A 230,686-nucleotide genomic window follows, 5' to 3' on the forward strand; every position below is an offset into this window, starting at 1 on the left:
ACGACTACGTCATGCAGGTGAGGCTGTGACGTCCACTCAGCCGACTGCAGCGAAACGCGACAATGCAAGCAGACGCGAGGTGGCGCGCAGGTACTTCTTGCGGTAGCCGCCGGCCAACATCTCCTCGGTGAAGATCTCGTCGAGCTTGCCACCCGAGGCCGTCACCGGGATGCCTGCGTCGTACAGACGATCGGCGAGGACCACCAGTCGCAGAGCGATGGCCTGATCCGATGCCGGGTGCACGTTCTTCAGGAACACTGCAGGAATTCCGTCGAGCAACTTGCCGTAGCGCGAGGGATGCAGTGTGCTCAGGTGCTTGAGCAGATCGTCGAAGTCGTCCAGGGTCGCACCGTCGATGGTGTCGGCACGCTCGACCAGTTCGGACTCGGACGTGGGCTCGGGGGCCGGGGGCAGATCGCGGTGGCGGTAGTCCGGGCCGTCGACGCGGATGGACTCGAATATCGAGCCGAGCTTCTTGATCTCCCGCATGAAGTCCTCGGCGGCGAAGCGACCCTCACCGAGCTGCCCGGGCAGGGTGTTCGACGTAGCGACGATGGACACTCCGCGCTGTGAGAGCTCGGAGAGCAACCGCGAGACCAACATCGTGTCGCCGGGATCGTCGAGCTCGAACTCGTCGATGCACAGCACGCTGTGGTTCGAGAGTTCCTCCAGTGCCTTGTTGAAGCCGAGAGCACCGACCACGTGGGTGAGTTCGACGAACGTGCCGAACGCCTTGGGCTCGGGAACGCTGTGATAGATCGAGGCCAGCAGGTGAGTCTTGCCGACGCCGAAGCCGCCGTCGAGGTACAGGCCGGCACCGACGGCAGGGGTCTTCTTGCCGAAGAGGCCGCGCTTGCCCTTGCCACGGATCTTCTGGACCTTGCTCGCGAACTCCTCGGCCTTCGCGACTGCAGCAGCCTGAGTCGGCTCCTTGGGATCCGGAATGTACGAGGAGAAACTGACGTCGTCGAACATCGCCGGCGGGACCATCTGCGCGATCAGCTGATCGGAGGGGACCACGGGATTTCGGTCGACAAGGCGTGCGGACATTTGTCGAGCGTAACGACGTGGTCTGATCTCTCTCATGCAGCTTCTCGATATTGGGACCTACTTCACATCGGAGCAGGCGACCGCGTCCATGCCCACCGTCGGGTCGACACTCGACGACGATGCCATCCGCGCTCTGCACCCCTACCCGACCGATCTGGACCGCCCGTGGATCCGAACGAACTTCGTCGCCAGCATCGACGGATCGGTCACCGCGAACGGTAAGTCGGCGGGCCTCGGCACCCCCGCGGATGCCCGACTGTTCGGCATCCTGCGCGAACTGTGCGACGCCGTCCTGGTCGGTGCCGGAACCGCTCGTGCCGAGAACTACGGCGGCGTCTCGCTGTCCGACGAGGCGACAGCACGACGGGTGGAGGGCGGACTGGCACCGATTCCGACCATCGTGGTGGTCACCGCCTCCGGTTCGATCGACGCGGATTCCCGATTGATCACCGACACCGACGTCAAGCCCGTCGTGGTGACCACGACAGCTGCTGACGGCTCGAAGGTGGCTGCTCTCCGGTCGGCGGGAGCGACGGTGATCGAGGTGTCCGGCGAATCGGTGTCGACCGGCGACATCGTCGCGGCAATGACCGACCTCGGATTCCACCGCATCCTGTGCGAGGGCGGACCGGGACTGTTCGGACAATTGGTGTCCGACGGTGCAGCCGACGAGCTGTGCCTGACGGTTTCGCCGATGTTGGTCGCCGGAGAGGCGGGCCGTATCGCCCACGCCGGCCACGCGTCCGACACGCCGATGCAGCGGACGCACGTTCTCGGTGACACGGACGGGACGCTGCTCACGCGCTGGGTACGTCAGCGATGAGCAGCGCGCGGTCCGCCATCGATCGAAAAGTCGATAGCCTCGCACGGTGACGCAGAAACGTACGTTGCTCGCCGCCGCCCTCGTCCTCGCCACAACGTGCGCGGCCTGTGGTGCCGGGCCGTCGATGCGGCCCGATGTCGCGGTGGAGCAACTTTCCCCCGGTCAGCCCGCCGAGTCCCCGGCAGAAGCGCCGCCGGAACCGGAAGCTCTCGCAGTTCCGACCTCCGATCTCGCCTGGGCCGAGTGCACCGATGCGACACTCGGGACGTTCGGGCTCACCTCCACTACTCCGGGGCTGACCCTGGAATGCGCGGAGTACGAAGCCGACGTCGACGCCAGCGGGCAGATGTTCGGCACTTTCGCCGTCGGTGCACTGCGAGCGCGACTCGATCGCACACCGGCCGATGCGGGCCCGTTGGTCTTCACCTCCGGTTCCGATCGGTCCTCGATCGCCACGTTGGCGACGATGGCTGCCGGCCCACTCTCGACCCTGCTCGAGGCGCATCCCGTCGTTGCGGTGGACCGACGTGGCATCGGCCGATCCACCGCTGTGGACTGCATCGACGACACCCTCCAGTCTCCTACCAAGTCTGCTGTCGATGCACTGGGGCAGTTCACCAGATCCGACGCCGATGCCGTGGACCGAGCCGTCGACGCCGGTCGGGACGCCACCATCGAATGCACCGACACGTTGCAGCCACAGGAACTCGCCTTTGGCACCACCTACGCCGCCGATGACCTGGACCGCCTCCGACAACTCTGGGGTGTGGACCGGATCGGAGTGATCGGCTCGGGCAACGGCGCGCTCACCGCGTTGGCCTACGCGGCGAAGTTTCCGGACAACATCTCCCGCCTGATCCTCGACTCGCCGACCGGAGTCGGTGCCGATCAGATCACGCTGGCCGAGCAGCGGACTCAGGGCAAAGAAGCGGCCTTCACTGCATTTGCCCAGCGTTGCGTCGCCCTGAACTGCTCACTCGGCAGCGACCCGACGGCCGCCGTGGCGGAACTGCTCGGACGCGCGGCCGGTGGTGAATTCTCGCCGCTGTCCACCCACGAAATCCTGAACGGCATCACTTTCGCGCTCGCGTCGACCGCAGGCGACGCGTCGTCGCGGGCCACCGGCCTGTCGACGACTCTGTCGGCGGCTGCCGCGTCCGACACCACCGCGCTAGCGGCCCTCGCCGAACGCGGTCGAAACGCTTACGGCACCGACGGACAATTCGTGTCTCGCTGCACGGACGGGCAGCAGTGGCCGTCGCCGCAGGGCGTTCGCGACCTGTCGTCGCAGTGGAACGACCGCTATCCGATCTACGGCACCGACGCCGCTCTGACGGCGCTGCTGTGTTCGTCGTGGCCGACGGCTCCGTCCATTCCGCTGCCGTCGTCCCTGGACGTCCCGGTGTTGGTCCTGGCCAACGCCGGCGACCCGATCGTCGGCAACGGCGGCCTGTCCTCGGTCACCGGGTTGGTCGGGGCGTCCGGTGCAGGCGTCGCCTCGGCTGCATGGCAGGGCAGCGGGCACCCGAGCCTCGGCGGATCTCAATGTCTCCAGAGCGCTGCGGTGAACTACGCCCGCGACACCGCGCTTCCGACGGACGGCACCGTCTGCCCCGCCTGAGTCGGGTGCCCATCGCGGGGTGTCCTTCGCCGGTGCGGTCGTCGCCTCGGGTACCGTTCCCGGGTGTCACTTAGCTTTTTGGAGCCGCGGTCAGGGCGGACGACCGCCGAGGTAATCAAGTACGCCCTGTGGCCCATCGCCATCATGACCGTCATCCAGCGTGTGGTGATCAAGGCGGTCAACGGAGACATCACCAACGATTTCAACCCGGTGTACAGCGCTGCCCTGGCATTCCTCAACCGCCAGCCGGTGTACACGGCCAACTTCGACTCGGTCGATCCGCACTACCTGTATCAACCGAGCGCGACGATGCTGCTCTCCCCCATTGCCGTCATCGATCCCGAGCGGTCCCGCTGGCTGTTCATCATCGCCAGCACCGTCGCGATTCTGCTCGCGCTGTACATCCTGTTGCGTATCTTCGGATTCCGGCTCGATTCGGTTGCGGCCCCCGCACTCCTGCTGGCGGCCTTCGTCAGCGAAACCGTGACCAACACGTTGGTGTTCACCAACTTCAACGGCTTCGTCCTTCTCGGTGAGGTGGCCTTCCTCGGGTATCTACTCCAGCGCAAAGATCTGTCGGCCGGCGTTGCCATGGGTCTGACTCTGGCCATCAAGCCGATGCTCGCGCCGCTGCTGCTGCTTCCGCTGATGACACGTCAGTGGAAGGTCTTCATCACGTCGATCGCGATCCCCGTCGTGATGATGGCCATCGCCTGGCCGCTGTCGGTCGACCCGATGAACTTCATCGACCGGACGTTGCCGTACCTACTGCAGACTCGCGACTACTTCAACAGTGCTGTCGTGGGTAACGGGCGGTACTACGGTGTCCCCGAACTGCTCACCCTCGGCATCCGCGCGGTTCTGGGAATCATGGTTCTGATCTCGCTGTGGCTGCTCTACCGATACTGCCGCGAGGACCGTCTGTTCTTCTTCGCGACCACCTCCGGACTGATCCTGACCGCACACTGGCTGCTGGGATCACTGGGCCAGATGTACTACTCCATGATGCTGTTCCCGCTGCTGATGACCGTCGTGCTGAAGAATTCGCTGCTACGCAACTGGCCCGCCTGGCTCGCGATCTACGGGTTCATGAACTACGACCGATGGCTGTCGGGGCGCTGGATAGAAACCGGCCGAGCCCTCGACTACCTCCGCACCACGTTCGGGTGGGCGTTGCTGATCGTCGTCATCTTCGGTGTTCTCGTCGGACGCTATTTCGCGGCCCGCAGCGAAGGACGACTGGACGACGGAATCGAACCGAGCTACCTGCTGCCGAGCGCGCCACCTGCGAAAACGGCATAGCCCGACAAATCGTATTAGCGTGGAAGCATGAGTTCAGCAACCGACAACAACTCCGCTCCCGCCGTCCAGCTCACCGACGCACAGTGGCGCGAGAAGCTGACCCCCGAGGAATACGCGGTGCTCCGGCAGGCCGGCACCGAACGACCGGGCGTCGGCGAATACACCGACACCACCACCGAGGGCATCTACGAGTGCCGCGCCTGCGGTGCCGAACTGTTCCGCAGCACCGAGAAGTTCGAATCCCATTGCGGTTGGCCGTCCTTCTTCGACCCGGCCGACAGCGACGCGGTCATCCTCAAAGAGGACACCACGCTCGGAATGCGCCGTGTCGAGGTCGTCTGCCGCAGCTGCCACAGCCACCTCGGCCACGTGTTCGAGGGCGAGGGCTACCCCACGCCGACCGACCAGCGGTACTGCATCAACTCGATCTCGTTGACGCTCAAGCCTGCATCCTGATCCGCTCTGCTCGAGCCATACTGTGAGCATGCGCACTTTCACCTCACCAGAGCAGATCAAGGCCGCCGTCGGCGAAGACCTCGGTACCAGCGATTGGCTGCAGATCACCCAGGAACGGGTGAACACTTTCGCCGACGCCACCGGCGATCATCAGTGGATCCACGTGGACGTCGAACGGGCGAAGAAGGAAAGCCCGTTCGGCGCACCGATCGCACACGGATTCCTGAGCCTGTCACTTGTGTCGATGCTCAACTGGCAGATCTACACCATCGAGAACACCAAGCTGGGAATCAACTACGGCTCCAACAAGGTTCGCTTCATCAACCCGGTGAAGGTCGGCGCCCACGTTCGCCTGCAGACCACCCTCGTCTCCGCCGAGGAAGTATCCGGTGGAGCACTACAGCTGGTGACGGCGGGAACGTTGCAGATCGAGGGCGAGGACAAGCCCGCGCTCGTCGCCGAGATCATCTCTCGGGTCGTGTTCTGACCCCGGATCGAACAGGTGGATCGAACGCGGTGATCGGCGGCAGTGCTTCGTCGTAGCGTTCGATCTCCACCAGTACGTGCTGTCCTGTGCATCCGCGCGAGAGCGACGACGCACCGTCGTCTGCGGTGAGCACATTCACGCTGCCGTGCTTACACATCGAATCGGGATCGGCCGGATCTTCAGGGTCGTACCAGGCCCCGGTGGACAGCTGAACGACCGAATCCAGCATCGCGTCGTCGACGATCACACCGGCCAGGCACGAACCGCGGTCGTTGAACACCAGCACGACGTCCCCGTCCGATACTCCCCTGGCCGCGGCCGCAGACGGGTGCATGCGTACGGGCTCGCGGCCCTGAATCTTCGAGTTGCGGCTCACCGCACCGTGATCGAGCTGACTGTGCAGCCTGGTGCGCGGCTGATTGGCGATCAGGTGCAACGGAAACTGTTGGGCGCGTGGTCCGCCGAGCCATTCCTGCGGCTCGAACCACATCGGATGCCCACGGCAATCGTCGTAGTCGAAGCTCGCAACCGTTGCCGAGAAGATCTCGATCTTGCCGCTCGGGGTGCGCAGGGCGTTCCCCACCGGGTCGGATCGGAAATCTTGGAGGAACGTCAGATCGTCCTCGGTCTGCATCCGAAACGACCCCTCGCGCCGGAAATTTTCGTACTCCGGCGTATCGACGCCGCCTGCGCGTAGATATCCGCGCCACTGCCCGTACAGATGCTCCAGCCATTGCCGAGAGCTACGTCCCTCGGTGAACTGCTCACCCACACCGAGTTTCGCCGCCAGCTCGGCGAAGGTGTCGTAGTCGTCTCGCGAATCTGCGAAGCGGGCCACGGCCGGTTCCATCGCGACGAGCAACGGATCGTTGCGCGTGCAGCTCAAGTCCGACCGTTCCAACGACGTGGTCGACGGTACGACGATGTCGGCGTGCTTGGCCATCGGTGTCCAGTAGGGATCGTGTACGACGACGGTGTCGGGTCTACCGAGAGCGCGACGCAGCCGTCCGAGATCCTGGTGATGGTGGAACGGATTGCCGCCGGCCCAGTAGACGACCTTGATGTCCGGATACGTCAATCGCTCACCGTTGTAATCGAATTCACCACCGGGATCGAGCAACATGTCCGAGACCGCGGCCACCGGAATCAAATCGGGCACCGGATTGATTCCCTGTGGCAGGGTCGGTAAGGGATACGGCACCGGGGCCAGACCGGGCTCGTTCATCGAGCCGTAGCCGTGTCCGAATCCCCCACCGGGCACGCCGATCCGACCCAACATCGATGCCAGCGTGATGCCCATCCACGGGGCCTGCTCGCCGTGCTGCGTCCGTTGCAGTGACCACGTGACCGTCACCATCGTGCGTTTCGACGCCATCTCCCGCGCGAGATCCGCGATCTCCGCGGCCTCGATGCCGCAGATCGTCGACGCCCACTGCGGGGTCTTGGGTGTGCCGTCCGTGATGCCGAGCAGGTACCGCTCGAACTCCGGATAGCCTTCGCAGTACTTCTCCAGAAACGCTGTGTCGTGCAGCTTTTCGTCGGCGAGCACGAATGCGAGCGCCAGCATCATCGCTACGTCGGTGCCGGGCCGCGGGGCGATCCATCGAGCGTCGCCACTCATGTCGTTACGTAGCGGACTCACGGTGACGATCTGCCCACCCCGGGCGCGCATCGCGTCGAGCGAGTCGACCGTCGGATGATCCGAGGTGCCACCGTGATTGATACCGGTGTTCTTCACCGGGACTCCGCCGAACGCCACCAGCAATTCGGTGTGTGCGGCAATCACGTTCCAGGACGTGGAGCGCGAGAACATCTTCCAGTGCGCACCGAGGACGTGCGGCATGATGACACCGGTCGCACCCAGTGAGTAGCTGTGCACCGATCGTGTGTAACCGCCGATGCAGTTCAGAAAGCGATGCACCTGACTCTGCGCGTGATGGAAGCGTCCGGCGCTCGCCCACCCGTACGACCCGCCGTAGATGGCGTTGTTACCGAATGTGTCTACTACTCTGCGTAATTCGTTCGACAGTAGGTCCGTCAGCTCGCCCCACGAGATCTCGACGAACTCGTCGCCGCCACGCTTGTCGGTCGGACCCGGCCCGTGCTCGAGCCAGCCCCTGCGCACCGACGGTGCGGTGACGCGGGATCGATGGGTCACCGACCCGACGAGGTTGCCCAACACCGGGGAGGGATTACTGTCGGTCACTTCGGGATGGACCGCAGTGACATCGCGGCCGTCCGACTCGGCACGGAACATGCCCCAGTGGCCCATGTGCTGGGCACCGGCTACTCGGGTCATCGAATTCCGAACTCGCGCAGCGCCTTCAGCAGAGCGTCAGGGCGTTCCGACGTCGGCACCGGATCGACGAGCGCGAAGTGGCACCCGATGTCCCGCGCGGCACCGTCGGCCTCGGCGCTGTCGCCCACCATCAGCGTGCGTGCGGGATCGACGCCAAGGGCCTGGACCGCGTGCCGAAAGATCTCCGGCTGCGGCTTGACGTGCCCGACCTCGAACGACAGCACGAAGTGATCCACGTACCGATCGAGATCGCGATCGACGAAGGCAGGACGGATGTCGAATGCGATATTGCTCAGCACCCCCACCCGAACCGATTCGCGCGCAAGCCTTTTCAGCACCGCCTCGGTGTCCGGATACGGCGTCCACGAGTCTGCGTCGATCACGCGTCCGTACACCGACTCGGCCTGCTGCGGATCGGTGACCCCGGATTGCGCGAGCACGTGCAGATACGCCTGTCGGTGCAGGGCTGGGTCGAGGTCTCGGTGTCGCCAGGCATGACGCGTCGCGTCGTCGAACTCGACCGTCTCCCCCACCGGTGCCGTCATGCGCCGCATCAGTTCCGCGGCTCCTGCTCCGTCGACCGGAGTGCCGTCTGCATCGTGGATGCCGTCGAACCAGGTCGGGTGCTCCTCCAGCCGGAACAGCGTGCCCGAGAAATCGAACAGGACGGCGTCGATGGTGGGGGTGCCCGTCGTCGTCACGGCAGGGATTCGACGAGCGCGTCCACCTCGACCCGAGGGCCGGTGAAGAACGGGGTCTCCTCGCGCACGTGTCGCCTTGCCTCGGTGGCCCGCAGGTCACGCATCAGGTCCACGATGCGATCGAGTTCCGGGGCCTCGAAGGCCAGGATCCATTCGTAGTCGCCGAGCGCGAAAGACGGCACGGTGTTCGCGCGTACGTCCTTGTAGCCCCGGGCAGCCATACCGTGGTCGGCGAGCATCGTCCGACGCTCGTCGTCGGGCAGCAGGTACCAGTCGATCGACCGGACGAACGGGTAGACACAGATGTACGCGCCCGGATCCTCACCCGCGATGAAGGCCGGGACGTGGCTCTTGTTGAACTCGGCCGGGCGATGGAGGGCGGTGTTGCTCCAGACCGGAGTGCTCGCCTTGCCCAGTGCGGTGGTGCGCCGGAAGTCGGAGTATGTCGCCTGGAGGTCCTCGATGCGTTCGGCGTGCGTCCACACCATGAAGTCGGCGTCGGCACGCATACCGGCGATGTCGTAGACCCCGCGCACCGCTACACCCTTGTCTTCCCGACTTTCGAAGAAGACTTTCGCCTCCTTGGCGGCCTCGGCCCGATCCTCGCCCAGAACCCCGGGCGTGACCTTGTAGACCGAGAACATCAGATAGCGGAGAGTCGAGTTGAGCGCTGAGTAATCGAGGCGTGCCATGGCCCTATCGTGCCACTTCGATCACACGGGCGGCAGCGGTGGTGGCGGACGCAATACACGCGGGCACCCCGACGCCGCGCTGCCAGGCTCCCGTGACCTCGAGGCCGGGTAGGTCGGCAACTCCGGCCTCGATGGCAGCAACGCGATCGAGGTGCCCCGGCGCGTACTGCGGCAGGCCTCCCGGCCATCGCTGCACGGTTGCCGCCAGCGGGCGTACATCGACGCTCGACACCGTCTCGAGGTCCGCGAGCGCGATCGCGATCGTGTCCTCGTCGGATCGGTCCGAGGCCGTGGAGTCGCCGAAGCGGCCGAGCGAGGCCCGCAGCAGTACCGCTTCACGCTCCCCGAGGTGCGGCCATTTGCGGCTCGACAGGGTGAAGGCCTTGACGTTCAGGCCTGCGTCCGTGGCCACCAGGATTCCCGAGTTCTGCGGCAGCTCCGTCGTCTTGGGGAAAGCGAGCGCGACGACGACCGACGATGCAAGTTCGATATCACGCGCGGCCTGCGACGCCGCGGGTGCCACCTCCGCGATCAGCCGACCGAGAATCGGCGCCGGGACCGCCAGCACCACTCCGTCGACGAGTCCGACGCCATCGACGAACCACCCGTCGGACTCGCGGCCTATTCGACCCACGTGTGCTCCGACGACCGTTCTGGCATCGGTCGCGGCGACGAGGGCGTCGAGCAGTACCGCATAACCGTCGCGCAGGCCGCCGAACACCGGTCCGGGCGACGGGGTGGGCAATGCCGTCAGCACTGCCTCGGTCAGGTTCGCCGCGCCGCCGTCCAACGCGGCAGCCAACGTGGGCAGTGCCGCGCGGACGCCGATCGAGCTCGACGAACCGGAGTACACACCGCCTAGCAGTGGATCGACCGAACGGCTGACCACCTGAGAGCCGAATCTGGTGCCTACGAGATCGGCCACACTCACGTCCGAACCCGCGGTCCATGCGAAGGGCCGCGCGGTCTCGGTCTCGATGAGGTGCAGGTCTTGGGGGTCCACCAGATCCCGTACCGAGTCGGCAGAGGACGGGATACCCATCAGGGTGCCGAGCGGAAGTGCGTGTGTTCGACCGCCGGAGAAAACGAGCGGACGCACCGGCGCCGGGTACACCAGTTGATCCGACAGGCCCAACTCGACGAGCAGTGCCGGCACCTCCGGCCGTCGGCCGATGAAGGCTTCCGCACCGACGTCGAGCGAGTCCGTGCCGACTGTGGTGGTGCGCAGCGTGCCGCCGATGCGGGACGAGCTCTCGACGAGAGTGATCTCGGCATCCGGCCCGCAGGACTGCCGAAGGCGATACGCCGCGACGAGGCCGGAAATTCCGCCGCCGATCACGGCGTACCGCCGGACGGTCACAACGAATGCACCAGCGACACCACGCGCGTCAGAATCTCGGGATCGGTATCGGGCAGCACTCCGTGTCCGAGGTTGAACACATGTCCGCGCGCTCCGGCCGCCACCGCGCGGTCTCCCTCGGCGGCGATGCGTCGGACTTCCGTCTCCACGGCATCCCAGCCGGCGAACAGCACCGCTGGATCGAGATTGCCCTGGAGGGCTTTGCCGCTGCCGACGCGGTGCACGGCGTCGTCGAGTGGGATCCGCCAGTCGACGCCGACGACGTCGGCCCCGGCCTCACCCATCGCCCCGAGCAGTTCTCCTGTTCCGACGCCGAAGTGGATCTTGGGTACACCGGCCGAGGACACGGCGTCGAACACTCGCGTCGAGTGCGGCAGCACGTACTCGCGATAGTCGGCGAGGGACAGCGCACCCGCCCAGGAGTCGAACACCTGCACTGCGTCGACGCCTGCGGCGAGCTGAGCCTGCAGGAACGTGATCGTGGTGGTGGCCAGTGCGTCGAGCAGCGCGTGCCACGTCGCCGGATCGGACCGCATCAGCGCTTTGGTCTTCTCGTGATTTCGACTCGGACCGCCCTCGACCAGATACGACGCGAGCGTGAAGGGCGCGCCCGCGAAGCCGATGAGCGGCGTATCACCGAGTTCTCGGGTGAGGATCCGCACCGCATCGGCTACCGGCTCCACCTGGTCGGGGGTCAGAATCGGCAACGCGGCGACGTCGGCAGCCGACCGTACAGGCTGCGCGACGACCGGTCCGGTACCGGCGACGATGTCGAGGTCTATGCCGGCGGCCTTGAGCGGGACGACGATGTCCGAGAACAGGATTGCCGCGTCGACGTCGTGCCGACGGACGGGTTGCAGGGTGATCTCGGCCACGAGGTCAGGACGGAAGCACGAATCCAACATGCCGATGCCTGCACGAATCTTGCGGTACTCGGGCAGTGACCTACCGGCCTGCCGCATGAACCACACCGGCCGACGCGAGGGAGCTCGACCTGCGATCGCGGCGAGGAACGGCGCGTCCGGGAGTTCTCGGCGGGCGGGGGCGGCGGCGTGCGGTTCGGCGTTCATCGACGTCCATGCTGCCACGTGTGAGAAGTACAACCGCCACCAAGGGCGACACACCCGCCGCAGTTCGATCACGACTCGGCGCGCCTCCGTCGCACGGCAACGTGACGCGTCTAACGTCCGATGACGTGACCGAACCCCGATCAACCGCCGAACCTGCGCCTTTCCGCGCCGCCATCGACGCGATGCATCGGGCTCAGGTACACCCGGCGATCGAAATCGGTCCGATCAGGCCGCCGCAACGCCTCGCTCCCTACAGTTACGCAATCGGGGCCGAGGTCAAACACGCCGAGTCCGAGCAGGTCGAGGAACAGAGCGACGGCGACGCATTCGGTCGTCTCATCCTTCTGTACGACCCCGACGGCGCAGAAGCCTGGAACGGCACCCTTCGGCTGGTCGCCTACATCCAGGCGGACGTGGACGAATCCCTCGCCGACGATCCTCTGCTCCCCGAGGTCGGCTGGAGCTGGTTGGTCGACGCACTCGAGTCACGGTCGGAGCCCCTGAACGCCCTGGGTGGCACGGTCACCTCCACCAGCTCGGTGCGCTACGGCGACATTGCCGGGCCACCCAAGGCTCATCAGCTCGAACTTCGCGCTTCGTGGACGGCGACGTCCGAGGACCTCTCGACGCACGTCGAGGCGTTCTGCGAGGTGCTCGCCTACGCGGCCGGATTACCGCCCGCAGGCATCACCACCCTCGGCCAGCGCAGTTCCAGCCGGACATAGTGGGCGGCCCTCCCACCCGCAGGGCCTAGAGTCACTTCTCATGTCAGCCGAGAGTTCTCCCGAGACCACGCCGGACGACGAGGCGAACGTGCCTGTCGCCGTTCCGCTACTGGCCCCGGCTGACGGCGTACCCGACGTGGTCGACACGCCGGACGCCGTGCGCGCGGCTGCCGCCCTGCTCGCAGCGGGTCACGGCCCTCTTGCCGTCGACGCCGAACGCGCCTCCGGCTTCCGCTACTCGCAGCGCGCCTACCTTCTGCAATTTCGCCGCCGCGGCGCAGGCACCGTTCTGCTCGATCCGATCCCGGTCTCCGGCGACCTCGCTCCGCTCGCCGAGGTGATCAACCCGCTCGAATGGGTACTGCACTCCGCCGATCAGGACCTGCCGGGACTCGCCGAACTCGGCCTGGTACCCGCCACGCTCTACGACACCGAACTGGCAGGACGCCTCGCCGGATTCGATCGAGTCGGACTCGGTGCCATCGTCGAACGCACCCTCGGACTGGCCCTGCAGAAGGGCCACGGGGCCGCCGACTGGTCCACCCGACCCCTGCCCGATACCTGGCTCAACTACGCGGCTCTCGACGTCGAGGTTCTTCTCGAATTGCGCGACGCGATGGCCGAGGAGCTCGACCGGCAGGACAAGACCGACTGGGCAGCACAGGAATTCGCCCACATCCTCACTCTCGGGCCGCCCAAACCCAAGACCGACAGATGGCGTCGGACATCGGGGATCCATGCGATCAAGTCTCCCCGCACCCTCGCTGCCGTTCGCGAACTGTGGACCACGCGAGACGAATTGGCGGCCAAGCGTGATGTGGCGCCGAGCCGAGTGTTGCCCGACTCGGCCATCGTGGCGGCGGCAACAGCGGACCCGAAAACCTCGCGAGAGCTCGAGCAACTTCCGGTCTTCGGCGGTCCCCGTCAGCGCAGATCGTCCCGATTGTGGGCCACGGCGCTGACTCGCGCGCGGGCACTGCCGACCTCCGAGTTGCCTTCGATGGCAGCCTCTTTCGACGGTCCACCTCCGGTCAATCGATGGGCCCGCCGCGATCCCGACGCGGCTGCCCGACTCGCCGACGTCCGAGCGGCGATGACGGAGCTCAGCGAATCGGTGTCGGTTCCGGTCGAGAATCTGCTGATGCCCGATCTGTTGCGTCGACTGGTGTGGGATTGGCGAACACCGGCCGACCCCGCCGTCGACCCGGCCGAGCTGATCGACGCTCGACTGGTCGAGGGAGGTGCTCGGCCCTGGCAGCGCACGGTGGTGGTGCCGGTACTGACCGAAGCACTGCACCCTTCTCAAGTTACCGGCGGGTAATACCGGCTACAGTAGGGGCGCGTCCGGGCACCCGGGCGAGTCGTCCGCATCTGTCGGGAGGATCGAAAAGCGTGTCTGTACCCGCGTCCACCAGCTCACAAAGGAATGTTGTCTTCGTCGACGGCATCCGTACACCGTTCGGCAAAGCAGGCCCCAAGGGCATGTACGCCGACACTCGCGCCGACGACCTCGTCGTCAAGGCGATCCGCGAACTTCTTCGCAAGAACCCCAACCTCCCTCCCGAGCGCATCGACGAGGTCGCGATCGCCGCGACAACGCAGACCGGTGACCAGGGCCTGACGATCGGCCGTACGTCCGCGTTGCTGGCCGGACTCCCCCGCAGCGTCCCCGGCTTCGCGATCGACCGCATGTGCGCAGGCGCGATGACCTCGGTGACCACCACCGGATCGGGCATCGGCTTCGGCCAGTACGACGTCGTCATCGCCGGTGGCGTCGAACACATGGGCCGCCACCCGATGGGTGAAGGCGTCGACCCCAACCCGCGCTTCCTCGCCGACAAACTCGTCGATCCCAGCGCGCTGGTGATGGGTAACACCGCCGAGAACCTGCACGACCGGTTCCCGAGCATCACCAAGGACCGCACCGACGCCTACGCCGTCGCGAGCCAGAACAAGTACGACGCCGCCAAGAAGGCCGGCTTCATCGCCGACACCCTCGTGCCCGTCGCCACCAAGTCCGCCGCCGGGTGGGGCCTGGCCACCGAGGACGAGCCGCCTCGCCCCGGCACCACCGTCGACGATCTCGCCAAGCTCAAGACACCGTTCCGGCCCGCAGGTCGCGTCACCGCAGGCAACGCCGCGGGACTCAACGATGGTGCCACCGCCGCCATCCTGGCCGGTGAGGACACCGCGCACGAACTGGGACTGAACATCGGCATGCGGATGGTCGGCTTCAGCTTCGCAGGCGTCGACCCGGCCGTCATGGGCATCGGACCGGTTCCCGCGACCGAAAAGCTGCTCGGCCGAACAGGATTGAGCATCGACGACATCGGCTTGTTCGAAATCAACGAGGCCTTCGCCATCCAGGTGCTCGCGTTTCTCGAGCACTACGGCATCGCCGACGACGACCCCCGCGTCAACCAGTGGGGCGGGGCCATCGCGTGTGGCCACCCCCTCGCGTCCTCCGGCGTTCGTCTGATGACGCAGCTGAGTCGCCAGTTCGCTCAGCAGCCCGACGTCCGCTACGGCCTGACGACCATGTGCATCGGTCTCGGTATGGGCGGCACCGTCATCTGGGAGAACCCCAACCACGCTGACTATTCGGGAACAGCCAAATGAGCGACATCACCACCGCGTTCGAGGACGAAGTAGTCACGAACGCGTTCACCAAGATCGTGTCCGTACCGGGGCTCGACGGCTCCATCGCGCTGGTGACCCTGGACAACGGCTTCGATCACACCAAGCCGTCGACCTTCGGTCCCGGCGGACTGGCCAAGTTCGACGCCGCACTCGACGAGGCATTCGCAGCGAACCCGGTGGCCATCGCCGTCACCGGTAAGCCGTTCATCTTCGCCGTCGGTGCCGACCTCAACGGTGTGCCGAACATCAAGACCAAGGACGAGGCGCTGCAGATCGGACAGCTCGGCCACAAGGTGTTCCGTCGCCTTCGCGAGTCGACGATTCCGACGTTCGCCTTCATCAACGGTGCCGCACTCGGCGGTGGCCTCGAAGTGGGACTGCACTCGCACTACCGCACCGTCGCGGAGAACGCTGCCGCCCTCGGCCTACCCGAGGCCTTCCTCGGCCTGGTACCGGGATGGGGCGGAACTCAGTTGCTGCCCAACATCATCGGAGCCTCGAACGCCGTCACTGTCGTCATCGAGAACGCACTGAACCAGAACCGCGTCCTCAAGCCGCAGCAGGCACTGGACCTCGGCATCGCCGACGCCCTCTTCGGCGGAGCCGACTTCCTCGAGCAGTCTCTCGCATGGGCCGCTCAGGTGATCAAGGGCGAGATCACCCCTGCTCGTCCCGAGATCGACCGCGGGCAGGCCTGGGACGACGCCATTGCCCGCGCCAAGGGCATCGTCGCGGGCAAGACGAACAACTTCGCCCCCGGCCCCGTCGCCGCGGTGGAGCTGCTCGAGCTCGCCAAGAGCACCGACATCACCGACTCTGCCTCGCTCGACAAGGCTTTCGCGGCCGAGGACGAGGCCCTGTCCACGTTGCTGGTCAAGGACGAGCTCCGCGCCGGGCTGTACGCCTTCGATCTGGTTCAGAAGCGCGCGAAGCGGCCTGCCGGTGCACCCGACAAATCGTTGGCGCGCAAGATCTCCGGCGTCGGCATCGTCGGTGCCGGCCTGATGGCCAGCCAGCTCGCGCTGCTGTTCGTGCGGCAGCTGAAGGTGCCGGTGATCCTCACCGACATCGATCAGGAGCGCATCGACAAGGGCGTCGGCTACGTCCACGGGGAGATCGACAAGCTGCTCGGCAAGAAACGCCTGTCCCCCGATGCCGCAAATCGGTTGAAGGCGTTGGTGTCCGGCTCGATCGACAAGTCCGCCTTCGCCAAGACCGACTTCGTCATCGAGGCCGTGTTCGAGAACCTCGACGTCAAGAAGAAGGTGTTCGCCGAGGTCGAGGAATTCGTCTCTGCCGAAACGATCCTTGCGACCAACACGTCTTCGCTGTCGATCACCAAGATGGCGGCGGACCTGAAGCACCCCGAGCGGGTCGTCGGTTTCCACTTCTTCAACCCCGTCGCGGTCCTGCCGCTGCTCGAGGTCGTCAAGGGTGAGAAGACCGACGATGCCACCCTCGCAACGGCATTCGCGACGGCCAAGACCCTCAAGAAGTCGGCCGTGTTGTCGGCGGATCTCCCCGGATTCGTCTTCAACCGTCTGGTCACGCGCGCGTCGAACGAGATCATCAGCGCGATCGACGAGGGCACCCCGTTCGATGTCGCCGACGGCGCAGTGGGCGAACTCGGCATGCCGATGAGCCCGTTGACCCTGCTGGCACTCGTCGGACCGGCCGTCGCCCTGCATACGGCCGAAACCCTCGCCGAGGCCTATCCGGATCGGTTCAAGGACTCGGCAGGCTTCCGCGCTCTCGTCGAGGCGAAGAAGCCGGGTGTGTGGACCTACGGACCCGAGGGCCAGGTCGTCGATCCCGAGGTGGCTGCCCTGTGGCCACAGGGAGATTCGCCGTCCACTGCCGAGCAGGTGCTCGACCGCACCCGCAACGCATTCGCCGACGAGATCCGGATCATGCTCGACGAGGGTGTCGTGGCAGCAGCCGAGGATATCGACCTCTGCCTGCTCCTCGGCGGAGGCTTCGGATTCTGGAACGGCGGCATCACTCCGTACCTGGACCGCAGCGGTGCATCCGAGGCCGCAACCGGTCAGCGCTTCCTCGCCCCCGGTGTAGCCAGCGTCTAGCTTTCCCCGCCGAGTTCGAGGTTATGGACGGATTTCTCCGGATTTTCGTCCATAACCTCGAACTCGGCATTGTTCGGTCACGCTATGGTGCGATCCGATGAACAACGAACGCAGTCGGCTGATCGGCATCGGCTACCGAATGTTGGGGTCGTACAGCGACGCCGAGGACGCCGCATCCGAGGCTCTCGTTCGGTGGTACCGACTCACCGACGCCGAACGCGACGCCATCGACGTCCCTGCTGCATGGCTCACCCGAGTGGTGGGCCGGATCTGCCTCGACATGCTCGGATCGGCTCGTGTTCGCCGCGAGAACTACTTCGGTCAGTGGCTACCTGAGCCCGTCGAGACCATCGCCACCGAGGGTGCCACCGACCCCGCCGACCGAGTTGCGCAGCAGGAATCGGTATCGCTGGCCCTGCTCGTCGTACTCGAATCGCTCGGTCCGGCGCAACGCGTCGCTTTCGTCCTGCACGACGCGTTCGCCGTGCCGTTCGACGAGATCGCGACCGTTCTCGATCGATCCCCGGCCGCCTGCCGCCAACTCGCTTCTGCCGCACGAACTCACGTGCATTCCCGTCATCACTTCGTCGCCGATCCCCGCGAGCACGATCGCGTCGTGCGGGCGTTCGCATCGGCGTCCGCAGGCGGGGACCTCGCATCCCTCGTCTCGGTGCTCGCGCCCGACGTCACCTTGATCAGCGACGGTGGTGGCCACGTATCCGCGGCCCGTAATGCCGTCCTCGGATCCGATCGAGTCGCTCGCTTCGTCCGCGGCATCACAGCCAAGTCCACCGATCTCGAGTGGTCGATCGAATCCGTCAACGGCCTGTCGGGGATCGTGATCCGACGCGCTGGTGCGGTGTTCGGCGTCATCGGGTTCGACACCGTCGACGGCATGGTCTCCAGCGTGTGGATCGTGCTCAATCCGGACAAACTCCGGCACTGGGTCTGACACCCGCCATACATTCGTCACGGCTGCGTCGTCAGAGAGTGGAGGGCCGCGCAGCGCGGTCCGCATCATCTCTCGAGAATCAGGTGGATACGCGATGAAGCTAGCCGTAGCCGGTGGAACCGGAACCGTCGGAGCACATGTCGTCGAGGTTGCACGTGAACGCGGACACGAGGTGGTCGTGCTGTCGCGATCGGCCGGTGTGGATCTCGTCACCGGCACAGGTCTGTCCGACGCGTTGTCCGGGGTCGACGCTGTCGTCGATGTCGCGTCGACGCAGACAGTGTCGGCGAAGGAGTCCACGGCATTCTTTTCCGCCGTCACCCGACATCTACTCGCGGGCGAGAGCGAGAAGGGTGTCGGTCATCATCTGGCCCTGTCCATCGTGGGGATCGACCAGGCCCCACAGTCGTACTACGCCGGAAAGGTCGAGCAGGAGAGAATCGTTCGCTCGGGAACCGTGCCGTGGACGATCCTGCGGGCCACCCAGTTCCACGAATTCGCCGCCCAGATCCGCGCACGCGCCTCGTTCGGTCCGGTGAGCATCATCCCGAAGATGATCTCGCAACCGATCGCCGCCCGCGAGGTTGCCGAGCGTCTGATCGACCTGGCCGAGCGGCCGCCTTCCGGCCGCGTCGCCGATCTGGGCGGTCCGCGTCGGGAGCGCATGGCACAGATGGTGCGGGGCCATGCCCGGGCGATCGGTAAGCGGACACTCGTGCTCGAAGTGCCCGTTCCGGGTGCCTACGGGCGCGCGATGCGCGACGGAACACTGGTTACTTCCGCCGGTGCCGATCACGGTACCCAGACGTTCGAGGACTGGGCGGCCGCACAGTCGCGATGATCGCCCACCGCCGAACTCGAAGCTGTGGACGACATCCGGCGATTTCTCGTCCATGACGTCGAGTTCGGCGGGGTGGGTCGAGAGGCATCTCACCTGACCGGTGGTGCATTGTGAGGAAAGGAAACTATCCGTCGTTCTGCCGCCGAAAGCAGGCCATGAATTCACGCATCGTGTTCGCTGTCGTCACCGTCGTGCTGTTCGGTCTCGGACTGCGTCTGTTGTTCGGCAGTACCTCGGCTCTCACCTCCGATATCGCAGAGTTCTATTCTGCCGACTCCGTCTCGATGGCGCTGTTGACGACGGGACCGGTGATCTGTCTCGGTGTGTGCGCGGCCGCTGCAGGTTGTCTGTTGCGTCGTGCGCGGGTGACGCACGTGCTCGTCGGATGCTTGATTCTCATCGCTGTCGGCACCGCGGTGCGCGCGGTGCCGTCCTGGCCGGTGCTGGTGGCTGGAACCCTCGTGGCGGCTGCAGGTATTGCGGTGGCGAATGTGTTGGGTCCGGTTCTGGTTCGCGTGATCGTGCAGGAGTGGAGCCTGCAGGAACGACCCGACAAGCAGGAGTGGAGCCTGCAGGAACGACCGGGTGGGCAGGAGTGGAGCCTGCAGGAACGACCGGGTGGGCAGCAGTGGAGCCTGCAGGATCGACCCGTGAGTCCGGCGGTGTCGGCTCGGCGGCTCGGGTTGTTGACCGGTGTGTTGACGGCTGTGATCAGTGCCAGTGCCGGTGTTGCTTCGGGGCTCTCGGTTCCGTTGACGGAGGCGCTCGACGGTGGTTGGCGGTGGGTGCTCGGGCTGTGGGCGGTCCCGGTGTTGATTGCGGCGTTGTGTATGGCGCGGTTGTCCCGGATGTTCGCGAGGGCGGGGTCGGCCGCTGTGCCCGGTGCCGTGGGGTCGCGCGGCGGTTCGGGCGTCCTGCGCTCCCCCGTCGCGTGGGCGGTGACGGCGTTCATGGGTGTGCAGTCCCTCATGGCGTATTCGATGATCGCCTGGCTGCCCACGATCTACCAGGATCGTGGAGTGGACGCCGCCGCGGCGGGGCTGCTGTTGACGGCCCTGTCGCTCAGCAGTGTCGTGACGGCGCTGACGGTGCCGAGCCTGGCCACCAGGTTGCCGAGACAGAGCGTTCTGGCCGTTGCGGTGGTGCTGCCCACTGGTGGGGGCTTGGTGGGGGTGTTGTCCTCTGCAGATTCCTGGGCGCTGTTGTGGGCTGTGTTGCTCGGACTCGGTCAGGGTGGGCAGTTGTCCCTGGCGATGACACTGATGAACCTGCGGGCCGCGACGGCACGTGATGCTGCATCGCTGAGTTCGATGGCTCAGACGGTCGGCTACCTACTGGCAGCCTGCGGCCCGTTGGTGTGCGGCGCGGTGCATTCGGCCACGCAACGGTGGGAGCCGTCGGTACTCTTCCTTCTCGTGATGACGGCTCCGATGGCAGTCGCGGGCGCGGTGGCCGGACGCCGCGCGTTCTACGGCGTGGACGTCCGGCGGGAGGAGAGCCTCAGAGGCTCTTGACCCAGTGCGAGACCCGCTGCACGACGTCCTCGCAGGTGAGACCGAGTTCGTGGTGTAGCTGTTCGCGCGATGCGTGGTCCAGGAATCGTTGCGGCACACCGAGATCCCGGCACGGAGTGTCGACGCCTGCACCGCGCAGCGCGGCCGACAACGTCGATCCGATTCCGCCGTGCACACCGCTGTCCTCGATGGTCACCACCATTCGATAGTCCTCGGCCAACTTGAGCAACGACTGCGGAATCGGAAGCACCCACCGGGGATCCACGACGGCAACCGAGATGCCGTCGTGCCGAAGCTTCTGCGCAGCGTCGAGGGCGAGCGAACCGAACACACCGACCGCAACGATCAACACGTCGCCCGTCGCATCGGCCGGCTCGGCCAACACATCGACGATTCCGTCCAGCCTGCGCACAGCCGGCACCGCCTCGGTCACTGCGCCCTTGGGGAAGCGCAGCGCAGTGGGTCCGTCGGACGTCGCGATCGCCTCGGCCAGTTCTTCCTTCAGCGTTTCCGCGTCTCGCGGTGCCGCTACCTTCATGCCGGGAATGATGCCGAGGAGAGACATGTCCCACATGCCGTTGTGACTGGCACCGTCGGCACCGGTGACACCGGCGCGGTCCAGCACCACGGTGACCGGTAGTCCGAGCAGCGCCACGTCCATCAGTAACTGGTCGAACGCGCGATTGAGAAAGGTGGAGTAGATCGCGACCACCGGGTGCATGCCGCCCAGCGCAAGGCCGGCGGCCGACGTCATCGCGTGTTGCTCGGCGATACCGACGTCGAACAGTCGGTCGGGGAACCGAACCCCGAACGCGGCGAGACCTGTGGGCGCAGCCATCGCTGCGGTGATCGCCACGACGTCGTCGTTCTGTTCGCCCTGCTCTATCAGCGCCGCCGAGAACACCGAGGTCCAGTCCGGTACCGACTTCGATCGCGCCAGCCCTGTCAACGGATCGATGACACCGGTGGCGTGCATCTGATCGGCGACGTCGTTCTCGGCGTGAACGTAACCCATTCCTTTGCGCGTCACCGCGTGGACGATGACCGGACCGCCGTACGCCTTGGCTCGGCGCAGAGCCGATTCCATCGCATGCTGATCGTGCCCGTCCACCGGACCCAGGTACTTGATTCCCAGATCGGTGAACATCACCTGCGGGCTGATGGCGTCCTTTACCCCGGCCTTCATTCCGTGCAGCATCGCGTACGCCGTAGGACCGACGACGGGAATGCGACGCACGATTCGGCGACCGTTGTCCAGCACCTTCTCGTACCCCGGCTGCAGCCGCAGGGCCGCCAGATGATCGGCCAAACCACCGATGGTCGGAGCGTACGAGCGACCGTTGTCGTTGACGACGATCACCAGAGATCGGTCCCGACCGGCGGCAATGTTGTTCAATGCCTCCCAGCACATCCCGCCGGTGAGTGCACCGTCTCCGACCACGGCGACGACGTGGCGGTCGGTCTCACCCTTGAGTGCGAACGCCTTGGCCATGCCGTCGGCATAGGAGAGCGACGCCGACGCGTGCGAGGACTCCACCCAGTCGTGTTCGCTCTCGACCCGTGACGGATAGCCCGACAGTCCACCCTGCTTACGGAGCGTGTCGAACAGACCGGTGCGCCCGGTCAGCATCTTGTGCACGTACGCCTGGTGGCCGGTGTCGAAGATGACGGGGTCACGCGGCGAATCGAAGATTCGGTGGATCGCCAGAGTCAGTTCCACCACGCCGAGATTGGGTCCGAGGTGGCCGCCGGTGGCGGACACCTTCTCGACCAGAAACGCGCGGATCTCGCGGGCCAACTCGGCCAGCTCCGCACTGCCGAGGTCGCGCAAGTCCTCGGGCGTCTGAATTCGCGCTAGGACACCCAACGAGATCGCTCCCTCCGGCCGGAAACAGAATAGAGACTTCAGTCTACGGAGTCGGCGTTCCTCGCCGCTCCGCCCAGCATCGTCACGCCGACAGTACCGTCGAGCATCCAGGTGCCCTGGATCAGCCGCCCCTAACCTCCGCAGTGTCGAATCGGACATCACACTTACAGTGTGGCCTATGAGCAACGTCGTCGATGCCATCCTGCGCCGAGTTCACGAGCTGTGCCGCGACGACACGTCCGGGCACGTGGCGGACTACATTCCCGAGCTCGCCGCCGTCACGCCGGACGGGTTCGGTATCGCGCTGACGACCACGGACGGTTACCTCTACGAAGTCGGTGACACTCGACTCCCCTTCACTATCCAATCGATCTCCAAGCCGTTCACCTATGCATTGGCCCTGGCCGATCGCGGCCTGGACATCGTTGCGAGCAAGATCGACGTCGAACCGTCCGGTGAGCCGTTCAACGAGATCAGTCTCGACCCCGTCACCGAGCGACCGCGCAACCCGATGATCAATGCCGGCGCCATCACGTCGGCGTCACTGATCTCCGGGCGCAGCGCCGAGGACCGGTTCGAGCGCATTCGAGCCTCGTACTCTCGCTATGCGGGGAGGTCTCTGACGTTCAACGAGTCCGTCTACCGGTCGGAGGCCCGCACCGGCAATCGCAACCGCGCCATCGGCTACATGCTCCGTTCGTTCGACATCATCGACCACGATCCCGACGCCGCAGTCGATCTGTACTTTCGCCAGTGTTCGATCGACGTCACCGCTGCGGACCTCGCCATGATGGCGGCGACCATGGCCAACAACGGTGTCAATCCGCGCACGCGAGAGCGCGCACTGGCACCCGCGCTGGTCGAACGAGTGCTGTCGGTCATGACGACGTGTGGGATGTACGACGGCGCGGGCGACTGGGTCGCGCGGGTGGGTCTGCCGGCCAAGAGCGGAGTCGGAGGGGGAATCCTGGCAGTACTCCCGGGGCAGATGGGCATTGCCGTCTATTCACCGCGACTCGATTCCCACGGCAACAGCGTGCGCGGGGTCGCCGCGTGCCGAGAGCTCTCGAACCGTCTCGAACTGCACTTCCTGCACGTCACCCGAGCGGCCAAGTCCTCGATCCGGCGTCGATACGTGGTCACCGAGGCACCCTCGCGTAAACGGCGCTCCGATGTGGAACAAGCCGCCTTGGCCGCCGTGGGAGATCGCGCCCGAGTGTACGAGCTGCACGGTGATCTGCTGTTCTCCGGTGCCGAGACGGCCGTCCGTGAGATCGGCGACCTCGACCGGGAACTGGATGCCCTCGTCATCGATGTTCGGGGGGTGGACGAAGTCAGTGACATCGCTCGCACCATGTTCGAGGACCTACGTCGAGATCTCGCCGAACACGGCTGTGTGGTGGGTCTGGTGGATCCCAGAGCGATCATGGGTCATACGACGTCGAGTCTCGACCCGGCCGATCCCGCAGGCCGAACGTATTCGAGCCTGGGTGCGGCGATCCAGTGGGCCGAGAACCTGCTTCTGGATCGTCATTGCGTGGGTGTACGACAGCCCACCGTCGTCACCACTGCCGAGCATCCGTTGCTGGCCGGGCTGTCCGCCGCCCAGTTCGAGGCGGTGACTCCGTATCTGGAGAAACGGCACTACGCGCGTGGAGACGTGATCGTTCGCCACGGCGATCCGGCGGCGGGCCTGTTCCTGATGCTGCGCGGCGAGGTGACGTCGACGGCGGTCTCCGCCGACGGTGGCAAGCACCGCATCACGACTCTCTCCCCCGGCATGAGCTTCGGTGAGATGCCCCTGCTGACGTCGGTGCCGTTTCTGCTCGACATGGTCGCCGACACACCGGTCGATCTCGTGGTGGTGTCGACGGCGCACTTCCAGGCGCTCACGCGCGACGCACCGGAGATCAAGCTGGCGCTGCTGGAAAATCTCGCCACCGGAGCGTACGGCCAGATGGCAGCGGTGATCAGAACGCTCGGGCGGTTCGACATCGGCATCTGATGATGTCGAACCGTCCGATCTCGATGTTCCGACGAACGTCAGGCACCGAGGGTGAGCATCGTGAGCACTTCGGTCGGCTGCGGCGAGCCGCCCTCGGGTTCGAGCGAGAAGGCGAAGTTGGTCGATGCTCCGAGTCCGTCGACCACGGTGCCGGACTCCGATGCGAGTTGGTCATCCGTCACCACCCCTGCCGAGCGGGGCGAGCCGTCCACGAACCACATCTGATAGACGCGTCCCGGTGGCGGCTGTGGAACTCCGTCCAGAGACACCACGACCGCGTTCCGAGCGAGTGAGTACGACACCGTCGCCGAACCACCGCCAGGGAACTCGGCTGTGGTTTCGCGCGCATCCGGGGCGGCCACGATCTGCTCGGCCTGCGACGGCTGGGGGTCCGTACCCATCGTTTGGGTGACGACCACGACGCCGCCCACTGCGACGACCACCGCGGCCGCAGCCGAGACCATCGAGTAGCGCCAGGTCTTCGAGCGCTCGCGCCGGTGTCGGTGCAGCGGAGTGACGTTCGGTGGCAGCTTGTGGACCGTGGGCTCCTGATCGCTGACGGCGACCTGATCGAGCACCAGTTGCCGTACTCGCTCCGGTGCAGGAGTGGCGTCGGCCGCGGCCGCCAAGGCCAGCGTCTCGTGGATCTCGCCCACCAGGACATCGAACTGAACGCGCGCGGTGTCGTCGACGCGCAGTCGCTCGGCCTCGATGTCGCGTCGCTCGGAATCGGTGGTCGCGTGGAGGGCATAGATCTCCGCGTCGTCGAGCAGCCGTTGTCGTGACGATTCACTCATTGCGGGATCACCCCCAGACATGTCTTCAATTTGATCAATCCGTCTCGTATGCGCGATTTGATGGTGGGAACCGCGACCCCGAGCCGCTCCGCAACTTCGCGATAGGTGTAACCGCTGTAGTAAGCCATTCGGACCGACTCGCTCTGCGTATCGGTCAAGGTGTCGAGACAGGCAACCACGGCCTCCGATTCGAGCCGCTGAGTCACCGTTTCGAGCACTTCGTCGTGTTCCGGTGTGTGACTGACCGCGCCGTACGCTGCTTCGCGGTCGGTGCCCGACTGTTCACTCCGAACGCGATCGACGGCCCGGCGGTGCGCCAGCGTCATGATCCAGGCCAAGGGACTGCCCTGATTCGGGTCGTAATTCGGTGCCGCACGCCAGATCTGGAGGAACACCTCCTGCGCGGTCTCCTCGCTGTACCCCGGGTCGCGAAGCACCCGCAGCACCATGCCGTACACCCGCGAGGACGTCGCGTCGTACAGTTCGGCGAACGCCGTCCGATCGCCCTGTGCGACCGACGCCATCAACCGACGCAGACGATCCGCTTCCTCGGCACGCAAGTTCTTGAGCTGTGGACTGGGAACGGCACATACCGCATCCTCGGCCTCGAAGTTCTCGACGGCAGAGGATGTCGTTCGCTCACCGCGTGCATCCGGCGATCCGGACGCATCGGGCAACGGCGCGCTCATCGGAAGGTCGTCCCAACAGACGGGTTCATGATCGAGTTCATCGATCACGACACTAGTGGTCATAGCGCTCTCATATCGAAACCTCCGCGTTTTCCCGCCGCAGTACATATTCGGAACAAACCGATCGGAGGATGGTTCGGGACGAAAATTCGTTTGCGGAGATGTGGACCGCGTTTCATCCTTGGTGGACAATCGGACAATCGTGGTGAATCGGGCGACCGGCCCACAGGAGGAATCGAGAGACATGGCGGCGATCGAGACACACGGTCTGGTCAAACGTTTCGGAACGAACGTCGCTGTCGACGGAGTCGATCTGTCCATTCCGTCCGGTGGTGTCTACGGCGTGCTCGGGCCGAACGGCGCAGGGAAGACGACGACCATCCGGATGCTGGCCACCCTGCTGCCGATCGACGGCGGCAGCGCCCGAGTCCTGGGTCACGATGTGGCGAGCGAACCGGAGGCCGTACGGCAGAAGGTCGCTCTGACAGGGCAATTCGCTTCCCTGGACGAGGATCTCACCGGTACGGAGAATCTGGTGCTGCTCGCTCGTCTCCTCGGCTACTCACGGCCGGCCGCCCGATCACGAGCCGAACAGTTGCTGACGGCGTTCGACATCGCCGACGCCGGGCCGCGACAGGTCAAGACCTACTCCGGCGGCATGCGCCGTCGCATCGATATCGCCGCCAGCATCATCGTCACTCCAGAACTGATCTTCCTCGACGAACCCACCACCGGACTCGACCCCCGCAGCCGAAACCACGTGTGGGAGATCGTCCGCGCGTTGGTCGCAGGCGGGACGACGGTGTTGCTGACGACACAGTATTTGGACGAGGCCGATCAACTGGCCGGGCGTGTCGCAGTCATCGATCGCGGCAAGGTCATCGCAGAAGGGACGACGGGTGAGCTGAAGGCATCGGTGGGATCGAATTCGCTGCACCTACGGGTCCTCGACTCGGCCCAGCGAACGGTTGCCGCACAAATCCTGCGAGATCTGGTCGGCAACAACGTCATCGAGGATCCGGACCCGTCCACCGTCACCGCGCGGTTGGACAACCCGGCACAGGCCGCGCCCGTGCTGCCCGCACTCGAAGCGGCGGGTATTCCCATCGCGTCGTTCACCCTTGGCCAACCGAGTTTGGACGAGGTGTTTCTGGCCCTCACCGGGCACGGGGCAGGAGTGGAGCCTGCGGGAACGACGCATGGGGCCGATGCCGGCTCGGCAATCGAATCCGACAAGGAGGTCGCGTCATGACCGCGGAAGCCCAGCAGTCGACGCCACGGGCAACGACCATCATCGACGTGCTCGGTGCGGCCGGGCCTCGTCCACCGCGCCCGTCGTCGTTGTCCACGTCGCTGAGCTTCGGGTGGCGAGCGCTGCTCAAGATCAAGCACGTACCCGAGCAGTTGTTCGATGTGACGGCCTTCCCCATCATGTTCACGTTGCTCTTCACCTACCTGTTCGGTGGCGCACTGGCGGGGTCGACTCAGGCGTACATCCAGTTCCTGCTCCCCGGCATCCTCGTCCAGACCGTGGTGATGATCACGATGTACACCGGCGTGACCATGAACAAGGACATCGAGAAGGGCGTGTTCGACCGGTTCCGTTCGCTGCCCATCTGGCGTCCGTCACCCTTGGTCGGCGCGCTGCTCGGTGACGTCGTTCGCTACACGCTGGCGTCGGTGATCGTGCTGATCCTCGGATTGATACTCGGCTTCAGGCCGCAGGGCGGCGTCGTCGGGGTCGTGGCCTCGATCGCGCTGCTGCTGGTGTTCTCGTTCTGCCTGTCCTGGATCTGGACGATGATCGCTATGATCGTGCGCACCGAGGCCGCGGTGATGGGCGTGTCGATGTTCATCCTGTTTCCACTCACTTTCGCGAGCAACATCTTTGTTGACCCCGCCACGATGCCCGGTTGGCTGCGGGCGTTCGTCGACGTCAATCCGGTCAGCTTTCTGGTCACGTCCCTGCGTGGCCTGATGCAGGGCGACGTCGACACCGGTCAGCTGGGAATGACGCTGATGCTGTGCGCGGTGTTGCTGGCGGTGTTCGGGCCGATCACGATGCGCCTGTACAACCGAAAGTCCTAGCGAACCCGGTGCGCAGCCTCGATCACGAGGCGGCGCGTGCTCGATGTCTACGTACCGCATCGCGGTTCGAGCACACCGTTCCGCAGTACCGCTGTCTGCCGGTTCTCGAGGTGTCGGCGAAAGCGAGAGTGCAGTCGGCTGCCGCGCAGCGGTCGAGGCGAGACATACCGCGTCCGGTCAGATGCAACGCTGTGCCGACACTCACCAACGCCCTGATGACGCCACCGAGTTCGATGTTGGGGTCGCGGTAGTGCATGTGCCAGCCGTCGTCGGCATGGTTGGTCAAGCGCGGGTACGCCGACGCCTGTGCCAGAAGCGCGTTGAGCGCGTCGGCCCGTTCGTTGTCGGTGGTTGCGTCCACCACCCGCGCCCAGTCACGCAGGAACTCGAGGGTGTCCAGCAGATCGGCCTCGGTTGCCGTCCAGTCCGGTACGAGGCCCGCGTCGACGCAGCGGTTGCCCAGTTCGGTCGCCGACGTGGGTGGCGAGTTGAGCAGGTCGATGCCGAGTTTCACTGCGTATTCGCCGTAAGGGTTGATGTGCACAAGACCATTACATCACGATGGACGCATGGATACAGAACACATCGCACACACCTGGACCACCCACTCCACCCACGACACCAGCGAGGGCCTCGTCGGGTACCAGGGATGCCGGTGCGGTGCCCAGCGCATCGTGACCGTTCCCACGCACACCTTCGCCCCGGTCGCCGAAATTGCGCACCGGGCCTGATCGGTCGCCGCAGCCCTCACCGTCGAACGAAACGGCCGATGCACTCGACATGACTGGTCAGGGGAAACGCATCGAACGCGCGCATGTCGACGAGTTCGTATCCCGCGCCCCGATACAGGCTCGCATCTCGTGCGAACGACGCCGGATCGCATCCGACGTGCACCACCGAGCGGGGAGACCTGGCGGCGAGGGCGGCGATCACGTCTCGGCCGGCTCCCGCACGCGGTGGATCCAGCACCGCCACCGACACCGGTTCGGCCAACGCGTCGATCGAGCGCTCGACCCGCCCCGGAACGAACGAGACCTGCGGCAGATCGTGCAGCGCCGAACGGCCGTCCTCGGCGGCGCGACGGGAGAATTCGACACTGGCCACCCGGCCCGTCGACCCGACCCGATGGGCCAGCGCTGCCGCGAACAAACCTACACCGCCGTACAGATCCCAGGCACCGTCACCTGCAACGGCGTCCGCCCACTCCCCCACCACATCGGTGTACACCTGCGGCGCGCCGCGGTGGGCCTGCCAGAACCCGGTGGCGTCGAGGGTCCACGCCCTGTTCGAGACGTATTCCGTCACACGACCCGATCCGATCACGGCTTTCTCCGGCCTGGACCGAGACGACGCTGCCCGGCGCGCCGACGCGCCCCGGCGGCCCGGCGATCGGCGTCCGGTGGACGAGTGCTGCGCCGGGGCGATCTCCACCACGTGCCGCTCACCATCCCCGTCGAGGGCCACCTGCAACTCGGCACCCGGCCGCCATTGCTGCTCCGACAGACCGTCGAAGGCCGCGGAATCCATTTGCGGACAGGACAATTCGGTGACGATCGAGCTGCTCCGATACCGGTGGTAGCCGGGCCGCCCGCCGGAATCGACAGCAAGCCGCACGCGGGTTCGCCACCCGGTGCCGTCGCCGGTCCCCGGCAGTTCCTCGACCCGCACGTCACGCTCGATTCCGGCGACACGGCGCAGCTGCTCGGCCACGACGAAGGCCTTCATACGCCGTCCGGCATCGGCCGTGGCGTGGGAATAGTCGCAACAGCCCGAGCCACCCGGTCCGGAGATGGGGCAGCGCGCGTCCACCCGGTCCGGAGATGCCGACAGAATCTCGACGGCGTCGGCGCGGCAGAACGACCCGCCTCGGTCCTCGGTCACCCTGGCCACCACCCGTTCGCCGGGCAATCCGTGGCGCACGAACATCACCCGGCCGTCATGACGGGCCACACAGAATCCACCGTGTCCGGGTGCTCCGAGTTCGACCTCGAGCAGCAGCCCGAACCAGCTCTCGCTCACTTGCCCACCGGTGGCTCGTAGCCGCGACGCGATGCGCCCGGTGCATTGCCGAGCACTTCACGTTTGGCCTTCTCGGAGGACCGCAGCTGCCACGGCACACTGGTGACCATCACGCCCGGCTGAAACAGCAATCTAGATTTCAGTCGCAGTGCGCTCTGATTGTGCAGAACCTGCTCCCACCAGTGCCCCACCACGTATTCGGGAATGAAGACGGTGACGACGTCGCGCGGTGAATCGCGGCGAACCCGTTTGACGTAGTCCAGGACCGGTTTGGTGACCTCGCGGTAGGGCGACTCGACGACCTTGAGCGGCACCGAGACGTCACTGGCCTCCCACTCCCTGACCAGCGCACGTGTGTCGGCTTCGTCGACGTTGACGGTCACGGCCTCGAGGGTGTCAGGCCTGGTCGCCCGGGCGTACGCCAACGCGCGCAGGGTCGGCATGTGCAGCTTCGAGACCAACACGATCGAGTGCGTCCGGCTGGGCAGCACTCCGTCCCATTCCTCGTTCTCGAGCTCGCGAGCCACGGTGTCGTAGTGCTTTCTGATCATGCGCATCAGTACGAAGATCGCCACCATCGCCACGATCGCGATCCACGCACCGGCGGCGAACTTGGTGATCAACACGATGACCAGCACCGTTCCGGTCATGCCGAGACCGACACCGTTGACCACCCGCGAGCGCTGCATGCGCCGGCGTTGCTCGGGATCGGTCTCGGTGGCCAACAGCCGCGTCCAGTGCCGAACCATGCCGGTCTGACTGAGGGTGAACGAGACGAACACACCGACGATGTAGAGCTGAATGAGCTTGGTGACCTCGGCGCCGAACACGACGACGAATGCGATCGCGGCTCCGGACAGGAAGAGAATGCCGTTGCTGAAGGCCAGGCGGTCACCGCGAGTGTGCAGCTGGCGCGGCAGATACCGATCCTGTGCCAGCACCGAACCCAGGACCGGGAAACCGTTGAACGCAGTGTTGGCCGCAAGAACGAGAATGAGGGCGGTGACGGTGGTGATGAAGAAGAATCCGATGGGGAATCCGCTGAAGACCGACTCGGCCAGCTGCGCGATGAGCGTCTTCTGTTGGTAGCCCTCCGGCGCGCCGACCAACTGGTACTCGGGGTCCATGGCGTATTTGATGCCGATCTTCTGTGCGAGCAGGATGATGCCCATCAGCAGTGTGATCCCGATGACCCCGAGCAGCAGCAGCGTCGTCGCGGCATTGCGCGACTTCGGCTTCTCGAATGCCGGTACCCCGTTGCTGATGGCCTCGACTCCGGTCAGTGCCGCGCAACCGGACGAGAACGCTCGCGCGATGAGGAAGGCGAAGGCGATGCCGTACAGGTGCGAATCTTCGGCCCTCAGATCGAAGGCCGCCGACTCGGCATGGATGTCGTCGCCGAGGACGTAGACCCGGAACAGGCCCCACCCCAGCATCAGGACCATGCCTCCCATGAAGGCGTATGTCGGGATGGCGAACGCAGTTCCGGACTCCCGGATGCCACGGAGGTTGATGGAGGTGACCAGGACGATGGCCACGACAGCGAACAGCACCTTGTGCTGGGCCACGAAGGGCACCGCGGACCCGATGTTCGACGCGGCCGCCGAGATCGACACCGCCACGGTCAGCACGTAGTCGACCAGCAGTGCGCTACCGACCGTCAGTCCGGCCGCGGGGCCGAGGTTCGTGGTGGCGACTTCGTAGTCGCCGCCACCCGAGGGGTAGGCGTGCACGTTCTGTCGGTAGCTGGCTACCACCACCGCCATCACCACGCAGACGGCAAGACCGATCCACGGGGTGAACGCGACGGCCGAGATGCCCGCGACGGAGAGCACGAGAAAGATCTCTTCGGGCGCGTATGCCACCGAGGACATGGCGTCCGAGGCGAAGACCGGCAACGCGATTCGCTTGGGAAGCAACGTGTGACCGAGCTTGTCGCTGCGGAACGGCTTACCGAGCACGAGCCGCTTGGCGGCAGTCGAGACCTTGGACACGCACAGAAGCGTAGGCCGTCCTCCTACGGGCGTCTCAACCACGCGCCCGAAACTGCGTCGGAGCGCACCCTCGATCCGTACGGTGGCCGATCCCCCGATACGTTGGTGCACGCCTGCCGGTCATGGCAGTGTCGGTCGGCAGTGATCGACCATCGAGATCGGGACGGAGCTGGACGTTGTACGTAGTTGTGATGGGATGCGGCCGTGTCGGCGCATCGCTGGCCGGTGCCCTCGAGCGCATCGGCCACGAGGTTGCGATAATCGACCGCGACGAAACGTCATTTCTACGTCTCGATCCCGACTTCAGCGGGCATCGCGTGATCGGCATGGGATTCGACCGAGATGTGCTGGTGAGCGCGGGAATCGAGAAGGCCGAGGCATTCGCGGCCGTATCGTCCGGCGACAACTCGAACATCATCTCCGCCCGCGTCGCACGCGAGACGTTCGGCGTCGACAAAGTGGTCGCGCGAATTTACGACGCCAAACGCGCCGCCGTCTACGAGCGGCTCGGCATCCCGACGGTCGCCACCGTGCCCTGGGCCACCGATCGATTTCTGCACAACCTGCTGCGCGACGACCCCACGACGAAGTGGCGCGATCCGTCGGGCAGCGTCGCCGTCGTCCTGCTCGACTTCCACGACGCCTGGATCGGCAAGAAGCTCTCGGTACTCGAAGAAGCCACCAACTCGCGGGCCGCGTTCGTCATCCGATTCGGCGGCGGACTGTTACCGGACAAGCGCACCGTCATCCAAGCCGGTGACGAGGTGTACGTCGCCGCGGTCTCGGGCACCGTCGCCGAAGCCATTGCGCTGGCGGGCAACGCTCCGCCCTCGGACAACTGATGCCCGCGCGCACGTTCCCCACCTCCCCCATCGACCCGAACGGGAAGCCATGAAAGTCGCCATCGCCGGAGCCGGCGCAGTCGGCAGATCCATCGCACGCGAGTTGATCCGCAGCGAACACGATGTGATGCTCCTCGAACGCAAACTCGACCACGTCGATCAGGCCGCCATCCCGGAAGCGGAATGGGTGCTCGCCGACGCGTGCGAGCTGAGTCTGCTCGAAGCCGCCCACCTCGAAAATTACGATGTGGTGATCGCTGCCACCGGCGACGACAAGGCCAATCTCGTGCTCAGCCTGCTGGCCAAGACCGAGTTCGGTGTCAACCGCGTGGTCGCCCGAGTCAACGATCCGCGCAACGAATGGCTGTTCGACGCTGCCTGGGGCGTCGATGTCGCAGTGTCGACGCCGCGCATGCTCGCATCACTGGTCGAAGAAGCTGTCTCAGTGGGCGATCTCGTGCACTTGATGACGTTCCGCAAAGGCCAGGCCAACCTCGTCGAGATCACACTGCCGGAGAACACTCCTCTCGCGGGTAAGCCGGTCCGCAAGCTCCAACTGCCCAGGGACGCAGCATTGGTGACGATTCTGCGCGGCGGCCGCGTGATCGTTCCGCAGCACGACGATCCACTCGAAGGTGGCGACGAACTGCTATTCGTCGCATCGAAAGAGGTGGAGAACGAACTACGCGCCGCGGTCGGCCTGATCTGAGGGCAGCTGCTCGACGCCCCGGTCCGCGGTCGATGTCGCGTCGAGCGCGCGATCGGCCGAACGCACCGCCCAGAGTGTGACCAGGAGCGCCACTCCAGTCAGTGGCCAACCCATCCCGATGCGGGCAACGGCGAGCCAGCCCGTCTGGTCGGAGTCGTAGAGCTGTGACTGCACGATGTACCGGGCACCGAACACCGACGCCCAGGCGATGGTGGCCACGTCGTAGTAGCGCACGGCCGTCCGGTTGCCACGCCACGACGTTCCCTTGCCGTTGAGGTATCCCCAGATGATGCCGACCAGCGGCCAGCGTGCAAGCACCGACAACACGAACGCAGCGCCGTAGACCAGCGAGGTGTAGATGCCGAAAAGGAAGTAGCCCTTGGCATCCCCCGTCCGATACGCGATGAACGCACAGATACCCACCCCGAAGAACCCCGAGATGGCGGGTTGGATGGGACTACGACGAACCAGTCGCCACACCAATACCGCAGCAGCGACGCCAAGAGCGGCCCACAGAGCGGCGGCGAGATTTGCGTAGCTGTTCACCGGAACGAACACGAGAACGGGCAGCGTGGAGTAGGCCAGCCCGCTCAATCCACCGAGCTGCTCGAGGACGGTGGGAGCCACCTTCTCGGCCGTGGCCGACGCGTCGGGCGCGGGTTCCGGCGTGTTCGACGTCGGCGGGGGCGGCACGGAATCGTCGCTGTTGGTCACGACAACGAGAGTGCCATACCGGCGACGATCAGCTGTCGTCGCGCAGTTCGTAGTAAGGGTTGTAGACGATCTTGCGTCCGTCGCGTTCGCCGACGCGTCCGCGAACGAGCAGAGTCTTACCGGGCTCGATTCCCGCGATCTTGCGACGTCCGATCCAGAGCAGCGTCACCGTGTCGGTGCCGTCGAAGAACTCGGCCTCGATATTGGCATTGGCCGCCTTCGAACAGGCTTCGACGCTGCGCAACCGGCCGAACATCGTGACTTCCTCGCCGCGCGAGCAGTCGCACGCGCGCCGAGCCCCCGAGGCTTCGGAGGTTTCGGCCATCTCCTCGGCATCGAGTTGATCGATGTCCTCTGTCAACTTTCGCGTCAGGCGGCGAAAGTATCCTGCGGCAGCGGGTGCCATGGTGCGCTCCAGCGGTGTGGGGGTCGTTCCGCGGGCTCCACGAGCCCGCAGTATGGGTCGTTCCGCAGGCTGCACTCCCGGCGGAGCAGTTGCGGCGACGTGGGGGTTTCCCGCGTCAGGGTGGGTACTTCGCCACTGTAGACCCGAAGTGTCACGCTGGCCAACCAGTGCCGACGCGGTGTCGGCAGGCGTGCACAATCGTGTCGTGCACAGCCGATTCGACACCCGTACCGCGATCGTTCTACCGGGGACGGGGTCCGACGCCCGGTTCGCCGCCGACGCGTTCTCGGCAGCATTCGACAGTGTGGGATTGACCACCATCGCGGTCGAACCCGACCCGGCCGATGTGGTGCAGAGCTACCTGTCCGCCCTCGACGACGCGGCGGATCGACACGGACGCATCGTGGTCGCGGGGATATCCCTCGGCGCAGCCGTCGCGGTTCGATGGGCTGCCGACCACGCATCGAACACCACGGCCCTTGCGCTCGCGCTGCCGGCGTGGACCGGCGACCCGACCGGCTCCCCTGCTGCCCTGAGCGCGGAATTCACCGCCCGATCGTTGCGTGAACAAGGACTCGACGCGGTCATTGCGGCAATGGCGGCGTCGAGCCCGCCGTGGCTCGCGCGCACTCTGCGGAGGTCCTGGGCGGCCCAGTGGCCCGCCCTTCCCGACGCGCTGGACGAAGCGGCTCGCCATCGCAGCCTCGAACCCGATGAACTCGCTCGGATCGAGCTCCCTGCCATCGTCGTGGGCGCAGTGGACGACGCGGTCCATCCGATCGAGGTAGCTCGACAGTGGGCGCGGGCGCTACCGAACTGCGAGCTGCGTACGGTGACCCTGGACGAAATCGGGCGCGACCCGGGATGCCTCGGCCGGGCCGCCGTCGACGGTCTCGACAGGCGGTCGACTCACCCGCCCAGCTGCTGAATCGCCGATCCCGACGCACCCCGACGCGGCGCACGATCACGCTCGGCGGCGGTGGATTGCGGAACCGAATCCTGCTGCGGCGCAACAGGTTCCGCAGACGGAACCGCAGCCTCGGGCTGAGCCGCCCGTTGCGTTGCAGTCTGCTGAGCGGCAGCTTGCTGCTGTGCTGCCGCAGCAAGCTGCTCCGCCAGCACCTGCGGCAACACCACCGGCAGCGGGGTGCGCACCGGATGTGGGTCGGTACCCCGGTCCACCACGGTCTGGCGAAGGATCGTGTGCGCCAGTCGAACGAGAGGTTGGCCCTCACCCACGGCACCCGAGGGGCCGGCCAGAACGCAGCGGACCATCCAGCGATACCCGTCGACTCCGATGAAGCGCAGGTCCGCGTTGGCCGTGACGCCGAGCAGTTCGCGGCCCCACGGACCCGTCTCCACTGTGGTCTCGGCCTTGTCGTTGCGCAACGACGTCGCCAGGTCGGCAGCAACCTCGCGCCATTGACCAGGGGATTTCGGTGCCGCGTAGGCAGCGATGGTGATGCGTCCGAACTGCGTCACGATGTGCACTGCCTGCGGGGTACCTGCCTGCGACATCTCGACCTGGAGTTGACCGCCCTCCGGCAGCGGAATCAACACCGAACCGAGGTCGAGTCTGGTCTTGGCGACGGTCTCGCGATCGTCGTCGAGGTCCTCGAGATCGTGGGGCCCGTCGGCGGCCGTCGTTGCGGCCTCGCCATCGACGTCCTCGTCTTCGACACCGTCGACGAATGGCTCCACACCGGGCGCGGAGGCACTGCCGGCGTCGTTCTTCTTACGCCGTCCGAACATGTTCAGCTCTCTTCTTCTCGGTTGTTTCCACTGTGCCTGCCGACGGCCGACGTCGTGGCGGAACTCACTGGTTCAGACTTGCATGCCCGCCGGTCGAACCATGACCACCGGCCCCGCGAACGGTGTCGTCCAGCTCGTCGACCTCGACGAACGTCACCAGTTCGACTCGCTGCACGATCAGCTGAGCGACGCGGTCGCCACGCTCGAGCACGATCGGGGTGTGCAGATCGTGATTGATCAGGCAGACCTTGATCTCGCCCCGGTATCCGGCATCGATGGTTCCTGGGGTATTGACCACGGAGAGTCCCGACTTGGCCGCCAACCCGGAGCGCGGATGCACCAGCCCGACGGTTCCGAGCGGGAGTGCGATCGCTATTCCGGTCCCCACCAGGACTCGCTGACCAGGCTCGATCGTGACCGGAGCCGTGATGCGCAGATCGACGCCTGCATCACCCTCGTGCGCACGTGCGGGTACCGGTAGGTCCCGATCGAGTCGGCGTACACGAACTTCGGACACCGGATCCGTAGGCCACGGCAGGGTCGGGAATCTGGGGTCGGACGGCTCGGTGCCGGACTCGGTGACTTCGTCGCTCACGTCGACCGAGACTACGCGGGCCCGCTCCCCCGTCGGTGTGGCGACTACCCTGGAGCTCGTGACTGCAGATCGACAGGCCGAACACGCGTCGGAATCCGGCGACTCCACTGCCCGCACCGGATCACCGGCACCCGCCGGAACGGTGCACTATTCCGAGCGGCTGTGGGTGCCGATCTGGTGGTGGGCAGCGGGCGCGGCCGTGGCGGTGTTGCTCGCCGCAGAGATCCACATGGGCGCTCCGGGAATCCGAGCGTGGCTCCCCTACGTCCTGTTGCTCCCGCTGATCGCATGGGCTCTGTTCGCCTTCAGCAGGCTGCGCGTCGAGGTGGTCGCCGATGCAGGCTCGACCGGTGCCGAGCTGCGTGTCGGGAAGGCACATCTGCCGCTCGACGTTGCAGCCAAGGCGGCCGTCGTACCCGCGACAGCAAAAAGTGCGGCGCTGGGAAGGCAACTCGATCCATTGGCCTTCGTGCAGCACCGCACCTGGGTGAAGCAGATGGTGATCGTCGTCCTCGACGATCCGGACGACCCGACGCCGTACTGGCTGGTCAGCACCAAACGGCCCGAGGAGCTCTTGGCGGTCCTGACCGCGCACGGCGTCGAAGCGCGCTGAACCCCCGACAGTCCGCACCGATCTGCACAGTCCTGATCTGCACAGACCCGAGCTACTCGATCAGGCCTGTGCGAAAAAGGTCACGCCGCGCAGTCGCGGCACATCAGTACGCCGTTGGCGTCGCTGGCCAGTCGGCTGCGGTGATGGACCAGGAAGCAGCTCGAACACGTGAATTCGTCGGCCTGCTTGGGAACCACTCGTACCGAGAGCTCCTCGCCGGACAGGTCAGCGCCCGGAAGCTCGAACGATTCCGCGGTGTCGGACTCGTCCACGTCGACGACGGCCGACTGGGCCTCGTTGCGTCGGGCCTTCAGTTCTTCGAGCGAGTCCTCCGACACGTCGTCGGATTCTGTTCTTCTCGGTGCGTCGTAGTCGGTTGCCATTGTTCTCGTACCCCTCATCTTCGTGCGTGTGTGTGGTGGAAGCTGCCGATGTGGTCGGCTTGTGGCCGTCGGCTGTGAAGAGGGCGCTTGCTCGCTCCCACCGATGTTCGTATCTGTTCGAAATCGTTCGTCGTCGCGCGGTGCCCGAAACTACACCGGGTAGTTCCCAGAACTCGCCGGTTGAAACCCGATCGAGACCTCGCTCACCTGATCGATGATGCACCGGCGTCCGATTCTTGAAGCACCGCGGCCGCCAGACAATAGCCGAAGCCGGTGACAAAGTTGAAACCGAACCGCCGATGAGTCCATTACCTGTGTGCACGCCGCAACAACACCGGGACGAGCGGCTTCATTCCGCGACCCGCAGAAGGCATCTCGACGCCGGTTTCGCGCGGTGAAACAGTCGCTGCGCACGCCGATCGAGGAGGGTCGGGCCGAGTGTGCCGTCCTCGGGCAGCGCGGGCATCTACAGTAGGCACCGCGTCGGTGTGAACCGACTCTGTGGACCGGTCTCGGCGTGTGCCGACGGAAAGGCGAAGATCAACCGTGGTTTCTCTGATCACCGAAGGCCATTCGGTCGACGGCCGAGGTCGTCCGTTCCGTCGACGCCGAGCGTTCCCCATCATCGCGGTCTTCACCGTGCTTGCTCTGCTCGGAGTGATCGTGTGGGTCAAGGTGTTCACCACCTCCGAGGCCACCTCGGCAACCGCCGAATGCAATGCGCCCACCACCACCGCTGCGACCGACGGCACGCAGCCGGTGCCGCTCGGCGGGGAAGTGGACCCGACGACGTTGCTCGACGTCCAGCCCGCCGCACTGTCCGCGTCCAAGGTGCGTGTGTTCAACGCCAACGGTGAGCGCGGACAGGCCGCCCTCGTCGCCGCCCAACTGATCGACTACGGCTTCGCGAGTGCACCGGACGTCCAGGTCGGCAACGATCCGGTCTACGTAGACCAGAACATGCAGTGCCAGGGCCAGATCCGCTTCGGTGCCGCCGGTTCGGCTGCCGCCAGCGCGGTGTGGCTGGTCGCACCCTGCGCCGAGCTCATCGAAGACGCCCGCACCGACGACTCGGTCGATCTGGCGTTGGGCACCTACTTCAGCGAGATCCAGCCGAACGACGACGCCGAGGAAGTCCTGCGCACTCTTGCGAGTGCTGCACCCGGGGCCGAGCCTGCGCCGCTCGATGCCGACCTGCTCTCGGCGGCACGCGAGTCACGCTGCTGAGGTCGTGTCGTCGCGTCAGCCGGGAATCGGATCGAGAGCGCCTGCGCTGCGCAGTACGGCCAGGAAGTCGTCCGAGATGCCCGGGGCCATGGCTACCGTTGCAGCACCCTGGGCGCTGGTCGAGTTCGCAGCGGGCAGTCTGACCACCGCGCCCGCCTCGGCCGCGATCAGTGCGCCCGCCGCCCAGTCCCAGGGACTGAGCCCGTGCTCGAAGTGAGCGTCGACCGCCCCCGACGCCACCATGCAGAGATCGAGCGCTGCCGACCCGATTCGGCGGATGTCGCGCACCTGGGGCAGCAGTTCGGAGATGATCGCTCCCTGCACCGCACGTCGCCGTGATCCGTAGCCGAATCCGGTGGCCAGCAACGTCATCGACACGTCGGTGACACCCGAACACGCAAGTTGCTCCCGGGTGCCGTCGGTTCGCTGCACCGTGGCACCGCGCCCGAGAGCAGCGGAGTAGACGAGTTCACGCGCGACGTCGACCACGGCCCCCGCGACACTGACTCCGTCGATCTGAACGGCAACCGACACCGCGTAGGCGGGGATTCCGTACATGAAGTTCACGGTTCCGTCGATCGGGTCCAGCACCCACCGCACACCGTCGAGCGAGTCGTCCTCGCTGCCTTCCTCCTCCCCGAGAATCGCATCATCCGGCCGCAGCTGCGCGAGCAACTCGCGCAGGACGCGCTCGGTTTCGGTGTCCACGACCGTCACCGGATCGGTCGGTGTGCTCTTGGACTGCACCGCGCCGTCACCCTCGTTCGACGTGCCGTCGAACACCTGCGGGCGTCGGAGCCGAACGTGCTCGGCGGCTCGCGTCGCGACCCGAACGGCAACCTCGTGCAGAACGTCCACCTCACGGGTGGTCGATCCCTGCGCTGCCCGGTGCTCTCCCGGCAATTGCGTACTGGCGGTGTCGTTCTGCGATTCGTCTGGTGTCGGCACACGTACATCGCAACACACACCGGCGTCCGAGCACCACCGCAGCGAGAGGCGGTGACGTCGTCGTGCCGCGTGCACCGAAACCACACTATTGTTCGGAGGCGACGGCACCACAAGGATTCGATCAGTCCAGGAGCGGCATCCACATGACACAGGCAGGTTCGGACAACACCACCGCCGGGGCGGCGCGCCACGGATTCGGCGTCGACGTCGGCGGCAGCGGCATCAAAGGCGGCATAGTCGATCTGAGCACCGGCGAGCTCGTCGGCGACCGCTACAAGATCCAGACACCCCAGCCGTCGACCCCCGATGCCATTGCGCGCACGGTGGCGGAGATCGTCGCGCACTTCGAGTGGACCGGTCCGGTGGGAGTCACACTCCCCGCCGTGGTGACCAACGGTGTCGCTCGCTCGGCCGCCAACATCGACAAGTCCTGGATCGACACCGACGCTCGCGCGTTGTTCGCGAAGGCCATCGGCACCGACAGCGTCACCGTGCTCAACGATGCCGATGCGGCCGGAGTGGCAGAGGACAAGTATGGCGGAGGCAAGGGCAAGGACGGCGTCGTCGTGCTGTTGACGTTCGGCACGGGAATCGGCTCGGCCGTGCTGCACAACGGAGTTCTGCTGCCCAATACGGAGTTCGGTCACATGGAGATCGGCGGCAAGGAAGCCGAGCACCGTGCTGCGTCGTCGGTGAAAGAGAACCAGGACTTGTCCTACAAGGAGTGGGCCAAGGAGGTCTCGACGGTTCTCGAGGCGTTCGAGGCTCTGTTGTGGCCGGATCTGTTCATCGCCGGTGGCGGCATCAGCCGCAAGAGCGAGAAGTGGATTCCGCACCTGACCAATCGCACGCCCGTGGTTCCGGCAACCCTGCTGAACACTGCCGGCATCGTCGGTGCCGCACTCGCGGCGGACACCGCCGTGCCGTCGGCCGAGACCGACACGTCCGCAGGATCGGTGGACTGACACGCGGGTAGCCACCTGCGTAGGGCGAGGGTCGGTAACAAACTCCTGAGAGGTCGTTACAATGGTGTGTGCCGGTACGCAGCCGGCCGAATCCGAAGACCTCTCCGCCGGAAACAACTCTGGCGTGACGCCGCACGACTTCGTCACGAAAGGGCGTACGTGGCAGCCACCGATATCCGTCAGACCGTAGATTCCGAAACCGAGTCTGCGGCACCTGCACCTGCTGTCAAGGCACCCGCTGCGAAGGCACCGGCCAAGAAGGCACCCGCCAAGCGCGCCGCGGCCAAGAAGGCACCGGCGAAGAAGGCCGCAGCAAAGAAGACAGCAGCAACACCGGCGACCGGGGACGACGCCGACGAGAGCACCCCGGGGATCGAAGACATCGACATCTCCGAGGGCGACCTCGCTGCCGCCGCCAACGACGTCGTCGAGGTGGTCGCGGCCGGTGACGACACCGAAGAGGACGCCACCACCGAGCCGACGGCCGAGGACAAGGCGTCCGGCGACTTCGTCTGGGACGAAGAAGAGTCCGAGGCACTGCGCCAGGCCCGCAAGGATGCCGAGCTCACCGCATCCGCAGACTCCGTTCGTGCGTACCTCAAGCAGATCGGCAAGGTTGCTCTTCTCAACGCGGAAGAGGAAGTCGAGCTCGCCAAGCGCATCGAGGCAGGCCTGTTCGCAGTCGAAAAGATGCGTGAGTCCGCGGAGAAGGGCGAGAAGCTCCCCGTTGCGCAGCGTCGGGACATGACGTGGATCTGCCGTGACGGCAACCGCGCCAAGAACCACCTTCTCGAAGCGAACCTTCGACTCGTCGTCTCCCTCGCCAAGCGCTACACCGGCCGCGGCATGGCTTTCCTGGATCTCATTCAGGAAGGCAACCTCGGTCTCATCCGCGCGGTCGAGAAGTTCGACTACACCAAGGGCTACAAGTTCTCGACATACGCCACGTGGTGGATCCGTCAGGCGATCACCCGGGCCATGGCCGACCAGGCCCGCACCATCCGTATCCCGGTGCACATGGTCGAGGTCATCAACAAGCTCGGCCGCATCCAGCGAGAGCTGCTTCAGGACCTGGGTCGCGAACCCACTCCCGAAGAGCTCGCGAAGGAAATGGACATCACGCCGGAGAAGGTGCTGGAAATCCAGCAGTACGCGCGTGAGCCGATTTCGCTCGACCAGACCATCGGTGACGAGGGCGACAGCCAGCTCGGCGACTTCATCGAGGACTCCGAGGCAGTCGTCGCCGTCGACGCAGTGTCGTTCACTCTCCTGCAGGATCAGCTGCAGTCGGTTCTCGAGACGCTGTCCGAGCGCGAAGCGGGCGTGGTTCGTCTGCGCTTCGGTCTCACGGACGGTCAGCCTCGCACCCTCGACGAGATCGGCCAGGTGTACGGCGTCACTCGCGAGCGAATCCGTCAGATCGAGTCCAAGACCATGTCGAAGCTGCGGCACCCGTCTCGGTCACAGGTACTACGCGACTACCTGGACTGACTCGTCCGATTCACCCGAACTACGACCGTCGATCACCATGATCGGCGGTCGTTGTCGTCGACACGACAGAGCCGTCATATCCGCGGCACCCCGAATGTTCCGTCGGGGCCGGGCCGATAGTCGAGTACCGCAACGACTGCCGCGATCGTCAGCGGTCCGTACAGATGCGGGAACAGCATGGACTGCGGATCCGTAGGAACCCCCGGTTCCCACCGGACCGGAGCCGTCAGACGAGCCGGGTCAACGCGCAGCAGAACCAGATCCGTGCGGCCGGAGAAGAGGCGGTTCGCGGGCAAGTGCACTTGTTCGGGTGTGGACAGGTGGACGAACCCCACGGCGTCGTACGTGTCCGGGGTGTAGTCGGCCTGCCCACGCATGGACAGCCACTCCCCTGCGGTACAGATGTGAACGAGGTCGTCGTGCTTACTGGTCACAGTTCCATTCTGCAGTGTCGACTGCATGTCAGGGCGGCGGAATGTCGGCAACACCGCGATCGTTCCGAGTCGGCAGTCCACCGACGACCACCGCCGCGATGACGGCTGCGATCCCGAGTGCCTCGAGAGCCGTGGGGATCTGAGTCAGCATCACGGCACCGACCACCGTGGCGGTTGCCGGGAGCAGCGCCAGCAGCAACGCGAAGCGGGCCCGACCCACGCGCACCAGGACGTACTGATCGAGAACGTAGGGCACCACACTCGCCAGCAACCCGACGCCCAGTCCGAGAACCCAGATCCGCCAGTCTCCCAACGAGGTGGTGTGCGCAAGCGCAAACGGTCCGAACAACGGTACGGCGAGCAGCAGGGACGCGATGCCGAACCCGGCCGCCATGTCGTCGAGACCCTGACCTGCATCGGCAACCGATTTGCCGAGCACGATGTAGGCCGCCCACAGAGCGGCCGAGCCGAGCGCGAACGCGATGCCGATCAACCCCACCTCGCCACCCTCGAATTGCGCGGAGGCGATCGCGCCGACACCGGCGACCACGAGAAGCAACGCGCACACATCGACAGGTCTTCTCGACCCCGCCGCAGCGACCGCTATCGGCCCCAGAAACTCGATGGCCACCGCCGCGCCGAGCGGGAGCCTGGCGATCGCCTCGTAGAACATCACGTTCATGCCGATCGTCGCACCACCGAACGCAGCAGCGGTGATCAGTCGCCGCACGGTCCAGACACCACCGACACCGGCCCGCTGCCGCCACGGTCGACGCCAGAGCACCAACACCAGCGCCGCACCGAACCCGCGGAGCCACGCCACCGCGGCCGGATCGACGGTGTCGAACAAGAACACACCGATCGCCGCACCGACGTACATGCACACCGCGCCGATCACGAACAGCGACGGAATACCCAGCTTCGATGTGCCGGAGAGCGTAGGAGAAGTCGAAGCCACACCGGTGACCCTACTGCCGCGACTCACGGCGAACACCGATCAGCTCTCAGCGAACAGTTTCCGCGACGTTCCTGCTCGTGAGCCATGTTTCGTGTTAGTGACAACACAAAGAAACGCGCTCGGGAACAACGCGTGACCGCCATACGTCTGACAGAGTGAACGAACCGCGCCATACCGACGCGGCGGACCGGCCCCAGGCGAACGGGACAACCCGCAAGCCAGTACGGAGGAGTCATGCCCGGAACATTGACCAGCCCACAATTGACAGCAGCGGACCGGTGCGACCGGTGCGGTGCAGGGGCTCGCGCGCGTGTCGTGCTCTCGACCGGTGGAGAGCTTCTCTTCTGCGGTCACCACGCCACCGAGCACGAAGCCCGTTTGCGTGAAGTGAACGCAACGGTGATGACCGAATCGGACTCCACGGTGTAACGCACCGCCACGTCGGGGGAATTCAGGTTCGCCACGATCGAACACGAAAAAGACGGATGGTCCACGGACCGTCCGTCTTTTTCGTGCCGCTACATCTTGCGGAGCTGGGCGATGCGCTCACCCAACTGATCGGCCGAGGCCATCGCCGTCGGCGGCCCACCACAGATGCGCCGCAGATCGCCGTGAATGACACCGTGCGGCTTCCCGGTCCGATGGTGGTACACCGCGACCAAACTGTTCAGTTCACGCCGCAGGCCGGCCAACTGGCCCGCACTGCTGGCCCTGTCGTTGACGACGGGGGGCACCGGAACTGCGGGCCCCGCTGCCGGCTTGTCGATCTGCTCCTGCTGGCGTTGGCGCAGCAGGTCACGCATCTGTGTGGCGTCGAGCAAGCCGGGCAGACCCAGGTAGTCGGCTTCCTCGTCGCTGCCCGAGAACGTCGCCGTGCCGAACGAGGAACCGTCGTAGATCACCTGATCGAGCTCGGCATCCGCACCGAGCGAGGTGTACGCCTTCTCCTCTTCGCCCAGCTCGTCCTTCTGCTTGTTGGCGTCGGCCAACAAGTCGTCGTCGAAACCGTCCTTCTCGCGGTGCGGTTTGCCGAGAATGTGATCGCGCTGCGCCTCGAGCTGCGACGCGAGGTCCAGCAGAACCGGTACCGACGGCAAAAACACGCTTGCGGTCTCGCCTTTGCGACGCGACCGCACGAATCGACCGATCGCCTGCGCGAAGTACAGCGGCGTCGACGCACTGGTCGCGTAGACGCCGACGGCCAGACGCGGAACGTCGACCCCCTCCGACACCATGCGGACGGCAACCATCCAGCGCTGGTCGCTCTTGCCGAACGCCGCGATCCGCGCCGAGGACGTGGGGTCGTCCGAGAGCACGATCGCCGGCGTCTCCCCCGTGATCACCTCGATCAGCTTTGCGTAGGCCCGGGCTACCGTCTGATCGGTTGCGATGACCAATCCGCCTGCATCGGGCATGCCACCCGCTCGCAACTGACCCAGCCGTGTGTTCGCAGCCAGCAGCACGGCGGGCATCCAGTCGCCCTGTGGATCGAGCGCAGTGCGCCACGCTCGCGCGGTCTGTTCGGCATTGAGCGGCTCACCCAGCCGAGCGGTGTATTCCTCACCCGCACTGTCACGCCACCGCGCCTCGCCGGAGTAGGCGAGGAACACGACAGGCCGGACGACTCCGTCGGCCAGAGCATCGGAGTAGCCGTACGCGTGATCGGCCTTCGACCGCATCGCCCCGTCCTGATCCGGCTCGTAGTTGACGAACGGGATGGGGCTGTCGTCGCTACGGAACGGCGTGCCGGTCAACGCGAGACGTCGGGTCGCGTCTCCGAACGCTTCGCGAATACCTTCGCCCCAGCTCTTCGCGTCACCTCCGTGGTGAATCTCGTCGAGGATCACGAGAGTCTTGCGGGACTCGGTGCGCACGCGGTGCTTGAACGGATGCGAGGCGATCTGCGCGTAGGTCACCACCACGCCGTGATAGTCGCTCGAGGTCTGACCGGTCGAGTTCGAGAAGCGCGAATCGAGTGCGATGCCCACCCTGGCTGCCGACTCGGCCCACTGGTGCTTGAGGTGCTCGGTAGGTGCGACGACGGTGACCTGATCGACGGTTCGGTGGGCGAGCAACTCTGCGGCCACGCGTAGAGCGAAGGTCGTCTTGCCTGCGCCCGGCGTCGCAACGGCCAGGAAGTCCTTGGGCGAGGCGACGAGATACTTCGTCAGCGCACGCCGCTGCCACGCGCGCAGCGGCGCTCCCCCGCTCACGGGAGCTGCCGTCTGCTCGGTGGATGGTGGTGTGGGATCGAACATGTCAGCGCTCACTGGCCGCCGGTTCCTGGCATCGATGTGAATTCCTCGCGCTCTCGGTAGCCCTGCAGTGTCCGCCGAGGAGCCTATCGCTCCGCACCGACCTATCCCGCATCGCTGGGGTGAGTCGGATGCGACACGGCGGGGCGGGTCGTTAGGCGAAGTCGCCTCTCGTCAGGAATGCTGGAGACACCATGAGCGAGTCTGCAGGAGGAACTCCACCACCGGAACGGTTGTCGGCGCGAAGGCCGCTCCGTGCGGTGTGGAAAGTGATTCTTCGCACTCTGAGCAAAGCCTGGGACGATTCGATCTTCAGCAAGGCTGCGACTGCCGCCTTCTGGCAGACACTGTCGCTGCCACCGCTGCTTCTCGGCGTACTCGGCAGTCTCGGATTCGTCGGTGGATGGTTCGGTCCGAACACCGTCCAGATCATCGAGTCCAAGATCATCACGTTCAGCAACACGCTCTTCAGTAGCAGTGTCGTCGATCAGATCATCGCACCGACCGTCCGAGACGTACTCGCACAGGGCAGTGGCGAGATCGTCTCGGTGGGCTTTCTGCTCTCACTGTGGGCCGGCTCGTCGGCGATCTCGACCTTCGTGGACTCCATCGTCGAAGCACACGGACAAGCCGACGCGCGAAATCCCGTGTGGCAGCGGTTCTTCGCGCTGCTCCTGTACGTCGGCTTCCTGATCATCGCGGTGTTCGTGCTTCCGCTCGTCGCACTCGGGCCGGTGTACGTCCAACAGATACTGCCCGATTCGTGGCTCACCGTCGGCAGCGAACTCGTCGACTTCATGTACTACCCCGCCGTGGGTCTGCTGCTGATCATCGGCCTGACCACGTTGTACAAGCTGGCGTTGCACACCTCACTGCCGTGGCATCGTCTGCTCGGCGGAGCACTGCTGGCCGGTGTGTTCTTCATGATTGCCAGTGCCGTACTTCGCCGGTACCTGACCTGGGTCACCAGCACCGGCTACACCTACGGTGCGTTGGCAACGCCGATCGCGTTTCTGCTGTTCACGTTCTTCCTCGGCTTCGCCGTGGTCCTCGGAGCCGAGTTCAACGCCACGATCCAGGAGTTCTGGCCTGCCCGAGCAACTCGAATGGATCAAATGCGTGAGTGGATCGCTGCGCAGGCGGCTGCGGACGACAAGCCGTCGGGACCGGTGACCGCGGTCGCGCGACGCCTGGCCACAGGGCCGATCAAAGTCACGGCACCGATCAGAGTCGTCGGTGACCGGCAACGATCCGACCGACCCGAACCGTCTCCGTGACAGTCGGGTCCGGCGGACTCATTTTCGGACGCGAGTTGTCACTCGCCCTTCTTGAGGCCCTCGTAGACCTTCTTGCAGTCCGGGCACACCGGAGATCCGGGCTTCGCGGACTTGGTGACGGGAAACACCTCACCGCACAGCGCGACGACGTGGGTACCCATGACCGCGCTCTCGGCGATCTTGTTCTTCTTGACGTAGTGGAAGAACTTCGGCCGGTCGTCCTCGGTGGTTTCGTCCGGTGCGATATCGGGACGATCCTTCGTCTGAGTGCTCATGGACACAGATTAATCCGTCGATCCATCGAGGGGTAACCGGTTGCACACGCTCGACGCAAGCATTCTGTGAGCAGTAGTGCCACAGTGGAGTTATGACGAGAACCCCAGGGTTCGACGGAAGCGCGTACAGCGACTCGCCGGATGGGCCCGTTCTGATCACCGAGGCACAGCAGTCGGTCGAAGAGCAGCACAAAAAGCGTGTACGCAAGTACATGTTCATCATGTCCTTCCGCATCCCGGCGTTGGTGTTGGCCGCCATCGCGTACGGGATGTGGATGAATCCATGGATCTCCATGGCCATAGTCGGAGCGTCCATTCCACTGCCGTGGATGGCGGTGCTGATCGCCAACGATCGGCCGCCCCGCACCAAGGACGAGATGAGCCGGTACGACTACCGGACCGTGGACCGGCCGCAACTGGAATCGAGCAACCACCGAGTGATCGAGGCGGGCGACGACTGACTGAGCGGCTGTCACCGATGCGACACTTGCGTCGTGACTGCACAGAACTCCACGTCCCCACTCGTTGCTGCCTGCTCGGTACTCCGTGATGCCTTCGACCGAGTGGGATACGACGCCGACGGCGTGCTGACGCTGCTCGGCGACGACGCCCATGCGGCCCTCGGTCGCAGCGAGCCGGTCCCGGTACGCAACGCCAGTCTGGACGGAGGTGCGCTGGGTGTGCTGGTGCGCCTGTTTCTCCTCGTCGACGACTGCCCCGAGTCCGACGTCGCCGACGCCATCGCGCCCCTGACGGTTGCCGACGCCGTATCGGCCGGGATTCTCACCCGCTCCGGATCCACGGTGCGGACGCTGCTCGACATCCGCCCACTCGATGCCGGACACGGAACTCGATGGATCGTCTCGGATCCGGACGGCAGCATGCGCGTCGCCGAGACGGCACCCGACCACGTGCTCGGCGTCGGGCAGGCCTCACTCTCACTTCTCCGTGGTACACCCACCTCCCCGGTCACCAGCGTGCTCGACGTCGGCACCGGATGTGGCGTGCAGGCAGTCCACGCCTGCGGCTACGCGGAACAGGTGACCGCGACCGACATCAGCCCACGGTCGATGGACCTCGCGGCGGCGACGATGGCACTCAACGGACTGGACGTGGAGTTGCTGCACGGGTCGTGGTTCGAGCCGGTCGCCGGACGTCGATTCGACCGCATCGTGGCCAATCCACCGTTCGTCGTCGGCCGCGCCGAGGTACTGCACTCCTACCGCGATTCCGGCCTCGACCTCGACGGGGCCAGCGCCCTGATGGTCGGCCGCGCCCCGGACCACCTCGCACCGGGCGGCACCGCTGCCATCCTGGCGTCCTGGATCCACGTCCGAGGCGAGGACTGGCGTGCGCGGGTGGCGTCGTGGCTGCCGGCTCACGGGATCGACGCCTGGGTCGTCGAGCGCGATGTCGCCGATCCTGCCCTGTACGTGGGCACCTGGATGCGCGACGGCGGCCTCGATCCCCGCGATCCCGACGCGGCCGCGGTGGCACAGTCCTGGCTCGACCACTTCGCGGACGCCGACGTGGAAGGGATCGGCTTCGGCTTCGTGTATCTCCGCCGAACGGACGAGCCCACCGACCTACTCGCCGAGGAGCTCACGCACGGCTTCTCGGACCCGCTGGGCAACGAATCGCTGCAGTACTTCGCGCGGCTCGACTGGCTCCGAGAGCACGACATCCTCGACTCGGTCCTTACCCTCGACCCGAACACGGCACTCGAGCGCGTCTACCTTCCGGGCGACGAGGGCTGGGCGCCGGTGGCTGTTCGGGTGCATCGCGGGAACGGGCCGCAGTGGCAGCACGACGTCGACGAGCTCGGTGCGGCTCTGCTCGCCGGGCTGCAACCCGATGGCCTACCGGTCGGTGAACTGGTGGAGCTGCTCGCTGCTGCGCACGACGAAGACGCCGAACAACTGGCCGTGCATGCGGTGACGATGATGCAGGGGCTCGTCCGGCACGGCTTGGTTCTGCCGGCTCGATGAGTCCCCGACAGCGCCCCAGGAGAGCGACCGTTCCCGGCGGCTTCACTTCTCAGCAACTTCTCAGGACGAACATCATGTAATCCCTGGTCACGCGGGTATCCACAGGATCGGCGTGGGAACTTATCGGAGTCTCCCGAGCGTTGAACCCAGTGAGACACCACCGACCAGGAGGCAAGTCATGACCAGCCCCAGCACCACGATTCGTCCACGGCCGACCGACGCCGATCTGGACGCCCAGAGCCCAGCCGCCGATCTCGTTCGCGTGTACCTCAACGGCATCGGCCGCACTGCGTTGCTGACGGCTGCCGAGGAAGTCGATCTGGCCAAGAGGATCGAGGCTGGTCTCTACGCGAAGCAGGTTCTCGAGAACACGAAGCGGCTGAGCGCAGTCAAGAAGCGCAATCTCGCCATCATCGTTCGCGACGGCAGCGCCGCACGCAGCCACCTGCTCGAAGCGAACCTCCGCCTGGTCGTGTCCCTCGCCAAGCGCTACACCGGTCGCGGTATGCCCCTGCTCGACCTGATCCAGGAAGGCAACCTCGGGCTCATCCGCGCGATGGAGAAGTTCGACTACGCCAAGGGCTTCAAGTTCTCGACGTACGCAACGTGGTGGATTCGTCAGGCCATCACCCGCGGTATGGCGGATCAGAGCCGCACGATCCGGCTGCCCGTCCACCTGGTCGAACAGGTCAACAAGCTGGCCAGAATCAAGCGTGAGCTTCATCAGCAGCTCGGCCGCGAGGCGACGGACGACGAGCTGTCGAGCGAATCGGGTATTGCGGTGGAGAAGATCGCGGATCTGCTCGACCACAGCCGCGACCCGGTGAGCCTGGACATGCCGGTGGGCAGCGACGAGGAAGCGCCTCTCGGAGACTTCATCGAGGATTCCGAAGCGACGTCCGCGGAGAATGCCGTCATCGCGGGCCTGTTGCACAGCGACGTCCGCGTCGTTCTCGGCACGCTCGACGAACGGGAGCAGCAGGTCATCCGTCTGCGCTACGGCCTGGACGACGGTCAGCCACGCACCCTCGATCAGATCGGCAAGATCTTCGGTCTCTCCCGCGAGCGTGTCCGTCAGATCGAACGCGAGGTGATGGTCAAGCTTCGCCAGGGCGACCGCGCCGAGAAGTTGCGGTCCTACGCCAGCTGAGCCCAGTCACCGACCGGTGGAGCAGCAGTGACAAACACTGTCTGCGCCACCCCACGCGGTAGCCGAGCCGACGTTCTCTCCCCTCGGGACGTCGACTCGGCTGCCGCTTTTTCGGTTGCCCATCCGTTCAGCGCAGGCGACGTGGGCCCAGGTCGGCTTTGGTGGGCTCGGGACCGATCCGCACCCGAGCGTCGGTGATCTGCGCGCCGTCGGCCGATGCAAGGACCGGCTCGCACGAAATCTCGCGTATGTCCGAGATATCTTCTGCCAGTGCAGAAATACGCTGCACCAGGTCGATCAGCGCGTTCTTGTTGACGGGAACCGCATTGCGGTATCCGGACAGCAGCGGGGCCGCCTTCGGTGCGTCGATCAGCTGTGCTGCCTCGTCCTCGGTCAACGGCAGGACCCGATACGCCCGGTCGCCCAGCAGATCCGAGATCACGCCCGCCAGACCGAACGAGATGAGTGATCCGAACGACGGGTCGTCCTGCACACGCACGACACAGCCGATGCCCTTGACCGCCATGCGCTGAACGTGCAGCAACGGTTCGCCGGAGTCTGCAGCGAGGTTCCGGTATGCCACCCGCACCGCGGAGGCGTCGGCCATGTCCAGACGCACTCCCCCGAGATCGGGCCGGTGTCGCCACCGCTCCCCTGTCGCTTTGACCGCTACCGGGTATCCCAGCTCGTCTGCCGCGGCGACGGCCTCGTCCTCGTCGGTCACGGTTCGGAAGGCCACGACGTCGAGGCCGTAGCAGGCCAGCAATTCTGCGGTCTCGAAATCGGAGAGCCACCGTCCCTGACTGCCCGCCGAACGCCATCCCTCGACCAGGTGTTTGGCCCGTTCGGAGTCGATGCTCTTGGGTCGGACGAGGTTCGACACCGGTCGCGAGCGCCACGACGAGTACCGCCACGCGGCAGCCAGCGCCGCAACGGCCCGCTCAGGACCCGAGTAGGAGGGCACCGAACCACGCACGGGGTGTCCGCCCGGTCCGCGCACTGCCAAGACGTCGGGGATTCCTTCCGTGGCCAGGAACGTCGAGAGCACCGGCTTGTCGGATCCACGAACGGCGTTGCCGAGCGCTGCTGCGAACGGTTCGACCTCCACGGCGACCGGGGGCACGAACACCACGATGACCGCATCGATGTCCGACGCCGCCAACGCCGACGACACGGCTGCGGCGAACTCCTCGGGGCCCGCCTGCGGACCGACATCGGTCGGGTTGCTCGCGTGCAGGCCCTTGGCGCGCGCAGCGTCGACCGCCAGCACGCCCAGAGCCGTCGAATTTCCCACCACGGCCACCCGCGGTCCGGCCGGGAGAGGTTGATTGCCGAACAGGACAGCGCAGTCGAACAATTCCGAGATCGTGTCGACCTGGATGACGCCTGCCTGAGCGAAGAGTGCGCGCACAATCGAGTCGTCGATGTCGGCACCGATCGCATGTGCGGGCGGCACGGCACCGCGTCCGCTCTTGACCGCGATGATGGGCTTGCTCCGGGCGACCCTGCGCGCGATTCTGGTGAACTTCCTGGGATTACCGAAGCTCTCGAGGTACAGCAGAATCACCTCTGTGGCCGGGTCCGAATCCCAGTACTGCAGTAGGTCGTTTCCCGACACATCGGCGCGGTTGCCGGCCGAGACGAACGTGGACAGTCCGAGTCTGCGCTTGGCCGCCTCGTCCAGAATCGCGATGCCGAGTGCGCCGGACTGACAGAAGAATCCGACGTTGCCCGGAGTGGGCAGATGCGGAGCGAGAGTGGCGTTCAGACCGAACTCGGGATCGGTGTTCGCCACACCCAGCGCGTTGGGCCCGATCAACCGCATTCCGTGCGCCCTCGCCGCCAGCACCAGCCTGCGCTCGCTCTCCTGCCCGGCCGGTCCGGTCTCACCGAATCCACCCGAGACCACCAGCAGCGCTTTGACGCCTTTGTCGAGGCAGTCGTCGAGCACCGCGTCGATGGCATCTGCCGGAACCGCTGCGATCGCCAGATCGACCGGATCGGGGATGTCGTGCACCGTTGCGTAGGCGCGGACCCCGCGGACGGACCGGTGGTCGGCGTTGACGGGATAGATCGGGCCGGTGAAGTTGCCGGCCAACAGATTCGCGAGGACGGCGTTGCCCACCTTCGAGCTGTCCGTCGATGCTCCGATCACGGCCACCGATCGGGGGCTGAGTACGTTGCGCACACTGCGGGCCTCGGCGGCGCGCTCGCGCGAATTGCGCACCGAGAGCAGCGCTTCACTCGGATCGATGGCGAATTCGAGGCGCAGTACGCCACCCTCGAAGGACCTGCTGACCTGATACCCCGCTTCGCGGAAGACGGTGACCATGTTCCGGTTCTCGGCGAGCACCTCGGCGACGAACATGTTCACCCCGTTCTCGGCGGCCGCCCCGGCGAGGTGTTCGAGCAGAATCGGACCCAATCCGCGACCCTGATGCGCGTCGGCGACGACGAAGGCCACCTCGGCGGAATTACCGTCGCCCTCGGGCAGTCGTTCGTAGCGGCCGACCGCGATGATGTCGTCGCCGAGGACCGCGACGAACGCCACCCGGTCGTGGTGGTCGACAGTCGTGAAGTTCAGCACGTCGCGCTGGGGCATCGTGGGATACGGCCCGAAATACCGGAGGTACCTCGTCCGCTCGGACAGTCGACCGTGAAATGCGACGATGCGTTCGGAGTCCGAGGGAACGATGGGACGCAGGTGCACCACACCGCCGTCGGAGGTGAGAACGTCGGCCACCCAGTGCCGTGGGAACGACGTCTCCGCGCGCTCTCTGGCCAGGTCCTTCTCGCTCTGGTCCGATGCCGCAGCGGCCGTTTCGGCCGGAGGGCTGTCGGTCGGTTCAGTCACGCGGGTCCTCCGGATCGAGTCCGAGCAGTGGAAACACTGCTCGACGAGTGGCGATGATCGCCGAGTCGACGCGTTCGAGCGCCCTGTCGGTGCCGTCGGTTCCGGAGAGCGATCCTCCAGGTCCGTCCCAGGCGGGATAGTCGACGTCTCCACCGTCACCCATCGTCTGCGGCAGATCGACGCTCGGCGCCATGGTCCGTACTCGCTCGCGCCACGTGTCCGGCAGCGCCGACATCGGGTCGATGTCGCGGCCGAGCGCCGCAGCGATGAGGTGCGTCCAGGATCGTGGAACGACGCGCACCAGGCCGTACCCTCCACCGCCGACGGCCAACCATCGACCTTCGGAATGCTTGTCCGCCAGATCACGCATGGCCAGGAAGGCAGCGTTCTGTCCGTCCACGGTCAGAGCCAGATCCGCGAGGGGATCTTCGCGGTGGCTGTCGACACCACATTGGCTGACGATGATCTGCGGCGCGAATGCCCCGATCGCGCCCGGCACGATGGCGTGGAACGCACGCAGCCACAACCGATCCGCGGTGCCAGGAAGCAACGGAACGTTGATGGAGGTTCCCTCGCCACGTTCGGTTCCCACCTCGGTCGACCATCCGGTGTTCGGCCACAGCGTCGCCGGATGTTGGTGCAACGAGATGGTGAGCACCCTGGGGTCACCCAGAAAGGCCGCCTGCACGCCGTCCCCGTGGTGTGCATCGACGTCGATGTAGGCGATTCGATCGAAACCGTTGTCCAGCAACCACGAGATGGCGATCGCGGCGTCGTTGTAGACACAGAATCCCGAGGCCCAGTCGGCCATCGCGTGGTGCATTCCACCGCCGATGCTCACCGCGCGTCGGGCCCGACCCGACGCGATTTCGCGCGCGGCAGCCAGCGACCCACCGGCGAGCATGGCGCTCGCCTCGTGCATCTGTGGGAACACGGGGTTGTCGTCGGAGCCGAGCCCGTGGACGACGTCGTCGGGGTCGCGCAGCGCCGGACCCTGCGACGGTGCCTGCTTGACGGCCTCGATGTAGGCGCTGGTGTGGAAGCGAAGCAGCTCGGAATCCGGTGCGGCGGCGGGCTCGACGAGTTCGACGCCGGCGAGGAGGCCGATGTCGGTGGCGAGCGCCATCGTCAGATCGAGCCGTGTGGGGTTCATCGGGTGGTCGTCGCTCCACCGGTAGCCGAGGTAGTCCTTGCTCCACACGACGATGTCCTCGGGGCGGTTCGGGATGGACGCGGCGGCGCGTGTCGCCTGATCAGACATAGGGACAAAACTACGTTGTCGGGCGGGATGGTGTTGCCGGGTTCCGGTGTTGTCCTCTGTGTCCCTTTGTGAGAAGCCATGGGAAACGTCGGTCACCGTTGTGGTGCGCCGCGCCCGCTACGTCTGGGTGCAGCGCCGATTTCGGGGCGCTGACGGTAGGATCGAGCCCGACGAAGGGGTTGAGTGTGAAGGATCTGGTCGACACCACGGAGATGTACCTCCGGACGATCTACGACTTGGAAGAAGAGGGCGTGATTCCGCTCCGCGCGCGAATCGCCGAACGGCTCGAACAAAGTGGTCCCACCGTCAGCCAAACCGTTGCTCGGATGGAGCGTGACGGCCTGTTGTCCGTCGCCGGCGACCGGCACCTGGAGCTGACCGAGAAAGGCCGCAGCCTGGCGGTTGCCGTCATGCGCAAGCATCGGTTGGCCGAGCGTCTGCTGGTGGACATCATCGGTCTGCGATGGGAAGACGTCCATGCCGAGGCGTGCCGTTGGGAACACGTGATGAGCGAGGAGGTCGAGCGCCGCTTGGTCACTGTGCTGAACAACCCGACGACATCGCCGTACGGCAACCCGATTCCCGGGCTCGCCGAGCTCGGTCTGGGCCAGTCGACTCTGGCACCGGAGGCTCTCATCCGCCTCACCGATGTGCCGGTCGGTCAACCGACAGCGGTCGTGGTGCGTCGTCTCGCCGAGCACGTGCAGTCCGACCCCGAGGTCATCGCTCAGCTTCGCGAGGCAGGCGTTGTCCCCGATGCTCGGGTTACAGTCGAGGCCAAGCCCGGGTCGATCACGATCACGGTGCCAGGACACAGCGGTGTCGACATATCCGACGAAATGGCGCACGCCGTTCAGGTGAAGAGGGTCTGACCTCGCACCGACGACGGCGTCGGACGCGTGTGAGGGAGAACGAGCAATGAAGCTACTGGTTACCGGTGGGGCGGGATACGTCGGCAGCGTATGTGCCGCAGTACTCGTCGAGCGCGGCCATGAGGTCGTCGTCGTGGACAACCTGTCCACCGGTAACCGGGACGCCGTTCCCCACGGTGCGACATTCGTCGAGGGCGACATCAAAGACGCAGCTGCCGACGTGCTGATCGGCGGCAACTTCGACGCCGTTCTGCACTTCGCCGCTCAGTCTCTGGTGGGCGAATCGGTGATCTCGCCCGACAAGTACTGGAGCGGGAACGTGGTCACCTCGTTGGCCCTGCTCGACGCCATCCGTGCGTCCGGCACACCGAAGCTGGTGTTCTCCTCGACGGCAGCCACGTACGGCGAGCCCGAGAGGACACCGATCACCGAAGAGGCTCCCACTCGCCCCACCAATCCCTACGGTGCCACCAAGCTCGCGATCGATCACGCGATCACCTCGTATGCAGCCGCTTACGGGCTCGCCGCGACAAGCCTCCGGTACTTCAACGTCGCCGGTGCGTACAACGGCTTCGGGGAGAATCGCGTCGTCGAGACACACCTGATTCCGCTCGTACTCCAGGTCGCTCTGGGTCAGCGCGAGAAGATCTCGGTGTTCGGCACCGATTGGCCGACTCCCGACGGAACGGCCGTCCGCGATTACATCCACGTCGCCGACCTCGCCGAGGCGCACATCCTCGCCGTCGATGCGGCACAACCGGGCGAGCACACCATCTACAACCTCGGCAGCGGCACCGGATTCTCCGTGCACGAGGTCATCTCGTCCTGCGAGCGGGTCACCGGCCTACCGATCGCCGTCGAACACGCTCCCCGCCGAGCCGGTGACCCGGCAGTTCTGATCGCCTCGAGTGCACGCGCGGTCGAGGAACTGAAGTGGACACCGGAGCTGACCGATCTCGATCGCATCGTCGCCGACGCGTGGGCATTCCTCCAGCAACTCGGCGATCGTTCTCACGCAGCGCGCTGACCCCGAGCTACGCGAGGATTCACCGTCGACCGAACGGGTCGCCGGGTAGCCGAACACCGCAGGCGCGAGCACACGCGAATCCCGTTTCGGCGACTTCGCGCACCAGTTCGGGACCCGCACCGGCGCTGAGAGATCTGTCCAACAATCGCGCCAGGCTGTAGGTGTCGTCCGCGTCGAGTGCCGCATCGATGGCGATGCGCGCCATCGGCCCGTCTCCGCGTACATACGCGCTGAACGCCAGAAGTGTTGCGGCGATTGCTCTTTCACACCGAGGGAGGACGCGAGACAACGCCGTCCAGAACTCCTCGACCGATCCCGCATCGTCGCCGAGCGTCAGGGCGAGCAGTGCATCACGCACCTGGATGTGACCGATCGCGATTCCGATTCGAGCGATGTCGGTCGGGTCCAGTTCGGTGTCGTACGGCCCCCTCGCGACGTACGACAGCACCGAGGTCAACTCGTCGGCATGAGATCGGCCGCCGTCCCGCCGTTGTCGTGGCATCTCGGCAGCCACGGCCCGCACGGTCTCGGCGGGGCCCGGCGCGACGGTCTCGGCCAGCTCACGCCTGGACCGTCGGACAGGGTATCCGTCGAGCACGCGGGCAACGGTCATCGGCGACGCCGACGGATCGGACATCGATCCGTGCCGCTGGGGTCCACGTAGCGACCACCAGCAGGCAGAGTCTGCGATCTCCGACGCCGCGAGGGCAGCGCTGAGCTGCACCCCGAACGACGCGAGTGTGGTGTCGAGTTCCAGAACCAGCGCCTCCACGTCGAGCAGATGCGGCGTTCGGACGGTTCGATCCAGCCTGTCGTCGACGAAGACCGCCATGACTGCGGGGATGTTCTCCAGAGCGCAGTAGCCGGCCAGATGGTCGATCACATCGAGCATCTCCGGAGTCGCTCGGGTATGACGACCCGCGCGACGATCGACGTGGTCGCCGGCCAATACGAGGTCGTGACGCATCGTGGGTCCCACGCCGGAGCCGCCGGCCTGGAAGGCGATGAGCACCATCGATCGATGCGGGTGGAATCCGAGCATGGCCGGCACGGCTGCCATCAGCTCGCTTTCGTCGCCGAGGCGCACGCGATGGCGAGGGTCGACGTTGTCCTGAGAATTCATCGGTGAGTACATGCACCGAATTCTGGCCGGGGAGCCGAGAGCCGAATCAGGATCGACCTGGGCTTTCACACTGCCCTGTGGAGAACTACTTCCCTGTGGATGGATCGTGTCGCTGGAGCAGTTGCGAACCGATCCGTGTCGGTTCCGTCTGGTACGGCCGCGTCAGCTCTGGCCGACCTTCTGTACGGCCGCGGTGAACAGTTCGTCGAGGGTCATCGCATCGGGCGTGCCCGAGCCGAAGGACATGAATGTGGCCGAGACTCGAACGTCGTCGATCTGGGCCATCAATGTCAGCATCGACTGGGTGACGGCGTCGCCCCCTGCCCCCGATGTGACGGTCTGCCGGACGGCCAACGTGTCGTCCGCGTCGATGGGCGGCGCGGGTGTCAGCGTCGACGTCACCGTCGACGTCGCGCCGGACTTGGTTGCGGTGACCTCGCCGCACTGTTCCAGCTGTTCCTCGCGCGCCGACAGTGGTTCGTCCACTGCGGTCAACTCGATCGAGATGGTCGACCGGCTGTCGTTGTCGGTGCCCACGATCATGGCCGTGCCGGTGGGGCCGAAATCCTGATCGGCAGGCTTGCATCCGGCTGGGCTGACCTCGGCACCGGCCGGAATTCCGCTGAGGTCGGGGGCGGCCTGCGAGATGGCCTGCTGAGGCAACACCAGGGCGTCGTACGGTGCCGGAAAGCTCGACGGGTCTATCAGCAGCGTGTTCAGATCCACGCCGGGCTGTGCCGACGTGCTGGCGGCACCCGGGCTGGGTTCCGGAGTTCCGGTGACGGTGGAGCTGCAGCCGACCAGCACGAGAGCTGCAATCACTGCCGAGGTCGCGGCGATGGGCAGACGGGTTCTATGTGCGGCGGGGCTCACAAGGCGTCCTCTTCAGGTCGGTGGGACGCCGCAGCACACGCTCCGGCGTCCCACCACTGTCTCATTCCGACCACCTCGAACGCGGCAGGCGACCCACCGCGGTGTCGCGAATTCAGCTGCCGCGGGAAATCCACTCCTCGAGGTGCGGTGCTTCGTCGCCGATGCGCGTCCCGTCACCGTGGCCGGTGTTGACTCGGGTGTCGACGGGAAGCGCGAAGAGCCGGTCGCGGATGGACCCGATGATGGTCGGGAAATCCGAGTACGACCGTCCGGTGGCGCCCGGGCCGCCGGAGAACAGGGTGTCGCCGGAGAACAGTTCGCCTGCTTCGGGTAGGTACAGGCAGGTCGATCCGGGTGAATGCCCGGGCGTGTGCAGCGCCAGGATGTCGGTTCCGGCGACGGTGATGCGCTGACCGTCCTCGAGCGTCGAGTGCCCGACTCCCGGGTGCGTCTGTTCCCACAGCATGTCGTCGGCGGGGTGCAGCAGAATCGGCGCGTCGAGGGTCTCCGAGAGTTCGGGTGCCACGGTCACGTGATCGTTGTGTCCGTGGGTGCAGACGATCGCCTTGACGGTCCGGCCGGCAACCGCGTCGACGATCGGGGCCGCGGTGTGGGCGGCGTCGACGATCACCACCTCGTCGTCGTCACCGATCAGCCAGATGTTGTTGTCGACGTCCCACTCGCCGCCGTCGAGGGCGAAGACCCCGGAGGTGACGACGTTCTGGACCCGGAATGTCCCGCTCACAGGATCACCACCGAACGCAGGACGGTGCCCTGATGCATCTTCTCGAACGCGGCTTCGACGTCGTCGAGGGTGATGCGTTCGGTGACGAACTTCTCGAGCGGCAACCGGCCCTGCTGATACAGATCGACCAACTGCGGGAAGTCGCGTTCGGGCAGGCAGTCGCCGTACCAGGACGATTTCAGCGAACCACCGCGGGAGAAGAAGTCGATCAGCGGCATCTCGAGGGTCATCTCCGGGGTCGGAACCCCGACCAGGACCACGGTCCCGGCCAGATCGCGGGCGTAGAACGCCTGCTTCCAGGTCTCCGGGCGCCCGACCGCATCGATGACGACATCGGCACCGAACCCGCCGGTGAGTTCCTGCACGGCCTCGACGGCGTCGACGAGTGAGGAGTCGACGGTGTGGGTGGCTCCGAGTTCGAGGGCCCAGTCGAGTTTTCCTTTGTCGCGGTCGACGGCGATGATCGTCGACGCCCCCGCCAGGCGGGCTCCGGCGATCGCGGCATCACCGACACCACCGCACCCGATCACCGCCACCGAATCTCCGCGCGAGACGTTGCCGGTGTTCATCGCTGCCCCGAGTCCGGCCATGACGCCGCAGCCGAGCAGTCCGACGACCGCGGGATCGGCGTCGGGGTCGACCTTGGTGCACTGGCCTTCGTGGACGAGGGTCTTCTCGGCGAACGCGCCGATCCCCAGTGCCGGGGTCAGTGCGGTGCCGTCGTCGAGGGTCATCTTCTGGGCGGCGTTGTGGGTGTCGAAGCAGTACCACGGGGTGCCGCGCTTGCAGGCCCGGCATTCCCCGCACACCGCGCGCCAGTTCAACACCACGAAGTCGCCGACCTCGACGTGCTCGACGCGATCACCGACCGTCTCGACGATGCCGGCGGCTTCGTGGCCGAGCAGGAACGGGAACTCGTCGTTGATGCCGCCCTCGCGGTAATGCAGATCGGTATGACACACCCCGCACGCCTGGATCTTCACGACGACCTCGTTCGGTCCGGGATCGGGAATGGTGATCGTCTCGATCGAGACGGGCTCGCCCTTGCTCTTGGCGACGACGGCGCGGACCTGCTGCGGCATGAGTTCCTCCACTGAAAATCGTGTGTTGCGTGCTCTGTTCAGCCTCGCACAACGCATCAGCACGTGGCGACATCTGCATGGGTTCGGCGCAGCGAGCCGTGGAGTTCACAAGGTTGTGACCGGCTGGGCACGCAGTCTTTGCGTGCGAGCGGTACCTATGACGAATGTCTGAACCCATGGAGTACGACCTGGTGGTCATCGGCTCCGGCCCCGGCGGCCAGAAGGCGGCCATCGCGGCCGCGAAACTCGGCAAGCGAGTGGCGATCGTGGAGAAGGGCCACATGCTCGGCGGGGTCTGCGTCAACACCGGCACCATTCCGTCCAAGACGCTGCGCGAGGCGGTTCTGTATCTCACGGGGATGAACCAACGTGAGTTGTACGGGGCCAGCTACCGGGTGAAAGCCGACATCACTCCCGCCGACCTGTTGGCGCGAACCCAGCACGTGATCGGCAAGGAGATCGAGGTGGTGCGCTCGCAACTGCTGCGCAACCGCATCGAGTTGATCACCGGCGTCGGCAAGTTCCTCGACGCACACACCATCGTGATCGAAGACGAGTCACGGGGCGAACGCATCACGGTCAAGGCCGCCAACGTGGTGATCGCGACCGGCACCGCACCCGCCCGCCCGGCCGACGTGGCGTTCGACGACTACCGGGTCCTCGACTCCGACGGAATTCTCAATCTCGAGTTCATACCGTCGTCGATGGTCGTCGTCGGGGCCGGTGTCATCGGCATCGAGTACGCCTCGATGTTCGCCGCCCTGGGAACGAAGGTCACCGTCGTCGAGAAGCGTGATTCGATGCTCGACTTCTGCGATCGCGAAATCATCGAGTCGTTGCAGTTCCACCTTCGCGATCTTGCGGTGACGTTCCGATTCGGGGAGGCGGTGACCGCTGTCGACGTCGGCCAGAACGGGACGGTGACGACGCTCGCCAGTGGCAAGCGAATCCCGGCCGAGACGGTGATGTACTCGGCCGGTCGTCAGGGCCTGACCACCGCACTCGAACTCGAGAACGCCGGGCTCGAGGCCGACGCGCGCGGTCGCATCTTCGTCGACGAGCACTTCCAGACCAAGGTCGACCACATCTATGCAGTCGGCGATGTCATCGGATTCCCGGCGTTGGCCGCGACGTCGATGGATCAGGGCAGGCTGGCGGCGTACCACGCGTTCGGCGAGTCCAGCGCCAAACTGACCGACGTTCAGCCCATCGGCATCTACTCCATTCCCGAGGTGTCGTACGTCGGTGCCACGGAAGTAGACCTGACCAAGGGATCGATCCCCTACGAGGTCGGGGTGTCGAGATATCGCGAACTGGCCCGAGGTCAGATCGCAGGCGACTCGTACGGGATGTTGAAGTTGCTCGTCTCCACCGAGGACCGGTCGATACTCGGGGTCCACATCTTCGGTTCGGGTGCGACGGATCTGGTGCACATCGGCCAAGCAGTGATGGGGTGCGGCGGTACCGTCGACTACCTCGTCGATGCCGTGTTCAACTACCCCACGCTGTCCGAGGCCTACAAGGTGGCTGCCCTCGACGTCACCAACAAGATCAGAGCGCTGGCGAACTTCGACCGCTGACCGAGTCCGCGCAGGGTCGAGCGACTGCCGGGGAATGAACGGCGGGTTATCGGTTGTTCTTCTCGGGTAGTGATTCGCCACGTTCGACGTCGGCGCGTGCACGGCGTGAGCAGAGGGTCGGCGTATTCTGGCTCGAATCTCGCGTCGAGGTACCGACGAGTCGATCCGAAAGGGGCCCGGCCATGACCGAACAGTCGAAGATGTACGAGCTGGAGTTTCCGGCACCGCAAATCTTCTCCAACGACGGTGTCGGACCCGTCCTCGTGCACGGTCTGGAGGGCTTCTCCGACGCAGGTCACGCAGTGAAGTTGGCAACGACCCATCTGCGCGAGAGCCTCGAATCCGAGCTGGTCGCATCGTTCGATGTGGACGAGTTGATCGACTACCGGTCACGTCGACCCACGATGACGTTCAAGTCGGATCACTTCTCGGATTACGACGCCCCCGAGTTGAACCTCTACGCAGTCAAGGACCGCACCGGCACCCCGTTCCTGTTGCTCGCAGGGATGGAACCGGATCTGCGGTGGGAGAAGTTCACCACCGCAGTTCGGTTGCTCGCCGAACAGCTGGGAGTGCGGCGCACCATCGGCCTCGGTTCGATCCCGATGGCGATTCCGCATACGCGCCCCCTGGGTGTGACGGCCCACGCCAGCGACAAGGAGCTGGTCAAGGAAGGTAACAGCTGGGCCGGCGACCTGCAGGTACCCGGCAGTGCGTCGTCTCTGCTCGAGCTTCGAATGGCTCAGCACGGACACGAGTCGATGGGCTTCTCGGTGCACGTGCCGCACTACCTCGCCCAGACGGACTACCCGGGAGCGGCCGAAACGCTGCTCGAGAACGTCGGCGAGGCCGCCGAGTTGGACCTGCCGCTCGCGGCACTGGGTGAAGCCGCTGCGCGGGTGCGCGAGCAGGTGAACGAGCACATCACCGGAAACGAAGAAGTTCAGTCCGTGGTGCAGGCGCTCGAGCGCCAGTACGACACGTACGTGGCCGCGCAAGAACAGCAGTCGACGCTGTTGGCCAGTGACGAACCGCTCCCGAGCGGCGACGAACTCGGTGCCGAGTTCGAGCGCTTCTTGGCCGAGCAAGCACAGCTCGACGAAGGCGACGACACAACCGAGCAGTGACTGTGTGAGCGGCCATAGCATTCGACCACGCACGCGGTCATATCCGACAACGCATGCAGATCGAAACATACCTGTAACCGCGAATACGCTCGATGTCGTGCCCTGAGCGCCATCTCGTGCGAGAGTCGTAGCAACACGTACTGCGGTACGTACGTCGACACACTCGTGCACGACGTCGCCGTTCGAAGCTGCCGCGTGCGGCGCACCAGGGAATGTCAGGAGGCGCAGATGACCACCAATCCGCGCAGTCGCAAGCTCCGCCCGGTTCCCGACGAAGAGCCACGGCTGATCTTCCGGACCATTCACGGATACCGGCGGGCATTCCGCATGGCCGGTGAAGGTCCGGTGCTGCTGTTGATCCACGGTATCGGTGACAACTCCGAGACGTGGAACGAAGTCATCCCGCACCTCGCGAAGAACTACACCGTCATCGCTCCTGATCTGCTCGGGCACGGTCGCTCCGACAAACCGCGCGCGGATTACTCCGTTGCCGCGTACGCCAACGGCATGCGTGACCTGCTCTCGGTGCTGGGCATCGAGCACGTCACCGTCGTCGGCCATTCACTCGGCGGCGGCGTCGCCATGCAGTTCGCCTACCAGTTTCCCAACATGGTGGACAGGTTGGCGCTGGTGTCTTCCGGCGGCGTCACCAAGGACGTACACCCCATACTTCGACTGGCCTCGATGCCGTTTCTCAGCGAGGCGGTCAAGCTGCTTCGCCTGCCGGGCGCGATCCCCGCGGTGAAGTTGGCGGGTGGCCTCCTCAGCAAGCTCCACAGCTCTCCCCTGCGGCCCGGTTCGCTTCTGCACGACACTCCCGATCTGATCAGAGTGCTGAGCGAACTCCCGGCGCCGACGACGTACGAGGCATACCTGAGAACCCTGCGCGCCGTCGTCGACTGGCGTGGCCAGGTGGTCACGATGCTCGACCGGTGTTACCTCACCGAAAACCTGCCGGTACTGCTCGTGTGGGGTGATCAGGACTCGGTGATTCCGGTCAGTCACGCGCGCCTGGCCCACTCGGCAATGCCCGGGTCCACGTTGGAGGTGTTCGAGAACTCCGGACATTTCCCGTTCCGGGACGATCCGATGCGCTTCTTGCAGGTCCTGGAGGACTTCATCGATTCGACGCCGTCGCTGACCTACGACGAGGTGCGATGGCGCAACTTGCTCATCACCGGCGTCGGCGAGGACATGATCACCGGAAGCGCCAGTACCCGGCTCGCCGTGCTCGGAGCCATGGGCTCGGACGAACGCAGCGCCACCTGACCGCTCGCGGTGTCGATGCGGGTCCGGCTGTCGATCCCACATAGCCTGTAGAGGTGCTTCTCACCGAACTGATTCCCGACGCCACCGCCGAGCAGTCCGACGGCGTGGACCCGGACGTCCTGTTCGACACCTTCACCACCTGGACCTCCGACCGCGGACTGACCCTGTATCCCGCGCAAGAGGAAGCTCTCATCGAGCTGGTCTCCGGCTCCAACGTCATCCTCGCGACGCCGACCGGATCGGGTAAGTCGATGGTCGCCATCGGAGCTCACTACGCCGCCATGGCCGCGGGCATTCGAAGCTTCTACACTGCGCCGATCAAGGCGCTCGTCAGCGAGAAGTTCTTCGCCCTGTGCGAGATCTTCGGTGCCCAGAACGTCGGCATGATGACCGGCGACGCGTCGGTCAATTCCGGTGCTCCGATCATCTGCGCCACGGCAGAGATCGTCGCCAACCTCGCTCTGCGTCAAGGGGCCGGATCCGACATCGGCCAGGTGATCATGGACGAGTTCCACTACTACTCCGAGCCCGATCGAGGATGGGCCTGGCAGGTGCCGTTGATCGAGCTGCCGCACGCCCAGTTCCTGTTGATGTCTGCGACCCTGGGCGACGTCTCGTTCTTCCGGGACGATCTGACCCGACGCACCGGACGGACGACCACCGTCGTCTCCGGCACCGAACGTCCCGTTCCGCTGATGTTCTCGTATGTCACCACCCCGATCAGCGAGACCATCGAAGAACTGGTGGACACGCACCTTGCACCGGTCTACGTCGTGCATTTCACGCAGGCCGCGGCACTAGAACGAGCCCAGGCGCTGACGAGCGTCAACGTCGCGTCCAAGCAGGAGAAGGCCGAGATAGCCGAGGCCATCGGCAACTTCCGCTTCACCACCGGTTTCGGCAAGACCCTGTCGAGGTTGGTCCGGCACGGAATCGGCGTGCACCACGCCGGCATGCTGCCGAAGTATCGACGGTTGGTGGAGAAACTGGCGCAGGACGGGCTGCTGAAGGTGATCTGCGGAACCGACACCCTCGGGGTGGGTATCAACGTCCCTATTCGCACCGTGCTGTTCACCGGACTGACCAAGTACGACGGCATTCGCACTCGCAAGCTCCGGGCCCGCGAGTTCCATCAGATCGCCGGTCGTGCGGGACGGGCCGGCTACGACACCCTCGGAACCGTCGTGGTCGAGGCCCCCGAACACGACATCGAGAACGCACGTCTGGTGGCCAAGGCCGGCGACGATCCGAAGAAGCTCAAGCGCGTGCAGCGCAAGAAAGCACCCGACGGCTTCGTCTCGTGGGGCGAGCCGACATTCGAGCGGATCATCGCTGCAAGTCCGGAACCGCTCACGTCCCGATTCTCGGTGAGCAACGCCATGCTGCTCAATGTCATTGCGCGGCCGGGCAATTGCTTCCATGCCATGCGCCACCTGCTCGAGGACAATCACGAAACCAGGCCGGCCCAGCGCAAACATATCCTGCGGGCACTCTCGCTCTACCGTGGTCTGGTCGATGCCGGCATCGTCGAGCAACTCGACGAGCCGGACGCCGACGGAAGGCACGCGCGCCTGACCGTGGACCTGCAACCGGACTTCGCCCTCAACCAACCGCTGTCGACGTTCGCGGTTGCATCTTTCGATCTGCTCGACGCCGAATCGCCGACGCATGCGCTCGACGTGGTGTCGATCATCGAATCGACACTGGACGATCCTCGCCAGATCCTGATGGCACAGCAGCACGCTGCGCGCGGCGAAGCGGTGTCGCAGATGAAGGCCGACGGCATCGAGTACGACGAGAGAATGGAGCTGCTGGAGGAGGTCACGTGGCCGAAACCTCTTGCCGAGCTGCTGGTTCCGGCGTTCGAGATCTATCGTGGCACTCATCCGTGGCTTTCCGAGGTCGGCCTCTCCCCCAAGTCCGTGGTACGCGACATGGTCGAACGCGCGATGACCTTCGCCGAATTGATCAGCCACTACGGTCTGATGCGGTCGGAGGGACTGGTCCTGCGGTATCTCGCCGACGCCTATCGCACACTGCGCCAGACGGTTCCGCCGGAGTCTCGAACCGAAGAGGTACAGGACATCACCGAGTGGCTTGGCGAACTCGTCCGGCAGGTGGATTCGAGCTTGCTCGACGAGTGGGAGAACCTGACCGATCCCGGTGCCGAGCCGGAAGCGCTCGTCGAGGCGTACGGGTCCGATGTGCCGCGTCCGATCTCGGCCAACCCGCGGGCCTTCCGAATTCTTGCGCGCAATGCGATCTTCCGCCGAGTCGATCTGGCGGCGCGTCGACAGTGGAATACCCTCGACGACCTCGACGACGGGCCCGACTGGGAGACGGAACTCGAACCGTTCTTCGCCGAGTACGGCTCGATCGGAACCGGCCCATCGGCCCGGGGCCCCGCGTTGTTCACCCTGAACGTCGGTGCGGACTCCACCACGGTGCGTCAGGTCTTGGAGGATCCGGACGGCGACCACGGCTGGTCGTTCGACGCCGTCGTCGATGTCCCCGAGTCCGACGCCGCCGGCGAGATCGTGTTCGACGAGATCGTGATCACGCCCGGCTGAGATCGGTTGCGCAGTCGGCACACATCGCGGCGGGCCTTCGTTCGTCATTTGGTACCGTCCGGGCATGGCTACCGACGTGTCCGTCGTCCGAGTGTTCACCGATGACAACGGCAGGTTCGGTAACCCACTGGGTATCGTTGCCGCGGACGCCGTCGACGAGGCGGACAGACAGCAGTTCGCCACCGAGCTCGGCTACAGCGAGACGGTGTTCGTCGATCGCACCGAGTCGGGTACGGCCTCCGCGACCATCTACACGCCCGCCGTGGAACTCCCCTTCGCCGGGCATCCCACCGTCGGACTCTCGTGGTGGCTTCGCGACCAGGGACATCCGGTCGGTGTGCTCGTCGTCCCTGCCGCACCGTTGACCATCCGCTACGACGACGAGCACACCTGGGTTCGCGCCCGAGCCGACTGGACTCCGCACTTCACCTTCCATCAGGTCAACGATGCGGCCGAGGTGGCAGCAGCCGTTCCGAGTGCGTACGACAGCGGGCACCACTACGTCTGGGCCTGGACCGACGAAGCGCACGGTGCGCTGCGGTCACGCATGTTTGCTCCGATGATGGGCATTGCCGAGGACGAAGCAACCGGTGCCGCCGCCGTTCGGCTCACCAGCGAGCTCGGCCGGGGCCTGAACATCGTGCAGGGAGCCGGGTCTCGGTTGCGCACCACCATCGACGACGACGGTTGGGTGGAACTGGGCGGACGCACCGCGGCGGACGCGTCGATCAGCGTGTGACGGGCACGTCGACTTCGATTTCCTCGCCCAGGCGAACGCCCGCGGCGAGCGGAAGTCGGTCGCCGCTCCAGAACTTGCCCGGATCGAACCAGTTCGCTTTCTTGTTGCCGGTGAGCAGACCCATCGAGTCGTAGGTCATGGCGACCACTTCTGCGCAGTAGGCAGTTTCGAGAGCAGCGCCCTCGCGTTCTCTTCGACGCAGCGTCGGTACTCGTCCGCGAAACCAGCGACCTGCGAGTGCGGCAGTGGTCGGAAACGCCGTGCCGTCCAGGCGGGCTATGGTGCGCAGCAGGGCGTCCTCCTGCTCCTTCGTCACAGACTCGTCCAATTGCCGCAGCCAACAACGTTGTTCGTACTTCGTGGCCCATTGGGTGACGGCCGCGCGCAGGTCGTGGAGCTGCACCCCGCGTTGAAAATTGCCGGTCCACATGTCCTGCAACGATTTTCCCAGTTCGGCGTGCCACATCAGCGGCGGCAGGTCGTCGATCACGACGGCCATTCCGACGTGATTGACGGGACTGTTGGTCAGTGCCTGGATTGCGCGATCGGCGTTCGACTGTCCGCGGAAGATCCAGATGTCGCCCGTTCTGGTGGCATCGACTGCGGTGTCGAGGCCGATTCGCGACGGATTCATGGTCCTCACCCTAGATCTCGTGACGGTACGGTGGCCGGATGAACGTGTGGAAGGCTCTCGGTCTCGCAGGAATGGTCGGTGTCGCGGCCAGCGGGGCTTTGGTGGTTCGATCCGAGCGCAAACGCCGTGCCTACGCGCCGGACGAAGTGCGTGATCAGCTGCAACAGCGGTTCGCTGCCGTCTCAGAGGAACCGCGTCCTGCAGTTGCTCCCCCGCTCTCACGGGGGAAGCAACTGATCGGCAAGCTTCGGTTCAGCCGAGAGCGCTGAGGATACGCGCGGCGAGCTCTTCGATCTCGGCGTCCGTCATGACGAAGGCGGGCGAGATCTGCATCGCACCCTGACCGGCGGCGCGGCTTGAAACACCGTGTGCTCGAAGCGTTTTGACGAACGGCAAGGCCTCGGCCGGGTCGGCGAGCTGGACGGCGGCCACCGCACCGATCCCGCTGCGGATCTCCGCGACTCGTTCGTGTGCGGCCAACGGCGCGAGGTGGGTGTGCAGCGCCGCCTCGATGCGCGTGGAGTGGGTCAGCAACTCCTCCCGCTCGATGATGTCGAGGTTGGCCATTGCCGCCGCAGCCGCTCCGGCATGGCCACCGTAGGTGTACCCGTGCCGCCACCACACCCCGCCTGCGAAGAACGGCTCGGCGATCGTCGGGGCGATGAACACCGCGCCCATGGGTACGTACCCCGACGTCAGCCCCTTGGCGGTCGTCATCAGATCGGGTTCGAGCTCGAATCGGGTGGAGGCGAACCAGCTCCCGCCGATCCGGCCGAATCCGGTGACGACTTCGTCTGCAACGAACAAGACGTCGTTGTCACGGCAGATCTGCCGTACCTCGCGCAGGTATCCCTCGGGCGGCAAGTAGATTCCACCCGCACCGATCACCGGCTCACAGAAGAAGGCGGCGACGTTCTCGGCACCGACCTCCTCGATCAACGCCAGCAGTGACTTCGCGTCGTCCCACGCCACCGTTCGGGCGTCGGACATGAGGTCGCCGTAATGCTCCTTGTTCACCGGAATGCCGGCGAGCGCCGTACCGGCAACATGCATCCCGTGGTACGCCTTCTGCCGACCGACGATCAGCTTCTTGCTCGGTCGCCCCATCTCTACCCAATAGCGCCGTGCGAGTTTCGCTGCGGTGTCGATCGAGTCCGAGCCGCCGGAGGTGAAGAAGATCTTGCTTCCCGGTACCGGGGCGATGGCGGCAAGGCGATCGGCGAGCGCGAGGGTGGTCTCGGGTACGAAGTCACCGAAATTGGAGTAATGGGCGATCGAGCTCAGCTGCGTCGCAACGGCGTCGGCGATCTCGCGCCGGCCGTGGCCGACGTTGGTGAACCACAGACCCGCGGTGGCGTCGAGGTACTCGGTGCCCGCGTTGTCGTAGATGTAGGCACCCTCACCGCGAGAGACGACGAACGGGCCGTTGGCCGTCACGCTGCCCATATCGGCGAAGCCGTGCCAGAGCGCGGACGAGTGTGCGGTGGCGGTCCGATCGGCTGCTGGATCCAGGTCAGAAGACATGCGGTACACAGTAGTCACGTGGATGTAGCCGATTCCGATCCGTACCTCCACCGTCCGGCGATCCGCCCGAGTGCACCCACCGCCAGAGCCATCAACGCGAAGGCGACGGTGAGAACGATCAGGCCGATTGTCAGCGCGAGGTAGCCCTGGACGCGAGGGTCGAGGAACGGGTAGGGATACCAGTCGACAACAGGTCCTCGGATCAGCGTGTAGATCCCGTAGAGAAACGGAAACAGCAACCACATCAGGCTGCGCGACTCCGGAATCTGCCGCCGCGGTGGTGCGAGGATCCAGTCGATCAGCAGGACGACGGGCATGATGCGATGCACCACGTTGTTCGTCCACGGATCCGCCACGCCCACATCGATGTTCGCGAGCAGTACGGCATAGATGATTCCGGTGATGACCATGTACAGGGTGACGGCACCACGAATGAGCTGCCAGGGCACTGCTCGTGGATCGACGACACCGCCGACCGTCAACACCAGCACCGTCAGCACGTTGCTCATGACGGTGAAGTAGCTGAAATAGTTGGCCAGCGAGAACGTCGGGGAAGCGAGACCGTCCACGACGATCGAGATCAGTGCCGAGGCGGTGAGCGCCGCGAACAGCACGCGCAGCGTCCTGATCGGTACGGGAGTGCGCGCCGGGACAGTCACATCCTGCGAGATGCTCATGTGGCGATCCTGGCACAGTCACGGCCTGCATTCGATGACACTGCCGAAACGGATATCCTGGTTCGAGTATGTCTACCTCGAATCCGTCCGTTCAGCGTCGCGCTCTCGCCACACGTCTGGCCCAGGTCACCATCCGCGACGAGAACCGGCTGCGGCGGCGTCTGGACAAGGCCCGCACCGACGACGCATTCGCCGCTCTCGACCGCGACATCACCCGCGCCGAAACCGTGGTCGCCAATCGCCGGGCCGCGGTCCCCACTCTCGAGTTTCCCGAGTCACTTCCGGTCAGTCTTCGCAAGGACGACATCGCCGCGGCCATCGCCGAACACCAGGTGGTGATCGTCGCCGGTGAGACCGGATCCGGCAAGACCACCCAGATTCCCAAGATCTGCCTCGAACTGGGGCGCGGGATCCGGGGCTCGATCGGTCACACGCAACCCCGTCGGCTCGCCGCGCGCACCGTGGCCGAACGCATCGCCGAGGAGGTGGGCGAACCACTGGGGGAATCCATCGGCTACAAGGTGAGATTTACCGACCAATCCTCGGATGCGACTCTCGTCAAGCTGATGACCGACGGCATCCTGCTGGCGGAGATCCAGCGAGACAGATTGCTGCGCCAGTACGACACCCTGATCATCGACGAGGCGCACGAGCGCAGCCTCAACATCGACTTCATCCTGGGCTACCTCGCGCAGCTACTCCCCCGGCGTCCCGACCTGAAGATCGTCATCACCTCGGCGACGATCGATCCCGAACGATTCGCCCAGCACTTCGCACGAGATGGGGTGCCCGCGCCCATCATCGAGGTCTCCGGCCGCACGTTCCCGGTCGAAATGCGCTATCGGCCACTGACCGTCGACGCCGGGGACACCACGATCGATCTCGACCCCGTCGATGCGACCTGCCAGGCCGTCGACGAGCTGATGGCCGAGGGCGACGGGGACATTCTGGTGTTCCTGTCCGGTGAACGCGAGATTCGCGACACCGCCGACGCGTTGAACGACCGCAATCTCCGCAACACCGAGATCGTTCCGCTCTACGCGAGGCTCTCTGCCGCCGAACAGCATCGAGTGTTCTCACCGCACTCGGGCCGACGCGTGGTGCTGTCGACCAACGTCGCGGAGACCTCGTTGACAGTCCCCGGCATCCGCTACGTGGTGGACCCCGGCACCGCCCGCATCTCGCGATATTCGTTGCGCACCAAGGTGCAACGACTCCCCATCGAACCGATCTCGCAGGCGTCGGCGCGGCAACGCGCCGGCCGCTGTGGCCGCGTCGCCGATGGCATCTGCATCCGCCTGTACTCGGAAGAAGATTTCGAGTCGCGTCCGCAGTTCACCGAGCCGGAGATTCTGCGTACCAACCTGGCATCGGTGATCCTGCAGATGACCGCACTCGGGCTCGGGAAGATCGACGCGTTCCCGTTCGTCGAACCGCCCGATCCGCGCAGCATCCGGGACGGCATCGGACTGCTCGAGGAACTCGGGGCGCTGAAGCCTGCCACCAAGGACGGCACCGCGGAGCTGACCCCCATCGGCCGGGAACTCTCGGCACTACCGGTCGATCCTCGGATGGCGCGGATGCTCGTCGAGGCCAACGGCAACGGCTCTCTTCGCGATGCGCTGGTGGTCGTGGCGGCCCTGTCGATTCAGGACGTTCGGGAGCGTCCCGCCGAGCATCAGCAGGCGGCGGACGAGAAGCATGCGCGTTTCGCGGTGGAGAACTCCGATTTCCTCGCGTACGTCAAGCTGTGGACCTACTTGCGCGAGCAGCGGAACGAGTTGTCCTCCAATCAGTTCCGACGCATGTGCCGCACCGAGTTCCTGCACTATCTACGTATTCGCGAGTGGCAGGATCTGCACGGCCAACTGCGTCAGATCACCCGTGGGCTCGGGTGGACGGTGCCCGACGCCGACTCCACCGAGACCGCCCTGCATCAGTCGTTACTGTCCGGGTTGCTCTCGCACGTCGGGCTCAGGGAGGGTGACAAGCGCGAGTTCCTCGGCGCACGTGGGGCGCACTTCGCGATCTTCCCCGGATCGGGTCTGTTCAAGAAGCCCCCGCGCTGGGTGATGGCCGCCGAACTGGTCGAGACCGGACGCCTGTGGGGCCGGATGGCAGCTCGCATCGAGCCGGAGTGGGCCGAGCGGTTGGCACCGCATCTGGTCAAGAAGACGTACTCGGAACCACACTGGTCCATCAAGCGAGAATCGGCGATGGCCTACGAACGGGTGACGCTGTACGGCATTCCGCTGGTGACGCAACGCCCGGTGAACTATCACCGCATCGATGCAGAGGCGTCCCGCGAACTGTTCATCAGACATGCGCTGGTGGAGGGTGAATGGAAGACCCAGCACGCGTTCTTCCACAAGAACAGGGCTCTGCTCGACGACGTAGGCGAACTCGAACATCGAGCGCGGCGACGAGACATCGTGGTCGACGACGACGCTCTCTTCGACTTCTACGACGCACGCATCGCCCCGGAAGCGGTGTCGGCGAGGCACTTCGACACCTGGTGGAAGAAGGCACGCCGGCAGGATCAGCACCTGCTCGACTTCACCACCGACACCGTCGTCAACGCCGACGCGGCCTCGGTACTGACCGGCGCGTATCCCGACGCGTGGCGACAGGGCGAGATTCAGTTCCCACTGACGTACCAATTCGAGCCGGGTACCGCCGCCGACGGAGTCACCGCACGAATTCCGATCGCACTGCTCGCCCAGGTACAACCGGTGGGATTCGACTGGCTGGTTCCGGGGATGCGCGTCGAGTTGGTGACCTCGTTGATCAAGACACTGCCGAAGGCGCTCCGTCGCAACGTCGTTCCGGCACCCGACTTCGCCGCCGCGGCACTGGCGGTCATGAAGCCGCGAGCGGAAACACTGGTGACGGCCTTGGCACGCGAGTTGTCGCGGGCCGCGCAGTGCCACATCACGGCGAAGGACTTCGATACCGCGGCCCTGCCCGAGCACCTGAAGATGACCTTCACGGCCGTCGACCCGTCAGGAAAGGTGTTGGGCAGCAACAAGGATCTGATCGCTCTGCGCACGAGCCTCTCCGGAGAGGTGGGTCGTCAGGTCGCGAGCGCGGTCGGCGATGCAGAGCGCGCGCCGTCACTGGCCTGGACCTCGGGCACGTTGGGACGATTGGAGTCGACCGTCACCCGGGAGGTCGGCGGTCAGAAGGTCACCGGCTACCCCGCGTTGGTATCCGAGGGACCGGGCGTTGCGGTTCGAGTCCTCAGCACCCCCGCCCAGCAGCGCGCAGCAATGCGCTCGGGCACCAGAACTCTGCTGTTGTCGACGGCACCGAAGGGCACCAAAGCCCTGCTGGCCGGTCTGCCCACCGCGGAACGCCTTGCCCTCGGCCAGAATCCGTACGGCGGCGTCGATGCGCTCCTCGAGGAATGCCGAGTACTCGCGGTAGAGGAAGCTATGGATGCGCACGGTGGGCCCGTCCGAGATCCGGATGCCTTCGAGAAGTTGAGGGCACTCGTCAACGCCGAGGTTCCTCGGCGCACTGCCGCGGTGTTGGCCCTGGTGCGCCCCGTGCTGACGGCAGCTCTCGCGCTGTCGGCGCAGCTACAGGCGTCCTCGGGTGAACCCGCAGAGGATGTTCGAGAACAGCTCGACGGCTTGGTCTTTCGCGGGTTCGTCACCGAATTCGGTTCTCGCAGACTGGCAGACCTCCCGCGCTATCTCGCTGCGGCGACCAAGCGGTTGGCTACGCTGCCGAGCAGTGCTGGTCGGGATGCGGCGGCGATGGATGTACTCGATCGGGTGTACGCCTCGTACGGACGACTGCTGGATTCGCTCCCGGAGAGCAGAAAGAACAGTTCCGGCGTGCAGGAACTGTTCTGGATGATCGAGGAATTGCGCGTCGGGCTGTTCGCTCAAGGGATCCGTACGGCGTATCCGGTGTCGGAGAAGCGCGTCGCGAAGGCGATCTCGGATCAGAATCGATGACGCGCGGGGCTGTCAGTCGACGTCGGCGGACTCGCGATGCTTGCGGAGTTCGTGGATCTCTTTCTCGAAGTCCTCGGCCGAGCTGAACGAGCGGTAGACGGAGGCGAAGCGCAGGTAGGCCACTTCATCGAGATCGCGGAGCGGACCGAGAATGGCCAACCCCACTTCGTTGCTGGGAATCTCGGCGGAACCTGCTGCGCGGATGGCGTCTTCCACCTGCTGAGCCAAGAGATTCAATGCGTCGTTGTCGACGTCCCTTCCCTGGCAGGCGCGCCTAACGCCTTTGACCACTTTTTCGCGGCTGAACGGCTCGGTCACACCGCTGCGCTTCACGACGGCCAGCACTGCGGCCTCGACCGTGGTGAATCGACGACCGCACTCCGGACAGGAGCGACGCCGCCGGATTGCCTGCCCCTCGTCCATCTCACGCGAGTCGACCACGCGCGAGTCGGGGTGCCTGCAGAACGGGCAATGCATGAGGGAGCCTCCGTCGTATCCAACGCTCCGATGACGAGCACGCGCATCGGAGCAGTCAGTCGAGGATACTCAGTGCTGCTGGGCACGATGGGGCCGGTGGTCATCTGCCCGTTGTGTACTCGACGACCGCTCCGTCGTGTACTTCGACCACACCGGCCGGCCCCACGCCTGCGTCGGGTGCAGCGGCCCGTAGGTTCGCGATGCCGATCAGGCCGCCTGCGACGACCACAACCGCCAACATCCACAACATCAGCGATCGCATTCGGACCGGCTGACCGGCGAAGTGCGCCGAGGTCTCGTCGAACTCGCGATCGGCGGCCTCACGATCGGTGACGTCGGTCCAGGACGGCTCCAGAACCGGCAGGCACGGAGTCGTCAGCGCACCGCGCATCTCCATGGAACTCCGCAGCGCGGGACGAGCACGGCGACGACGCTCGACGACAGCGGACCGGGTACGGACACCTGCGGTGGTGGGGCGATCGGTGGTGATGGTCATCGGAACCTCGTCTTCGCTCGGTGGATCGATTGTTCGATCAGGCGTTCGATGGACGCTTGTTCGAAGTTCTATCACGAGGCTCCGACAAAGTCTGCAGAAAACGCGACACGAGTCGAACAGATGTTTGATTCAACAGCTGATACACGCTAGATTCGTGTCAGAAACCACACGCCACACGAGTCGACACCATCAACTCCAGTCCGCGCAGACCTACCACGCAGACCGGATCCAGAACACCAGCAGGAGGCCGACAGCATGAAGGACGAGACCTCGACGAGGTCGACCACGCGTTCCACGAAGACCGCAGCGGTAAAGCCGGCCGCAGAGCCGACATCCAAGGCCATGGAGGTCGGTACCGACATCAGCGCTGGGCTGACCGAGCGGCAGCGGAAGGTGCTCGAGGTCATTCGCGCCTCGGTCACCGAGCGCGGGTATCCACCGAGCATTCGAGAGATCGGTGACGCGGTCGGCCTCACGTCGACCTCGTCCGTCGCCCACCAACTCCGCACGCTCGAGCGCAAGGGCTTCCTCAGGCGCGACGCCAACCGGCCCCGCGCCGTCGACGTCCGTGGCCTCGACGAGGTGCAGGCCGACCAGGCTGCCGCCGCGGTCGACGGTTCGCCTGCGTCCGAGGAACAGGATCGGTTGCCGACTCCGACGTTCGTTCCGGTACTGGGGCGGATCGCAGCGGGTGGCCCGATTCTGGCCGAGGAGGCCGTCGAGGACGTGTTCCCGCTCCCCCGTGAGCTGGTCGGTCAGGGTTCACTGTTTCTGCTCAAGGTGGTCGGCGAGTCGATGATCGACGCAGCCATCTGCGATGGCGACTGGGTGGTGGTTCGCCAGCAGTCCGTGGCCGACAACGGCGACATCGTGGCTGCGATGATCGACGGCGAGGCCACCGTCAAGACGTTCAAGCGGTCCAAGGGTGAGGTGTGGCTGCTGCCGCACAACCCGCTGTTCGAGCCGATTCCGGGCAACAATGCCGCGATCCTCGGCAAGGTCGTCACCGTGATGCGCAAGCTGTAGGGATCGTCACCGTGGTAACACGCGAAGGGCCGCAGCACAGTGTGCTACGGCCCTTCGCGTTTCTCGGATCAGCGGATCACAGATTCAATCCGCGGCCGATGATCTCCTTCATGATTTCGGTGGTGCCGCCGTAGATGGTCTGCACACGAGAATCCATGTACGCCTTGGCGATCGGGTATTCCTTCATGTAACCGTAGCCGCCGTGCAGCTGCAGGCACCGGTCGATCAGCTTGACCTGATTCTCGGTGGTCCACCATTTCGCCATCGCGGCTTCTTGGACGGTCAACTTCTCTGCGTTGAGCAGTTCGATGAACTTGTCCACCATGATGCGGGTGGCAGTGGTTTCGGTGGCCAACTCCGCCAACACGAATCGAGTGTTCTGAAACTTGCCGATCGACTTGCCGAAGGCCTTGCGGTCGCGGCAGTACTGGATCGTCATGTCCAGCGCCGATTCCATGGCCGCGGCAGCGACGACAGCGATCGACAGGCGTTCCTGAGGAAGGTTCTGCATGAGATAGATGAACCCCATGCCTTCTTCACCGAGCAGGTTGGCGGCGGGCACGCGCACGTCGGTGAAGCTGAGTTCGGCCGTGTCCTGGGCCTTCATACCGATCTTGTCGAGGTTGCGGCCTCGCTCGAATCCGGGCATATCGCGTTCGACGACCAGCAGGCTGAACCCCTGTGCGCCCTTCTCGGGGTCGGTGCACGCCACGACGATGATCAGGTCGGCGTTGATTCCGTTGGTGATGAACGTCTTCGAGCCGTTGAGCACCCAGTCGTCGCCGTCACGCACGGCCTTGGTCTTGATGCCCTGCAGGTCGCTTCCGGTGCCCGGCTCGGTCATTGCGATCGCGGTGATGAGTTCGCCGGAGCAGAATCCGGGGAGCCAGCGCTGCTTCTGCTCGTCGTTGGCGAGATCGATGAAATACGGCGCGACGACGTCGTTGTGCAGCGTGAAGCCGATACCGCTGTACCCGCCGCGGGTGGTCTCCTCGGTGACGATGGCGTTGTAGCGGAAGTCCTTGACCCCGCCGCCGCCGAACTCCTCGGGCGCTGCCGTTCCGAGGAAGCCCTGCTTACCGGCCTCGACCCAGACGTCGCGATCGACGATGTTCTGCTCTTCCCACTTCGCGTGGTTGGGGGCTACGTGCTGGTCGAGAAATTTCCGGTACGACTCCCGGAACAGCTCGTGCTCGGGCTCGAAAAGTGTGCGTTCCACGAATGTCTCCTTGTTCGGTGCATACCGGCAGCGACCACGCGAAATCTCTACGGATTTCGGTCGCCGGTACGACTGACGTCACAGGGAAACACTACGTCCGCGGGGTCGGGGCGGTCGATGACCAAAACGCGCGCGATCCGTGACCGACCCCGCTAACGACCTCGTGTGCCTGATTTCCTCGCGAGCGCCGAGACGATCGGGTAGCCGAGCAGGATGCCCACCGAACCCCATGCGATACCGCCGAGCTCGACCGATCCGACGGACAGTGTCAGGTCACCGATTCCGGCGACGAGCGCCGCAGCGACGACCATGAGATTGACCGGATCGGTGAAGTCGACCTTCGCGTCGGTCCAGATGCGCACGCCGAGCAGCCCGATGAGGCCGTACAGGACCAGCGTCGCTCCGCCGATGACACCGTCGGGCACGGTGAAGATCAGGGCACCGAACTTGGGCGAGAACGCGAGCACCATCGCGGTGATCGACGCGACCCAGTAGGCGGCGGTCGAGTAGACGCGCGTTGCGGCCATGACGCCGATGTTCTCTGCGTACGTGGTGGTTCCGGAGCCGCCACCGGCTCCGGCGAGCGTCGTCGCCAGCCCGTCCGCGATCAGTGCGTCACCGGCCACGTCGTCCAGGTTCTTCCCGGTCATCGCGGCGACGGCTTTGACGTGCCCCACGTTCTCGGCGACGAGGACGATCACCACCGGCAGCGCGACCAGGATCACCGACAGCTCGAACGACGGCCCCCGGAACTCGGGCAGACCGATCCAACTCGCCGCGCTCAGGGCGTCGAGACGCGGTTGCGCTATTCCCCCGGTGACGGCGGCGAACACCCAACCCAGAACGACTCCGACCAGAATTCCGAGTCGCCCGATCAGGCCCGGTCCCAGCGCCGTCGCCAGCAGAATTGCGATCAGAGTGACGGCGGCGATCAGCGGCTGTGCCTCGAACGACGTCGTGGCGGCCGGTGCCAGGTTCAGTCCGATCAGCACGACGACCGCACCGGTCACGACGGGCGGCATCGCCGCCTCGAGTACCCGCTGGCCTGCGAACTTCACCACGAAGCCGACGGCTGCCAGTACAACGCCGACACACAGGACGGCGCCGAGTTGGGCCGCGGGTCCGTCCGCCTGGGTGGCACCGAGAGGGGCCAGGAATGCGAAGGACGAACCCAGATAGCTGGGTACGCGACCTCTGGTGATGATCAGGAACAGCGCCGTTCCTATGCCCGAGAACAGCAATGTCGTCGATACCGGGAAGCCGGTGATCGTCGGAACCAGCAGTGTGGCGCCGAACATGGCGACCACGTGCTGCATTCCGATGCCGATGGTGCGCGGCCACGTCAATCGTTCGTCGGGCGAGACCACCGCCCCGGCCTCGACGGCTTTTCCGTTTCCGTGCAGCGTCCAACCCAGATTTCTCATGATGAGAAGAGACTATTGCGTCAGCCGAGTATCGCGCTCACTGCCTCGCGGGCAGCGGCGGTGCTGTCCGTTTTCAGGGCTGCGGCGGCCGCTTCCTTGCACTGAGCGAGCGTGACCGTCGCCAGCTTCGAACCCACGTGCGCGACGGCAGCCGATGCAGCCGAGAGCGAGGTGATGCCGAGTCCGACCAACACGCAGGCAAGCAGTGGATCGGCAGCGGCTTCACCGCAGACTCCGACGGGCTTGCCCGCCTTGGCTCCCGCGGCCGCGGTGTGCGCCACCAGTGCCAGCACGGCCGGCTGCCATGGATCGGTCAGGCCGGCGAGCTGAGCGGACATACGGTCGGCGGCCATCGTGTACTGAGCGAGGTCGTTGGTGCCGATGGACAGGAAGTCGACGTGTTCGAGGATGTGTTCGGCGAGCAGAGCGGCTGCGGGGATCTCGATCATGACGCCGGGGGTGAGTCCACGCTCGCGGACGTCGGCGGCGAAATCCTTCGCCTCCAGCGCGGTTGCAATCATCGGAGCCATCACCCACGGGGAGGAATCGGTCGCCTTCGCGGCTGCTGCGATGCCGTCCAGCTGGCGGTACAGAATCCCGCGGTCGGCCTCGGCGATGCGGATGCCGCGAATGCCAAGGGCCGGATTGGCCTCGTCGGGATGGGTGGCGAACCGAAGGGGCTTGTCGGAGCCGGCGTCGAGAGTCCGCACGACGACCTTTTTGCCCGCGAACGCGTCGAGCACCTGCGCGTAGATCTCGGCCTGCTCGTCGACGGTCGGTTCGGAATCGCGGTCCAGGAAGCACAGTTCGGTGCGAAACAGTCCGACGCCATCCGCTGCACTCGACCGCGCTGCGCGCGCACCGGCACCGTCCTGGACGTTGGCGAGAATGTCGACCGCGTGGCCATCGGCGGTGGTACCCGGACCGACCCACTGGGATACCCGGTCGAGCTCGTCGCGCGCTGAGACGACGGCGGCGCGGGCCGAGTCGGCGTCGGGTTCGAGGTCGATGCGGCCGCTGGTGCCGTCGACCGATGCGTTCGTACCCGCGGCGATGTCGTCGAGCCCTGCCACGGCGACGATGCACGGGATGCCGAGCTGGCGGGCGATGATCGCGGTGTGGCTGGTCGGACCTCCGAGTGAGGTCGCCAGTCCGACGATCAGAGCAGGGTCGAGGCCGGCGGTATCGGCGGGTGCCAGGTCGTCGGCGAACAGCACGGACGGTTCGTCCGGCACGGGAACTCCGGGCTCGGGAACGCCGAGGATTTCGGCGATGACGCGATCACGGATGTCACGCAGGTCCGTCACGCGCTCGGCCATCAGTCCGCCGAGCTGGGTGAACATCGCGGCGAACTTCTCCGTCGCCGCCGCTGTCGCGGCGACTGCGGAACTGCCCTTGGCGATCGAGGCGCGCGCGGCTCCGAGCCACCCGCGGTCGGTTGCCATCGCGGCATTGGCCGACAGGACCTCCGACGCAGCTCCCGTCGCCAGCTCCGCGCGACCACGCAATCGAGTGGCGACGGCGTTCGCGGCGGCATCGAACACAGCCTTCTCCGACTCCCGATCGGCCTCGGGCACTTCGCCCGTATCGGCGGGAATGGACGGACGGGCACCGGGGCGGATCACTCGGCCGTATCCGACGCCGGGCACGACGGGCGTGCCGCGCAGCGTGGTCTGCGCTGCTCCGGTTCCGGCTGCATCGACTGTCGTGTCTGCGTGTCCGGTCGACGCGGTGCTAACCGATCCCGTCATGTGGTCCTCCTCGGATCCTGCGTGAACAAAGGTCTTCGTACTGTTCGGCGAGCTGTGGTGGAGCCGATCGCTTGCCTGTGTTGTGACCGAGATTACTCCAAACCCTTGACATGTCAACACACACGGGCGTAAAACAACATAAAGCAACATGAACCGGGAAGGAGACGCAGGTGTACGCCGAAGAACGACAACACGCCATCGCAGAATTGATCAGCACCCACGGACGCGTCTCCGTCAACGATCTGTCGGCCACGTACGGCGTCACGACGGAAACTGTGCGTCGCGACCTCGCCACCCTCGATCGCATGGGAGTCGTACGCCGCGTCCACGGTGGAGCAGTACCCGCATCGGCGCTGACCACACTCGAGCCCGGCGTCTCGGAGCGAGAGTTCACCCGCGCGGATCAGAAGGACGCTATCGCCGCCGCTGCGTTGTCCTTCCTGCCTCCCATCGGTGGTAGCGCCGTCTTCGATGCCGGCACCACCACGGGCCGACTCGCCGGATTGCTTCCCCATGATCGCGAACTGACGCTGGTGACCAACTCGGTCCCGATCGCCGCTCGCGCCGCGACCATGCCGAGCATCAGCCTCCGACTGCTCGGCGGGCGGGTACGCGGGACCACCCAGGCAGCTGTAGGCGACGAAGCACTGAGCGCCCTCGAATGGCTGCGGGTGGACGTCGCGTTCATCGGCACCAATGCCATCAGCGTCGGGCACGGACTGTCCACGCCCGACAGTGACGAGGCAGCAGTCAAGCGAGCCATGGTCGAGGCAGCCAACCACGTTGTGGTGCTGGCAGATTCGTCGAAGATCGGCCGCGAGCATCTGGTCAGTTTCGCCCGCGTGGGATCCATCGATGTCATCGTCACCGACAGCGACATTTCGACCAATGACCGAAAGAATCTCAGCGACAAAGGAATCGAGGTGGTGATCGCATGATGGTCACTCTCACGGCCAACCCGAGCATGGACCGGACGGTCACACTCGACACGCCGCTCGTCCGCGGCGGCGTACACCGGGCATCGACGTCGGTCACCGACCCGGGAGGCAAGGGCGTCAACGTCGCTCGCGTGCTCGGCGGATCGGGAGTCGAGGCCCTTGCAGTGCTTCCGGCCAACACCGGAGACCCCCTGCTCGACGCGATGGCCGCGAAAGGCGTTCACTTCTCGGCAGTTCCGACGTCGGGCCTGGCCAGGACGAACATCACGGTCAGCGAGATCGGTGGTACCACCACCAAGATCAACGAGCCCGGCGCAACCGTATCGGAGCGGACCCGCGCCGAGCTGCGCGAGCGGATACTCTCACTCGCAGTCGACGCCGAATGGGTCGTTCTGTCGGGTTCGCTTCCGCCCGGCCTGCCTGCCGACTGGTATGCCGAGCTCGTCACGGCACTGCGCGCCACCTCGGCCAAGGTTGCGGTGGATACGTCCGACGAGCCACTGCTCGCGCTGGCGGCAGCTTTTCCGGAGTCGGCACCGGATCTGATCAAACCCAATTCCGAGGAACTCGCCCAACTCACCGGGTACGATTCCGAGAAACTGGAAAGCGCGGCGGCACAGGGTGATCCGACTGCCGCAATCGCTGCCAGCACAATTCTTCTCGGCCGAGGCGTCGGCGCGGTACTGGCCACCCTCGGTAGCGCAGGGGCCGTTCTGGTCACCGAGGACGGTTCCTGGTACGCCAGCCCGCCCCCGATCACTGCAGTCAGCACGGTCGGCGCAGGCGATTCCTCGCTGGCCGGCTACATCCTTGCCGATGCCGAGAACTGTTCCGACGCAGACAAACTTCGCCGCGCCGTCGCCTACGGAACGGCAGCCACCGCACTTCCAGGCACCACGCTTCCCCTGCCCGAGCAGACCCACCCGAATTCGGTGACGGTCCGTGCGCTCGATATTCCGACGTCCGTCACCACATCCACGCTCTCCACCCCCGCGAATCGTCTCTAGGAGTCTGCAATGTCCACCCCCACCGAAGATCAGCAGATCATCGCCGAGGATCTGATCCTCCTCGACGCCGATCTCGGCGAATCCAAGGAAGCCGTCATCGAGCGCCTCGCTGGCGTTCTGGCTTCCGCGGGTCGCGCAACCGAGACCGACGCCCTGCGCGACGCCGCTCTGGCCCGCGAAGCACAGTCGGCGACCGGCCTGCCCGGCGGCATCGCCATCCCGCACTGCCGCTCCGAAGCGGTCACCTCGGCCTCCCTCGGATTCGCCCGGCTGAACCCCAAGGTCGATTTCGGCGCCCCCGACGGCCCCGCCGACCTCGTCTTCCTCATCGCAGCGCCGGCCGGTGCCGGCTCGGCCCACATGAAGTTGCTCTCCAGCCTGGCGCGCGCACTGGTCAAGCCGGAGTTCGTCACCTCCCTGCGCAACGCGTCCTCGGCTGCCGAGATCGTCACTCTCGTCGACGGTGTCATCAACCCAGCCGCCAAGCCGGCCGCAACGACCCCTGCTGCTGCCCCGGTGTCGACCGCCAAGCACAGCGCGGCCGCCACCCCGGCCGAGACCACTGCCCCCAAGCACATCGTCGCAGTCACCGCCTGCCCCACCGGAATTGCGCACACCTACATGGCTGCCGATTCACTCGTCGCAGCCGGTGAGCGTGCCGGAGTCACGGTTCACGTCGAGACCCAGGGCTCGAGCGGCAGCACGCCGTTGGACCCCTCGATCATCGCCGGAGCCGAAGCCGTCATCTTCGCCACCGATGTGGGAGTCAAGGGCCGCGAGCGTTTCGCCGGCAAGCCCGTCATCTCCTCAGGCGTCAAGCGCGCCATCAACGAACCCGACGTCATGCTCACCGAAGCTCTTCGCGCTGCACTGAACCCGGACGCCGCTCGCGTCGGCGGTACCGCAGTGGCGGCCGGCTCGAACGAGTCCGCAGGGGAACTCGGCTGGGGCACCCGCATCCGCCAGATCCTGCTGACCGGCGTCAGCTACATGATCCCGTTCGTCGCCGCCGGTGGTCTGCTGATCGCCCTGGGCTTCCTGCTCGGCGGATACGAAATCAAGGATGTCGCCGAGGACATCGTCGTCAACAACTCCATCACCTCGCTGCCCGAAGGCGGAATCGCCGCCTACCTCGGTGCCGTGCTCTTCCAGATCGGCGCGCTGTCCTTCAGCTTCCTGGTGCCCGCGCTGGCCGGCTACATTTCCTATGCCATTGCCGACAGACCAGGTCTGGCACCAGGATTCACCGCAGGCGCGGTGGCCGTTCTGGTGGGTGCAGGCTTCATCGGCGGTCTCGTCGGTGGCCTGATCGCCGGCTTCGTCGCACTGTGGATCAGCAAGTGGAAGATCCCCACAGTTCTGCGCGGCCTCATGCCCGTCGTCATCATTCCGCTGTTCGCCACCCTCATCGTCGGCGCGATCATGTTCCTGCTGCTCGGCAAGCCCCTCGCCGCGATCACCAGTGGACTCACGGACTGGCTCAACGGACTCAGCGGTTCCTCGGTCATCATCCTCGGCATCATTCTCGGCCTGATGATGTGCTTCGACCTCGGTGGACCGGTCAACAAGGCAGCCTATGCATTCGCAACCGCGGGCCTCTCGGTCACCGACACCGCATCACTGCGCATCATGGCAGCGGTCATGGCCGCAGGAATGGTGCCGCCACTGGCCATGGCTCTCGCTTCGACCGTTCGCGCACGCCTGTTCACCGAGGCCGAGCGCGAGAACGGCAAGGCCGCATGGTTCCTGGGAGCTGCATTCATCTCCGAGGGCGCAATTCCGTTCGCCGCGGCCGATCCGTTCCGCGTCATCCCGTCGATGATGGCCGGCGGTGCAGTCACCGGTGCCATGATCATGGCGTTCGACGTCACCCTCAGCGCACCCCACGGCGGCATCTTCGTATTCTTCGCCATCGGAAACATCCTGTGGTTCATCGTGTCTCTGGCCGTCGGCACCATCGTCTCGGCGTTCCTCGTCGTGGCGGCCAAGCAGTTCGTCAAGGGCAAGAACGCTCTGTCGGACGCGGAGCTCGATCGCACACCCGTTACCGTCTGACACTCGCTACGATCGCAACAACCCCACTACGAAGGAGCACCACATGCCCAGCACCACAGTCGCCGTCGGATCCTCGATCGGTCTGCACGCTCGTCCCGCAGCACTGATCGCCGACGCCGTCGCCGAAGCCGGCGTGGACGTCACCCTCGCAGTGGCCGACTCGGAGCCGGTGGACGCAGGTTCGGCCCTGATGATCATGACGCTCGGAGCCACCAAGGGCACCGAAGTCACCGTCACCAGTGACGACCAGGCAGCACTCGACAAGGTCGTCGCACTCGTCGAAGCAGACCTCGACGCCTAGGTCGTTCCGCAGGCTCCACTCCTGCGACGCGTGACAACGGCGCTCAGCGAGAGCGCCTCGATCGCCGGACGGTGAATCCCACCGCTCCGGCGATCAGCACCACCCCGGCAGCGACGGCCGCTCGGAATTCCCATTCCGAGTCCGTCGCTGTCGGCGTCTGTGCCGGCTGTTCGGGAACGACGGTCGGCGATACCGGGTCCACCGCAGCAGGTTCGGGCGTGGACATGTCCAGCGATACTGCGTCGGGGATCCTCAGAATGGGCGGAAGCGTGGACTCCGCGGGCCCGAATCCTGCCTCGGATGCAATGAGCAAGGACCCGTCGTCGGTGAACACCAGTGCCTCCCCCTGTGGCTGATCGGGCAGCGGCACCACGGCGCGAGGAGCTGCCGGATCGACCAACGCCGACGCGATGTCCCCGTCGGACGAACGGAAGAGGTATGCATCGGTGTACGTGCGCACCGCGGCCACGTCACCGCTCACCGCTCCCCCGGTCGCCAGAATCGATCCGATGACGAACGGCGGCCCACCGACCGTGTCGGTGGCGGTGAACGCCATATCGCCGACCTTGCGCATCGGCGTCGGCCCAGGGCCGGGCAGATCGGTGACGGATTCGTCGCCGGCAGGTACGTATACCCCGCTCACGCCCGAAAGTTCCTTGGTGACGATCACCGGCCTACCACCGGGCTCGATCAGTAGCGTCTCGGCGTCGTGCGCGCCGTCGGGATAGGTCAGTCGATACAGTTCGCCCACACCCGTCGTCGGGTCCATCCGCGTCAATGCCACTGTGTCACGACGCATCTGGTTGTCGCCGATGTCGGCCAACCACAGCGAGCCGTCGTAGGAGGAAAGGTCCTCGACGTCGTACGGGTCGACGGGAACATCGATCCATCGCTCGACGGCGCAGCCGGCACCGAGCACCGCGACCCGATCATCGGCTCCACTGTCACCGATCGCGTACAGGACCCCGTCGATGGACGTCAACCCCGACAGTTCCGCGAGACCGGGATCGGTTGGCCGACAATATGTTTCGTTCTCGCTCGGTGCGGCAGAAGCAGTTCCGGAGAAGACGATCGTCGTGGCAACGGCAGCTGCTCCGCACACCACCAGCCGCAGCCCCACGAATATCAGGCGCTGGGAACGGTCGCGGTGAACTCGACGAGAGCCGCCGCGAGAGACTGCGGCACCCGCGCTTCGACGCGCGTCCCCTCTTCCTCGTGGGTGGACTGAACGATCCGGCCGTCGGTATGGATTCTGGCCACCAGATCACCACGGGTGTACGGCACGAGGACATCGACCAATACATCCGGCTCGGAGAGGATCTCGGCCAAGTGATCTCGCAGTGCGTCGATTCCCTCGCCCGTCTTGGCCGAGACGAACCGCGCGCCGTCGAGCAATCCACGAAGCTGGGTCAGCTGCACCGGATCGGCGGCGTCGATCTTGTTGACCACCAACAGCTCCGGCGGCATCTTCGCATCCTGTTCGCGAACCACCTCGGTGATCACCTCGCGCACGGCCTTGATCTGATCGATCGGCAAAGGATCCGATCCATCGACCACGTGCAGCAACAGATCCGCGTCTGTGACCTCTTCCAGCGTCGAGCGGAACGCTTCGACCAGCTGAGTCGGCAGATGGCGAACGAAGCCGACGGTGTCGGTCAGCACGATCTCGCGACCGTCCTCGAGCGTCGATTTGCGCGTCGTGGGGTCGAGGGTGGCGAACAGTGCGTTCTGCACCAGCACACCGGAACCGGTCAACGCGTTCAGCAGACTCGACTTGCCTGCGTTCGTGTATCCGACGATGGCGATGGACGGCACTGTGCCGCTCAGTCGTTGTTCTCGTTTGGTGTCGCGGGCCTGCTTCATGCCCTTGATCTCGCGGCGTAGCTTGGCCATCCGCTCGCGGATGCGTCGCCGATCGGTCTCGATCTTCGTCTCACCCGGTCCACGCAGACCCACGCCGCCGTTACTGCCCGCGCGGCCACCGGCCTGACGCGACATGGATTCGCCCCAGCCGCGAAGCCTGGGCAACATGTATTCCATCTGCGCGAAAGCGACCTGCGCCTTGCCTTCTCGCGAGGTCGCGTGCTGGGCGAAGATGTCGAGGATCAGCGCGGTGCGGTCGATGACCTTGACCTTGACGACCTTCTCCAGCGCATTGAGCTGAGCAGGCGTCAATTCACCGTCGCAGATCACGGTGTCGGCACCGGTCGCGAGGACGATGTCGCGCACCTCTTTGGCCTTACCGGAACCGATGTACGTCGCGGCATCGGGCTTGTCGCGTCGTTGCATCAGCGCTTCGAGCACCTCCGAGCCCGCGGTCTCGGCCAGCGCAGCCAGTTCGGTCATGCTGGACTCGGCCTGCGCGGCCGTGCCGGTGGTCCACACTCCGACCAACACGACACGTTCGAGGCGCAGCTGCCGGTACTCGACCTCGGTGACATCGGTGAGCTCGGTGGACAGCCCGGCCACTCGGCGGAGCGCGGTGCGGTCTTCGAGCTGCATGTCGCCGGAGGACGGGGAGTTCTCGTCGTTGAGGGGAGACCGAGCCAGCCGTCTCGACCATGCGTCGGACTCTTCGCGAGTCCACGCGGATTCGGTATCGGGAGCACCGTCGAGATCGTCGCGACTGTCGTCGACCGGTTCGCCCGCAGGGGATGTTTCATGTGAGTTCGTCATACGACGTCCATGATCCACGAAAACCCCAGCGTATGCACGCGGGTTTCGGTCGACGCGGATCCCGGGCCCGTGGCGATCGTCAGGATCGAGCTTTCAGCCAGCGATCGTCGATCTCGCCGCGCGCCAGCAGCACCGACGGTCCGCGCAGAGTGGCACCGACGTGATCGATGGCCACGCGCACCCGACCGCCGAGCACACCGACGCTCACCTCCCCGGTCTCGAGGCCCTCGTACGCCAGCGCGGCCGCGGCCGCGGCGACGGTCCCGGTGCCACACGATCGCGTCTCACCGACCCCGCGCTCGAACACGCGCATCTCGACGGCTCCGTCGTCGAGCCTCGTCAGGATCTCGACGTTCGCACCGTGGGGAAAGAACTCGGCGTCCAGCGTCGGCGGTGCGGAGAAGTCGAGAGCGCCGAGAGATGCACGCGTCAACGCACCGTCGACGCAGGCCAGGTGTGGATTCCCGACGTCGATTCCGACGCCGTCGTACGAGCCGCCCGCAATGGTGGTCGAACTCGACCCCATCAGCGTGACGTCCCCCATCGCGACGGTGACATCGGCGTCGGTGTCGTCGAACGAATGCACCGTCACCGCCCGCGCACCGGCCCGTGAGCCCACCACGAACTGGTCCCGCTGTTCGAGGTCGTGCACCCGCAGGTAGTGCGCGAACACCCGAACGCCGTTTCCGCACATCTCGGCGATGGTGCCGTCACCGTTGCGGTAATCCATGAACCAGTCTTCGGGCTCGACCCCCGACGGGATTCGATCGAGCACGCCTGCGTCCCTGAGCACACCGGCCCGGGCGACGCGCAAGATGCCGTCGGCACCGAGGCCCTGGCGTCGATCGCACAACACCGAGACCGCCGACCTGGTGAGTTCGAGCTCGGCTGCCGGATCCGGCAGTACGACGAAGTCGTTCTCGGTTCCGTGGCCCTTGGCGAATTCCATTGCTCGAGTCTACTGGGGGTCGAGTGCGGTCAGGGCGTCCGAGTTCAGCGTCGGCGACGCCCCGTCGAGCCAACGGACGCGCTCGTCACGGCGAAACCAGGATCTTTGGCGTCGCACGTAGCGCCTGGTTCCGATGAAGGTGCGCTCGCGGGCGTGCTCGATGTCGTACTCCCCTGCCAGGACGTCGAGTGCCTGTGCGTACCCGATCGCCCGTGACGCGGTGACACCGTCCCGCAGCCCCGACGCGAGCAGACCCTGCACCTCGTCGATCAAGCCGGTCTCGAACATCTGCCGAGTGCGCTCGGCGATCCGCTCGTCCAGTTCGGACGTGTCGCGGTCGACTCCGAGCACAACCGTGCCCCAGCGCGGTGCACCGATCTTCGGGGCGGACGCCGCGAACGGCTGCCCGGTCAGCTCCACTACCTCGAGGGCTCGGACCATCCGACGACCGTCGGTGGGCAGGATCGACGCGGCAGCTTCCGGATCGGCGTCCGTCAACGCGCGATGGATCTCCTCGACACCGTCACGTTCGAGGACTGCTTCCCACTTCGCACGGACGACGGGGTCGGTGGCGGGAAAGGCCCACTCGTCGAGCAGCGACTGCACGTACATCATCGATCCGCCGACGATGATCGGCCGCAGCCCCCGGGATCGGATGTCCTCGACGTCGGCGACGGCAGCTGCTTGGTAGCGCGCAACGGTCGCGATCTCGGTGACCTCGAGCACATCGAGTTGATGGTGTGGAATCCCCCGCCGCTCCGCGACGGTCAGTTTCGCGGTCCCGATGTCCATGCCCCGGTACTGCTGCATCGCATCGATGTTGACGATTTCTCCGCCGAGTTCCTCGGCCAGATCGAGGGCCAGATCGGATTTGCCCGCAGCCGTCGGCCCGATCACCGCGATGGGTGTGGTGGCCGAATCGCCCGCCCTGTCAGTCACGAGTCCAGGTTCCCACGAAGTACCCGACGCCGAAGGGCGCACCTCGGTAGAGCTCCGTCGCCGTTGCCGTACCGGTTCCTTCGAGCGCAGCCAGTACCTGCCACGCCGCTCTGCCGCCGACGCCGAGTGATGCGCACAGATCCGGATCCAGACCTGCCAATGCATCGATGTCGGCCGTCGCGAGGGCATCGTCGACCCGCGTCTGGACCTCCTCGGCCCGCTCGTCGAACGACCCAGGAGCTTTCCGAGTCAAGGTGTTTGCCCCGTCTGCCAGCACCAGAACGCCCCAGCTCTCCGCCGAAGCGTCGAGCTCCCGGCGCAGTTCTTCACCGAACTGGGCGCACCATTCGGCGCTCGCATCGGTCGGGATCGTGCGGACCTCGATCGCATCGTCGGGTGCAGCCACCCCGCGCAGCCACCCGGCGATCAGAACGGCCAGCGGTAGGTCCGGATCCGGCGCAGTCGGCGCGGTGCCGCCGGACAGGCTCACCACCACGTCGACTCCGAAGCCGCGCACCGTACCGATGGTGCTGTCGTCGTATGTCGCCCTGGTGTGATCGACGCCGAGGGCGAGCCATCGGTCGGCCACCGACGTCAGGCGCGTCATCGCGTCGACGGCGGCGGCTCGCAGATCGGCCGTCTCGGCCGCGCCGGCACCCGTCAGCTCGGGGATCAGCAACGGCGGAGAGGGCACCAGGGCCGCGACACGGAACACGAGCATCACGCTAGTCGGTGGCGCGACTTGGCCGGACGAGTCCACCTCGAGTCGTCTGAGCTGTTTCAATGGTCCGATCGGTCGTCACCTAGTTCAATGGTGTCCAGATCGCGAGTGAAGGCAGCCGTGACGCGCGGCAGAGATGAGGAACAATGACCGACCCGAACGCCGGCACCCCCACCGCCCCCGAGGCGGCATCGACAGATGCGCCCGACCGGACTCCCGGGGCGTCGAATCCCGACGGACCCAAGCCGAGCGGGGGCCCCAAGCCCGGCGGCGGCCCCAAGCCCGGCGGCGGCCCCAAGCCCGGCGGCGGACCCAAGCCGGGTGCTGGAACCAAACCAGGGGTACCCGGTCCCGGCTCTCCTCGTCCCGGTGGTTCGGCCGGAGCCAAGCCGCACCCGACGGCATCACACGTTCCCACCGTCGTTCCCACGGTTGCGCCGGCAAGCGATCCCAGCAAGTTCGGCCGAGTCGACGACGACGGCACCGCCTGGGTGAAGACCGCCGACGGCGAGCGGCAGATCGGATCCTGGCAAGCCGGCGACGCGGCCGAGGGGCTCGCGCACTTCGGTCGGCGCTACGACGACCTCGCCACCGAGGTAGGTCTGCTCGAAGCTCGCCTGACCTCGGGCACCGGTGACGCCAAGAAGACCAAGGCCGCAGCGTCGGCGTTGTTGGCGAGCCTGCCGACTGCGGCAGTGATCGGCGACCTCGATCTGCTCGCTCGGCGACTCGACGCGGTCGTCGAACACTCGGATGCAGCAGCGGCCGTGGCCAAGCACGAGAAGGAACTCGAACGCGCCGAGCACACAGCACGCAAGGAGGCGCTCGCGGCCGAAGCCGAGCAGATCGGCAGCGAGTCGACGCAGTGGAAGCAGGCCGGAGATCGGCTGCGCGAAATCCTCGACGAGTGGAAGACGATTCGCGGGGTCGACCGCAAGATCGACGATGCCCTGTGGAAGCGGTACTCGAAAGCCCGGGAGAACTTCAATCGTCGTCGCGGCGCGCACTTCGCCGATCTGGACCGCGAGCGCGGTGCCGCGAAGACGCGCAAGGAAGAGCTGGTCGAGCGGGCCAAAGCGCTGTCCTCGTCCACGGATTGGGGCCCGACCGCCGCCGCATTCCGCGATCTGCTGGTGGAATGGAAAGCGTCCGGCCGAGCCCCGCGCGACGCCGACGACGCACTGTGGAAGAACTTCAAGGCCGCACAGGACGTGTTCTTCTCTGCCCGCAACGCCGCGGCATCCGAGAGGGATGCCGAGTTCGAGGCCAACGCCGAGGCCAAGGAGGCCCTGCTGGCCAAGACTCACATCGATCCGAGCAAGGACCTCGACGCCGCTCGCTCGGCACTGCGTGATCTACAGGACAAGTGGGATGCGATCGGCAAGGTTCCGCGGGAGAAGATGCAGGACCTCGAGGGCAAATTGCGGGCGATCGAGAAGTCCGTGCACGACGCAGTGGAATCGCAGTGGCGTCGTTCCGATCCCGAGGCGGTCGCCCGCGCAGCTCAGTTCCGCGAGCGGGTCGCCCAGTTCGAGGATCAGGCCGCGAAGGCCACGGCAGCAGGCAAGACGAAGGACGCGGAACGCGCACTCGCACAGGCACAGCAGTGGCGCGAGTGGGCCGACGCGGCAGAAAGTGCCGTCGACGAGTTGTGATTCGCCGGCTCCACTCGTGAGTGGGGACGGTCGGCTCGGCCTACGGGGTCGAGCGGCCGTCCCACAGTCGCAGTTTCGGTTCGCCCGACGCAGCGGCAACACGGCGCTGCTCCTGCGCGGCGAGCTGCGAGTTGGTCTTGTTCCACACCGCTTTGAGCCAGTGGAACGTGAGCGCGATGACGGCGAGCCACGCGATGATCAGTCCGATTCCCGGCCCGGCACCTTGCAGGGTGTCCGGCACGGTCTGGCGTGTCCAGATCGACAGCATGCCGTACACCGACGACACTGCGCATCCTGCTAGGGCCGCCCAGGCCAGCGCCCAGATGCGGGTGACGAGTGCGAGGACCGACATCACCACACCGAACGTCAGCACCAGTACGACGAAGACGCGCGACGGGAGGGCGATCGATTCGGCCGCGGCTGCGTCGCTGCCCGAGAGCACATCGAATCCGCTGGCAGATCCGGTGTGCGGTAGCGCGAAGGTGACCAGCAGGACAAGCACCAGCCCGGCCACGACCATGGCACGTGCGCCGGGGTCCAGCTCGGTCATCACCGCTCTCTCGGTTCGTCCGAGTTCCTCGGCAGTTCGAGAGGGTACGACGCGATCGGGTCCGTCTTTTTCTGTCATGCGGTGCATCCTGTCTGTGCCGGTAGCGGCGCCGGTGCGCCGATCGAGGGAAGTCCGAGGCCAACGCCGATCGGTGCCGTCTTCGGCATCACGCCTCGTTCGTGAGCGTCTCCTGCAGCCGTACGGCGGTGAGTGAGCACTCCGGCGTCGGCGATCAAGTGGTACGGGGCTGCGGCGGTCAGTGTGGTCGTGACGACGTCGCCCGGGCGAATATCGCCCGCCCGCTCGGCATCGACGGCGAAGTGCACGAGTCGACCGTCCCTGGCTCGCCCGCTCATCCGATGGGTTGCCGCGTTCTTCCGACCTTCACCGGTGGCGACGAGCAGTTCTACCTCGGTACCGATCAGGGCCTGATTGGCCGCGAGAACGATCTCCTCCTGCAGGGCGATCAATCGCAGGTACCGTTCTTGCACAACCTCTTTGGGCACCTGGTTGGGCATGTCGGCGGCCGGTGTCCCCGGACGCTTCGAGTACTGGAACGTGTAGGCATTGGCGAACTTCGCCCGACGCACCACGTCGAGCGTCTGCTCGAAATCCTCTTCGGTTTCACCGGGGAATCCCACGATGATGTCGGTGGTGATTGCCGCGTGCGGCATCGCGGCACGCACCTTGTCGATGATGCCCATGAACTTCGTCTGCCGATAGGACCTGCGCATCGCCTTGAGGATTCGGTCCGAGCCGGACTGCAGCGGCATGTGCAACGTGGGGCAGATGTTCGGGGTGGATGCCATCGCGTCGATGACGTCATCGGTGAACTCGGCCGGATGCGGTGAGGTGAATCTCACTCGTTCGAGTCCCTCGATCGAGCCGCAAGCGGTCAGCAGCGAGGCGAACGCGCCGCGGTCACGAGGCATGTCCGGATCGGCGAACGAAGCACCGTACGCATTGACGTTCTGGCCGAGCAACGTCACCTCGAGTACACCCTGATCCACCAAAGCCTGTACCTCGGCGAGGATGTCGCCCGGCCTGCGGTCGATCTCCTTGCCGCGCAGGGCGGGGACGATGCAGAAAGTGCAGGTGTTGTTGCATCCCACCGAGATGGACACCCAACCGGCGTACGCGGATTCGCGCTTCGCGGGCAGTGTCGACGGGAAGGCCTCCAGGGATTCGAGGATCTCGACCTGCGCCTCGTCGTTGTGTCGGGCGCGCTCGAGCAGCACCGGCAGCGACCCGATATTGTGGGTGCCGAAGACGACGTCGACCCACGGTGCCTTCTGGACGACGGTGTTGCGATCCTTCTGCGCCAGGCAACCGCCCACCGCGATCTGCATGTTGGGGTTACGCGTCTTGGCCGGGCGCAGCATGCCGAGATTGCCGTACAGCTTGTTGTCCGCGTTCTCGCGGACTGCGCACGTGTTGAACACGACCAGATCTGCGTCGGTGCCCGCATCCGCTGGAACGTAGCCGGCCTCCTCGAGCAATCCGGACAGTCGCTCCGAATCGTGGACGTTCATCTGGCAACCGTGCGTACGCACTTCGTAGCTGCGGGGACTTGTCGCCGACCCGTCGGTGACCGGCACGGGCTCGGAAACCCCGTGTTCTGTCACGTCCACGGTCGGAAAAACACTCGTTTGCACCCCTCCAGGGTACGTCCATCGCGCGGACCGACACGCCGGGGTCACGAGGCTCACCGGTGACTGTCCAGGGCCGATGCCGACCCTCAGTAAAGTTTCCATTACATAATCGAAGATGGCGGGCGAAAACACCGGTCGGCGAGGAAACTACGCATAGGGTTTCGAGCTATGACGCACGCCACCGACGCGCCGGCATCGACACCCCCGCCGGGCGCACCCTCGATGATCTCGCTCAAATCCGTCGACAAACATTTCGGTGATCTGCACGTTCTCAAGGACATCAACCTGGAAGTGCCGGCCGGTCAGGTCGTCATCGTCGTGGGTCCCTCCGGATCGGGCAAGTCGACCCTGTGCCGGACGATCAATCGGTTGGAGCCGATCGATTCCGGTGCCATCGAAGTCGACGGAGACCTGCTCCCCGCCGAGGGCAAGGCCCTCGCAGCACTGCGCGCCGACGTGGGCATGGTGTTTCAGTCGTTCAACCTGTTCGCACACAAGACGATTCTGCAGAACGTCATGCTCGCGCCGATGAAGGTCCGCAAGCAGAAGAAGGACGAGGCGGAGAAGAGCGCCCTGGCCCTCCTCGAGCGCGTGGGCATCGCCAACCAGGCAGACAAGTACCCTGCTCAGCTGTCCGGTGGTCAGCAGCAGCGCGTCGCCATCGCTCGCTCTCTCGCCATGAACCCCAAGGTGATGCTGTTCGACGAGCCCACCTCGGCCCTCGACCCCGAGATGGTCACCGAGGTCCTCGACGTCATGACCTCGCTCGCGAAAGAGGGAATGACGATGCTCGTCGTCACCCACGAGATGGGCTTCGCCCGAAAAGCCGGTGACCGCGTCATCTTCATGGCCGACGGTGCCGTCGTCGAGGACACCGATCCTGAGACCTTCTTCAAGTCCCCGAAGTCCGAACGCGCCAAGGACTTCCTCGGCAAGATCCTCGGACACTGACCCGATTCACCGCTCGTCCCCGCAAGAACGACCTATCCAAAGGACATTCACAGTGAGAATCACCCGACCGCTTCGCTTCGGTGTTGCCATCGCCGCTCTCTCCATCGTCGCCACCGCATGCGGCGGAGGCGAAGAGGCGCGCAGCGTCTCTTCCAGCGCCGAAGCCGGCAACCTCGTCGTCGGCATCAAGTTCGATCAGCCCGGTCTCGGACTTCGTAACCCCGACGGGTCCTTCACCGGATTCGACGTCGAGGTCGCCAAGTACGTCGCCGGCCAGCTGGGCGTCGATGAGGGCAACATCGAATTCCGTGAGGCACCGTCCGCTCAGCGCGAAACGCTGATCGAGAACGGCGAGGTCGACATGGTCGTCGCCACCTATTCGATCACCGATACCCGCAAGGAGAAGGTCAGCTTCGCCGGGCCGTACTTCGTGGCCGGACAGTCGCTGCTCGTCAGCGAGGACAACACCGACATCACCGGACCCGACACCCTCGAAGGCAGGACCCTCTGCTCGGTGACCGGATCCACTCCGGCACAGAACATCGCCGACGAGTACCCCGGAGTTCAGCTGCAGCCGTACGACACGTACTCCGCATGCGTCGAAGCACTTCGAAACGGCACCGTCGATGCGGTCACTACCGACGACATCATTCTTGCCGGCTACGCGGCGCAGTCGCCCGGACAGTTCAAGGTCGTCGGCGAGCCGTTCACCACCGAGAACTACGGAATCGGCTTGGCCCTGGACGACACCGAGGGACGTAACCAGATCAACGACGCGATCGAAGAGATGGTGTCGAGCGGTGCCTGGGAGCAGGCCTTCAACGAGACCGTCGGCGATTCCGGCTACGAACTTCCGGCCAAGCCCACCGTCGACCGCTACTGATCGATGACCCCGTCGGTCCGCTGCACTCGGTGTAGCGGACCGACGGGGTCGAACTCGCCGAGCCGTGAGGACCTGAAGCACCTTGAACCTACTGAGCAAATACGGCGATGAGCTGATAGACGCATTTCTCACCACCATCTATCTCACTGTGGCGTCGTTGATCGGTTCGCTCGTCATCGGAACCATCATCGCCGCGATGCGCGTATCCCCCGTTCCCATCGCCCGCGGCATCGCCACCACGTACGTCACCATCTTCCGCAACACACCGCTGACCCTGATCATCCTGTTCACATCTTTCGGCCTCTATCAGACGTTGGGTGTGTCGCTGGCCGAGGACGCTTCGCCGACGTTTCTCGCGGACAACAACTTTCGTCTCGCCGTTCTGGGTCTGAGCGTCTACACCGCGTCGTTCGTGGCGGAGTCGCTCCGATCCGGCATCAACACCGTTCCTGTCGGTCAGGCCGAGGCCGGACGTTCGCTGGGGATGACGTTCACTCAGAACATCTCGATCGTCGTACTCCCTCAGGCGTTTCGCGCGGTCGTCGGACCCTTGGGCAGCGTGGTGATTGCACTGACGAAGAACACCACGATCGCCTCCGTCATCGGTGTAGCAGAGGCATCGTTCCTGATGAAGGAAATGATCGAGAACGAGGCCGCGATCTTCGTGGTCGGTGGCATCTTCGCCCTCGGCTTCATGTGTCTGACACTTCCGACCGGGCTGCTGTTCGGTTACATCAGCAAGCGATTGGCGGTGTCCTGATGAGTGACGCAGTAGCAGTCCTCTATGACGTTCCCGGACCGAAAGCGATCCTGCGGTACCGCATTCTCACAGCTGTCGTGGCTGTGATCTCGCTGGTAATCGCAATCTTCATCTATCGGGCCCTCGATTCCCAAGGTCAGCTGACCGCCGAGAAGTGGGATCCGTTCCTCCAAGCGACGACCTGGACCACCTATCTCCTGCCCGGCATTCAGGGAACACTCATCGCTGCTGCGATGTCGATCGTGCTTGCGCTGATTCTCGGTGCGATTCTCGGCATCGGACGCTTGTCGGATCATCGCAGCGTGCGCGCGATCAGCGGTGCGGTCGTCGAGGTGTTCCGCGCTGTACCGGTGCTGATCTTGATGATCTTCCTGTACGCGGTATACGCGGACTATCAGGTCTTCAAAGTCCAGTACTTGGCGTTGGCAGCGGTTGTCACCGGATTGACCTTGTACAACGGGTCGGTCATCGCAGAAATCGTGCGCGCAGGAGTCAATTCGCTTCCCAAAGGTCAGCGTGAGGCTGCGTCAGCGCTCGGTATGCGTAAGAGCCAAGTCATGCTGTTGGTACTCCTCCCCCAGGCGGTGACGGCGATGCTACCGGCGATCATCTCGCAGATGGTCGTCGCGCTGAAGGATTCAGCGCTCGGTTACGTCATCGGATACATCGAGGTCGTGCGATCGGGACAGCAGGTAGGTGCGTTCTACAGCAACTACCTACCGTCGCTGATCATCGTCGCAATCATCATGATCATCATCAACTCCGCGTTGACGAAGCTGGCCACCGTGGTCGAACGTCGTTTGCGTTCGCGTAAGCGCAAGGCCGGCGCGACTGAAGTGGTTCCGGCTCTCGACGGCGGTCAGGCAGCCTGATCACGTATCGCTAGCAACAAGTAAGGCCCGCAACACCGATGGTGTTGCGGGCCTTACTTTTTCTCGACTGCACCGGCTCGAGGTGGACGATCACATCGAGTCGGGGCCGTCGAAGTCTTCGGTGTCGGCACCTGCGCGGTCGAGTTGTTCCTTGACCACCGCGAACGCCATTCCCTGGGAGTAGCCGCGACGGGCGAGCATGCCGACCAACTTGCGCACTATCCTGTCTCGCTCCGCGCGGGCGTCCGGTCCACTCGGATCGGGTAACTGCAGTGAGCGACATCGCTTGCGTACCAACTCGGCTGCTCGCAGTCGCTCGTCGTCTGCATCGATCAGATCCAATGCATGGACGGCGAGCTCGTTGCTGACACCCTTGTTGCGAAGCTCCATACTCAGTGCACGTTTGCCCTTGCCGGAGTATTTGTGTCGAGATTGGACCCACTGCTGCGCGAAAGACTCGTCGTCGACCAGTTTGGCCTTCTCGAGCCGGTCGAGAACGGCGTTCGCGATCTCAGTGGTGAAGCCCTTCTTGGCCAGGCTGGCTTCGAGTTCGTGCCTGCTGCGCGCTCGGTCGGTCAGCAGCCGGAGGCAGACATCTTTCGCCTGCGCCTCGGTGCCGCCGCCTTCGTCTCGCTGCTGCACAGCGACGACAAGTTAGAAGTCGACCGGAGCAGCTGCGGGCTCTTCTGCGGTGACGTCCGCGCCGATCTGCAGCTTCTCCATGATCTTCTTCTCGATCTCGTCCCGCACGTCGGGATTCTCGAGCATGAACTTGCGGGCGTTCTCCTTGCCCTGGCCGAGCTGATCGCCTTCGTAGGTGAACCACGAGCCCGACTTACGAATGAAGCCGTGCTCGACACCCATGTCGATCAACGAGCCTTCGCGGCTGATGCCCTTGCCGTAGATGATGTCGAACTCGGCCTGCTTGAACGGCGGCGCAACCTTGTTCTTGACCACCTTGACCCGGGTGCGGTTGCCGATCGCGTCGGTTCCGTCCTTCAGGGTCTCGATGCGGCGGATGTCGAGGCGAACCGAGGCGTAGAACTTCAATGCCTTACCACCGGTGGTGGTTTCGGGAGAGCCGAACATGACGCCGATCTTCTCGCGCAGCTGGTTGATGAAGATGACGGTGGTACCGGAGTTGCTCATGGCACCGGTGATCTTGCGCAGCGCCTGGCTCATCAGGCGGGCCTGCAGACCCACGTGACTGTCACCCATCTCGCCCTCGATCTCGGCGCGCGGTACCAGTGCCGCCACCGAGTCGATCACGAGGATGTCGAGAGCACCCGAACGGATCAGCATGTCGGCGATCTCGAGAGCCTGCTCACCGGTATCGGGCTGCGACACCAGCAGTGCATCGGTGTCGACACCGAGCTTCTTCGCGTAGTCCGGATCCAGAGCGTGCTCGGCGTCGATGAAGGCTGCGATGCCGCCGGCCCGCTGGGCGCTGGCCACTGCGTGCAGGGCGACGGTGGTCTTACCCGAGGATTCCGGACCGTAGACCTCGATGACACGTCCACGCGGCAACCCTCCGATGCCGAGTGCCACATCGAGCGCGATCGATCCAGTGGGGATGACGGCGATGGGCTGGCGGACCTCGTCACCGAGGCGCATCACCGAACCCTTGCCGAAGTTCTTGTCGATCTGCGCGAGTGCGAGATCGAGTGCTTTGTCGCGATCGTATGCAGCCATCGTGAGCTCCCTGTGTCGTATCGTTCAGCTGTGTCGTGTCGATCAGCTTTGTCGTCGGTAACGCTAGATCGGGGTACCGACAAGAAGTTTCTCGAGACCGCCCGGCAACCGTTGACACAAGCATAGGGGAACACGTGTTCGAGTCAACTACCGCGGCTCTCGACACGCCGACAGGATCGAATCGACCCGGGAGCTACCAGCGTTCTCTCGGCACGTCGAACTCGTAACAGATCGATCGCCACACTTCCCGTGGATCGACGCCGTCCTCGATGGCCTGCGCCCCGGTGCGACCGATACCGGACAGCACGTGATCGGTCAGCAGGGAATCGCCTCGAACGGAGCCGAACTCGTCGGTGAGCAATTCACGAAATTCGGTCAGACGCACACCGACAACCCTAACGCTCGCGCTGTTGCGCTCCGCGGGCGAGCACCTCGTGACACACCGACACCGGATCTGCGACGGACCGTGCTCCGCCCGCCGCCGCCCTCGCCGCCCGGGCGAACTTCGGATCGGACAGTACGGTCGCCACCGCGTCGGCTATGGATGTTGCGGTCGGGGGTCGCACGATGACGGCACTCCCCTGCCTGCCTGCGCGATTCGCCAGTTCCCACTGGTCACCGCCACCGGGCACCGTCACCACCGGCACGCCGTGAATGAGTGCCTTGGCCAACATTCCGTGACCACCGCCGCACACCACCACATCGGCGCGACGTAGCAGTTCGTCCTGGCGGCCCAGGCCTGCGTTCGCCCAGTCCGGCAGCACGTCGGGGCCGCCATCGAGAACGGATGCCACCACCCGGACGCCTCTGCCGTCCAACCCTTTCAGCGCCATCTCGAGCATTCCCTCCGCACCGGTGAATGCGGTCGACGGAGCGACCATCACCACGGGCGACACACCGTCGGGAATATCGAGCAGGTTCTTCGTCGGCTCCCACAGCAACGGGCCGACCACGTGAGCGTCCTCCGGCCAGTCGGGGCGGTGCACCTCGAGCGCGGGAATGGTGGCGATGAGCCGAGCGGCCGGGCCCGGGTCATCGGCAGGCAGCCCGATGCTCGTCCGCGCGAGTGACCGTTGAGTTCGGCCCTGAGCGATCGAGCGTGACGTCAACGCGCGCATCACGGTATCGCGCAGCCTGCCGCGAACCCCGGTACCGGGAGCCAACCCACTTCCGATGGGCGGCAACCCTTTCGAGGGTGAATACAGCGGGTGGGGCGACAGCTCGACCCAGCTGATGCCGAGCCGCTCGGCGGCCATGCCGCCCCCTGCGGTCAGGATGTCGGATACGACGAGATCGACGTTCTCCCGCTCGAGGTCGGGCAGCAACTCGGTCGAGACGAACGCCGCCCGCGAGTGGATACGTTGCCCGGCATCGAGATCGTCGTCCTCCGGCCGCGGCGCAAGACCGCCCAACGGAAGCGCGCGCAGCCCCGCGGCGTGCGCGTCGGGCACCCACCTGCTACCGGTGAAGAGGACCGGTTCGTCGCCGGCCGCGCGGAAGAGCAGAGAGAGCGCGATTGCCGGGAAGGCATGCCCCGGATCGGGCCCGGCCACCACTGCTACTCGCATCGACCCAGCGTGCCACACTCGAGCCGGGCCGCCATCGACGCAGCCTCGGTCACTCGCTCTCGGGCCGCAGATACCTGTCGACTGCACACGCCATCTCGCGCACCACCTCGGGACCGGGCACGCGCTCGGACACCATCTCCGCGGACTGAACTGCGGACTGCACCATCAGCAGCACCAGGGTCGCCAGCGTGGTGGGATCCCCAGCACGAATCGACGAATCACGTTGCCCTGCAAGCACAAGCGAAGTCAACGCATCGATGATCAACGACTGGCTCGTGCCGAGTCGATGAAGAATGTACGTGGCGAGCACATCGGAATCGGACCGCAGAATTTTGACGAACAACGGGTGCAGACGAATACTGTCGGCAACGCCACCCACTGCCGTCACGATCTGATCGCGACCCGACGCCGTGTCGTCGAAACTCGGAATCAGGGCACCGATCTCGCGAGTGAGCAGACTCGACACCACTGCCCGCGTATCGGCCCATCTCCGATATACAGTGGGCCTGCTGACCTTGGCACGACGGGCGATCTCGGCCAGGGTCGTGCGCTTGACCCCGTGTTCGAGGATGCACGACCGAGCTGCGTCGAGAACATTGTCCTCGACCGACTTCTCGGGGACATCCGTCACGGACGCCGACAGCAAGGGCTCGGTCGAGGCTGGACTCGACACCGGCTGCTCGATCACGTGCCATCCTTCACAATTCGGACAAAGCGACTGTTCCGCGGGTTCAAGCAAACTTTTCGTTACAGTACCTCACGATTACGGGCACATTCGGCCGCCAAGACCCCGATAACACGCACTGAAAATGTACGCCGCAGCCGGCTGACGAGGAATCGACTCGGTCACCGACACGGCAATCGTCAACCCTGGCAAGCTGATCGATGTGACCGACGAATGGATACGACCATGACCCGTTCGGTGACGGTGTTGACCAATCCGGCGGCCGGTGGTGGGCGTGCAGCGCAGCTGGGACGGTGCGCTGTCGCACGCCTGCGTGAGCGCGAACTGAACGTCACGGCCATCGAAGGGCGCACGCCGGGGGACGCATTGGCATTGCTGGAGAAAGCCGTCGGAACCGGCACGGACGCCGTGGTCGCGGTCGGCGGCGACGGACTGGTCAACCTCGTGCTTCAGGTGCTCGCCGCCACCGATACCCCGATGGGTCTCATTCCGGCCGGCACCGGCAACGATCTGGCCCGAGCACTGGGACTGCCACGAGACGACGCTGCCCGCGCAGCCGACATCGTCGCCGACAACCTCACTCGCACAATCGACCTCGGTCGGATCGGCGAACGCTGGTTCGCCACCGTCCTGTCCAGCGGCTTCGACTCGCTGGTCACCGAGCGGGCAAGACTACTGCGATGGCCCCGTGGACCTCTGCGGTACAACGCCGCCATGGTCTTGCAGCTGGCTTCGCTCCGAAAGCTCTCGTACGTGATCGAAATGGACGATGCCGAGCTCCGTCTCGACGCCACCTTGGTGGCCGTCGGAAACGGCAGCAGTTACGGCGGAGGCATGGCCATCTGCCCGTCCGCGCGGCTGGACGACGGTCTCCTCGATATCACCGTCGTCCGCGGAGTGAGTCGAACCCGGCTGGTCGGACTGTCACCGACTCTCTACCGGGGAACACACGTCGACCTGCCGGAGGTCGACACCTACACCTCGACGCGAGTCACCCTGCGGTGCGAGGGCATCGTCGCGTACGCAGACGGTGAGCGCATCGCCGAACTGCCTGTCACCGCGTACTCCGTACCGCAGGCGCTGCGGGTGTTCGTCGCTCGGGGTTCCGCGCCCGGCGCACGATGAGCGGCTTGCCGATCAGAACTTCGAGGAGTAGCGATCGTTGTCGGACGAGATGGCCCTGTACAACCACACCAGACCCAGCACGAGTGCGCCTGCCACCACCAGCCAGAACACACCCTTGATGATGCTGCCCAGAAGCGCGAGCGCAATCCAGATCAGAACGATGAATCCGAGTACTTTCCAGAACATGAAGTGCTCCTGCCGTCGCCGCGCACCGTGTCGTATCGCGTACTTCGATACTGGCACCGGAACCCACCGACCACATCCGGGTGAACCCTGAAATCCTCAGCGGTGCCGCGAGCGGATCTCCTCGATTTCGGTGAGCGCCTCCGCCCATCCCTGCAGTCGATCCGTCGCGGACGACAGCTCACGTCGGTGCGATTCGACCACTGTCGTCGACGCCGATCCGGCCGGCCCGGTCATCCGCGCTGCTGCCGCGACGAGCTGTTCGTACTGATCGACTCCGGTCGCGAGTTGGGCTGCAGCCGAGGCGATTCCGTCACGCAGATGTTCACGGGTGACGGCGCTCGCCGCACCGGCACGCTCCAGAGCCGCGATGTCGACAGCGACCCCTTCGAGACTCCGGGCCGCAGCGGAGGTCACACCGATCATCTCTTCGACATCGTCGGCCCCGATCGTCTCGGACCTGGCCAGGATTCCCAGCAGCTCGAACAAGCTCTGCTCGGCCCCGGCCAACCGGCTCATGGACCCGTACGCAGCAGATCCACGCTGCGGCAACGCGCGCTTGGTCGGTAGGCCCACGGGCACCGGTTGCGACCGAAGACGCCGCAACCGCGTGACAGCGAACGCCGCTGGGACGGCCATGAGCGCAGCGCCACCGCCGCCGACGAACAGAGTCCACTCCGGGGCCGACAGAACGGCCATCCCCGCGGTTCCCACTGCCGTCGTCGTGGACGCTGCCCCGAATCTGATTCCGCGGCTTCTGGCCCGACGGATCTTCTTCAGATGCTTGACGCGGGGGTCCTTTCGCCGACCGGCAGCGTCGAGGATCGATGTTCCGACACTACGTGCGGACTCCGCCAAGGATTTCACCACTGCGCCGGACTCCGTGACCGCAGCGGTCACGGAGTCTCGATCGAGCGAAACGGCCGGCCGCTTACGCGACCGGCCGGGTTCGTGTTCTCTTCTACCCATGTCCGCGGTGCCGTCAGGAGGGCGAACTCTTCGTTCGATCGATCACGCCTGAGCCGGAGGCTCGGGCGTCGAGTCCGGGGACTTGGCAATCGAGGGCTTCGCCGCGGCATTGCCCGACGGGAGAGAATCGCCTGCCATCGATGCACGGATCTGTTCCAGTCGGCTGTGACCCGCCATCTGCACGGATGCCTGCTGGACCTCCATCATGCGACCGGACACCGTGTTCTGGGCCAGCTCAGCGGATCCCAGTGCATCTGCGTACCGACGTTCGATCTTGTCGCGCACAGCGTCGAGGCTCGGGGTGTTACCGGGCGCGGACAGGGTGCTGTCCATCGACCGCAGGGATTCGCTGACCTTCTCCTGCATCTTCGCCTGCTCGAGCTGGCTGAGCAGTTTGGTGCGCTCCGCGACCTTGGACTGCAGAGCCATGGCGTTCTGCTCGACGGCCTTCTTGGCCTGGGTGGCAGCCTGCAGAGACTGGTCGTGCAGGACTTTGAGGTCCTCGACGCTCTGTTCCGCGGTCACGAGCTGCGCGGCAAATGCCTCGGCGGCGTTCGTGTATTGCGTGGCCTTCTCGATGTCGCCTGCGGTGGCGGCCTGATCGGCCAGCGTCACCGCTTGTCGAGCGTTGGCGTTGAGCTTCTCGACCTCGTCCAGCTGCCGGCTGAGCTTCATCTCGAGCTGGCGCTGATTACCGATGACGGACGCGGCCTGCTGGGACAGTGCCTGATGCTGCCGCTGTGCGTCTTCGATAGCCTGCTGGATCTGAACTTTGGGGTCGGCCTTCTCGTCGATCTTGGAATTGAAGAGCGCCATCATGTACTTCCAGGCTTTGACGAAAGGATTAGCCATGGGGTGGTCCTGCCTCCATCTGTTGCGCCGCGGTGGCCGCGTACGGGTCGGCTGCTCTCGCAGTGACCGAAATTAACCTGTCCGTGCTGAGAAAAGTCGGGTGCGTGGTCTGAGTCGAGAATGGAAACTGGGTACTTTTCCGATCTTAGGCGGCAGCGAGAGCTCTGGCAGCAGGTGCCGGAATCACGACGCGAGTATCGCCATCGATGCGGGTCGCTACGACAGCCTCGTCGCGTAGTGCCGCGGCGGTGGATGCGTCGGACAGTGTCACGCTGACATCGCTCATGACATCCGCGAGCGGGACGGCGAGGGCATCGCAGATCGCGGCGAGGAGTTCGCTCGACGCCTCCTTGCGGCCACGTTCCACCTCGGAGAGGTAACCGAGGCTGACGCGCGCGGTGTTGGAGACTTCACGCAGGGTTCGGCTCTGTGCGACGCGAGTACGCCGCAGACTGTCGCCGAGTGCTTCACGCAATAGCAGCGCCATCTCGCTCCTCCTCGTTGGTGTTCGTGTCGACGGCTGTGCCGTCGCGACGACAACGTTCATATCTCGTTCGTCCGGAGCCGTCACGATGTTCAACGTCCCACTCGGTCCGATTGGTTCCCGACCCTATATCCCCATTCACTCCAACATGCGCCGAAGCTGCTCCGACACGGCTGTCACGACTGTATCCCGGCGAAACGTCCGACGGCGCGCTCGCACACACTCCGGCCGCCACCGCCGCTCCCCCACGTCCGCTCACGTGGAGGACACGCCTCGGCGCAGGCGAACCGCCTGCACCACGTAATCCAAGCCGGTGTAGACGGTCAGCAGTACCGCCAGAGCCATCAGGGCAACCGCGACGGGATCGACGACGGACGGCAGCGGGCACAGATACACACCGATCGCGAATGTCTGCACCAGCGTCTTGACCTTCCCACCACGTCCTGCGGGGATGACGCCGTGGCGGATGACGGCGAACCGCACGGCCGTGATGCCGATTTCCCGCACCGCGATGATCACCGTCACCCACCAGGAGAGCTCGCTTAACATCGACAGTCCGACGAGCGCAGCACCGATCAAGGCCTTGTCCGCAATGGGGTCGGCCATCTTCCCGAAATCGGTGACGAGACCGTACTTGCGAGCCAGCTGGCCGTCGATGCGGTCGGTGATGGCGGCGACAGCGAAGATCGCGGTTGCGCCGAGCCGCCACGACGTGTCGTGGCCGTCGCCGACGAAGAGCGCCGCCAGAAAGACTGGAACCAAGGCGATACGGAGCACCGTCAGTACGTTGGCGATATTGAGCAACGGTACGTCTGTCACCGGTCCGGAGGTGGCGTTGCCGTGAGGTAGTTCCGAGCCTCGCGAGACACTTCCAGTACCGGGTTCACCGTTGCCTGGCACTTTGCCGCTGGTCGGGACACCGTGATCGGGCGCTACCGGCCCGTTCATCGCCGAACTCCCGAGCCGCGGACGGCGCATCCGCCGATGTGTCGGCTTTCGCGCAGCACCGACCCGCCGAGACGGGGACACACCTCACAGAACCACACACGAAAAGTTTATCGGTTGAGGGAATGACTACTGTTCACCACATGACTTCTGGGCCGAATCGGGCGAGTCGCGACACCGCGCATCCCGAATCCGACGTGCATTCCGACATCGCGAATCGTGGGTCCGCGCACGACGGCACCCTCGTCGTGCGCCGAGCCAGGACCTCCGACATTCCCGAGATCAAGCGGTTGATCGACATTTACGCCGGACGCATTCTCCTCGAGAAGAACCTCGTCACCCTGTACGAGGCGGTGCAGGAATTCTGGATTGCCGAGCGTGACGGCGAGATCATCGGCTGCGGAGCGCTGCACGTGCTCTGGGCCGATCTGGGCGAGGTTCGTACCGTCGCCGTCGACCCCGCAGCGAAGGGGCACGGTGCCGGCCACCTGATCGTTGCGAAACTCATCGAGGTCGCCCGGGAACTGGCGCTGCAGAAGGTGTTCGTGCTGACCTTCGAGGTGGACTTCTTCTCCCGGCACGGGTTCGCCGAGATCGACGGGACCCCCGTCACCGCCGAGGTATACGCGGAGATGTGCAGGTCGTACGACACCGGCGTCGCGGAATTCCTCGACCTGAGCTTCGTCAAACCGAACACACTGGGCAACACGCGAATGCTGCTGTCGCTCTGACAGAATTTTGCGGACCACCCCCGAATTCGGAAGAGAGCTCATGCCCCTGATCGCCGTCAGCTACACCTACTCGCCCACCACCACGGACGGTCGCGACACTCACCGCGCTGCACATCGTGCATGGTTGGCCGACCTGCTCGAACGCAAGACCTTGGTCTCGAGCGGCCCGTACGCCGACGGCAGCGGAGCGTTGCTGCTGGTGGACGGCCCCGATGCCGCCACCGTCGAGACACTGTTCGCCCAGGACCCGTTCGCAGTCGAGAATCTGATCGAATCGGCGACGTTCCACGAGTGGACACCTGTGATGGGCACATTCACGTCCTGATCGGCCTGCTCACCCGGCTCGGGTGAATGGACCACTGCCCCGCCGAGACGGCTGCAGTGGTCCATTCACCACGATCGAGGGCGGGTCAGAACTCGTCGGACGCCGGCTGTTCGTCCGGGTCGCCGCCCTTGATCGACCACAGCAGACCGTCGAGCTCGTCGGGTTTGACGAGCACCTCGCGGGCCTTCGATCCCTCGCTCGGTCCCACCACTCCTCGGTTCTCCATCAAGTCCATCAATCGCCCGGCCTTGGCGAAGCCGACTCTGAGCTTGCGCTGCAGCATCGACGTCGAACCGAACTGACTCGTCACGACCAACTCGACCGCCTGCAACAGCACGTCGAGATCGTCACCGATGTCCGGGTCCACATCCTTCTTGTCGGAGACCTTCGCCGCGGTCACGGTGTCGTTGTACTCGGGCTCGGCCTGGTTCTTGGCGAAGTCGACGACGGCAGCGATTTCCTCGTCGGTGATGAACGCACCCTGTAGACGCGTCGGCTTGCCCGCACCCATCGGCAGGAACAGCGCATCGCCCATACCGATCAGCTTCTCCGCCCCCGGCTGATCCAGGATGACGCGGGAGTCGGTCAGTGACGAGGTGGCGAAGGCCAGACGCGACGGCACGTTCGTCTTGATCAGACCGGTGACGACGTCGACGGACGGGCGCTGGGTGGCCAGTACCAGGTGGATGCCGGCGGCGCGCGCCTTCTGTGTGATCCGCACGATCGCTTCCTCGACGTCGCGCGGGGCGGTCATCATCAGGTCGGCGAGCTCGTCGACGATCGCGAGGATGTACGGGTACGGCCGGTAGACGCGTTCGCTGCCCAGCGGCGCGGTGATCTCGCCGGAGCGCACCTTCTTGTTGAAGTCGTCGATGTGCCGAACCTTGTTGATCTGCATGTCCTGGTAGCGCTGCTCCATCTCCTCGACGAGCCAGGCCAGGGCCGCAGCAGCCTTCTTCGGCTGCGTGATGATCGGGGTGATGAGGTGCGGAATGCCTTCGTACGGCGTCAGCTCCACCATCTTCGGGTCGATCAGGATCATTCGCACTTCGTCCGGCGTCGCTCGCGCCAGCAGCGAGACGAGCATCGAGTTCACGAAACTCGACTTACCGGAACCGGTGGATCCGGCCACCAGCAAGTGCGGCATCTTCGCGAGGTTGGCGCTGACGAAGTCGCCCTCGATGTCCTTGCCCAGTCCGATCACCAGCGGATGGTGATCCTTGCGCGTGGACGGCGCAGTGAGCACGTCGGCCAGGCGGACCATCTCGCGATCGGAGTTGGGCACCTCGATCCCGACCGCCGACTTGCCCGGGATCGGCGCGAGCAGGCGCACGTTGTCCGTGGCCACCGCATAGGCGATGTTGCGCGCGAGCGCCGTGATCTTCTCGACCTTGACGCCGGGTCCGAGCTCCACCTCGTAGCGCGTGACCGTCGGTCCGCGGGTGAAACCGGTGACGGCAGCATCGATCTTGAACTGTTCGAGTACCTCGGAGATGGCCTCGATCATGGCGTCGTTCGCCTGGCTGCGGGTCTTGGGCGGGTCACCGTCGATCAGCAGCGACAACGACGGAAGCGTGTAATCACCGTCGACGACGCGATCGACGACGATCTTGTCGTCCTCGGCCGCCTGCTTCGGTTCGGCCGCCTTCACGATGGGCTTGGGCTTCGGCCGCGGGGGCGTGACCGGCTCGGGGGCAGGTGCGGGGACAGCGACGGCGGGCGCGATGACCTCGGTGGCGGCCTCGGGCGGCGGGGTCTTGCGCGCACGCGACGGCTTGGCGACCGGGATGTATTCCTCGGTCGGGTAGTTGTCGTGCGGGTCGACGGTGCCGTGGACCGGGTAGCCGTCGGCATCGAAGTTGCTGTCGTAGTCGCCGTAGCCTTCGTCACCGAACTCGGAGCCGAAGTCGGCCGGGTCGTACTCGTCGTATTCGTCGCCGCGGCTGTCGGTTCCGAACAGTGCACGCATCCGGTCAGGCACGTCGCGCACGGTGGTACCGGTGAGCAGGAGCACTCCGAACAAAGCGGCGAGCAGCAGCAACGGCACGGCCAGCCACACGGTGAGGCCGTCGGCGATGGGTCCGCCTGCGACGTATCCGATGAAGCCCGCGCCCTCGGATCGGCCTGCGGCGTCGGTCGGTGAACCGGCGGCCATGTGCCACAGTCCGAGGATCGGCAAGCCGAGCAGGATCGAGCCCAGGACCAGCCGCGGACGCACCTCGGGATTCGGTTCGGAACGCATCAGAACCACGGCGATTGCGACACCGAGCACGGGTGCGACGTAACCGGCCTCGCCGATGACGGCGCGGATACCCACCTCGATCCATGTGCCGACCGGTCCCCCGGCGCTCAACCACACACTCGCGGCGACGACCACACTGACGGCGATCAGTCCGAGAGCGATTCCGTCCCGACGGTGGCCGTGCTCGATGTCGGCAGCTTTGCTCACGGTCCGGGTCGTGGCACCGACTCCACGGGCCGCCATCGACCAGGTGGACGCAATGCCTCGCCCGATCGCATCGAGGGCACCGCGTGACTTCTTCTTCGCCGCAGGCCGCCGAGCCGTCGACGAGCCCCTGGCGGGGGCCTTGCCGCGGGAGGATGCGTTCGCCCGAGACGTCGCCGGGTTGCGCGGCGCGGTCGGCTTCTTCGGCGTGGTGACGGTGCGCGCGGTGCGTCCACCGCCGGATTTACGGGCGGTGCCGGACGCGCGCGAGGAGCCGGATCCGCTGGATCCGGCCCTGGCGGTGGAGGTGCTGGTCTTTCCTGCCATGCCCCCAGGCTAGTCGCAACAGCCCCGTCGAAACCATCCGCAACACCAGTAACAGCGGAGGCGAATGCGTCAGAAGCTCAGATCGAGCGCCTTCACAGCGGCGACATCATCTGCCGAACCCTCGTACAGCACCTCGATCTGGTCCCGCCCGAACGCGTAGAGCAACAGTTCCGACGGCTCCCCCACCACGGTCACGCCCGGGCCCGACCCACCCTTGAACGTGGCGGTGCGGCCGTCCGGGGTGCGGACGTGCACCGGAATCGGCGCGGAGCGGTGTCCGGCCCGTCCTATCAAACGAACCTGCGGCCACAGACGCGTTTCCACCGCGGTCGGCAGTACTCGACGCGTCCAACTCTCGCCGGCCCGGCGCAGATCCTCGTGATGAACAAACATCTCACCGAGATTGATCAATGGATCGAGCAGTGCAAACGGCGACCACATGGGCGGCCCCGTCCGTACGTCCTCCACCACGGAGGTGAACGGCTTGTTCGCCACGGATCGCTGGACCCGCTCCGTGTACCCCGCGAGCGGCGACAGGAATATGCCCGGCGAGGCGTCCAGGCGTCGCTCCCGGACGACAAGATGCGCCGCCAGATCGGCCGCTGTCCACTCACCGCACAGCGTCGGCGCATCGGGACCCACGTCGAGAAGGGTCTGGACCAATTGAGAACGTTCATCCTGGGCAAGGCTCACGCGCTCCAGGCTACGGCCAGACGGAACCAGCGGCATCCTGCCGCGGGATCCCATCCTTTGTCTGGGTAACCTCCCAACAGTGCCGGTATCGGAAATTCTCGTCATCCTGCTCGCCGGACTCGGAGCCGGAGCGATCAACGCCGTCGTCGGTTCCGGGACGCTGATCACGTTTCCGACTCTGGTCGCATTCGGCTATCCCCCGGTGGTCGCCACCATGTCCAACGCCGTGGGACTGGTCGCGGGAAGCGTCTCGGGTACGTGGGGATATCGCCGAGAACTGCGTGGGCAGTGGCATCGCCTGCGGTGGCAATTGCCTGCCTCGTTCTTCGGAGCGCTCGGTGGTGCCTGGCTGCTGCTGCATCTGCCCGAAACCGTCTTCGCCGCAGTGGTTCCGGTGTTGCTCATCGGCGCGCTGATTCTCGTTGTCACACAACCGCGAATTCAGGCCTGGGCCAAGCGGCGATCGGAAGCCGCGGGTAAGGCCGCGAACCACATCAGCCGTACCCGGATGGCGTTGGTCACCGGCGGCACCCTACTGGTCGGCGTCTACGGCGGCTATTTCACTGCTGCACAAGGCATTCTGCTCATCGGAGTGATGGGGGCACTGCTCCCCGAAACCATGCAGCGGATGAACGCAGCCAAGAATCTCTTGTCGCTGGTCGTCAATGTCGTTGCCGCAGTGACGTACACGATCTTTCGATTCGACGACATCAGCTGGCAAGCAGCCGGACTGATCGCCATCGGCTCCTTGATCGGCGGAGCGGTAGGAGCACGCTACGGCCGCCGGCTCTCGCCGGCGGCCCTGCGTGGTGCCATCGTCGTTCTCGGTCTGATCGGACTCTGGCGACTGCTCGTGCAGTAGATCTACTGCGGCTGCGGCTTGACCGCGATGATGGTCGGAACGATCATCGGCTTGCGGCGGTACTTGTCCGCTACCCACCGACCCACGACGCGGCGCACGGCCTGCGCGATGCGGTGCGTATCGGACACGCCGTCGGACGCCAGACGCTGCAACTCTGACTCCACGAGTTGCCCGGCTTCCTTGAGAGCGGCCGGATCGTCGGAGAATCCGCGACCGGACACCTCGGGTGCGGTCACCGCGCGACCGGTGGCCGAGTCGACGGCGACGCTGATCGCGATGAATCCACCCTCGCCCAGTACGAGCCGATCGGAAAGCGTCGAATCGCCCACGTCACCGACCGAGAGGCCGTCGACGTACACGTGCCCCACGGGCACCTGTCCGACGATCTCGGCGAGACCGTCGACCATGTCGACCACCACGCCGTCCTCGGCCAACACCACACGCTCCTCGGGGACACCCGTCGCCTTGGCCAGAGCAGCGTTGGCACGCAGGTGACGCCACTCGCCGTGCACCGGCATGGCGTTGGTGGGCCGTACCGCGTTGTAGAGGTACAGCAGCTCACCCGCCGAGGCGTGGCCCGAGACGTGGACTTTCGCATTCTGCTGCGTCACGACGGTCGCGCCGCGCTTGGCGAGGCCGTTGACCACCGCGAACACCGAATTCTCGTTGCCGGGGATGAGCGAGGACGCCAGCACCACGAGATCGTTCGCCTTGACGTTGATCTGGCGATGCTCGCCGCGGGCCATCCGGGACAGCGCCGACAACGGCTCGCCCTGCGAACCAGTGGAGATGAGCACCAACCGGTCGTCGGGAAGCGTTGCGGCAGTGTCGACATTGACCTCGAGACCGTCGGGCACACGCAGGTAGCCGAGATCCTGAGCGATCTGCATGTTGCGGACCATCGACCGGCCGACGAACGCCACCCGGCGGTTGTACCGCTCGGCGACGTCGATGACCTGCTGAATGCGGTGCACGTGACTGGCGAACGACGCGACGATGACGCGCTGCTTCGCCTTGCCGATGACGGTGTCGAGCACGCCGCCGATCTCACGTTCCGGCGTGACGAACCCGGGCACCTCTGCGTTGGTGGAATCGACCAGGAAGAGGTCGACTCCCTCGTCGCCGAGCCGCGAGAAGCCGGCCAGGTCGGTCAGGCGACCGTCGAGCGGCAGCTGATCGAGCTTGATGTCACCGGTGTGCAGCACCAGACCGGCGTCGGTCCTGATGGCAATGGCAAGCGCATCGGGAATCGAGTGGTTCACCGCGAAGTACTCGCAGTCGAACGGGCCGTGCTGCGTGTGCTGGCCCTCGATCACCTCGACGAGGTTCGGACGCAACCGATGCTCACGGCACTTGGCCGCGACCAGAGCGAGGGTGAACTTGGAACCGACGACGGGTAGGTCGGGACGCAGGCGGAGCAGGAACGGGACAGCACCGATGTGGTCCTCGTGACCGTGCGTCAGCACCACGGCCTCGACGTCGGCCATGCGGTTCTCGATGTGCCGGAAGTCCGGCAGGATGAGGTCGACACCCGGCTGCTGGTCCTCGGGAAACAGGACGCCACAGTCGATGATCAGCATCTTTCCCTGATGCTCGAACACCGTCATGTTGCGACCGATTTCTCCGATCCCACCGAGTGCGACCACGCGCAGGCCCTTGAACGGGGCCTTCGGCGGCGTGCCGAGACGCTCCGTCGGGTCGAATTCACGACGCTTGTCGGGACGCTGTGTGCGCGCCGAGTTCTGCACCATCGGCTTGCCCTGCCGAGCTCCTGCCGGTTGGCCCTGCTTCGGGGCCGGACGCTCGGAGGGTGGTCCGGCGTTTCGGGTTGCGCGTCCGCGCGATCTGTTCGGTCGTGTCATACAAGAACTCCTGCCGCCCGCAGCTCCGCTGCGAGCAATTCGATGTGATCGATGCTCGGTGGCACCTGGGGAAGTCGTGGTTCGCCGACATCGAGTCCGATGAGGCGAAGGCCGGCCTTCGAGGCGCTGACGCCGCCGAGGCGCGCGACCGAGCGAATGACCGGAATGAGACTGACGTTGATCGCCTGTGCACGTGCGATGTCGCCCATCATGAAGGCGGTGTGCAACTCACGGAGGCGAGCCGGGACGAGGTGGCCGATGACGCTGACGAAGCCGGTCGCACCGACGGAGAGCCAGGGCAGGTTCAGTGGGTCGTCGCCGGAGTAGAACTGCAACCCGGTCGATGCGATCAGTTCGGCACCGGCGTTCAGATCGCCCTTGGCGTCCTTGACCGCGAGGATCCGCGGATGCTCGGCGAGCCGTCGCAGCGTCTCGGTCTCGATGGGGACGACCGAGCGGGGCGGAATGTCGTAGAGCATGACGGGCAGGTCGGTGGCATTGGCGACCGCGGTGAAGTGGGCGTACAGACCGGCCTGCGGCGGCCGGGAGTAGTACGGGGTGACGACCAGTAGACCGTGCGCGCCTGCACGGGCGGCGTCACGGGCGAGTTCGACACTGTGCGCAGTGTCGTTGCTGCCTGCCCCGGCGATGATGCGAGCTCGGTGACCGACCGCAGCGATCACCGCGCGAAGCAGTTCGAGCTTCTCGTTCTCGGTGGTGGTCGGTGATTCACCCGTCGTGCCGGCCAGAACCAGTCCGTCGTTGCCCTGTTCGACGAGGTGATGCGCCAGGCGAACGCCTGCATCGATATCCAACTTACCGTCCGCTGTGAACGGGGTCACCATGGCGGTGAGCACCGTACCGAACACAGGCGCAACGGAAGGAGTGGCGTCACCGTAGGTCATGGCAGCAGATTACCCGGTGCTTTACCCACTCTCGCGCAGCGGGACTCCCCGCCGACACCGTGTTCCGAGACCCGCTCGCGGTCGCCACCGAACCTCGTCGTCAGACCTCGGTCACGAACGGGCTGCGAGCCACTTCCGTGCCGTCGTGCAGTGTCGAGATCTCGAAGTCACCGAATACGTCCGGCGCCACTGCCACGAGCTTACGCAGACATTCGACGGCGACGCGTCGAATTTCGACGTCCGCATGCTCCGATGCGCGCATCGATACGAAATGCCGCCATGCCCGGTAGTTGCCGCTCACCACCACGCGAGTCTCGGTCGCGTTCGGCAGCACCGACCGAGCGGCCTGCCGTGCCTGCTTGCCGCGCAATGCCGCATTGGTGACCGATTCCAACTTGCCCTCGAGCGCACCGAGCAGTTCGGTGTATGCCGCACGGCTCGCTTCGGTTGCCGATGCGAACAGCGCCTCGAGCTCAGGATCACCTTCGACAGCCGGTGGAAGAACCACGTTGGCGTCGTGCTCGGGAACGAATCGTTGCGAGAGCTGCGAGTAGGAGAAGTGCCGGTGCCGGATCAGTTCGTGCGTGCACGATCGCGAGATCCCGGTGATGTAGAACGTCACGCTCGCGTGCTCGAGAACCGAGAGGTGCCCGACGTCGAGCAGATGACGCAGATACGACGCATTGGTCGCGGTCCGAGGATTGGGCTTGGACCAGCTCTGATAGCACGCCCGACCGGCGAACTCGACCAACGCCTGCCCGCCGTCCGCGTCGGTTTCCCAGGGAATGTCGGCGGGCGGAACGAACTCGGTTCGGGCGACCAGCTGCACCTTCAGCGCAACCGTCCGCGGCACAGCTCTACCTTCGTTTTCTGCTGACACCGCACAACCCTAAACGCGGTATCGACGCTCGGCGAACGATGGCGTCACGGTGCTGTCAAATGACGCCACCAGGGATGCTTGACCGACGTCATGTATGACGTCACAATGGCGTCATGGAACTCGACAAGTACACCGCGTCGCTACGGACGGATCTACTCGCGGCAGCCGCTCTGGGCGACGAGCACACTCGGCAGACTGCCGAAGCACTCGGCAAGACGGCGGAGGCCTCCGCCAGATTGATGCTGCTCACCGCGCTGTCGGACTTCGCGGCCGAGGTGTCGAACGACCTGGACGGTCATACGGTCACCGTCCGCCTCGACGGTACGCAGGCGCACGCCGATGTTCGACGCGACAGCCCGGTGCTCGGTCTGCACGACGGCGATCCGGCGGAGCACGTCACCGAGGACTACCCGACCATGGACGATGTGTCCGGTGAGGTGCGACGGGTCACGCTACGACTGGTCGAGCAGATCAAGGAACGCGCCGAGGACGCCGCGAACAACAGCGGAGTGTCACTCAATTCGTGGTTGTCGCAGGCCGTCCAAGGCGCACTACGTGATCAGATGCGCAAGGATCGCGGCTGGAACAACTAGCGTCTACTTCTTCTCGCGCCACTCCCGCTCGAACGGCAACCGCCATGCGTGTGGAGCGATGAGCTGGTGAATGGCGTTGGGCCCCCACGAACCCGGTGCGTACAGGCGCACCGGGGGCGGATCGGCGAGCAGCGGCTCGGACACCTTCCACAGCCGCTCGATGCCCTCGGCTGTGGTGAACAGTGTGTGGTCGCCGTACATGGCGTCGAGAATCAGCCGTTCGTAGGCTTCGAGTACGTCGCCGACTCGCTCGGTTTCGTGGACGGCGAACTGCATGCTGAGTTTGTCCAGGTGCATGCCGGGCCCCGGCCGTTTGCCGTAGAACGACAACGACACCTTCGATGCGTCCGCGAGATCGAAGGTCAGGTGGTCGGGGCCATGCGCTCCGACTCCCGAGCCCGCGGGAAACATACTCTTGGGCGGCTCGCGGAACGCAATGGAAATTATTCGTTGACCTTCGGCGAGGCGTTTTCCGGTGCGCAGGTAGAACGGAACGCCCGCCCAGCGCCAATTGTCGATCTCGCATTTGAGCGCCACGAAGGTGTCGGTATCGGAGTCGGGTGCGACACCCTCCTCCGCTCGATACCCTGTGTATTGGCCTCGCACAACGTTTTTCGGTTCCAGAGGCATCATCGACCGGAATACCTTGTTCTTCTCCTCGCCGATGGCGCGGGGCTCGAGCGCTGTCGGCGGTTCCATCGCCATGAACGCGAGCACCTGGAACAGATGCGTAACGACCATGTCCTTGTACGCGCCGGTGGCCTCGTAGAATCCGGCTCTACCGTCGAGAGCGAGTTCCTCCGGTATGTCGATCTGCACGTGGTCGATGAAGTTTCGGTTCCAGATCGGCTCGAACAACCCGTTGGCGAAACGGAAGGCCAGGATGTTCTGCGCCGGTTCTTTACCCAGAAAGTGATCGATGCGGAAGATCTGATCCTCGTCGAAAGTCTCGTGCACGCGAGCGTTCAGCGCGATCGCGCTCTCGAGGTCGGTACCGAACGGCTTTTCCATGATGATCCGAGAGCGCTTCACCAGATCTGCCGATGCGAGCGTATCCACAACGGCCAGAGCAGCTCTCGGTGGAACGGACAGGTAGTGCAGGCGTTTGGCACTGCCGCCGAGTTCGATCTCGGCCTCGGCCACGGCCTCTCCCAGCGCCGCTGGTCCTGCCTTCTGCGACACGTACGTCAGTCGCGAGGCGAAACGACTCCATTGCTCGTCGCCGACTTTGCGACTCGAGTAGGTGTTGATCGATTCGCGAGCGAGAGCGCGGAATTCGTCGGTCGACATCTCTTCGAGCGACGTGCCGACGACGCGGATGTTCGGCGCGAGATCGGACAACGCCAGATGCATCATCCCGGACAGCAATTTTCTCTTGGCCAGGTCTCCTGTCGCCCCGAACAGGACGACGACCTGGGGTGGCAGTTCGGTGGCAGTATCCGTCCGGGGCGAAGTCACGGTTCGATAGTGGCACCGATTCTGCCCGAGTGCACGTCGGCAGAACGCCGGCCCTCTCGACAGAATTCAACGAAGCGCGGCAACGAGGTCTCCCCTGTCCCCCACCACCACACGTTCGAGTTCGAGCCAGTCCGCCATCTCCCGAAGCACGTCTCGCAGTCGAGGCGCAATGTCACCGGCATTGCGGTCGCCTTCGACGTACGCCGCGATCACGTGCAGTTCGGACTGCGCTCGCACCGCTTTGAGGTCGAGGCGGGCCACCAGATGCCCGTCGAGCAGGAACGGAAACACGTAGTACCCGTGAATCCTCTTGTGCTGCGGGGTGTATATCTCGATTCGATAGTGGAAGCCGAAGATTCTCTCCACTCGCGGCCGGTAGAAGATCATGGGATCGAAAGGACACAGCAACGCGGCAGCGGTGGCGGTTCGCGGAGTCCTGGCCTCGCGGTGGAGGTACGCCGGAGCGTTCCAGCCTCGGACGGTCACCTCCTCGAGAACGCCGTCCTCCAGGAGGTCGGCGACGGCCGCCTTGGCCTGCTTCTGCGAAAGCCGGTAGTAGTCCCTCAGATCCGGTTCGGTAGCGATTCCCAGTGCCCGAGAGGACTTCTCGATCAGTGCACGCACCGCGTCCGATTCGTCCACCCGTCTGAGCAGAACGTCCTCCGGGATCACCCGTTCGCTGAGCTCGTACCGTCGCACGAATCCCGTTCGTGCCGGCACGGTAACCACGCCGGCCGCGAACAGCTGCTCGCAGACGACCTTGACATCACTCCGATCCCACCACGGCCCCTTGCCACCGGGCGTGTCCACCTCGAGGTGCTTCTCGATCTCACCCGCGCTGGCCGCACCGTTGTCGCCGATCACCGCGAGGACGTCGTCGACGAGCGTTGGTTCGCGCTCGAGAATGCGGGCAGCTCCGCCCCACCGCCCGTGCCGATACAACTCCATTCGCCATCGCATGAGTGGCCAGTCCTCGACGGGCAGCAGAGCGGCCTCATGAGCCCAGTACTCCACCAAACGACGAGGTCGACGCGCAGTGTCGGCCCACGCGGCGTCGTCGACGATCGTGCGGTCGTAGGCACCGACACGGCTGAACACCGGTGCGTAGTGCGCTCGGACCACCACCGACACCGAGTCGATCTGCAGCAACCCGGTGGTGTCGATGGCTGCGTGCACCGCGGCCTTGCTCGCCGGCCGAGTACGCGACCGCCTCGACGCCAACCCTTGGGCGGCCAGGGCGGTGCGACGAGCGGCGGCGGCACTCATCTCCTGCATCGGGCCAGCCTGTCACGGCCCACCGACACGTCCACTCAGGTGCTGAACAGGTTCGCCGCCTTGAGGATCAATTCGTACAGTCCGTAGGCGAACGGCACGGCAACCCACGCCCATGCAACCGCCATCGTGACCTGCTTCTTTCCGCCGCTCATGCCTTCGCTCCTGTAGTGGCTGCCGAACCCGTGTGATCCGATTCGTGGTACTTCGAGGCAACCGGCTTGATTGCTTCGTTGGCCAGGAACCCGACCGCCAGCAGTCCGATCATCACGTAGAACGCCGGCAGGTACCGGCCGGTGGTTCCCGGCTCCCCGGCGTCGGCGATGGCATTGACGATCAGTGGTCCCAGTACACCGGCGACCGACCACGCGGTCAGGAGCCGTCCGTGGATCGCGCCTACCTGGTACGTGCCGAAGAGGTCCTTGAGATAGGCCGGAACCGTCGCGAATCCCGCGCCGTAGAAAGACAGGATCAGCAGGGCCGACACCATGAACAGGATCTTGTTGGTGTTCGTGAACAGAGCGATGTAGAGGTACAGCAGTGCGCCGACGCCGAGATACATCCGGTAGATGTTCTTGCGCCCCACCACGTCGGATACCGACGACCAGACGAACCGTCCGATCATGTTGGTCAAGGAGAGGAACGCGACGAAGCCGGCGGCCGCGGCGGCCAAGGATTCGGGCGAGGTCGCGTCGGGAAAGAAGTCCTGGTAGATACCCGATCCGCGTTCGAGAATGCCGATCCCGGCAGTGACGTTGAAGCACAACACGACCCACAGCAGCCAGAACTGCGGTGTCTTGACCGCGTTCGCGGCCGAGACGTTGTGCGTCGACACCATCGCCGACGACGCGGGCGGGGTCCACCCGGCCGGAGTCCATCCCTCGGCGGGCACTCTGATGAGCACGACGCCCAGTGCCATGAACACCGCGTATCCGATGCCCAGAGTGAGGAACGTCTTGGCGATGGAACCGTCGGTGAAGCCGCCGAAATTCACCATCAGCTGGCTGGTGAGCGGGGACGCGATGAGTGCGCCGCCGCCGAAGCCCATGATGGCGATTCCGGTGGCCATGCCCGGCCGGTCCGGGAACCACTTCATCAGGGTGGACACCGGAGAGATGTAGCCGATTCCGAGGCCGATACCGCCGACGAATCCGTAACCGAAGATCACCAGCCAGAACTGTCCGAGCGCCATGCCGAGCGCCGACAACAGCAGTCCGGACACGAAGAACACCAGCGAGACGGCCATGGCCCACCGTGGGCCGTTCTTCTCGACACGAGTTCCGAAGATCGCGGCGGACAGCCCGAGCATCACGATGGCGAGCTGGAACGGGATGGCGGTCACGGTTCCGCTGAGTCCGAGCGCGTCGGGTTGGGAGATGGCGTTCTTGAACACGCTCCAGGCGTAGGCGGATCCGATCGCGAGGTGGATGGACAGCGCCGCCGGGGGTATCAACCAGCGACTCCACTCGGGTGTCGCGACGATGGCGGAGCGATCGAGAATGCGGAGGGTCATCGAAATCCCTTGGTATCGAGAGCGGTACAAACATCAACTATCTCCTGCAGTCAAACACGGCATCGACTTACCTGCTCACATTCGGGAATAGTTTCTTCACCGAACTCACCGAATCGCGCCGCGTAACCTCGAGAGTGTGGACATCGAGCGGTGGCGCAGCAGATTGCCGGTGAGACGAGCCTCCGATGGCGAGGTCATCGGATGGACCGTTGCACACGACACGAATGCACAGGACGAACACGACGAGAATTATCTGGTCGACGCCGTCAATCCCGTCGGAATCATCGTTGCGCGGGGCGTTCCGATCGAGACTGCGATCGCCCACCTCGAGGATCGCGGTCTGGCATCGCTGTCGGCTCCACATTGGACGAAGGCACCCCTGCCCCTGGAGTCGATGACCGATTTGTCTGCACCGCAGGATGATTGGCCGTGGCGGCGAGTGCTGATGACGCAACTCGACGACAACCGGGTGTGGATTCGGCCCGCGTACCCGAGTTGGCCGGAACGTCTGCTCGAGATTCCGCTGCAAATTCCCGCCGACGACATTCTGCGCGCGGACTCCCCCGCCGAATCCGACTGAGTCAGTAGCTCCGAAGAAGTGCCCTCAGGGCGTCTGCGAGTTGGGTCGATCCGGGTTCCTCGACGGGGTGAGTCAGCACCGGCCGACCGTCGTAGCCCCCGGGGGCACCGATCGACACCGCTCGGGCAGGAACCGGGCCTAAAGGTCGAAGTCCATGATGGAACGTAACCGTCAGTCGGACAGTCCGGCCGCGACTGTGCCGCCCAATTCGTAGCATCGCTCACGTGTGGGCTTGCCGCTCTCCGCGATATGCACGGTGCCGAAGACCTTCTCGAGACCCCACCCCGATGCGATCTTCTCGATGGCCCGTCCGGCACCGACGGTGTCGTCGTTGCCGTGAACCCAGGCGGCGTAGGGCTTTCCGGCCACGGCATCGAGGCACGGGTAGTACACGGTGTCGAAGAAGTGCTTGAGCGCCCCGCTCATGTAGCCGAAGTTCGCCGGTGTACCGAAGAGGAAGCCGTCGGCTTCGAGTACGTCCGGGACGGTCGCGCCGAGAGCAGGCACACTGCGCACGTCCACGCCGGTGACCTCGGGATCACGTGCTCCGGCGAGAACCGCCTCGAGCAGCTCGCGTGTGAGCGGGCTCGGCGTGTGGTGAACCACCAACAGGGTGCGCGTCACGCTACGTCAGCTCTCTGCACGTTCCAGTGCCACAGCACGTTTCATCGTCTCGCGTGCCCGTCCACGGTCGCCGGCGTAGTCGTAGGCGCGAGCCAATCGGTACGAGTTGCGCCAGTTGTCCGGATCCTTCTCCCACTCGGTCTTGATCTGCTGGAAAAGCTCGTCCGCCGCGTCGCGTTCGATCCGTCCCGACGGCCTTCTCGGAAGCTCGGAAACGTCGAGTTCGAGACCTTCGTCGCGGATGCGAGAGGCCAGTCTCTGATGGTCGAACCCCGCTTTGAGGGTGGCCCACACGATCCACAACCCGAGGATCGGTAGCAGCAGAACACCGATCCCCAGGGAGATGCTCGCCACGCCACCGTTCTGGATAAGCGTCACACCGCGCTGGCCGAGCAGGAAGAAGTAGAAGCCGAGGATCAGCACCATCACCGTGATGATGGCGAGTACCTTCGTCGTTTTGTTCACCGTCGATCAGCTCACAGATCCAGCAGCGGATCGAGGCCGACGGTCAACCCCGGGCGTCCGGCGATCTCGCGGACTCCGAGAAGGACTCCGGGCGCGAAGGACGTTCGATCGAGCGAGTCGTGCCGAATGCTCAGGGTCTCCCCCTGCGTGCCGAGCAGAACCTCTTGATGCGCAACGAGTCCCGCGAGCCGGATCGAGTGCACACGCACTCCGTCCACGTCGGCACCACGTGCGCCGTCCAGTTCGGTCGTCGTCGCATCGGGGCTCGGTGCAGTGCCAGCGGCGGCGCGCGCCTCGGCGATCAGGGCGGCAGTGCGATACGCCGTGCCCGACGGCGCGTCGGCCTTGTTGGGGTGGTGCAGTTCGATCACCTCGACCGAATCGAAGAACCGCGCGGCCTGCTGCGCGAATCGCATCGACAGCACCGCGCCGATGGCGAAGTTCGGTGCGATCAGCACACCCGTCTGCGGCGATCCTGCCAGCCATTCGCGAACCTGCTCGAGCCGCCGGTCGTCGAAACCGGTGGTGCCGACCACGGCATGAATGCCCTGCTCGATCAGGAACTGCAGGTTGTCCATCACCACGTCGGGATGGGTGAAATCCACGACCACCTGGGCGTTCGCATCGACGAAGTTCGCCAGCGGATCGCCCTGGTCGACAGTAGCCACGAGCTCGAGATCATCAGCTGCTTCGACGGCGGCACAGATGGCCTGACCGACCTTGCCGCGTGACCCCAGTACCCCTACTCGAACAGGTGCCGTTGCACTCACGTCGTACCCACACTCGTTTCGTCGTCTTGTCGGTTCTACCGACCTCAGAGCCTACTTCTCTGCGATCCACCCCGGCAGCTACGGTCGTCCGGTGTCCTCCAGCGTCCTGTTCGCCGACCGAGTCGATCTCGTCCGCGGCGGTCGATACCTGCTGAGCAACGCCAGTGTGCGGGTGGAGGAGGGTGAACACTGGGTGTTGCTCGGTGCCAACGGCGCGGGCAAATCCACCCTCCTCAGCCTGCTGGGCGCGCTCGTTCATCCCACGCAGGGTTCCGTGCACGTCCTGGGTCATCGCCTCGGGCAGGTGGACATGCGCGAGTTGCGGACGCACATCGGCCACGTCGATCCCCGTCTGAAGGTCGAGGCTCCATTGACGTTGCTCCAGGTCGTGTTGACCGGACTGACAAACACCCCCGACCTGATCCCACGATGGTCGGCCACCGACAGCGAGATCGCACGGGCTCACCGGCTGATCGAGTCGCTCGGTGTCGGTCATCGACTCGACGCGTCGTGGCACACACTGTCGCAGGGCGAGCGAGGTCGAGCGCTCATCGCGCGCGCTCTGCTGCCCGACCCCGCACTGCTGTTGCTCGACGAGCCCGCCACCGGGCTCGATCTCGCTGCCCGCGAACAACTTCTGAGTGCACTCGACTCGCTGCGCACCGAACACCCGACCCTGGCCAGCATCCTGGTCACTCATCACCTCGAGGAAATCCCGACCTCGACCACCCACGCCCTGCTCATCCGCGACGGCACAGTGCAGGCGCAGGGAACCGTCGACGCGGTGCTGACCACAGACAACATCAGTGAGTGTTTCGACCACCCCATCGACATCTCGAAGCAGCGCGGCCGGTGGGTCGCGACAGCAGCCCACCGCTGACGATCAGTCGAAGACGATGACCTGACGGATTGCGTTGCCGTCGGCCAATTCGTCCATGCCGCGGTTGATCTCGTCCAACGTGATTCGCGACGAGATCAACTTCTCGACGGGAAGCCGTCCCTCACGCCACATCTGGGCGTAGGTCGGGATGTCGCGTGCAGGCACAGCGGAGCCCAGGTAGCTGCCGATGATCGTGCGAGCTTCCGCCACCAGGCCCAAGGGTGAGATGGACGAGCGGGCGTCGGGTGCGGGGAGGCCGACCGTGATGGTCTTGCCTCCCGGAGCCGTTGCTGCGACCGCAGTTTCGAAGGCGCGTGCGTTGCCTGCCGCCTCGATGACGATGTCTGCCTTGATTCCCTTCTCGGCGAGCTCGGCGGGTGAGTAGACCTGTGTGGCACCGAGTTCGGTTGCAGTGGACAGCTTGTCCGGGACTCCGTCGACACCGATGACCTCCCCGGCACCCACCGATACGGCCGTCAGAACGGCTGCCATGCCGACTCCACCGAGGCCCACCACCATCACCGATTGCCCAGGCTTCGGAGTACCGGCGTTGAGCACCGCGCCGCCGCCGGTCAGTACCGCACAACCGAGGACTGCTGCGATATCGGCCGGGATGTCGTCCTCGACCGGCACCACCGACTTTCGGCTCACCACCGCGTGTGTGGCGAATCCGGAGACTCCGAGGTGATGCTTGATCTCTTCCCCGTCCCGGTGCAATTTGATGCCGCCGCCGAGCAGTGTGCCGGCATTGTTCGACGCACTTCCGGTGACGCAGGGCATCTGGCCGTCGGTGGCGCAGCCGGCGCATTCGCCACAGCGCGGCAGGAACGTCATGACGACGCGAGTGCCGACCGCGATGTCGTCGACGCCTGGTCCGACTTCCTCGACTCGGCCTGCGGCCTCGTGGCCGAGCAGCATCGGGACCGGACGAACTCGATTGCCGTCGACCACCGACAGGTCCGAGTGGCACAGCCCTGCGGCTTCGATTCTGATCAGCAGTTCGCCCTCGCCCGGCGAGCCGAGCTCGAGGTCCGAGACGGTGATGGGATGCGAGTCCGCGAAGGGACGTGATCGGCCGATTTCTTCGAGTACTGCGCCGCGAATCTTCATCCCGCCAGACTATGCGGCTCCGCCGCATGTGCGCGGAACTTCGTAGCCCACTACGAATTTTCGTGCACGTGGGCCGCAGGCCCTCACAGCGGCAGACGTGGCCTGAGCAGGTGCGCAACCAGAGCGGTCCAGCCAGTTTGATGGGTGGCCCCGAGTCCCTCGCCGGTGTCTCCGTCGAAGTACTCGTTGAAGCTCGGGTGCTCGCTCCACAGCGGATCGGCACTCGATTCGATGCGATTACCGTCGGCAGGTCTCTTGCCGTCCACCGGCCGGAACAGTCCGGCGAGACCGTTGTCGATCAGGTCGGCGGCGTCGGTGAGAGTGCGATGGTTTCCCGAGCCGGTGGGGATCTCGATGGTGAACGAGTCGCCGTAGTACCGGCCGTAGGCGCGCAACTTGTCGGCCAGCAGCACGTTCACCGGGAACCACACCGGACCACGCCAGTTGGAGTTGCCACCGAACATCCCGGTACGCGACTCCCCCGGCTCGTACTCGATGGACAGGCTACGGCCGTCGACGTCGAAGGTCACCGGCTCGCGATACGAGGCCGAGAGCGAACGAATTCCGAAGTGCGACAAGAACTCCTCGGAGTCGAACATGCGGGCCAGGATGCGCTTGAGCCGCTCGGGTTGGACGAGTGTCAGCAACATGCGCACCTCGCCGCCCTCACGCCGAGCCAGCAACGGGCTGACCATCTCCGGTCGCCGGCGTTGGATCCATCGCAGGCGAGCGGTGAGGTCGGGGCATTCCTCCTCGACCCACGGCGGAATCTCGGTAGCACCGAGAATGGGCAGCAGACCGACCATCGACCGAACCCGCATCGGCACCGCGTCACCCTCGGGTTGAACCAGGACGTCGTAGAAGAACCCGTCCTCCTCGTGCCACAACGAAATATGCTGCGAACCGAACGAATTGACGGCTTTGGCGATCGAGAGGAAGTGTGAGAAGAACTTGGTCGCGACGTCGTCCCAGGCGCTGTCGTGACGCGCGAGTTCCAGTGCGATCTTGAACATCTGCTGGCAGTAGAACGCCATCCAACTCGTCGCGTCGGACTGCTCGAGCCGGAAGCCGGGAGGCAGCGGAGCAGAGCGGTTGAACAAGCCGATGTTGTCCATGCCGAGGAATCCGCCCTCGAAGATGTTCGAGCCCTCGGAGTCCTTGCGGTTGACCCACCACGCGAAATTGAGCAGCAGCTTGGTGAACACCCGCACCAGGAATTCGCGATCCCGATAGCCGTCGATGCGATAGACGTGCCACGCCGCCCACGCGTGCACGGGCGGGTTGACGTCACCGAACTCCCACTCGTACGCGGGCAGTTGGCCATTGGGGTGCATGGCCCATTCCCGGCACATGAGCACCAATTGTTCCTTGGCGAAATCGGCGTCGACGTGCGCCAACGGAATCGCATGGAAAGCCAGGTCCCAGGCCGCGAACCACGGGTATTCCCACTCGTCGGGCATCGAGATCACATCGGCCAGCGCCAGATGACGCCAGTGCGCATTGCGTCCACCCGGGTCCTGCCTCGAGTCCGGTGCCGGGGCGCCGACCTTGTCGCCCTCGATCCACTCCTCGACGTCGTATCGATAGAGCTGCTTGGTCCACAGCAACCCGGCATAGGCGCGCCGTGCCACATGTCGGTCGACATCGGTGAGGTCGGCACCGATCACCGCGCCGTAGAACTCGTCCGCCTCGGCCTGGCGATCGGTGTTGACCGCATCGAATCCGGTCCCGAACGTCTGCTCGTCAGGACGGTTGGGCGACAATCGCAGTTTTACCGATTCGGTTGCACCAGGAGCGATATCGTCGAATCGGTACCAGAACGCCGCCTTCGTTCCGGTCTGCTCGGGGTTGACCGCATCGAGATCGTCGTCTACGACGCGGCGGCCGATGCCGTCCTTGGGATAGGCGGAGATGTTCTCCTGTCCCCACAGGGCTTCGGCATTGGTTTCGTTGTCGCAGAACAGAACTGCCGGCGTTCCTTCGGCACTGAGGTAGTAGCGACCGAGAAATCCGTGATCGACGGCGATGGCTTCGAGTCCACCTGCCATGAGGTCCGGTGGAGTCAGCTGAGCCAGTGAACCGCCTCGGTCGTCGCGCCCCCACGACCACGTGTTGCGCAGCCACAGGTGCGGCAGTAGGTCGACCGACGCCGATTCGGGTCCGTGGTTGGTGATGGAAATGGTGATGCAGATGTCGTCAGGCGAGGCCTTCGCATACGTGACCTGGACGTCGAAGAATCTGTTCTCGTCGAGGATCCCGGTGTCGGCCAACTCGTACTCGCGGTCGTCACGGCCGCGTCGGGCATTCTCTTCCCTCAGTTGGGCGTAGGGATATTCCGCGTGCGGATAGCGGTAGAGCCACTGCATCCAACTGTGTGTCGGTGTTCCGTCGACCGCCCAGAAGTACTCCTTGACGTCCTCGCCGTGATTGCCCTCTTCGTTGGCGAGACCGAACAACCGTTCCTTGAGGATCGGATCCTTGCGATTCCACAGTGCGAACGAGAAGTTCAGGAACCCGAAGCGATCGCAGATTCCCCCGATGCCGTCCTCACCCCAGCGGTAGGCCCGCTTGTGCGCCTGATCGAACGGGAACGACGCCCAGGCGTTTCCGTCTTCCGAGTAGTCCTCACGAACCGTCCCCCACTGCCGTCCCGCCAGGTACGGTCCCCACTGCCGCCACGGGCCGCTGACCCCGGGCGATTCCGCCAGCCGATGGTGTTCGACGGTGGACGGGATGGGAACGCTCACGGGATTGGTGGTCACGGCACACAGTCTGGTCGTTCGCGCTCAACGATGCACGCCGACGTTGGCCGCCAGATACCCGACGCGGCGCTGCACCGCGGCGATCTCGCGGACACCGTCGGTCAGCAGGCTTCGTTCGAGCGGCGACAGATCGGCCATGATCAGCACGTCCCCGGGGCGGTGGCCCGCTGCGATCTGGTCGATCTGATGCGACAGTCGCAGCCGCTGCAGCAGGGCGAACACCTCGGTCAGTGTGGCGACATCGCGTTCGGAGAGCATGCCGTTGCCCGACGCCGCCGCGAGCCGCGCGGGAGTCGAAGACGAGGCGATGCCGACCGACAACCCACCCCACCGAGCGAGGTTGACGATGGGAGTCAGCGCATGGGCCTTGAGGTCGAACGTGCCGCCGCGCCGAGCCAGCACGTCGCGCAGCGAACGCAACCGCGCGCGGCCGGCGAGCGCATCACGCAGTTGCAACCGCAATGCGTCGGGGTGATCGACCAGGAGTCGACGGTAGGCCTCGGGCACGGTGTGCAGTGCCCTCGGGCCCCACACCACTCTGCCGTCGATCATCAGAGAGGACATGATGAGGCCGGAGTCCCCAGCCGGAGTGAAGCCTGCGGAACGACCAGAGGTTCCTGCTTTTCCTCGATCGCCGAATGGGTTGCTGAGCCAGTGAGCCGCGGCCCTTTCCCACTGACCGGCCGAGCGTGCGAATCGGGGCGAGCTCGCGACCGCGCCGTTGGTATCCGACGGCAACCCGGCACCGTCGAGGCTCACGTGCACGCGAGCCGCCAGATCCATCAGCGCCTCGTCGCGGGTTGTCGGCACCGCGTTCGATGTCCCTCGCACATCGGGGTCCGCGGTTGCATCCGACCAGGTCAATGCGCTGTCGACGTCCGAGGAGGGCATGGCTTCTCGACGGGCCACGCTGCCGAGCGTGATCCAGGCGAAGTGGTCACGGGGTACGTCCGGACGTGCGGTCCATTCGATCTCGACGGCCCGGCGGACGAGGCTGTCGACCACGACGGAGAGAATCGCGCTGACCGCCATCGCATCGGTTCCGCCCTTGAACAGATCCACCACCAGGCGGGGCACGAGCCTGCCTGCGTCCGCGAGTTCGGCGGAGGTCGATGCCGATGCCACCGCTCGACGGACCACAAAACTGCGTCGGGTGGATGCGGCATGCAGATCCGAATCCTCGACGACGCCCAGCACCTCACCGCGAGCGGACACCACCGGCATGTGGCGCATGCCTCGCTCGAGCATGTCCATCAGCACGGTGCCTGCCAACCGGTCCGCAGTGACGGTCTCGGCGGGCGAGGTCATGACCTTCTCGATAGGAGTGTCGACGCCGATACCGGCGGCCACCACACGAATTCGGAGGTCGCGGTCGGTGAAGATGCCGTGGCGTGAACCACGCAGCGGAACCAGAACGTAGGAGCTGCCCTGCTCGGTCATCTGCCGGACGGCATCTCGAACAGTGGTGCCGACGGGCGTGAACACCGCAGGTGCAGAGACCAATTCGCCGACGGTCCGTCCGGCGCTGCCCTCCACCGGTCCCCCACGGTATGCAGAGGAGGAGTTGACGGCATCGGCCAGAAACGCCAGACCGGTGGGCGTTGCGAACAACGGCCGAACCAGCGCACCGGGTAACTGCAGAACGACACTCGGTTCTATTGCTCGCGCACAGAATTCGACCGTCCCGCCGGCAAGCAGCGCCGAGAAACCGAAGACTCCACCCGGACCGATGGTGTCGATCGGTACATCGGCGGGCGAGGTGTCGTCGGGGTGCACGATCACCACCAGACCGGTAAGCACCACCCATACGATGTCGGCCCCGTCGGGCTTCGACGTCGGGCCCACAACCCATGCGCCACCGCGGTACTCGCGTTCGACGGCGGCTGCGGCGATGTCGGTCAGTACCGCAGGTGACGCGCCTTGGAATGGTGGGTGCGCGCCGAGGAAGTCGGCAAGCTCCGATCTATCCGCCACGGATCAGGTCGGCGCACTTTTCCGCCATGGTCATCACCGTGATGTTGGGATTGACGTAGGGCAGCTTCGGCATCGCCGACGCATCGACCACGCGCAGACGCGAGATGCCCTTGACCCGTAGCTCGGGATCGAGCACGGCCATGGCGTCGTCCACCGATCCCATCCGGACAGTGCCGGCCGGGTGATAGACCGTGTTGTGAGTCTTGTGCACGTAATCGAGCAGGTCGTCGTCCGTGACGGCGTCGGGCCCTGGGGCGAGTTCGCGTTCGATCCATCCCGCGAGTGGACCGTCTGCGGCAATAGCGCGCGCCAGCTTCAGACCGGCGAGCATCACCGCGTCGTCGTGGCCGTCCGGGTCGGTGAAATAACGCGGATCCACCTTGGCACGGTCACGAAAGTCTCTGCTGCGCAGACGAACAGTCCCTCGCGAGCGCCCCTGGGTCACATTCGGCGTCAGACAGAACCCGTTGTCGGTGGTCGGATAGCCCCAGCGGAGGGTGTTCATGTCGAACGGCACACTGCCGTAATGCATCATGATGTCCGGGTAGTTCAGCGACGAATCGGTCTGCGCGAACACCCCGATCTCCCACCATTGCGAGGACGTGGTGACCATCGGCTTGCTCGCCTCCCAGAACACCAGCCCTTCGACGTGGTCGTCGAGGTTCTCGCCCACTCCGGGTGAGTCGACCCGAACGGTGATACCCATCTCCTGCAGCTGGGCTGCCGGTCCGATTCCGGAGAGCATCAACAACTTCGGAGTGTCGATGGCACCGGCGGTGACGATCACCTCGCGCCGCGCCGAGACGGTGTCGTAGCCGGTCAGGTCGGGGCGCTGGTACCGCACTCCGGTCGCGGTCAGCGATTCGTCGATCAGGATCTCGCTGATCCAGCAGTCGGTGCGCACCTCGAGGTTCGGCCGCGTGCCGATGATCGGATGCAGGTAAGCGTGGGAGGTCGACATCCGCGAGCCGTCCTCTCCCGCGTTGATCTGGAACCAGCCGGCACCGTTGAGTACAGGCGTTCCGCGGTTGAATGCGACCGTGGGAAGACCTATCCCGGCGGCCGATTCGAGCACTGCCGCACCGCACGGATCGTTCGGCGGCACGTCGCGAATCCGCACCGGGCCGTCGTGTCCACGACCGGTGTCGTTGTTCTCCACGCGCGCGACGAACGGCAGGATCTCCGACGCGCCCCACCCCGTCGCGCCCGCAGCCGCCCAATCGTCGAGGGTTTCGGCCGGAGGGTGAAAGGCGATGCAGGAGTTGTGCGAGGAGCAGCCACCGAGCACTTTCGCCCGCGCGTGCCGCATGAAGCTGTTGCCGCGCTCCTGTGGTTCGACGGGATAGTCCCAGTCGTAGCCGGAGTCCAGCAGATGCATCCAGTCCACCAGTTCGAGAATTGCCTTGTCGCCGACGTCGGTCGGACCTGCCTCGACCAAACAGACACTGACGGAGGGGTCCTCGCTCAGCCGCGCAGCGAGGACACACCCCGCCGTCCCGCCACCCGCGACAACGTAATCGAACTGGGTGTCTGTCACTGCACGCTCCTTCTAGTCGCCCGTGGAGGCATGTGATTTCAGAGTGCCGATGTGCTTGCGTCCCTTGACTGCGTACCACAGCAGGCCTACGCCCAGGATGCCGCCGATGTAGACGAACGCACCGAACGTGTTGTACCAGGGGGTTCCATACACGGCCTCGCGCGGCCAGGCGAGGTTGAGCGCCATCCCGGCACCCCACACCACCGCCGCAATGTTGACCGGCAGGCCGAACTTACCCATCGTGAAGTATCCGCCGGGTTTGAGATCCGCCGGCGGCCACTCGCCTTTGATGCGCTTGACCAACAATGGTCCGGTGACCATCAGATACGCGAGGTAGATCATGATGATCGCGATCGAGGTGAGGACCGTGAAGATCTGCGGCTGACCGATGTTGACGACGAGAATGACGATGGCCAGCACGCCGATGGTCACCGCGGGTACCACCGGGGTCTGGGTCTTCGGATTCACCTTGGCCAGACTCTCACCGAAGGGCAACGCGTTGTCTCGCGCCATGGCGAACGTGAGCCGGATCGCCGCGGTGTGCACTGCCAGAGAGCAGACGAAGACCGCAACGACGATGCAGATGAGGAAGACGGTGCCCAGCGGGCCCCACATCACCGCTTCGACGATCGACTGCAGGCTGCCGTCGGGGCTGCCGAGGGAAGGATCGTTCAAGTCCGGCGCGGCCATGACGGCGAACACCAGGATGGCTCCGCCGATGACGAACGAGGCGAGGATGGCGCGAAAGATCGCTTTGGGGGCGGTGCGCCGCGGTTCGACGGTTTCCTCCCCGAGCGAGCTCGCGGTGTCGAATCCGTACATGACGTAACCCGACGCCAGCGACGCGACCAGGAAGGCACCGAGGTAGCCGCCGCTCTCACCGGCACCGTAGCCGTTGGAGGAGAAGAACACCTCGGGCCCCCGAGTGATGTTGGCCGCGAGCAGGATCGCGATGAGAACGGCAGCAATCAGTTCGATGAACACACCCGCACTGTTGATCATGGCCATCAGTCGAACGCCGAGCGCGTTGATCGTAGTGGTGATGGCGATCAGAATCGCACCGAGCAGCACTGCGTTGGCCGCGAAGTCGGAGGCACCCGAGCCGTCGCCGATGATCTGGAACCCGCTCCAGATGCGTGGCAAGTTCAGCTGCAGAGCCAGGGCAACGGCGGCCAGTGTCACGATCGACGCCGTGAGCATCAACCAGCCCGCCGACCAACCGACGATTCTGCGGCCCAACAGCTTCGCCCAGTTGTACACCGATCCCGCCACCGGATACTTCGCGGCCAACTCCATGAAGCACAGTGCCACGCAGAGTTGGCCGACGAACACTGCAGGCCACGACCACAGGTATGCCGGCCCGGCGGTGCCGAAACCGAAGTAGAACAGTTGGAACGTGCCGGTGAGAATGGAGATGTAGCTGACGCCTGCGGCGAAGCTGGCGAATTTGCCGAGACTTCGATCGAGTGACTCCTTGTAGCCGAAGTCGTCCATTCCGCTCGAATTGTCGTTCAGTAGTGCCATGCCTGTGGCCTTTCCCATCGTGCTCTATCGGGTACCGAACCACCCCGCCGCCGTGGGTGAGGTGTTGTGCCAAATATGCTTCGCTTCTTGATATTCGGACATTCCGGACGGGCCGAGCTCGCGTCCGTTCCCGGACTGTTTGAAGCCGCCCCATTCCGCGGCCGCCGTGTACACACCGAAGTCGTTGAGCCACACCGTGCCATGGCGCAGCCCACGTACCATTCTTTCGCCTCGTGCGGCGTCGGACGTCCGAACTCCCGCGGCGAGACCGTAATTCGTATCGTTACCCAACAGGAGTGCTTCGGCCTCGGTGTCGAAGCGCTCCACAGTGAGTATGGGCCCGAATGTCTCCTCCTGCACGATATTCATCGACCGATCGCAGTGGTCGAAAATCGTCGGTAGAAAATAGCTGCCCTCGTCCAGAGCCGAATTGTCCGGTTTCGTTCCGCCGATGACCAGTGTTGCGCCCTCCTCGATGCCGCCCGCGACGAAAGCTTCGATCTTCTCGCGCTGCGCCTGCGACACCAGCGGACCGGTCTCGCTCGCCGGGTCCATTCCAGGACCGATCACGATGGTCTTCGCGCGTTCGGCCACGGCTGCAACGAAGCGGTCGGCGACCGATTCTTCGATGATGAGTCGAGTGCCGGCCGAACACACCTGACCCGAATGCAGAAAGACTCCGGTCAGGACGTTGTCGACGGAGTCGGCGAAGGCCTGATCGTCGGCTACGGCGTCGGCAAAGACGATGTGCGGGTTCTTGCCGCCGAGCTCGACGGCCACCTTGGTGACGTTCTCGGCCGCCGCGGCCAAGATGTGCCTGCCTGTCGCCAGACCGCCGGTGAACGAGATGAAGTCGACGTCGCGGTTCCTGGTGAGTGCGTCCCCGAGAACGGCACCACTGCCCTGCAGCAGGTTCACCACACCCGCCGGCACTCCGGCTTCTTCCACCAGCTTGGTGAACGCGATGGTGCTGAGCGGAGTCACCTCACTCGGCTTGAGGACCATCGTGCAGCCGGCTGCCAGAGCGGGGGCGATCTTCCACGAGATCTGAAGCAGCGGATAGTTCCACGGCGCGATCATGACGCAGACGCCGATCGGCTCGTGTACAACGCGGCTGAGAATTTCGGGTCGGTCGACGTCGATCAGACGATCCGCCTGCACCACTGCAAGATCGGCGTAGAAGCGGAAGACCGACGTCACGTCGTCGATGTCGATTTCACTCTCGCCGAAGGTCTTTCCGGTATCGAGAGTCTCGATACGCGCGAGCTCGGCCTTGTCCCTCTGAAGTAGATCTGCGATGCGGTTCAGTAGATCGCTGCGCTCACCGACGGTCACCGACCGCCACGGTCCATCGTCGAACGCCGACCGTGCCACTGCCACCGCGCGCAGCGCATCGTCGGGGGTGGCCTCGTCGACGACGGCAACCGTGCTGCCGTCCGCGGGGTTCACGATGTCTCGGGTTCCACCGTCACTGGATCCCTGCCACTGCCCGTCGACGAACAACGACGGACGCAGCGACGTCGGGTCGAATCCTGCATCGGAGTCGGTCACTCCGCACCTTCTTCCGTGTGGGGGCCTGATCGTGTGTCTACGTTATGCCCTCAGCACCCGGTGGCTCCATCGATCTGTTCGCGAATGATGTTCGCGTGCCCGTTGTGCCGGTATCTGAGCCTGCTACACGACCAGCGCGAATCCGGGAGCGGAGCCCGAGCAACGACCCATTCGGACAATTCGCACTACGGTGGGATTCATGACTATCGAAGATGTGGGCGGCAGACGGACGGTGACGGCGGACGAGCTTCTTCTCCTGGTGGGTGATCATCTGCTCATCGAGGAGGGTGTCGCGACCGGATTCATCGAAAGCGCGGGCCAGGTTGCGGAGAGCGTGGCGGTGACGGTGACCGATGGCGTCGACGGAACCACGACGACGGAGCGAGTTTTCCTTCCCGATGCCGAGGTGACCATCGAACCCGCCGATCGCGGACGCGCCCCCGTCAGTCTGTGACGGCAGAGTTCCTGTACAGAAGTACATTCGTGCAACTCGAACAACTCTGCTCACACCAGTCACACTGACCCCGAACTGAGCTAGGGTGACGGAAACCCGTCACCTTCGGAAGGACGTCAGTGGTGCGACAAGGCCGAGTACGCCCGACCGTTCGCTTTGCCGTCGTGGCTTGCGCCGCAGCGATCGCTGTCGGTTTCGGCTCGATCACGGCGATGGCCGAGCCCGAGGCGTCGGCCCCGGCGATCGTCGCCGAGTCGGTTCGCTCGGCAGACGCGGACCAGTACAACGACGCACAGGATGCGTTGGTGAAGGGTCGCTACGACGCCGGGTTCGCCGCACTCGGTGCGCTCGAAGCCGCCGCTCCGGACGATGCCAACGTGGCAGCGCTGCAGACGTTCTATGCCAACGCGACCGCCGATACCGCCGCCCTGGCAGAGCATGGATCTCGCCTACGCGGCCTGTCTCCTACCCTCGCCGGCGAAGTCGAACGAGCCATCGCCGTCATCGACGAAGCCGCCACGGAGACAATCGACTTCGCGCCGACCACCGACGGACCCCGCACCGCGATCGTAGTACTCGGGCTGGGCTTGAACGGCGACGGCAGCATGACACCCGAGTTGGTGGCGCGTCTACGGTCGGCCGTCGCCGCGGCGGAGCGCTCCGCCGAGTCCCCCATCATCGTCACCGGCGGGAATCCGCAGAGCGGCATCACCGAAGCCGACGCGATGCAGCGGTGGCTTCTCGAAGAAGGCATCGCGGCCGACCGCATTCACACCGAGTCGACCGCGAATTCGACGGTGCAGAACGCACAGCGCGCCACCGACCTGGCAGCCGAGATCGGTGCCCTGAATCTGGTACTGGCAACGACCCCGAGCCATCTACGACGCGCAATATCCGACTTCGAGATCGCCGGCTCCGACGTGATCGGCGCTGCGACATCGACTCCCGACGATCTCCCGGATCTTCCTGCGCTCGCCCCGACGGCACGGTTGGGTATGACCGTCGACGCCACCAAGATCCTCGGGATACCGCGCACCTACTGACGCGTCCATCCTCGGAGCACCGACTCCGTCCCGGCGTCGAACATCGCTCCGCGAATCTCCTCGTCGGGGTTCGTGGGCATCGCCAACTCGAGCGACACCAACCCGTGCACGATCGCCCAGAACGAATGGCTGATCAAGTCGACCGACGCGCCGGTCATGATGCCGTCCGCGACGGCACGCGCTACCGCCGCCCGAAGCGGGTCCATCGCAGCGGCGGCGAGTTGCGCCTCTTCAAATACATCGACCGAACCGAGTACGCCGCCGAACATCACCGCGTACAGATGTGGGTTGTGCAGAGCCCAGTGCCGGTAGGCAACGGCAAGTGCGCGCAGATCGACCTCGGGGTCGCTGGTGACCGGCACCTGCCGCTGGGCGTCACCGAAACTCGAGAAAGACGCAGCGAACAGGGCGACCAGCAACTCGGCGCGACCACCGAAGAGAGAATAGATCGCCGTGGTCGAGGTGCCCTGCGCAGCCGCCAGCTTACGTAGAGACAGCGAGTCGACGCCGTGTCGAGCAACGCCTTCCGCCGCGGCCTCGAGTAGCCGGGTCCGCAGTTCGGCATCGTGAATTCTCGGTCTCGCCACTTGCGAAACTTACCACAACAGTGTTTTATAACAGTGTCACAGAGATGCTTCTTCCCCGAACAGACGGGAACACGTCATGCAACCCATCATCGACGGCCGCGCCACGGTCGACACCGAGCGAGACACCGTCGCGGTCTTTCTCATCGGAATGCGCATCAACAATCCGGTGGCCGTTCGTTCCTGGCTACCCGCGGTGCGCGCAATGCCGCGGATGCTCAGCCATCTCGAGCACGATCCCGCCTCCGGACTTCTCGGCTACCACTCGTGGTTGGGCCGCACCACCATGCTCGTCAGCTATTGGCGCAACGCCGAGGACCTGACACGATTTGCCTCCGATCCCGACGCACCCCATGCACCCGCCTGGCGCGCGTTCAACCGATCGGTAGCCGCAACCCGCAACGTCGGCGTGTGGCACGAAACCTATACCGCGACAGCACAGAACAGTGAGGCGATCTACGTCAACATGCCCAGATTCGGTCTCGCGGGAGCCATCGGTGGAATCCCGGTCGGCACAGGCTCACACACGTGGAAGCAGAGAATGAAGTCCGCGAAGTAAGGACTCGATGTTCACACGAAGTTTCCGGCACGCGAAGCAAGATCCAGAACGGGCTGCGGAAAGACTCCGAGCGCTACGGTGACCACAACCGAGACCCCGATCGCGCACGACACCGACGCGGTCGGACGCACGATCGTGGCGGTCCTCTCGCCCGGATCGGTGAAGAACATCAGCACTATCACCCGCACGTAGAAGAATGCTGCAATCGCGCTGCACACCACCCCGACGACGACCAGGGCCGCTCCTCCGGCACCCGAGGCAGCGCTGAACACCGCGAACTTGCCGATGAACCCACTGGTGAGCGGAATGCCGGCGAACGAGAGCAGGAACAATCCGAACACCGCAGCCACCAGCGGTGACCGACGACCGATTCCCGCCCATCGTTCGAGATCGCTCACTTCACCGCGTTCGTCGCGGGCCAACCCGATGATCGCGAATCCCCCGAGAGTGCTGAAGGCATACGCCAACAGATAGAACATCGTGGCCGACACACCGGAATTACCCAGCGCGGTCACTCCGGTGAGGATGAATCCGGTGTGCGCAACGGACGAATACGCCAGCATGCGTTTGACATCCGTCTGCGTCACCGCGACAACCGAACCCAGCACCATCGTCGCGATGGCGACGACCCACAGCATCGGGCGCCAGCTCGATTCGAGACCGGGTAGCGCCATCCCGAAGATGCGGAGAATCGCACCGAATGCCGCGACCTTGGTCACCGTGGCCATCAGAGCCGTCACCGGAGTGGGGGCACCCTGGTAGACGTCGGGAATCCACGAGTGGAAGGGCACCGCGCCGACCTTGAACAACAGACCCACTGCGAGCAAGGCGGTTCCGATCAACGCAAGCGATCTACCCTGACCGTCCACCGCGATGGCGTCGGCGATTCCGTCCAACCGAACGGTTCCGGCATATCCGTACAGGAATGCAACACCGAACAGGAAGAACGCGGACGAGAACGCGCCCAGCAGAAAGTATTTGAGAGCCGCTTCCTGCGAGAGCAACCGCCGCCGTCGAGCCAGTCCGCAGAGCAGATACAGCGGCAACGACAGCACTTCGAGCGCAACGAACATCGTGAGCAGATCCGTGGACGCCGGAAACAGCAACATGCCGCCGATCGCGAACATCGCCAGAGGAAACACCTCGGTCTGCGCGACGCCTGCATCGATGGCCTCCTTCTCCGCCACGCTGCCCGGAGTGGTCGACGCCTGCGGAGTGAAAGAATCGATGCGGCGCTCGGCACCGGCCCCGGTGACGGCAACGGTGCGCTCGGCCATCAGTGCTATGGCCGGAATCGAGACCAGCACAATGGTTCCCTGCAGAAACAGGGTCGGCCCGTCGATCGCGACTGCCCCGGACATCGCCGACGCCTCGGTGCCCGCCAGACCGAGGATCGCCGCCAACGCCGCAACCAGTCCCCCGAGAGCAAGCCCCAGATGCGTGGCGCGGCGGGCCCGCGGCGGTACGAACGCCTCGACGAGTACGCCCAGAACTGCGACCGCGAACACGATCAACATCGGCGCGAGCAGGCCGTACTGCACGTCTGGTGTGGTCATCGCTGACCTCCTGCATTGTCGACGATCGTGGATTGCACTGCTGGAGTGATGACATCGAGCGCGGGTTTCGGATACACCCCGAGGACGATCAGCAGCGCGATCAACGGCACCACCACGGTCAGCTCGCGGCGAACGAGATCGGACACCTTCTCGTTGCCCTCCCGGACCGGCCCGGTCATGACGCGCTGGTAGAGCCACAAGATGTAGATCGCCGACAGCACAAGGGCTCCGGCGGCAACGATCGCGGCGACTCCGTATCGACCGAACGTGCCGATCAGCACCAGGAATTCGCTCACGAACGGGGCGAGACCGGGTAGCGAGAGCGTGGCGAGTCCGGAGATCAAGAAGGTTCCGGCAAGAACCGGTGCCACCTTCTGCACACCGCCGTAGTCGGCGATCTGTCTCGACCCTCGACGCGACACGAGGAAGCCCGCGATCAAGAACAGTGCGGCCGTGGAGATTCCATGGTTGACCATGTAGAGCGTGGCACCGGCCTGACTCTGACCGGTCATGGCGAAGATGCCGAGGATGATGAACCCGAAGTGCGAAATCGATGTGTAGGCAATCAGTCTCATCATGTCGGTCTGGCCGATCGCGAGTATCGCGCCGTAGACGATGCCGATGACCGCAAGAGTGATGATCCACGGGGCGAACGTCTGCGACGAGCCAGGGAAGAGTTCGAGACAGAACCGCAGCATCGCGAACGTGCCGACCTTGTCCACCACCGACATCATAAGCACCGCGGTCGCGGGTGTGGACTGCACTGCGGCGTCGGGGAGCCACGAATGGAACGGCCACAACGGTGACTTGATCGCGAAAGCAAACATGAAGCCGAGGAACAGCGCGTTCAGCACCATCGGATCGACACCGAGTCCGCCCGATGCCGCCGCGTCGGCGATCGCGCGCAGATCGAACGTCCCACCTTCGAAAGGCCCGTCGGGTCGCGCGGTCACCACGTACAGGCCGATGACGGCCGCCAACATCACCAGACCGCCGAACAGGTTGTACAGCAGGAACTTCACCGCGGCGCGCGTGCGATGGACTCCCCCGAAACCACCGATGAGAAAATACATCGGAATCAGCATCGCCTCGAAGAAGATGTAGAACAACAACACGTCCAACGCGGTGAACGAGACGAGCACCATCGACTCGACCACCAGGATCAACGCCATGTACGTGTGCGACACCCGGCGGGAGCCGTAGTTCGCGACGCGACTGCCGTCGTACCAGCCCGCGACGAGCAGCAAGGGCGTGAGGACGGTGGTGAGCAACACCAGGACGAGGCCGATTCCGTCCAGGCCGAGGGTGTACCGCGCACCGAACGCCGCTATCCAGGCGTGGTCTTCGACGAACTGGTACCGATCACCACCGGAGTCGAACGACACCGCCAGTGCGACTGACACGACCAAGGTCCCGGCAGCGAAACCCACTGCGGCACTGCGCGCTACCGTCGGACGAGCGGCAGGCACCAGGGCGACGACGATCGCACCGAGCATCGGGAGCACCCACAGGACGGTCAACCAGGGAGTCGTCACAGAATCACCACCATCAGTACCACGAGAACGGCTCCGGCCAACATCGCCAACGCATACGACCGCACATATCCCGTTTGCAGCTGCCGGGACCGCGTCGATGCACCGCCGATCGTGCTCCCCACCCCGTCCACGACTGCGTCGATACCGTTGTCGGCGTGCACCAGTGCACGTGTCAGCGTCTGCCCGGGACGCATGAAAGCCGCCTCGTTGACGGCATCTCCGTAGAGATCGGCACGTGCAGCTCGGGTCAAGGGTGACACGTCCGCGGGTGGTATCGGCGGAACCTCACCCACGATGTACTTGCGGTAGGCGACGGTAGCGCCGGCCAGCACCACCACCAGCACGGCGACGGTGACCACCCACGCCGGAATCGCGTGCTCCTCGTGTGCCGATCCCACCACGGGTTCCAGCCATTCCTCGAGTCGTCCGCCCACCGCGAGGAAAGCTCCCGAGGCCACCGAACCGACGGCCAACACGATCATCGGGGCAGTCATCGTCGCCGACGCCTCGTGCGGATGTGCCTGTGCGGACCAGCGTTTCGGACCGAAGAACGTCATCAGCATCACCCGGGTCATGTAGAAGGCCGTCAGGCCTGCACCGAGCAGTGTCACGCAGCCGAGAATCGGACCGGCCACTCCCCCGGCGGCGAATGCGACTTCGATGATCGGGTCCTTGGCGAAGAAGCCGGAGAACGGCGGCAGACCGATGATGGCCAGGTAGCCGAGGCCGAACGTGACGAATGTGATCGGCATCGCGGCGCGGAGTCCACCGAACTTCCGCATGTCGGTCTCGTCGTTCATGGCGTGCATCACCGAACCCGCGCCCAGGAACAGGCCCGCTTTGAAGAAGCCGTGCGAGATCAACAGCACGATGGCGTAGGCGTACCCGGAGGGGCCGAGGCCGGCCGCGAGCACCATGTACCCGATCTGACTCATCGTCGACGCCGCGAGCGCCTTCTTGATGTCGTCCTTCGCGCAACCGATGACGGCACCGAACAGCAGGGTGACCGCCCCGACGGCGACGGTCGCCGCGCGGGCAGCAGGCGACGCCTCGAATACCGGACCCGAGCGCACGATGAGATACACCCCGGCCGTGACCATCGTGGCCGCGTGAATCAATGCCGACACCGGTGTCGGGCCCTCCATGGCGTCGCCGAGCCACGACTGCAGCGGCACCTGCGCCGACTTTCCACACGCGGCCAGCAGCAGCATCAGCGCCATGGCGGTGGCCACCGATTCGCTCGCCTCGCCGATTCCGGCGAACACGACGTCGTACTGCACGGAGCCGAAGTTGACGAACATGATCATCAGTGCGACGGCCAACCCGATATCGCCGACTCGGTTGACCACGAACGCTTTTCGGGCAGCCGATGCGGCCGACGGTTTGTGCTGCCAGAAGCCGATGAGCAGATACGACGCCAGACCGACACCCTCCCACCCGAGATAGAGACCGAGGAAGTTGTCGGCCAGAACCAGGAGCAGCATGGCTGCCAAAAACAGGTTGAGGTACGCGAAGAAGCGTCGCCGCTCGGCGTCGTGGCTCATGTAGCCGATGGAGTACACATGAATGAGCGACCCGACCCCGGTGATCAGCAGGACGAAGCAGATCGACAATTGGTCTGCGCGCAAGCCGAATTCGACCTGCAGTTCGTCTACCGGAACCCACCGGAACAGTGTCTGGGTGAGAGCACGGCCGGACTCCGCGCGCCCGAGCATCGACCCGAACACCACTGCGGCAACAGCGAACGAGGACACCGCTGTTGCCGTCGCGACGAGGTGCCCCCACCGGTCGGTGCGCCTACCACCGAGCAGCAGGAACGCCGCTCCGAAGGCCGGCAGAGCCGGCAGAAGCCACAGTATCGACATCATTTCTGCGCCCCCGTCAATTCTTCATCAGGGAGTTCTCGTCCATCGAAATCGACCGACGGGATCGGAAGATGGCCATGATGATGGCCAGGCCCACCACCACCTCGGCGGCGGCGACCACCATGGTGAAGAACGCGAACAACTGTCCGTCGAGATTGCCGTGCATGCGGGAGAAGGTGACGAACGCGAGATTGACTGCGTTGAGCATCAATTCGATGCACATGAACACGATGATGGCGTTGCGTCTGACGATGACACCCGCCGCTCCGATCGTGAACAGCAGTACGGAGAGGTACAGGTAGTTCTCCGGATTCATCGCTGGTCACCCCCGTCCACCTTGTACTGGCTCCGAGGATCGGCGAACATGGCGTTGACGGAGGACTCGGATTCGGTTCCGTCCGGCAACAGGGCGCGGCGATCGACGCCGTTGTGTCTGGCGTAGACGCCCGGGCTCGGCAGCGGTGTCACTCTCGAGCCGTCCCGGAATCGGTCCTGCGACATTTCGCGTTGACCTTTGACCGGCCCCAGAGCTTCCCGGTGCGCCAGAATCATCGCTCCGATGGTCGCAGTGATGAGGAGCGCCCCGGTCAACTCGAATGCCCACACGTACTGGACGAAGATCAGCTCGGCCAAGCCCTCGACGTTGCCGGTGGAGTTGGCGGCGTCGAGCCCGGCGAAGTCGAGCCGCCCGCTCTGGACCGAATCGCGGAGCAGTACGCCGATGATCAACAGCCCGAAACCGATTCCGATGACTACGGCCGCGATGCGGTGCCCGCGCAGGGTCTCCGTCAGCGATTCCGAGGTGTCGACTCCCACGAGCATCAGGACGAACAGGAAGAGCATCATGACCGCGCCGGTGTAGACGACGATCTGCACGACACCGAGGAACAACGCACCCTGCGCCATGTAGAACGTCGCCAGCACCACCATCGTGGCGGCGAGGAACAACGCCGAGTAGACGGCCTTCGTGCTCATCACCACGCCCAGCGCGCCGATGACGGCGACGACACCGAGGGTCCAGAACTGCACGGCTTCACCGGTGGACGTGGCGTCGAGGGCGAGCAGCACAGTGGCGTCCCGGGTGCTCATCGCGCCGAGCCAGCCTCAGGTTCGGCGGCGGGTTCGGCGGCGGGTTCGGCTTCGTGGTCGGCAGCGGACTCGGCCGTGGCCTCGTGGCCGGTGACGGTGCCCCGGTAGTAGTCCTCGGCCGAAAGGCCCGGTGCCATCGCGTGCGGCGCTGCCGTCATGTCCGGCTCCAGCGGTGCCAGCAGCGCGTCCTTCTCGTAGATCAGATCGGCTCGGTTGTCACCGGCCAACTCGTACTCGTTGGTCATCGTCAGAGCGCGTGTAGGACAGGCCTCCACACACAAGCCGCATCCGATGCACCGGAGGTAGTTGATCTGGTACACCGCGCCGTATCTCTCGCCCGGAGAGAATCTTTCGGCCTCGGTGTTGTCGGCCCCTTCGACGTAGATGGCGTCGGCCGGGCAGGCCCATGCACAGAGCTCGCAACCGATGCACTTCTCGAGGCCGTCGGCGTACCGATTGAGCTGATGCCTACCGTGATAGCGAACCTCGGTCGGCTTTTTCTCCTCCGGATACAGCTCCGTCTCGGCCTTCTTGAACATCGTCGCGAACGTGACACCGAAACCGGCGATGGGACCGAGGAATTCAGGCATCTGCGTTCTCCTTCGGTGATCCGGCGGCGCGAGAGCGCACGCCGGCGTGTCGGCTCGGAACAGTCGAGCCCAGGCCGGGAATGGGGGGTACCGGGAAGCCACCTGCCAGAGCATCGAACTCGGCGACGGGTGCAGGAGGCGGCACGTTCCGCTCCCGTGCACGACGGCGCACCATCAGCAGCAGGGAACTCAGCACCGCCACCGCAAATGTCATCGACACGACGAAGGTGACCAGAGGTACGTCGTACCGATCGGCCCCCAGCACGCGCACCGTCGCGATCACCATGACCCAGATCAGGGCAACGGGAATGAGAATTTTCCAGCCGAAGTTCATGAACTGGTCGTAGCGCAGCCTCGGCAATGTCGAACGCAGCCAGATGAAGACGAACAGGAACACCCAGACCTTGAGGGTGAACCACAGCACCGGCCACCACCCGGAATTGGCACCGCTCCACAGACTCAACGGAATCGGAGCCTGCCAGCCGCCGAGGAACAGCGTGGTCGCGAGGGCCGACACGGTGACCATGTTGATGTATTCGGCGAGCATGAACATCGCGAAACGCAGCGACGAGTACTCGGTGTGAAATCCGCCCACCAACTCGCCCTCCGCCTCGGGCAGATCGAACGGCGCGCGGTTGGTTTCACCGACCATGGCCGTGACGTACACCAGGAACGACGGCAACAGCAGGAAGATGTACCACGTGTTCTGCTGCGCTGCAACGATTCCGGACGTCGACATGGTGCCCGCGTACAGGAACACCGCAGCGAACGACAAGCCCATTGCGACCTCGTAGGAGATCACCTGCGCCGTCGACCGCAGTGCGCCCAACAACGGATACGTCGAGCCTGACGCCCACCCCGCCAACACGATCCCGTACACACCCACCGAGGTGACCGCGAGAATGTACAGAACTCCCACCGGCAGGTCGGTCATCTGCAGCGGCGTCGTCGTACCGAACACCGATACCTCGGGCCCGAACGGAATCACGGCGAAGGCCATGAACGCGGGAACCACCGAAATGATCGGAGCCAGAATGTAAATCGGCTTGTCGACGCCGGTCGGAGTGATCCCCTCCTTCAGCGCCAGCTTGATACCGTCCATCAAGGACTGCAACAACCCCCACGGACCCACTCGGTTCGGACCCACGCGCATCTGCATCCACGCCATGATCTTGCGTTCGGCATAGATCGCAACCAGCGGCGTCAGCACCAGAAACACGAAGACCGCCAAGGCCTTCCCGACAACCAACCACCACGGGTCGTTGCCGAACATCGACAGATCGGTCGGCGCGGCCACGATCATGACTGCCCACTTTCGGGTCGTTCCGCAGAACCGCGACGAATGCTCACCACCGCGCCCGACTGCACCCCGAGCGAGCGATACACCGCCGACCCGGGCGAGTTCATCGGTACCCACACCACGGCGTCGGGCAGATCGGCGATCGTCAGCGGCAATGTGATCGAGCCGCGGTCCGTCACAACGCTCACCAGGTCTCCGGTGTCGGCACCGATGGACGAGGCCGTTGCCGCCGACAATCGAACCGTGGGCATTCGACCGGTTGCGGCAAGGTTGTCCTCACCGTCCTGCATCCGTCCCGCATCGATGAGCATCCGCCACGTGGCCAGAATCGCCTCCCCTGGCCCGACGGTCTGAAGGTCCGCGCGGGGCGCAACCCGGGCCACCGCGGTGCGCGGGCCGTTCCACACACCGAGGCGAGCCAACTCGGGGCGTGCCGCAGCCGCGTCGGGCACGGCCAGTTCGACACCCATCTGTGCGGCGATGGCGTCGAGTATGCGTTGATCCGGCATCACCGCACCGGCACCGAGTGCGGTGTCGAACGTGCGAGGTCGTCCTTCCCAGTCGACGAAAGTTCCCGGTTTGTCGACGACCGGTGCCACCGGGAACACGACGTCGGCCCGGTCGGTCACAGCGCTGCGGCGAAGCTCGAGGCTCACCACGAATGCAGATCGGTCCAGTGCATCGAGCGCACCGCGGGGGTCCGGCAGATCGTCGACATCGATTCCGGCAGTGACCATGGCCCGATCCGGTCCCGCGTCGGCCAGGATCGCTGCGGTGTCACGGCCCACCCCCGCAGGCAGCTCGGGCACTCCCCACACCGCCGCCACCTCGGCGCGCGCAGCCGCGTCGGTCACCGGACGCCCGCCGGGCAGGACGTTCGGCAGCGCCCCTGCATCCAGGGCACCGCGTTCGCCGGCGCGTCGCGGAATCCAGGCCAGGCTCGCCCCCGTGTCGTCCGCCAGTTTCGAGGCAGCCGACAGACCCCCAGGAACGGAGCCGAGCCGCTCGCCCACGAGAACGATCGCACCGGGCTCTCGGAGGAGGTGCGCAATCGATTCGGTGTCACGATCGCCGACGTGCAACGCATCGAGCCACCCCGGTTCGTCACCGGGATACGCCTGCAGCAGGATGCCGTCGAGCTTCCGTAGGCCTCTACTGGAGAACGGCGCGATCGACGCCACCACGACTGTGCCTGCGCGGCGCGCCTTGCGCAGCCGCAGGAACACCAGTGGTGATTCTTCCTCGGGCTCGAAGCCGACAAGGAGCACCACCGGGGCGTTCTCGAGGTCGGTGTAGGTGACCCCGAGCCCGGTCGCGGCGATCCGTCCGGCCAGGAAGTTCGCTTCCTCTGTGCTGTGACTGCGATTGCGGAAGTCGATATCGTTGCTGTGCAACACGGTTCGGGCAAATTTGGAGTATGCGTAGGAGTCCTCGAGAGTCGATCTTCCGCCGAGCAGTACCGCAGCTCGACCGACCGCTGCGGCCAGGCCCTTCGCCGCAGCGGCTACCGCAGCCGACCACGACGTTTCGATCAGTTCACCCGAGTCGTCTCGGATCATCGGGGCGGTGATGAGATCGGGTTCGGTGGCATATTTGAACGCCCACCGTCCCTTGTCGCAGTTCCACTCTTCGTTGACCTGAGGGTCGTCCCCCGCCAGTCGACGCAGGACCTTGCCGCGTCGATGGTCCGTGCGTTGGGCGCAGCCACCGGCGCAGTGTTCGCACACGCTCGGCGACGAGGTGAGGTCGTACGGCCGCGCCCGGAACCGATATTCGGTGTTGGTCAGGGCACCGACCGGGCAGATCTGCACGGTGTTGCCCGAGAAGTACGAGTCGAACGGCTCGTTGCCGAAGATGCCCACCTGTTGAACGGCACCGCGTTCGAGCAGATCGATCGAGGGATCTCCGGCCACTTGAGCCGCGAAGCGAGTGCATCGAGCGCACAGCACGCATCGTTCCCGGTCGAGCAGAATCTCGGCCGAGAGCGGAATCGGCTTGGGGTAGGTGCGTTTGGCCTCGGTGAACCTGGACTCGGTGCGGCCCGCAGCCATCGCCTGGTTCTGGAGCGGACACTCACCGCCTTTGTCGCACACCGGGCAATCGAGCGGATGATTGATCAGCAGCAATTCCATGACTCCGCGCTGCGCCTTCTCCGCCGACTCCGATGTCACCTGAGTGCGCACGATCATGCCCTCGGTCACCGTCGTCGTGCAGGATGCCAACGGCTTGCGTTGGCCCTCCACATCGACGAGACATTGCCGGCACGCCCCCACCGGGTCGAGCAGCGGGTGATCGCAGAAGCGCGGGATCTGTACGCCCATCAGCTCGGCTGCGCGAATCACCAACGTACCCTTCGGAACACTGATCTCGTGTTCGTCGATGGTCAGAGTCACCATCTCCACTGGTGTGACCGACTGTTCAGACTGTGCCGTCACGACGTCAGCTCCTCTGCCATCAGGGTCGATCGGTGTGGATCGAACGGGCAACCCTGTTCGGTGACGTGTCGGATGTATTCGTCGCGGAAGTACTTCAGCGAGGACACGATCGGGCTTGCGGCTCCGTCTCCCAACGCGCAGAACGACTTTCCGGCAATGCCGTCTGCAATGTCGAGCAGCGTCGTGAGGTCCGCTTCGGTGCCGGTTCCGCCGTCGAGGCGCCGCAGTATCTGCACCAGCCAGTAGGTTCCTTCTCGGCACGGCGTGCATTTGCCGCAGGATTCGTGTGCGTAGAACTCCGTCCATCGCAACACCGCGCGCACCACGCACGTCGTGTCGTCGAAGATCTGCAAGGCCTTGGTTCCCAACATCGACCCGGCGGCACCGACGCCCTCGTAGTCGAGCGGCACGTCCAGGTGCTCGCCGGTGAACATCGGCGTCGACGATCCTCCCGGTGTCCAGAACTTCAGCTCGTGACCCGGCCGAACGCCACCCGCATAGTCCAGCAGTTCCCGCAGGGTGATGCCCAGCGGGGCCTCGTACTGACCGGGGCGACACACGTGGCCGGAGATCGAGTACAGGGTGAAGCCGGGAGACTTCTCGCTTCCCATCGATCGGAACCATTCGATTCCCTTGCGCAGGATCACCGGGACGCTGGCGATCGATTCCACGTTGTTGACCACCGTCGGGCGTGCGTACAGACCTGCCACCGCGGGGAAAGGTGGACGCAGTCGGGGTTGACCTCGTCGCCCTTCCAGCGAATCGAGTAGCGCCGTCTCCTCGCCGCAGATGTATGCCCCGGCCCCCGCATGGATCACCAACTCGAGGTCGAACCCCGAGCCGAGAACGTCCTTGCCCAGGTAGCCCGCGGCGTAGGCGTCGGCGACCGCGGCCTGCAGTCTGCGCAGCACCGGTACCACTTCGCCGCGAACGTAGACGAATGCGTGCGATGCACGTATTGCGTAGGCCGCGATGATGATTCCTTCGATCAACGTGTGCGGGCTCGCCATCATCAGTGGCATGTCCTTGCACGTACCCGGCTCCGACTCGTCGGCGTTGACCACCAGGTAGTGAGCTTTTCCGTCACCCTGAGGAATGAAACTCCACTTCGTTCCGGTCGGGAATCCTGCACCACCGCGGCCGCGCAGGCCGGAATCCTTGACGAATGCGATGAGATCGTCGGGGTCCATGGCAAGGGCCTTCTCGAGCCCTCGATATCCGTCGTGGCTGCGGTAGGTGTCGAGAGTCCACGAGTCCTTCTCGCCCCAGAACTCGCTCAGCACCGGCGTCAGGGCCATGTCAGTTCCCCTTCGTCGGTGGATCTGTTTCGGTGGTGTTCGGCTGCGGTGGAACGGTCGCCGAGGGTGCCGGAGCCGGTTTCTCGCGCACCGTCTCCGCCACGGCCTCGGCACCCAGATCGGGATGATCGTCCGGGTAGCCGGTGACGGCCTCGGGAGCAGACATCGAGTGCTCTCGGGCGTACCGCAGGCCGGCGAGAGTGGCTTCGCCTGCGCTGCCGGAGGATTCGAGTGCCCCGGGGCGGTCGTCGGCGAACCCGGCCAGAATTCGCTCGGTCTCGCGGAACGTGCACAGCGGAGCGCCGCGGGTCGGGGTCACCTGCGCACCGGATCGAAGCGCGTCGACCAGGTCCCGCGCCGACGCCGGAGTTCTGTTGTCGAAGAATTCCCAGTTGACCATCATCACCGGCGCGAAGTCGCACGCGGCGTTGCACTCGATGTGTTCGAGGGTGATGGCACCGTCGGCGGTGGTTCCGCCGTGGTCGATCTCGAGGTGGTCCCGCAGGGCGTCCATGATGGCGTCGCCGCCCATGACCGCGCACAGGGTGTTGGTGCACACTCCGACGCGATAGTTTCCGGTGGGCTCGCGGCGGTACATCGAGTAGAACGTCGCGACCGCGGTCACCTCTGCTCCGGTGAGATCGAGGACGCCGGAGCAGAATTCGATTCCGGCCGGCGTCAGATAGCCGTCCTCGGATTGCACCAGGTGCAGCAGCGGTAGCAACGCCGATCGCGCCTGAGGATAACGAGCGAGGATGATGTCGGCGTCTTCGCGCAGGCGGGCACGGACGTCGGCGGGATAAGACGCGCGTGCGTCGGGGCCGACAAGTTGTACGGCTTCTTCCGGGCGGGCTCCGAGTTGGACGAGCACCGGCTCCGAGCGTGGTGCGGTCATCGGTCCACCCCGCCCATCACGGGATCGATACTGGCGATGGCAGCGATGACGTCGGAGATCATGCCGCCCTCGCACATCGCGGCAACCGCCTGCAGATTGGTGAACGAGGGGTCTCTGAAATGCACTCGGTACGGCCGAGTTCCGCCGTCGCTGACGATGTGCACACCCAGTTCACCTCGCGGCGACTCCACCGTGGACAGCACTTGTCCTGCCGGCACTCGCATTCCCTCGGTCACCAATTTGAAGTGGTGGATCAACGACTCCATCGAGGTGTTCATGATGGTGCGCACGTGGTCCTGAGAATTGCCGAGACCATCGGGTCCGGAAACCAGTTCGGCCGGCCAGGCGATCTTCTTGTCGTCGATGACCACCGGTCCGGGCCGCAGGCGATCGAGAGTCTGCTCGACGATCTTGAGCGATTCCTTCATCTCTTCGACGCGAATCAGATACCGCCCGTAGCAATCGCATCCGGTGTCGGTGACAACATCGAACTCGTAGTTCTCGTACCCGCAGTAGGGGTCGGACCGGCGCAGATCGTAGGGAAGTCCGGTCGATCGAAGCACCGGACCGGTGACACCCAGGGCCATGCACCCCGTGAGGTCCAGGTAGCCGACGTTCTCGGTTCTGGCCTTCCAGATCGGGTTGTCGTTGAGCATGAGTTCGAGATCGCGTAGACGTCCGGGAAGAACCCGCAAGAGCTCGCGGACCTTGTCGATCGCGTCGGCAGGCAGATCCTGAGACAAGCCGCCGGGACGGATGTAGGCGTGGTTCATGCGAAGTCCGGTGATGGCCTCGAAGACGTCGAGAATCAGTTCGCGTTCTCGGAAGCCGAACAGCATCGCTGTCACGGCACCCAATTCCATTCCACCCGTGGCCAATGCCACGAGGTGCGACGAGATCCGATTGAGCTCCATCAGCATCACCCGGACAACCGTCGCCCGCTCGGGAATGTCGTCGGTGATGTCGAGCAGCTTCTCCACCCCGAGGCAGTACGCGGTCTCGTTGAAGAAGGGTGACAGATAGTCCATACGAGTGACGAACGTGACGCCCTGAGTCCAGTTGCGATACTCGAGATTCTTCTCGATACCGGTGTGCAGGTAGCCGATTCCGCACCGGGCCTCGGTGACGGTCTCGCCTTCGATCTCGAGAATCAACCGCAGCACACCGTGGGTGGACGGGTGTTGTGGACCCATGTTGACCACGATGCGTTCGGTGGTGGACCCGCGCGCCAGTTCGACCACGTCGTCCCAGTCCTGGCCCGACACTGCATAGATGGTTTCGTCCGTTGCGCTCATCAGTTGTACGACCTGCGCTCGTTGGGAGGTGCAACCCGGGCACCCTTGTACTCGATGGGAATTCCGCCCAGGGGATAGTCCTTGCGTTGCGGGTGGCCGACCCAGTCGTCGGGCATCTCGATTCGCGTCAGTGCGGGATGACCGTCGAAGACGATGCCGAAGAAGTCGTAGACCTCGCGCTCGTGCCAGTCGTTGGTCGGATACACCGCGCAGAGCGAAGGTGTGTGCGGATCTGCATCGGGCACAGCCACTTCCAGTCGCAGACGGCGTCCGTGGGTGATGGACACCAGATGGTAGACCGCGCGCAATTCCCGGCCGATCTGATCCGGGTAGTGCACACCCGATGCCCCCGTGCACAATTCGAATCTCAGTTCCTCGTCGTCACGCAGAGCACGGGCCACAGCGGGCACATGCTCCCGAGAGAGATGCAGTGTCAGTTCATCGCGAAAGATCACCGCACGCTCGACGGCGTCCTCGAACGGCACGGCCGCGTCACCGGCCTGGAGAACAGTGGCCAATCGATCGACCAGTGCGTCGAAGTAGCTGCCATAGGGCCGGACAGCCGTGTCCGCTGACGCCACCGGCGGCTGCAACCTGCCGTAGCCGGAGGTGTCGCCACTCCCCCGGACACCGAACATCCCGCGGGATCCGCGCGCCGTCATCGCAGCAGCCCCTTCAAATCGATGGTCGGGGTGGACGTCAGCGCTGCAGCCTCGGCAGCCGCGCGTACCTGCTCGCGATTGACACCCAGTGGCATCTCCTGAATCTTTTTGTGCAGCTCCAGGATTGCGTTGAGCAGCATCTCGGGTCGAGGTGGGCAACCGGGGAGGTAGATGTCGACGGGAACGATGTGATCGACACCCTGAACCACCGCGTAGTTGTTGAACATTCCGCCCGAGGACGCGCAGACTCCCATGGCCAAGACCCATTTCGGCTCGGCCATCTGGTCGTACACCTGCCGCAGTACGGGCCCCATCTTCTGGCTGACACGGCCTGCCACGATCATCAGGTCCGCCTGGCGGGGAGACGCACGGAACGCTTCCATGCCGAATCGCGCGAGATCGAACCGACCGGACGTGGTGGCCATCATCTCGATCGCGCAGCACGCGAGACCGAAGGTCGCGGGCCACAACGAACCCTTGCGTGCGTAGCCGGCCAACCCCTCGACGGTGGTCAGCAGAAATCCGCCGGGTAGCTTCTCTTCGAGTCCCATCGATCACACTCTTTTCGTATCCGCTCGAGGTGAGAACAGTGCATCGTGCCGTCGTCGATCAGTGTTCGGGCATCAATCCCATCCGAGCCCGCCTCGCCGCCACTCGTAGATGTAGGCCACCGACACGTTGACGACGAACAGGGCCATGGCCATCAGCCCGAATGCGCCCAGTACGTCGAGGTGGACGGCCCACGGATAGAGGAAGACGATCTCGATGTCGAAAATGATGAACAGCATGGCGGTCAGATAGAACTTCACCGGAAATCGTTGGCCCGTAGGCGCATGCATCGTGGGCTCGATGCCGCACTCGTATGCGTCGAACTTCGCTCGGTTGTACCGCGCCGGCCCCACCATGGTTCCGACCATCACCGAGAACACTGCGAACAGGACCGCAATGGCACCGAGAACGAGGATCGGAACGTAGGCGTTCATCCCGGCATCTGCTCCCTCGATCGACTACCGCGCCGACGCGTAGTAAATGCGACGGCCGTACCAATGTGACCTGAACCACACAGTATGGGTTCGGTGTCGATCTCGCGGGATTTCGAGGAGTCCAGTTTCGTAATCCGTTGACGCGCATGGGGCACTCGATCTCGCCCTTATGACAGCAGTGTGACTCAGATCACTCATTGCCCCCATGCGATCCGCTACCAGGACAACGACAAACTTCCCGACGATCCAGGCCGGCCGAAACGAGGCCGCCGCCATGAACCAGGAGAACTGATGAAGTCTATTTCCGTCTCGGCGCTCGCCGCCGAGGGACTGGGAACTGCCCTGCTCGTGATCTTCGGCGTCGGCACCGCCGTCATCGCGGGCGACACCGTCGGAACCCCGGGTATCGCCCTGGCGTTCGGGCTCACACTGCTTGCCCTCGTCTACGCGATCGGCCCGATCTCGGGATGCCACATCAACCCGGCCGTGACGATCGGAGCCCTGATAGCTCGCGCCATCACCCCGATCAAGGCTGCGTTCTACATCGCCGCCCAGGCCGTCGGTGCACTGATCGGCGCGCTGATCGTACTGGCGGTTGCGTCCGGCCGTCCCGGATACGACATGGCGTCGGACGGTTTGGGCACCAACGGATTCGGCGGCTCCTCGCCCGGAGGGTACGGGTTGGTATCGGTGGCGGTGTTCGAGACGATCGCGACCGGCCTGCTCGTCCTCGTCGTGCTGGCCACCACGGCCCCCACCGTTCACCCCGTCGTGGCGGCCGGCATCCCGATCGGCCTGACCCTGACCGTGGTTCACCTGCTGGGCATCGGAATCGACTCGACCTCGGTCAACCCTGCTCGGTCCTTCGGCCCCGCCCTCGTCGCCGGCGGCCCTGCCCTCTCACAACTGTGGGTGTTCGTGGTGTTCCCCGTGCTCGGAGCTGTTATCGCCGGCTCGATCCACCGGTTCGTGCTGACGGTGCCCGCATCGGAAAAAACGGTCTGATCTACCGCGATCGCAAGACCCCGGTACCGACGCGTCCCGAGTGCTGCCTCAGCAGATCGACCACCGCGCGCCCGAGCCGGATCGGATCCAGCGGGTGCGGAACCGCAGCCTCGGCGCGCGACCACTCGGCCAACCATGCATCGTCAGGACGTCCGATGAGCACCAACACCGGTGGACAGTCGAGGATCTCGTCCTTCAACTGTTTCGCCAGACCCAGACCGCCGACAGGTGAGGACTCGCCGTCGAGAATCGCCAACGAGACACCGCCTGCATCCATGTGCTCGATGACCACGGCCGCCGTAGCGATGTCCACGTACTCGATGTCACCGAGCGCGGGATCCGGCCGAGTTCCCACCGCAGAGCGCACCTGGGCACGGGTCGCGGCATTGCTGCTGTACACGAGCACGCGCACACGACCGGATGGACTCTCTCCAGCTGTGGCGTCGGACACACCGCGATGCTACCGCGCGTTCCCCGGGAAACGGATCGAAACAGCCACGGCCGAAGTGCATTCGACGTTCCAGCGCCGGTCAGGACTCGACGGTGACGATCACGGCGGCGGGTTCCTCGGTGGTGACCACCGTGAAGTCGGGTCGATCGGCTGCAACTCCGATGAAGGCCTGCGAGATTCCGCCGGGATCGGCCAGAAAGTCGACCGAGACGACCCCGGAATCCGCATCGCCTCGGATCCGTTCGGGCCCGGCGTACAGAGAGAGGGTGTCGCCGGAGTCGGTCGACGTACCCGACAGATCCACCTGGAGAACGGATCTTCCCGGCACAGCCATCGGTTCACTCGTGGCGTAGCGGACGGCCTCGTCGACGTACCGCACGGTGTAGGACACCGGCCCGTTGCCCGCCAACCGGAATTCGACCGTCGACGACGCCCCCAACACCACGTCGGTGACACCGACCGGCGACGCCCCAGGGAATCGCGCGCCCTCGAGGCTCGGAGGTAGCTCTGCGACCGCGGGCGGCAGAGCTTCGGTGGGTGGCACTGGGCCGGACCTGGGATCACCGACGACCAACGATCCCGTGATCGTGGTGTAGTTCGTGTCGGCCGAGACCTCCTCGACCGAATCGCTGCCGTCGTCACCGGAACAGCCTGCGAGGACGCCGATCAGCAGTGATCCGACGGCCGAGAGCGCGAGTGAAGCCCTGCGGTGGCCGTCGTACATCGCCATACCGTACTGAACGAACCGATCGGTTCGGTAGTGCAGTCCCGACGCGATTCGGTCACGATCACGCAACCCTCCGATCCTGCTAGCGTCGTCGGGTATGGAGCCGAAGAGCTATTCGTCCGGTGAGCGTGTGTTCGGGCCACCCAACGGGACGTTCGATGCGGATTGGGCTGCGACTGCACTGCGCTCGAACCGCCCCGAGTTGGACCATCCCACCTCGGTGCGCCTGGTCGAACAGGCCTGGGAGCTACTCCGAACGCAGGGACTGCGCGGAGAACGACTCACAGCCGCACTGGACCTCGAGCCCGGTCTTGCTGCTGCAGTGTCCGCGGTCGCCACCGAGACCGCCGAGCTGTACCTGGATCCTCGGTAACCCCGGGTCTCAGCTCGGACCGAACTGCGCGACCGCGAAACCGGCCACGAGCACCGCTGTACCGCCGATCTCGCCGACGATCAACGACACCATGAACAGATGCGTCCCAGGGACGGGATCCACGAACTGGTTCTCGGTGTCCGGGCGAAACCCGTGCACGGTGTAGCTCACGACGGCAGCGACGAAGAACACCAGCACCACCGCTGCGGCGATCAGATCCACCGCGACCGCCCACGCGCTGAACTGCGCCAACACAGCAAGCACCAGGGCGGCGAACGAGTACATCAATGCTGCCCGATGGGCGATGTCGACATAACGATGCGCAGTGCCATCCGGTGACGTCGACATCTGGCGGTACTTGACCACGCCCAACCCCAATGCCCACAGCAGCAGGAAACCGGCCACGAGGACGATCACCTTGGTGTCCAGCTCCAACTGCATGTCTCTCCCCCCACTGGATCCCGCACCGAACGTAGCACCGGACTTGCTACCGTTCCGTAAATGCCGGCCGACTCCGTACTGTCCCAGAACGCATTCGGCCTCCGCTTCGACTGGGGTCTTGCTGGTGCCGACGCCATCGTCGACGGCGCAGACATCGCCGTCGTCGTGGATGTCCTGTCTTTCACGACCACTCTCACGGTTGCTGTGGACGCGGGCATCGACGTCATCCCCAGTCAGTGGCGCGACGACCGAGCCACACAGTTGGCCGAGCAGTTCGACGCAGTCCTCGCAGTGGGACGATCGGCCGCCGCACCGGGCCGGATCAGCTTGTGCCCGGCCACCGTGCGGGCCGCGCCTGCCCCCGCTCGGTTGGTGCTGCCGTCACCGAACGGGTCCACCATCGCCCACGAGCTCGCGAGCACGGCCCCGCTGTGTGTCGGAGCGTCGCTGAGAAACGCATCCGCGGTAGCGCGGTGGATACGAGCCCACAACCGAAGTGCCGTGACAACCGTCATAGCGGCCGGGGAACGGTGGCCGGACGGATCCCTTCGGCCTGCAGTCGAGGACCTGTGGGGTGCCGGTGCAGTCATCGCCGCCCTGCTCGATGCCGGAGCTTCCGATGCTTCCCCGGAGGCGCGAACGGCCGCGGCCGCGTGGCGAGCCGTCGAGCACGACGTGGGCTCCGAGCTGCAGCAATGCAGCTCCGGCCGCGAATTGACCGGGATGGGACACCCGGAAGATGTAGCCATTGCAGCCGAGGTCGATTCGAGTTCCTGCGTCCCGATTCTGCGCGACGGCGTATTCGTCGACGCGACTCGGTCATGAATCGACGGGCGCTCGAAAACGACCCACGATGCCGACCCGACACGGCCGGTCGTGTCCGATATTTGGATCGGACACCCGAATCACGGATCATACGGTGGTGAGTACGGAACGAGTCGCCCCGAAGACCACCGTCGTTGTGCCGACGTACAACGAACGTGAGAACCTTCCCAAGCTCGTCCAGCTGCTGGCCGGGTTGCAGGTAGAGGGGCTCGGTGTGCTGGTGGTCGACGACAATTCGCCCGACGGCACCGGGGACATCGCCGACAAGTTGGCCATAGACGGCCCCATCGACGTCAGCGTCCTACACCGCACCGAGAAGAACGGTCTCGGACGCGCATACGTCGCAGGCATGACGAGGGCGCTCGACGAGGGTGCGGACATCGTCATTCAGATGGACGCCGATCTTTCGCACCCCACCGAGGTCATCCCGGCGATGATCGACAAACTGAACACCACGGATGCGGCCGTGGTGCTCGGATCGCGATACGTACCCGGCGGGGCGGTCGCCGCCGATTGGCCCTGGCACCGCAAGGCCCTGTCCGCGTGGGCGAACTTCTACGTCAACACCATCCTGCGCCTCGGCGTCAAGGATGCGACAGCGGGATTCAAGGCGTGGCACGCGCGCACCCTGCGCACCATCGATGTGGCCTCGGTCGAGAGCAACGGATACGCATTCCAGGTCGAGATGAACTACCGAACCGTCAAGCACGGCCTCAGTCTCGCCGAAGTGCCGATCACCTTCGAAGAGCGCAGCGAGGGCGAATCCAAGATGAGCCTGTCGGTTCAGCTCGAGTCGGCGCTGGTGCCCTGGAAGTTGTTGCTGCGCAAGAAGAAGCTCTGACCGAAGCGTCACGGTGTGAAGCGTCGGAATCCACCTTCGGCACCGATGACCTGACCGGTGATCGAGCCGGAATCGGGCGAGAGCAACATCGCCACGACGGCCGCGGCCTCGTCCGGTGAGTTCCACCGACCGCGCGGCATGTGGCGTGAGACGAACTCGTCCAGATCGGCACTCGCCCAACCGGTGTCGGTCGGACCCGGATTGATCGTGTTGACGGTGATGCCCCGTTCGATCAGCGAATCGGCCAAGGTCGGTGTGATCGCGGCGACGGCCCCTTTGGTCACCGCATACGGAATTTCGGTCGGCATCGGCCCCTCTCCCTGCCCGGACGTGAACAGCACGACGCGTCCGCCGTCTCGGTGATCGACGTACCGTTGCGCAAATTCCTGCACCAGAAGCAACGACGCGCGCACGTTCACCGCCCACGTCAGGTCGAGGTTCTCTGCCGTCAGAGAACCCAGGTGGCCAAGCTGTGATCGCGCATGGTTGATCACCAACGAGTCGAGGGCACCGAACCTGGATTCGGCAGCATCGAACAGGGCGGCAGGTGCGTCGGCATCGGAGAGATCGATGTCGAGATGCCCGAGTTCATCTGTTGTGGTGGACAACTCGGCGAGTACCTGCACTGCTCCCGGCGTCCCTGCTCCCCACGGTTCGCTCGCGTCGTAGGCATCGCAGGATTGCGCAAAGACGCGAGTGCTCTCGTCACGTAACAGCCGGCGGGTGATGGCGTAGCCGATACCGCGGCGTCGACCCACACCGGTGACAAGGACGGTACGCCCATCGCTCATGCTGCATTGTCGACCGTACGGGCATGCACGTCAACGTCGAATGCGCGGTCCATGCCGTCGCGCCGGAGAATCCACAGTTCACCGCCCTACGACTGTGGACCTCCGTGCACGGAATAGCGGCGCTCAACTCCACTCACGCATTCGAGCCGATCGTCTCCCCGCCGCGCAGTGTGCGACGTCATCGCCTGCGCTAGCGAACCAGAGACTTGACCGACGCCGGCAGCTGGCGGACGTTCTTGTAGGGGCCGACCACCGCGGCACCGAAAGGACGGTCGAGCAACACGGCAGCGACCTCGCGTACCTCGTCGTTGCCGACACTGTCGATCCGCGCCAACGTGTCGGTGATGTCGCGGTGATTGCCGTAGTTCAGTTCACTACGACCGATCCGGTTCATCCGAGAGCCCGAATCTTCCAGTCCCAGAACCAACCCACCACGCAACGAACCCTTGGCCCGCGCACACTCCGCGTCGGTGATGCCCTCGGAGACGACCTTGGCCAGCACTTCCCTGATCACCGTGGTCACTTCGCCCAAGTTCTCGGGCTGACAACCGGCGTAGACGGAGAAAGCGCCACTGTCGGCAAACGTGTCCACCGACGAGTACACCGAGTACGCCAGGCCCCGCTCTTCCCTGATCTCCTGGAACAGACGGGAACTGAGCCCGCCTCCCACTGCGGAGTTCAGCACGGACAACGCCCAGCGATGCCCTTCGTGCCGGCCGAACGCCCGCACACCCAGGCACAGGTGCGCCTGCTCACTGTCGCGAGTGGTCAGGCTCAACGTGGGAGCAGTGCGCAATCGTGCTGTGCCGGACCTTCTTTCGGCCGGCCGTACGCCCTTGACCAGATGGCCGGAGAACGCTCGGCGCACGAGCGAGACGATCTGCTTGTGATCGACATTGCCCGCAACCGCAACGACCATGCGCTGCGGCGTGTATCGGCGAACGTGGAACGAGTGCAATTGTGCACGGGTCATCGACTCGATGGATTCGACGGAACCGATGATCGGGCGTCCGATCGGATGATCGCCGAACATCGCTTCCAGGAACGCATCTCCCAGGAGATCCTCGGGATCGTCGTCGCGCATGGAGATCTCTTCGAGGACCACCTGACGCTCGACGTCGACATCTGCCGATCGGCATCGGCCGCGTAGCACCACATCGCTGACCAGATCGATGGCAAGCGCCACGTCCTGGTCGAGCACGTGCGCGTAGAAGCAGGTGCTCTCCTTCGAGGTGAACGCATTCAGCTCTCCGCCGACACCGTCCATCACCTGAGCGATCTCGAGTGCACTGCGTGTGGGAGTCGACTTGAACAACAGATGTTCGAGGAAGTGAGCTGCTCCGGCAACACTGGGTTGCTCGTCCCGTGAACCGACTCCGACCCACACACCGACCGAGGCCGAGCGAACGCCGGGCACGAACTCGGTGACGACCCGAAGACCGCCGGGCAGAGTGGTGCGATGCACGCCGGTGTCGATACCAGTGCTCTCTGGAACGGCCGAACGGTACGTCCCGAGGGGACGTACCGTTCGGCTCGGTTGCTTCTTACTCAGCGCTGACCTCGGCGGGTGCCTCGGGAGCGTCGGCGGGAGCAGCCGCGTTGTCGTCTTCGACGGGTACGAGGCTGATCTTGCCGCGGTTGTCGATATCGGCGATCTCGACGCGCAACTTCGATCCGACGCTGACGACGTCCTCGACCTTGTTGATGCGCTTGCCGTTACCGAGCTTCGAGATGTGCACCAGTCCGTCGCGGCCCGGGAGCAGCGAGACGAATGCACCGAAAGCCGTTGTCTTGACGACGGTTCCGAGGAATCGCTCGCCGACCTTCGGCAGCTGCGGGTTGGCGATGGCGTTGATCATGTCGATCGCGGCCTGTGCGGACGGGCCGTCCGCTGCACCGACGTAGACAGTGCCGTCATCTTCGATGGAGATGTTGGCACCGGTCTGCTCGGTGATGGAGTTGATCATCTTGCCCTTGGGCCCGATGACCTCGCCGATCTTGTCGACCGGCACCTTGATCGCGGTGACGCGAGGTGCGTACGGGCTCATCTCGTCCGGGGTGTCGATGGCCTCGGCCATGACCTCGAGGATCGTCGTGCGTGCATCCTTGGCCTGTGACAGCGCGCCGGCGAGCACCTTGGAGGGGATGCCGTCGAGCTTGGTGTCCAGCTGCAGTGCCGTAACGAAGTCCTTGGTTCCGGCGACCTTGAAGTCCATGTCGCCGAACGCATCCTCGGCACCGAGGATGTCGGTGAGTGCGACGTAGCGGGTTTCGCCGTCGACCTCGTCGGACACCAGGCCCATGGCGATTCCGGCAACCGGGGCACGCAGCGGCACACCGGCATTGAGCAACGACAGGGTCGATGCGCAGACCGAGCCCATCGAGGTCGAGCCGTTGGAGCTCAGTGCCTCGGAGACCTGGCGGATGGCGTACGGGAACTCTGCCTGGCTGGGCAGAACCGGCAGCAGGGCGCGCTCGGCGAGTGCCCCGTGGCCGATCTCGCGACGCTTCGGCGAACCGACGCGGCCGGTCTCACCGGTGGAGTACGGCGGGAAGTTGTAATGGTGCATGTAGCGCTTGGACGTCTCGGGTCCGAGCGAGTCGACCTGCTGCGCCATCTTGACCATGTCGAGGGTGGTGACGCCCAGGATCTGGGTCTCGCCGCGCTCGAACAGAGCCGATCCGTGGGTACGCGGGATGATCGCGACCTCGGCGGACAGCGACCGGATGTCGGTGATGCCGCGGCCGTCGATGCGGAAGTGATCGGTGAGGATGCGCTGGCGAACCGACTTCTTGGTCAGTGCGCGGAATGCAGCGCCGATCTCCTTCTCGCGGCCGGCGAAGCTGTCTCCGACCGAGGTGAGGACCTGAGCCTTGACCTCGTCGAGCTTGCTCTCACGCTCGGCCTTGCCGGCAATGGTCAGTGCCTCGTTCAGCGGGATCTTCGCGGCGTTCTCGACGGCCTCGAAGACGTCCGTCTGGTACGCCGGGAAGACCGGGTAGTCGCCGGTGGGCTTGGCAGCCTTGGACGCGAGCTCCTGCTGTGCGGTGCACAGGGCTGCGATGAAGGGCTTCGATGCCTCGAGGCCTTCGGCGACGACCGCCTCGTTGGGGGCGGTGGCACCACCCTCGATGAGCTCGATGACGTTCTCGGTGGCCTCTGCTTCGACCATCATGATCGCGACGTCCGCGTCGGCACCGGAGCCGGAGACGATGCGGCCGGCGACGACCATGTTGAACACGGCCTTCTCGAGCTGCTCGTTGGTCGGGAACGCGACCCACTGCTTGTCGATCAATGCGACGCGAACGCCGCCGATCGGGCCGGAGAACGGCAGTCCGGCGATCTGCGTCGATGCGGATGCCGCGTTGATCGCGACGACGTCGTACAGATCGGCCGGGTTGAGGCTCATGACCGTGATGACGACCTGGATCTCGTTGCGCAGTCCGTCGACGAATGTCGGACGCAGCGGCCGGTCGATCAGGCGGCAGGTGAGGATGGCGTCGGTGGACGGACGGCCTTCGCGGCGGAAGAACGATCCGGGGATCCGGCCCGCGGCGTACATGCGCTCTTCGACGTCGACCGTCAACGGGAAGAAGTCGAATCCCTCGCGGGGGTGCTTGCCTGCGGTCGTAGCCGACAGCAGCATGGTGTCCTCGTCGAGGTACGCGGCGACTGCGCCTGCGGCCTGCTGTGCGAGGCGGCCGGTCTCGAAGCGGATGGTCCGCTTGCCGAACGTGCCGTTGTCGATGATCGCAGTTGCTTCGTAGACGCCTTCTTCGACGTCCACGGTTGTTGTCTCTGTCATATGTTCTGTTCTCGTCCTCTCGTCTTTGCCGTGCCCGCGCGGACACACCACGAGCCCTCCTGGCTGTGGCGGCATACCTGTGCCGTCCATCCGACGAGATCTTCTCTCGGGACGCGGCTGCGCGGAGGCGGCCATCGATCGAAGCCCACCGGATCTCGTATCCGAAAGGCCACTACCGAAGACCGTCACCACGGCGTGACAGGCATACACGGCGGTGTGCGGATGCCGTGCATCCACTTTGTCGTGCTGGCGTAACTGTTCTTGCGGTACAAACACAGATAGCCAACGAGGAACAGTCTAAGCACTGCCTCGTTGGCTACTGCACTATTGCTGCGAGTCGGGTGCGCACCGGCGCGTCGAACCGTGCATCGGTGACATCCTCGCGTCGATGCGAATTATCGACGCAGACCCAGACGCTCGATGAGCGAACGGTAGCGGGTGACGTCGACCTTCGCGATGTACTTGAGCAGGCGACGACGACGTCCGACCAGCAGCAGCAGGCCGCGGCGGGAGTGGTGGTCGTGCTTGTGCATCTTGAGGTGCTCGGTCAAGTCGACGATGCGCTTGGTGAGCATTGCAACCTGCGCCTCGGGCGAGCCCGTGTCGGTGGGGTGCAAGCCGTACTCGCCGAGAACGGCCTTCTTCTGTTCGGTGGTCAATGCCACTGGTACTACTCCTGATCAATGACGTCCGCGTGAAAGGAAGCAACGCGCCCCGTGGTCGAGACCACGGGATGGAAGCCGGTACAGCCGCCGCGGACCGCAGCGAGCACCGAGGGGACAGCCTATCAGGCCGTGCTGGTCGCCAGGATCGAGCGCGCTCGCTCGGCGTCGCGTCCCATTTCCTCCACGAGCGCTTCCATCGAGTCGAACTTCTCCATTCCACGCAGCCGGTCGACGAAGTCGACTGCCACATGTTGCCCGTAGAGGTCGGCCTCGCCGTCGAGCACGAACGCCTCGACGGTCCTGGTACGACCCGAGAACGTGGGATTGGTGCCCACCGACACGGCGGCCGGATGCCGCTCCCCCGGCGTCACGGTCCCCATGATCGGCCCGGGCCCGAGCACGGTGAACCACGCCGCATAGACGCCGTCCGCTGGGATGGCGGAGTACATGGGTGGCGCGACATTGGCTGTGGGGTAGCCCATTTGACGACCTCGACCGTCGCCGTGCACGACGACACCCTCGACGCGGTGCGGTCGCCCGAGCGCGGCAGTGGCCGCGGCGACGTCTCCGGCGTCCACGCACGATCTGATGTACGTCGAGGAGAACGTCACGGCATGCTCGGCGAGCAGATTGACTCCGTCCACTGCGAATCCGGACCGCTCGCCGATCTTGCGCAGCATGGGCACGGTGCCGAGCGCCTTTTTTCCGTACGTGAAGTTCTCGCCGACGACGACCTCGGCAACGTGCAGGCGTTCGATCAGGATCTCGTGCACGTATCGCTCGGGGGTGAGCTTCATCAGCTCGGGCGTGAACGGCATCACGCAGAACACGTCGATTCCCAATTCCTCGGCCAGTTCGGCTCGCCTCGTCAGGGTGGTCAACTGAGCAGGATGGCTCCCCGGCCGCACTACTTCCATCGGGTGGGGATCGAATGTCATGAGCACGCTGGGAACGCCGCGCTTCTTCGCAGCGGCCACCGCTCGCCCGATCAGTTGTGCGTGTCCGCGATGAACGCCGTCGAAGACGCCGATCGTCAGCACGCACCGACCCCAGTCGGCAGGTACATCGTCGAGACCTCGCCATCTCTGCACACTGCGAAGCCTACGGCCCGACGGCCGCTCGGTCACTCTCGGACAGGCGTGTCGCATGTGGCGGGTATGGACAAAAAGGTATCCCCACGGTAAATATTTCGGGGTGCCTAACTTATTTCTTCGCCTGCAAGGATCTCGCACTCGGCGGATCCTCGCGAGCTGGGCCGCGGTGGGACTACTGGTAGCGGCGTCGACCAGCTGCGCCCGCGCTGTCGGAGAAGAAGATCCGCCGTTACTCGACGACGGCAGACCTTTGGTGCTGACGACCTTCACCGTTCTCGCCGACATGGCCGCCAATGTCGCCGGCGACCACCTTCGAGTGGAATCGATCACAAAAGCCGCTGCCGAGATCCACGGCTACGAGCCGACACCCGGAGACTTGCGCACCGCAGAGCAGGCCGAGCTGATCCTGGACAACGGTCTCGGGCTCGAGGCCTGGTTCGAGAAATTCGTCGAGCGCATCCCCGCACCCCACGCCGTGGTGAGTGCGAACGTGGACCCGATCTACATCCGCGACGACGCCTACGCGGGCAAAGCGAACCCACATGCCTGGATGTCCCCCGTCGTCGCCGAGACGTACGTCGAGAACATCGCCGACGCGTTCGTCGTGCTCGACCCCGCCAACACCGACGACTACCGCGCGAACGCAGCCGCGTACATCGGACAGCTCCGCGAGGTCGGTGCCGAACTGGACGCAGATCTCTCCGGGCTGCCCGATCGTCAACGTGCGCTCGTCACCTGTGAGGGCGCATTCGGTTATCTGGCTCGTGACTTCGATCTGCAGGAGGCCTACCTGTGGCCGGTCAACGCCGAGCAGGAAGGAACGCCGAAGCAGGTGGTCCGCACCATCGACTTCGTCCGCGACAACGAGGTACCCGCCGTGTTCTGCGAGTCGACCGTCTCGGACAAGGCGCAGCTGCAGGTCGCCGAGGACACCGGGGCTCGGTTCGGCGGACAGCTCTACGTCGACTCGCTCAGCGACGCGGCCGGCCCCGTCCCCACGTACCTGGATCTACTGCGCTACGACGCACGGTTGATCGCCGACGCACTGGTAGGAGAACGATGACCCCGCACACCGGTGCACCGCACCACAGGGCCCCGCACGAGACCGGGGCAGCGCTGACGGTGGACACCGTCAACGTTCGATACCGCGACGTCGTGGCTCTCGTCGATACCAGCCTGACGCTCGCACCCGGCCGGGTGTGCGGACTGGTGGGCATGAACGGATCGGGCAAGTCCACGCTGTTCAAGGCGGTCATGGGCGTGGTCAAGCCGAACTCCGGCTCGATCACCGTGTTCGGCGGCGACCCGGCCCAGGCGCGCAAGGCAGGCACGGTCAGCTACGTGCCCCAGGCGGAATCCGTCGACTGGACGTTCCCGATCAGCGTGCGCGACGTGGTGATGATGGGCCGATACGGGAAGCAGAACTTCTTTCGTACTCCCCGAGCAGCCGATCGACTGGCCGTCGACGAGGCTCTTCAGCGCGTCGACCTAGCTCAACTCGCGGACCGACAGATCGGCCAGCTCTCCGGCGGTCAACGCAAACGTGCGTTCGTCGCCCGCGCCATCGCCCAGGAGGCGTCGCTGCTCTTGCTCGACGAGCCCTTCGCCGGCGTGGACAAGAAGACCGAAGCCACCATCACCCGACTGCTCCGCGAGCTCGCCGCACACGGTGCCTCGGTTCTCGTGTCCACCCATGATCTTCATGCCCTACCGGAGCTGTGCGACGAAGCGATCCTGCTGCAGCAGCGGGTGCTGATGCACGGCAGTCCAACCGAAGTACTGCGACCGGAGAACCTGGCTCTGGCCTTCGGCATCGACCCGTCGAAGGTCGACCAACTGGGTGCGGGCACGCGAACTCCGGCAACCCGAACTCCGGAAGCGAGCTGAACCGTGTACCTGATCGACTTTCTCGTGGACCCACTCGAATACACCTTCATGCAGCGGGCGCTCCTGGTGACCGTCACCGCCTCGATCGTGTGCGCGGTACTCAGCTGCTGGCTCGTCCTCATCGGCTGGTCACTGATGGGCGACGCCGTCTCGCACGCAGTCCTTCCCGGCGTTGCGCTGTCGTACCTGTTCGGGGCACCGTTCGCGATCGGAGCACTTCTGTTCGCTCTCATCGCGGTCGGTGCCATCGGAGTGGTCCGCAACACCACCATCGTCAAGGAGGACGCCGCGATCGGCGTCGTCTTCACCACTCTGTTCGCGCTCGGCGTCGTTCTGATCTCGAAGTTTCCGAGTCAGATCGACCTCAACCACATCCTGTTCGGCAATCTGCTCGGAGTCTCGCAGGCCGACATGGTCCAGGTGTTCGTCCTCGGCGGAATCGCGCTGGCCGTCATGATCGTCAAGCGTCGCGACTTCACTCTCTTCGCCTTCGACCGCACCCAGGCCCGCGCCGTCGGCATCAACCCGACGGTGATCTCGGCCGTGATGCTGACCTTGCTCGCCCTGACCACCGTGGTCGCACTTCAGGCCGTCGGTGTCATTCTCGTGGTGGCGATGCTCATCACTCCCGGTGCGTCCGCCTATCTGCTCACGCACAGCTTCGGCCGCATGCTGGTGCTCGCACCGCTCATCTCGGTGGGTTGCGCGCTGGTGGGGATCTACGCCAGCTTCTATCTCGACGTGTCCTCCGGCGGCAGCGTCGTGCTGACCCAGGGACTCGTCTTCGTGCTCGCGTACCTCTTCAGCCCCTCGCAGGGCATCGTGGTCCGTGCTCTCCGGCAACGCGGACAGGTGCCGGTAGCTCCGGCCGGGTGAGGTGTCTTTTTCCATTGGATTGCCTAAGCTCGGCGACGTGGCGCAACAAAAAACCGATTCCGCACCGGCCGACGAGGGCGTCCAGCTGTCGGCGGTTGCGCAGGATTACCTCAAGGTCATCTGGACGGCCAGCGAGTGGAGCGAGGACTCCGTCAGCACCAAGATGCTCTCCGAGCGCATCGGTGTCTCGGCATCGACGGTGTCCGAGGCGATTCGCAAGCTCGCCGACCAGGGCATGGTCGACCACGCCCGGTACGGGGCGATCTCGCTGACCGAGAAGGGTCGTCTGGCTGCCATCGGCATGGTTCGTCGGCACCGTCTGATCGAGACCTACCTGGTTCGCGAACTCGGATACGGATGGGACGAGGTGCACGACGAGGCCGAGATCCTCGAACACGCCGTCTCCGACCTGATGATGGACCGCATCGACGCGAAACTCGGCCACCCCGAGCGAGATCCGCACGGCGACCCGATTCCCTCGGTCGACGGCGCAATCGACACACCGTCCGCAACCCGCCTGAGCGAGTACATCGACGGACAGTCCGGCCGCGTTGCCCGAATCTCCGATTCCGACCCGGCAATGCTTCGCTACTTCGATTCCGTCGGCATCACGCTCGACCTGCCCATCACGGTGGTCGAACGACGCGACTACGCCGGTACCGTGGCCATCGAATTGGCCCGCACCGACGCCACCGATTCCATCGACCTCGGCCACCGTGCCGCCGAGGCGATCTGGATGGTTCCAGCGAACTGATCTTCGGGTCCGTGCCGCACCCGTGCCGAATGTTTCAGTGCCCGCGCAACGTTGCGGGCCGCACGACCATGACCGAACTGGCGCGCTTGCCCTTCTCCTGGAGCAGAGCGATGGTGTGACCCGTGGGATCGACGGCCGCGTACACCCCGTCGATTCCGATCGGATCCAGCCACCGTCCCTGGCTCAACGATTCAGCTTCCGAGGCGTCGATCTGCCGGTGTGGAAAAGCCGTTCGCGCAGCCTCGTCGATGTCCAGGCTCACGGCTGGATCCTCGGCCAGTTCCTCGAGTGTGCGTGCGTGCTCGAGAGTGAAGGGCCCGACACGAGTGCGACGCAGCACTGTCAGGTGCCCACCCACTCCCAGCGCCGCACCGAGGTCACGTGCCAGGGCCCGAACATACGTCCCCGACGTGCACTCCACCTCGATATCGAGGTCGACGAACGCGGATTCGCCGTCGGCCACATCACGTCTGGCCGTCACGTCGAATCGGGTGACGCTGACCTTCCGGGCGGCGAGGGTGAACTCCTCGCCGGCTCGAGACAGCTTGTGGGCTCGCTGTCCATCGACCTTGATGGCGCTGACACTGGCAGGCACCTGCTCGATGTCACCGGTGAGGGCGGCGATCGCGGTCGAGACTTCCGAGTTGGAGACGTGCGCGGCCGAGACATCGGCCAGGACGTCACCCTCGGCGTCGTCGGTCGTCGTGCTCCGGCCGAGCCGGACGGTCGCGGTGTACGACTTGGTGGTCAGCGAGAGCAAGCCCAGCATCTTGGTCGCACGCTCCACGCCGAGCACCAGCACGCCGGTCGCCATGGGGTCCAGCGTCCCCGCATGGCCGACCTTCCTGGTGCGCAACAGTTTTCGGCACGACGCCACCACATCGTGGCTCGTCACTCCCGGCCCCTTGTCGACCACCAGCAGGCCGGCACCGACGAGACCGGACGAGATCTTTTCGCGAGCACTCACGAGAGAGCATTGTGCCAGGCTCGCGGAGCCGGTCGTCACATCACCGAGATCGCGGTCATCACCAGACCGCCCGCCACCATCCATCGACCGTCGAAGGCCCGTAACGGCGGCCCGGACACCGTGTCCCCGGGCACCAGCAGCTCGGAGTGGAACGTTCCCGAGATGTCGTCACCCGAGCCGGTGCGCTCGAACGTGATGTGCGCGTCCTCGAAGCCGAGCCACCGTCCGGTCAACGGCTCCCAGGCCTTGTACGTGGCTTCCTTGGCGCAGAACAACACTCGATCCCAATGCACGTCCTCACGGCCTGCGGTCTCGAGCCAGTCCCGTTCGGCCGCCAAGCTCACCGCCTCGAGCACCCCGTCGGGCAAGGGCCCGTGCGGCTCGGCGTCGATCCCCACCGAACGCACCTGCATCGAGTACGCCAATACCGCACCGCGATACCCGTCGCAGTGCGTCAACGATCCGACCACACCCTTCGGCCACTGCGGTGCACCGGACTTGCCGCGCATGATCGGTGCCGGCTCCACACCCAGCTTCTCCATCGCCACCCGTGCGCAGTGTCGAGCCGAGGTGAACTCCCGCTTGCGTTTGTCCACCGCATTGGCGACCAGCGGCGCTTCGAGCGGATGCGGCGTCAAACCCGGCGGATCGGCGAACAACTCGGCCGAGACTACGCCGTCGGGAAGTATGGATTCGATCACTTGCCGGCCCTCATCTTCTCGACCTCTGCCTCCATCTCGGGCGTCACGGTGAAGTGTCCGCCCCACTTGTTCAACGCGCCCGGCGGATACTCGGGGACCGGAAGGATCTGTCGCAGAACGTTGTTCGGCAGTCCACGCCGCTGCCATTCGCGCGGGTAGCCCACCGACACCTCCTCGAAGCGAACGCCGTCGTAGTAGGTGGTCCGCGGGATGTGCAGGTGCCCGTACACCGAGCAGATCGCGCTGTACCGCGTATGCCAATCCGCCGTGAGGGTGGATCCACACCACAGCGCGAATTCCGGGTAGAACAGCACCTCGGTCGGCTGCCGAACCATCGGGAAGTGATTGATCAACACGGTCGGAACAGAGGTGTCCAGCGCGTCGAGGCGCTCCCGGGTGGCCTCGATCCGCGCATGACACCAGGCGTCGCGCGTCGCGTACGGCTGCGAGGACAGCAGGAATTCGTCGGTGGCGACGACGTTCTTCTCACGTGCGATCGCCAGCCCGTGCTCCTTGTCGCGCGCTCCCTGCGGCAGGAACGTGTAGTCGTAGAGCAGGAACATCGGCACGATCGTCGCCGGGCCACCCTCACCCTCCCACCGCAGGTACGGGTCTTCCGGGGTGACGACGTCGATCTCGCGGCACAGGTTGACCAGGTACTCGTACCGAGCGGCTCCGTGAATCTGGACGGGGTCTTTCACCGTCGTCCACAGTTCGTGGTTTCCGGGAACCCAGATGACCTTCGCGAAGCGGCTACGCAGCAGTTCGAGCGCCCACTTGATGTCGTCGGTCTTCTCCGATACGTCGCCGGCCACGATCAGCCAGTCGTCGGGCGACTCGGGAAAGATGTCCTCGGTGACCGGTCGGTTGCCTCGATGTCCGACGTGTATGTCGCTCACTGCCCACAGCTTCGCTGCCACTGAAAATCCTTTCGATGCGCTCGGCCGCCGGCTTCGAATCGCCAGAACCGTCCGAGAACGTACCAACGTCCAATACTCCCCGCAGATTCCGCGGCGCCTCCCGGCGGGGTGACGCGGCTACCCGGTCGCCGGCCGGGTCGTTCCGGTCGCCGAAGACGCAATCGGGTCGGTATCTCCGCAAATTCGGGTATATGGTGCTCGATATGACTTGTTTGCGGACATCTGCCCTGTCGGCGCTTCGATGACAGTGCCCCCGGTTCGCGTTCGAGATGCCGCAGCGCTCCTCGGCGTCAGTGACGACACCGTGCGCAGATGGATCGACAGCGGCGCGCTCCCCTCGCTCGAGGACGAGACCGGACGCAAGGTCATCGCAGGCCGGGACCTGGCCGACTACGCACGCGAGCATGCCGTCCCCCCGCCGGAGATCTCGTCGGGCGGCAGCTCTGCCCGCAACCGGCTCGTGGGTTTGGTCACCGAGGTCGTCTCGGACGCGGTGATGAGCGAGGTGAGCATGCAGTGCGGGCCGTTCACGATCGTGTCGTTGATGAGCACCCGATCGGTTCGCGAACTGGGGCTCGAGCCCGGCAAGGTCACCGTCGCCGTCGTCAAGGCGACCACCGTCATCGTCGAGACACCGTAGAACGCTGGAGATGTCCATGAAGACAATGCGCTCGGCATCCGCAGTTCTGGTTGCAGCCACCCTGATGCTCGTGGGGTGCAGCTCGCAGTCCGACCCGGGCACACCCGATGTGGCCTCGGACGGCAACGCGGTCGGAGGTGAGATCACCGTCTTCGCCGCGGCATCGCTTCGCGCGACGTTCACCGATCTCGGTGCTCGATTCGAGGCCGAACACCCCGGCACGTCGGTGGAGTTCAGCTTCGCGGGCTCCTCCGATCTGGCCGCACAGCTGATCTCCGGTGCTCCGGCCGACGTCTTCGCCTCGGCAGACACGAAGAACATGACCGAGACGGTCGACGAGGGCCTGGTCGCGGGAGAACCGGTCGACTTCGCCTCCAACACGCTGACCGTCGTCACCGCCCCCGGAAATCCGTTCGGCATCACATCCTTCGCCGACCTGACGAACCCCGACGTCCTCACCGTGATCTGCGCACCCCAGGTGCCGTGCGGCGCGGCGACGGCAACCATCGAGTCAGCGACGGGTAGGACGATTCCGGCGGTGAGCGAGGAATCCTCGGTCACCGACGTGCTGGGCAAGGTCACCTCGGGGCAGGCCGATGCCGGACTGGTCTACGTCACCGATGCTTCCGGGGCAGGCGCAGCCGTGACCACGGTGCCCTTCGAGGAGTCCAGTGAGGCCGTCAACATCTACCCGATCGCGACGTTGAGCGGTTCCGGCAACCCGGACACAGCGCGAGCATTCACCGAGTTCGTCGCCGGACCCGTCGGGCGAGATGTGCTCGGTCGAGCCGGCTTCGCGGCACCATGACCGCTCGAGCCGCCGACGGCGGGCGGTCCACCGCAGGGCACCGTCCGACCGTCGGAGTACCGGTGTGGATATTCGCACCGGCTGCTGTGGGAGCACTCGTCGTCGTTCTGCCGCTGGCCGCGATGTTCACCCGAATCGACTGGTCGAACTTTCTCGAACTCGTCACCTCCGAATCGGCGGTTGCAGCACTGATTCTCAGCCTGAAGACGGCGACGACCAGTACCGCTGTGTGCGTGCTTCTGGGCGTGCCGATGGCCATCGTGCTCTCGCGCAGCTCGATTCGTGGCCTCTCGATCCTTCGCTCCCTCGTCGTACTGCCCCTGGTTCTGCCACCGGTGGTCGGCGGCATCGCGCTGCTCTACACCTTCGGACGCCAAGGGCTGCTGGGCGAACATCTCGAGGCCTTCGGGATTCGGATCGCCTTCACCACCTCGGCCGTGGTACTGGCGCAGGTCTTCGTGTCGCTTCCGTTTCTCGTCGTCAGCGTGGAGGGCGCGTTGCGTACGGCCGGTGACCGCTACGACGTGGTGGCTGCCACCCTGGGAGCCACACCGACGACCGTCCTACGGCGAGTGACCGTTCCGTTGATTCTTCCCGGGCTGATATCAGGAACCGTTCTCGCCTTCGCGCGCGCACTCGGAGAATTCGGAGCGACGCTGACTTTCGCCGGCTCCCTCGAAGGCGTGACCAGGACACTGCCTCTGGAAATCTATCTGCAGCGCGAGAGCGACCCCGATGCCGCAGTAGCGCTGTCGCTGGTGCTGATTCTCGTCGCGGCACTCGTCGTCGTGACCGCGCGCGGCACACGGTCGTCGGGAACGTTGTGAACTCACTCCACCTCCGGGCCACCCTCGGCAGTCGCGGCATCGATCTCGAACTCGATGCACTCGAGGGTGAGACGGTCGCCGTCCTCGGGCCGAATGGGGCAGGCAAATCGACACTGCTGCAACTGATCTCGGGCGTCGTGGCACCCGACGACGGTGTGGTCCGACTCGGCGAGGACGTGTTGACCGACACCGCCTCGAACACCGCAGTTCCGATTCACGCCCGAGGCGTCGCGACCCTCGCTCAGGAAGCTCTGCTGTTTCCTCATATGGACGCGCGCACGAACGTGGCTTTCGCACCACGCAGCACCGGCGCGAAACGCGCCACCGCGCGGGCCGTCGCCGACACCTGGCTGGGTGCGGTCGGAGCCTCCCACCTGGCAGATCGCCGCCCTGCGCAGCTGTCGGGCGGTCAGGCCCAACGTATCGCCATTGCGCGCGCTCTCGCGGCCGATCCACGACTGCTGTTGCTCGACGAACCGCTGGCGGCGCTGGATGTGGACACGGCACCGGGCATTCGACGAGTGCTGCGCACAGTGTTGCGCGAGAGCGGCCGCACGGCCCTGATCGTGACCCACGATCTGCTCGACGTCGTTGCCCTCGCAGATTCCGTCGCGGTCATCGATGGTGGACGCGTCGTCGAGCGAGGGTCGGTCACCGAGGTACTGACCGCCCCTCGCAGCGAATTCGGTGCCCGCATCGCCGGGGTGAACCTGATCTCGGGACGGGCGGTCGATGCCGACGACTCGACGTCCCTGACCACGAACTGGGGAGTGTCCGTCCATGGCTCCGGGCGGCACACCACCGGAACTCCATTGGTAGCGGTGTTCTCCCCCGCCGCCGTCTCGGTACACCCGACTGCACCGCACGCCAGCCCCCGGAACGTATTCGAGGTGGTGATCGAGGAGATGGAGGTACAAGGCTCCGGCATACGCGTCCGCTCACGTCCACAACCCGACGGGTCTCCCGGCATGGCCGCCGACATCACCCCTGCTGCAGTCTCGGATCTCGGGCTCGAGCCCGGCCGCAGCGTGTTCTTCGTCGTCAAGAGCCGTGAGGTGGCGTTGCACCCCGCATTGCCGTCGCCCGCCAGGAGCGATGGCTACCGGCGTAGTTGACGGTCGCTGCCGATGACCAACCACTTCCCGGACAGCACCCGGCCTGCGACCGCGAGCATCCGAAGGCCGACGAAGACGCCGAGGCCTGTCCAGATGCCGACCAGCCCCCAATCGAACACGAGCGCGCACCAGATGAACGGCAGAAAGCCCACTACGGCACACGCCAGGGTCGCGTTCCGCAGGAAAGCCGCGTCACCACTGCCGAGCAGCACTCCGTCCAACGCGAACACCACCCCCGCAATGGGAATGATCGCGACGAAGATCCACCAGATCGCATGCATCTCACCGATGACCGACGCGTCGGTGGTGAACAGCTGCGGGACGAACGATCGCCCTACTGCGAACACGCCGGCGAGGACGACCGCGAACACCGTCGACCACGCCGTCAATCGCCACGCGAGTGCGCGCGCGTCCTCGATCCTGCTTGCGCCGAGGGCAGCCCCGACCAGGGTCTGAGCGGCGATCGCCAACGAATCGAGCATCAACGACACCAGGTTCCACATGTGCAGAACCACCTGGTTCGCGGCAACCGAGGCCGCTCCGAACCTCGATGCGACCGCAGCGGCCGAGAGGAAGCAGGCTTGAAACGCGAGGCTGCGCACGATCAGGTCACGGCCCAGCACCAACTGCGCGCGCATCACCGACCAGCGCGGGCGCAGCTCGTCGCTCGCCCGCACTACCGCGACGACGAACAACGCACCGGCAACGCCCTGCCCGATCACGTTGGCCACGGCAGATCCCACCAGCTCCAGACGCGGAAATCCGAGCAACCCATGGACCAGAAGCGGACACAACACCGCGGACACCCCGAAACCGAACACCACGAAACGCAGTGGCGTCACCGTGTTCTGGACACCGCGCATCCATCCGTTTCCGGCCAGCGACACCAGGATGAACGGCACACCCAGCAGAGCCACCCGCAGCCACGCGACGGCCTCGACGGCGATGTCGCCGCCGCCGGTCAGCACCGACACCACGGGCTCGGCGGCGAACTGCATCACCGCGACGATGCCGAGCCCGATCGCGAAGGCCAACCAGGTTGCCTGCACACCCTCACCGACGGCATCGCGTTCCCGACCGGCACCGTGCATGCGGGCCGCTCGCGCGGTCGTTCCGTAGGACAGAAAGGTCAGCTGGGTGCTGACCTGGGCCAGCACGAGACCACCTATCGCCAGGCCTGCGAGGGCCAAGGCACCGAGCCTGCCGACCACGGCGGCGTCGAACAACAGGTAGAGGGGTTCGGCGGCGAGGACGCCGAGGGAGGGCAGCGACAGGCCGAGAATTCTTCGAGCGGTGACCGGAGTGGAACTCACGACGCCGAGAGGGCCCCGCGCAGCGCATCGATCACATCGGGCAGGTCGCCGTGTGCGGTGTAGCCGGCCGCATTGCGGTGTCCGCCGCCGCCGAGTTCGCACGCCACCGCAGAGACGTCGACCTCGGTCTTCGAGCGCAGGGAGACCACCCAGACCGAGCCGAAGTCCTGTTGCTTGAGCACTGCGGCAACCTCGGCTTCGGACGTGGTGCGCACGATGTCGATCACGCTCTCGACCTCCTCCGACCGCAGTCCGGCCGAATCCTCGCTGCGAATGACGGCGTACACCAGCCCTCGCCCGTCGGCCGCGTCGGGAATCAATGTTGCCGAACCGAGTACGGACCCGAGCATCGGCAGCCAGTCGAACGGATGGGTGTCGAGGAGCTTGCGGGCGATGTGAGCGCCGTCGATCCCCGTGGCCAGCAATCTCTCGGCCAGCAGATGAGACCCCGGACGAACCCAGCGGAACGATCCGGTGTCGGTGACCAAGCCTGCGAACAGCAGGTGGGCCAGATCGGCATCGATCTCGACGCCCCACTGGTCGAGCAGTCGCGCGATCACGGCGGTGGTCGACTCCGCGGACGCATGCACCACGTTCACCGTCCCGAAGCGAGTGTTGCTGCGGTGGTGATCGATGACAAGGGTGGCCGACGCGGTATCGAGTCGGTCGCCCAGTGAACCCAGCCGACCCCGACTGCCGGCGTCGACTGTGACCACCAGGTCGACGGTGTCGGTGACCTTGTCGGCGTCGACCAGAAGGTGCCTACCGGGCAACTCGTCCATGGACTCGGGCAACGACGCCGGTGCTGCGAATGCCACCTGAACCGTCGCGCCGCGACGTTCGAGTACCGAACCGAGCGCAAGCCCACTCCCGATCGTGTCGGCGTCGGGCTGAACGTGGCACAGCACGGTCACCGAGGATGCACGTTCGAGCATCTCGATCGCCTGCGCCAGGCCCTGTACGGTCTCCGACTCCGTCCCCGAACCAACGGACATGTCAGTCGGCTTCGGCAGGCTCGACGTCTGCAGGAGTGGAGCCTGCGGAATGACCATCCAAGTCTGCGACTTCGCGTGGGGCCTTGTACGGGTCCGGGTCCCCGGCGGGCTTGGCGTTCGCTCGGGCGCGTGCCAGTTCCTCGTCGGCCACGCGTGCGCGTTCGAGAAGGTCTTCCATGTGGCGCGCGGTGTCGGGCACCGTGTCGGTCACGAACGTCAAGGTCGGTGTGTACCGCACACCCGTTCCGGCTCCGACTTTCGAGCGCAGCACACCCTTGGCCTTTTCCAGTCCCGCTGCGGCAGCCTGCAGATCCGGCGGAGTGTCGAGGTCTTCACCCATGACGGTGTAGTACACCGTGGCATCGTGCAGGTCGGCGGTCACCTTGGTGTCGGTGATGGTCACGAAGGCCAGCCGCGGATCCTTGATCTCGTGATCGATCGCCGTCGCAACGATGGCGGCGATTCGCTTGGACAACTTACGAGCCCTGGCCTGGTCCACCACGACAATCACACTCCTCTTTCATGGCCGATGCCCGATCTGATCCGACGCATCGGCGGTTGTGCACGTCACATCCGCCGACAGTGCTCGGCGGATCTTCCGGATCAATCCTCGGGTCCGAAGATTCTCCGGCGTACTGCCAACAGTTCCAGATCGTGGCGTTCGGCGACGTGCCGTTCGCACTCGTCCAGCTTGTCGTGCAGCAGGTCTACATCGGTACCGGCAGCGGCAACCCCCAACAGGGACCGCCGAATACGTTCTCGCTCACCGGTTTCGGCGGCCGAGACTCCCATCCTGTGCAAATCACCGAGCACCGGTTCCATCATCGACCGTTTCTCGGCGAGCGAACGTACATCCCCCAACAACACGTCCAACTCCAGAGCACCCAGATACACGCTGACGTCCTTCGATCAGCTTCGACGACAAAGCCGGTGGCGGTACATCTGTCGTACCACCACCGGCTCGAAAGTCGGAGCGCAGTGTCACTCCCCTGGCTTCACCACCGAGCCGACGCGACCGGATGCGGAGCCGAACGGCTCCGCATCTGTTCTAGTCGCGCGGCTTTTCACGGAGTTCGTACGCCTCGATGACATCGCCCACCTTGATGTCGGAGTACGTCACCGTCAAACCACACTCGTAACCTTCACGGACCTCCGTCGCGTCGTCCTTCTCACGGCGGAGCGAGGAGATCGTGACGGTTTCCGCAACGACAGCGCTGTCTCGAATGAGTCGCGCCTTCGCGTTGCGACGGATCGTACCGGAGGTGACGAGGCAACCGGCGATGTTTCCGACCTTGGAGGAACGGAACAGCGCACGGATTTCGGCCTGCCCGAGGGCGACCTCCTCGTACACCGGCTTGAGCATGCCCTTGAGGGCCTTCTCGATCTCGTCGATCGCCTGGTAGATCACCGAGTAGTACCGGATGTCGACGCCTTCGCGGTTGGCCAGCTCGGTGGCCTTGCCCTCCGCTCGAACGTTGAACCCGATGATGATCGCGTTGGATGCCGACGCCAGGTTGACGTTGGTCTCCGTGACACCACCGACACCGCGGTCGATGACGCGCAACTCCACCTCGTCGTCGATCTCGATACCGAGCAGCGCCTCTTCGAGCGCTTCCACGGTTCCCGAGTTGTCGCCCTTGAGGATCAAGTTGAGCTGCGAAGTCTCCTTCAGAGCTGCATCGAGATCGTCGAGGCTGATGCGCTTGCGGCTCTTGGCCGCCAGAGCATTGCGCTTGCGCGCATTGCGACGGTCGGCGATCTGACGGGCGATCCGGTCCTCGTCGACGACCAACAGGTTGTCGCCTGCACCGGGCACCGACGTGAAGCCGATGACCTGGACGGGGCGCGACGGCATTGCCTCGGTGACGTCGTCACCGTGCTCGTCGACCATTCGCCGGACGCGTCCGTATGCGTCGCCGGCGACGATCGAGTCACCGACACGCAGGGTTCCGCGAGCGATGAGCACGGTCGCGACCGGGCCACGTCCACGGTCGAGGTGCGCCTCGATGGCGACACCCTGGGCTTCCATGTCCGGGTTCGCTCGCAGATCGAGCGACGCGTCGGCCGTCAGCAGTACCGCTTCGAGGAGGGCATCGATGTTGGTGCCCTGCTTGGCGGAGATGTCGACGAACATCGTCTCGCCGCCGTATTCCTCGGCGACCAGACCGTATTCGGTCAGCTGCTGCCGGATCTTGTCCGGGTTCGCGCCTTCCTTGTCGATCTTGTTCACCGCGACGACCATCGGAACGTCGGCCGCCTGAGCGTGATTGATGGCCTCCACCGTCTGCGGCATGACACCGTCGTCGGCCGCGACCACGAGAATCGCGAGGTCGGTGGCCTTGGCACCGCGGGCACGCATGGCAGTGAAGGCCTCGTGACCGGGGGTGTCGATGAACGTCACGAGGCGTTCGTTGCCCTCGAGCTCGGTCAGCACCTGGTACGCACCGATGTGCTGCGTGATTCCGCCTGCCTCGCCTTCGCGCACCGTGGTGTTACGAATCGAGTCGAGCAGTCGCGTCTTACCGTGATCGACGTGGCCCATGACGGTGACCACCGGGGGACGCTGTTCCAGATCTTCTTCGCCGCCGGCGTCCTCGCCGTAGGTGAGGTCGAACGAATCGAGCAGCTCACGATCTTCGTCCTCGGGGCTGACGACCTGGACGACGTAGTTCATCTCGCCGCCGAGAAGCTCCAGCGTCTCGTCGTTGACGGACTGGGTCGCGGTGACCATCTCGCCGAGGTTGAACAGGGCCTGCACGAGAGCGGCCGGATTCGCGTCGATCTTGTCCGCGAAGTCCGACAGCGATGCTCCGCGGGCGAGACGGATGGTCTCACCGTTACCGCGGGGCAGCCTGACGCCGCCGACTGCGGGAGCCTGCATGCTCTCGTACTCGGCGCGTTTTGCCCGCTTCGACTTGCGACCACGACGGACTGCTCCGCCGGGACGACCGAATGCACCTGCGGCTGCGCCGCGCTGACCGGGGCGTCCACCGCCGCCGGGACGGCCACGGAAACCACCTGCGGGAGCGCCGCCTGCGGGGGCACCGCCGGGAGCACCGGGGGCGCCACCACCGCGGTAGCCACCGCCACCGCCGCCACCCGGACGCCCGCCGGGAGCGCCGCCGGGACGACCCGGCCGACCTGCAGCGGGACCTGGACGTGCCGAACGGGTCGGCATCGCACCCGGGTTGGGGCGAGGAGGCATCGAGCCGGGGCTCGGACGAGGTCCGGCCTGACCCGGTGCGGGACGAGGCCCACCCTGCCCGGGTGCCGGACGACTACCGCCGGACGGTGCGGCGGGGCGAGGCCCACCCTGCCCGGGAGCGGGGCGTCCGCCTGCGGGGCGTGGCGCACCGGGAGCGGGCCGGGGAGCCGGTCGCTCCACGGGTGCCGAGGAGTACGGGTTGTTGCCCACGCGCGGTGCCTTGGGACCGGGCTTGGGGCCGGGACCTGCGGGCTTGGGAGCTGCCGGGGCCGGAGCGGCGTCGCTGCTGGTGGCCGACGCGGCCGGAGCCTGCTCGACCGGAGCAGCGGGCGCTGCGGGCGCGGGGGTGGGAGCTGCCGGGGCCGGAGCCGGAGCGGCAGCGGGAGTTGCGGGTGCAGCCGGTGCAGCCTCCGCGGGAGCTTGCGCTGCGGGTGCTTCCGGCTCTGCCGGACGGGGGGCCGGCTTGGGGCCGGGACGGGGTCCGCCCGGTTTCGCTGCACTCGGCTTCGCGGTGCTGCCTGCAGCGCGATCGGCCGCTGCGCGGCCGTTCGGTGCAGATGCGGTCGCCGCCGGTGCGTCGGCGTTGTCGGACGGGAAGGATTCACGCAGTCGACGGGCCACGGGGGCTTCGACTGTGGATGATGCGGACTTGACGAACTCGCCTTGCTCTTTGAGCCGTGCGAGTAGTTCCTTACTGGTGACACCGAGTTCTTTAGCCAACTCGTGCACGCGGGCCTTGCCTGCCACTGCTCTCCTCACTGAGAGGCCGAGCGAGGCTTGGTGCCCGCACGACCTCGGGTTATCTCCGATGGACGTTCATCGTTGGTGCTTCACGGTGTGCTCATCAGTGCTGTTGCCTGTTCTTGTCGACGGGTGTTGCTCTTGTCGTGACCTCGGCCTGCAGCTTCTCGTACTCGTCGAGCACGACTGCCACTGCGGACGATTCCACATTTCCCGATATCCGAAACGCACGACCGAAGACTCGGCGTCGTTCCGCATTGTGCAGGCACTCTCGGCTGTAGTGCAACCACGCACCACGGCCGGACATCGAATGCCGGACGTCGGGGACGAGAGCGAATTCGTGCGAACCAGCTTCTCGAACCACGATCCTCAACAGATCGGTGGCCGGCACTCGCTCCCTGCACCCGACGCATGTGCGAATCGGCCGGCTTGTCACTACCGGATTCTCGCGTTCATACCCCTGGGCGGAGAGGTCGTTACCGAACCATCGACCACTCTACCGCTGTATTGCCTCGAACTCCGCATTCCGGCCCTACGCGCTGGTCGTCTCGGGTGCCGCCGCATCGCTGCGGATGTCGATACGCCAACCGGTCAATCGAGCGGCCAGTCGCGCGTTTTGCCCTTCCTTGCCGATTGCCAAGGAGAGCTGGTACTCGGGAACCACGACACGGGCCGCCCGTGCAACGGCGTCGACCACCGTCACCGAGACAACCTTCGAGGGGGAGAGAGCATTCCCGACGAACGTGGCCGGGTCCTCGTCGAAGTCGATGATGTCGATCTTCTCGCCCGCCAGTTCGCTCATCACGTTGCGCACGCGCTGACCCATCGGTCCGATGCAGGCGCCCTTGGCGTTGAGACCGGACACGGTGGACGCGACGGCGATCTTCGAGCGGTGCCCCGACTCGCGGGCCACTGCCACGATGTCGACCGAACCGTCTGCGATCTCGGGCACCTCGAGGGCGAACAGCTTGCGCACCAGATTCGGATGGGTGCGCGAGAGGGTGATCTGCGGGCCGCGATTGCCCCGGGCGACTCCGACGACGTAGCACTTGATGCGCTCGCCGTGCTCGTAACTTTCGCCCGGCACCTGCTCGGCGGGTGGGAGGAGGCCGTCGGCACCGTTGGCGTTACTGCCGATGCGGACGATGACCGTGCCCTTGGCGTTGGCGCGCGTGTCGCGCTGAATGACACCGTTGACGATCTCACCCTCGTGCGTGGAGTACTCGCCGAACGAACGCTCGTGCTCGGCGTCGCGTAGGCGCTGCAGAATGACCTGGCGCGCCGTGGTCGCCGCAATTCGTCCGAAGCCCTCGGGGGTGTCGTCCCACTCGGAGATCAGATTGCCGTCGGCGTCGAGCTCCTTGGCCATCACCCGAACGGATCCGGTCTTGCGATCGACGTCGATCCACGCGTTGGACTGGTGCCCTTCGGTGTGCCGGTAGGCCGTCAGCAATGCGGTCTGAATCGTCGAGATCACCATCTCGATCGGAATTCCCTTGTCCGCCTCGATGGCACGCAATGCGGCAATGTCGATATTCACTTGTCCGACCCTTCTTCCGGTGCTTCCACATCCACGATCTCATCGGTGTTCGCGGGCGACGGCCGACTGCCGACCACACCACCCGCCAGGTCCATCTCCTCAGCGCTGGGACGCGAGAACTCAACCTGCACAACAGCTTTCACAACATCGGCAAGCGCGACCGACCGCGTCGACAGAATGCCTTTCTCCTTGACCACCACGGTCACCGAATCCCCGTCGAGGACACCGACGCGACCGTCGAACTTGCCGTCGGCGAGTTCGACACGCACCTTGCGCCCGCGGGCCCGACGCCAATGCCGTGCCTCGGTCAGCGGGCGATCGATTCCGGGGGTGGTGACTTCCAACGTGTAGGGCGCTTCCCCGAAATCCGTCACGGCATCGAAGGCATCCGAGATCTCGCGGCTCAGTTCCGGGAGCGCGTCGAGGTCGATTCCCTCTTCGCGATCGACCATGATGCGCACTGCACTGTGCTTTCCTGCGGCGACCACGTTCACGTCCTCGAGGTCGTAACCCCGATCTCGAACGAGGTCGGCGAGCAGTTCGACAACCCTTTCCTTGGACGGAACAGGCATGTCGCGAACTCCTCGTGTGTAGTTGTGGGCGACCCCGCCTAGGGCAGCCGGACTGCGTTTGGTGAACCAACAGCCTACCGCCCCGCAGACAGTGCTCGTGACCACGATCGGCCGACGCGACACACGGGCACGGCGAGTGCAAGCGCTGCGGTCTGGCACGATATCGGAGTGCCAACGCCGACCGTCCCCTTCGCGCTCAGTCGCCGTGGGCTGTTCCGACTCGCCGGTGTGGCCGCTCTGTCCGCGGCCACCGTGTCGAGTGTTGCGGCCTGTGGCCAGGAGACGATCTCGGGTCCTGCCCTCGATACCCTGACCGCGCAGTTGCGCGCTGCCCGCGCCGATGCGGCGGATGCCACCGCGGCAGCGACGGTGATCGCCGATTACGCAGCCGCACTGGGGATCGTTGCGGCGCAGCGGACCGAGCACGCCGATGCGCTCGAAACCGAGATCGCCCGCGCCACCGGTGCCTCGACCGGTACGTCCACTACTGCGGGCACCACAACGCCCGCTCCCACGACGCCGCCGCCCGGTCTCGCGGCCGTGCGGGAGATGTTGACCTCCTCTGCCGGCAGCGCAGCGAATGCGGCTCGTAACGAAAGCGGTTACCGGGCCGGCCTTCTCGGTTCGATCAGCGCTTCGTGCACGGTCTCGGCCCTGGTGGTGCTGGCATGAGCGATCTCGGTCCGGAACAGCAAGGCCTCGTCGATGCACTCCACGCCGAGTATGCGGCGGTGTTCGCCTACGGCGTCGTGGCGGCGTTCTCCAACCCCACGCGCGCCGAGGTGGTGGCGTCGAACACCGCTGCCCATCGCGCGCGTCGAGATTCGACGATCGACGCCCTTCAGGCGGCGAGCGTTTCTGTGCCGCTGCCCGATCCGGCGTATGCGTCCCCGTTTCCCGTGACCGACGCGATCTCGGCTGCGCAGTTGGCCGCGCAGGCCGAGATCGACACGAGTATCGCGTGGCGTTCGCTGATCGAACGCAGCCAGTCCGGAGCCACTCGCGAGATGGGGGTGCAGGCACTGACCGACGCCGCGGTTCGCCTCGCGACGTGGCAGCAGATTCTGGGCGTCAGTCCGTCGTCGACGGCATTTCCCGGCCAACCGTGAGCGCTTCCACCGGTCCGACGGAACGCCCCGGCATGAACAGCGCCGCCACCAGTCCGATCGCCACTGCGCCTGCGCCGACGAGCAGAGCGGGTGCCAAGGCGTCGGTGTAACCGGTGGGCGTCAGTGATCCACCGGCCCCGATGAACACCGCTGTCAGTACTGCGATGCCGAGTGCGATACCCACCTCTCGCACAGTGGAGTTCGCACTGCTCGCGGTGGCGTGATCGTCGTCCTTCATGTCCCGCAGCACTGCGGTGGCGGACGGAGCGAACGTCAGTCCCATGCCCACTCCGGCCATCAGCAGCGCCGGGACCATCGACGGATACTCGGTGTCGGGGCCCAGAATCAGCGCCATCCACACGAGCGAGACCGACTGCAGCGACAAGCCGGCGACCAACAGTCCACGCAGCCCGACGCGCTCGGCGAGCACACCTGCGATCGGTGCGACCACCATCGGTGCCGCAGTCCACGGCAACGTGCGTAGGCCTGCCTGGAACGGCGTGTAGTTCATCACGATCTGAAGGTATTGCGCGAGGAGGAACACAGCCCCGAACATGCCGAGCGAGAACGTGATTCCAATGATGTTGGCGATGGTGAAGCTGCGCGAACGAAAGAGCGCAAGCGGCAACACCGAGTGCCTGGTGCGCGATGCACGCAGAACGAAGGCGACGAGCAGCACCGCCGAGCCGATGAAGCCGGCGAGCACCGTGGCCGACGCCCACCCGTCGTCGTTGCCGTGAACCACCGCCCACACCAGAAGGAAGACACCGCCGCCTGCGAGGACCACGCCGGGCAGATCGAGCGGTTGGATGCGGCCTGCTGTTTCCTTCAGCGCGACGTACGCCAGCGGAACTGCGACGAGGGCCACCGGAACGTTGATCCAGAAGATCGCCTGCCAGGAAATTCCGTCGACGACGGCTCCGCCGACCACCGGCCCCAGCGCGACGCCGAGTCCGGAGACTCCACCCCAGATCCCGATTGCCATCGCGCGCTTGCCCACCGGCACCACCGCGGCGAGCAGCGCAAGGGACAACGGCATGATCGCGGCGGCACCGATTCCTTGCACGGCCCGCGCCGCGATGAGCATCGCTGGGCTCGCAGCGAGCGCGCTGGCCACCGAGGCGGCAGTGAAAACGGTGATCCCGCCGAGGAACACCGTGCGTCTGCCCCATCTGTCGCCGAGCGTCGCCGCTGTGAGCATGAACGTGGCGAAGCTCAGGGTGTAGGCGTTGAGGAACCACTGCAGCTGGCCGACCGACGCGTTCAGATCCTGCTGAATGACCGGTAGCGCGCTGGTCATCACCAGATTGTCGAGTGTTGCCATGAACATCGGCAGGGATGCTGCGAGGATGCCGAGCCACACGGGAACGTTCCGATTGGCGGGCTGCACTGCAGGTGGAGAGGCTGTAGCGGTCATTGTGGTCGTCCCGTCTCGGGCCTGTAAGCATCGAATGATTACTTATTCGAGCACCGTAAGTTATCGACTGATAACCTGTCAACATGTCCGACACGTCAGCACCCAAGCCCAGAGCCACCCGGATGGATGCGGCCGACCGCCGAGAGCTCGTCCTCGACGCGGCAATGCGAGCGTTCGCACGCGGGGGCTACGCGGGCACCAGTACCGATGCGGTCGCAAAGGAAGCAGGGGTCTCTCAGCCGTACGTGGTCCGCATGTTCGGCACCAAGGTCGAATTGTTTCGCCTGGTGTTCCAACGCTCCATCGACGGCATCATGGCTGCGTTCGATGCCGTGCTGGCGGCGGGCCCGCTCGATCCCGACGACGACAGCACCTGGGCGAATCTCGGCTCTGCCTACGCGGATCTGGTGGCCGATCGCGACCTGCTGATGGTCATGATGCACGGATTCGGCGCAGGCGCGGTGCCCGAGATCGGCCGCCAGGCACGAGAAGGAATGGGCGCGATCTACAGCCAGATCCGCAACGGAACCGAGTGTTCGGAAGATCAGGCTCGGCAGTTCATCGCGCACGGAATGCTGCTCAACGTCTTGATATCGATGCAGGCACCGGAGCATCCGGAGGACAGCGCCGGACTGCACGAGATGACGATGTGCGCGTTCGGAACCACGCTCGTTCCAGCCGATTCCGGACAGCTGTGACGACTAGGGACGCATCTCGTACCGACCGTCGTACGTGACGACCTCGTCCCAGACCGTCTCGAAACGGCCCTCATCGACCACCGGCTTACGAATGGCATCGAGCGCCCATTGTTGTTGCGCCCCTGTCGACGACGGCTTTCCGTACAGCGCGACGGCGTAACCCGAGAAGTCCCTGATCTGGAAATCGAAGATCTGGTCCATCATCTCGGTCGAGATCTCGTCGGCCTGCTCGAGCAGGAGGTGACCGTAGACGACGAGCGAGAACAGGTGACCCACCACGAGCAGGAAGTCGAGGTCCTTCTGCTGCGCTTCGTCGGGCGCGCACTCGGCGAGAAATGTCCTGAACGCCTGCGCCTGCTCGTAGAACCGTCCGACGTTGGGTATGCCGGAATGCTTCTGATACACCGGATTCCAGTCGTGGAAGCGCACCGAGCTCGCACCTCTGGCCGGGCCTTGAGCGAAGAAGAAACTGTCGTCCACCGGCTCGGTCCGAGTGCCGACGTCGGGGTAGTCGGTAGGCGAGAACATGTACGCAGGCATGAACTTGAGCATGAGTGCAACGTTGACGTGCACGGTGCCCTCGAGCTTGGGAAGCGTTCCGATCAACTGGGCGGCCTCGCGGAAGTAGGTGTTCTTCTCGTACCCCTTGGCTGCGATGACGTCGTGCAACAGCCGGACGACGGTTTCACCCTCCGAGGTGACCTTGGCCTTGGTCATCGGATTGAACAGCAGGTAGCGCCGGTCCTCTGGTCCGGCAGCGCGGAAGTAGTCCACCGCCCGGGCGCTGAAGAGCTTCATCGCGATCAGGCGCGAGTAACCGTCGACGAATGCGCTACGCACGTGCGGAAAGTCGGTGACGCGATTTCCATAGAGAATCCTGTTATTGGCGTGCGTGATCGCCTCGTAGAACGCGTGCTCGCAGATCCCGATCGAACCGGTACAGAGATTGAACTTGCCGACGTTGACCGTGTTCAGTGCCGCCGAGAAAGCATCGGCCCCGGTGTGCAGGATGTCCTGCTCGAGGACGGGGTAGTTCTCGAGCGAGAACGTGCTGACGTACATCTGACCGTGCACGACGCTGTCGCGGAGTCGATAGGCCGGGTGCCCACTGTCGGCCACGAAGAAGACGTACGAATCGGGCCCCTCGATGTCGGTGCGTCGACCGAACACCGACACCATGCCGGCCACGTTGCCGTTTCCGATGTAGTACTTCTCCCCCGACGCGGTGAACTCGACGTCCGCGTCATCGGTCGAGGGCGTCAACAGCATGTCGGTGGAGTACACGTCGGCACCGTGCGCCCGCTCGGACAGGCCGAAGGCCATCACTCCGCCGCGGTTCAGTTCGGTCGCTGCGCGCCGCTTGGCGTCGTCGTTGGCGCTCATCCAGATCGGGCCGAGACCGAGGACCGTGACCTGCCAGGTGTACCAGTACGCCAGACCGTAGAACCCGAGAATCTCGCTGAGCGCGGCATTGCGTGCAGCGTCCCACCGCGTGTTCGGCACACCATCGGCGAAGGCGGCGGGCGTGGAGAACGTTGCGAACAACTTCTGCTCGGCGACGAATTCGAGGAAGTCGGCGGGCCAGACGCTGTCGAGGTCGTCCGCCAAGAGCCTGCCTTTGCCGCGACTCTCGAACCACTCGATCAATGCACGCAGTTGCCGGCGAGATTCCTCGTCGAGCTCGGCGGGATCGAACGTTGTCGGATCGAACAGCGCATACTGAGCCACGGTGTGACCTCTCCTAGTCGTTGACCCGAAGCTACCAGCGGGTACACGACCGCGCAGAGAGATCGACGGACTGTTCTACGGGGTGTTCCGCACTGCCTTCACGATCTCCTCGACCGCCGAGTCGATGTCCAGTTCGCGGCTCTCACCGGAGAAGCGATCGCGGATCTCGACCTTGCCGTCGGCCCAGCCGCGGCCGAGGACGACCACCAGTGGAACACCGATCAGCTCCGAGTCCTTGAATTTCACTCCCGGCGAGGCCTTGCGATCGTCGAAGAGCACCTCTATTCCCTGCGTATCGAGTTGTGTCGCAATCGATTCCGCGCCGGCACGAGCGGCGTCGTCCTTGTTCGCGATCACCAGGTGAACGTCGGCGGGCGCCACCTCCGACGGCCACCGCAGGCCCTTGTCGTCGTGCATCTGCTCGGCGATCACAGCGACCAGACGAGAGACACCGACTCCGTAGGAACCCTGGACCAGGCGGACGGGCTTACCGGTCTCGCCGAGTACGTCGACCGAGAACGCGTCGGTGTACTTGTAGCCGAGCTGGAAGATGTGCCCGATCTCGATTCCGCGTGCACTGACCAGCGGACCACGACCGTCGGGAGACATGTCGCCGTCCCGCACCTCGGCCGCTTCGATGGTGCCGTCGGGAACGAAGTCACGACCGGCGACGAGGTTCACCACGTGCTTTCCCTTGACGTCCGCGCCGGTGATCCACGACGTGCCGTCGACCACCCGCGGGTCCACGAGATAGCGAACTCCGTTCGCCTGCAACCCGCGAGGTCCGATGTAACCCTTGACCAGGAACGGGTTGGCAGCGAAGTCGGCGTCGGTCAGCAGAGCGAACTCGGCGGGCTCGAGCGATGCTTCGAGCCGCTTCTCGTCCACCTCGCGGTCACCGGGCAGCCCGATCGCCAACAGCTCCCACTCCCCCTCGGCGCCCCGAACCTTGAGCAGAATGTTCTTGAGCGTGTCGGCCCCGGTGACGGTGCGGCCCAGATCAGCGCCGTTGGCCCATTCGACCAACGTCGCGATGGTCGGGGTCTCACCGGTCTCGTAGTCGACGGCGGCCGGCTGGCCTTCGATCGGAAGCGGCTCGGGCGCAGGCGTGGTGACTGCCTCGACGTTTGCGGCGTAACCCGATTCGACGCATCGGACGTAGGTGTCCTCGCCGATGTCGCTCTCGGCCAGGAATTCCTCGGATGCGCTGCCGCCCATGGCACCCGACGTCGCGGCGACGATGACATACGAGACGCCGAGCCTGGCGAAGATGCGCTGGTATGCCTCGCGGTGGGCGTCGTAGGACTTCTTCAGACCGTCCTCGTCCATGTCGAAGGAGTACGAGTCCTTCATGACGAATTCGCGGCCGCGAAGGATGCCCGCGCGGGGACGCTCCTCGTCCCGATACTTGGTCTGGATCTGGTACAGCGTGACCGGCAGATCCTTGTACGAGTTGTACTCGGCCTTCACCGTCAGTGCGAAGAGCTCTTCGTGGGTGGGCCCCAGCAGCATGTCGTTGCCCTTGCGGTCCTGCAGGCGGAACAACGCGTCGCCGTATTCGGTCCACCGGTTGGTGGTCTCGTAGGGCTCGCGCGGCAGCAGTGCGGGCAGCGATATCTCCTGCGCACCGATGGCGTTCATTTCTTCACGCACGACGCGTTCGACCTGCCGAAGCACGCGGAGTCCGAGCGGCAGCCAGGAGTAGACACCCGGCGCGATACGACGAACGTAACCGGCGCGAACCAACAGCTTGTGGCTGTCGACCTCGGCGTCGGCCGGGTCGTCGCGAAGGGTGCGGAGGAACAGCTGCGAAAGACGGGTGATCACGGGTTGTCAGACTAGTCGGTTGCGCAGCGCCTGTGAGCAGGCGGCCGTGCAGTGAGTAGCCTTGACGATCGTGTTGATTCTGCTGCCTCCCTCCGAGACGAAGTCCGACGGCGGTTCCGGGGCACCTCTCGATCTGGACCGACTGTCGTTGCCGTCGCTCCTTCCGCTTCGCCGAAAGCTCGCCGATGCGCTGGTCGAGCTCGCCGACGACGTCGACGCGTCCGTCACCGCACTCGGACTCGGTCCCACCCAGGTAGACGAGATCGAACGCAACGCCCGGTTGTGGACCTCACCCACCACGCCTGCCTTGCAGCGGTACACCGGGGTGCTCTACGACGCTCTCGACGCGGCGTCGTTCACCCGAGCCGGTCGCGCCCGGGCGGACGCGCGGCTGTGGATCGGCTCGGCATTGTTCGGAGCCGTCCGCGCATCGGACCCCATCCCGTCCTACCGACTCTCCGGCGGATCGACCATTCCGAACTTCGGCACTCTGCGATCACACTGGAAGCCGGAACTCTCCGATGCCATCGAAGCCGAGGACGAGGGGATTGTCGTCGACCTCCGATCCGGCACGTATCAGCAGCTCGGGCCCGTCCCCGGCGCGATCACCGCAACGGTGCTCACCGAGAAGCCCGACGGCAGCCGATCGGTGGTGAGCCACTTCAACAAGCATCACAAAGGACTGCTCGCGCGCGCGTTGACCCTGACCACCGCCGAGCCGAAGGACGTGAAAGCCGTTGCACGCGTGGCATCGAAGTCGGGCCTACGCGTCGAAGTGGCGTCGAGCACCGAATTGATCGTGCTCACCGAATGAGCGAGATTCCGGGACTGCTCCGCCGCGGTGCCGACGCCTCGGTAGGCAAGACCAAGAGCCAACGCGTCGCCGACGACGTCGCAGATCGACTGGTGTCGATGGACGCGACCGAACTCGGCTCTCGGGCGCTGACGAACATGATCGAGACGATGTACGAAAACGGTTGGCAGCCCCTGGATCTGGTGCACGTCGTGCGGCGTCAGCACACGGTGGGCGTGGCCGATCTCGCTGCCGCAGTTCTGCTGCATCAGGCCGATCTCACCGACTCCGACTCGCGGGCCCCGCAGGACTGGGTGGACCAGATGTCCACTATCTGTGAGCAGTTCCCCCGGGTTGCGGCCCGGGTCGAGGCCACACCCGACTTCCTGACCGCGTACCTGATCTCCTCCGGCAAGTCCGATTACATCGCTGCCAGTGATCAGTGGCTCGACGTACTCACCCTGCTCGGTCGATGGCAGACACTCCCCCGGTGGCCTCGGCTCGGCCCCACGCCGTCCCAGTGGCCGCGCACGCGTCCCACGGCGACGGGTGTCGCCGGCTCCGACTCACCGAACACCAAAATGCTGAGCAAGATTCGCGGCCTACTTGCCAAGGCCGACGCGACGGACTTCGAGGAGGAGGCCGAGACACTGACGGCCAAGGCGCAGGAGTTGATGACGCGCTACTCCATCGACACCATGCTGCTCTCGCAGGGCCACATCGATATTCACGGCCGACGCGTTCATGTCGACGGACCGCACGCCCCGGCCAAGGCGCAGCTGCTGCACGTTGTCGGAACCGCCAACCGTGTGAAGGCGATCTGGGACCCGGAATTCGCCGTCGCAACACTGGTCGGAGCTCCGGTGGACGTGGAGCAGACCGAGTTGCTGTTCACCTCTCTGCTGGTCCAGGCAACTCGCGCCCTCGGCCATTCACCGGAAGCGAAGAAGCGCAAGAAGGCCGGCTCGGCTGCCTTCGGTAAGGCCTTCCTGTACGCGTATGCCATCCGTATCGGAGACCGTCTGACCGACGCCGATGCGCACGCCCTGGAGGAGGCGCGTCACGAATCCGGTGATCTGCTACCGATTCTCGCCGCGCAGACCGTCGCCGTAGAAGCCGAATTCGATCGATTGTTTCCGACGGCGAAGCCGATGCGGGGTCCACGCCTGGACGCCGAGGGCTGGGATTCGGGCCAGGCGGCTGCCGATCGCGCCGACCTCTCGCGCTGAGGTGTGATGTCACTGCTGGTTCGCAAGGCAAAATGATTCTGTGCCCGAAACTCTCGACGACATCATGACGCGAACGTCCGAACTCCTGACCGACCGCGACATGGCCGCACTGTCCACTCTGATGGCCGAGCTGTCTACGACCGATGCGGTGCGCGTGCTCGAGCGTGTCGACTCGTCTCGACGCGCGGTGTTGTTTCGCCTTCTGCCCAAGGACGAGGCGGTGGCGGTCTTCGAGCGCTTCGACGCCACCGTTCGCGGTGAGTTGTTCGAGAGTCTTCGCAGCTACGATGTGATCGCTCTGTTCGAGGAACTCGACCCGGACGACCGTGTCGAATTGCTCGACGAACTCCCTTCCAACGTCGCGCATCGACTGCTGGTGGGCTTGTCCCCCGACGAACGCGCACTCACCGCCCCCATGCTGGGATACGACCGCAGATCGGTCGGCCGCCGCATGAGTCCGGAGTTCGTTCGGCTACGGACCGCTGCGACCGCCGGCGACGCCCTCGATGCCGTGCGTCGTACCGGCTCGAACGCCGAGTCGGTGTATCTATTGCCGATCACCGACGATCACCGCACTCTGTTGGGGGTGGTGACGCTCGCCGATCTGGCGACAGCGGCACCGAGCACTCCGGTCGGCGATCTGTCCTCGGATCATCCGGTGGTCGAGGCCGATTCGTCGGCGGAGGAGGCTGCACGGCTGTGCTTCGAGCACCGTAGTCCCGCGGTGGTGGTGGTCGACTCCGAGCAACGGCTGATCGGGATACTCACTCTCGAGCAGTCCGCGCGCATCCTCGAGGAGGCGGAGGACGAGGATGCCGCCCGGGCGGGCGGCTCGGAGCCGCTACGGCGCCCCTACCTGTCCACGCCGGTGCTCGCCATCGTTCGCTCCCGTGTGGTGTGGCTGCTGGTGCTGGCGTTGTCGGCGATTCTCACGGTGCAGGTACTGGAGATCTTCGAGCATGCCCTTGCCGCCGTGGTCACTCTCGCCCTGTTCATCCCTCTGCTGACCGGAACCGGAGGCAACACCGGCTCGCAGGCCGCGACCACTGTCACGCGGGCACTCGCGCTGGGTGACGTGCGACCGCGGGACATCGCCGCGGTGCTGTTCCGCGAGGTTCGGGTCGGAGCGACGATGGGTGCGATGCTCGGCACGTTGGGCTTCGTCATCGCCGGGCTCGTCTACGACTGGCACCTCGGCGTCGTCATCGGAACGACGCTGCTGTCGATCTGCACACTTGCGGCCACGGTCGGCGGCGCGATGCCGCTGATCGCGAAGAAGATCGGTGTGGACCCGGCGGTCTTCTCGACACCTTTTATCTCCACCTTCTGCGACGCGACGGGGTTGATCGTCTACTTCCTCATCGCGAAGGCCGTGCTGGGCGTGTGATCAGCCCTGCTCGTCAGCCTTTCTGAGCGTCTTCCTGCGCAGCCTGGGCCTGAGCGACCTGCTGCGGGGTGAAACGAATGAACACCGCAGCGATTCCCGCGACCACGGCGCAGACGGCGCAGCAGAACAGCGCGAACATGTAACCCGAGCTCAATGCATCGAGCTGATTGTCGTTCATCAGCGTCGCCGGTCCCGAGATGCCGCCCAGCGAGAGGGTGCGCGAGGTGACCAGAGCGCCGATCACGGCCAGCGCAAGCGGTCCGCCGAGGGTCTGGGCAACCAGGGCGATAGCGGTCAACGGACCGATCTCGGTGGGGCTCACTCCGGCGATGGCGCACAGCGGGAGCGGCACCACCGTCAGGCCGACACCGAAGCCGATGCCGATGACGGGGAAGAACAGCCCGGGGAAATACGACGAGTCCGCGTTCATCGTCGCAACCGACACCATCAGCCAGCCGACCATGATGACGGCACCGCTCAGGATCAGCCAACGAGGAGCGATGCGCGTCACCAACTGCGAGGCCAGGAATGCGGCGGCTCCGAGTCCGAAGGCGAACGGCACGAACGCCAGGCCCGCGTGCAGTGGGCTGTATCCCAGGATGTCCTGAACGAACAGTGCCACGTACGCGGCGAGGCAGAACATCACGCCACCGGCGAAGAAGATGGCCACGAAGGTCGCGACCCGATCCCGGTTGCGGAACAGCGAGAACGGCAGCAGTGGATTGTCTGCGCGGCGCTCGACCAGCAGGAACAGCCCGAGGAAGAGCAGACCGGCGAGCAGCGAGACGATGACGATCGGATTGGTCCAGCCCAGCTCGGTACCCTCGCTCAGCGCCAACACCACGCCGGTGCAGCCGAGCGTCGCCAGAATCGCGCCCGGAACGTCGAGAGGCAGCCGCGTCCCCACCGTCTCCTGCAAGGACACGACTGCGAGCACCACGATGACGACACCGATCGGCACGTTGATCAGGAAGATCCATCGCCACGACACTTCGGTCAGCGCACCGCCGATGATCAACCCGGCGATGGAGCCCACACCCGTCATGGCCGCGTAGATCGCGATGGCCTGGTTCCGGACCGGTCCCGGCGCGAACGTGGTGGCCACCAACGCGAACGCCGTGGGCGACGCCACCGCGGCTCCCACGCCCTGAAGCGCGCGGGCCGCTACCAGCGTGGCCTCGTTGACCGCGAGCCCGCACAGCAGGGACGCGATCGTGAACAGCACGACGCCGGCCAGGAACATCTTCTTGCGGCCGAACGCATCACCGAGTCTGCCGCCGAGGAGCATCAGTCCGCCGAACGCGAGTGCATACGACGTGAGCACCCAGTTGCGTCCGGCATCGGACAGGCCCAGATCGGCCTGCAAGGGTGCCAGGGCCAGGTTGGCGACGGTGCCGTCGAGCACCACCATCAGCTGCAAGCCGCTCAGGACGATGATCGCCAACCCGAACGCTCGGGTCGTGACCGGGTACTTGACCTCGGTGCTGGAGGTATCGGACATCGATGATTCAGGCACGGGCGTTCACGTTACCGGCGTGTACAGAGAAACCGGCAACGGTTCCGATGACCACGATGGCCGGAGGCCTGATCTCTGCGTCACGAACCGCGTCGGCGACGGTGCTCAGGGTCGCGCGAACTTCACGCTGGGTGCGCATGGTGCCCTCCTGAACGACGATCACCGGAGTGTCCGACGGTCGACCCCCGGCGATGAGAACGTCGGCGAACAGGCCGATGCGCTCGACGGCCATCAGCAACACGATGGTGCCCTTGAGCTTGGCCAGCGCGTTCCAGTCGACGAGCGAATCGGGATGGTCGGGTGCCACGTGACCGCTCACCACGACGAACTCGTGGGTGACGGCGCGGTGCGTCACCGGGATCCCGGCGGACGAGGGCACCGAAATGGCACTGGTGATGCCCGGCACCACGGTGACCGGAATGCCCTCGGCGGCGAGTGCTTCGAGCTCCTCGTATCCCCGACCGAACACGTAGGGGTCGCCGCCCTTGAGCCGAACGACGAACTTGCCCGCTTTCGCACCGTCGATCAACGCCTGATTGATCGCCTCCTGCGCCATCGCGCGGCCGTACGGAATCTTCGAGGCGTCGATCACCTCCACATGTGGACCCAGTTCGGCAAGCAACTCGGGCGGTGCGAGCCGGTCGGCCACCACGACATCGGCGTACGCCAGCAGCCTGCGGCCACGGACTGTGATGAGGTCCGGATCACCGGGTCCGCCGCCGACCAGTGCGACGCCGGTCAACGGAGCATGAGCGGAGTCGGCGACCACTCCCGACTGCAGCGCCTCGATCACGGCATTGCGTACCGCGGCCGACCGGCGGTGCTCGCCGCCCGCAAGCACACCGAGAGTCAGCCCGTCCCATTCGGCCGACGCCGGGGTGACCGCGGTGCCGTCCTTGGCGATGTCGGCTCGCACACAGAAGATCCTGGACGCGGTGGCCTCGGCGACGATGGCGATGTTGGTGTCGGCCTCGTCGGTGCACGCGACGGCGTACCAAGCATCGGCGAGGTCGCCCTCGCGATAGTCGCGCAACTCGATCGTCACCTGACCGCTGGTGGCCATCGCTTCGACAGCGGGCGTGGCCTCGCGAGTGATGACGTGCACCACGGCACCGCAGGAGATCAGCAGCGGCAATCGACGCTGCGCGACGGTGCCTCCACCGACCACGACGACGCGTCGACCTTCCAGATTGAGGCCGACCAGATAGGGAGAGTCAGTCGCGTTCACGAGAGGAAACGCTACCGCGCGCGCTGCACCCGCTTCTCGTCCCATACGGGCTCATCGGACTCGTAGGCCTGGCCGGTGCTGCCGAACACCAGGAATCGATCGAAACTGCGCGCGAACCAGCGGTCATGGGTCACGGCGATGACCGTGCCGTCGAACGCTGCGATCGCGTCTTCGAGTGCATCGGCCGACATGAGATCGAGGTTGTCGGTCGGCTCGTCCAACAGCAGCAGGGTGGCACCGGACAATTCGAGCAGCAGAATCTGCACGCGCGCCTGCTGGCCGCCGGAAAGGTTGTCGTAGGACTGTTCGGCGGCGCGCGCCAGACCGTAGCGGTCCAGTGCCCTCCCGGCGGCCTCTCGGCCCATGCCGTCTCGGTGCTCGTTGCCCATGTGCAAGATATCGAGGAGCGTGTTGCCCGCGAGATCCGGACGTGTGTGGGTCTGCGCGAACAGGCCGGGCCTGACGCGGGCCCCGAGCACCGCGGTGCCGGTGTGCGGCACCGGATCGAGAGCCAGTTCCTGAACGGGCTCGTGCTCCTTCTCCGGATCCGTGCCACCGTTGGCGAGCAATCGCAGGAAGTGCGATTTGCCGGAACCGTTGGAACCCAGCACGGCGACGCGATCTCCGTACCAGATCTCGGTGTCGAAGGGCTTCATCAGTCCGGTCAGTTCCAGACCCGTACAGACCAACGCACGCTTGGCTGTTCGGCCGCCGCGCAGACGCACGGTGACATGCTGCTTCAACGGCACTGCTTCCGGCGGTCCGGCCTCCTCGAACTTCGCCAACCGAGTCTGGGACGCGTGGTAGCGAGCGGCGACCCCGTCGTTGAATTTGGCCTTCTCCCGCAGGCGAAGCACCAGCGCACGCAGTTTGACCAGTTCCTCGTCCCACCGTCGACGCAGTTCGTCGAGCCGAGCATTCCGGTCCTCGCGCGCGGCGTGATACGTCGCGAACCCGCCGCCGTGCACCCAGGAGGTGGCACCGCTGACCCCCGGCTCGAGCGTCACGATCCGGTTCGCGGCATTGGCGATGAGCTCCCGGTCGTGGCTGATGAACAGGACGGACTTGTCGGAATCGCGAATGGTCGCTTCGAGCCATCGCTTGCCCGGCACATCGAGGTAGTTGTCCGGCTCGTCGAGAAGCAACAGATTGTCCGAGCCGGCGAACAGCGCTTCGAGTACGAGGCGCTTCTGCTCACCGCCACTGAGGGTCGACGCGGCGCGCCACTTCGCGCGGTCGAACGGCATTCCGAGTGCTGCCGTGGTGACCTTGTCCCAGAACGGCTCGAGGTCGTAACCGCCGACATCGCCCCAATCCGACAGGGCCTGCGCGTATTTCATCTGGGTCTTCTCGTCGTCGACCTCGATCATCGTGTTCTCGGCGGCGTCGAGGGCAGCAGCGGCCGTCCGCACCGCCGGTGAGGCAACCGACAGCAGCAGATCACGCACGGTCGAGTCGTCGCGCAGCTGGCCGACGAACTGCCGCATCACCCCGAGCGAGCCGGAGCTCGACACCGACCCCTCGTCCGGGGTCTCGTCCCCCGCGATGATGCGCGTCAGCGTCGTCTTGCCCGTCCCGTTGGGCCCGATCAGGGCAGTCTTGGCACCGTCGCCGACGCGAAACCCGACACCGTTGAGCAACTGCCGTCCGTCGGGCAGGAAGTAGACGATGTCGTTCAGTTCGAGGTGGGCCACAACGAACCAGCCAACCTCATCGGCCCGGCGATGGCCAATCGTTTACCCGTCGGCCAGGCGAGTGCCCGCGTCTTCTCTAGGCGAGGGCCAGGGTCGACGTCTCGGTGAGAACCTGTGTGCCCGCATCGTCGACGTGGGCGTGGTGCACTCGCAACCGAGCCGAGTCGCCGTGCAGGGTCAGCAGCATGACGCCGTTGTCGAACCACGGGCCTGCCTCGGCCTCCCATTCGACACCGGAGGGGCCCACGTGTGCGGCTCGAGCGAGTTTCGACAGGATTCGGGCTGCCGGACGCTTGATGGCCAGCTTGTTGACCGCGCGGATAGGGAGATCGAGCGGATTGCGGAACGGCGACATGGTCAGTTGATACGTGGCAGGTACATCGCGCCCGCCGACCCCGAAATTCGCGTTCGCCACGTACGAACAGTGCACGTCACCCGAGAGCCACATGATCGAAGCAGGCTTGTTCTCACCGCGCGAGAGCTCACGCGTCAGGGCGGCCATGTCGTTGAACGAGTTGGTGAAGGCCGCCCAGTGTTCGAGGTCGAGGCCGATCCGCATCTTCTCGGCCACCTTGGCCGGCATGGCACCCCAACTCCCTTGCGCCACAGCCTCGTTCCATTGCTCCAGGTAGTGCAGCGCGGGCAGCATGAGGTAGGGCAGCGACGAACCGAAGAGCAGGTGCCGCGGGCTCTCTTCGAGCGCGCGTTCTCGTACCCACGCCCACTCCTTCTCGTCGACCATCTCTCGGTTGTTCGGATCCAGGTTCCGCGAGCAGCGCGAATCGATCATGATCAGCCGCGTACCGCCGAAATCGCGGTAGAAGCTCCACCGTCCGGTCTCGGGTTTCCGGTCGACGCGTAAAGCGAAGTCGGCCAACAACTTCTCTCGGTCGGCATCGGTGTCGGCAGACCGAACGGCGGCGTACATCTCGTCCTGCGCCAGTTCCTTGGGCGAAAGGTTACCCAGGTGCTGGTACACCCAGTACGACGAGTACGCGCCGACCACACGATCGTTCCACCAGGGCCGCGTCACGATGTCCCGCCGCCACGACGCGGACGAGTTCCAGTCGTCGCGCAGATCGTGGTCGTCGAGGATCATGCACGACGGGATACTCGACATCAGGGTCCGGACCGGCTCGAGTCCCCACGATTCTCGGTACAGCCAGGAGTACTCCTCGAAATCGCAGATCTCGTTCTCGGCGTCGGTTCCGATCGCACTGGAGGGACCATCGCCCGAGCGTCGGCGCGCCTGGAGCCGTTCGACGATCTCCGGCGACGGGTCATCGGCGTACACCTGATCACCGAGGAGCAGCAAGGCCTGCGGCCACCGACTCGGATCCTGCTCGATCAGCGCGTTCCCCAGCCCGGCCAAGGCGTCGGCGCCGATCTGTTTGAGGGATTCGTCGCTGTAGTTGTCGCCGCGTCGACACGATCCGAAGGCGAGTGTGACAGGCCCTTCGGCGTCGACCGTGTGGATGGCGGCCGTCCGCCCCTCCGGCGGCCACACCCGACTGTCGTCGACGAACACCTCGTAGTGCACCGTCGAATTCGCCGGCAGGCCTTCGAGCGGCACCAGCGCGTAGTGGTGGCCGTGCACTCCCCACGTTTGTTCGGAACCCTGGACGCCTACGTCGGTCACGACCGAAATCTTCGACGATTCGGCCATCTCGAACCACAGGGTCGCAGTCTCGGTACCGACGTATCGAACGATCGGGCCGAGCAGGACAAGGCTGTCGGAGGTCATTCGATCCACAGTGCCCGCGTCGGCCGGCTTTCGCCAGTCAGTCGAGCAGATCGGCCGTCACCGGCGGGCGGCGACCACGACCTTCCCCCGTACGTGCCCGGTCTCGACCAACCGATGTGCTTCGCGAAGTTGCTCGGCATCGATCGGAGACAGAACCGTCGTGGCAGTGGTGCGCACCGAACCCGCATCGACGAGCTCGGCCACCCTGGTCAGTAGCTCGTGCTGACGAATCAGATCCGCAGTCTCGTGCATCGGGCGAGCGAACATGAACTCCCAGTGCCACGAGATCGCCTTCGTCTTCAGCGGGAGAACGTCGAGCGTCTCGGGATCGTCGATCGCCACTATGTGCCCGAACGGTGTCAACAGGTCTGCATAGATCTCGACCTGGCCGGCGGAATGGGCAGTGAACACGTAGTCGATGCCGTCCGGTGCCACTCGGCGTACTTCGTCGCGAAGATCGCGGCGGTGATTCACCACCTCGGCTGCACCGAGAGAACGAACCCACTCCACTGCGTCCTCGTCCGCTGCCGTCGCGATCACGCGCACACCGGGAACGAGTTCCCGAACCAGCTGCAGCACAACAGATCCCACGCCTCCGGTGGCCCCCACCATCAGCAACGTCCCGGTGGTCTCGGCAGTGATGCCGAGCTTGTCGAACAGTCCTTCCCAGGCGGTGATCACGGTCAGCGGCAACGCCGCAGCATCGGCGAAATCGAGTGTCGTCGGCTTCTTCGCCACAATGCGTTCGTCCACCGCATGAAACTGCGAGTCGGTGCCGGGTCTGCCGATGTCTCCCGCGTAGTACACCTCGTCCCCCGGTGCGAACATGGTGACGTCGGCACCGACGGCGCGCACCACACCTGCCGCGTCGAACCCGAGAACCTTCGGGACGCCCTGCGGATCGTTGCCGGCACGGACCTTGACATCCACCGGGTTCACCGACACTGCTCTCACGTCGACCAGCAGGTCTCGCGGCCGCACGGTGGGCACGTCGACGACCACGTCCGTGAGGCTGGCGGAATCGTCGATCGGAAGCGAGCGGGTGTAGGCAACGGCTTTCATCGTCTCGGTCATACCTACAGGATGGCCCGAACCCCCTGTCCACCGTCAAGGCAGAGCTCGACAACGGCAACAGTGACACCGTCCAGACCGAGCCTGGGTACCGTCAACTCCGTCGAACCGCCGGCCAGTAGTGCCGCTGCTTCGGCGACGCTGGCACTTCCGACGGCACGGAGCACTCGGACCGACACGGTGGGCGTGACGACGGTCGACAGTTCCCTCGCCGAGTAGGTCACGCCCCGAACCCCCATGCTCGACGCCACCGCGACCACCAGTTCTGCTTTTCGGTCGATCGAGGCGATGGCCTCGACATGCCAGTCCGGTTGCAGCACTGCGGAGATCGCGGCCACGACGTCGGCGGCATCGACGCCGGCTCGCGCACCTATTCCGACGACCACCCGCATTCTGGGCCGGCTCTACACGCGCGCGTAGTCGACTGCGGCGGAGACGAATCGGGTGATCGACTCGGGATTGCCCGCGGCATGGGTGTGCAGGTAGGACGCGTGCACTCCGCCGCGGACGAAGCCTTCGCGAGCGGCGGTTCTGCCGTCCGATCGCTGCCGATGCCAACCCCAGGCCGCCGACGCCGCCTCGCGCACTGCGACGAGCTTCGTGCGATGGAACTCGTGACCGGTGACACGGGTGCCCGCGTCGAACAGTGTCGACGATTCGAGGGCAACCGCATCGCGGTATCCCAGTGTGAGGGTGTTCCCGAATTCCGCGTCCACGTCGATGACTCCGGCCATGGCGTGACCGTCCAATCGCCCTGCTAGATAGAGCAATCCGGCGCACTCGGCATGGATCGGCAATCCCTGGGCTGCCGCTGCTCGAATGTCCGCGAGCAGTAGCTCGTTCGCCGACAGTGCGGCCGCGTGTTCCTCCGGGAATCCGCCGGGGAGGACGACTCCTGCTGTGCCGGGTGGTAATCCGTCACGCAGCGGATCGAACACGGCCACGTCGGCCCCCGCCGCGCGGAGCAGTTCGACGTGTTCGGTGTATCCGAAAGTGAATGCCGGGCCACCGGCCACAGCGATCACGGGCGATCCGGCGGAGATGCGTACCTCGTTCTCCGGCGACCACGGCGGCGCAGTCACCGACGATCGAGCCAAGGCGCTCACGGCCTCGATATCGACGAACCGAGAGACGAGGGCGCTCATCGCGTCGACGGCATCGGTTGCGGCACCACCGTGTTCGACTGCGGTGATCAGCCCCAGGTGCCGTGACGGGACCACCAGTTCGCTCATGCGCGGCAACGCGCCGAGTACCGGAACTCCCACCCGTTCGCACGCTTGACGCAACACGTCCTCGTGCCGCTGACTGCCGACGCGATTGAGAATCACTCCGCCGATGCGGACGCTGGCGTCGAACGTCGAGAACCCGTGCAGCACAGCGGCAAGCGATTGACTGTGTCCGCGGGCGTCGACCACCAGGATCACCGGGGCACCGAGCATCGCGGCCACTCGTGCGGTCGATCCCTCGGCGGAGGCCTCCCCCGGTCCGGTCATGTCGATCTTGCCGTCGAACAGTCCCATGACGCCCTCGACGACCGCGATGTCGCACCCCCGACTGCCGTGTCGGAACAGGGGCCCGATGCGGTCGGCGCCGACCATCACGGCGTCGAGGTTGCGGCCCGGGAGCCCGGCCGCGAGCGAGTGATATCCGGGGTCGATGTAGTCCGGCCCCACCTTGAACGGTGCGACGGTACGGCCTGCGCTGCGCAGCGCACCCATCAGCCCGGTGGCCACCGTCGTCTTTCCGCTGCCCGACGCGGGGGCCGCGATCACCACTGCGGGACAGGACTGGTTCACCATTCGATGCCTCGCTGACCCTTGCGTCCCGCGTCCATCGGATGCTTGACCTTGGCCATTTCGGTGACCAGGTCCGCCGCCTCGATCAGTTCACGAGGTGCATCGCGTCCGGTGATGACGACGTGCTGATTTCCCGGTCGATGGGTCAGGACGTCCACCACTTCGGCAACGTCGACCCACCCCCACTTGAGTGGGTAGGTGAACTCGTCCAATACGTAGAAACGGTGCGACTCCTGCTCGATTCGCCGAGCGATCTCCTGCCAGCCCTCTGCAGCGGCCTCGGCATGGTCGACGTCGCTGCCCTTCTTGCGAGTCCACGACCACCCCTCGCCCATCTTGTGCCATTCGACGGCTCCGCCGACCCCGGTGCTCTCGTGCAGTTCGCCGAGTGTGCGAAACGCCGCTTCCTCGCCGACCTTCCACTTGGCACTCTTGACGAACTGGAACACTCCGACATCGAACCCTTGATTCCAGGCGCGCAACGCCATTCCGAATGCGGCCGTCGATTTCCCCTTGCCCGGTCCGGTGTGGACGGCGAGCACAGGCAGATTGCGGCGCTGACGCGTCGTGAGGCCGTCCTGCGGAACGGTTCCGGGAGCGGGTACACCCTGAGGCATCGCGTACCCCCTACGCCGCTGCGCGAACGACTGCGGCGACCTGCTCCGCCGACAGATCCGCGAGGGCCACGTAACCGCCGCCGAGGCACGCCGCGAAATCGGCAGCGAGTCCGAGGCGGACCATTCCCGATTCGCAGTCGACGACGACGGAGGCGATCTTGTCCGACGCGATGCGTCCCGCGGCAATGCGGGCCCGGCCGACGGGATCGGTGCCTCCGGTGGCCCGTCCGTCGGTCAGTGCAACCACCAGAGCACGGCGCAGCGGATCGCGAACACGTTCTCGCACAACCAGATCCCGGGCCTTCAGGAATCCCTGCGCCAAGGGTGATCGACCACCGGTCTTCATGTTGCGCAGACGCGTCACGGCCACGTCCACCGACGACGTCGGCGGCAACACCGTCTCGGCTTCCGTGCCGCGCACGGTGATCACGGCGACCTTGTCGCGGCGTTGATACGCATCACGCAGCAGCGACAGAACCGCACCGGTCACCGCGGAGAGTCGATCTCGCGCAGCCATCGATCCCGAGGCGTCGACCACGAAGACGATCAGGTTGCCCTCGCGCCCCTCCTTGATCGCGCCCCGCAGGTCTGCGGGCTCGAGCTTCAACCGGCCGACGGTGCGGCCGCGAACGACCTGCTGCTCGGCCGCGGCGAACAGGGTGCCCACCAGGTGCAGACCCTTGCCTGCCTCGGCGGTGGGCCGTACCGACCGTCCGTGCGAAGACCGTGACCGCGAGCGCCGACCCGGCGCTCCCTCGCCCACTCCGGGAACCTCGAGCAACCGCGCTCTGAACTGTGCTCCAGGGGTACCTGCCTGCTTTTCGCTGCCGGTACCCGAGGACGGCGGTGGTTGCGTCGATTCGCCGTGCGGATCGGAGGACTGCGGATCGGACGACGGGGACTGGGAGGCGTCGCCGGGAGCTTCGGGCTCGGGCGCTCCCCCGCCGCCGTCGGGGTCGGGGTCCGGGTCGGGTTGCTGTTCGGCCTGTTCGGCCGCGTCCCGCATGGCCTCGTCCAACTGTTTGTCGTCGATGCCCGGCTCGTCGAAGGGGTCGCGCCGACGCCGGTGCGGCAGTGCCAGTTCGGCGGCGATCCGCACGTCCTCCTCGGCCACGTCGCTCGCGCCTCGCCAGGCTGCGTGGGCGGACGCGGTACGAGCCAGCACCAGGTCGGCGCGCATACCGTCGACGTCGAAGGACGCACACAGAGCGGCGATACGGCGAAGTTCCTTGTCGCTCAACACCACATCGTCGAGAATTTTCCGGGCGGCCAGAATCTGCTCGGCCACCGCGATGTCGTCGTCGCGGTATGCGGCGGCGAATGCATGCGGATCGCGCTCGTAGTTCATCCGGCGGCGGACGACGTTCATTCGGACGTCCACGTCGCGTGATGCGGTCACTTCGACTGCCAGACCGAACCGGTCCAGCAGCTGCGGACGAAGCTCACCCTCCTCGGGATTCATCGTGCCGACCAGGACGAATTGCGCTGGGTGTGAATGAGATACGCCGTCCCGTTCGACGTGAACCCGACCCATCGCGGCCGCGTCGAGCAGCACATCTACCAGATGATCGTGCAGCAGGTTCACTTCGTCGACGTAGAGGACACCACGGTGCGCGGCTGCGAGGAGACCGGGTTGGAACGCACGTTCACCGTCGCGCAGAACCTTCTCGAGGTCGATGGAGCCCACCACTCGGTCCTCGGTTGCCCCCACCGGAAGTTCGACGAGCTTCGCCGGGCGCGACCCGTCCTCGTCCTCCACCGCGGGTAGCAGTGTCGCGAGTGCGCGCACCACCGTCGATTTCGCGGTGCCCTTCTCTCCCCGCACCAGTACACCGCCGATACCGGGGTGCACGGCGCACAGAATCAACGACAACCTCAGCTGATCCTGGCCGACGATCGCACTGAACGGATATCCCGGTTCGGGAACACTCCCACTTCGCTGCACAGCCAATTCCCTTCGTGCCCGGAGTTCCGCGCCGGACGTTCGGTCGAGATACGCGAAGCCGGGCGGCGATCTGGCTGACAGGGGAATCTCTTGATCGAAGAAACTCCTGAACACAGTGGCGGGACCGCGCCTGATTGACACAGGACTTCTCCGCGACCGACTTCGAACGGAACACTACCGCCGAACGAACGAATGCCACACACGGTAGGGCCGTGTGTGGCATTCGTTCCGGGAGTGAAGCCTGCGGAATGACCTCACTGGTAATCGAGTACTGCAGGAGGTCAGGTCTCGCTCCAGGCGGTGCCGCCGCCCCGACGCATCGGCGTGTGCGGAATGCCGTCCTCGAGAACTTCCTCGCCGTCGGGCAGGAAGCCGTGCTTGGCATACATGTCGACGAGGTAACTCTGAGCGTTGATCCGGCACGGCGCAGAACCGACCTCGGCAAGCGCGGCCCGCAGAATTCGGGTGGTGTGGCCCTGCCCCCTGGCCGAGCGCTGCGTACACAGTCGGCCGATACGGAACGCCTTCTCGCCGTCGTCGTGCTCTTCGAGCAGGCGGAGTGTGCACACCACTTCGCCGTCTCGCTCGAGCCAGAAGTGCCGTGTCTCGGTCAGCAGGTCACGCCCGTCCAACTCCGGGTACGCACACGCCTGCTCGACCACGAACACCTCGACACGCAGCTTCAACAGGTCGTACAACGTGCTGTTGGACAGGTCTAGTGCCCATGATCGTTTGAGAGCTGCTGCTTGCGTATTCATACCTTTTGCTATCACACACCCGTGGGCTGTGCGAGCTCACGCGAGTTTTCCAACTCCAGTGTCTTCGAGGTCCAGGCCCAGACCTCGTCGAACAACGAGCTGTTCTGGGCCAGCTTGACCCCGAGCGACGGGACCATTTCCTTGAGCTTGGGCTGCCAGGCGTCGTACTTGTCGCCGAAGCACCGCTGCAGTACGTCCAGCATGGCGGGGACCGCGGTGGATGCGCCGGGAGAAGCACCGAGCAGTCCCGCGATCGAGCCGTCCGCAGCGTTGACCACGGCCGTTCCGAACTCGAGCACACCGCCGCGCCCCTTCTTGCGGATCACCTGGACGCGCTGACCCGCGGTGACCAGCTCCCAGTTCTCGCCGAGCACCGAGGGCGCGAACTCGCGCAGCGTCTCGACCCGATCTGCCTGTGACTGAGCCAGCTCACTGACCAGGTACTTGACGAGTCCGAGTTCGGTCACCCCGACTCCGAGCATGGACATCAGGTTGCCTGGCTTGACCGAGCTGGGCAGGTCGGTGATCTTGCCCTGCTTGAGGAACTTGGGCGACCAGCCGGCGTAGGGTCCGAACAGCAGACCCTGCTGGCCGTTGATCACGCGGGTGTCCAGGTGCGGCACCGACATCGGCGGAGCGCCGACCGACGCCTTGCCGTACACCTTGGCCGAATGCTGCTCGATCAGTGCGGGATCGGTGCACCGCAGCCACTCGCCGCTGACCGGGAAGCCGCCGAATCCCTTGATCTCCGCGATCCCGGACTTCTGCAGCAGGTGCAGTGCGCCGCCGCCTGCGCCGACGAACACGAACTTGGCGTTGACGGTCTTCTTGACTCCGGTGCGATTGTTGGCGACCTTCACGTCCCAGGTGCCGTCGGACTGCTTGGTGATGTTGCGCACATCGTGCCCGAAGTGCACGGTGGCACCCGCGGACGACAGGTAGTTCAGCAACTGCTTGGTGAGCGCCCCGAAGTCGACGTCGGTGCCTTCCTGGCTCCAGTTCAGTGCCACGGGGTCGGAGAAGTCACGGCCCTTCGCCATCAACGGCAGCCGCGCCGAGAACTCGTCCTGGGAGTCGATGTACTCCATGCCTGCGAACAACGGGTTCCCCACGAGCGCCTCGTAGCGCGCCCGCAGGTACTTCACGTTCTCGTCCCCGTGCACGAAGCTCACGTGTGGGATCGGGTTGATGAAGTTCTTGGCGTCGGAGAGGACGCCGGTCTCGATGCCGTGGGCCCAGAACTGCCGCGAGACCTGGAACTGCTCGTTGACGTTGAGCGCCTTGGCGATATCGACGCTGCCGTCCTTGTTCTGCGGCGTGTAGTTGAGCTCGCAGAGCGCCGAGTGGCCGGTGCCGGCGTTGTTCCACGCGTCGCTGCTCTCGGCCGCTGCGGCGTCGAGACGTTCGTAGACGTCGATCGACCAGTTCGGCTCGAGCTGACGGAGCAGCGCACCGAGGGTGGCGCTCATGATTCCGGCACCGACCAGAACGACGTCGGTCTTGATCCGCTTACCCTGCTCTTCTGTGGACACTGGAGAATCGACTTCCTTGTCTGTAAAGGTCTCGGCCGGTGGCGGTATCGGTCCGAGAACTCTTCTGTAGAGGGCTACTCACCCGATGCGGTCAGGTTACTAGCTGGGCCTACCCCATCGGACACCACGTCAACCTGCTCTCGATTGTGCTCCTCGGACGCTGTCGGCGGCGCCCACTACAGTTGTGATCTGTGACTACCTGGGTTCCCGATGTCCTCGGCGACGGCTACGAACAGACGACCATTCCGCTCGGTGACGATCCGGACGGCGAGGGCCAGGTCGAGGCCACTCTGGTGCGGTACCAACCGCCGGGTGTTGCCAACTTCGACCGCGCGGTGATCTACGTCCACGGATTCACCGACTATTTCTTCCAGCGTCACATCGCCGAGCATTTCGCCGCCAAGGGATACGCGTTCTACGCGCTCGACCTGCGCAAATGTGGACGATCACGCCGCGAGGGGCAGACCGCACATTTCGTGACCGATCTGGCGATGTACGACGCCGAGCTGAACGAGGCGCTGAGCCTGGTGCGCGCCGAGCGCGCGGACGCCCCGGTACTGCTGATGGCGCACTCCACCGGTGGCCTCGTGTTGCCGCTGTGGCTCAACCGGCTGAACCGTCGGGAAGGCGGCTCGTCAGGGCTGGGCTTGGCAGGCGTCGTCCTCAACAGCCCCTGGTTCGACCTGCAGGGTCCGCCGGCAATTCGCAGCGTCGGCACCGCGGCGATCGGCGTCATCGGCAGATTTCGGGCGAAGACGCCGGTTCCCGGGGGCGGTTTGGACACCTACGGGCTTTCCCTCGCGGCATCGGAGCAGGGCGAGTGGGACTACGACCTGGACTGGAAACCCCTCGCCGGCTTCCCCATCACCTTCGGCTGGATCCGTGCGGTCCGGCACGGGCACGCGGAACTGCACCGGGGCCTCGACATCGGCATTCCCTCGCTGATCCTCCGCTCCAAAGTGACCCACTTCTCCCGCCGCTACAGCTCGGCCGTCGACGCCGCGGATGCCGTTCTGGACGTTCGCCAGATCGCGCGCTGGGCCGGCTGCCTGGGCGACCGCACGACGATCGTGCCCATCGAGGGAGCCCGCCACGACGTGTTTCTGTCCACCGAGGACCCTCGGGCTCGCGCCTTCGAGGAAATGGACGAGTGGCTCGAGTGGTTGCACCGAGGCGAGAGCACCGACCATGCGTCGGGCAAGGACCACAGCGAAAGCGGGCATATTTCATGAGCGAGCATTTCGACGTCGCGATCATCGGCTCCGGATCGGGCAACTCCATCGCCGATTCGCGCTTCGACGACAAGAAGATCGCTCTGATCGAAGAGAACTCGACGTTCGGTGGCACCTGCCTCAATGTCGGCTGCATCCCCACCAAGATGTTCGTCTATGCCGCCGAGGTCGCTCGCACAGTGCGTGATTCGGCCAAATACGGCGTCGACGCCCACGTGGACGCTGTCCGCTGGCCGGACATCGTCGACCGCGTGTTCGGACGGATCGACCCCATCTCCGAGGGCGGCAAGCGCTACCGCGCCGAGGGCAGCCCCAACGTCACCCTCTTCGAAGGCCACGCAACGTTCGTCGGCCCGCGCACCATCGATACCGGCACCGGTACCGTCATCACCGCCGACCAGATCGTGATCGCTGCCGGATCACGTCCAACAGTGCCGCAGTCCATAGCCGACTCGGGTGTCACCTACCACACCAACAGCGACGTGATGCGCCTGCCGGAGCTGCCCGAGCACCTGGTGATTCTCGGATCCGGTTACATCGCAGCAGAATTCGCGCACGTGTTCTCCGCCCTCGGCTCGAAGGTGTCCATCATCGCCCGCAAGGACGCGCTGCTGCGTGCGCTCGACGCCGACATCTCGAAGCGATTCACGTTGCTCGCCCGCGCCAAGTGGGACGTCCATCTCGACTCCGGTGATACCCGCGCCGTGTCCGAGGGCGCGCTGCACGGCGTCGAACTGGCCGACGGCACCAGGGTCCTAGGCGACGCGTTCCTCGTCGCCGTGGGCCGGGAACCGAACGGTGACCGTCTGGATCTCGGCACCGCAGGCATCGAGCTCGACGACGAAGGCCGCATCGTGGTCGACGAATTCGGGCGCACCACGGCCGAGGGAGTGTTCGCGCTCGGTGACGTCTCGTCGCCCTACCAGCTCAAGCATGTGGCCAACCAGGAAGCACGGGTCGTCCAGCACAACCTGCTGCAGGACGCGTGGCACGGTGACACCTCGGCTCTGCGCAAGAACGATCATCGATTCGTTCCCGCGGCCGTCTTCACCGATCCGCAGATCGCCGAGGTCGGCATGACCGAGGAACAAGCCCGCGACGCGGGGCTGGACATCACCGTCAAGGTCCAGAACTACGGCGATGTCGCCTACGGCTGGGCCATGGAGGACAGCGAAGGTCTGTGCAAGATCATCGCCGAGAAGGGCACCGGAAAGATCCTCGGCGCACACATCATCGGCGCGCAGGCCCCGACCCTGATTCAGCCCCTCATCCAGGCAATGAGCTTCGGGCTGTCCGCCCAGGACATGGCACGTGGCCAGTACTGGATTCACCCCGGCCTGCCCGAGGTCGTCGAGAACGCTCTGCTGGGGCTCGACCTGTAGTTCCGATTACCAGGGGCTGGTGCGGAGCACGATCTCGGTAGCCAGCGCGGCCGGCTCGGCGGCGACGACATTCGCGCTGCCGTCGAGTTGGACCACCCGGAAGTCCGAGTAGACGAACCGACCGCTCGCGTCGGCGGATGCGCGCCGCAACGAGGACCCCACGACCAGTGTCGTCGGCAACTCGACCGGCGGGCAGTCCGCGGCGCGCACGGTGCCCTGCTCGTCGGCGATCGCGGGGTGGCAACGGTTCACCACGATCAGACTCGCGAAGCGACCGAAAGTCTTGGCAGCCAGCGTCCAGGCCGACTCGGCACCCGCGCCGCTGCCGACGAGATGCACCCACGACAGCTTCAGCTCGTCGAGAACCGTCAGGATCGCGTCGTCGCTGACACCGTCGATGCTCTCCAGCGCAACGGTTTTCAGATCCGAATTGTGCAGCCGTTCACTGACGGCGTCGTACACATCCACCGGATCGCCTGCATCGGGCAGCAAGAGAACGGCGTGCCTGCTGTCCGGGCCTGCGACCCGTACCGAACATTGCCCACCCGCAGCACTCACATGCGTGAACTCCATGGGGACGACGGTACTGCCTCTTGCGCCGACCCCACATCGGTTCTATGGTTAGTTACATGAGTAATGAACCAGTGAGGCAACCAGCCTCGACGCACCGGCGGTGGTTCTGATGGACGAGGGCAGGCCGATCTTCCTGCAGATCGCCGAGATGGTCGAGAACTCCATCATCGACGGCTCTCTCGCAGAAGAAGAACAGGTTCCCTCGACCAACGAACTGGCCGCATTTCATCGAATCAATCCGGCCACTGCGGGCAAGGGACTCGCCAAGCTCGTCGCCGACGGCGTCGTCTACAAGAAACGAGGAATCGGAATGTTCGTCACCACAGGCGCTCGGGACGCTCTTCGCTTCCGTCGCCGCGACCTCTTCGCTCGCCAGTACATCGATCCACTCGTCACCGAGGCTCGCAAGCTCGGCATGACCGTCGACGAACTCAAGACAATGCTCGACAACTGGGAGGTGCCGCGATGAGCGTCCACGAGTTCGATTCGATCCCCGGCCGCGTCGTCGCGTCGGCCACCCACCTGACCAAGAAGTTCGGCTCGTTCACCGCCGTCGACGACGTGAGCTTCGAGATCGAGCAGAACAAGATCTACGGCTTTCTCGGCCGCAACGGCGCAGGCAAGACCACCGTCATGCAGATGATGACCGCCCAGATGCGCCAGAGCGCGGGCGAGATCTCGGTGTTCGGACAGCGGCCGTGGGAGAACCCGCTCGCACTGAGTCACATGTGCTTCGTCAAGGAGAGCCAGAAGTACCCCGACGACCTGAAGGTCAAGAACGCCATCTCGCAGGCTTCCCACATCCTTCCGCACTGGGACAACGACTTCGCCGCCGAATTGCTGCGCGACTTCGACCTGCCCCTCGGCCGCAAGATCAAGAAGCTTTCGCGGGGAATGGCGTCGGCTCTCGGCATCGTCATCGGACTTGCGTCACGGGCACCACTGACCTTCTTCGACGAGCCGTACCTCGGACTCGACGCGGTCTCGCGGCACATGTTCTACGACAGGTTGCTGGCCGACTACGCCGAGCACCCCCGGACCGTCGTTCTGTCCACCCACCTCATCGACGAGGTCAGTGATCTGATCGAACACGTGATCCTCATCGACAAGGGCAACATTGTGCTCGACGCCGACTCGGATACGCTGCGCGAGAGCGCATTCGAGATCACCGGACCAGCCCAGGCGGTCGACTCGTTCGCCTCGGGACACCGAACCCTGCGCCGAACCGCACTCGGCGCGAGCGCGCGGGCGACGATCGACGGCCGACTCACCGAAAGTCAGAAATCGGACGGTGCCGCAGCAGGGCTCAGCATCGAACCGGTTCCGCTGCAGCAGTTGATCATCGAACGCACCACCGCCGAAACCGAGGAGGCAGTGTCATGAAACGAATACTGGACGTCGCTCGAATCCACAACACCTCCTGGGCAACCACATTCGCGTGGCCACTCGGCATTCTCGCCATAGTTTTCGTCGTCACGTACGGCCTGTTCTCCGTGGTCCCGGACACCGAATCGGAATCCAATTTCACCGGCGGAGTCTTCGCGGTGTACGGCTTCGCCCTCGCTTTCTACCTCTCTGCCATCACCCAGGTCTTTCCGTACGCGCTCGGCTTGAGCATCACCCGGCGCGAATTCCTCACGGCGACAGCGTTGGTGGGTATCGCACAATCCGTCGCGATCGGCACGATCGTCTACGTGCTGTCGCTCATCGAGTCCGCCACGGGTGGTTTCGGTAAGAAGATCCGAATGTTCGGCATTGCCCGCTCTGCCACGGACAACCCTGTGCTCCAGTGGGCGGCACTCGTGACGGGACTGCTGGTGATCGGCGGCATCGGCGCATTCATCGGCGTCGTCTATCGGCGGTACCGCGTCAATGGATTGTTCACCCTCGGACTCGGTACGCTCGTATTCTTCGGCGGCGGATCGATTCTCGTGACCTGGCAACGGTGGTGGCCCGATATCGGCAGCTTCTTCACCGACACTCCGCGCATACTTCTGCTCGTGGTCATCCCCTTGGTCATCACCGGTGTGTTGGCGGCCGCCAGCTGGGTCGGCCTACTCAAAGCATCTGCGTGACAATCTTTTTCGTCACAGAATCGACGCCGTGCTCGATGAGGTCGAGCACGGCGTCGACGTCGACGTTGCGCTCCACCAGATCCGCCAGCAGATTCAACTGCTGCTCCCGCAACGCCGCGACCGACGTATCGGGTGCCACCTCGAACCCTGCGCGACCCGATTTCTCCGCCACCCAGGTGAGAAACGAACGCCGGAAGTCGTCGGATTCGAGCAGGCCGTGCCAGTGCGTTCCCACGACACTGCCGCGCACACTGCCCTCGCGAACGCCCGAAGACGCAGTCAGCAATGCATCGTCCCCGCTACGAACAACCCGACCATGATGAATCTCGTACCCGGACACCGAATATGCATCGAACAGCTCTGCCCGACCCGACACCTGCGCGAGTACCTTGTCGGCTGCGAACTCGATATCGAGATCGAACAGACCGAGTCCCTCGACCACACCGACACCCGACTCCACCGCGTCCGAGATGGTTCGGCCGAGCATCTGGTAGCCGCCGCAGATACTCAGAACCGGCCGACCCGCCGCCGCGCGCTCGGAAATGGCACGAGCAAGACCGGTGCGCCGCAACCAGTCCAGATCCGACACCGTGGACTTGCTGCCCGGGACCACCACCAAATCCACGTCCTCGAGCCGGGACGGCTCGGTGACCCAGTGCACCGACACTCCGGGCTCGCACGCCAGCGCCTCTACATCGGTCGTGTTGGAGATTCTCGGTAACCGCACCGCCGCCACCCGTAACCACTGGGATCCGACGGGAGGACGTGGCCTTCCCACCGGAGCATCGGCAACTGTTCCGAGTGAATCCTCGGCGTCCATCCACAATCCGTCGGCGAACGGAACGACACCGTATGTCGGACGTCCCGTCAACGCGCGCAACTGATCGAGACCGGGTGCCAGCAATGCAGGATCACCGCGGAACTTGTTGATCACGAACCCGGCGACGAGCGCCTGGTCCTCCGGAGACAGCACGGCCACGGTGCCGAACAGATGAGCCAGCACTCCCCCGCGATCGATATCCCCCACCACGATCACCGGAAGAGACGCTGCCGTCGCCAACCCCATGTTGGCCAAGTCCGTGGCGCGCAGATTGATCTCGGCGGGCGAGCCCGCCCCCTCGCAGATCACCACATCGAATTCCGCACGCAGAGAGGCCAATTCGTCGGCCACCACGGCACGCAACGACTGTCGATGCTCGATGTAGTTGCTCGCGCTCACCTGCGCCACAGCCCGCCCGCGCACCACCAACTGCGAGGTCCGATCACTTCCCGGCTTCAACAACACCGGGTTGAACCGCACACTCGGCTCGAGGCCACAGGCCGCCGCCTGCATCGCCTGGGCTCGACCGATCTCGCCGCCGTCGAGCGTGACCACAGAATTGTTGGACATGTTCTGCGCCTTGAACGGAGCCACCCGCACGCCCCGCCGCACCAACATCCGGCACAAACCGGCAACCAACACACTCTTTCCTGCGTCCGAGGTGGTCCCGGCGACCAACAGAGCGCCTTTCACGGCAGTGTCAGGATCTCGCTACCTGTCTCGGTCACCACGAGGGTGTGCTCGAACTGCGCAGTCCACTTTCGATCGTGCGTGACCACCGTCCAGCCGTCGTCCCACATCTCGGCGTTGATCGTGCCCAGGTTGATCATCGGTTCGATCGTGAACGTCATTCCCGGCTCGATGACGGTGTCCACCGACGGCTGGTCGTAGTGCAGAACGACCAGACCGTTGTGAAAGGTCGTACCGATGCCGTGGCCGGTGAAATCCTCCACCACGCCGTAGCCGAACCGGTGCGCATACGACTCGATGACGCGGCCGATCACGTTGAGCGCGCGCCCCGGCTTGACCGCCTTGATGGCACGCATGGTGGCCTCGTGCGTGCGTTCGACCAGCAGGCGGGCTTCCTCGGAGACGTTGCCGGCCAAGAAGGTTGCGTTGGTGTCACCGTGGACACCGTCGATATACGCGGTGACGTCGATGTTGACGATGTCGCCGTCCTGAATCACCGTGGAATCCGGGATTCCGTGGCAGATGACCTCGTTCAGGGAGGTGCAGCAGGACTTCGGAAACCCTCTGTAGCCCAACGTGGACGGGTACGCGCCGTGATCGATCATGTACTCGTGGGCGATGCGGTCGAGCTCGTCGGTGGTCACTCCCGGTGCCACTGCCCGGCCCGCTTCCTGCAATGCTCCGGCCGCGATCTTCGACGCCACCCGCATCTTCTCGATGACCTCGGGGGTCTGCACCCACGGTTCGCTGCCTTCGGCGACGGTCGACTTCCATGCGTACTCGGGGCGCTCGATCGACGTCGGCACTGCGAGCACGGGCGATACGACGCCGGGTACGAGTGGCTGACGGGGCTTGCTCTCGGCGGTCACAGACATGAGGCCCAGAGTAGTCGGCCGGTCCTCGGCACCGGACCGCAGCGCGGTGCCCGTGCCAGTCGAAACAGCGTCCACCGGTGCGGATATGATCTGGATCACGTTCGTCGCTCGTGCACCCGACACGAGGAAGGAAGCACCGTGGTCCATTCGAATCTGTTGCGGCCCCGTGACGGCGATGCTCTGCGCGCAGAACTGCGCCAGGTGGCAGCGACGTCCGACGTCCCCGTCGTGTTCGGCGGCGAGGTCTCCTCGGAGACCCTGTACCTGAGCGAATTCCACGGGACCAGAACCCGCGGTCTGGACGGACTCGCCATCCCACCCCGGTCGGGTCTCGGCGGACGCGTCATGGAACAGCGCAGACCGGCGGCCGTGAGTGATTACGGATCGTCGATGTCGATCACCCATCACTTCGATCGACCGGTGCTCGGCGAAGGCCTCAAATCGATCCTCGCGATGCCCGTGGTGGTGGCGGGAGTCGCTCGGATAGTGATGTACGCAGCGGTACGCGAGCGCGGCCCGCTGGGCGATCGGGTCGGCGACATCATGACAGCGGCCGCGCGACGCCTCGGCCAGGAGATCGCCGTGCGCGACGAGGTCGATCGCAGAGTCCGTCTGTTGGCGACCACCCGTTCGATGCTCGACTCGGATGTTTCGCGTACGGCCGAGCTGCGCAGCGTCCACGAGGAGCTGTCCGATCTCGCCCGGTCGATCGGTGACGCAGCGATCCGGCGCAGACTCGACGCGGTCGCAGCGCGGGTGGCCGCGTCACTCGGTCAGGAGATGCCCCACGACCCACGGACCCTGGAGGTGTCGCAGTCGTTGACGCCACGCGAGATCGACGTCATCTCGCAGGTTGCTCTTGGCTGCACCAATATCGAGGTCGCCGCGCGCCTGTCGATCGGTGCCGAGACGGTCAAGTCGTACCTGCGCAGCGTCATGCGCAAAACCGAGTCACACACCCGGTACGAGGCCGTGGTGGCGTGCCGTCGGCTCGGCGTGCTGCCGTCCTGAACCGAGCGCCGCAGCGCGGTCAGTACCCGGGCGGCAGTTGCTCGAACATCTCGCGGGTCACCGCGACCGCGTTGTCCGAGCTGCCGCCGCGCACCACGAGGGTGGCGAAGGCGATGTCACCGCGGTAACCGACGAACCACGAGTGCGAACCGCCGTCGACCTCCGCTTCGCCGGTCTTGCCGTAGACCTCGCCCTGGTCTGCGATGCGTTCGGCCGTACCGCTGGTGACCACCGAACGCATCATCCCGCGCAGTCCGTCGACCATCGCCGGTTCGATCGGAGGATGATCTCCGTCGATCACGGTGTCTCGTCCGATCAAGAGGTTCGGCACCGGCGTCGAGCCATGGGCCACCGTCGCGGCGGCCAGTGCCATACCGAACGTCGACACGACCACTCTGCCCTGACCGAAGCCGTCCTCGGTCCGCTGGACGAGCTCTTCGGCCGGTGGCACCGAACCCGAGTCGGTCGGCAATCCGACGACGTCGTAGTCCGGGCCGACGCCGAACTGAGAGGCCGCGACGGTCAATGCGTCGGGGGCCATCTCGCTGGCCAGCTTGGCGAACGAGGTGTTGCACGAACGAGTGAACGCAGTACTCATCGTCACGTCACCCAGGGCGAACTCGTTGTAGTTGGGCACACTGCGCTCGCCGATCACGATGCGACCCGGGCACGGGACGGTGCTGCCCGGAGTCGCGAGTCCACCGGAGATGGCGGCACCGGCGGTGACGATCTTGAACGTCGAGCCGGGTGGGTACAGGCCTGCCGACGCGACCGGCCCGTCCCGATCGGCAGCCGGGTTCTGTGCCACCGCCAGGATGGCACCGGTCGACGGCTGGATGACCACGGTCATCGCCTGCTCGGTGCGCGCATTCACCGCTCGCTGCGCCGCGACCTGAATGTTGCGATCGAGACTGATCGAGAACGACGGAGAGGGCTCCGGCGGGGTGTCGGTGAGGACATCGATGTCGACGCCGTTGCGGTTCGTGGTGACCACGCTCCACCCCGCCTTGCCGTCGACCTCGTCGATGACGGCCTTCTTGACCTGGCTCACCAGGTCCGGCGCGAACGTGGGGTCGGTGGACACCAGATCCGACTCGTCGGACGCGGTGACTCCCGGGATCTCGGTCAGTGCGGCCGAGATCGGCTGGTAGTCACTGTCTCGAAGCAATACCACCGGGTAGTCGCCGTCGATGGAGGTGGCGGATTCGACGATGGACTGCGCGGTGATGGACGCGTCGAACCGCGTCAGCAATGTCGACAGCGCCGTCGCGGAGGCCACTACGTTGTTCGCTTCCGCCGCGTCGAACGTAATTCGGTGTACCACCCCGGGCACCAGCACATCGGTCCCGGAACGCTCGTTGACTCGCGCACGCGGAGCGGCCGTCGACCGCAGGGACATGGTCTGGGTGTCACCGAGCTTGGGATGGATGTCCGATGCCGTCCAGCGCACCACCCACTCGCCCTCGCTTCGGCCCATGTTCAGCTGACCGTCGTACGTCCACACCCGATCCTTCGGCAACTGCCACCGGTAGGTGTAGCCGACCGTGGCGGTGTCACCGTCGACCTGTACCGACGTCGTCTCGGCATCCAGAGCCTCGGCCTGCAGGTTGGTCCACGCCTCGGTCAGTGCAGCGGCCGCCGCATCGGGCTTGTCGGTGTCGGCCGCTGCCGTCGCGATGTCATTGGACTCGAAGGCGGCCAGAAAAGCCTGGGCCGCCGGCTCCGGGCCGTCGGGCTTCGGGGTGCATCCGGTGAGGGCGGCAGCAATGACGGCTCCGACCACCGATACCGCTCCGACTCGATACCGCACTTCGGTTGCACCACGTGATCTCATTGCGCCCCATCGTAATAGGGCATCGCCTTGTGCTGCGGCAACGAATCGCGGTTCGCCACAACCTGATCGAGTGGAAGTGCCCTAGTCCAGAAGCACCGTGGTGAACGTTGCGACCTGGGTCAGGCCGATCTTCGCGTAGGCCCGTCTGGCGACGTAATTGAAGCTGTTGACGTACAAGCTGGCGGTGCGGCCCTGGCGGACCACCGAGTTCACCACCGCGGCGGTACCGGACGCGCCGAGACCGTGACCGCGTCGGTCGGGGTCGACCCACACTCCCTGAATCTGCCCCACCGTCGCCGACTGCGATCCGATCTCCGCCTTGAACACCACCCGGCCGTCCTCGAATCGGGCCCAGGCACGCTGCGCGGCAATCAGACTCGCGATGCGCCGACGATACCCGCGACCGCCGTCGTTCAGCCGCGGATCCACACCGACCTCCTCGATGAACATCGCGACGGCCGCAGTGAGGTACACATCCAGTTCTTCGGGGCGAACGAGGCGTACATACGGATCCGGCGTGATGGACGACCGAACGGACGTGGCCAGCAGCGGTTGCTCGCCGCGGACCTCGCGCGCCGGGCCCCAGTCCGTCTCGAGCATCTCCCACAGCGGCAGTGTCAGTTCGGCTCGACCGACCAAGGACGAACACAATCGTGGGCCACGGCACGCACGATCGGCGAACGAACGCAGATCGTCACTGGATCCGAGCAGAGGGACGAGGTTGGCACCGTAGAAACACAACGACTCGTCCGGGCCGCCTCGGCTCCACATCTCACCGTGAAACGACCTCGGATCCAGTCCGGATTCCTGCACCCGAGCGGCGACCATGCAGGTCGCGACCGGGTCGGCGTCGAGCACCCGCAGGACATGCGCAACGTCTCGATTACCGAGAGGCTTCGCACCGAGGAGCTTGAGCACCTACCGACCTCCTGACCACCTACCGCATACACACCGACCGAGCGTGTACCGAATCATTCCAGAGAACATGTTCCCCCGGTGGCAGAGCGGCAAACCGGACACCGAACCGGTCGAACCGGATCAGCTGACGGTCACGACCGGTGCGCCACCGTCTGCAGCCTCATCCTTCTCGAATTCCTCGGCGATGCGCATCGCTTCCTCGATCAAGGTCTCGACGATCTGTGCCTCCGGCACCGTCTTGATGACCTTGCCCTTGACGAAGATCTGGCCCTTGCCGTTGCCCGACGCCACTCCGAGGTCCGCGTCGCGCGCTTCGCCCGGACCGTTGACGACGCATCCCATGACGGCGACGCGCAGCGGGATCTCCATGCCCTCCAGACCTGCGGTGACCTCGTCGGCGAGGGTGTACACGTCCACCTGCGCCCGTCCACACGACGGGCAGGAGACGATTTCGAGCTTGCGGGGACGCAGATTGAGTGACTGCAGAATCTGGTTGCCCACCTTGATCTCCTCGGCTGGCGGGGCCGACAGAGAGACGCGAATGGTGTCGCCGATTCCCCTGGACAGCAGTGCACCGAATGCCACCGAAGACTTGATGGTGCCCTGGAACGCGGGGCCTGCCTCGGTGACGCCGAGGTGCAGCGGGTAGTCGCACTGTGCAGCGAGCTGCTCGTAGGCAGCGACCATGACGACCGGATCGTTGTGCTTGACCGAGATCTTGATGTCCCCGAATCCGTGTTCCTCGAACAGGCCCGCCTCCCACAGCGCGGACTCCACGAGTGCCTCCGGCGTCGCCTTGCCGTACTTCTTCATCAACCGAGGATCGAGCGATCCGGCGTTGACGCCGATACGGATCGGAATGTTCGCGTCGCCGGCGGCCTTCGCGACCTCCTTGACCCGTCCGTCGAATTCCTTGATGTTGCCCGGGTTGACGCGTACTGCGGCGCAACCGGCGTCGATCGCGGCGAAGATGTACTTGGGCTGGAAGTGGATGTCGGCGATCACCGGGATCTGGCTCTTCCTGGCGATGATCGACAGCGCATCCGCGTCGTCCTGTGTGGGGCATGCCACACGAACGATGTCGCAACCCGACGCCGTCAGCTCTGCGATCTGCTGCAGCGTGGCGTTGATGTCATGGGTTTTGGTGGTGCACATCGACTGCACCGAAATGGGGCTGTCGCTGCCCACTCCCACCGACCCGACCTGCAGTTGCCGCGTCTTACGGCGAGGCGCAAGTACGGGCACCGGCGGTGCCGGCATTCCCAATCCGACTGACACGGTCACGAGTGGCCTTCTTTCCTAGCTACGACTGACGAGTCTACTGATAGATCTGGATCGGGTTGACGATGTCCGCGGTAAGCGTCAACAAGGAGAACCCGATGAAAACAATGATGACCACGTAGGTGACCGGCATGAGTTTCATGTAGTTCACCGGCGCACCGTCGGGCAGGCCACGGCGGTTGCGGAAGATGTTACGAATCCGCTCGTAGATCGTCACGGCGATGTGGCCACCGTCCAACGGCAGCAGCGGCACGATGTTGAACGCACCGAGGAAGAAGTTCAGCGACGCCAACAGTCCGACGAACGTCACCAAGTCGTCACGCTCCACCGCTTGGCCGCCGATGACGCTGGCTCCGACGACACTCATCGGAGTGTCGAGGCCACGCTCACCGCCGAAGATCGACTCCCACAGCGCCTGTACTTTCGTCGGCAGTTGCACCAGAGCCTTGCCGGTCTGCACGAAGATGTCGCCGGTGAAGACGAACGTCTCGGGCACCGCTTCGATCGGGTTGTACATGATGTTCGGCGGAGGACCACCGGTAATGCCTACCGCCCCGACCGTCGTCGATTCTTTCGCTCCGGTGTCAGGATCGATGACGTATCGCTGAACCTGAAGGATCGGAACATCGAGAGTCTGCGAAACACCGTCGCGATCGACCGTCAGCTCGACCGACCCGGTCGAGTCCCGGATGGCGAGAACCACCTCGGACCAGACCTCGGTCGGCTCACCGTTGACTGCGGTGATGATGTCGTCCGTTTGCAGTCCGGCTGCTGCCGCAGGACCGTCTCCCGAACACGGCGCAAGTTCACCGTCTTCGGTCTGTGTCGTACTGACACAGACGACGCCTTGGACCGTCGTCGTCGGCGTCACCTGATCCGGCGTTCCCCACCCGAGGACCAATGTGTAGACCAACACGATTCCGAGCACGAAGTTCATGGCAATTCCGCCGACCATGACGACGATGCGCTTCCACGTCTTCTGCCGGTACATCGCTCGTTCGACCTCGTCGGGGGCGAGCTCGTCGATGGCCGTCATTCCGGCGATGTCGCAGAACCCGCCTGCCGGAATGGCTTTGAGACCGTACTCCGTCTCGCCGCGTCGGAAGGAGAAGATCTTCGGGCCGAAACCGATGTAGTACCGGCGAACCTTCATGCCGAGCGCTTTCGCGGTCCACATGTGTCCCGCCTCGTGCAGTGCGATCGACACACCGATACCGACGGCGAACAGCACGACACCTATAGCGAACGCCATGTGAGTCAGAGACCCTTCTGTTTCAGGAGCTCACGCGCACGAGCGCGAGCCCAGGAATCCGCCGCCAGAACGTCGTCCACGGTAGTCGGCACCGCAGACCAGTCCCCGCCGCCGTCACTCAGAACCGCCCGTACCGTCTGCACGATCTCGGGGAATTCGATGCGGCCGCCCAGGAATGCGTCGGCGGCGATCTCGTTGGACGCGTTGTACACCGCCGTCATGCACCCGCCCATGATTCCGGCCTCGCGGGCCAGCTGCACGGCAGGGAACACTCGATCGTCGAGTGGCTCGAAGTCCCAGGAGAACGCTGCGGTGAAATCGAGGGCGCGCGCGACGTCCGGCACCCGATCGGGCCAGCCGAGCGCAAGTCCGATCGGCAGCTTCATGTCCGGTGGGCTGGCTTGAGCGATGGTGGAGCCGTCGACGAACGTGACCATCGAATGCACGATGGATTGCCGATGCACGGTGACGTCGATCTTCTCGTAGGGCACGCCGAACAACAGATGCGCCTCGATCAACTCGAGGCCCTTGTTGACCAGGGTTGCCGAGTTCAACGTATTCATCGGACCCATCGACCAGGTGGGATGAGCCGCGGCTTGGGCAGGGGTCACCGACTTCAGTTCCGCTTCGCTCCAGCCCCTGAACGGTCCACCCGATGCGGTGAGGATCAGTCGATCCACCTCGCCTCGGTTGCCGCTGCGCAGGCACTGCGCCAGCGCAGAATGCTCCGAGTCCACCGGAACGATCTGTCCTGGCGCGGCGGCAGCGAGCACGAGATCTCCGCCTGCCACCAGCGATTCCTTGTTGGCCAACGCCAGCCGGGCTCCGGTCTTCAGGGCCGCCAACGTCGGTTCGAGACCGAGCGAGCCCACGAGCGCATTGAGCACCACGTCGGCTTGCGTCGACTCGACGAGCTCGGTCACCGCACGGGGCCCGCTCAGGACCCCGGGGAAGTCGAGCTCGGCGGCCGCGGCGGGGTCGGCCACGGCAACCCGCCGAACACCGGTCTCGGCGATCTGACGGCGAAGAAGGTCGATGTTCCCACCGCCCGCCGCAAGACCGACGACCACAAAACGGTCGGGGTCGGTGGCGATGACGTCGAGCGCTTGGGTACCGATCGAGCCGGTGCTCCCCAACAGCAACACGCGAATCGGCTCGGGACGATCCGAGGAGGTCGTTCGCTCACGATGGTCTGGCACCGGTCCATTGTTGCCTACCGAGGCTGAGAAACTCCTATGCGCCGCCGTAGCTGGCACGCTGGAGGCCATGGACGTCTCGAAGTATCGCGCGGCATCGTTCAATTACGCCGATGTAGGGGCAACGAGGGACACGCTCCCGGCCGGCTACCACTACGTCGCGAAGTCGAGGGTCATCGGATCCGGAGTCGAGGACTTCGTGGCCGCGGCCGATGCGCTGATGCGCTGGGACATGCATCGCGGTGCCGGCCTGACCGTCCACTCCAGCGACGACGCCGTCCCCGACGCCGTGGTCGTTCTCACGCTCGGGCCCATCCGTATCCCGTGCCGAGTGGTGTACGTCATCGACGAGGCCAACCGGCAGGGCTTCGCCTACGGCACCCTCGACGGCCATCCCGAGTCCGGCGAGGAACTGTTCCACGTCGACTACTCCCCCGCCGACGGGACCGTCACTGCGCACATCACGGCGTTCTCGAAACCCGGCCGCTGGTACACCAGGCTCGGCGGTCCGGTGGGCCGGCGGGTCCAAGCGCTGTTCACCGACCGGTATCTGACCGCGTTGGCGAAGGTGTGCACGTCGCCACGCCAGAGCTAGGAACCGGGCGGGTGCACGGCGCGCCAATGCTCGGCAATGTCGATCCGCTTTGCGACCCACACCTTCTCGTGAGATCCGACGTGATCGAGAAAGCGTTCGAGGGCAGCGATGCGAGCCGGTCGGCCGACCAGCCGGCAGTGCAGTCCCACCGAGAGCATCTTGGGGCTGCCTTCCTCCCCCTCGGCATAGAGCACGTCGAAGGCGTCCCGTAGATGTGCGTAGAACTCGTCTCCGGTCGAGAAACCCCCGGGCGAGGCGAAGCGCATGTCGTTGGTGTCGAGCGTGTAGGGCACGACCAGGTGATCGACCACCTCGGTGCCACGAGAGACCTTCTCCCAGTAGGGCAGATCGTCCGCGTAGGAATCCGAGTCGTATACGAAGCCGCCGTGCTCGACCACGAGCGACCGGGTGTTCGGTGAGTCGCGCCCGGTGTACCAGCCCTGCGGGGCCGAACCGGTCAGCTCCCGCAGGATCGCCACGGCCTCGGCCATGTGCTCACGTTCGACGTTCTCGTCGATCTGCTGATACGACAGCCAGCGCAGCCCGTGACAGGCGATCTCGTGGCCCAACTCTGCCAGTGCGGCAACCACTTCCGGGTTCCGCTCCATGGCCTTGGCGACGGCGAACACCGTCAGTGGCAGGTCCCGTTTCTCGAACGCCCTGAGCACCCGCCACACGCCGGCCCTCGAACCGTATTCGTAGAGCGACTCCATACTCATGTGGCGGTTCGGGAACGCCTGTGCCCCGATCATTTCCGACAGGAACGTTTCGGACTTGGTGTCGCCGTCGAGGACGTTGTTCTCCGCACCCTCCTCGTAGTTCAGGACGAACTGCACGGCGATGTTCGCCTCGCCCGGCCACTGCGCATGCGGTGGCGTGCGGCCGTAGCCGACCATGTCTCGGGGGTAGTTCATCGGAAACCGGCTCAGCGGATGAGGAAGGCGCTCGGACGTCACCGCCGCAGTCTCTCACCGAAGCCGACACCTGCGCCGAGTGAGCACAACCCTGATGGCTACGACGGGCGGTCGTATGCCAATATTGTCGCAACGCGGCAGTCTCGACGCCTCGTGAAGGACGACTACGAGATTCATCACCCGAGAGGACCGACCGGTGGCAAATACCGAACTGGAATCCGCTTCGTACGACCCGGTCGTCGATACCCGCAACGAGGTGCCGGACGTGCCGTCCGCCGAGTGGGGCTGGAGTGGTGAATCGAACCGCGCGATGCGCGTGGCCGCCATTGTCGTCGCCGTGTTCCTGCTGTTCATGATGATCGGCAACCACACCGGCAAGGTCGAGGATCTGTGGCTGATCGGGTTTGCTCTGACGCTGGTCGGCCTCGTCGTGCGAGACGTGATCGTCCGACGCAAGCCCCGCTGACAGCGTTTTCAGTTCTCGGCTGCCAGCTGACCGCACGCCGCTGCGATTTCCTGACCGCGGGTGTCGCGGACGGTGCACGACACACCCTGCGCAATCACTCTTCGAACGAATTCTCTCTCCACCGGCTTCGGGCTGGCATCCCACTCGCTACCCGGAGTCGGATTGAGCGGAATCAGGTTCACGTGCACCCGAGATCCGAGTGCCTTGTGCAACTTCTTGCCCAGCATGTCTGCTCGCCACGGCTGATCGTTCACGTCTCGGATCATGGCGTATTCGATCGACACACGCCGACCGGTCCGGTCGGCGTAGTACCTTGCTGCCGACAGCACTTCGGCCACCGACCAGCGGTTGTTGACGGGAACCAGCGTGTCGCGGAGCTCGTCGTCGGGCGTGTGCAACGACACCGCCAGCGTCACCGACAGTCCCTCGTCCGCCAGCTTCCGAATTGCCGGTGCCAGACCGACCGTCGACACCGTCACCGAGCGCTGCGAGAGGCCGAGTCCGTCGGGTGCGGGTGAGACGATCTTGCGCACTGCGGCGACGACGCGTTTGTAGTTGGCCAGCGGCTCGCCCATCCCCATGAACACCACATTCGACAGTCGGCCTTCACCGCCGTGCACCGCGCCGTCACGTAGATCAGCGGCGGCCGAACGGACCTGGTCGACGATCTCGGCCGTCGACAGGTTCCTCGTCAGACCGGCCTGACCGGTCGCACAGAATGGACAGGCCATTCCGCACCCGGCCTGACTGGAGATACACAGTGTGGCCCGATCCGGGTACCGCATCAGGACACTTTCGAGAAGCGTTCCGTCGTTGGCCTTCCACAGCGTCTTTCGGGTGTCACCGTCGTCACAGGCGAGGTGATTGACGGCCGTGAGGAGGGTCGGAAAGAGGTCCGCGCCCACCTTCTCGCGCGCCTCGGCGGGGAGGTCGGTCATCTTCGTGGTGTCGGCCTCCAGACGCCCGTAGTAGTGCCGGGCCAACTGATCGGCGCGAAACGCGGGCAGACCGAGCGCCTTCACCGCATCCTGCAGACCCTGTTTGTCCAGGTCAGCCAGGTGACGCGACGGCATACCGCGACGCGGCGCAGTGAAGACCAGGGGCAGATTGGGCCTTTTCTGCTCGGTCGACGTGTTCGTTGCCTCTGCGGAGTCACTCATGCTCCACCCCACATCTTTCGCTGACGCTGCATATTTCCATTGTCCACCCGATTGCCTCGCAGTCCTATTCGCGCCGGTTTCCGTCCGTTACCCGATGGGTATCGAGGTCGTGGCCGGATGCGCGTGCATTCGGCCTTCACGTGCGGAAGGATCATCGACATGGGCACCAGAGCTGACGACAGTCACGAGACATCGCTGGACACATCAGGCGCGGTTCACCCCGGCGACCACAGCGCCTCGGGTGACCTCGCTCCCATCACGAGTCCGGATTCGGACGGTCATTCCGCGCCGGATCCCGAGTTCGTTCCGGAGTCGCAGACAGGTAGCTCCACCGACATCGCCCACACTCGCACTGCTGCGCTGTGGACCGGTCTGGTGGTCGGGGCCGTGGTCCTGGTAGTTCTGCTCGTGTTCATCGTGCAGAATCTCGACTCCGTCACCGTACAGATCTTCGCCTGGCAGCTCGATCTGCCACTGGGCATCAGCATGCTGCTGGCAGCGATCGCAGGCGCACTGGTGATGGCGATGGTCGGCGGAGCTCGGATCCTTCAGGTCCGACGCGCAACGAAGAAGAAGTAGCAGCAGCACCGGTCGTGAACACTATGCACAGAAGGTGGCGCGCAGCGACTGAATCGATCAGGATCGAGGTGCCCCACTTCACTCGAGGAGCATGACGTGACAACTTTCATGGAGACACCAGTGGCATCCGGCGTTGCCCCCGACCGTGCACGGTCCTGGCTGCTGGTACCGGCCACCAAGCCCGATACCTTCGACGATGCGGTTGCGTCGGGAGTCGACGCTGTCATCCTCGACATCGAAGACGCAGTCGCGCCGGCCAAGAAGCCGGCCGCACGCGAGGCCGTCGTGCGGTGGCTCGGCGAAGGAAACTCCGCGTGGGTCCGCATCAACGATGCAACGACCCCGTACTGGGCCGATGACCTCGCCGCGTTGTCCGGTCTGCCCGGACTGGTCGGTGTCATGCTCGCGAAGACCGAGAGCGGCGGCCAGGTCGAGGCCACGGCTGCTCGCCTGGCACCCGGTACACCGATCCTGGCACTGGTGGAATCGGCGATGGGCCTCGAAGCCGCGACAGAGATCGCTCGCGCAGACTCGACGTTCCGTCTCGCCTTCGGCAGCGGCGACTTCCGCCGCGACACCGGCATGAGTGACGACCCCCTGGCGATGGCGTACCCCCGTTCGCGCCTCGTCGTCTCCTCCCGCGCAGCGCGTATTCCAGGACCGATCGACGGACCGACACTGACGGCCAACGACAGCATCCTCGGACGTGACGCAGCGCTGACCCTGTCGATGGGGATGACGGGCAAGCTGTGCATGCACTCCGAACAGGCTGCCATCGTCAACCGCGAGCTCGCCCCGTCGCCCACCGATGTGTCGTGGGCTCGCGATGTCATCGATGCCCTCGGTGCCGACGGAGCGCACGTCAAGGACGGGAGCGACCTGCCTCGTCTTGCGAAAGCACTCAAGATCAACGAATTGGCCGAGATCTTCGGGATCCCTGCCGCCTCCTGACACCGCCCGCAGTCGAGGTGCGTCGGCCGAGTCCACCGGATCGCTAACGCAACTCGATTCCGGTCGGCTTGTATCGAACGTGGACTCGGTATCGGACGTCGAACGAGACACCGTCCACCGACTTCATGGCATCGCGCGCAACGCGTGGGCCGAATTCGATTCCCAGCACATCGCGCAGTATGCGTCGATTCGGGAACGACCACCTCGTGTCGACGCGGGTCAGTGCGAAACCCTGCGCCTCGAAGAACGCCTCGACGGTGGACGGGTCGTAGTGCGGTAGATCGGCCCGCATCCAATCCCCGTACGGCGACGCCGTCGCGTCCAGATCCACCACCACCAACGCGCCTCCCGGCGCGAGCACTCGCATGGCGTCGACGATTCCCGGCCCACAGCCCGGCCCGAAGAAGTACGCCGTCCGTGCATGGACGACGTCCACGGTGCCGTCGCCCACCGGAAGGGAATCCGCCCGGCCGGTCCGCACCTCGACGTTCGGTAGCTCGGCGACGCGCTCGCGAGCCGAGGCAGCGAGCGGCTCGTGCGGTTCGACGCCCAGTACCCGTTCGGCGTCGACTGCGAATGTCGGGAGGTGAAAGCCGCTGCCACAGCCGACGTCCACGACCGTCTTCGATGCCCAGTCCGCAACCGAACGGATCGCGTCGAAGAGAGCACCGTGGACGTCCTGGGCGCGATTCTCTGCCTCGTACAGGTGCGGCCAGTTCCAGATGTTCGGGCTGGGGATCACCCCGGTGACATCTTTGCGCACGCCTGCGGTCGGTCGGCTCAGAGGAGCACGGTGAAGACGAGCCACGCCACGAACGCCGAGGGCAGCAGGGAGTCGAGCCTGTCCATGATACCGCCGTGGCCGGGCAACAGGGTGCCCATGTCCTTGATGCGAAGATCGCGCTTGACCTGCGACTCGATCAGGTCGCCCAAGGTTCCGGTCACCACCAGCACCACACCGAGCAGGATTCCGATCAGCGAGTTGGCTTCGAGAATGAGCGTCACCGTCAGCAGACATCCGATGATGCAGAAGATCAGCGAGCCGACGAGTCCCTCCCAGGACTTCTTGGGACTGATCGCCGGGGCCATCGGGTGCTTTCCGAACAACACCCCCGCGATGTAGCCGCCGATGTCCGAACATACGACGCCTATGACGAACACGAGAATACGGCCTGCTCCGTTGTCCTGGAGCACCATCAGGACGGTGAACGAGGCCAACAGAGGCAACCAACATGCCACCAGAACGGTGACGGACAGTTCTTCGAGGTAATTCTTCGGAGCGGTGCCGAATCCCTGCCGCAGCAGCAGCCACACCATGCACACCACGACGGTGCCGACCGCTGCACTGAGTACGCCTACTGCCCCGAACGGCCACCCGAGCCAGATCATCGCCTGACCACCGAGAATCAGGGGAATGCGCGGTACGAGTACGCCGCCCTCGCGCAGTCGCTTCGACACCTCGTAGGTGGCGACGGCCAACGCGACGGCCACGACCCCGATCCAGACCAGAGGCACGAAGACCAGCACGAGAATCAGCCCGATCCCCAGGGTCCCGCCGACGCCGATCGCAGCGGGTAGATTCCGGCCGGCCTTGCCTGCCGACTTCGCGGCGGCGACCCCGGACGGCGCGGCGGGCGTACCGCTGCCCTCCTGCCGCTCCGGTCCCACCACTGTTGTCATCTCCTCGAAAATCATCGTCGTCCGTTGTGAAAAGCAGCCAGAGAGGTCCGATCAGACCTCCATCAGCTCGCCCTCTTTGCGCTTGACGAGTTCGTCCACGGAAGCGGTGTACTTGGCGGTGGTCTTGTCGAGATCGTTCTCGGCGCGGACGACCTCGTCCTCGCCTGCTTCGCCGTCTTTCTGGATCCGCTTGAGCTCTTCCATGGTCTTTCGGCGGACGTTGCGAATCGACACCTTCGCGTCCTCGCCCTTGCCCTTCGCCTGCTTGACGAACTCCCGTCGACGTTCTTCGGTGAGCTGCGGAACCCCGATGCGAATGAGGTTGCCATCGTTGGTGGGGTTGACCCCGAGGTCGGAGTTGCGGATGGCGGTTTCGATCGGTCCGAGCTGACTCGACTCGTACGGCTTGATGACCACCAGACGGGCTTCGGGAACGCTGATGCTGGCCAGCTGAGTGATCGGTGTCAGAGCACCGTAGTACTCGATGACGATGCGGGAGAACATTCCGGGGTTGGCACGTCCGGTACGAATGGAGGACAGATCGTCACGTGCAACCGATACGGCCTTTTCCATCTTCTCTTCGGCATCGAAGAGAGCTTCGTCAATCACGATCTGTCCTCCATCGTCTTCGTCTTCGATTCGCTTGCGTCCCTGTCGGCCTCGATCACGACGTGACCAGCGTGCCGATCTTCATGCCGGACACAGCGCGAGCGATATTTCCCTGGATCAGCAAATTGAACACCAGCATCGGCATCTGATTGTCCATGCAGAGGCTGAACGCGGTCGCGTCGGCGACTTTCAGTCCCTGCTCGATGGCTTCGCGGTGGGTGATCGTATCGAACATCGTCGCATCGGGATCGAGGCGCGGATCGGCCGAGTAGACACCGTCGACTGCCTTGGCCATCAACAGCACCTCGGCTCCGATCTCGAGTGCGCGCTGTGCGGCAGTCGTGTCGGTGGAGAAATACGGCATTCCCATACCGGCTCCGAATATGACGACACGACCTTTTTCCAGGTGCCGCCGCGCGCGGAGCGGAAGGTAGGGCTCTGCGACCTGCCCCATCGTGATCGCGGTCTGCACCCGAGTGGCCACGCCCTGCTTTTCCAGAAAATCTTGCAGTGCAAGACAATTCATCACAGTGCCGAGCATGCCCATGTAGTCCGAACGAGATCTGTCCATCCCACGCTGCTGCAGTTCCGCACCACGGAAGAAGTTGCCGCCACCGATCACCACGGCGACCTGAACCCCGGTGGCCACCACCTCGGCAATCTGCTCGGCAACGTTGTTCACGACATCCGGATCCAGACCGACCTGGCCGCCTCCGAACATCTCCCCACCCAGTTTGAGCATCACGCGTCGGAACCCGGGACGGTCAGGGGCCGGATCGGTCATAGCTCTCCTCGGTACTCGTCGAACACTACGGTTTCCTCTTCGATCATCCTGCCCTATCGAGGCCCGGGCGGTGGACAGGGCTCCGGCCAGTGCATGGACCTGCCCCGCGCACGAGCGATGCCGCCCACTCGATGGAATCGAATGAACGGCATCGCCTCGACCGAAACGGTGTGCAGACTAGCCTGCACCGACCTCGAACCGGGAGAAGCGCGTGATGGTCACGCCTGCCTCGTCCAGGATGGCCTTGACGGTCTTGTTCCCGTCCTGCACCGACTTCTGCTCGGTGAGAACGACATCCTTGAAGAAACCGTTGACGCGACCCTCGACGATCTTCGGCAGCGCCTGCTCCGGCTTGCCTTCTTCGCGAGCGGTCTCCTCGGCGATGCGACGCTCGGCAGCCACGAGGTCCTCGGGGACCTCGTCGCGCGTGACGTACTTCGCCTTGAGCGCTGCGATCTGCATCGCAGCTGCGCGTGCGGCCTCGCCTGCGGCGTCACCGTCACCGGAGTACTCGACGAGTACGCCGACAGCAGGCGGCAGGTCCGCGCTGCGCTTGTGCAGATAGGTAGCGGTGTTGCCGTCGTAGGACACGACGCGACGCAGCTCGAGCTTCTCACCGATCTTGGCCGACAGCTCGGTCAGGGCCGTCTCGACCGTCTTGCCGTTCAGGTCGAGAGCCTTCAGCGCCTCGACGTCGGCAGGCTTGCCTGCCGCTGCCGTCGCTGCGACGGACGCAGCGAAGGTCTGGAATTCCTCGTTCTTGGCGACGAAGTCGGTCTCGGAGTTGATCTCGACGAGCACTCCACCCTCGGCGACCACGAGGCCCTCGGCGGTGTTGCGCTCGGCGCGCTTGCCGACATCCTTGGCACCCTTGATGCGCAGGTGCTCGACGGCCTTGTCGAAGTCGCCATCGGTCTCGGCGAGCGCGTTCTTGCAGTCCATCATTCCGGAGCCGGTGAGCTCACGGAGCCGCTTGACGTCGGCGGCAGTGTAGTTCGCCATCGTGGGCGAGCCTCCTCAAAAGTCTGGGTACGGGCGTTGACGAAAAATGCTGATCTCAGGCCGTGATCGACGGGCTCACTGCGGAGCCGTACCGACCACAACCCTGACATACCGAAGCGGCCCCGGCCCACCCCTGAGGGTGAACCGGGACCGAATTCGATCAAGACTGAGCGGCCGGTGCTTCTTCTGCTGCCGGTGCATCGGCTGCGGGAGCCTCTGCTGCCGGTGCGTCCGCTGCGGGAGCCTCTGCTGCCGGAGCCTCTGCTGCCGGTGACGCCTGAGCGAGCTGCTCGAGCTCCCACTCGGCGAGGGGCTCGCCTGCGCCGACCTCGGGCTTGGCGTCGGATGCAGTGTTCTGACCCGCGCGAGCCTGCACGCCCTCGGCGACTGCGGATGCGACGACCTTGGTCAGCAGCGCAGCGGAACGGATCGCGTCGTCGTTGCCCGGGATCGGGTAGTCGACCACATCGGGATCGCAGTTGGTGTCGAGGATCGCGATGACCGGGATGTTCAACTTACGAGCCTCGGCAACCGCGAGATGCTCCTTGTTGGTGTCGACGATCCAGATGGCCGACGGAACCTTGGACATGTCCCGGATGCCACCGAGGGTGCGGTCGAGCTTGGTCATCTCACGCGTGAGCATGAGGATTTCCTTCTTGGTGCGTCCCTCGAAGCCACCGGTCTGCTCCATGGCCTCGAGCTCCTTGAGGCGGAGGAGGCGCTTGTGCACCGTCTGGAAGTTGGTGAGCATGCCACCGAGCCAGCGCTGGTTCACGTAGGGCATGCCCACGCGGGTTGCCTCAGCGGCGATGGACTCCTGCGCCTGCTTCTTGGTGCCGACGAACAGAACCGTGCCGTTGTGGGCGACGGTCTCCTTGACGAACTCGTAGGCCCTGTCGATGAAGGTCAGGGTCTGCTGCAAGTCGATGATGTAGATGCCGTTGCGGTCGGTGAAGATGAATCGCTTCATCTTCGGGTTCCAGCGACGGGTCTGGTGTCCGAAGTGTGTGCCGCTGTCGAGCAGCTGCTTCATTGTTACTACAGCCATGGCTGAAGAACTCTCTTTCGATGGTGCGGTTGACGCAGAGTGTCGGTGACCTCTGCCCTGGCGTCCGCTGAAGTTGCCGGACCTGACATCGAGGAGATCTCAGGACCGCCGACAACCGGTTCTCGTATCGGTGATTCTGCGATGAGGCAGACGATGCGATGAGGCGGACGCGCGAAGTCGACCCGTGCACGCACAGGCCGCAAGTGACGAGTGTAGACCTG

At 65.2% G+C, this 230,686-nt stretch carries 221 protein-coding genes and 1 riboswitch (1 of these 222 cut by a window edge); of the genes, 87 read left to right on the forward strand and 134 right to left on the reverse strand.

All coding sequences use genetic code 11. From position 1 onward, the window contains the following. Positions 1-29, forward strand: partial view of an N-acetyltransferase family protein gene (locus tag MTX35_RS01040; RefSeq protein WP_374230209.1) — the final stretch only. 499 nt of this gene lie to the left of the window's left edge; 29 of the gene's 528 nt are visible here — the last part of the coding sequence; the start codon falls outside the window, past its left edge; it ends in the stop codon at positions 27-29. Between the two features lie 7 nt (positions 30-36). On the opposite strand, the gene zapE is transcribed toward MTX35_RS01040, so the two are convergent. Then, on the reverse strand, positions 37-1,050 hold the full coding sequence (gene zapE / locus MTX35_RS01045; protein ID WP_243593179.1) for a cell division protein ZapE: 1,014 nt from the start codon (positions 1,048-1,050) through the stop codon (positions 37-39). 34 nt (positions 1,051-1,084) lie between these two features. Here zapE and MTX35_RS01050 point away from each other — a divergent pair, with 34 nt between their 5' ends. From MTX35_RS01050 to MTX35_RS01070, 5 genes are all read left to right on the forward strand, one after another. Further along, on the forward strand, positions 1,085-1,873 hold the full coding sequence (locus tag MTX35_RS01050; RefSeq protein WP_243593180.1) for a pyrimidine reductase family protein: 789 nt from the start codon (positions 1,085-1,087) through the stop codon (positions 1,871-1,873). Positions 1,874-1,919: 46 nt separating this feature from the next. After that, positions 1,920-3,494 (forward strand): alpha/beta fold hydrolase, encoded by a 1,575-nt coding sequence (locus MTX35_RS01055; RefSeq protein WP_243593181.1) that lies wholly within the window; start codon positions 1,920-1,922, stop codon positions 3,492-3,494. Between the two features lie 63 nt (positions 3,495-3,557). After that, entirely contained in the window at positions 3,558-4,796 is a 1,239-nt protein-coding gene (locus tag MTX35_RS01060; protein ID WP_243593182.1) for a glycosyltransferase family 87 protein, read from the forward strand. Positions 4,797-4,823: 27 nt separating this feature from the next. Further along, positions 4,824-5,252 (forward strand): peptide-methionine (R)-S-oxide reductase MsrB, encoded by a 429-nt coding sequence (gene msrB, locus MTX35_RS01065; protein ID WP_068050608.1) that lies wholly within the window; start codon positions 4,824-4,826, stop codon positions 5,250-5,252. Positions 5,253-5,280: 28 nt separating this feature from the next. Continuing rightward, entirely contained in the window at positions 5,281-5,739 is a 459-nt protein-coding gene (locus tag MTX35_RS01070) for a MaoC family dehydratase (protein WP_183130156.1), read from the forward strand. Here the strand turns inward: MTX35_RS01070 and MTX35_RS01075 are convergent. From MTX35_RS01075 to hemE, 5 genes are read right to left on the reverse strand one after another with little or no spacing between them, the layout of a single operon-like run. Continuing rightward, complete coding sequence (locus tag MTX35_RS01075) at positions 5,717-8,038, reverse strand: molybdopterin-dependent oxidoreductase (protein ID WP_243593183.1); 2,322 nt, start codon at positions 8,036-8,038, stop codon at positions 5,717-5,719. The two genes, MTX35_RS01070 and MTX35_RS01075, sit on opposite strands and share 23 nt — an antisense overlap. Continuing rightward, positions 8,035-8,739 (reverse strand): HAD family hydrolase, encoded by a 705-nt coding sequence (locus MTX35_RS01080; protein ID WP_243593184.1) that lies wholly within the window; start codon positions 8,737-8,739, stop codon positions 8,035-8,037. The genes MTX35_RS01075 and MTX35_RS01080 overlap by 4 nt, the downstream gene beginning before the upstream one ends. Further along, the gene (hemQ, locus tag MTX35_RS01085; RefSeq protein ID WP_243593185.1) at positions 8,736-9,431 is read right to left on the reverse strand and encodes a hydrogen peroxide-dependent heme synthase; all 696 of its coding nucleotides are present in this window, start codon (positions 9,429-9,431) and stop codon (positions 8,736-8,738) included. The genes MTX35_RS01080 and hemQ overlap by 4 nt, the downstream gene beginning before the upstream one ends. A gap of 4 nt (positions 9,432-9,435) precedes the next feature. Next, on the reverse strand, positions 9,436-10,791 hold the full coding sequence (locus tag MTX35_RS01090) for a protoporphyrinogen oxidase (RefSeq protein ID WP_243593186.1): 1,356 nt from the start codon (positions 10,789-10,791) through the stop codon (positions 9,436-9,438). Next, entirely contained in the window at positions 10,788-11,861 is a 1,074-nt protein-coding gene (gene hemE, locus MTX35_RS01095) for a uroporphyrinogen decarboxylase (protein WP_243593187.1), read from the reverse strand. Before hemE ends, MTX35_RS01090 begins: the two co-directional genes overlap by 4 nt. A gap of 125 nt (positions 11,862-11,986) precedes the next feature. Between hemE and MTX35_RS01100 the strand changes: the two genes are divergently transcribed. From MTX35_RS01100 to MTX35_RS01130, 7 genes are all read left to right on the forward strand, one after another. Further along, positions 11,987-12,586: a DUF3000 domain-containing protein gene (locus tag MTX35_RS01100; protein WP_243593603.1), complete on the forward strand. Its 600-nt coding sequence runs from the start codon at positions 11,987-11,989 to the stop codon at positions 12,584-12,586. A 40-nt stretch (positions 12,587-12,626) separates the two neighbouring features. Further along, a complete protein-coding gene (locus MTX35_RS01105; RefSeq protein WP_243593188.1) occupies positions 12,627-13,907 on the forward strand; it encodes a ribonuclease D in 1,281 nt (426 codons plus the stop codon). Positions 13,908-13,978: 71 nt separating this feature from the next. Continuing rightward, positions 13,979-15,205: an acetyl-CoA C-acyltransferase gene (locus MTX35_RS01110; protein WP_243593189.1), complete on the forward strand. Its 1,227-nt coding sequence runs from the start codon at positions 13,979-13,981 to the stop codon at positions 15,203-15,205. Then, positions 15,202-17,307, forward strand: a complete 2,106-nt coding sequence (locus MTX35_RS01115; protein ID WP_243593190.1) for a 3-hydroxyacyl-CoA dehydrogenase NAD-binding domain-containing protein — start codon at positions 15,202-15,204, stop codon at positions 17,305-17,307. The genes MTX35_RS01110 and MTX35_RS01115 overlap by 4 nt, the downstream gene beginning before the upstream one ends. Positions 17,308-17,404: 97 nt before the next feature. Beyond that, entirely contained in the window at positions 17,405-18,259 is an 855-nt protein-coding gene (sigJ, locus tag MTX35_RS01120) for an RNA polymerase sigma factor SigJ (RefSeq protein WP_243593191.1), read from the forward strand. Positions 18,260-18,353: 94 nt separating this feature from the next. Further along, positions 18,354-19,100 (forward strand): SDR family oxidoreductase, encoded by a 747-nt coding sequence (locus MTX35_RS01125; protein WP_243593192.1) that lies wholly within the window; start codon positions 18,354-18,356, stop codon positions 19,098-19,100. A 155-nt stretch (positions 19,101-19,255) separates the two neighbouring features. After that, positions 19,256-20,614 (forward strand): MFS transporter, encoded by a 1,359-nt coding sequence (locus MTX35_RS01130; protein ID WP_243593193.1) that lies wholly within the window; start codon positions 19,256-19,258, stop codon positions 20,612-20,614. Here MTX35_RS01130 and dxs read toward each other — a convergent pair. Beyond that, the gene (gene dxs / locus MTX35_RS01135; RefSeq protein ID WP_243593194.1) at positions 20,601-22,481 is read right to left on the reverse strand and encodes a 1-deoxy-D-xylulose-5-phosphate synthase; all 1,881 of its coding nucleotides are present in this window, start codon (positions 22,479-22,481) and stop codon (positions 20,601-20,603) included. The two genes, MTX35_RS01130 and dxs, sit on opposite strands and share 14 nt — an antisense overlap. Before the next feature lie 178 nt (positions 22,482-22,659). Between dxs and glsA the strand changes: the two genes are divergently transcribed. Continuing rightward, positions 22,660-24,486: a glutaminase A gene (gene glsA / locus MTX35_RS01140; protein ID WP_243593195.1), complete on the forward strand. Its 1,827-nt coding sequence runs from the start codon at positions 22,660-22,662 to the stop codon at positions 24,484-24,486. Between the two features lie 38 nt (positions 24,487-24,524). Here the strand turns inward: glsA and MTX35_RS01145 are convergent, their stop codons facing one another. Continuing rightward, a complete protein-coding gene (locus tag MTX35_RS01145; RefSeq protein ID WP_243593196.1) occupies positions 24,525-25,283 on the reverse strand; it encodes an anti-sigma factor in 759 nt (252 codons plus the stop codon). Beyond that, complete coding sequence (locus MTX35_RS01150) at positions 25,280-26,035, reverse strand: sigma-70 family RNA polymerase sigma factor (RefSeq protein ID WP_243593197.1); 756 nt, start codon at positions 26,033-26,035, stop codon at positions 25,280-25,282. The genes MTX35_RS01145 and MTX35_RS01150 overlap by 4 nt, the downstream gene beginning before the upstream one ends. Before the next feature lie 181 nt (positions 26,036-26,216). Between MTX35_RS01150 and MTX35_RS01155 the strand changes: the two genes are divergently transcribed. Then, a complete protein-coding gene (locus tag MTX35_RS01155; protein WP_243593198.1) occupies positions 26,217-27,224 on the forward strand; it encodes an ATP-binding cassette domain-containing protein in 1,008 nt (335 codons plus the stop codon). Beyond that, positions 27,221-28,060 carry an ABC transporter permease gene (locus MTX35_RS01160; RefSeq protein WP_243593199.1) on the forward strand — a complete coding sequence of 280 codons (840 nt, stop codon included), beginning with the start codon at positions 27,221-27,223 and terminating at the stop codon, positions 28,058-28,060. The genes MTX35_RS01155 and MTX35_RS01160 overlap by 4 nt, the downstream gene beginning before the upstream one ends. Before the next feature lie 22 nt (positions 28,061-28,082). Here MTX35_RS01160 and MTX35_RS01165 read toward each other — a convergent pair whose 3' ends face one another. Beyond that, entirely contained in the window at positions 28,083-28,604 is a 522-nt protein-coding gene (locus MTX35_RS01165; protein ID WP_243593200.1) for a CGNR zinc finger domain-containing protein, read from the reverse strand. Between the two features lie 25 nt (positions 28,605-28,629). Here MTX35_RS01165 and MTX35_RS01170 point away from each other — a divergent pair, with 25 nt between their 5' ends. Beyond that, positions 28,630-28,791 (forward strand): hypothetical protein, encoded by a 162-nt coding sequence (locus MTX35_RS01170; RefSeq protein WP_243593201.1) that lies wholly within the window; start codon positions 28,630-28,632, stop codon positions 28,789-28,791. A 16-nt stretch (positions 28,792-28,807) separates the two neighbouring features. Here the strand turns inward: MTX35_RS01170 and MTX35_RS01175 are convergent, their stop codons facing one another. Then, positions 28,808-30,079, reverse strand: a complete 1,272-nt coding sequence (locus tag MTX35_RS01175; RefSeq protein WP_243593202.1) for a class I SAM-dependent RNA methyltransferase — start codon at positions 30,077-30,079, stop codon at positions 28,808-28,810. Next, entirely contained in the window at positions 30,076-32,073 is a 1,998-nt protein-coding gene (locus MTX35_RS01180) for an APC family permease (protein ID WP_243593203.1), read from the reverse strand. The genes MTX35_RS01175 and MTX35_RS01180 overlap by 4 nt, the downstream gene beginning before the upstream one ends. A gap of 176 nt (positions 32,074-32,249) precedes the next feature. Here MTX35_RS01180 and MTX35_RS01185 point away from each other — a divergent pair, with 176 nt between their 5' ends. Then, complete coding sequence (locus MTX35_RS01185) at positions 32,250-32,915, forward strand: TrkA family potassium uptake protein (protein ID WP_243593204.1); 666 nt, start codon at positions 32,250-32,252, stop codon at positions 32,913-32,915. A gap of 49 nt (positions 32,916-32,964) precedes the next feature. After that, positions 32,965-33,624, forward strand: a complete 660-nt coding sequence (locus MTX35_RS01190; RefSeq protein WP_243593205.1) for a TrkA family potassium uptake protein — start codon at positions 32,965-32,967, stop codon at positions 33,622-33,624. Here MTX35_RS01190 and MTX35_RS01195 read toward each other — a convergent pair. Both MTX35_RS01195 and MTX35_RS01200 read right to left on the reverse strand, forming a co-directional pair. Then, positions 33,598-34,251, reverse strand: a complete 654-nt coding sequence (locus MTX35_RS01195; RefSeq protein ID WP_243593604.1) for a DUF3159 domain-containing protein — start codon at positions 34,249-34,251, stop codon at positions 33,598-33,600. The genes MTX35_RS01190 and MTX35_RS01195 overlap by 27 nt on opposite strands. Positions 34,252-34,366: 115 nt before the next feature. After that, on the reverse strand, positions 34,367-34,744 hold the full coding sequence (locus tag MTX35_RS01200; RefSeq protein ID WP_243593206.1) for an OB-fold nucleic acid binding domain-containing protein: 378 nt from the start codon (positions 34,742-34,744) through the stop codon (positions 34,367-34,369). Between the two features lie 205 nt (positions 34,745-34,949). Between MTX35_RS01200 and MTX35_RS01205 the strand changes: the two genes are divergently transcribed. After that, a complete protein-coding gene (locus tag MTX35_RS01205) occupies positions 34,950-35,672 on the forward strand; it encodes an alpha/beta fold hydrolase (protein WP_374230210.1) in 723 nt (240 codons plus the stop codon). On the opposite strand, the gene MTX35_RS01210 is transcribed toward MTX35_RS01205, so the two are convergent. Then, positions 35,654-36,496 (reverse strand): DUF3710 domain-containing protein, encoded by an 843-nt coding sequence (locus MTX35_RS01210; RefSeq protein ID WP_243593208.1) that lies wholly within the window; start codon positions 36,494-36,496, stop codon positions 35,654-35,656. The genes MTX35_RS01205 and MTX35_RS01210 overlap by 19 nt on opposite strands. 64 nt (positions 36,497-36,560) lie before the next feature. Further along, the gene (gene dut / locus MTX35_RS01215) at positions 36,561-37,034 is read right to left on the reverse strand and encodes a dUTP diphosphatase (protein WP_279393161.1); all 474 of its coding nucleotides are present in this window, start codon (positions 37,032-37,034) and stop codon (positions 36,561-36,563) included. Between the two features lie 199 nt (positions 37,035-37,233). On the opposite strand from dut, the gene MTX35_RS01220 reads away from it, so the two are divergent. After that, entirely contained in the window at positions 37,234-37,704 is a 471-nt protein-coding gene (locus tag MTX35_RS01220) for a DUF3093 domain-containing protein (protein WP_243593606.1), read from the forward strand. Between the two features lie 80 nt (positions 37,705-37,784). On the opposite strand, the gene MTX35_RS01225 is transcribed toward MTX35_RS01220, so the two are convergent. Beyond that, positions 37,785-38,087, reverse strand: a complete 303-nt coding sequence (locus MTX35_RS01225; RefSeq protein ID WP_027496891.1) for a DUF4193 domain-containing protein — start codon at positions 38,085-38,087, stop codon at positions 37,785-37,787. Between the two features lie 546 nt (positions 38,088-38,633). On the opposite strand from MTX35_RS01225, the gene cei reads away from it, so the two are divergent. Further along, positions 38,634-39,314, forward strand: a complete 681-nt coding sequence (gene cei / locus MTX35_RS01230) for an envelope integrity protein Cei (protein WP_243593209.1) — start codon at positions 38,634-38,636, stop codon at positions 39,312-39,314. A 15-nt stretch (positions 39,315-39,329) separates the two neighbouring features. On the opposite strand, the gene MTX35_RS01235 is transcribed toward cei, so the two are convergent. Further along, complete coding sequence (locus tag MTX35_RS01235; protein WP_374230226.1) at positions 39,330-40,217, reverse strand: inositol monophosphatase family protein; 888 nt, start codon at positions 40,215-40,217, stop codon at positions 39,330-39,332. A 188-nt stretch (positions 40,218-40,405) separates the two neighbouring features. Between MTX35_RS01235 and ppgK the strand changes: the two genes are divergently transcribed. After that, positions 40,406-41,227, forward strand: a complete 822-nt coding sequence (ppgK, locus tag MTX35_RS01240) for a polyphosphate--glucose phosphotransferase (protein ID WP_243593210.1) — start codon at positions 40,406-40,408, stop codon at positions 41,225-41,227. Positions 41,228-41,386: 159 nt separating this feature from the next. Next, positions 41,387-42,718 (forward strand): RNA polymerase sigma factor, encoded by a 1,332-nt coding sequence (locus MTX35_RS01245; protein WP_243593211.1) that lies wholly within the window; start codon positions 41,387-41,389, stop codon positions 42,716-42,718. Between the two features lie 74 nt (positions 42,719-42,792). On the opposite strand, the gene MTX35_RS01250 is transcribed toward MTX35_RS01245, so the two are convergent. Together MTX35_RS01250 and MTX35_RS01255 are read right to left on the reverse strand one after the other, a co-directional pair. Beyond that, positions 42,793-43,179 (reverse strand): DUF952 domain-containing protein, encoded by a 387-nt coding sequence (locus MTX35_RS01250; protein WP_243593212.1) that lies wholly within the window; start codon positions 43,177-43,179, stop codon positions 42,793-42,795. A gap of 1 nt (position 43,180) precedes the next feature. Next, positions 43,181-44,110, reverse strand: coding sequence for a DMT family transporter (locus MTX35_RS01255; protein WP_243593213.1), 930 nt, complete (start codon positions 44,108-44,110; stop codon positions 43,181-43,183). A gap of 234 nt (positions 44,111-44,344) precedes the next feature. Between MTX35_RS01255 and MTX35_RS01260 the strand changes: the two genes are divergently transcribed. Beyond that, positions 44,345-44,539 (forward strand): hypothetical protein, encoded by a 195-nt coding sequence (locus MTX35_RS01260; RefSeq protein WP_027496884.1) that lies wholly within the window; start codon positions 44,345-44,347, stop codon positions 44,537-44,539. 89 nt (positions 44,540-44,628) lie between these two features. Here the strand turns inward: MTX35_RS01260 and MTX35_RS01265 are convergent, their stop codons facing one another. After that, positions 44,629-46,368, reverse strand: a complete 1,740-nt coding sequence (locus tag MTX35_RS01265; protein WP_243593608.1) for a DEAD/DEAH box helicase — start codon at positions 46,366-46,368, stop codon at positions 44,629-44,631. 191 nt (positions 46,369-46,559) lie between these two features. Between MTX35_RS01265 and MTX35_RS01270 the strand changes: the two genes are divergently transcribed. Then, on the forward strand, positions 46,560-47,642 hold the full coding sequence (locus MTX35_RS01270; RefSeq protein ID WP_243593214.1) for a YihY/virulence factor BrkB family protein: 1,083 nt from the start codon (positions 46,560-46,562) through the stop codon (positions 47,640-47,642). A 38-nt stretch (positions 47,643-47,680) separates the two neighbouring features. Here MTX35_RS01270 and MTX35_RS01275 read toward each other — a convergent pair whose 3' ends face one another. Then, on the reverse strand, positions 47,681-47,917 hold the full coding sequence (locus tag MTX35_RS01275; protein WP_042939664.1) for a DUF3039 domain-containing protein: 237 nt from the start codon (positions 47,915-47,917) through the stop codon (positions 47,681-47,683). A 92-nt stretch (positions 47,918-48,009) separates the two neighbouring features. Here MTX35_RS01275 and MTX35_RS01280 point away from each other — a divergent pair, with 92 nt between their 5' ends. The 3 genes from MTX35_RS01280 to MTX35_RS01290 all read left to right on the forward strand — a co-directional run bounded on the left by MTX35_RS01280 (position 48,010) and on the right by MTX35_RS01290 (position 51,055). Next, the gene (locus MTX35_RS01280) at positions 48,010-48,378 is read left to right on the forward strand and encodes a DUF3099 domain-containing protein (protein ID WP_243593215.1); all 369 of its coding nucleotides are present in this window, start codon (positions 48,010-48,012) and stop codon (positions 48,376-48,378) included. A gap of 33 nt (positions 48,379-48,411) precedes the next feature. Continuing rightward, positions 48,412-49,905 (forward strand): methyltransferase, encoded by a 1,494-nt coding sequence (locus MTX35_RS01285; RefSeq protein WP_243593216.1) that lies wholly within the window; start codon positions 48,412-48,414, stop codon positions 49,903-49,905. A gap of 178 nt (positions 49,906-50,083) precedes the next feature. Beyond that, positions 50,084-51,055, forward strand: coding sequence for a sigma-70 family RNA polymerase sigma factor (locus tag MTX35_RS01290; RefSeq protein ID WP_243593217.1), 972 nt, complete (start codon positions 50,084-50,086; stop codon positions 51,053-51,055). A 127-nt stretch (positions 51,056-51,182) separates the two neighbouring features. Here MTX35_RS01290 and MTX35_RS01295 read toward each other — a convergent pair whose 3' ends face one another. After that, complete coding sequence (locus tag MTX35_RS01295; RefSeq protein ID WP_243593609.1) at positions 51,183-53,840, reverse strand: bifunctional GNAT family N-acetyltransferase/acetate--CoA ligase family protein; 2,658 nt, start codon at positions 53,838-53,840, stop codon at positions 51,183-51,185. A 61-nt stretch (positions 53,841-53,901) separates the two neighbouring features. Further along, a complete protein-coding gene (locus MTX35_RS01300) occupies positions 53,902-55,170 on the reverse strand; it encodes an acetoin utilization protein AcuC (protein WP_243593218.1) in 1,269 nt (422 codons plus the stop codon). A 185-nt stretch (positions 55,171-55,355) separates the two neighbouring features. Here MTX35_RS01300 and MTX35_RS01305 point away from each other — a divergent pair, with 185 nt between their 5' ends. Together MTX35_RS01305 and galE are read left to right on the forward strand one after the other, a co-directional pair. Further along, positions 55,356-56,042: a metal-dependent transcriptional regulator gene (locus MTX35_RS01305; protein ID WP_243593219.1), complete on the forward strand. Its 687-nt coding sequence runs from the start codon at positions 55,356-55,358 to the stop codon at positions 56,040-56,042. Between the two features lie 46 nt (positions 56,043-56,088). Then, positions 56,089-57,069: a UDP-glucose 4-epimerase GalE gene (gene galE / locus MTX35_RS01310; protein ID WP_243593220.1), complete on the forward strand. Its 981-nt coding sequence runs from the start codon at positions 56,089-56,091 to the stop codon at positions 57,067-57,069. Between the two features lie 19 nt (positions 57,070-57,088). On the opposite strand, the gene MTX35_RS01315 is transcribed toward galE, so the two are convergent. The 4 genes from MTX35_RS01315 to MTX35_RS01330 form a co-directional block, all read right to left on the reverse strand. Beyond that, entirely contained in the window at positions 57,089-58,204 is a 1,116-nt protein-coding gene (locus tag MTX35_RS01315; protein ID WP_243593221.1) for a DUF4192 domain-containing protein, read from the reverse strand. A gap of 150 nt (positions 58,205-58,354) precedes the next feature. Beyond that, the gene (locus tag MTX35_RS01320) at positions 58,355-59,065 is read right to left on the reverse strand and encodes a DUF5642 family protein (RefSeq protein WP_243593222.1); all 711 of its coding nucleotides are present in this window, start codon (positions 59,063-59,065) and stop codon (positions 58,355-58,357) included. A gap of 112 nt (positions 59,066-59,177) precedes the next feature. After that, complete coding sequence (locus MTX35_RS01325) at positions 59,178-59,810, reverse strand: MBL fold metallo-hydrolase (protein ID WP_243593223.1); 633 nt, start codon at positions 59,808-59,810, stop codon at positions 59,178-59,180. Further along, entirely contained in the window at positions 59,807-60,892 is a 1,086-nt protein-coding gene (locus MTX35_RS01330; RefSeq protein ID WP_243593224.1) for an S-(hydroxymethyl)mycothiol dehydrogenase, read from the reverse strand. The genes MTX35_RS01325 and MTX35_RS01330 overlap by 4 nt, the downstream gene beginning before the upstream one ends. Before the next feature lie 164 nt (positions 60,893-61,056). On the opposite strand from MTX35_RS01330, the gene sthA reads away from it, so the two are divergent. The 5 genes from sthA to MTX35_RS01355 all read left to right on the forward strand — a co-directional run bounded on the left by sthA (position 61,057) and on the right by MTX35_RS01355 (position 68,177). Further along, on the forward strand, positions 61,057-62,472 hold the full coding sequence (gene sthA, locus MTX35_RS01335; RefSeq protein ID WP_243593225.1) for a Si-specific NAD(P)(+) transhydrogenase: 1,416 nt from the start codon (positions 61,057-61,059) through the stop codon (positions 62,470-62,472). A 182-nt stretch (positions 62,473-62,654) separates the two neighbouring features. Then, complete coding sequence (locus tag MTX35_RS01340) at positions 62,655-63,599, forward strand: proteasome assembly chaperone family protein (protein ID WP_243593226.1); 945 nt, start codon at positions 62,655-62,657, stop codon at positions 63,597-63,599. Positions 63,600-63,827: 228 nt separating this feature from the next. After that, entirely contained in the window at positions 63,828-64,868 is a 1,041-nt protein-coding gene (locus MTX35_RS01345) for an alpha/beta fold hydrolase (RefSeq protein ID WP_243593227.1), read from the forward strand. A 53-nt stretch (positions 64,869-64,921) separates the two neighbouring features. Next, on the forward strand, positions 64,922-67,438 hold the full coding sequence (locus MTX35_RS01350; RefSeq protein ID WP_243593228.1) for an RNA helicase: 2,517 nt from the start codon (positions 64,922-64,924) through the stop codon (positions 67,436-67,438). A gap of 64 nt (positions 67,439-67,502) precedes the next feature. Beyond that, entirely contained in the window at positions 67,503-68,177 is a 675-nt protein-coding gene (locus MTX35_RS01355; RefSeq protein ID WP_243593229.1) for a PhzF family phenazine biosynthesis protein, read from the forward strand. Here the strand turns inward: MTX35_RS01355 and MTX35_RS01360 are convergent. Next, positions 68,167-68,811, reverse strand: a complete 645-nt coding sequence (locus tag MTX35_RS01360) for a hypothetical protein (RefSeq protein WP_243593230.1) — start codon at positions 68,809-68,811, stop codon at positions 68,167-68,169. The two genes, MTX35_RS01355 and MTX35_RS01360, sit on opposite strands and share 11 nt — an antisense overlap. A 38-nt stretch (positions 68,812-68,849) precedes the next feature. Between MTX35_RS01360 and MTX35_RS01365 the strand changes: the two genes are divergently transcribed. Further along, entirely contained in the window at positions 68,850-69,080 is a 231-nt protein-coding gene (locus tag MTX35_RS01365; RefSeq protein WP_243593231.1) for a hypothetical protein, read from the forward strand. Here the strand turns inward: MTX35_RS01365 and MTX35_RS01370 are convergent. Together MTX35_RS01370 and MTX35_RS01375 are read right to left on the reverse strand one after the other, a co-directional pair. Next, positions 69,064-70,335: an aspartate aminotransferase family protein gene (locus tag MTX35_RS01370; RefSeq protein ID WP_243593232.1), complete on the reverse strand. Its 1,272-nt coding sequence runs from the start codon at positions 70,333-70,335 to the stop codon at positions 69,064-69,066. The genes MTX35_RS01365 and MTX35_RS01370 overlap by 17 nt on opposite strands. A gap of 14 nt (positions 70,336-70,349) precedes the next feature. Continuing rightward, a complete protein-coding gene (locus tag MTX35_RS01375) occupies positions 70,350-71,012 on the reverse strand; it encodes a Pr6Pr family membrane protein (RefSeq protein WP_243593233.1) in 663 nt (220 codons plus the stop codon). Positions 71,013-71,080: 68 nt separating this feature from the next. Here MTX35_RS01375 and hrpA point away from each other — a divergent pair, with 68 nt between their 5' ends. Beyond that, positions 71,081-74,977: an ATP-dependent RNA helicase HrpA gene (hrpA, locus tag MTX35_RS01380; RefSeq protein ID WP_243593234.1), complete on the forward strand. Its 3,897-nt coding sequence runs from the start codon at positions 71,081-71,083 to the stop codon at positions 74,975-74,977. Positions 74,978-74,989: 12 nt separating this feature from the next. On the opposite strand, the gene nrdR is transcribed toward hrpA, so the two are convergent. Both nrdR and MTX35_RS01390 read right to left on the reverse strand, forming a co-directional pair. After that, on the reverse strand, positions 74,990-75,454 hold the full coding sequence (gene nrdR / locus MTX35_RS01385; protein ID WP_243593235.1) for a transcriptional regulator NrdR: 465 nt from the start codon (positions 75,452-75,454) through the stop codon (positions 74,990-74,992). Between the two features lie 100 nt (positions 75,455-75,554). Beyond that, positions 75,555-75,950: a hypothetical protein gene (locus tag MTX35_RS01390; RefSeq protein WP_243593236.1), complete on the reverse strand. Its 396-nt coding sequence runs from the start codon at positions 75,948-75,950 to the stop codon at positions 75,555-75,557. A 342-nt stretch (positions 75,951-76,292) separates the two neighbouring features. Between MTX35_RS01390 and lexA the strand changes: the two genes are divergently transcribed. Then, entirely contained in the window at positions 76,293-76,976 is a 684-nt protein-coding gene (gene lexA, locus MTX35_RS01395; protein WP_149406047.1) for a transcriptional repressor LexA, read from the forward strand. Positions 76,977-77,052: 76 nt separating this feature from the next. On the opposite strand, the gene MTX35_RS01400 is transcribed toward lexA, so the two are convergent. The 3 genes from MTX35_RS01400 to ptsP form a co-directional block, all read right to left on the reverse strand. After that, complete coding sequence (locus tag MTX35_RS01400) at positions 77,053-78,195, reverse strand: acyl-CoA dehydrogenase family protein (protein WP_243593237.1); 1,143 nt, start codon at positions 78,193-78,195, stop codon at positions 77,053-77,055. Positions 78,196-78,347: 152 nt separating this feature from the next. Then, positions 78,348-79,619 (reverse strand): uracil-xanthine permease family protein, encoded by a 1,272-nt coding sequence (locus MTX35_RS01405; RefSeq protein WP_243593238.1) that lies wholly within the window; start codon positions 79,617-79,619, stop codon positions 78,348-78,350. Positions 79,620-79,639: 20 nt separating this feature from the next. Then, complete coding sequence (gene ptsP, locus MTX35_RS01410) at positions 79,640-81,370, reverse strand: phosphoenolpyruvate--protein phosphotransferase (protein ID WP_243593239.1); 1,731 nt, start codon at positions 81,368-81,370, stop codon at positions 79,640-79,642. 170 nt (positions 81,371-81,540) lie between these two features. On the opposite strand from ptsP, the gene MTX35_RS01415 reads away from it, so the two are divergent. Genes MTX35_RS01415 through MTX35_RS01430 form a run of 4 tightly spaced genes read left to right on the forward strand, consistent with a single transcriptional unit; the run spans position 81,541 to position 85,671 of the window. Further along, positions 81,541-82,308 carry a DeoR/GlpR family DNA-binding transcription regulator gene (locus MTX35_RS01415; RefSeq protein WP_243593240.1) on the forward strand — a complete coding sequence of 256 codons (768 nt, stop codon included), beginning with the start codon at positions 81,541-81,543 and terminating at the stop codon, positions 82,306-82,308. Continuing rightward, positions 82,305-83,315, forward strand: coding sequence for a 1-phosphofructokinase family hexose kinase (locus MTX35_RS01420; RefSeq protein ID WP_243593241.1), 1,011 nt, complete (start codon positions 82,305-82,307; stop codon positions 83,313-83,315). The genes MTX35_RS01415 and MTX35_RS01420 overlap by 4 nt, the downstream gene beginning before the upstream one ends. A gap of 9 nt (positions 83,316-83,324) precedes the next feature. After that, a complete protein-coding gene (locus MTX35_RS01425) occupies positions 83,325-85,370 on the forward strand; it encodes a fructose-specific PTS transporter subunit EIIC (protein WP_243593242.1) in 2,046 nt (681 codons plus the stop codon). Between the two features lie 43 nt (positions 85,371-85,413). Then, complete coding sequence (locus MTX35_RS01430) at positions 85,414-85,671, forward strand: HPr family phosphocarrier protein (RefSeq protein ID WP_032377711.1); 258 nt, start codon at positions 85,414-85,416, stop codon at positions 85,669-85,671. A gap of 43 nt (positions 85,672-85,714) precedes the next feature. Here MTX35_RS01430 and MTX35_RS01435 read toward each other — a convergent pair whose 3' ends face one another. From MTX35_RS01435 to MTX35_RS01455, 5 genes are all read right to left on the reverse strand, one after another. Next, the gene (locus tag MTX35_RS01435) at positions 85,715-86,791 is read right to left on the reverse strand and encodes a hypothetical protein (RefSeq protein ID WP_243593243.1); all 1,077 of its coding nucleotides are present in this window, start codon (positions 86,789-86,791) and stop codon (positions 85,715-85,717) included. 5 nt (positions 86,792-86,796) lie between these two features. Continuing rightward, a complete protein-coding gene (gene hflX / locus MTX35_RS01440) occupies positions 86,797-88,347 on the reverse strand; it encodes a GTPase HflX (protein ID WP_374230211.1) in 1,551 nt (516 codons plus the stop codon). A 79-nt stretch (positions 88,348-88,426) separates the two neighbouring features. Continuing rightward, positions 88,427-89,296, reverse strand: a complete 870-nt coding sequence (gene dapF, locus MTX35_RS01445) for a diaminopimelate epimerase (RefSeq protein WP_243593244.1) — start codon at positions 89,294-89,296, stop codon at positions 88,427-88,429. Positions 89,297-89,305: 9 nt separating this feature from the next. Next, complete coding sequence (gene miaA, locus MTX35_RS01450) at positions 89,306-90,235, reverse strand: tRNA (adenosine(37)-N6)-dimethylallyltransferase MiaA (protein WP_243593245.1); 930 nt, start codon at positions 90,233-90,235, stop codon at positions 89,306-89,308. Beyond that, on the reverse strand, positions 90,228-90,950 hold the full coding sequence (locus MTX35_RS01455; RefSeq protein ID WP_243593246.1) for a class III extradiol dioxygenase subunit B-like domain-containing protein: 723 nt from the start codon (positions 90,948-90,950) through the stop codon (positions 90,228-90,230). Before MTX35_RS01455 ends, miaA begins: the two co-directional genes overlap by 8 nt. A gap of 152 nt (positions 90,951-91,102) precedes the next feature. Between MTX35_RS01455 and MTX35_RS01460 the strand changes: the two genes are divergently transcribed. Beyond that, positions 91,103-92,611, forward strand: coding sequence for a DUF349 domain-containing protein (locus MTX35_RS01460; RefSeq protein WP_243593247.1), 1,509 nt, complete (start codon positions 91,103-91,105; stop codon positions 92,609-92,611). A 40-nt stretch (positions 92,612-92,651) separates the two neighbouring features. Here the strand turns inward: MTX35_RS01460 and MTX35_RS01465 are convergent, their stop codons facing one another. Both MTX35_RS01465 and miaB read right to left on the reverse strand, forming a co-directional pair. Further along, on the reverse strand, positions 92,652-93,239 hold the full coding sequence (locus tag MTX35_RS01465; protein ID WP_243593248.1) for a hypothetical protein: 588 nt from the start codon (positions 93,237-93,239) through the stop codon (positions 92,652-92,654). Further along, a complete protein-coding gene (miaB, locus tag MTX35_RS01470) occupies positions 93,236-94,759 on the reverse strand; it encodes a tRNA (N6-isopentenyl adenosine(37)-C2)-methylthiotransferase MiaB (RefSeq protein WP_308198102.1) in 1,524 nt (507 codons plus the stop codon). Before miaB ends, MTX35_RS01465 begins: the two co-directional genes overlap by 4 nt. Positions 94,760-95,035: 276 nt before the next feature. Between miaB and MTX35_RS01475 the strand changes: the two genes are divergently transcribed. The 4 genes from MTX35_RS01475 to MTX35_RS01490 all read left to right on the forward strand — a co-directional run bounded on the left by MTX35_RS01475 (position 95,036) and on the right by MTX35_RS01490 (position 98,279). Further along, positions 95,036-95,764, forward strand: coding sequence for an amino acid ABC transporter ATP-binding protein (locus MTX35_RS01475; protein ID WP_243593611.1), 729 nt, complete (start codon positions 95,036-95,038; stop codon positions 95,762-95,764). Positions 95,765-95,816: 52 nt separating this feature from the next. Beyond that, positions 95,817-96,647: a glutamate ABC transporter substrate-binding protein gene (locus MTX35_RS01480; RefSeq protein WP_243593250.1), complete on the forward strand. Its 831-nt coding sequence runs from the start codon at positions 95,817-95,819 to the stop codon at positions 96,645-96,647. Positions 96,648-96,729: 82 nt separating this feature from the next. Next, the gene (locus tag MTX35_RS01485) at positions 96,730-97,407 is read left to right on the forward strand and encodes an amino acid ABC transporter permease (RefSeq protein WP_243593251.1); all 678 of its coding nucleotides are present in this window, start codon (positions 96,730-96,732) and stop codon (positions 97,405-97,407) included. Further along, positions 97,407-98,279 carry an amino acid ABC transporter permease gene (locus MTX35_RS01490; protein ID WP_243593252.1) on the forward strand — a complete coding sequence of 291 codons (873 nt, stop codon included), beginning with the start codon at positions 97,407-97,409 and terminating at the stop codon, positions 98,277-98,279. Before MTX35_RS01485 ends, MTX35_RS01490 begins: the two co-directional genes overlap by 1 nt. Before the next feature lie 90 nt (positions 98,280-98,369). Here the strand turns inward: MTX35_RS01490 and MTX35_RS01495 are convergent, their stop codons facing one another. The 5 genes from MTX35_RS01495 to MTX35_RS01515 all read right to left on the reverse strand — a co-directional run bounded on the left by MTX35_RS01495 (position 98,370) and on the right by MTX35_RS01515 (position 102,182). Then, positions 98,370-98,921 carry a regulatory protein RecX gene (locus MTX35_RS01495; RefSeq protein ID WP_243593253.1) on the reverse strand — a complete coding sequence of 184 codons (552 nt, stop codon included), beginning with the start codon at positions 98,919-98,921 and terminating at the stop codon, positions 98,370-98,372. Positions 98,922-98,933: 12 nt separating this feature from the next. Beyond that, positions 98,934-99,971, reverse strand: coding sequence for a recombinase RecA (recA, locus tag MTX35_RS01500; protein WP_008716921.1), 1,038 nt, complete (start codon positions 99,969-99,971; stop codon positions 98,934-98,936). Positions 99,972-100,164: 193 nt separating this feature from the next. Then, positions 100,165-100,356, reverse strand: a complete 192-nt coding sequence (locus MTX35_RS01505) for a DUF3046 domain-containing protein (RefSeq protein WP_243593254.1) — start codon at positions 100,354-100,356, stop codon at positions 100,165-100,167. Between the two features lie 10 nt (positions 100,357-100,366). Beyond that, positions 100,367-101,539 carry a glycosyltransferase gene (locus tag MTX35_RS01510; RefSeq protein WP_243593255.1) on the reverse strand — a complete coding sequence of 391 codons (1,173 nt, stop codon included), beginning with the start codon at positions 101,537-101,539 and terminating at the stop codon, positions 100,367-100,369. Positions 101,540-101,588: 49 nt separating this feature from the next. After that, positions 101,589-102,182, reverse strand: coding sequence for a TetR/AcrR family transcriptional regulator (locus MTX35_RS01515; protein ID WP_374230227.1), 594 nt, complete (start codon positions 102,180-102,182; stop codon positions 101,589-101,591). A gap of 267 nt (positions 102,183-102,449) precedes the next feature. Here MTX35_RS01515 and MTX35_RS01520 point away from each other — a divergent pair, with 267 nt between their 5' ends. Then, entirely contained in the window at positions 102,450-103,349 is a 900-nt protein-coding gene (locus MTX35_RS01520) for a diacylglycerol kinase (RefSeq protein WP_243593257.1), read from the forward strand. A 12-nt stretch (positions 103,350-103,361) separates the two neighbouring features. Here the strand turns inward: MTX35_RS01520 and MTX35_RS01525 are convergent, their stop codons facing one another. From MTX35_RS01525 to pgsA, 5 genes are all read right to left on the reverse strand, one after another. Beyond that, positions 103,362-103,535 (reverse strand): hypothetical protein, encoded by a 174-nt coding sequence (locus tag MTX35_RS01525; protein ID WP_243593258.1) that lies wholly within the window; start codon positions 103,533-103,535, stop codon positions 103,362-103,364. 96 nt (positions 103,536-103,631) lie between these two features. After that, positions 103,632-104,432 (reverse strand): hypothetical protein, encoded by an 801-nt coding sequence (locus MTX35_RS01530; RefSeq protein ID WP_243593259.1) that lies wholly within the window; start codon positions 104,430-104,432, stop codon positions 103,632-103,634. 111 nt (positions 104,433-104,543) lie between these two features. Continuing rightward, positions 104,544-105,353 carry a PspA/IM30 family protein gene (locus MTX35_RS01535; RefSeq protein WP_243593260.1) on the reverse strand — a complete coding sequence of 270 codons (810 nt, stop codon included), beginning with the start codon at positions 105,351-105,353 and terminating at the stop codon, positions 104,544-104,546. Positions 105,354-105,498: 145 nt separating this feature from the next. Beyond that, complete coding sequence (locus tag MTX35_RS01540; protein ID WP_243593261.1) at positions 105,499-105,840, reverse strand: helix-turn-helix domain-containing protein; 342 nt, start codon at positions 105,838-105,840, stop codon at positions 105,499-105,501. Between the two features lie 252 nt (positions 105,841-106,092). Continuing rightward, entirely contained in the window at positions 106,093-106,785 is a 693-nt protein-coding gene (pgsA, locus tag MTX35_RS01545; RefSeq protein WP_243593262.1) for a CDP-diacylglycerol--glycerol-3-phosphate 3-phosphatidyltransferase, read from the reverse strand. 140 nt (positions 106,786-106,925) lie between these two features. Between pgsA and MTX35_RS01550 the strand changes: the two genes are divergently transcribed. Next, positions 106,926-107,513 (forward strand): amino-acid N-acetyltransferase, encoded by a 588-nt coding sequence (locus MTX35_RS01550; RefSeq protein WP_243593263.1) that lies wholly within the window; start codon positions 106,926-106,928, stop codon positions 107,511-107,513. 40 nt (positions 107,514-107,553) lie between these two features. After that, positions 107,554-107,838, forward strand: coding sequence for a YciI family protein (locus MTX35_RS01555; RefSeq protein ID WP_243593264.1), 285 nt, complete (start codon positions 107,554-107,556; stop codon positions 107,836-107,838). A gap of 85 nt (positions 107,839-107,923) precedes the next feature. Here MTX35_RS01555 and MTX35_RS01560 read toward each other — a convergent pair whose 3' ends face one another. Together MTX35_RS01560 and MTX35_RS01565 are read right to left on the reverse strand one after the other, a co-directional pair. Continuing rightward, on the reverse strand, positions 107,924-110,611 hold the full coding sequence (locus MTX35_RS01560) for a DNA translocase FtsK (RefSeq protein WP_243593265.1): 2,688 nt from the start codon (positions 110,609-110,611) through the stop codon (positions 107,924-107,926). A gap of 69 nt (positions 110,612-110,680) precedes the next feature. Then, positions 110,681-111,304, reverse strand: coding sequence for a TIGR03085 family metal-binding protein (locus tag MTX35_RS01565; RefSeq protein ID WP_243593266.1), 624 nt, complete (start codon positions 111,302-111,304; stop codon positions 110,681-110,683). Positions 111,305-111,383: 79 nt separating this feature from the next. On the opposite strand from MTX35_RS01565, the gene MTX35_RS01570 reads away from it, so the two are divergent. Beyond that, entirely contained in the window at positions 111,384-112,166 is a 783-nt protein-coding gene (locus MTX35_RS01570) for a sulfite exporter TauE/SafE family protein (RefSeq protein ID WP_243593267.1), read from the forward strand. A gap of 2 nt (positions 112,167-112,168) precedes the next feature. Here MTX35_RS01570 and MTX35_RS01575 read toward each other — a convergent pair whose 3' ends face one another. From MTX35_RS01575 to thyX, 3 genes are all read right to left on the reverse strand, one after another. Beyond that, entirely contained in the window at positions 112,169-113,917 is a 1,749-nt protein-coding gene (locus tag MTX35_RS01575) for a ribonuclease J (RefSeq protein WP_374230228.1), read from the reverse strand. Between the two features lie 107 nt (positions 113,918-114,024). Beyond that, positions 114,025-114,933 carry a 4-hydroxy-tetrahydrodipicolinate synthase gene (gene dapA, locus MTX35_RS01580; RefSeq protein ID WP_243593269.1) on the reverse strand — a complete coding sequence of 303 codons (909 nt, stop codon included), beginning with the start codon at positions 114,931-114,933 and terminating at the stop codon, positions 114,025-114,027. A 100-nt stretch (positions 114,934-115,033) separates the two neighbouring features. Beyond that, positions 115,034-115,786, reverse strand: coding sequence for an FAD-dependent thymidylate synthase (thyX, locus tag MTX35_RS01585; protein WP_243593612.1), 753 nt, complete (start codon positions 115,784-115,786; stop codon positions 115,034-115,036). Between the two features lie 140 nt (positions 115,787-115,926). On the opposite strand from thyX, the gene MTX35_RS01590 reads away from it, so the two are divergent. Further along, on the forward strand, positions 115,927-116,406 hold the full coding sequence (locus tag MTX35_RS01590) for a hypothetical protein (protein ID WP_243593270.1): 480 nt from the start codon (positions 115,927-115,929) through the stop codon (positions 116,404-116,406). A gap of 3 nt (positions 116,407-116,409) precedes the next feature. On the opposite strand, the gene zwf is transcribed toward MTX35_RS01590, so the two are convergent. The 3 genes from zwf to MTX35_RS01605 form a co-directional block, all read right to left on the reverse strand. Further along, positions 116,410-117,864 (reverse strand): glucose-6-phosphate dehydrogenase, encoded by a 1,455-nt coding sequence (zwf, locus tag MTX35_RS01595; RefSeq protein WP_243593271.1) that lies wholly within the window; start codon positions 117,862-117,864, stop codon positions 116,410-116,412. 66 nt (positions 117,865-117,930) lie between these two features. Then, positions 117,931-119,139, reverse strand: coding sequence for a winged helix-turn-helix domain-containing protein (locus MTX35_RS01600; RefSeq protein ID WP_243593272.1), 1,209 nt, complete (start codon positions 119,137-119,139; stop codon positions 117,931-117,933). Positions 119,140-119,287: 148 nt separating this feature from the next. Further along, positions 119,288-120,649: an OFA family MFS transporter gene (locus MTX35_RS01605; protein ID WP_243593273.1), complete on the reverse strand. Its 1,362-nt coding sequence runs from the start codon at positions 120,647-120,649 to the stop codon at positions 119,288-119,290. Between the two features lie 136 nt (positions 120,650-120,785). Between MTX35_RS01605 and MTX35_RS01610 the strand changes: the two genes are divergently transcribed. Beyond that, positions 120,786-121,229: a hypothetical protein gene (locus MTX35_RS01610; protein WP_243593274.1), complete on the forward strand. Its 444-nt coding sequence runs from the start codon at positions 120,786-120,788 to the stop codon at positions 121,227-121,229. Positions 121,230-121,400: 171 nt separating this feature from the next. Here the strand turns inward: MTX35_RS01610 and MTX35_RS01615 are convergent, their stop codons facing one another. From MTX35_RS01615 to dapB, 3 genes are read right to left on the reverse strand one after another with little or no spacing between them, the layout of a single operon-like run. After that, a complete protein-coding gene (locus tag MTX35_RS01615; protein ID WP_243593275.1) occupies positions 121,401-121,853 on the reverse strand; it encodes an NAD(P)H-dependent oxidoreductase in 453 nt (150 codons plus the stop codon). A gap of 6 nt (positions 121,854-121,859) precedes the next feature. Beyond that, on the reverse strand, positions 121,860-122,279 hold the full coding sequence (locus MTX35_RS01620) for a hypothetical protein (RefSeq protein ID WP_243593613.1): 420 nt from the start codon (positions 122,277-122,279) through the stop codon (positions 121,860-121,862). Positions 122,280-122,329: 50 nt separating this feature from the next. Further along, positions 122,330-123,088: a 4-hydroxy-tetrahydrodipicolinate reductase gene (gene dapB / locus MTX35_RS01625; RefSeq protein ID WP_243593276.1), complete on the reverse strand. Its 759-nt coding sequence runs from the start codon at positions 123,086-123,088 to the stop codon at positions 122,330-122,332. A gap of 91 nt (positions 123,089-123,179) precedes the next feature. On the opposite strand from dapB, the gene MTX35_RS01630 reads away from it, so the two are divergent. Beyond that, entirely contained in the window at positions 123,180-123,968 is a 789-nt protein-coding gene (locus MTX35_RS01630) for an ABC transporter ATP-binding protein (protein WP_243593277.1), read from the forward strand. Between the two features lie 3 nt (positions 123,969-123,971). Here the strand turns inward: MTX35_RS01630 and MTX35_RS01635 are convergent, their stop codons facing one another. The 6 genes from MTX35_RS01635 to MTX35_RS01660 form a co-directional block, all read right to left on the reverse strand. Beyond that, positions 123,972-125,078: an alcohol dehydrogenase catalytic domain-containing protein gene (locus tag MTX35_RS01635; RefSeq protein WP_243593278.1), complete on the reverse strand. Its 1,107-nt coding sequence runs from the start codon at positions 125,076-125,078 to the stop codon at positions 123,972-123,974. A gap of 83 nt (positions 125,079-125,161) precedes the next feature. After that, positions 125,162-127,840, reverse strand: coding sequence for a glucosidase (locus tag MTX35_RS01640; protein WP_243593279.1), 2,679 nt, complete (start codon positions 127,838-127,840; stop codon positions 125,162-125,164). A 24-nt stretch (positions 127,841-127,864) separates the two neighbouring features. Next, positions 127,865-129,814, reverse strand: a complete 1,950-nt coding sequence (locus MTX35_RS01645; RefSeq protein ID WP_243593280.1) for a putative nucleotidyltransferase substrate binding domain-containing protein — start codon at positions 129,812-129,814, stop codon at positions 127,865-127,867. After that, complete coding sequence (locus MTX35_RS01650; protein ID WP_243593281.1) at positions 129,804-131,351, reverse strand: GMC family oxidoreductase; 1,548 nt, start codon at positions 131,349-131,351, stop codon at positions 129,804-129,806. The genes MTX35_RS01645 and MTX35_RS01650 overlap by 11 nt, the downstream gene beginning before the upstream one ends. A gap of 12 nt (positions 131,352-131,363) precedes the next feature. Beyond that, positions 131,364-132,875 (reverse strand): APC family permease, encoded by a 1,512-nt coding sequence (locus tag MTX35_RS01655; protein ID WP_243593282.1) that lies wholly within the window; start codon positions 132,873-132,875, stop codon positions 131,364-131,366. A gap of 24 nt (positions 132,876-132,899) precedes the next feature. Beyond that, positions 132,900-134,390, reverse strand: coding sequence for an aldehyde dehydrogenase family protein (locus MTX35_RS01660; protein ID WP_279395588.1), 1,491 nt, complete (start codon positions 134,388-134,390; stop codon positions 132,900-132,902). A 235-nt stretch (positions 134,391-134,625) separates the two neighbouring features. Between MTX35_RS01660 and MTX35_RS01665 the strand changes: the two genes are divergently transcribed. Further along, a complete protein-coding gene (locus tag MTX35_RS01665; RefSeq protein ID WP_121872464.1) occupies positions 134,626-134,880 on the forward strand; it encodes a hypothetical protein in 255 nt (84 codons plus the stop codon). A 164-nt stretch (positions 134,881-135,044) separates the two neighbouring features. After that, a complete protein-coding gene (locus MTX35_RS01670) occupies positions 135,045-135,923 on the forward strand; it encodes a YdcF family protein (RefSeq protein ID WP_243593284.1) in 879 nt (292 codons plus the stop codon). On the opposite strand, the gene MTX35_RS01675 is transcribed toward MTX35_RS01670, so the two are convergent. Next, complete coding sequence (locus tag MTX35_RS01675) at positions 135,917-136,510, reverse strand: TetR/AcrR family transcriptional regulator (RefSeq protein WP_243593285.1); 594 nt, start codon at positions 136,508-136,510, stop codon at positions 135,917-135,919. The two genes, MTX35_RS01670 and MTX35_RS01675, sit on opposite strands and share 7 nt — an antisense overlap. 76 nt (positions 136,511-136,586) lie before the next feature. Between MTX35_RS01675 and MTX35_RS01680 the strand changes: the two genes are divergently transcribed. Further along, positions 136,587-137,066: a DUF4188 domain-containing protein gene (locus MTX35_RS01680; RefSeq protein ID WP_243593286.1), complete on the forward strand. Its 480-nt coding sequence runs from the start codon at positions 136,587-136,589 to the stop codon at positions 137,064-137,066. A gap of 11 nt (positions 137,067-137,077) precedes the next feature. Here the strand turns inward: MTX35_RS01680 and nuoN are convergent, their stop codons facing one another. The 14 genes from nuoN to MTX35_RS01750 form a co-directional block, all read right to left on the reverse strand. Continuing rightward, the gene (nuoN, locus tag MTX35_RS01685; RefSeq protein ID WP_243593287.1) at positions 137,078-138,622 is read right to left on the reverse strand and encodes an NADH-quinone oxidoreductase subunit NuoN; all 1,545 of its coding nucleotides are present in this window, start codon (positions 138,620-138,622) and stop codon (positions 137,078-137,080) included. Continuing rightward, the gene (locus MTX35_RS01690) at positions 138,619-140,118 is read right to left on the reverse strand and encodes an NADH-quinone oxidoreductase subunit M (RefSeq protein ID WP_243593614.1); all 1,500 of its coding nucleotides are present in this window, start codon (positions 140,116-140,118) and stop codon (positions 138,619-138,621) included. Before MTX35_RS01690 ends, nuoN begins: the two co-directional genes overlap by 4 nt. Before the next feature lie 35 nt (positions 140,119-140,153). Further along, positions 140,154-142,025, reverse strand: coding sequence for an NADH-quinone oxidoreductase subunit L (gene nuoL / locus MTX35_RS01695; RefSeq protein ID WP_243593288.1), 1,872 nt, complete (start codon positions 142,023-142,025; stop codon positions 140,154-140,156). 13 nt (positions 142,026-142,038) lie between these two features. After that, positions 142,039-142,338 (reverse strand): NADH-quinone oxidoreductase subunit NuoK, encoded by a 300-nt coding sequence (gene nuoK / locus MTX35_RS01700; RefSeq protein WP_008717020.1) that lies wholly within the window; start codon positions 142,336-142,338, stop codon positions 142,039-142,041. After that, a complete protein-coding gene (locus tag MTX35_RS01705; protein ID WP_243593289.1) occupies positions 142,335-143,111 on the reverse strand; it encodes an NADH-quinone oxidoreductase subunit J in 777 nt (258 codons plus the stop codon). Before MTX35_RS01705 ends, nuoK begins: the two co-directional genes overlap by 4 nt. After that, complete coding sequence (gene nuoI / locus MTX35_RS01710; RefSeq protein ID WP_243593290.1) at positions 143,108-143,701, reverse strand: NADH-quinone oxidoreductase subunit NuoI; 594 nt, start codon at positions 143,699-143,701, stop codon at positions 143,108-143,110. Before nuoI ends, MTX35_RS01705 begins: the two co-directional genes overlap by 4 nt. Beyond that, positions 143,694-145,004: an NADH-quinone oxidoreductase subunit NuoH gene (gene nuoH, locus MTX35_RS01715; protein WP_243593291.1), complete on the reverse strand. Its 1,311-nt coding sequence runs from the start codon at positions 145,002-145,004 to the stop codon at positions 143,694-143,696. Before nuoH ends, nuoI begins: the two co-directional genes overlap by 8 nt. Then, positions 145,001-147,436: an NADH-quinone oxidoreductase subunit G gene (locus MTX35_RS01720; RefSeq protein ID WP_308198093.1), complete on the reverse strand. Its 2,436-nt coding sequence runs from the start codon at positions 147,434-147,436 to the stop codon at positions 145,001-145,003. The genes nuoH and MTX35_RS01720 overlap by 4 nt, the downstream gene beginning before the upstream one ends. Beyond that, positions 147,433-148,734, reverse strand: a complete 1,302-nt coding sequence (nuoF, locus tag MTX35_RS01725) for an NADH-quinone oxidoreductase subunit NuoF (RefSeq protein ID WP_243593292.1) — start codon at positions 148,732-148,734, stop codon at positions 147,433-147,435. The genes MTX35_RS01720 and nuoF overlap by 4 nt, the downstream gene beginning before the upstream one ends. A gap of 1 nt (position 148,735) precedes the next feature. Then, the gene (gene nuoE / locus MTX35_RS01730) at positions 148,736-149,629 is read right to left on the reverse strand and encodes an NADH-quinone oxidoreductase subunit NuoE (RefSeq protein ID WP_243593293.1); all 894 of its coding nucleotides are present in this window, start codon (positions 149,627-149,629) and stop codon (positions 148,736-148,738) included. After that, the gene (gene nuoD, locus MTX35_RS01735; RefSeq protein ID WP_243593294.1) at positions 149,626-150,924 is read right to left on the reverse strand and encodes an NADH dehydrogenase (quinone) subunit D; all 1,299 of its coding nucleotides are present in this window, start codon (positions 150,922-150,924) and stop codon (positions 149,626-149,628) included. Before nuoD ends, nuoE begins: the two co-directional genes overlap by 4 nt. Further along, positions 150,924-151,586, reverse strand: coding sequence for an NADH-quinone oxidoreductase subunit C (locus MTX35_RS01740; protein WP_243593295.1), 663 nt, complete (start codon positions 151,584-151,586; stop codon positions 150,924-150,926). Before MTX35_RS01740 ends, nuoD begins: the two co-directional genes overlap by 1 nt. Continuing rightward, positions 151,583-152,137, reverse strand: coding sequence for an NADH-quinone oxidoreductase subunit B family protein (locus MTX35_RS01745; RefSeq protein ID WP_243593296.1), 555 nt, complete (start codon positions 152,135-152,137; stop codon positions 151,583-151,585). The genes MTX35_RS01740 and MTX35_RS01745 overlap by 4 nt, the downstream gene beginning before the upstream one ends. A 72-nt stretch (positions 152,138-152,209) precedes the next feature. Further along, positions 152,210-152,569 carry an NADH-quinone oxidoreductase subunit A gene (locus MTX35_RS01750; RefSeq protein WP_243593297.1) on the reverse strand — a complete coding sequence of 120 codons (360 nt, stop codon included), beginning with the start codon at positions 152,567-152,569 and terminating at the stop codon, positions 152,210-152,212. Positions 152,570-152,860: 291 nt separating this feature from the next. Here MTX35_RS01750 and MTX35_RS01755 point away from each other — a divergent pair, with 291 nt between their 5' ends. Next, positions 152,861-153,574, forward strand: a complete 714-nt coding sequence (locus tag MTX35_RS01755) for an aquaporin (protein ID WP_243593298.1) — start codon at positions 152,861-152,863, stop codon at positions 153,572-153,574. A 1-nt stretch (position 153,575) separates the two neighbouring features. On the opposite strand, the gene MTX35_RS01760 is transcribed toward MTX35_RS01755, so the two are convergent. Next, a complete protein-coding gene (locus MTX35_RS01760) occupies positions 153,576-154,025 on the reverse strand; it encodes a hypothetical protein (protein ID WP_243593299.1) in 450 nt (149 codons plus the stop codon). A gap of 79 nt (positions 154,026-154,104) precedes the next feature. Continuing rightward, positions 154,105-154,821: a hypothetical protein gene (locus MTX35_RS01765; protein WP_243593300.1), complete on the reverse strand. Its 717-nt coding sequence runs from the start codon at positions 154,819-154,821 to the stop codon at positions 154,105-154,107. 28 nt (positions 154,822-154,849) lie between these two features. Here MTX35_RS01765 and MTX35_RS01770 point away from each other — a divergent pair, with 28 nt between their 5' ends. Continuing rightward, complete coding sequence (locus MTX35_RS01770) at positions 154,850-155,125, forward strand: hypothetical protein (protein ID WP_057477670.1); 276 nt, start codon at positions 154,850-154,852, stop codon at positions 155,123-155,125. A gap of 9 nt (positions 155,126-155,134) precedes the next feature. On the opposite strand, the gene MTX35_RS01775 is transcribed toward MTX35_RS01770, so the two are convergent. Beyond that, a complete protein-coding gene (locus MTX35_RS01775; protein WP_243593301.1) occupies positions 155,135-155,566 on the reverse strand; it encodes a hypothetical protein in 432 nt (143 codons plus the stop codon). A 60-nt stretch (positions 155,567-155,626) separates the two neighbouring features. On the opposite strand from MTX35_RS01775, the gene MTX35_RS01780 reads away from it, so the two are divergent. Further along, on the forward strand, positions 155,627-156,391 hold the full coding sequence (locus MTX35_RS01780) for a 2-phosphosulfolactate phosphatase (RefSeq protein WP_243593302.1): 765 nt from the start codon (positions 155,627-155,629) through the stop codon (positions 156,389-156,391). Positions 156,392-156,488: 97 nt separating this feature from the next. After that, on the forward strand, positions 156,489-157,232 hold the full coding sequence (locus MTX35_RS01785) for a polyprenol monophosphomannose synthase (RefSeq protein WP_243593303.1): 744 nt from the start codon (positions 156,489-156,491) through the stop codon (positions 157,230-157,232). 8 nt (positions 157,233-157,240) lie between these two features. On the opposite strand, the gene MTX35_RS01790 is transcribed toward MTX35_RS01785, so the two are convergent. Then, positions 157,241-158,023 carry an SDR family oxidoreductase gene (locus MTX35_RS01790; protein ID WP_243593304.1) on the reverse strand — a complete coding sequence of 261 codons (783 nt, stop codon included), beginning with the start codon at positions 158,021-158,023 and terminating at the stop codon, positions 157,241-157,243. A gap of 23 nt (positions 158,024-158,046) precedes the next feature. Here MTX35_RS01790 and MTX35_RS01795 point away from each other — a divergent pair, with 23 nt between their 5' ends. Further along, entirely contained in the window at positions 158,047-158,217 is a 171-nt protein-coding gene (locus MTX35_RS01795) for a hypothetical protein (protein WP_243593305.1), read from the forward strand. On the opposite strand, the gene MTX35_RS01800 is transcribed toward MTX35_RS01795, so the two are convergent. The 4 genes from MTX35_RS01800 to MTX35_RS01815 form a co-directional block, all read right to left on the reverse strand. Next, positions 158,214-159,500 (reverse strand): pitrilysin family protein, encoded by a 1,287-nt coding sequence (locus tag MTX35_RS01800; protein ID WP_243593616.1) that lies wholly within the window; start codon positions 159,498-159,500, stop codon positions 158,214-158,216. The two genes, MTX35_RS01795 and MTX35_RS01800, sit on opposite strands and share 4 nt — an antisense overlap. A gap of 67 nt (positions 159,501-159,567) precedes the next feature. Next, on the reverse strand, positions 159,568-161,829 hold the full coding sequence (locus MTX35_RS01805; RefSeq protein WP_243593306.1) for a polyribonucleotide nucleotidyltransferase: 2,262 nt from the start codon (positions 161,827-161,829) through the stop codon (positions 159,568-159,570). A 395-nt stretch (positions 161,830-162,224) separates the two neighbouring features. Continuing rightward, complete coding sequence (gene rpsO / locus MTX35_RS01810; RefSeq protein WP_027496764.1) at positions 162,225-162,494, reverse strand: 30S ribosomal protein S15; 270 nt, start codon at positions 162,492-162,494, stop codon at positions 162,225-162,227. 122 nt (positions 162,495-162,616) lie between these two features. Continuing rightward, the gene (locus MTX35_RS01815; protein WP_243593307.1) at positions 162,617-163,585 is read right to left on the reverse strand and encodes a bifunctional riboflavin kinase/FAD synthetase; all 969 of its coding nucleotides are present in this window, start codon (positions 163,583-163,585) and stop codon (positions 162,617-162,619) included. Between the two features lie 103 nt (positions 163,586-163,688). On the opposite strand from MTX35_RS01815, the gene MTX35_RS01820 reads away from it, so the two are divergent. Genes MTX35_RS01820 through MTX35_RS01835 form a run of 4 tightly spaced genes read left to right on the forward strand, consistent with a single transcriptional unit; the run spans position 163,689 to position 167,105 of the window. Further along, positions 163,689-164,651: a metal ABC transporter substrate-binding protein gene (locus tag MTX35_RS01820; RefSeq protein WP_374230212.1), complete on the forward strand. Its 963-nt coding sequence runs from the start codon at positions 163,689-163,691 to the stop codon at positions 164,649-164,651. Continuing rightward, complete coding sequence (locus tag MTX35_RS01825; RefSeq protein WP_243593308.1) at positions 164,648-165,475, forward strand: metal ABC transporter ATP-binding protein; 828 nt, start codon at positions 164,648-164,650, stop codon at positions 165,473-165,475. The genes MTX35_RS01820 and MTX35_RS01825 overlap by 4 nt, the downstream gene beginning before the upstream one ends. A gap of 3 nt (positions 165,476-165,478) precedes the next feature. Further along, positions 165,479-166,351 carry a metal ABC transporter permease gene (locus MTX35_RS01830; protein WP_243593309.1) on the forward strand — a complete coding sequence of 291 codons (873 nt, stop codon included), beginning with the start codon at positions 165,479-165,481 and terminating at the stop codon, positions 166,349-166,351. A gap of 37 nt (positions 166,352-166,388) precedes the next feature. Beyond that, complete coding sequence (locus MTX35_RS01835) at positions 166,389-167,105, forward strand: metal-dependent transcriptional regulator (protein ID WP_243593310.1); 717 nt, start codon at positions 166,389-166,391, stop codon at positions 167,103-167,105. Positions 167,106-167,139: 34 nt separating this feature from the next. Here the strand turns inward: MTX35_RS01835 and truB are convergent, their stop codons facing one another. The 3 genes from truB to MTX35_RS01850 are packed head-to-tail and all read right to left on the reverse strand — an operon-like array spanning position 167,140 to position 169,693. Beyond that, positions 167,140-168,072, reverse strand: a complete 933-nt coding sequence (truB, locus tag MTX35_RS01840; protein WP_243593311.1) for a tRNA pseudouridine(55) synthase TruB — start codon at positions 168,070-168,072, stop codon at positions 167,140-167,142. 35 nt (positions 168,073-168,107) lie between these two features. Continuing rightward, on the reverse strand, positions 168,108-168,773 hold the full coding sequence (locus tag MTX35_RS01845) for a 4'-phosphopantetheinyl transferase superfamily protein (protein ID WP_243593312.1): 666 nt from the start codon (positions 168,771-168,773) through the stop codon (positions 168,108-168,110). After that, on the reverse strand, positions 168,770-169,693 hold the full coding sequence (locus MTX35_RS01850) for a metallophosphoesterase (RefSeq protein ID WP_243593313.1): 924 nt from the start codon (positions 169,691-169,693) through the stop codon (positions 168,770-168,772). Before MTX35_RS01850 ends, MTX35_RS01845 begins: the two co-directional genes overlap by 4 nt. A 241-nt stretch (positions 169,694-169,934) precedes the next feature. On the opposite strand from MTX35_RS01850, the gene MTX35_RS01855 reads away from it, so the two are divergent. The 4 genes from MTX35_RS01855 to MTX35_RS01870 are packed head-to-tail and all read left to right on the forward strand — an operon-like array spanning position 169,935 to position 173,083. After that, positions 169,935-170,333, forward strand: coding sequence for a molybdopterin-binding protein (locus tag MTX35_RS01855; RefSeq protein WP_243593314.1), 399 nt, complete (start codon positions 169,935-169,937; stop codon positions 170,331-170,333). Between the two features lie 16 nt (positions 170,334-170,349). Next, positions 170,350-171,141, forward strand: a complete 792-nt coding sequence (modA, locus tag MTX35_RS01860) for a molybdate ABC transporter substrate-binding protein (RefSeq protein WP_243593315.1) — start codon at positions 170,350-170,352, stop codon at positions 171,139-171,141. Continuing rightward, positions 171,138-171,968, forward strand: a complete 831-nt coding sequence (locus MTX35_RS01865) for an ABC transporter permease (RefSeq protein ID WP_243593316.1) — start codon at positions 171,138-171,140, stop codon at positions 171,966-171,968. The genes modA and MTX35_RS01865 overlap by 4 nt, the downstream gene beginning before the upstream one ends. Continuing rightward, positions 171,965-173,083 (forward strand): sulfate/molybdate ABC transporter ATP-binding protein, encoded by a 1,119-nt coding sequence (locus tag MTX35_RS01870; RefSeq protein WP_243593317.1) that lies wholly within the window; start codon positions 171,965-171,967, stop codon positions 173,081-173,083. Before MTX35_RS01865 ends, MTX35_RS01870 begins: the two co-directional genes overlap by 4 nt. On the opposite strand, the gene MTX35_RS01875 is transcribed toward MTX35_RS01870, so the two are convergent. The 8 genes from MTX35_RS01875 to rimP all read right to left on the reverse strand — a co-directional run bounded on the left by MTX35_RS01875 (position 173,068) and on the right by rimP (position 181,449). Then, entirely contained in the window at positions 173,068-174,396 is a 1,329-nt protein-coding gene (locus MTX35_RS01875; protein ID WP_243593318.1) for an MATE family efflux transporter, read from the reverse strand. The two genes, MTX35_RS01870 and MTX35_RS01875, sit on opposite strands and share 16 nt — an antisense overlap. Further along, positions 174,393-175,391, reverse strand: coding sequence for a bifunctional oligoribonuclease/PAP phosphatase NrnA (locus tag MTX35_RS01880; RefSeq protein WP_243593319.1), 999 nt, complete (start codon positions 175,389-175,391; stop codon positions 174,393-174,395). Before MTX35_RS01880 ends, MTX35_RS01875 begins: the two co-directional genes overlap by 4 nt. A 1-nt stretch (position 175,392) precedes the next feature. After that, on the reverse strand, positions 175,393-175,893 hold the full coding sequence (gene rbfA, locus MTX35_RS01885) for a 30S ribosome-binding factor RbfA (RefSeq protein ID WP_052058494.1): 501 nt from the start codon (positions 175,891-175,893) through the stop codon (positions 175,393-175,395). A 101-nt stretch (positions 175,894-175,994) separates the two neighbouring features. Then, positions 175,995-176,285: a DUF503 domain-containing protein gene (locus MTX35_RS01890; protein ID WP_243593320.1), complete on the reverse strand. Its 291-nt coding sequence runs from the start codon at positions 176,283-176,285 to the stop codon at positions 175,995-175,997. Between the two features lie 154 nt (positions 176,286-176,439). Further along, the gene (gene infB / locus MTX35_RS01895) at positions 176,440-179,343 is read right to left on the reverse strand and encodes a translation initiation factor IF-2 (protein ID WP_243593321.1); all 2,904 of its coding nucleotides are present in this window, start codon (positions 179,341-179,343) and stop codon (positions 176,440-176,442) included. Positions 179,344-179,440: 97 nt separating this feature from the next. Next, positions 179,441-179,773, reverse strand: a complete 333-nt coding sequence (locus tag MTX35_RS01900; protein ID WP_243593322.1) for a YlxR family protein — start codon at positions 179,771-179,773, stop codon at positions 179,441-179,443. 96 nt (positions 179,774-179,869) lie between these two features. Beyond that, on the reverse strand, positions 179,870-180,877 hold the full coding sequence (gene nusA / locus MTX35_RS01905) for a transcription termination factor NusA (RefSeq protein WP_243593323.1): 1,008 nt from the start codon (positions 180,875-180,877) through the stop codon (positions 179,870-179,872). Continuing rightward, entirely contained in the window at positions 180,874-181,449 is a 576-nt protein-coding gene (gene rimP / locus MTX35_RS01910) for a ribosome maturation factor RimP (RefSeq protein WP_243593324.1), read from the reverse strand. Before rimP ends, nusA begins: the two co-directional genes overlap by 4 nt. Before the next feature lie 168 nt (positions 181,450-181,617). Between rimP and MTX35_RS01915 the strand changes: the two genes are divergently transcribed. Further along, positions 181,618-182,121, forward strand: coding sequence for a hypothetical protein (locus MTX35_RS01915; protein WP_243593325.1), 504 nt, complete (start codon positions 181,618-181,620; stop codon positions 182,119-182,121). Beyond that, positions 182,118-182,558, forward strand: coding sequence for a ferritin-like domain-containing protein (locus MTX35_RS01920; RefSeq protein WP_243593326.1), 441 nt, complete (start codon positions 182,118-182,120; stop codon positions 182,556-182,558). The genes MTX35_RS01915 and MTX35_RS01920 overlap by 4 nt, the downstream gene beginning before the upstream one ends. Here MTX35_RS01920 and MTX35_RS01925 read toward each other — a convergent pair. After that, positions 182,521-183,975: an MFS transporter gene (locus tag MTX35_RS01925; RefSeq protein WP_243593327.1), complete on the reverse strand. Its 1,455-nt coding sequence runs from the start codon at positions 183,973-183,975 to the stop codon at positions 182,521-182,523. The two genes, MTX35_RS01920 and MTX35_RS01925, sit on opposite strands and share 38 nt — an antisense overlap. Positions 183,976-184,058: 83 nt before the next feature. Here MTX35_RS01925 and MTX35_RS01930 point away from each other — a divergent pair, with 83 nt between their 5' ends. Continuing rightward, positions 184,059-184,673 (forward strand): TetR/AcrR family transcriptional regulator, encoded by a 615-nt coding sequence (locus MTX35_RS01930; protein WP_243593328.1) that lies wholly within the window; start codon positions 184,059-184,061, stop codon positions 184,671-184,673. A gap of 3 nt (positions 184,674-184,676) precedes the next feature. Here the strand turns inward: MTX35_RS01930 and MTX35_RS01935 are convergent, their stop codons facing one another. After that, positions 184,677-186,401: an acyl-CoA dehydrogenase family protein gene (locus MTX35_RS01935; protein ID WP_243593329.1), complete on the reverse strand. Its 1,725-nt coding sequence runs from the start codon at positions 186,399-186,401 to the stop codon at positions 184,677-184,679. 75 nt (positions 186,402-186,476) lie between these two features. Continuing rightward, positions 186,477-188,228, reverse strand: coding sequence for a proline--tRNA ligase (locus MTX35_RS01940; protein ID WP_243593330.1), 1,752 nt, complete (start codon positions 188,226-188,228; stop codon positions 186,477-186,479). Between the two features lie 70 nt (positions 188,229-188,298). Here MTX35_RS01940 and yaaA point away from each other — a divergent pair, with 70 nt between their 5' ends. Genes yaaA through mgtE form a run of 3 tightly spaced genes read left to right on the forward strand, consistent with a single transcriptional unit; the run spans position 188,299 to position 191,637 of the window. Further along, entirely contained in the window at positions 188,299-189,042 is a 744-nt protein-coding gene (yaaA, locus tag MTX35_RS01945) for a peroxide stress protein YaaA (RefSeq protein ID WP_243593331.1), read from the forward strand. Further along, positions 189,039-190,250 carry a DUF2786 domain-containing protein gene (locus MTX35_RS01950; RefSeq protein ID WP_243593332.1) on the forward strand — a complete coding sequence of 404 codons (1,212 nt, stop codon included), beginning with the start codon at positions 189,039-189,041 and terminating at the stop codon, positions 190,248-190,250. The genes yaaA and MTX35_RS01950 overlap by 4 nt, the downstream gene beginning before the upstream one ends. 40 nt (positions 190,251-190,290) lie before the next feature. Next, positions 190,291-191,637: a magnesium transporter gene (gene mgtE / locus MTX35_RS01955; protein ID WP_243593333.1), complete on the forward strand. Its 1,347-nt coding sequence runs from the start codon at positions 190,291-190,293 to the stop codon at positions 191,635-191,637. Between the two features lie 13 nt (positions 191,638-191,650). Here mgtE and MTX35_RS01960 read toward each other — a convergent pair whose 3' ends face one another. The 11 genes from MTX35_RS01960 to mqo all read right to left on the reverse strand — a co-directional run bounded on the left by MTX35_RS01960 (position 191,651) and on the right by mqo (position 205,538). After that, the gene (locus MTX35_RS01960) at positions 191,651-193,138 is read right to left on the reverse strand and encodes an MFS transporter (RefSeq protein ID WP_243593618.1); all 1,488 of its coding nucleotides are present in this window, start codon (positions 193,136-193,138) and stop codon (positions 191,651-191,653) included. A 7-nt stretch (positions 193,139-193,145) separates the two neighbouring features. After that, a complete protein-coding gene (cobA, locus tag MTX35_RS01965) occupies positions 193,146-194,381 on the reverse strand; it encodes a uroporphyrinogen-III C-methyltransferase (RefSeq protein WP_374230213.1) in 1,236 nt (411 codons plus the stop codon). Positions 194,382-194,392: 11 nt separating this feature from the next. Further along, positions 194,393-196,075 carry an ATP-binding cassette domain-containing protein gene (locus MTX35_RS01970; RefSeq protein ID WP_243593335.1) on the reverse strand — a complete coding sequence of 561 codons (1,683 nt, stop codon included), beginning with the start codon at positions 196,073-196,075 and terminating at the stop codon, positions 194,393-194,395. Between the two features lie 76 nt (positions 196,076-196,151). Beyond that, a complete protein-coding gene (locus MTX35_RS01975; protein ID WP_243593336.1) occupies positions 196,152-197,819 on the reverse strand; it encodes an alkaline phosphatase D family protein in 1,668 nt (555 codons plus the stop codon). A 57-nt stretch (positions 197,820-197,876) separates the two neighbouring features. Continuing rightward, complete coding sequence (locus MTX35_RS01980; RefSeq protein WP_243593337.1) at positions 197,877-198,893, reverse strand: zinc-binding alcohol dehydrogenase family protein; 1,017 nt, start codon at positions 198,891-198,893, stop codon at positions 197,877-197,879. Between the two features lie 2 nt (positions 198,894-198,895). Continuing rightward, positions 198,896-199,282, reverse strand: a complete 387-nt coding sequence (locus MTX35_RS01985; protein WP_243593338.1) for a cobalamin biosynthesis protein — start codon at positions 199,280-199,282, stop codon at positions 198,896-198,898. A 12-nt stretch (positions 199,283-199,294) separates the two neighbouring features. After that, the gene (locus tag MTX35_RS01990; RefSeq protein WP_243593339.1) at positions 199,295-200,689 is read right to left on the reverse strand and encodes a cobyrinate a,c-diamide synthase; all 1,395 of its coding nucleotides are present in this window, start codon (positions 200,687-200,689) and stop codon (positions 199,295-199,297) included. Beyond that, complete coding sequence (cobO, locus tag MTX35_RS01995; RefSeq protein ID WP_243593340.1) at positions 200,683-201,303, reverse strand: cob(I)yrinic acid a,c-diamide adenosyltransferase; 621 nt, start codon at positions 201,301-201,303, stop codon at positions 200,683-200,685. Before cobO ends, MTX35_RS01990 begins: the two co-directional genes overlap by 7 nt. 10 nt (positions 201,304-201,313) lie before the next feature. After that, positions 201,314-203,254 carry a magnesium chelatase subunit D family protein gene (locus MTX35_RS02000; RefSeq protein WP_243593341.1) on the reverse strand — a complete coding sequence of 647 codons (1,941 nt, stop codon included), beginning with the start codon at positions 203,252-203,254 and terminating at the stop codon, positions 201,314-201,316. Between the two features lie 40 nt (positions 203,255-203,294). Then, positions 203,295-203,445, reverse strand: a riboswitch (cobalamin riboswitch). Positions 203,446-203,529: 84 nt separating this feature from the next. Then, complete coding sequence (locus MTX35_RS02005; RefSeq protein ID WP_243593342.1) at positions 203,530-204,006, reverse strand: GNAT family N-acetyltransferase; 477 nt, start codon at positions 204,004-204,006, stop codon at positions 203,530-203,532. A gap of 11 nt (positions 204,007-204,017) precedes the next feature. After that, complete coding sequence (mqo, locus tag MTX35_RS02010) at positions 204,018-205,538, reverse strand: malate dehydrogenase (quinone) (RefSeq protein WP_243593343.1); 1,521 nt, start codon at positions 205,536-205,538, stop codon at positions 204,018-204,020. 191 nt (positions 205,539-205,729) lie between these two features. Here mqo and MTX35_RS02015 point away from each other — a divergent pair, with 191 nt between their 5' ends. Continuing rightward, positions 205,730-206,770 carry an alpha/beta hydrolase gene (locus MTX35_RS02015; protein WP_243593344.1) on the forward strand — a complete coding sequence of 347 codons (1,041 nt, stop codon included), beginning with the start codon at positions 205,730-205,732 and terminating at the stop codon, positions 206,768-206,770. Next, entirely contained in the window at positions 206,767-208,152 is a 1,386-nt protein-coding gene (gene mtr, locus MTX35_RS02020) for a mycothione reductase (RefSeq protein ID WP_243593345.1), read from the forward strand. Before MTX35_RS02015 ends, mtr begins: the two co-directional genes overlap by 4 nt. A 6-nt stretch (positions 208,153-208,158) precedes the next feature. Here mtr and MTX35_RS02025 read toward each other — a convergent pair whose 3' ends face one another. Continuing rightward, positions 208,159-208,725, reverse strand: coding sequence for an alpha/beta fold hydrolase (locus MTX35_RS02025; protein WP_243593346.1), 567 nt, complete (start codon positions 208,723-208,725; stop codon positions 208,159-208,161). Positions 208,726-208,831: 106 nt separating this feature from the next. Here MTX35_RS02025 and MTX35_RS02030 point away from each other — a divergent pair, with 106 nt between their 5' ends. Genes MTX35_RS02030 through MTX35_RS02040 form a run of 3 tightly spaced genes read left to right on the forward strand, consistent with a single transcriptional unit; the run spans position 208,832 to position 210,800 of the window. Further along, entirely contained in the window at positions 208,832-209,194 is a 363-nt protein-coding gene (locus MTX35_RS02030; RefSeq protein WP_037189613.1) for a GntR family transcriptional regulator, read from the forward strand. After that, positions 209,191-210,108, forward strand: a complete 918-nt coding sequence (locus MTX35_RS02035) for an ABC transporter ATP-binding protein (RefSeq protein ID WP_243593347.1) — start codon at positions 209,191-209,193, stop codon at positions 210,106-210,108. Before MTX35_RS02030 ends, MTX35_RS02035 begins: the two co-directional genes overlap by 4 nt. Beyond that, on the forward strand, positions 210,105-210,800 hold the full coding sequence (locus tag MTX35_RS02040) for an ABC transporter permease (RefSeq protein ID WP_243593348.1): 696 nt from the start codon (positions 210,105-210,107) through the stop codon (positions 210,798-210,800). The genes MTX35_RS02035 and MTX35_RS02040 overlap by 4 nt, the downstream gene beginning before the upstream one ends. Here MTX35_RS02040 and MTX35_RS02045 read toward each other — a convergent pair. Next, on the reverse strand, positions 210,784-212,313 hold the full coding sequence (locus tag MTX35_RS02045) for a cobyric acid synthase (protein ID WP_243593349.1): 1,530 nt from the start codon (positions 212,311-212,313) through the stop codon (positions 210,784-210,786). The two genes, MTX35_RS02040 and MTX35_RS02045, sit on opposite strands and share 17 nt — an antisense overlap. After that, positions 212,310-213,185 (reverse strand): type I methionyl aminopeptidase, encoded by an 876-nt coding sequence (map, locus tag MTX35_RS02050; RefSeq protein WP_243593350.1) that lies wholly within the window; start codon positions 213,183-213,185, stop codon positions 212,310-212,312. Before map ends, MTX35_RS02045 begins: the two co-directional genes overlap by 4 nt. 138 nt (positions 213,186-213,323) lie before the next feature. Between map and MTX35_RS02055 the strand changes: the two genes are divergently transcribed. After that, positions 213,324-214,196 (forward strand): helix-turn-helix transcriptional regulator, encoded by an 873-nt coding sequence (locus tag MTX35_RS02055; protein ID WP_243593351.1) that lies wholly within the window; start codon positions 213,324-213,326, stop codon positions 214,194-214,196. A gap of 19 nt (positions 214,197-214,215) precedes the next feature. Here the strand turns inward: MTX35_RS02055 and MTX35_RS02060 are convergent, their stop codons facing one another. The 5 genes from MTX35_RS02060 to dxr form a co-directional block, all read right to left on the reverse strand. Continuing rightward, a complete protein-coding gene (locus MTX35_RS02060) occupies positions 214,216-216,030 on the reverse strand; it encodes a penicillin-binding transpeptidase domain-containing protein (RefSeq protein WP_243593352.1) in 1,815 nt (604 codons plus the stop codon). A gap of 81 nt (positions 216,031-216,111) precedes the next feature. After that, positions 216,112-216,948, reverse strand: a complete 837-nt coding sequence (locus MTX35_RS02065) for a GNAT family N-acetyltransferase (protein WP_243593353.1) — start codon at positions 216,946-216,948, stop codon at positions 216,112-216,114. 120 nt (positions 216,949-217,068) lie between these two features. Next, complete coding sequence (gene ispG / locus MTX35_RS02070; protein ID WP_243593354.1) at positions 217,069-218,232, reverse strand: flavodoxin-dependent (E)-4-hydroxy-3-methylbut-2-enyl-diphosphate synthase; 1,164 nt, start codon at positions 218,230-218,232, stop codon at positions 217,069-217,071. 34 nt (positions 218,233-218,266) lie between these two features. Then, on the reverse strand, positions 218,267-219,481 hold the full coding sequence (locus tag MTX35_RS02075) for an RIP metalloprotease (protein ID WP_243593355.1): 1,215 nt from the start codon (positions 219,479-219,481) through the stop codon (positions 218,267-218,269). Between the two features lie 5 nt (positions 219,482-219,486). After that, on the reverse strand, positions 219,487-220,749 hold the full coding sequence (dxr, locus tag MTX35_RS02080; RefSeq protein ID WP_279393287.1) for a 1-deoxy-D-xylulose-5-phosphate reductoisomerase: 1,263 nt from the start codon (positions 220,747-220,749) through the stop codon (positions 219,487-219,489). On the opposite strand from dxr, the gene MTX35_RS02085 reads away from it, so the two are divergent. Then, positions 220,748-221,272 (forward strand): DUF1990 family protein, encoded by a 525-nt coding sequence (locus MTX35_RS02085; protein WP_243593356.1) that lies wholly within the window; start codon positions 220,748-220,750, stop codon positions 221,270-221,272. The two genes, dxr and MTX35_RS02085, sit on opposite strands and share 2 nt — an antisense overlap. Here MTX35_RS02085 and puuE read toward each other — a convergent pair. Further along, positions 221,269-222,186 (reverse strand): allantoinase PuuE, encoded by a 918-nt coding sequence (gene puuE / locus MTX35_RS02090; RefSeq protein WP_243593620.1) that lies wholly within the window; start codon positions 222,184-222,186, stop codon positions 221,269-221,271. The genes MTX35_RS02085 and puuE overlap by 4 nt on opposite strands. 196 nt (positions 222,187-222,382) lie before the next feature. Here puuE and MTX35_RS02095 point away from each other — a divergent pair, with 196 nt between their 5' ends. Further along, a complete protein-coding gene (locus MTX35_RS02095) occupies positions 222,383-222,652 on the forward strand; it encodes a DUF2631 domain-containing protein (protein ID WP_243593357.1) in 270 nt (89 codons plus the stop codon). Positions 222,653-222,660: 8 nt separating this feature from the next. Here MTX35_RS02095 and rlmN read toward each other — a convergent pair whose 3' ends face one another. Continuing rightward, entirely contained in the window at positions 222,661-223,812 is a 1,152-nt protein-coding gene (gene rlmN / locus MTX35_RS02100; protein WP_243593358.1) for a 23S rRNA (adenine(2503)-C(2))-methyltransferase RlmN, read from the reverse strand. A gap of 159 nt (positions 223,813-223,971) precedes the next feature. Here rlmN and MTX35_RS02105 point away from each other — a divergent pair, with 159 nt between their 5' ends. Both MTX35_RS02105 and MTX35_RS02110 read left to right on the forward strand, forming a co-directional pair. Beyond that, a complete protein-coding gene (locus MTX35_RS02105) occupies positions 223,972-224,391 on the forward strand; it encodes a lipopolysaccharide assembly LapA domain-containing protein (RefSeq protein ID WP_243593359.1) in 420 nt (139 codons plus the stop codon). A gap of 108 nt (positions 224,392-224,499) precedes the next feature. Next, positions 224,500-225,342, forward strand: a complete 843-nt coding sequence (locus MTX35_RS02110) for a CoA ester lyase (RefSeq protein ID WP_279393306.1) — start codon at positions 224,500-224,502, stop codon at positions 225,340-225,342. A 43-nt stretch (positions 225,343-225,385) separates the two neighbouring features. Here the strand turns inward: MTX35_RS02110 and MTX35_RS02115 are convergent, their stop codons facing one another. From MTX35_RS02115 to rpsB, 6 genes are all read right to left on the reverse strand, one after another. Continuing rightward, entirely contained in the window at positions 225,386-226,084 is a 699-nt protein-coding gene (locus MTX35_RS02115; RefSeq protein ID WP_243593621.1) for a class I SAM-dependent methyltransferase, read from the reverse strand. A gap of 38 nt (positions 226,085-226,122) precedes the next feature. Beyond that, positions 226,123-227,022, reverse strand: a complete 900-nt coding sequence (locus tag MTX35_RS02120; RefSeq protein ID WP_243593361.1) for a phosphatidate cytidylyltransferase — start codon at positions 227,020-227,022, stop codon at positions 226,123-226,125. A gap of 51 nt (positions 227,023-227,073) precedes the next feature. Beyond that, the gene (frr, locus tag MTX35_RS02125) at positions 227,074-227,631 is read right to left on the reverse strand and encodes a ribosome recycling factor (RefSeq protein WP_243593362.1); all 558 of its coding nucleotides are present in this window, start codon (positions 227,629-227,631) and stop codon (positions 227,074-227,076) included. Between the two features lie 55 nt (positions 227,632-227,686). Continuing rightward, positions 227,687-228,415 (reverse strand): UMP kinase, encoded by a 729-nt coding sequence (pyrH, locus tag MTX35_RS02130; protein WP_243593363.1) that lies wholly within the window; start codon positions 228,413-228,415, stop codon positions 227,687-227,689. A gap of 177 nt (positions 228,416-228,592) precedes the next feature. Beyond that, entirely contained in the window at positions 228,593-229,417 is an 825-nt protein-coding gene (gene tsf / locus MTX35_RS02135) for a translation elongation factor Ts (protein ID WP_243593364.1), read from the reverse strand. 160 nt (positions 229,418-229,577) lie between these two features. After that, positions 229,578-230,465, reverse strand: coding sequence for a 30S ribosomal protein S2 (rpsB, locus tag MTX35_RS02140; protein ID WP_243593365.1), 888 nt, complete (start codon positions 230,463-230,465; stop codon positions 229,578-229,580). Positions 230,466-230,686: the final 221 nt, after the last annotated feature.

It is taken from the genome of Rhodococcus sp. ARC_M12 (genome assembly GCF_022810385.1).
GTDB lineage: Bacteria > Actinomycetota > Actinomycetes > Mycobacteriales > Mycobacteriaceae > Rhodococcoides > Rhodococcoides navarretei.

What these genes read in the sequence shown, in the direction of transcription:
- zapE (WP_243593179.1), bottom strand. Translation starts at nt 1,050, where the DNA reads ATGTCCGCACGCCTTGTCGACCGAAATCCCGTGGTCCCCTCCGATCAG.
- MTX35_RS01050 (WP_243593180.1), top strand. Translation starts at nt 1,085, where the DNA reads ATGCAGCTTCTCGATATTGGGACCTACTTCACATCGGAGCAGGCGACC.
- msrB (WP_068050608.1), top strand. Translation starts at nt 4,824, where the DNA reads ATGAGTTCAGCAACCGACAACAACTCCGCTCCCGCCGTCCAGCTCACC.
- MTX35_RS01070 (WP_183130156.1), top strand. Translation starts at nt 5,281, where the DNA reads ATGCGCACTTTCACCTCACCAGAGCAGATCAAGGCCGCCGTCGGCGAA.
- MTX35_RS01075 (WP_243593183.1), bottom strand. Translation starts at nt 8,038, where the DNA reads ATGACCCGAGTAGCCGGTGCCCAGCACATGGGCCACTGGGGCATGTTC.
- hemQ (WP_243593185.1), bottom strand. Translation starts at nt 9,431, where the DNA reads ATGGCACGCCTCGATTACTCAGCGCTCAACTCGACTCTCCGCTATCTG.
- hemE (WP_243593187.1), bottom strand. Translation starts at nt 11,861, where the DNA reads ATGAACGCCGAACCGCACGCCGCCGCCCCCGCCCGCCGAGAACTCCCG.
- MTX35_RS01105 (WP_243593188.1), top strand. Translation starts at nt 12,627, where the DNA reads ATGTCAGCCGAGAGTTCTCCCGAGACCACGCCGGACGACGAGGCGAAC.
- MTX35_RS01115 (WP_243593190.1), top strand. Translation starts at nt 15,202, where the DNA reads ATGAGCGACATCACCACCGCGTTCGAGGACGAAGTAGTCACGAACGCG.
- sigJ (WP_243593191.1), top strand. Translation starts at nt 17,405, where the DNA reads ATGAACAACGAACGCAGTCGGCTGATCGGCATCGGCTACCGAATGTTG.
- MTX35_RS01125 (WP_243593192.1), top strand. Translation starts at nt 18,354, where the DNA reads ATGAAGCTAGCCGTAGCCGGTGGAACCGGAACCGTCGGAGCACATGTC.
- MTX35_RS01130 (WP_243593193.1), top strand. Translation starts at nt 19,256, where the DNA reads ATGAATTCACGCATCGTGTTCGCTGTCGTCACCGTCGTGCTGTTCGGT.
- glsA (WP_243593195.1), top strand. Translation starts at nt 22,660, where the DNA reads ATGAGCAACGTCGTCGATGCCATCCTGCGCCGAGTTCACGAGCTGTGC.
- MTX35_RS01145 (WP_243593196.1), bottom strand. Translation starts at nt 25,283, where the DNA reads ATGAGTGAATCGTCACGACAACGGCTGCTCGACGACGCGGAGATCTAT.
- MTX35_RS01150 (WP_243593197.1), bottom strand. Translation starts at nt 26,035, where the DNA reads ATGACCACTAGTGTCGTGATCGATGAACTCGATCATGAACCCGTCTGT.
- MTX35_RS01155 (WP_243593198.1), top strand. Translation starts at nt 26,217, where the DNA reads ATGGCGGCGATCGAGACACACGGTCTGGTCAAACGTTTCGGAACGAAC.
- MTX35_RS01160 (WP_243593199.1), top strand. Translation starts at nt 27,221, where the DNA reads ATGACCGCGGAAGCCCAGCAGTCGACGCCACGGGCAACGACCATCATC.
- MTX35_RS01170 (WP_243593201.1), top strand. Translation starts at nt 28,630, where the DNA reads ATGGATACAGAACACATCGCACACACCTGGACCACCCACTCCACCCAC.
- MTX35_RS01190 (WP_243593205.1), top strand. Translation starts at nt 32,965, where the DNA reads ATGAAAGTCGCCATCGCCGGAGCCGGCGCAGTCGGCAGATCCATCGCA.
- MTX35_RS01200 (WP_243593206.1), bottom strand. Translation starts at nt 34,744, where the DNA reads ATGGCACCCGCTGCCGCAGGATACTTTCGCCGCCTGACGCGAAAGTTG.
- MTX35_RS01210 (WP_243593208.1), bottom strand. Translation starts at nt 36,496, where the DNA reads ATGTTCGGACGGCGTAAGAAGAACGACGCCGGCAGTGCCTCCGCGCCC.
- MTX35_RS01225 (WP_027496891.1), bottom strand. Translation starts at nt 38,087, where the DNA reads ATGGCAACCGACTACGACGCACCGAGAAGAACAGAATCCGACGACGTG.
- ppgK (WP_243593210.1), top strand. Translation starts at nt 40,406, where the DNA reads ATGACACAGGCAGGTTCGGACAACACCACCGCCGGGGCGGCGCGCCAC.
- MTX35_RS01250 (WP_243593212.1), bottom strand. Translation starts at nt 43,179, where the DNA reads ATGCAGTCGACACTGCAGAATGGAACTGTGACCAGTAAGCACGACGAC.
- MTX35_RS01260 (WP_027496884.1), top strand. Translation starts at nt 44,345, where the DNA reads ATGCCCGGAACATTGACCAGCCCACAATTGACAGCAGCGGACCGGTGC.
- MTX35_RS01265 (WP_243593608.1), bottom strand. Translation starts at nt 46,368, where the DNA reads ATGTTCGATCCCACACCACCATCCACCGAGCAGACGGCAGCTCCCGTG.
- MTX35_RS01270 (WP_243593214.1), top strand. Translation starts at nt 46,560, where the DNA reads ATGAGCGAGTCTGCAGGAGGAACTCCACCACCGGAACGGTTGTCGGCG.
- MTX35_RS01275 (WP_042939664.1), bottom strand. Translation starts at nt 47,917, where the DNA reads ATGAGCACTCAGACGAAGGATCGTCCCGATATCGCACCGGACGAAACC.
- MTX35_RS01280 (WP_243593215.1), top strand. Translation starts at nt 48,010, where the DNA reads ATGACGAGAACCCCAGGGTTCGACGGAAGCGCGTACAGCGACTCGCCG.
- MTX35_RS01290 (WP_243593217.1), top strand. Translation starts at nt 50,084, where the DNA reads ATGACCAGCCCCAGCACCACGATTCGTCCACGGCCGACCGACGCCGAT.
- MTX35_RS01300 (WP_243593218.1), bottom strand. Translation starts at nt 55,170, where the DNA reads ATGTCTGATCAGGCGACACGCGCCGCCGCGTCCATCCCGAACCGCCCC.
- galE (WP_243593220.1), top strand. Translation starts at nt 56,089, where the DNA reads ATGAAGCTACTGGTTACCGGTGGGGCGGGATACGTCGGCAGCGTATGT.
- MTX35_RS01315 (WP_243593221.1), bottom strand. Translation starts at nt 58,204, where the DNA reads ATGTACTCACCGATGAATTCTCAGGACAACGTCGACCCTCGCCATCGC.
- MTX35_RS01330 (WP_243593224.1), bottom strand. Translation starts at nt 60,892, where the DNA reads ATGCCGCAGCAGGTCCGCGCCGTCGTCGCCAAGAGCAAGGGCGAGCCC.
- sthA (WP_243593225.1), top strand. Translation starts at nt 61,057, where the DNA reads ATGTCTGAACCCATGGAGTACGACCTGGTGGTCATCGGCTCCGGCCCC.
- MTX35_RS01340 (WP_243593226.1), top strand. Translation starts at nt 62,655, where the DNA reads ATGACCGAACAGTCGAAGATGTACGAGCTGGAGTTTCCGGCACCGCAA.
- MTX35_RS01345 (WP_243593227.1), top strand. Translation starts at nt 63,828, where the DNA reads ATGACCACCAATCCGCGCAGTCGCAAGCTCCGCCCGGTTCCCGACGAA.
- MTX35_RS01355 (WP_243593229.1), top strand. Translation starts at nt 67,503, where the DNA reads ATGGCTACCGACGTGTCCGTCGTCCGAGTGTTCACCGATGACAACGGC.
- MTX35_RS01360 (WP_243593230.1), bottom strand. Translation starts at nt 68,811, where the DNA reads ATGAATCCGTCGCGAATCGGCCTCGACACCGCAGTCGATGCCACCAGA.
- MTX35_RS01365 (WP_243593231.1), top strand. Translation starts at nt 68,850, where the DNA reads ATGAACGTGTGGAAGGCTCTCGGTCTCGCAGGAATGGTCGGTGTCGCG.
- MTX35_RS01370 (WP_243593232.1), bottom strand. Translation starts at nt 70,335, where the DNA reads ATGTCTTCTGACCTGGATCCAGCAGCCGATCGGACCGCCACCGCACAC.
- MTX35_RS01375 (WP_243593233.1), bottom strand. Translation starts at nt 71,012, where the DNA reads ATGAGCATCTCGCAGGATGTGACTGTCCCGGCGCGCACTCCCGTACCG.
- hrpA (WP_243593234.1), top strand. Translation starts at nt 71,081, where the DNA reads ATGTCTACCTCGAATCCGTCCGTTCAGCGTCGCGCTCTCGCCACACGT.
- nrdR (WP_243593235.1), bottom strand. Translation starts at nt 75,454, where the DNA reads ATGCATTGCCCGTTCTGCAGGCACCCCGACTCGCGCGTGGTCGACTCG.
- MTX35_RS01390 (WP_243593236.1), bottom strand. Translation starts at nt 75,950, where the DNA reads ATGACCATCACCACCGATCGCCCCACCACCGCAGGTGTCCGTACCCGG.
- lexA (WP_149406047.1), top strand. Translation starts at nt 76,293, where the DNA reads ATGGAGGTCGGTACCGACATCAGCGCTGGGCTGACCGAGCGGCAGCGG.
- MTX35_RS01405 (WP_243593238.1), bottom strand. Translation starts at nt 79,619, where the DNA reads ATGAGAAATCTGGGTTGGACGCTGCACGGAAACGGAAAAGCCGTCGAG.
- ptsP (WP_243593239.1), bottom strand. Translation starts at nt 81,370, where the DNA reads ATGACGGGATCGGTTAGCACCGCGTCGACCGGACACGCAGACACGACA.
- MTX35_RS01420 (WP_243593241.1), top strand. Translation starts at nt 82,305, where the DNA reads ATGATGGTCACTCTCACGGCCAACCCGAGCATGGACCGGACGGTCACA.
- MTX35_RS01425 (WP_243593242.1), top strand. Translation starts at nt 83,325, where the DNA reads ATGTCCACCCCCACCGAAGATCAGCAGATCATCGCCGAGGATCTGATC.
- MTX35_RS01430 (WP_032377711.1), top strand. Translation starts at nt 85,414, where the DNA reads ATGCCCAGCACCACAGTCGCCGTCGGATCCTCGATCGGTCTGCACGCT.
- hflX (WP_374230211.1), bottom strand. Translation starts at nt 88,347, where the DNA reads ATGACGAACTCACATGAAACATCCCCTGCGGGCGAACCGGTCGACGAC.
- dapF (WP_243593244.1), bottom strand. Translation starts at nt 89,296, where the DNA reads ATGGAATTCGCCAAGGGCCACGGAACCGAGAACGACTTCGTCGTACTG.
- MTX35_RS01460 (WP_243593247.1), top strand. Translation starts at nt 91,103, where the DNA reads ATGACCGACCCGAACGCCGGCACCCCCACCGCCCCCGAGGCGGCATCG.
- MTX35_RS01465 (WP_243593248.1), bottom strand. Translation starts at nt 93,239, where the DNA reads ATGACAGAAAAAGACGGACCCGATCGCGTCGTACCCTCTCGAACTGCC.
- MTX35_RS01475 (WP_243593611.1), top strand. Translation starts at nt 95,036, where the DNA reads ATGATCTCGCTCAAATCCGTCGACAAACATTTCGGTGATCTGCACGTT.
- MTX35_RS01490 (WP_243593252.1), top strand. Translation starts at nt 97,407, where the DNA reads ATGAGTGACGCAGTAGCAGTCCTCTATGACGTTCCCGGACCGAAAGCG.
- recA (WP_008716921.1), bottom strand. Translation starts at nt 99,971, where the DNA reads ATGGCTGCATACGATCGCGACAAAGCACTCGATCTCGCACTCGCGCAG.
- MTX35_RS01510 (WP_243593255.1), bottom strand. Translation starts at nt 101,539, where the DNA reads ATGCGAGTAGCAGTGGTGGCCGGGCCCGATCCGGGGCATGCCTTCCCG.
- MTX35_RS01520 (WP_243593257.1), top strand. Translation starts at nt 102,450, where the DNA reads ATGACCCGTTCGGTGACGGTGTTGACCAATCCGGCGGCCGGTGGTGGG.
- MTX35_RS01525 (WP_243593258.1), bottom strand. Translation starts at nt 103,535, where the DNA reads ATGTTCTGGAAAGTACTCGGATTCATCGTTCTGATCTGGATTGCGCTC.
- MTX35_RS01535 (WP_243593260.1), bottom strand. Translation starts at nt 105,353, where the DNA reads ATGGCTAATCCTTTCGTCAAAGCCTGGAAGTACATGATGGCGCTCTTC.
- MTX35_RS01540 (WP_243593261.1), bottom strand. Translation starts at nt 105,840, where the DNA reads ATGGCGCTGCTATTGCGTGAAGCACTCGGCGACAGTCTGCGGCGTACT.
- pgsA (WP_243593262.1), bottom strand. Translation starts at nt 106,785, where the DNA reads ATGAACGGGCCGGTAGCGCCCGATCACGGTGTCCCGACCAGCGGCAAA.
- MTX35_RS01550 (WP_243593263.1), top strand. Translation starts at nt 106,926, where the DNA reads ATGACTTCTGGGCCGAATCGGGCGAGTCGCGACACCGCGCATCCCGAA.
- MTX35_RS01555 (WP_243593264.1), top strand. Translation starts at nt 107,554, where the DNA reads ATGCCCCTGATCGCCGTCAGCTACACCTACTCGCCCACCACCACGGAC.
- MTX35_RS01560 (WP_243593265.1), bottom strand. Translation starts at nt 110,611, where the DNA reads ATGGCAGGAAAGACCAGCACCTCCACCGCCAGGGCCGGATCCAGCGGA.
- MTX35_RS01575 (WP_374230228.1), bottom strand. Translation starts at nt 113,917, where the DNA reads ATGGTGCAGAACTCGGCGCGCACACAGCGTCCCGACAAGCGTCGTGAA.
- dapA (WP_243593269.1), bottom strand. Translation starts at nt 114,933, where the DNA reads ATGACCTACGGTGACGCCACTCCTTCCGTTGCGCCTGTGTTCGGTACG.
- MTX35_RS01590 (WP_243593270.1), top strand. Translation starts at nt 115,927, where the DNA reads ATGGAACTCGACAAGTACACCGCGTCGCTACGGACGGATCTACTCGCG.
- MTX35_RS01600 (WP_243593272.1), bottom strand. Translation starts at nt 119,139, where the DNA reads ATGCAGGAGATGAGTGCCGCCGCCGCTCGTCGCACCGCCCTGGCCGCC.
- MTX35_RS01605 (WP_243593273.1), bottom strand. Translation starts at nt 120,649, where the DNA reads ATGACCCTCCGCATTCTCGATCGCTCCGCCATCGTCGCGACACCCGAG.
- MTX35_RS01620 (WP_243593613.1), bottom strand. Translation starts at nt 122,279, where the DNA reads ATGGTGCTGATCCTCGGCTTCTACTTCTTCCTGCTCGGCCAGCGCGGT.
- MTX35_RS01635 (WP_243593278.1), bottom strand. Translation starts at nt 125,078, where the DNA reads ATGAAGATTCGCGGCGCAGTACTCGAAGAAATCGGCCGATCACGTCCC.
- MTX35_RS01655 (WP_243593282.1), bottom strand. Translation starts at nt 132,875, where the DNA reads ATGGCACTACTGAACGACAATTCGAGCGGAATGGACGACTTCGGCTAC.
- MTX35_RS01665 (WP_121872464.1), top strand. Translation starts at nt 134,626, where the DNA reads ATGACTATCGAAGATGTGGGCGGCAGACGGACGGTGACGGCGGACGAG.
- MTX35_RS01680 (WP_243593286.1), top strand. Translation starts at nt 136,587, where the DNA reads ATGCAACCCATCATCGACGGCCGCGCCACGGTCGACACCGAGCGAGAC.
- nuoN (WP_243593287.1), bottom strand. Translation starts at nt 138,622, where the DNA reads ATGACCACACCAGACGTGCAGTACGGCCTGCTCGCGCCGATGTTGATC.
- MTX35_RS01690 (WP_243593614.1), bottom strand. Translation starts at nt 140,118, where the DNA reads ATGCTCGGTGCGATCGTCGTCGCCCTGGTGCCTGCCGCTCGTCCGACG.
- nuoL (WP_243593288.1), bottom strand. Translation starts at nt 142,025, where the DNA reads ATGATGTCGATACTGTGGCTTCTGCCGGCTCTGCCGGCCTTCGGAGCG.
- nuoK (WP_008717020.1), bottom strand. Translation starts at nt 142,338, where the DNA reads ATGAATCCGGAGAACTACCTGTACCTCTCCGTACTGCTGTTCACGATC.
- MTX35_RS01705 (WP_243593289.1), bottom strand. Translation starts at nt 143,111, where the DNA reads ATGAGCACCCGGGACGCCACTGTGCTGCTCGCCCTCGACGCCACGTCC.
- nuoI (WP_243593290.1), bottom strand. Translation starts at nt 143,701, where the DNA reads ATGCCTGAATTCCTCGGTCCCATCGCCGGTTTCGGTGTCACGTTCGCG.
- nuoH (WP_243593291.1), bottom strand. Translation starts at nt 145,004, where the DNA reads ATGATCGTGGCCGCGCCGACCGATCTGTCGATGTTCGGCAACGACCCG.
- nuoF (WP_243593292.1), bottom strand. Translation starts at nt 148,734, where the DNA reads ATGGCCCTGACGCCGGTGCTGAGCGAGTTCTGGGGCGAGAAGGACTCG.
- nuoE (WP_243593293.1), bottom strand. Translation starts at nt 149,629, where the DNA reads ATGACCGCACCACGCTCGGAGCCGGTGCTCGTCCAACTCGGAGCCCGC.
- nuoD (WP_243593294.1), bottom strand. Translation starts at nt 150,924, where the DNA reads ATGAGCGCAACGGACGAAACCATCTATGCAGTGTCGGGCCAGGACTGG.
- MTX35_RS01740 (WP_243593295.1), bottom strand. Translation starts at nt 151,586, where the DNA reads ATGACGGCGCGCGGATCCCGCGGGATGTTCGGTGTCCGGGGGAGTGGC.
- MTX35_RS01745 (WP_243593296.1), bottom strand. Translation starts at nt 152,137, where the DNA reads ATGGGACTCGAAGAGAAGCTACCCGGCGGATTTCTGCTGACCACCGTC.
- MTX35_RS01750 (WP_243593297.1), bottom strand. Translation starts at nt 152,569, where the DNA reads ATGAACGCCTACGTTCCGATCCTCGTTCTCGGTGCCATTGCGGTCCTG.
- MTX35_RS01755 (WP_243593298.1), top strand. Translation starts at nt 152,861, where the DNA reads ATGAAGTCTATTTCCGTCTCGGCGCTCGCCGCCGAGGGACTGGGAACT.
- MTX35_RS01770 (WP_057477670.1), top strand. Translation starts at nt 154,850, where the DNA reads ATGGAGCCGAAGAGCTATTCGTCCGGTGAGCGTGTGTTCGGGCCACCC.
- MTX35_RS01775 (WP_243593301.1), bottom strand. Translation starts at nt 155,566, where the DNA reads ATGCAGTTGGAGCTGGACACCAAGGTGATCGTCCTCGTGGCCGGTTTC.
- MTX35_RS01780 (WP_243593302.1), top strand. Translation starts at nt 155,627, where the DNA reads ATGCCGGCCGACTCCGTACTGTCCCAGAACGCATTCGGCCTCCGCTTC.
- MTX35_RS01790 (WP_243593304.1), bottom strand. Translation starts at nt 158,023, where the DNA reads ATGAGCGATGGGCGTACCGTCCTTGTCACCGGTGTGGGTCGACGCCGC.
- MTX35_RS01795 (WP_243593305.1), top strand. Translation starts at nt 158,047, where the DNA reads ATGCACGTCAACGTCGAATGCGCGGTCCATGCCGTCGCGCCGGAGAAT.
- MTX35_RS01805 (WP_243593306.1), bottom strand. Translation starts at nt 161,829, where the DNA reads ATGACAGAGACAACAACCGTGGACGTCGAAGAAGGCGTCTACGAAGCA.
- MTX35_RS01825 (WP_243593308.1), top strand. Translation starts at nt 164,648, where the DNA reads ATGACCCCGCACACCGGTGCACCGCACCACAGGGCCCCGCACGAGACC.
- MTX35_RS01855 (WP_243593314.1), top strand. Translation starts at nt 169,935, where the DNA reads ATGACAGTGCCCCCGGTTCGCGTTCGAGATGCCGCAGCGCTCCTCGGC.
- modA (WP_243593315.1), top strand. Translation starts at nt 170,350, where the DNA reads ATGAAGACAATGCGCTCGGCATCCGCAGTTCTGGTTGCAGCCACCCTG.
- MTX35_RS01865 (WP_243593316.1), top strand. Translation starts at nt 171,138, where the DNA reads ATGACCGCTCGAGCCGCCGACGGCGGGCGGTCCACCGCAGGGCACCGT.
- MTX35_RS01880 (WP_243593319.1), bottom strand. Translation starts at nt 175,391, where the DNA reads ATGTCCGTTGGTTCGGGGACGGAGTCGGAGACCGTACAGGGCCTGGCG.
- rimP (WP_243593324.1), bottom strand. Translation starts at nt 181,449, where the DNA reads ATGCCTGTTCCGTCCAAGGAAAGGGTTGTCGAACTGCTCGCCGACCTC.
- MTX35_RS01920 (WP_243593326.1), top strand. Translation starts at nt 182,118, where the DNA reads ATGAGCGATCTCGGTCCGGAACAGCAAGGCCTCGTCGATGCACTCCAC.
- MTX35_RS01925 (WP_243593327.1), bottom strand. Translation starts at nt 183,975, where the DNA reads ATGACCGCTACAGCCTCTCCACCTGCAGTGCAGCCCGCCAATCGGAAC.
- MTX35_RS01930 (WP_243593328.1), top strand. Translation starts at nt 184,059, where the DNA reads ATGTCCGACACGTCAGCACCCAAGCCCAGAGCCACCCGGATGGATGCG.
- MTX35_RS01950 (WP_243593332.1), top strand. Translation starts at nt 189,039, where the DNA reads ATGAGCGAGATTCCGGGACTGCTCCGCCGCGGTGCCGACGCCTCGGTA.
- MTX35_RS01960 (WP_243593618.1), bottom strand. Translation starts at nt 193,138, where the DNA reads ATGTCCGATACCTCCAGCACCGAGGTCAAGTACCCGGTCACGACCCGA.
- MTX35_RS01975 (WP_243593336.1), bottom strand. Translation starts at nt 197,819, where the DNA reads ATGACCTCCGACAGCCTTGTCCTGCTCGGCCCGATCGTTCGATACGTC.
- MTX35_RS01980 (WP_243593337.1), bottom strand. Translation starts at nt 198,893, where the DNA reads ATGACCGAGACGATGAAAGCCGTTGCCTACACCCGCTCGCTTCCGATC.
- MTX35_RS01985 (WP_243593338.1), bottom strand. Translation starts at nt 199,282, where the DNA reads ATGCGGGTGGTCGTCGGAATAGGTGCGCGAGCCGGCGTCGATGCCGCC.
- MTX35_RS01990 (WP_243593339.1), bottom strand. Translation starts at nt 200,689, where the DNA reads ATGGTGAACCAGTCCTGTCCCGCAGTGGTGATCGCGGCCCCCGCGTCG.
- cobO (WP_243593340.1), bottom strand. Translation starts at nt 201,303, where the DNA reads ATGCCTCAGGGTGTACCCGCTCCCGGAACCGTTCCGCAGGACGGCCTC.
- MTX35_RS02005 (WP_243593342.1), bottom strand. Translation starts at nt 204,006, where the DNA reads ATGAATACGCAAGCAGCAGCTCTCAAACGATCATGGGCACTAGACCTG.
- mtr (WP_243593345.1), top strand. Translation starts at nt 206,767, where the DNA reads ATGAGCGAGCATTTCGACGTCGCGATCATCGGCTCCGGATCGGGCAAC.
- MTX35_RS02025 (WP_243593346.1), bottom strand. Translation starts at nt 208,725, where the DNA reads ATGGAGTTCACGCATGTGAGTGCTGCGGGTGGGCAATGTTCGGTACGG.
- MTX35_RS02035 (WP_243593347.1), top strand. Translation starts at nt 209,191, where the DNA reads ATGAGCGTCCACGAGTTCGATTCGATCCCCGGCCGCGTCGTCGCGTCG.
- MTX35_RS02040 (WP_243593348.1), top strand. Translation starts at nt 210,105, where the DNA reads ATGAAACGAATACTGGACGTCGCTCGAATCCACAACACCTCCTGGGCA.
- map (WP_243593350.1), bottom strand. Translation starts at nt 213,185, where the DNA reads ATGTCTGTGACCGCCGAGAGCAAGCCCCGTCAGCCACTCGTACCCGGC.
- MTX35_RS02060 (WP_243593352.1), bottom strand. Translation starts at nt 216,030, where the DNA reads ATGAGATCACGTGGTGCAACCGAAGTGCGGTATCGAGTCGGAGCGGTA.
- MTX35_RS02075 (WP_243593355.1), bottom strand. Translation starts at nt 219,481, where the DNA reads ATGGCGTTCGCTATAGGTGTCGTGCTGTTCGCCGTCGGTATCGGTGTG.
- MTX35_RS02085 (WP_243593356.1), top strand. Translation starts at nt 220,748, where the DNA reads ATGGACGTCTCGAAGTATCGCGCGGCATCGTTCAATTACGCCGATGTA.
- dxr (WP_279393287.1), bottom strand. Translation starts at nt 220,749, where the DNA reads ATGGCCTCCAGCGTGCCAGCTACGGCGGCGCATAGGAGTTTCTCAGCC.
- puuE (WP_243593620.1), bottom strand. Translation starts at nt 222,186, where the DNA reads ATGAACTACCCCCGAGACATGGTCGGCTACGGCCGCACGCCACCGCAT.
- rlmN (WP_243593358.1), bottom strand. Translation starts at nt 223,812, where the DNA reads ATGAGTGACTCCGCAGAGGCAACGAACACGTCGACCGAGCAGAAAAGG.
- MTX35_RS02105 (WP_243593359.1), top strand. Translation starts at nt 223,972, where the DNA reads ATGGGCACCAGAGCTGACGACAGTCACGAGACATCGCTGGACACATCA.
- MTX35_RS02110 (WP_279393306.1), top strand. Translation starts at nt 224,500, where the DNA reads ATGGAGACACCAGTGGCATCCGGCGTTGCCCCCGACCGTGCACGGTCC.
- MTX35_RS02120 (WP_243593361.1), bottom strand. Translation starts at nt 227,022, where the DNA reads ATGACAACAGTGGTGGGACCGGAGCGGCAGGAGGGCAGCGGTACGCCC.
- pyrH (WP_243593363.1), bottom strand. Translation starts at nt 228,415, where the DNA reads ATGACCGATCCGGCCCCTGACCGTCCCGGGTTCCGACGCGTGATGCTC.
- tsf (WP_243593364.1), bottom strand. Translation starts at nt 229,417, where the DNA reads ATGGCGAACTACACTGCCGCCGACGTCAAGCGGCTCCGTGAGCTCACC.
- rpsB (WP_243593365.1), bottom strand. Translation starts at nt 230,465, where the DNA reads ATGGCTGTAGTAACAATGAAGCAGCTGCTCGACAGCGGCACACACTTC.